The sequence below is a fragment of the Streptomyces sp. NPDC104371 genome (assembly GCF_055583785.1).
In genome coordinates, this window is record NZ_JBVJNF010000005.1 from 1 (window position 1) to 230,686 (window position 230,686).

Here is a 230,686-nt window from a genome sequence, read left to right on the forward strand (position 1 = left end):
CACGGTAACGTGTGGAGGTGACCGGTACTAATAGGCCGAGGGCTTGTCCTCAGTTGCTCGCGTCCACTGTGTTGGTTCTGAAACCACGAACAACCTTATTGCTGGTTGTCTGTTTCATAGTGTTTCGGTGGTTATAGCGTAAGGGAAACGCCCAGTTACATTCCGAACCCGGAAGCTAAGCCTTACAGCGCCGATGGTACTGCAGGGGGGACCCTGTGGGAGAGTAGGACGCCGCCGAACAATACTTCAGAGCTGGTCCCCGAACTTCGGTTCGGGGACCAGCTCTTTTGCGTTTCCCGTCACTTCGCGTTCACCACGGCCCGTCAGCATCCCAGTCATGGGTACTGCTCGAATGCTCAGGGCCGCAGGTGTCGGTGCCGGTGACGAGGTCATCGTTCCGGCCTTCGGGAACAGCGAGTTGGCCGAGGCCGTGATCCTGACGGGTGCGACACCCGTCTTCGCCGACATCGACCCGGTGACGTACTGCCTCGACCCCGTCGCCGTCGAGGCCGTGGTGACCGCGCAGAGCGCAGCCGTCCTCGTCGTGCACCGCTTCGGGCGGCCGGCCGATGTCGCGCGGCTGCACGAGGTGGGGCAGCGGCACGGGCTTCTGGTGCTGGAACAAGGGGAGTCGGCGGCACCGTACGCCGAGGTGGCACAGCGCCGGGAGCGAGCCGGCTACCTCGACCGGCGGCTGCGGGGCGTGCGCACACCCGAGAGCAGCGGCGGCCACACCTACCAGCAGTACGTCGTACGGGTGGCGGGCAATGGGCGGCCCGACCGGGACGCGTTCGCAAGAGCCTTGCGGGCCAAGGGAGTTGACTGCCAGGTTCCGGTGCGGACCCCCGTGCACCGACTGCCGGGATTCCGCCGCGAGGTGTCGTTGCCCGAGACCGAGCGAGCCGCCGACGAGACGCTCGCGCTGCCGGTGGAGGCGACGCTGACGCGGCGTGAGATGAACAGGATCGTCTCCGCGTGCAACGCGCTGGGCGGACTGCTGCGGCCCGCGCTCTGAACCGCTGTTCACAGTTGGGAGCACACGCCAGTTCGGGGTATGCTCTATTCCGTTGCCGCGAGGGAGACCTCGAAAGCGCAACAGGCCCCTATAGCTCAGTCGGTAGAGCGTCTCCATGGTAAGGAGAAGGTCAACGGTTCGATTCCGTTTGGGGGCTCAAGCAAAAGGCCTCGCCCATCAGGGCGGGGCCTTTTCCGTTTCCCCCGTCCGTCGCGTTTCCTCAGTCCGGCAAAAGGCCCGGTACGCGCATCGCGAGAATCGCCATGTCGTCCGACGGGGCATCCGAGGCGAAGCGTTCGACCGCGCGGCTGATGCGGGCCGCCACCGCGCCCGCCGTCAGACCCGTACAGGTCGTCAGCACCTCCGCGAGACCGTCGTCGCCCAGCATGCGCGTGCCCTCGCGGCGCTCGGTGACGCCGTCCGTGACGCACAGCAGGACGTCCCCCGGATCGAGCGTCAGCGCCTGCTCGTACAACTCCAGGTCCTCCATGACACCGAGGAGCGGCTGCGGTTCGGCGGCTGCCTCCACCGAGCCGTCCGGGCGCAGGCGCAGCGGCAGCGGATGGCCCGCGCAGACCACCTTCAGGTTCGCGCTGCCGTCCTCCTGCGGCCACAACTCGCCGTAGAGAAGCGTCAGGAAGCGGCTGCGGGGGCCCTCGTCGAGGATCGCGGAGTTCAGGCGCTCCAGGACCGCGGGGCCGCTGTAGCCCTCTCTGGCCAGCAGCCGCAGGGCGTGCCGGGCCAGGCCCGTGACCGCCGCCGCCTCCGGGCCCGTACCGCAGACGTCGCCGATGGCGAAGCCGTACGCGCCGTCGTGGATCGGGAACAGGTCGTAGAAGTCGCCGCCGACCTCGTTGCCCTCACCGGCCGCGCGGTAGATGACCTCGACCTCGACGCCGTCGACATGCGGGTGTTCCGGTGGGAGCAGGCTGCGCTGAAGGGACTGGCTGATGGCGGTGCGCTCCGAGTACAGCCGGGCGTTGTCCAGGGCCAGCGCGGCCCGGCGGCTCAAGTCCTCGGCCAGTTCCAGGATTTCCTGGCGGAAGTGTTCGTCGGCGGGCTTGCCCAGGGTCAGCATGCCGATGACGCGGTTGCGGGCGACCAGGGGGAGGACGACCGTCTCGCCGCCCACCGCCGAGGCCGTCGCCTGCGTCGTACCGAGGGCGGAACCGTCGCCCGGGGAGTGCTCGCCCAGGCCGAGGCCCCGCCACGAGGTGCGCAGGGCCGCCTGGCGGGCCGCCTCCGCCGGGGCCGCCCAGACGCGGGCGCCCGGGGTGGGGATCGGTTCCGGTGGCGGGATCTTGGACAGCAGTTCCTTGAGGCCGTCGATGCGGTCCTCGTCCTCGTGCAGCACGTACGAGAGGTAGGGCTCCGATGCCTGGTCGGCGATCGTGTACACCGCGCACCAGGTGGCCAGGGTCGGGATGGTCATCTGGGCCATCAGCGCCAGCGTCTGGTCGCGGTCCAGGGTGCCCGCCAGCAGGTCCGAGGCCTCGACGAGGAAGCTCAGCGAGCCGCGGCGCAGCCGTTCCAGCTCGCCGAGGCGGGCCGACTCGACGGCGAGCGCGATGCGGTCGGCCGCGAACTGCAGGCGCAGCGCCTCCTCGTTGGAGTAGCGGGAGGGTGCCTCCGCCGCGACGCCGAGGGAGCCGGTCAGGCGGCCTTCCACCTTGAGCGGGACCGTCACCACCGAGCGCATGCCCGTGCCGCCCAGTAGCGGGACCGCGCCCGAGGCGGCCGTCAGGTCGTCGTGGACGGCCGGCATCCGGGCCGAGCCGTAGCGGCCGGGGCCCGCGTCCACGGGCACGCGGGCGAAGCGCTGGCGGGCGGAGGGCAGGCCGGTGGAGGCGCGGACCTCCAGTTCCGTCTCGTCGTCCGTGGCCAGGAGGAGGAAGGCCGCGTCGCCGTCGAGGATGTCGCGGGCGCGTTCCACCGTGCGCTGGAGCAGGCCGTCGAGGTCGTCGGGGGCCGGGGATCCGATGAAGAGTTCGAAGGGGTCCGCGGTCTGGCCGTCCGTGGTGCTCGCCGAGTCGGGGGCCGGTGCGCGGGGCGGGGTCTGGAGCACGGCGCGTTCGTCGTCGCGGACGAGCAGGCAGACCGTGGACGGTTCCCCGGCCGTGTCGCGGACGCGCAGATGCGAGGCGTAGACGGGGATCACCCGGCCGTCGGCGCCGCGGATGCCGTAGCTGCCCTCCCAGCGGGAGAGCCGGAGCGCCTCGGCGATGCCCGTGCCGGTGCCGGGGGTGTGCGGCCAGGCCGCGAGGTCGGTCAGGGGTTTGCCGGTGACCTGGTCGGCGGCGTATCCGAAGAGTTCCTCCGCGTCCTCGTTCCACGCGGACAGGCTGCCGGTCCGGTCGATCTGGAGGACCGCGACGCGGACCCGGCCGTCGGTGAGCGGGAGCAGTTCGGTGGGCAGGGAGGGGCCTGCCGCGCGGGTGCCGACCGGGCGTTCGGGAAGGTCGAGCCGGAACCAGACGCGCTTGTGCGTGGGGGTGTACTCCACGCCCCAGTGGCCGGCCAGGGCGGCGCAGAGCTGGAGGCCGCGTCCGCCCTCGCGGTCGGGGCTGCCCATGCTGACGGCGGTCGTCTGGAGCGGGATCTCGCGCTCGGGATAGCGGTCGGCGACCTCGATGCGTACGCCGTCGTCGCTGCGCAGGCACAGCACTTCCGCGGAGGTGCCCGCGTGGACCACGGCGTTCGTGACGAGTTCGCTGGTGAGGACGACGGCGTCGTCGGCGACGTCGGCGAAGCCCCAGCCCTGGAGCGTGTCGCGGACGAAGGAGCGGGCGGAGGCGACCGCCCGGCCGACGGGTTCGAAGCGGGCGGACGCGCGCGCGGTGACCTCGCAACGGCTTCTCGGTTCCTCGGCGTGCGTGGTCCCGGGTCCTGTCCACTCCTGCCGAGGCAGTGGTTGACGGCCCGTGTCCCGGGGATCCTGACGTGGTCCCTCGGGATGCAGTTCGGTGGTCATGGTGCGGCGCCCCTCCGATGCCTGCCCGCTCGTGCGTGTGCCACCGCCCAGGCCGGTCGGACCGGTGCGGCTGGACAGCCGCATGCAAGGTTACTTACCTTCGCCGTCCGGGCCGATGCCGGACGCCGGTGTTTACACCCGGAGTGTGTGCGGACCGTGTGCGAAGCTGCCGAACTGTTATGGCCGGGTTCAGGCAGGGTGAAACACTGGGCAAGCTTCCAGAGAAGGTGCGGGCAGCCCACGTGCCTTCCGCCACACCGGGCGGGAGTATGCGCACGTGCCTGGTCAACCGGGCAGATGTACGCAGAGTTGAGCGGTGCGCCCGGCCGTACCGCTGAGCACGGCAGTGATGGTCGACCCCTGCGGGAGGGACACAGTGGAGTCTGGCGCAGCGACGCGGGGCACGAAGACGCGCGCGAAAGGCGGACGGTCCCTGAGTAACCAGCGCACGGCACGCAAGGGAACCACCGAGGTGGACACGGCGGCCCTGAACCGGCTGCTGGCCGCTCTCTCGGCGATGCGGGACGGCAACTTCCGCAGGCGGCTGACGGTCTCGGGCGACGGGGTGATGTCGGAGATCGCCGCCGCCTTCAACGAGGTGGCGGACCGGAATCTGCATCTCACCAGCGAGTTGGCGCGGGTGCGGCGCATGGTGGGGCGCGAGGGCAAGCTCGCCGAGCGGCTGGAGACGGGGGCCAGTGAGGGCTCCTGGGCCAGCGCGATCGAGGCGTCCAACGCGCTCGTCGACGATCTCGTACGTCCGGTGTCCGAGGTCAGCCGGGTGCTGTTCGCGGTGGCCGAGGGTGATCTGTCGCCCCGGATGGAGCTGCGGACCCAGGGGTCGGAGGGGGCGGGGCAGCCGCTGCGCGGGGAGTTCCTGAAGGTCGGGCGCACCGTCAACAACCTGGTCGATCAGTTGTCGACGTTCACCGACGAGGTCACGCGGGTGGCCCGTGAGGTGGGTACGGAGGGCAAGCTGGGCGGGCAGGCCCGGGTGCGTGGGATGTCCGGTTCGTGGAAGGACCTCACGGACTCGGTCAATACGATGGCGTACCGGCTGACGGCGCAGGTGCGGGACATCGCGCTGGTGACGACGGCGGTCGCGAAGGGCGATCTGTCCCGCAAGGTCACGGTTCAAGTCGCCGGTGAGATGCTGGAGTTGAAGAACACCGTCAACACGATGGTGGACCAGCTCTCGTCGTTCTCCTCCGAGGTGACGCGGGTGGCCCGCGAGGTGGGCACCGAGGGTGAGCTGGGCGGGCAGGCGCAGGTCCCCGGGGTGGCCGGGGTGTGGAAGGACCTCACCGACTCGGTGAACCTGATGGCGGGCAATCTGACCGCCCAGGTGCGCGGGATCGCGCAGGTGACGACGGCGGTCGCCAGTGGTGATCTGTCGCAGAAGGTGACGGTGTCGGCGCGTGGCGAGGTCGCGCAGCTCGCCGAGACGATCAACCAGATGACCGAGACGCTGCGGACGTTCGCGGACGAGGTCACGCGGGTGGCCAACGAGGTCGGCGGCGAGGGCAGGCTCGGCGGGCAGGCGAACGTGCCGGGCGCGGCGGGTACCTGGAAGGACCTCACGGACTCGGTCAACACGGTCTTCCGGAACCTGACCACGCAGGTGCGGGACATCGCGGCGGTCACCACGGCTGTGGCGAACGGTGATCTGTCGCAGAAGGTCACCGTCGATGTGGCCGGTGAGATGCTCGAGTTGAAGAACACCGTCAACGGGATGGTGGACCAGCTCTCCGCGTTCGGTTCCGAAGTCACGCGTGTGGCGCGGGAGATCGGGGTCGAGGGCGAGCTGGGCGGTCAGGCGCAGGTGACCGGCGCGGCGGGTACGTGGAAGGACCTCACGGACTCCGTGAACACCGCGTTCCGCAATCTCACGGGTCAGGTGCGCAACATCGCCCAGGTGACGACGGCCGTGGCGAACGGCGATCTGTCGCAGAAGGTCACCGTGGACGTGTCCGGTGAGATGCTCAAGCTGAAGAACACCGTGAACACGATGGTGGACCAGCTCTCCTCCTTCGCCGACCAGGTCACGCGTATGGCGCGGGACGTGGGCACGGAGGGCCGACTGGGCGGTCAGGCCGTGGTGCCGGGTGTCAGCGGCACCTGGAAGGAGCTGACCGACTCCGTCAACTTCATGGCGGGCAACCTCACTTCGCAGGTGCGGCAGATCGCCCAGGTGACGACGGCGGTGGCGCGCGGTGATCTGTCGCAGAAGATCGATGTGGACGCGCGGGGCGAGATCCTGGAGCTGAAGAACACCATCAACAACCTGGTGGATCAGCTCTCCGCGTTCGCCGAGCAGGTGACGCGGGTGGCCCGTGAGGTGGGTACGGAGGGCCGCCTCGGCGGTCAGGCGCAGGTGCCCGGCGTGGCCGGGGTGTGGCGTGATCTGACCGACTCGGTGAACGGCATGGCCGGCAACCTCACCACGCAGGTGCGCAACATCGCGCAGGTCGCGACGGCGGTGGCGCGCGGTGATCTGTCGCAGAAGATCGATGTGGACGCGCGGGGCGAGATCCTGGAGCTGAAGAACACCATCAACACGATGGTCGACCAGCTCTCCAGCTTCGCCGAGCAGGTGACGCGCGTGGCGCGCGAGGTGGGCACCGAGGGCATCCTCGGCGGGCAGGCCGAGGTGCAGGGGGTCTCGGGAACCTGGAAGGACCTCACGCAGTCGGTGAACTTCATGGCGAACAACCTGACCAGTCAGGTGCGCAACATCGCCGAGGTGACGACCGCGGTCGCCAAGGGAGATCTGTCCAAGAAGATCACCGTCGACGCCAAGGGCGAGATCCTCGAACTGGTCACCACCGTCAACACGATGGTCGACCAGCTCTCGTCCTTCGCGGAGCAGGTGACGCGCGTGGCGCGTGAGGTGGGCACCGAGGGCATCCTCGGCGGCCAGGCACACGTTCCGGGTGTCACCGGCATCTGGAAGGACCTCAGCGACAACGTCAACCTGATGGCCAACAACCTGACCATGCAGGTGCGCAACATCTCCCAGGTCGCGGCGGCCGTCGCCAACGGCGACCTGACGCGGACGGTGACGATCGAGGCGCGCGGCGAGGTCGCGCAGCTCGCGGACACGTTCAACACCATGGTGAAGACGCTGAGTTCGTTCGCCGACCAGGTCACCAAGGTGGCCCGTGAGGTGGGCACGGACGGCATCCTGGGCGGGCAGGCGCATGTCCCGGGCGTGGCCGGTACGTGGAAGGACCTCACCGAGTCGGTGAACCAGATGGCGTCCAACCTCACCGGCCAGGTGCGCAACATCGCCATGGTGACCACCGCCATCGCCAAGGGCGATCTGACCAAGAAGATCGACATCGACGCGCGCGGCGAGATCCTGGAGTTGAAGAACACCATCAACACCATGGTCGACCAGCTCTCCTCCTTCGCCGAGGAGGTCACGCGGGTGGCGCGCGAGGTGGGCACGGAGGGTCAGCTCGGCGGCCAGGCGCGGGTCCGGGACGTCGACGGCACCTGGCGTGACCTGACCGAGTCGGTGAACGAGATGGCCGGGAACCTGACCCGGCAGGTCCGCGCGATCGCGCGCGTGGCGACCGCGGTGACCCGGGGCGACCTCAACCTGAAGATCGACGTGGACGCCTCCGGCGAGATCCAGGAGCTTCAGGACTACATCAACAAGATGATCGCCAACCTGCGCGACACCACGATCGCCAACAAGGAGCAGGACTGGCTCAAGGGCAACCTCGCGCGTATCTCCGCGCTGATGCAGGGGCGCCGGGACCTCGCGGACGTGGCCTCGCTGATCATGAGCGAGCTGACGCCGGTGGTCACCGCGCAGCACGGCGCGTTCTTCCTCGCCATGCCGCTGGTCGACGGCAAGGACCTGGGGTCCGCCGCGGAGGACGCGTACGAGCTGCGGATGCTCGGGTCGTACGGGTACTCGATGGGCTCCATGCCGACGTCGTTCCGGCCGGGGGAGGGGCTCATCGGGACGGCCGCCAGGGAGCGGCGCACGATCCTGGTGGACCGGGCGCCCAGCGGCTATCTGAGGATCTCCTCCGGGCTCGGAGAGGCGCCGCCCGCGCAGGTCATCGTCCTTCCGGTGCTCTTCGAGGGGAAGGTGCTCGGCGTCATCGAGCTGGCGTCCTTCACGGAGTTCACGCACATCCAGAAGGACTTCCTCAACCAGATCGCCGAGATGATCGCGACGAGCGTCAACACCATCTCCGTCAACACCAAGACCGAGGTGCTGCTGCGCCAGTCGCAGGAGCTGACCGAGCAACTGAGGCTGCGCTCGGAGGAGTTGGAGCAGCGGCAGAAGGCCCTTCAGGCGTCCAATGCCGAACTGGAGGAGAAGGCGGCGCTGTTGGCCCGGCAGAACCGCGACATCGAGGTCAAGAACACGGAGATCGAGGAGGCGCGGCAGGTCCTGGAGGAGCGCGCCGAGCAACTCGCCGTCTCCATGCGGTACAAGAGCGAGTTCCTGGCCAACATGTCGCACGAGCTGCGGACGCCGCTCAACTCCCTGCTGATCCTCGCGAAGCTGCTCGCGGACAACGCGGAGGGCAATCTCTCGCCCAAGCAGGTCGAGTTCGCCGAGACCATCCACGGCGCGGGCTCCGATCTGCTCCAGCTCATCAACGACATCCTCGATCTGGCGAAGGTCGAGGCGGGCAAGATGGACGTGTCCCCGACGCGTATCGCGCTCGTCCAGCTCGTCGACTATGTGGAGGCGACGTTCCGGCCGCTGACCGCGGAGAAGGGTCTGGACTTCTCCGTACGGGTCTCGCCGGAGCTGCCCGCCACGCTGCACACCGACGAGCAGCGGCTCCTCCAGGTGCTGCGCAACCTGCTGTCCAACGCGGTGAAGTTCACCGACACGGGCGCCGTCGAGCTGGTCATCCAGCCCGCGGGCGGCGATGTCCCGGTCGCCATCCGGGAGCAGTTGCTGGAGGCGGGCTCGTTGCGGGAGCCGGACGGCGAGATGATCGCGTTCTCCGTGGCCGACACGGGCATCGGCATCGCGGCCGGCAAGATGCGGGTGATCTTCGAGGCGTTCAAGCAGGCGGACGGCACCACGAGCCGCAAGTACGGCGGTACGGGCCTCGGGCTGTCCATCTCGCGGGAGATCGCGCGGCTGCTGGGCGGCGAGATCCACGCGCAGAGCGAGCCGGGACGCGGGTCGACGTTCACCCTGTATCTGCCGCTGCACCCGAGCGAACTGCCGCCGCAGGGCTACGCGCAGCTCACGTCCGACGGGGAGGCCTACGAACTGACGGCGGTCGACACGGAGTTGTCCGTGCTGGACATCGAGACGCCGTCCGAGGTGAAGTCGTACCAGGCGACCCAGAACGGGCCCGCGGCGCTCTTCAGGCGCCGCCGCAGGGCGGTCACCGCGGGCACACGGCGCGGCGGCGAGCAGGGCGGCGAGCGACAGGAGCAGTGGGCCGAGGACCGGGAGGTTACGGCGCAGCCGCGGCAGAGCGTCCGGTTCGACTGCGAGAAGGTGCTCATCGTCGACGACGACATCCGCAACGTCTTCGCGCTCACCAGCGTGCTGGAGCAGCACGGTCTGACGGTGCTGTACGCGGAGAACGGCCGGGAGGGCATCGAGGTCCTGGAGCAGCACGACGACGTGGCGGTCGTCCTGATGGACATCATGATGCCCGAGATGGACGGGTACGCCACGACCACGGCGATCCGGCGGATGCCGCAGTTCGCCGGGCTGCCGATCATCGCGCTGACGGCCAAGGCGATGAAGGGCGACCGGGAGAAGGCGATCGACTCGGGCGCCTCCGACTATGTGACCAAGCCGGTCGATCCCGATCATCTGCTGTCCGTGATGGAGCAGTGGATGCGTCAGGAACGGCGGGAGGTCTGACCGTTGTCGCGACATCGCTGACGCACTGTGTCCGCGACGGGGAGGAATCGCGGTGCGCGGGGAACCTTCTGGTCTTCCGCCACGTTCCTGCTACGTGCACAGTGACATCGCGGTGACAGGGTGTGGTGACAGGCGGGGTGCGGCTACGATGACCGGCACAAGGGCGGGCGGCGCAAGGGAGTCGCCCCCCGGGGCGGCAGACGGTGGCGCCGCCTCGAATCCTGCGGACAGGGGCGGCCCCAAGCCGGGGCGAGGAGGGCGGGCCATGGTGCAGAAGGCCAAGATCCTCCTGGTCGATGACCGGCCGGAGAATCTGCTGGCGCTGGAGGCCATCCTCTCCGCGCTCGATCAGACGCTGGTCAGGGCATCGTCCGGGGAGGAAGCGCTCAAGGCGCTGTTGACGGACGACTTCGCGGTCATTCTGCTGGACGTCCAGATGCCGGGTATGGACGGTTTCGAAACCGCCGCGCACATCAAGCGACGGGAGCGGACCCGTGACATTCCGATCATCTTCCTGACCGCCATCAACCACGGTCCGCATCACACCTTCCGCGGCTATGCGGCCGGTGCGGTGGACTACATCTCCAAGCCGTTCGACCCGTGGGTGCTGCGCGCGAAGGTCTCGGTGTTCGTCGAGCTGTACATGAAGAACTGCCAACTCCGCGAGCAGGCCGCCCTGTTGCGGCTCCAACTGGAGAGCGGCGGCAGGTCCGCAGTGGGTGAGGGCAAGGAGTCGGTGGGTCTCCTCGCCGAACTCTCCGCGCGGCTCGCGGCGGTCGAGGAGCAGGCCGAGGCGCTGTCCAAGCAGCTCGACGACGACGCGGCGGGCGCGGCGGCGGTGGCGACCGCGGCCCATCTCGAACGCAAGCTCGCGGGCCTGCGCAGAGCGCTGGACGCGTTGGAACCGGGCACGGGCAGCGGCACCCCGCAGGTACCGTCGCAGAACTGACGGGCCGTCGAGCAGGGGGAGTTGTTCTCGCGCGCTGCCCTGTCCGCCGTACGGCGCACCGGCCGTGAGTGCACGTCAGTTTCATGCCGCTCACCGGGCGACACGAACGGGTGAAGCAGGAGGCACACGTGTCCCCTGCCCCCTCCACCGGTAACCTCACACTCATGGCCCCACGTCCCGCTGCCAAGAAGTCGCCCGCGAAGAAGGCGACCGCTCCGAAACCGGCTCCGGCGCGCAAGGCCCCCGCGAAGAAGGCCGCCGCGAAGAAGACGGCGCCCGCCAGGAAGGCGGCGGCCAGGAAGCCCGCCCCCGCGCCGGCGCCCAACCCGACCGCGGGCGTGTACAAGCTCGTACGCGCCCTGTGGCTCGGCGTCGCGCATGCCGTCGGAGCGATGTTCCGCGGCCTGGGGCGGGGTGCGAAGGGGCTCGATCCGGCGCATCGCAAGGACGGCATCGCGCTCCTGCTGCTCGCTCTGTCCCTGATCGTCGCCGCGGGCACCTGGGCCCATCTGCGCGGCCCGGTCGGCGACCTCGTCGAGATCCTGGTGACCGGGGCCTTCGGCCGCCTCGATCTGCTCGTGCCGCTCCTGCTCGGTGCCATCGCCGTGCGCCTGATCCTGCACCCGGACCGACTGGACGCCAACGGCCGTATCGTCATCGGCCTGTCCGCGCTCGTCATCGGCGTGCTCGGCCAGGTGCACATCGCCTGCGGGGGACCCGCCCGCAGCGACGGCATGCAGGCGATAAGGGACGCCGGGGGGCTCATCGGCTGGGGCGCGGCGACCCCGCTGACGTACACCATGGGCGACGTCCTCGCCGTACCGCTGCTCGTCCTGCTCACGTTCTTCGGCCTGCTCGTGGTCACCGCCACCCCCGTCACCGCCATCCCGCAGCGGCTGCGGCAGCTCGGTCTCAGGCTCGGGATCGTGCACGACACCCGCACCGCGGACGACGAGCGCTACGACGAGCAGTGGCGCGAGGCGCTGCCCCGCTCTCAGCGGCGCGGGCCCACCGAGGACGCCTACGACCCCTACGATCCGGACGCCGCCGAGCAGGAGGCGCTCGCGGGGCGTCGCAGCCGTCCCCGGCGCGCCGTGCGGCAGCCCGACCCGGGCCGGCGGATGGACGCGGTGGACGTCGCCGCTGCCGCCGCCGCGGCGCTCGACGGAGCCGTGCTGCACGGCATGCCGCCCTCCCCGCTCGTCGCCGACCTCACCCACGGGGTGAGCGTCGGGGAGAACGAGCCGACCACGCCGACGCCGGTACCGGCCGCGCGCCCGCAGCAGGACAAGCCCGCGGCCAAGGCGGCGGTGCCCGATCCGACCAAGGCCGCGGTGCCCGACTTGACGAAGGCGGCTCCGGAACAGCCCCGCGATCTGCCGCCCCGCGCCGAGCAGCTCCAGTTGTCCGGCGACATCACCTACGCCCTGCCCTCGCTCGACCTGCTCACGCGCGGCGGACCCGGCAAAGCGCGCAGCGCCGCCAACGACGCCGTCGTCGCCTCCCTGACCAACGTCTTCAGCGAGTTCAAGGTCGACGCGGCCGTCACCGGCTTCACCCGCGGTCCGACGGTCACGCGGTACGAGGTGGAGCTGGGCCCCGCCGTGAAGGTCGAGCGGATCACCGCGCTCACCAAGAACATCGCGTACGCCGTCGCCAGCCCCGACGTACGGATCATCAGCCCGATCCCCGGCAAGTCCGCGGTCGGCATCGAGATCCCGAACACCGACCGCGAGATGGTCAACGTCGGTGACGTACTGCGGCTCGCCGACTCCGCCGAGGACGACGATCCGATGCTGGTCGCCTTCGGCAAGGACGTCGAGGGCGGCTATGTGATGCACAGCCTGGCCAAGATGCCGCACATGCTGGTCGCGGGAGCGACCGGCTCCGGCAAGTCGTCCTGCATCAACTGCCTGATCACCTCGGTCATGATGCGCGCGACCCCGGAGGACGTGCGCATGGTCCTGGTCGACCCCAAGCGCGTCGAGCTGACCGCGTACGAGGGCATCCCGCACCTGATCACCCCGATCATCACCAACCCCAAACGGGCCGCCGAGGCGCTCCAGTGGGTCGTACGGGAGATGGACCTGCGCTACGACGACCTCGCGGCGTACGGCTTCCGGCACATCGACGACTTCAACAAGGCGGTCAGGAGCGGCAAGGCCAAACCGCCCGAGGGCAGCGAGCGCGAGCTCCAGCCCTACCCGTATCTGCTGGTGATCGTCGACGAGCTGGCCGACCTGATGATGGTCGCGCCCCGGGACGTCGAGGACGCGATCGTGCGCATCACGCAGCTCGCGCGTGCGGCCGGTATCCATCTGGTGCTCGCCACACAGCGGCCGTCCGTGGACGTCGTCACGGGTCTGATCAAGGCGAACGTGCCCTCCCGGCTGGCCTTCGCCACGTCCTCGCTGGCCGACTCGCGCGTCATCCTCGACCAGCCCGGCGCCGAGAAGCTGATCGGCAAGGGCGACGGGCTCTTCCTGCCGATGGGCGCGAACAAGCCGACGCGTATGCAGGGCGCGTTCGTGACCGAGGACGAGATCGCGGCCGTCGTCCAGCACTGCAAGGACCAGATGACACCCGTCTTCCGGGACGACGTCGTCGTGGGCGGCCAGAAGAAGAAGGAGATCGACGAGGACATCGGCGACGACCTCGACCTGCTGTGCCAGGCGGCCGAGCTGGTCGTCTCCACCCAGTTCGGGTCCACCTCGATGCTCCAGCGCAAGCTGCGCGTCGGGTTCGCCAAGGCCGGACGGCTGATGGACCTCATGGAGTCGCGCGGCATCGTCGGCCCCAGCGAGGGGTCCAAGGCGCGTGACGTGCTGGTGAAGCCCGACGAGCTGGACGGGGTGCTCGCCGTGATCCGCGGGGAGTGAGCCTCAGTCGTGGCGGCGGCCGTCGCGGGGAGCCGCAGTCGTGGCGGCGGCCGTGAACGGCTCGTCGTGACCGACTCGTAAGGGGGCGTCGAGCAACCCTTTCGCGCCGTGCGACGTCAACGTGAGCAAGGGAGCAGGTATATGTCCCGCCATCCGGATGACCGGCCGTTCTGATGGAGTACAAAATCCTATCGGCCGGTTGCCTCACCCTTTCGTCACCCCCCTAGACTGAACCTCCAGCACAGGTGGCTACACGCTCGAAAGGCGCCCCCCGTGTCCATCGGCAACTCTCCTGACGGCAACTTCCCCGAGGACGAGCGTCCGTTCGAAGACGATCGTGAACAGGCCTCCGCGTCGCATCGCCGCCCGATCGGTCTCGCCCTGCAACAGGCGCGCATCGCGGCCGGGCTGAGCGTCGACGACGTCAGCGAGGCCACCCGGGTCCGCGCCGCCATCGTGCACGCGATCGAACGGGACGACTTCGCGCCCTGCGGCGGCGATGTCTACGCCCGCGGTCACCTCCGCGCGCTGGCGCAGGCGGTCCATCTCCCTCCCGAACCCCTGCTCGAGCAGTACGCGGCCGAGTACGGCAAACGGCCCGAGCCGACCCCCGCCGCCCCGCTCTTCGAGGCCGAACGCATCCGCCCCGAGCGGCGCAGGCCCAACTGGACCGCGGCCATGGTCGCGGCGATCGTCGTCGTGATCGGCTTCGTGGGCTTCACCATGGTCAAGGGGACCGGCGGGCAGAGCGTGAAACCGCAGGGCGCCAAGGGCTCCGCGCCGGCCATCGGGAAGTCCGCCTCGCCCTCGCCCAAGAGCGGCGAGCCCGCACAGCGCAGCCCCGAGCCGTCCGACAGCGCCATCGCCGCCGCGCCCCACGACAAGGTCACCGTCCAGGTGAGCGCCACCGACGGCCGTAGCTGGATCTCGGCCAAGGACCACAACGGCCGCACCCTCTTCGACGGCCTGCTCAAGCAGGGCGACTCGCAGTCCTTCCAGGACAAGGAGAAGATCGACCTGGTCCTCGGGGACGCGGGCGCCATCGAGCTGTACGTCAACGGCAAGAAGATCGAGGACGACTTCCGGCCCGGTCAGGTCGAGCGGCTGTCGTACACCAAGGGCGACCCGGTCACCGGATGACCTGTGCCCCCGCGAGGAGGCGAAGTTCCGCCGCACGGTCCGCGACGCACGGGGTTGACCACAGTCGGTCAACCCCGTCGACATGGGCTGTCGGCGGGACGAAGTAGTCTTGAGCCCATGCCTGAACGCCGTACCGTCGCACTCGTCACCCTTGGCTGCGCCCGTAACGAGGTGGACTCGGAGGAGCTCGCAGGCCGTTTGGAGGCGGACGGCTGGCAGCTCGTCGAGGACGCCGCCGACGCGGACGTCGCGGTCGTGAACACCTGCGGCTTCGTCGAAGCCGCGAAGAAGGACTCCGTCGACGCCCTGCTGGAGGCCAACGACCTCAAGGACCACGGCAGAACACAGGCCGTCGTGGCGGTGGGCTGCATGGCCGAGCGGTACGGCAAGGAACTCGCCGAGGCCCTTCCGGAGGCCGACGGCGTCCTCGGTTTCGACGACTACACCGACATCTCGGACCGGCTCCAGACCATCCTGAACGGCGGCATCCACGCCTCCCACACCCCGCGTGACCGGCGCAAGCTGCTGCCGATCAGCCCCGTGGAGCGGCAGTCCGCCTCGGACGTCGCCCTCCCCGGACACGGCGCCCCGACCGACCTCCCCGAGGGCCTGGCCCCGCAGTCGGGCCCCCGCGCGCCCCTGCGCCGCCGACTGGACGGAACCCCGGTCGCCTCGGTCAAGCTCGCCTCCGGCTGCGACCGGCGCTGCTCCTTCTGCGCCATCCCGTCCTTCCGCGGCTCCTTCATCTCGCGCCGCCCGAGCGACGTACTGAACGAGGCGCGCTGGCTGGCTGAGCAGGGCGTCAAGGAGATCATGCTGGTCTCCGAGAACAACACCTCCTACGGCAAGGACCTCGGCGACATCCGTCTCCTGGAGTCCCTGCTGCCCGAACTCGCCGAGGTCGACGGCATCGAGCGCGTCCGCGTCAGCTACCTCCAGCCCGCCGAGATGCGCCCCGGACTCATCGACGTCCTCACCTCCACGCCGAAGGTCGTGCCCTACTTCGACCTGTCCTTCCAGCACTCCGCGCCCGGCGTCCTGCGCGCCATGCGCCGCTTCGGCGACACCGACCGCTTCCTCGAACTGCTCGACACCATCAGAAGCAAGGCACCGCAGGCCGGTGTGCGCTCCAACTTCATCGTGGGCTTCCCCGGAGAGACCGAGGCCGACCTCGCCGAACTGGAGCGCTTCCTGAACGGCGCGCGGCTGGACGCGATCGGCGTCTTCGGCTACTCCGACGAGGAGGGCACGGAAGCGGCGACGTACGAGAACAAGCTCGACGAGGACGTCGTCGCCGAGCGGCTGGCCCGGGTCTCCCGGCTCGCCGAGGAACTGGTGTCGCAGCGCGCCGAGGAGCGCGTCGGCGAGACCGTACAGGTCCTGGTGGAGTCGGTCGACGACGAGGACGGCGCCTACGGCCGTGCCGCGCACCAGGCGCCCGAGACGGACGGCCAAGTGCTCTTCACGGAGCGCGAAGGACTCGTCGTCGGCCGTATGGTCGAGGCGAAGGTGATCGGTACGGCGGGAGTCGATCTGGTGGCCGAGCCTCTCGCGGGCTCGCTCGAGTGTCCTGAGGAGGCGGGCAGATGACCGGAATCCCGGCATCCGCGGCGGGCGGCTCCTCGAGCGCGCGCGGTACGGGCGCCCAGGGCGCCTCCGGCGTTCCGGCCGCCGAGTCGGTGCAGGGTCCGGGCGCCGGGGACGGCGCACGCCCGGCGCGGGGCGCCAAACTGGCCGCCGCCGCGGTCAACCAGGCCAGCGTCTGGAACGTCGCCAACCTCCTGACGATGCTCCGCCTGGTCCTCGTACCGGGCTTCGTCGCGCTGATGATGGCCGACGGCGGATACGACCCGGCATGGCGCTCGCTCGCCTGGGCCGCCTTCGCCATCGCCATGATCACCGACCTGTTCGACGGTCATCTGGCGCGCACCTACAACCTCGTCACCGACTTCGGGAAGATCGCCGACCCCATCGCCGACAAGGCGATCATGGGCGCGGCGCTGATCTGCCTGTCCTGGCTCGGCGATCTGCCGTGGTGGGTGACTGTGGTGATCCTCGGCCGTGAGCTGGGGGTCACCCTGCTGCGCTTCCTGGTGATCCGCCATGGGGTGATCCCGGCCAGCCGCGGCGGCAAGCTGAAGACGCTGACGCAGGGTGTGGCCGTCGGGATGTACGTCCTGGCGCTCACCGGATGGCTCGCGAGCCTCAGGTTCTGGGTGATGGCCGTGGCGCTCGTCCTGACCATCGTCACCGGGCTCGACTATGTGCGGCAGGCCGTGGTGCTGCGCCGGCGTTCGATCGCCGCGCGCCGGGCCGCGGCCGAGGAGACCGAGCGGTGACGGCCCTGGCCGTCGACGTGCTGCGGCTCCTTGCGGCCAGAGGCGAGACGCTCGCCGTCGCCGAGTCGCTGACCGGGGGCCTGGTGGCCGCGGAGATCACGGCGGTGGCCGGGGCCTCCCAGTCCTTCCGCGGTTCCGTCACCGCCTACGCCACCGATCTCAAGCGGGACGTCCTCGGCGTCGACGCCACCCTGCTGGCCGCGCGCGGTGCGGTGGATCCGCAGGTCGCGGCCCAGATGGCGGCCGGTGTCCGCAAGGCGCTCGGCGCGGACTGGGGGGTGGCCACGACCGGAGTGGCCGGGCCCGAGCCACAGGACGGCCAGCCGGTCGGCACGGTCTTCGTGGCGGTGGACGGACCGCACGGTGCACCGGGCGAACCGGGTGGCGGGAAAGTGGCGTCCTTGCGGTTGCGAGGTGGCCGTGCGGACATCCGTGGGGAGAGTGTACGGAGCGTACTCGCACTGCTGCTGCAAGAGCTGGCGGGCGAACAGGCCGCGAACGAGCGGGCACAGGATACGGAAGAGAACGGGGGGACTTGATGGTTACAGCCCTTAGTGAACACAACAGCGCTCCCCGCACGGCCGCGGCGCAAGGCGGTACGGTGGGGCGTGAAGGATGCGGTTTCGCGGTCCGAGGAGGGAGCCACCGATGATTCTGCTCCGTCGCCTGCTGGGTGACGTGCTGCGTCGGCAGCGCCAGCGCCAGGGCCGTACTCTGCGCGAAGTCTCCTCGTCCGCCCGAGTCTCGCTCGGCTATCTCTCCGAGGTGGAGCGGGGGCAGAAGGAGGCGTCCTCCGAGCTGCTCTCCGCGATCTGCGACGCGCTGGACGTACGGATGTCCGAGCTCATGCGGGAAGTGAGCGACGAACTCGCACTCGCCGAGCTGGCGCAGTCCGCGGCGGCCACCGAGCCGGTGCCCGCTCCGGTGCGTCGTCCGATGCTCAATTCCGTGTCCGTCACCGGTGTCCCGCCGGAACGGGTCACGATCAAGGCGCCCGCCGAAGCGGTGGGCGTGGCCGCCGCCTGATCCTCACCGACCGCCCGGTCCTCACACCTGTGGGCGGGTGAGCCGACGGCAGATGTCAGAGCCCCGGCCGGGGCCCTTCCGGACAGATCCGGAGGGGTACGGCTGGGGCTCTTGTGTGTTCGGGCGGTCGGGTCGGCGGTGGCGGTGGCGGTCTTCCCGTTGCCGGGCCCGCGTGTGGCGGTCATGGTGGAGAAGGCGGGGGCTCGGGGCCGTACGAATCCTCGCGGAGGAAGTCGATGTACGTCGTGAAGAGCCCGCTGTCCGCCGCGGACCTCAAGATCGTCTCCGAGGCGCTGCAAGGCGCCCTGGTCGACCTGGTGGACCTCTCCCTGGTGGCGAAACAGGTCCACTGGAACGTGATCGGGCCGCGCTTCCGCTCCATCCATCTCCAGCTCGACGAGGTCGTCGACAGCGCGCGGCTGCACTCGGACACCGTGGCGGAGCGGGCCTCGGCGCTGGGCGTCCCGCCGGACGGCCGGGCCGCGACGGTCGCCAAGGGCAGCGGCATCGGCGCGGTGCCCCAGGGCTGGGTCAAGGACACCGACGCGGTGGGCACCCTGGTCTCGGCGCTGGGCGCGGTGATCGCGCGGATGCGGGAGCGGGTGGAGGCGACCGCCGAACCGGATCCGGTGAGCCAGGACATCTTCATCTCCATCACCGCGGACCTCGAGAAGCATCACTGGATGTTCCAGGCGGCGCACGGGTGAGGGCGGAGGGCTCGGATCCGGGCGCGGTCCGATGCGCCCGGCGGTGTGCGCCGGTCGCTGTGAGTACGCGCCGGGCGCGGTGCGCCCGTGTGCCGGTGGTGCGCCCTCCCCGGCCGTGACAGGTCGTTCTAGGGTCTGGTTTCTCGGGTGGGAGGTGACGGCCATGGCGGGGCGTACGGCGCGCTGGGGGGTGGCGCTGGCGCTGGGTGCGCTGTGGTGGTGGGGGGCACTCCGACTCGTGCTGGCACCCGATGCAGGGGTGCTGGAAGGTGCGGTCGTGACCGGGGGGTGGGGGCTGAGCCTCCTGCCGGTGCACTGTGTGCCCAAGGCCCGTGCCGTGGGGGCGGCGGGGCCGGACGGATGGGTGCGGTCGCGGCTGCGGTGGCGGGCTGCGCGAGAGCGAGGCCAGGGCGTGTGACCGGGGTGAGGGGTGTTCACCTCGGGCCGCCTTGGCGCTCGGCCGCGCAGACCCGCCCACCGGCGATATCGGCGTATCGGCGTACCGGTCAGGGAAGCGAACGGTTCCTGATGAGCCGTCAAGTACGTGTATGCGGGCGGATGTTGGGTCCGTTCATGTCGGTCGGGGTCGGGCCCGGCTGGCAGGACGGGCACCAGTAGGTGGGGCGCTCACGGGAGCCGTCGCCCTGGTCGGCCACCCGGACCGGGGTGCCGCAGCGCAGACAGGGCCGAGGGGCGCGGCCGTAGACGAAGAGCCTCTGATCGCGTCGCCCGGTGGTGCTGCGCGCGGGGCGGTCGCGGTTCGCCACCAGGAGCTTCCTCGCGAGGGCGGGCAGCCGGGCGGCGTGCTCGGCGGGCAGGCCGCCGATCGGGAGCCAGGGGGTCACGCCCAGCAGGAAGCACAGCTCGCTCTTGTAGACATTGCCGATGCCGGCCAGGTTGCGCTGGTCGAGGAGGGCCTCGCCGACGGGGCGGGCGGGGTCCCGCAGCAGGTTCTCCAGCGCTAGGTCGGGGTCCCAGTCGGGGCCCAGGAGGTCGGGTCCCAGATGGCCTACCGCGCGGTGCTCGTCGGTGGTGCGCAGCAGTTCCAGGACGGGCAGGCGGTACCCGACGGCCGTACGGTCCGCGGTGGCGAGGACGGCCCGGATCTGGTGCGCGGGGCCGCCGCTCCAGCGCTGCCCCGGCGCGTAGACCTTCCACGCGCCGTCCATCTTCAGGTGAGAGTGCAGCGTGAGGCCGCCCTCGACGCGGGCGAGGAGGTGCTTGCCGCGGGGGACGACGTCCAGGACGGTACGCCCGGTGAGATCGGCCGTGGCGTATCTGGGCACCCTGAGGTCGCTGCGGGTCAGCACCCGGCCCGCGAGCGCGTCGCGCAGCCGCGTCGCGGCTTGGTGGACGGTGTCGCCTTCGGGCATGGGTCCAGGGTGGCATGCGCCGGGGGTACTGGGCGGGGGTGCGCCCGTGGCCGGTGTCTCGCGCGGGGCGCCGCGGGCTACGCGCGTATGCGCAGCCCTCGGGGGGTCGCGATGAAGCCCGCTCCTTCCAGCAGGATGCCGAACGGGGACGAGAGGGCGGAGGCGCCGTTGACCCGCTCCACCGTGACCGTGCCGAGGGAGCCCGCGTGCGCCGCCGCCGCGAGGGCCTCGGCGGCCGTGCGCAGGCGCGCGTCCTCCGTCGGGCCGGTCTGCGGGGTCATGGGCCAGGCCAGCAGGGTCTTGCCGCCGCGCTCCATGTAGAGGACCAGATCGCCGTCGACCAGGACCACCAGCGAGCCCGCCTTGCGCCCCGGCTTGTGCCCCGCGCCCGTGGGCGGCTCGGGCCAGGGCAGTGCCGAGCCGTACGCGTTCGCGGGGTCGGCGGCGGCCAGGACGACGGCGCGCGGGGTGTCGGGGGAGCGGGTGCGGTGCGGCGGCAGGCCGCGGGCGGAGGGGAAGCGGGAGGCGGTGTCCGCGGCGCGGAAGCCGGAGCCCGAGCGCGGGCCTCCGTATCCCGGGGCCGACAGCGGGTCCGGCGTCGTCCCGTCCGCGTCGAGCGGCGCCCCGTCCGGGTCGAAGGGGGTGGCGAACGGGTCCGCCGCGCCCGCGTCGGGCAGCGTCTCGCCCCGCTCGCGCGCGTTCGCCACCGCGCGCAGCCGGTCGACCGCGCCGTCCATCGCGAACTGCGCCGCGCCGAGCCCCTCGACGACGTAGCCGCGCCGGGCCTGACCGCTGTCCTCGAAGGCGGACAGGATGCGGTACGTCGCCGAGAAGCCGCCCTCCACGCCCTCCGCGGCGACCGCGCCCCGGGTCACCACACCGTGCCGGTCCAGCAGCGTGCGGGCCAGGGTGTGGGCGCGGACGGTGGGGTCGGCCTCGCGGGCGGGCAGCAGCGACCAGCGTCCCGCGACGGTCGGCGGGCCCGTACGGGACGACGGGCGGGCGGCGGCGGTCAACGAGCCGTAACGCCCGCGCGGGACCGCGCGTTTGGCGCGGTGGGCGGTGGAGCCCGCCGTACGGCCCGAGCCGAGCAGCGATCGCATCGGCGCGAGCGTGTCGTTCGTCAGCCGCCCCGACCAGGTCAAGTCCCAGATGGTCTCGGCCAGTTGAGGGTCCGTGGCGTCCGGGTGCGTCGTGGCGCGGACGCGGTCGGCGATCTGGCGGAAGAACAGGCCGTAGCCCCCCGCGAGGGCGTCGAGGACCGACTGGTGGAGGGCCGTCAGCTCCAACGGGTGCGGCGCGGGCAGCAGGAGAGGGGCGGTGTCCGCCAGATACAGCGAGACCCAGCCGTCCTTGCCGGGCAGCGCGCCCGCGCCCGCCCAGACCACCTCGCCGGCGGCCGTGAGTTCGTCCAGCATGCCGGGCGCGTAGGAAGAGACACGGGAGGGCAGGACGAGCTTCTCCAGGGCGGACGCGGGCACGGACGCGCCCTGCAACTGCTCGATCGCGCGCACCAGTCCGTCGACGCCCCGCAGGCCGTGCCCGCTGCCGATGTGCTGCCACTGCGGCAGGAACTGCGCCAGGGCCGCCGGAGCCACCGGCTCCAGCTCCTGTCGCAGCGCCGCCAGCGAACGGCGCCGCAGCCTGCGCAGCACCGTCGCGTCGCACCACTCCTGGCCGATGCCTGCCGGATGGAACTCCCCTTGCACGATCCGGCCGGACGCGGCGAGCCGGTGCAGCGCGCCCTCCGTGACGGCCACGCCGAGCCCGAACCGCGCGGCGGCGGTGGCCGAGGTGAAGGGGCCGTGCGTGCGCGCGTACCGCGCGAGGAGGTCGCCGAGCGGGTCCTTGACCGGCTCCGTGAACGCCTCCGGGACGCCCACCGGCAGGGCCGTGCCGAGCGCGTCGCGCAGTCGGCCCGCGTCCTCGACCGCCGCCCAGTGGTCGGCGCCCGCGACACGGACCCTGATGGCGCGGCGGGCGGCGCCCAGCTCCTCGGCCCACCGCGGCTCGGCGCCGCGCTCCGTCAACTCCGCGTCCGTGAGCGGTCCCAGCAGGCGCAGGACGTCCGCGATGCCTTCGACGTCCTTGACGCGCCGGTCCTCGGTGAGCCACTGCAGCTCGCGCTCCAGCTCGGTCAGGACCTCGGCGTCGAGCAGTTCGCGCAGCTCCGCCTGGCCCAGCAGCTCGGCCAGCAGCCGGGAGTCCAGTGACAGCGCGGCGGCGCGCCGCTCGGCCAGCGGCGAGTCTCCCTCGTAGAGGAACTGCGCGACGTACCCGAACAGGAGCGAGCGGGCGAAGGGGGACGGCTCGGGCGTGGTGACCTCGACCAGCCGCACCTTGCGGGACTCGATGTCGCCCATCAGCTCCACGAGTCCGGGAACGTCGAAGACGTCCTGAAGACACTCGCGGACGGCCTCCAGGACGATCGGGAACGAGCCGAACTCGCTGGCGACCTGGAGCAGTTGGGCGGCGCGCTGGCGCTGTTGCCACAGCGGGGTGCGCTTGCCGGGGCTGCGGCGCGGCAGCAGCAGCGCGCGAGCGGCGCACTCGCGGAACCGGGACGCGAACAGCGCCGATCCGCCGACCTGGTCGGTGACGGTCCGGTCGACCTCGCCCTTGTCGAAGACGACGTCCGCCGCGCCGACGGGCGCCTGGTCGGCGTCGGCCGCCGTGTCCCAGGAGGTGCCCGTCGTCGACGGGTCCTGGTCCAGCAGCTCCAGGCTCATCAGATCGGCGTCGGGCAGCCGCAGCACGATGCCGTCGTCGGCGTGCATGACCTGGGCGTCCATGCCGTACCGCTCGGCGAGCCTGGCGCCGAGCGCGAGCGCCCACGGGGCGTGGACCTGGGCGCCGAAGGGGGAGTGCACGACGATCCGCCAGTCGCCCAGCTCGTCACGGAACCGCTCGACGACGATCGTGCGGTCGTCCGGGACATGGCCGCAGGCCTCGCGCTGTTCGGCCAGGTACGACAGCACGTTGTCCGCGGCCCAGGTGTCCAGCCCCGCGGCCAGCAGCCTCGATCGCGCGTCCTGTGTGGGCAACGAGCCCACCTCGCGCAGGAACGCGCCCACCGCGCGGCCCAGCTCGAGCGGGCGGCCGAGCTGGTCGCCCTTCCAGAAGGGCAGTCGGCCGGGGACGCCGGGCGCGGGGGAGACCAGGACGCGGTCGCGCGTGATGTCCTCGATCCGCCAGGAGCTGGTGCCCAGGGTGAACACGTCCCCGACGCGGGACTCGTACACCATCTCCTCGTCCAGCTCGCCGACCCGGCCGCCGCCCTTCTTCGGGTCGGACCCGGCCAGGAACACCCCGAACAGGCCGCGGTCCGGGATCGTGCCCCCGGAGGTGACGGCCAGCCGCTGGGCGCCCGGACGGCCGGTGATCGTGCCCGCGATCCGGTCCCACACCACGCGGGGGCGCAACTCCGCGAAGGCGTCGGAGGGATAGCGGCCGGCGAGCATGTCCAGCACCGCCGTGAACGCCGACTCCGGGAGCGAGGCGAAGGGGGCCGCCCGGCGGACCGTCGCGAGGAGGTCGTCGAACTGCCATGTGTCGAGCGCGGTCATGGCGACGAGCTGCTGGGCGAGCACGTCCAGCGGGTTCGCCGGGACCTTCAGCGACTCGATCGCCCCGGTGCGCATCCGCTCGGTGACCACGGCGGACTGCACGAGGTCGCCGCGGTACTTGGGGAAGACCACGCCCGTGGAGACCGCGCCGACCTGGTGCCCGGCGCGGCCCACGCGCTGGAGCCCGGACGCCACGGACGGCGGTGACTCGACCTGGACGACGAGGTCCACCGCGCCCATGTCGATGCCCAGCTCCAGGCTGGAGGTGGCGACCACGGCGGGCAGCCGGCCCGCCTTGAGGTCCTCCTCCACGAGGGCGCGCTGCTCCTTGGAGACCGAGCCGTGATGCGCGCGGGCGAGCACCGGGGGCGCGCCCTGGGCCGCGCCCGAACCGCCCATCAGCTCGGCGGGCGCGTGATGCTCCGCCAGAGTCTCGCCGGTGGTCCGCTCGTAGGCGATCTCGTTGAGCCGGTTGCACAGCCGCTCCGCGAGGCGGCGGGAGTTGGCGAACACGATCGTGGAGCGGTGGGCCTGGACCAGGTCGGCGATCCGCTCCTCCACATGCGGCCAGATCGACGGGCGCTCCGCGCCCTCGGCCGCGTCGGCGACCGGGGAGCCGCCCAGCTCGCCGAGGTCCTCGACAGGGACGACGACGGAGAGGTCGAACTCCTTGCCGGACTCGGGCTGGACAATCTCGACCTTGCGGCGGGGCGAGAGGAAGCGGGCCACCTCGTCCACCGGGCGGACGGTGGCCGACAGGCCGATACGGCGCGCGGGCCGCGGCAGCAGTTCGTCGAGCCGCTCCAGGGAGAGCGCCAGATGCGCGCCCCGCTTCGTACCCGCCACCGCGTGGACCTCGTCCAGGATCACCGTCTCCACGCCCGTGAGTGCGTCGCGCGCGGCCGAGGTCAGCATCAGGAACAGCGATTCCGGGGTGGTGATCAGGATGTCCGGTGGCCGCGTGGCCAGGGAGCGGCGCTCGGCGGCCGGGGTGTCGCCGGAGCGGATGCCCACCTTCACCTCCGGCTCGGGCAGGCCGAGCCGGACCGACTCATGGCGGATGCCCGTGAGCGGACTGCGCAGATTGCGCTCCACGTCCACCGCGAGGGCCTTCAGCGGGGACACGTACAGCACCCGGCAGCGCTTCTTGGGGTCGGCGGGCGGCGGGGTGGAGGTCAGTTGGTCGAGCGCGGCGAGGAACGCGGCCAGGGTCTTGCCGGAGCCGGTCGGGGCGACCACGAGCACGTCCGACCCCTCGCCGAGGGCGCGCCAGGCCCCGGCCTGGGCCGCGGTGGGCGCGGAGAACGCCCCCGTGAACCAGCCGCGGGTCGCGGGCGAGAAGCCGTCGAGGGCTCGGTGTGCGGAACGGACCATGGATCCATCCTGCACCCGCCCACTGACAACGCCGCTGACCTGCGCAAACGCCGGGCAGCGAGGGGCCGAAGGGGGCATTCCGGGTTCTGGGCCGGGGCGCGAGGCCTGTCCCCCGTGAGAGCTACGTGCAGGTGTCCACTGTGAGGTGACGACTCCTGATCGCCGTCTCCCTAGTGTTCGGGTCATCCGGCGGCTCCTGTGCCGCGGACCGGGCAAGGACCCGGAATCGGTCCCGAGGGGGAGAGTCGTCATGAGGCTGGTGTGGCAGATCTTGGCCGTGGTCGCGGTCAGTGCGGTCGGTGGTCAGAGCGTCACCGCGGTGCAGGGCCACCCGTGGCCGGCGCTCCTCGTCGGCGGCCTGACGGCCGTGCTCTCGGTCTTCGTCTACCGGTGGGTCGTCGGACGCACCGAGCGGCGCCAGGTCACGGAGCTGGCCGGGCAGGGTGCGTCGGGGGCGGTCCTGCGGGGACTGTTGATCGGCGTGGCGATGTTCGTGTGTGTCATCGCGAACATCGCCTTCCTCGGCGATTACAAGGTTCATGGCTTCGGTTCACTGACCGGACCGGTCGAGCTGGTCGGCTTCATGGCCGGCGCCGCCGTCACGGAGGAACTGATGTTCCGCGGCCTGCTCTTCCGGTCGGTGGAGCGGGGTCTGGGCACGTACATCGCGCTGGTGCTGTCCGGCGTGGTGTTCGGCGCGGCCCATCTGCTCAACAAGGACGCCACCCTGTTGGGCGCCATCGCCATCGCGATCGAGGCCGGTGGCATGCTCGCCGCCGCCTACGCGGCCACCCGTTCGCTGTGGCTTCCGATCGGCCTGCACTTCGGCTGGAACTTCGCGGAGTCGGGCATCTTCGGTACCGAGGTCTCCGGCAACGGTGACACGCGCGGACTGCTGGATGCCTCGACGTCCGGCCCGCAACTGATCACGGGCGGCGAGTTCGGGCCGGAGGCCAGCGTGTACTCGATACTGGTCGGCGCGGTGCTGACCCTCGTCTTCCTGTGGCTGGCCCACCGGCGCGGCACCGTCGTTCCCCGGCGGCGGGCCGAGCGCGCGGGCGCCCTCGCTACACTCGCGCGGTGATGACCCTGCGAGGGGCCGGGCAGGTCTGGCACCGGCTCGACGTCACCGTGCGTGACCTTCTGCTCGGAGTCCTGTTCCTGGTGGCGTCGTTCCTGCCGGGACTGCGCGGCCACGGGACGCAGCTCGGAGATCTGCCGACCCGCCCCCTCGACGCGCTCGCCCTTGTGCCCCTCGCCCTGGAATGCCTTCCGCTCGCGGTACGCCGACGGTGGCCGGCCGTCTGCCTCGCCCTGGTGACGTGCGGCTTCGCCCTCGACCAGGTACGTGGCTACCACTCGGCCGCCAGTACGGCGCTGCCCGTCGCGCTGATCAGCGCGGGATCCCACCTGGAACACCACAGGCGTACCACCGTGGTCCTCCTCTCCTTGGCGTACCTGCCGCTGGCGGTCGCTCTCTCCCTGCTCGGTTCGGGCGGCGAGACGCCGGACGGCTTCGTGACGTTCTACCTGGTGCTCGCCCTGCCCTGGGCGGCCGGGGCGTGGCTGCGGTCCACCCGGCTCGCGGAGGCCGAACGCCGCGAGCACGTCGCGACGGAGACCCGGACCGCCGAACGCGCCCGCATCGCACGCGAGTTGCACGACGTGGTGACTCACCACGTGACGGCGATGGTCGTACAGGCCGAAGCGGCCCGCTACTTGACCGCCGCCCCCGAGCGGCTCGAACAGTCACTGACCTCCGTCAGCGACACCGGACGCCGCGCCATCACCGACCTGCGCCACCTGCTCGATCTGCTCAACCCCGACCACGGCACCGGCACCGGGGCGGGGAGCGGGGGCGGCCTCGGGACGGTGGAGGCAACGGACGCCCAGGGCGCCTGGGGTGCCGAGGACGTCAGGACACCGGCCGTCGGACGGCTCCTCACTCTCGTCGAGCAGACCCGCCGGGCCGGACAGCCGGTCGACTTCACCGAACACGGCACACCGGCGCTGTCGACCGGCAGCGCCGACCTCGTCGCCTACCGGGTGGTGCAGGAAGCCCTGACCAACGCCCTCAAGTACGCCCACGGCAGCCGGACCTCGGTTCAAGTGCGGCACGGTGAAAGGGAGATCACCGTGCGGGTCAGTACGGATGGAAGCGGCACACGGACCACCGCCGCCGTCGGCAGTGGAAGGGGCCTGGCCGGTCTGCGTGAACGCGTGGACGTCCTGGGCGGTGACTTCAGCGCCGACGGCAGCACGGACGGCGGCTTCACCGTACGGGCACGCATACCCGCCGGGGGCAGATCATGAGCGCACCGATCCGGGTCATGGTCTGCGACGACCAGATGCTGGTCCGCACGGGCCTGGTCACCATCATCGACGCCCAGCCCGACATGGAGGTGGTCGGCGAGTGCGCGGACGGGCGGACCGGGGTCGAACTCGCCCGCGAGGTCGGGCCCGACGTCGTCGTGATGGACATCCGCATGCCGGTCCTCGACGGCCTCGAAGCCACCCGTCTGCTGGCCGGCGCCGGGGTGCCCCACCCTGTCAAAGTGCTCGTGGTGACCACGTTCAACCTGGACGAGTACGTCTACGAGGCACTGCGCGCGGGCGCGAGCGGCTTCCTCCTCAAGGACGCGCCCCCGGACCGGCTGCTCCACGGCATCCGTACGGTGGCCACCGGCGCGGCCCTCCTCGACCCCGAGGTGACCCGTCAACTCGTCGGCCGCTACGCCGCGCGCATACGTCCCGCCGACGACACCCCTTGCGATACCCCGCTCACCCCCCGCGAACTGCAGGTCCTGCGCCTCATCGCGGACGGTCGCTCCAACAGCGAGATCGCCGCCGCCCTCGTCATCAGTCAGGAGACCGTCAAGACCTTCGTCTCGCGCATCCTCACCAAACTGCAGCTCCGCGACCGCGTGCAGGCCGTCGTCTACGCCTACCGCCACGGCCTGGCGACCTGACGCCGTTCGCGGTCGGTCGGATCCGGCGCCTCCGCGCGCTCTACTCGGCGAATCCCGGTGTCACGGTGTCTTCGACGCGGTCGCGCTTGATGTACATGTTCCACAGGCGGTCGGCCAGACCGTCGCCCGACACCACCGTCATCGGCCGATCGCCGTTCGCCCACTGTGCGGCGTCGCGGTGCGCCGCGCTGTTCTCGATCAGCGCGCCGATCAGCAGCGTCCCGGCATAGACGCCGCTGTCCTCCAGCGCGGCGTTGAGCGAGTGCACGTAGCTGCGCACGGCCGAGAGCGCGATGCCGGCGCCGGTCAGCCTCGGGACCGCGGACCTGGCCGAGGCGCCCATGGCGAACAGCAGCCCGCCGTGACCGCGTTCCCGCATGCCCGGCAGCACCCGCCTCACCAGGGCGATCGGGGTGTGCAGGTACAGGTCGAGCAGCGGGGAGAGGCCGGCGTCGTCGAGCTCGAAGGGGTCCATGAACGCCTGGGCCGGGGTGGGGCTGTGTTCGAGCACGTCGATCGCGCCGAACCGGGCCTCGATCTCATCGGTCGCCCGCAGCGCTGCCGCCGGGTCGGCGACGTCGGCCTGAAACCCGGCTGCCTCGATCCCGTTCCCGGCCAGTTCCCGGACCATGCCGTCGAGTCGTTCCTGGTTCCGCGCCACCAGCGCCACCCGGAAGTCCTCCCGGCCAAAACGCCGAGCCACCGCCATTCCCAGGGCCGGCCCGGCACCGTAGATCGCGATCGTCCGCATGTGTACCTCCATCAACTTGAGGGGTCCATCAACTTGACCGTAGCACAACTTGAGGGTCCCCTCATGTTGTTGTCCGTAGAATCGGGCCATGACCACAGAGCGCGTGTTGCGCCAGGATGCGGCGCGGAACAGGGAGCGCCTGGTGCTCGCGGCGCGCGAGGTGTTCGGCCGCGACGGCCTGGACGCGCCGCTGGAGAGGATCGCCCGGGAGGCGGGAGTGGCGATCGGGACGCTCTACAACCGGTTCCCGACCCGCGGCGCACTGGTCGACGCGGCCCTGGGCCCGCTGGCGGAGCGGGCGGCGGAGATCACCGAGCGGGCCGCGCACGCGGACGACCCGTGGGACGGCTTCGCCTCCTTCATGGAGCAGACCTGCGAACTGCTCGCCGAAGACCGCGGCTATACCGACGTACATCGCTCCAGAACCGCCGGTACGCCGGTCATCGACGCCGCCCAACAGCGGATCGCGGCGCACAAGTCGGCGATCGTGACGCGCGCGAAGGCGGCAGGTGTGCTGCGCGCCGACATCGAGCCCTCCGACCTCGTGCTGCTCGTCTGGGGCATCGCCGCAGTCGTGGACGCCACCCGCGTCGCCGCCCCGAACGCCTGGCGGCGGCACTTGGCGCTCCTGCTGGACGGCCTGCGGCCGGAGGCGGCGCGCCCCCTCCGTGTCCCGCCCCTGACGGCCGAGCAGATGCGCGACGCCGAACCCCGATAGCCGCCGGGCCCGGCGCCCGCGATCGTTTCTCTCGCCCGTCGGCCGGGGCACGCGGACCCTGGCTCTACTCTGCGTACATACACGCACTTCATGCCCGACGCCGGCGCGCGAGGTCGTGCGGGGGCGTGAAGGGCAGGAAACGTGCAGGTCATGGTGGGTACGGAGCGGAACTCATGCGGTTGACGGTCTTCTGGCAGCGGATGGCGGATCACTTCGGCGAGGGGTACGCCGACACCTTCGCGCGCGACCATGTGATGTCCGAGCTGGGCGGGCGCACGGTGCATCAGGCGCTCGACGCCGGCTGGGACGCCAAGGACGTGTGGCGCGTGGTGTGCACCGCCATGGATCTGCCGCACGAGAAGCGCTGACGGGTTCCGAAGGGCTGACGGGCGCACGATGGAGCGCTTGACACGAAAATCGAACATCCATTCTTATGGATGCCTCCGGTGAGGTTCTCGGTGGGGATCTCCTCCTGTTGTCTGGAGAAGTGCCCGAGTTATCCACAGGCCGGACGGGCGTCGAGGCGCATTGTCAGTGGCAGGCGTTAGCGTCTTTGACGTGAAGCGATCGACTCAAGCAAACCGGGTGGAACCCATGGCAGGAACCGACCGCGAGAAGGCCCTGGACGCCGCGCTCGCACAGATTGAACGACAATTCGGCAAGGGCGCGGTCATGCGCATGGGCGAGCGGTCGAGGGAGCCCATCGAGATCATCCCGACCGGGTCGACCGCGCTCGACGTGGCCCTCGGCGTCGGTGGCCTGCCGCGCGGCCGAGTGGTCGAGATCTACGGACCGGAGTCCTCCGGCAAGACGACCCTGACCCTGCACGCGGTGGCGAACGCGCAGAAGGCCGGCGGCCAGGTCGCCTTCGTGGACGCCGAGCACGCCCTCGACCCCGAGTACGCGCGCAAGCTGGGCGTCGACATCGACAACCTGATCCTCTCCCAGCCGGACAACGGCGAGCAGGCGCTGGAGATCGTGGACATGCTGGTCCGCTCCGGCGCGCTCGACCTCATCGTCATCGACTCCGTCGCCGCGCTCGTCCCGCGCGCGGAGATCGAGGGTGAGATGGGCGACAGCCACGTGGGTCTCCAGGCCCGTCTGATGAGCCAGGCCCTGAGGAAGATCACCAGCGCGCTCAACCAGTCCAAGACCACCGCGATCTTCATCAACCAGCTCCGCGAGAAGATCGGCGTGATGTTCGGCTCCCCGGAGACCACGACGGGTGGCCGGGCGCTGAAGTTCTACGCCTCGGTGCGCATCGACATCCGCCGCATCGAGACCCTGAAGGACGGCACGGAGGCCGTCGGCAACCGCACGCGGTGCAAGGTCGTCAAGAACAAGGTCGCCCCGCCCTTCAAGCAGGCCGAGTTCGACATCCTCTACGGGCAGGGCATCAGCCGTGAGGGCGGTCTGATCGACATGGGCGTCGAGCACGGCTTCGTCCGCAAGGCCGGCGCCTGGTACACGTACGAGGGCGACCAGCTCGGTCAGGGCAAGGAGAACGCGCGCAACTTCCTGAAGGACAACCCCGACCTGGCCAACGAGATCGAGAAGAAGATCAAGGAGAAGCTGGGCGTCGGGGTGCATCCGGAGCAGCCCACCGCCGAGCCGGGTGCGGACGCGGCGGGTGCCACGCCCGCGGCCGGGGACACCGCGAAGGCGGCGCCCGCGGCCAAGTCCGGCAAGTCCAAGGCCTCGGCGGCCAAGAGCTAGCCCATGACACGACGAACCGACTGGGCCGAGTACGCCGACCTCGCCGCCGCGCAGGGGAGGCGCGACCGGGGCGACGGGGGAGCTGCCGGGACCGGCGACGAGGCGTACGGCACGCCGCCCGGCGACGCGGACGTGTACGAGGGCACTCGGCTCGGTGACGGTGGCGCGCGCGGGGGGCGCCGAAGAGGCAGGCGGCGCGCCGCCGGAGAAGCGTCCGGTGGCGGACCGGACCAAGGCTCTTCCTTCTCGTCGAGGGCCGAGGAGGAAGAGCCCGCCGGGTCCGGGGACCCGGCCGAACGGGCGCGGGCGATCTGTCTGCGCCTGCTCACCGGAAGCCCGCGCACACGCAAGCAACTCGCGGACGCCCTGCGCAAGAAGGAGATCCCCGAGGACGTGGCGGACGAGGTGCTGTCGCGGTTCGAGGAGGTCAGGCTGATCGACGACAGCGCCTTCGCGGACGCCTGGGTGGAGTCCCGGCACCACGGCCGGGGCCTGGCCCGTCGCGCGCTCGCGCGGGAGTTGCGGACGAAGGGCGTGGACTCCGCGCTGATCGAGGAAGCGGTGGGGCAGCTCGACGCGGAGCAGGAGGAGGAGACCGCGCGCGAACTCGTCGCCCGCAAGCTGCGCGCGACGCGCGGCCTCGACCGCGACAAGCGCCTGCGCCGCCTCGCGGGCATGCTCGCCCGCAAGGGCTACCCCGAGGGCATGGCCCTGCGGGTGGTCCGCCAGGCCCTGGCGGAGGAGGGGGAGGACACGGACGGACTCGACGAGAGGTACTGACCGGCGCCGCCGCCCCGACGGCACGACATCGCACCAGGGCTCGGTGGAGGCCGCGGCGGCACCGCACCCGGTTCGGTTACGGCGTCACCGGCAGTCCCGCCGCCTTCCAGGCCTGGAAGCCGCCCACCAGGTCCGTGGCGCGGTGCAGTCCCAGTTGGCGCAGGGACGCGGCGGCCAGGCTCGACGCGTAGCCCTCGTTGCAGATGACCACCACGCGCAGGTCGTGGCTCGTGGCCTCGACGGCTCGGTGGCTTCCCCGCGGATCGAGGCGCCACTCCAGTTCGTTGCGCTCGACGACGAGGGCGCCGGGAATCAGCCCGTCGCGGTCGCGCAGGGCCGCGTACCGAATGTCGACGAGCAGGACCTCACCGGCCTGCGCGGCCCCGTACGCCGCCGCCGCCTCCATCCGGTCGAGGCCCTCGCGGACCCGCTCCAGCAGCGCGTCGACGCCCACGGGGCCGTCGGGCACGGCGGTCACTGCCAGTCCGCCGGGCGCTCGATCTGCTCCAGGCGCAGCACCTGCCCCACGCGGCTGTAGCGGCGGATCCGCGGCAGCGGCGGGTAGTAGACATGTACAGAGATCGCGTGCTCCTCGGTGGACTCGTTGAGCACGTCGTGCACATGGTGCCGGCCGAAGGAGCGGCCCCGGCCGGTCGGGAGCCGCCGCTCCCGGTCCACCCCCTCGGTGAGTTCCAGGGTCTTCCAACCGTCGGTCGGCAGTTCGGCCGCGAGCGAGTCCTCCTTGAGTTCGCCCGACGCGACGACGAAGGCGCCGACCGAGCCGGCGTGGTCGTGCCAGCCGGTGCCGCTGCCGGGTGGCCAGCCGATCAGCCAGGCCTCGCTGTCGGCGGGACCGTCGAGTCGTACCCAGGTACGTCCTTCGGGATCCAGCGGGAGCGAGGCGATCAGCTCCGCGTCGGCGGCCGTACTGCGCGCGAAGTCGAGCAGCTCGGCCTGGGTCGGGGCCTGATCCGGGAGAGAAGGGGGAGAGGAGACAGCGGGGATGACTGACACGGGTACCGTCCTCGGGCGTGCGCGTGAGAGCGCGCCGCGGTAGGGCCATGGCGCGCAGGTGAAGGGGGGAGGGGTTCAGCAGGACGGATGACACACGCAGCCCGCATAACGGACGAGGTCCAGATGGACCTTCCGCCACAGGCGTACGCAGGTGTCAGTCATGATCCGGAGTACACCACGGTGGTGTGAACCGGTCAACTGGCCGTCACCATACGGACGGACGACATGGAGACCGCGTCCCTGTGCCGTGCATCCCATGCCCGACTGAGCCGCCCCGCTCCGGTCAGCTCGCCTCCGCCGCTGCCTCCGCCCCGGTCAACTCGCCGCCCGTCAGCTCGCCTTGGCCGTAGCCTCCGCCTCCGGCGGTGCCTCTGTCTTCGTCGGGGCGCCCAGTGTCGCCTCCGCCGCTCCGTACAGCTCCGAGGGGCGGACGCCGTTCAGGGCTGTGACCAGGTGGCCGTCCGGGCGGATCAGGAGGACCGTGTGGGCCGCCGCGCCCGGGTAGTCCTCGGTGACGAGCAGTTCCGCCGGATGCGGCAGGGCCGTCACCGCCGCCGCCAGGCGAGGCATGAGCCCGGCCGACACCCAGTGCTTGCGGTCCCACACGCCCGTGCCCGGAGCGACCAGCACCACCAGCAGCGCGCCGCGCCCCAGTCGGTCGCGGAGCCGTACGAAGGAGCCGTCCTCCGCCGTCACCCGTACGTCCACGACCTGTGCCCCGGGCTCGGTTTCCAGCCGAACCGCAGAATCGGTGTGCGCCGGTGTGAGCGGCGACGCCGTGTACGCCCCCGGTGCGCCCAGTGCGCCGCGTCCCAGATGGCCGTCCGCGAGCAGCGCGTCCCGGCCGCGGGCGGACCCGGACACGTACGCACGCAGGTTCTTCCCGCCGCGCAACGACGGAAGTGCCTGGTCGGCGGTGCGCAGCCGGGCCGCGACCACCGCGCGGCGCTCCGTCTGGTAGCTGTCGAGCAGCTCCTCGTGCGGGCCGTGGTGCCAGGCGACGGCCAGCTTCCAGGCGAGGTTGTCGACGTCCCGGAGGCCCTCGTCCAAGCCCTGCGTGCCGAGCGCGCCGAGCAGATGCGCGGCGTCCCCGGCGAGGAAGACCCGGTCGGCGCGCCACCGGCGGGCGAGCCGGTGGTGGACCAGGTGAACCCCCGTGTCCAGCAGGTCGTACACGGGCTCCGCGTCGCCGCTCCAGCCCGCGAGGGTCTCCCGGACCAGGGTCAGCAGCACATCGGGCGTGACCAGGTCCTTGCCGGGCGGCAACAGCCAGTCCAGGCGCCAGAGGTCGTCGGGCAGCGGGCGTGCCGTGACCTCGCCGACCGAGGGCCCCGAGGTCCGCCACGGCGGCGTGCGGTGCAGCAACGCCTCGCCAGGACGGGGAAGTTGCGTGCGCAGCGCCGCAACGGCGTGCCGCTCCACGGCCGTTCGGCCCGGGAAGCGGATGTCGAGCAGCTTGCGCACCGTCGACCGCGCTCCGTCGCAGCCGACCAGGTAACTGCCGCGCCACCAGGTGCCGTTGGGGCCGCGGGTGTGGGCCATGACGCCGGACGGCTCCTGTTCGAGGCCGTCCAGGCGGCTCTCCACAACGACCCTGATCAGCCGCTCACCGGCGATGGCCCGGCGCAGGGCGGCGGTGAGGGCGTGCTGGGCGATGTGCAGCGGGGCCACGCCCCCCTCCAGGGCACCGCCGCCGGCCTTGCGGCCCTCGCCGCCTCCGTCGCCCTTCCGGCCCTCGGCGCGCCCGGAGCCCTCCGACTCCGGCGCGCTACCGGTGATTTGGAACGTGACCTCCCGCGTCACCTGCTTGCGCCGCATCGACCGCCAGCCGCTCCAGCGCAGCCCCGCCGTGTCGAGCGGCGTCGACGTCAGCCGTTCCATCAGGGCGGCGGTGTCCTCGTGCAGTACGACCGTGCGCGCGGCGCGCTGTTCGTCCGCGCCCGAGCCCTCGTCGAGGACCACGGACGGTACGTCCTGGCGGGCCAGCGCCAGCGCGAGCGACAGCCCGACAGGCCCCGCTCCGACGATGATCACCGGGTCCACGGCGCGGCGCCCCCCGCCCTGAGCGACATCATGAGGAACACAACGGAACTACCAGTTGGAGCGGGGTGCACGATCACAGAACGTATGCAACCCACTGCCGCTGTCCGCGTCAAGCGACGGGGGCGGTGGCAGGTACGCCACCGCCCCCGTAGAGCAACAGGATTGAGCCGTCGTCAGGCAGACGCCCCGGTCGACTCGGCCCCCGCGACCGCCGCCGCGGGCAGCACCGCTCCGGTCGACTTCTTGCCCCGGCGCAGCCGCTTCTCCAGCCAGCTCGCGAAGCTCGTGAGCGAGAAGTTGATGGCGATGAAGATGAGCGCCACGATCGTGAAGCTGGCGATGGTGTTGGCGCCGTAGTACGAGCTCATCGGCGAGACGGCGGCCAGCAGGTCGGGGAAGGTGAGGACCGCGCCACCGAGCGCCGTGTCCTTCACGATCACCACGAGCTGGCTGATGATCGCGGGCAGCATCGCCGTGACCGCCTGCGGCAGCAGGATGAACCGCATCACCTGGTTCTTGCGCAGACCGATCGCCAGCGCGGCCTCGCCCTGACCCTTCGGCAGGGACTGGATGCCCGCGCGGACGATCTCCGCGAGGACCGAGGCGTTGTAGAGGACCAGGCCCGTGACCACGGCGTACAGCGGACGGTCGTCCGAGCCGACGGTGGTGTACTCGGCGAACAGCGCGAGGCCGAAGATCATGAGGACGAGCACCGGGATGGCCCGGAAGAACTCGACCACGATCGCGACCGGAACGCGCACCCAGGCGTGCTCCGAGAGCCGGGCGATGCCGAGGACCGCGCCGAGCGGCAGCGCGATGATCATCGACAGGGCCGCCGCCTCAAGGGTGTTCTTCAGGCCCGGCCAGATGTACGTGGACCATGCCTCGGTGCCGCCGAGGAACGGCTTCCACTTCTCCCAGGTGAGCTGTTCCTTGTCGTTGAGACCGCTGATCACCCACCACAGCACGGCGGCCATGACGAGCAGGAAGCCCACCGTGTAGAGGATGTTGCGCCGCTTGGCCCGAGGGCCCTGGGCGTCGTACAGGACGGAACTCATCGCTTCACCGCCACCTTCTTGCCCACCCAGCCGAGGATCAGGCCGGTCGGCAGCGTCAGACACACGAACCCGAAGGCGATCACGGCGGAGATCAGCAGCAGTTGGGCCTCGTTCTCGATCATCTGCTTCATGAGCAGGGCCGCCTCGCCGACACCGATCGCCGCCGCCACCGTGGTGTTCTTGGTGAGCGCGATCAGGACGTTGGTCAGCGGGCCCACGACCGCGCGGAACGCCTGCGGCAGCACCACCAGGGTGAGGACCTGGATGAAGTTCAGCCCCAGCGCACGGGCCGCCTCCGCCTGTCCGACGGGCACGGTGTTGATGCCTGCCCGCAGCGCCTCGCACACGAACGCCGAGGTGTAGGCGGTCAGGCCGAGCACGGCGAGCCGGAAGCCGATGACCTTGAAGTCGGTCGCGCCGAGGCTGATGCCGAGGGTGTCGTTGAGGCCCAGTGAGCTGAACAGGATGATCACGGTCAGCGGGGTGTTGCGCACGATGTTCACGTACGCGGTCCCGAAACCGCGCATCACCGGCACCGGGCCGACCCGCATGGCGGCCAGCACCGTGCCCCAGATCAGGGAGCCGATCGCGGAGAGGACGGTGAGTTGCACCGTCTTCCAGAACGCTCCCAGCAGGTTGTAGTGATCAAGAAAGTCGAACATGAGGTCCCGCGCTTCCGCGTGTCGGACAGGCCCGGTGTGCCGCCCCCAGGGGCGGCACACCACGTCAGGCCCGGATTACTTGACGATGTTGCCGATCTTCGGCGCGGGCTCGTTCTTGTAGTTCGCGGGACCGAAGTTGTCGTCCACGGCCTTCTTCCACGAACCGTCCGAGACCATCTTCTCCAGGGCGGTGTTGATCTTCGCCTTGAGGTCGCTGCCCTTCTTGACGCCGATGCCGTAGTTTTCGTTCGTCATCTTGAAGCCGCCGAGCTTGAACTTGCCCTTGAAGGCGGCCTGCGAGGCGTAACCGGCGAGGATCGAGTCGTCGGTGGTCAGCGCGTCGATGGCCTTGTTCTGCAGACCCGTCAGACAGGCCGAGTACGTCGGGTACTCCTTGAGGTTGGCCTTCGGGGCAAGCTTGTCGTGGACGTTCTGCGCCGAGGTCGAGCCCGTCACCGAGCACAGCTTCTTCGAGTTCAGGTCGGAGGGCGCCTTGATGCTGTTGTCGTCGGCACGCAGCAGCACGTCCTGGTGGGCGAGCAGGTACGGACCGGCGAAGTCGACCTTCGCCTCGCGCTCCGGGGTGATCGAGTACGTGGCCGCGATGAAGTCGACGTCGCCGCGCTGGAGCATGGTCTCGCGGTCGGCGCTCTTCGACTCCTTCCACTCGATGTGGTCCTTGTCGTAACCGAGCTGCTTGGCGACGTACGTGGCGACGTCCACGTCGAAGCCGGTGTAGCCCGACGGCGTCTTCTGACCGAGACCGGGCTGGTCGAACTTGATGCCGATCTTGATCGTCTTGCCGCCGGAGGAACCGCCGTCGCTCTTGTCGTCCGAACCACACGCGGTGGCCGTGGCGGCGAGGGCGAGAACGACGGCCGTGGCCGCGGTGACCTTGCGGAGCTTCATGGTGAACATCCTTTGCGTGGTGAAGAGATGCGGACCGAGGTCCGTGAAGCGGGCCGCCGGCGGTCCGGGGAGGCGGACCGTCGGCGGCCGGTGACGTGGATCGCCGGTGGCGGCGTTGACGTACGTCGGTCGTCAGGCGTCAGGCGTCAGTGGTGCAGGATCTTCGACAGGAAGTCCTTCGCCCGGTCGCTGCGCGGGTTGCTGAAGAACTGTTCCGGCGCCGCCTCCTCGACGATGCGGCCGTCGGCCATGAACACCACTCGGTTGGCGGCCGACCGGGCGAAGCCCATCTCATGGGTGACGACGACCATGGTCATGCCGTCCCTGGCGAGCTGCTGCATGACCTCCAGCACCTCGTTGATCATCTCCGGGTCCAGCGCCGACGTCGGCTCGTCGAACAGGATGACCTTGGGGTCCATCGCCAGCGCACGGGCGATCGCCACGCGCTGCTGCTGGCCACCGGACAACTGCGCGGGGTACTTGTCGGCCTGGGTGCCGACGCCGACCCGGTCCAGCAGGGTCCGCGCCTTCTCCTCGGCCGCCTGCTTGTCGGCCTTGCGGACCTTGATCTGCCCCAGCATCACGTTCTCGAGCACCGTCTTGTGCGCGAAGAGGTTGAAGGACTGGAAGACCATGCCGACGTCGGCACGCAGCCGGGCCAGCTCCTTGCCCTCCTGGGGCAGCGGCTTGCCGTCGATCAGGATCTCGCCGGAATCTATCGTCTCCAGGCGGTTGATGGTGCGGCACAGGGTGGACTTGCCCGACCCTGAGGGTCCGATGACCACGACGACCTCGCCGCGGGCGATGGTCAAGTCGATGTCCTGGAGCACGTGCAACGCGCCGAAGTGCTTGTTGACACTCTTCAGGGCGACCAGTTCGTCGGTCGCGGACACCGACTCCTTGACCATTGATGCTTCGGTCATTGCTGGCTGGCTCCGTCCTCACTCGGTTTCGGAGGACAGTAGTGAGCCGCGCGACCTGCGTCATTACATCTGAGGGAGATCTGAGCATCACAATCCGGTAGCGGCCGGACACTTGGGGTATCCGGTGCGCGAGGAGGCGTACCGGCTGGATAACGGAAAGACGTTTGCAACCGGAAAACCCTTGACGGGGCCCGTGTTCATCGGCGTCACTGCCATGGTGCACGCGCGCGTGTGCTCGCGTTCGCTCGCAGGACGCCTCGCGATGACAGTGCAGGACGCGTGGCGATGACAGTGCGGGGCGCCTCGCAGCGGCGACACGCAGAACGCCGCGCGGGGGCGGCGCGGAACGCAAGTGACAGGGCAGAACGAACAGGAGGCCGGCATGAGACTGCTTCTCGTCGAGGACGACAACCACGTCGCCGCCGCCCTGTCCGCGATCCTGTCCCGGCACGGCTTCGACGTCACCCATGCCCGCAGCGGTGAGGAGGCCCTCCAGGCGCTGGTCCCCGAGGGCACCTGCTTCGGCGTCGTCCTGCTCGACCTGGGCCTGCCCGACCAGGACGGGTACGAGGTGTGCGGCAAGATCCGCAAGCGCACCAGCACCCCGGTGATCATGGTGACCGCGCGCGCCGACGTCCGCTCCCGTATCCACGGCCTCAACCTCGGCGCCGACGACTACGTGGTCAAGCCGTACGACACCGGCGAACTCCTCGCGCGGATCCACGCCGTCAGCCGCCGCACCCCGCACCAGGACGACACGGGCGCCACCCGCACCGTGCTGCACCTCGGCCCCGTACGCATCGAACTGCCCACCCGCCAGGTCAGCGTGGAGGGCGCGCCGGTCCAGTTGACCCGCAAGGAGTTCGATCTGCTCGCCCTGCTGGCCCAGCGCCCCGGAGTGGTCTTCCGCCGCGAGCAGATCATCAGCGAGGTGTGGCGCACCAGTTGGGAGGGGACCGGGCGCACCCTGGAGGTGCATGTCGCCTCCCTGCGCTCCAAGCTGCGGATGCCCGCGCTGATCGAGACCGTGCGGGGCGTCGGGTACCGGCTCGTCGCCCCGGCCGCCTAGCGGGCCCGCGTGCGCGCACGACTCCTGCCGCTGCTCATCGTCCTCATGGCGGCCGTGCTGCTGGCGCTCGGCGTGCCGCTCGCCGCGAGCCTCGCGGCGGCCGAGCAGCAGCGCGTCGTGGTCGACCGGATCGACGACACCGCGCGCTTCGCGGCCCTCGCGCAGTTCGTCACCGACCGGCCCACCGGCTCCCGCGTGGGCGTCACGGACGAGCGCGGCGAGACCCTGCGCAAGGAACTCGCCATGTACTACAGCGTGTACGGCATCCGGGCCGGGGTGTTCTACCGCGACGACCTGCCGATGGCCAACGCGCCCGAGACCTGGTACCTGCCCAAGGTGGGCGAGGGCCGCGACGCCTTCAACGAAGCCCTGCTGGGCCGCCGCAGCCACGACCCCGAGCAGGTCTGGCCGTGGCAGCGCGGCGGACTCGTGGTCGCCTCCCCGGTCATCCGCGACGGTGACGTGGTCGCCGTCGTCGTCACCGACTCGCCCACCGGGCGGCTGCGCTCGCAGATCCTGCACGGCTGGCTGCTCATCGGGGCCGGTGAGTTCGCGGCGATGCTGCTCGCCGTGGGGGCGGCGCTGCGGCTGACCGGCTGGGTGCTCAAGCCCGTACGGATCCTGGACGCCACGACCCATGACATCGCGACCGGCAGCCTGAAGTCCCGGGTCGCCGCGGCCGGTGGACCGCCCGAACTCCGGCGCCTGGCCCGGTCGTTCAACGAGATGGCGGACAACGTCGAGAGCGTGTTGGAGCAGCAGCGCGCCTTCGTGGCCGACGCCTCCCACCAGTTGCGCAACCCGCTGTCCGCGCTGCTGCTGCGTATCGAGCTGCTCGCTCTCGAACTGCCCGAGGGCAACGAGGAGATCGCGTCGGTGCGTACGGAGGGCAAGCGCCTCGCGGAGGTCCTGGACGACCTGCTCGACCTGGCGCTCGCCGAACACGCCGAGGCGGACCTCCAGATCACCGACATCGGCGCGCTGGCCGCCGAGCGGGTCGCGGCCTGGGAGCCGAGCGCGCGGGCCAAGGGCGTACGGCTGACCGGGAGTTGCCCGGCCACCACGGCCTGGGCCGACCCGGTCACGCTGTCCAGCGCGCTGGACGCGGTGATCGACAACGCGGTGAAGTTCACGCCCGAGGGGGAGCGCGTCGAGGTACGGGTGGAGGCGACGGGCGAGAGCGCCACGGTGGTGGTCACCGACGGCGGTCCGGGCCTCGGCGAGGAGGAACTGGCCCGCGTCGGCGACCGGTTCTGGCGCAGCCCGGCGCATCAGAACATCAAGGGGTCGGGGCTCGGGCTGTCGATCTCGCGGGCGCTGCTGGCGGCGGGCGGCGGGTCGATCGCGTACGCGCACCACGAGCCGCACGGCCTGACGGTGACGGTGACGGTGCCGCGGGTCGGCCGGTCCGACGGCTGAGAGATCCGGCGGCCGAGAGCGGGGAGGGCCCACTCACGACATCACGGCTTCACCGACCGGTAGTACCGCCGCGCCCCCTCGTGCAGTTCCAGCGGGTCCGTGTAGATCGCCGAGCGCAGGTCCACCAGTTGGGCCGCGTGGACCTGGGCGCCGATGCGGTCGCGGCTGTCGATCACCGCGCGGGTGAGCTTCTCGGTGAGGTCCGCGTCCATGTCCGCGCGGGTCACGAGGACGTTCGCGACGGCCAGGGTCTGCACCGAGGAGCCGTTCTCGGCCGGGGGATAGGCGTCGGCGGGCATCACCGCGGCCCGGTAGTACCGCGAGCCGCCGCCCTGCGCGTGCAGCTTGGTCACCAGATCGCTGCCGATCGGCACCAGCCGGACCGCGGACTGCTGCGAGAGCTGCGTGATCGCGCCGGTGGGCAGCCCGCCCGACCAGAAGAACGCGTCGATCCGGCCCTCCTTCAGCAGCGCGGGCATGGTGCCGATCCCGGCGGGGTGGGGCGTGATGTCCGTCTTCGGGTCGAGTCCCGCCGCCGCGAGCACATGGTCGGCGATCAGCCGGACCCCCGACCCGCCGGGACCCACGGCGACCGTACGGCCCTTGAGGTCGGCCACGGACTGCACGGGCGAGGAGCGCGGCACCACCAGGTGCACATAGTCGTCGTACAGCCGTGCGCAGCCGCGCAGCCGGTCGGCGCCCGGCCCGTCCTCCAGGATGTACGCCTCCACCGCGTCGGCCGCCGCGATCGTGAAGTCCGCCTTGCCCGTGGCCACGCGCCGTACGTTCTCCTGCGATCCGTCGCTGTTCAGCAGCCGTACGTCCAGCCCCGGCAGGTCCTTGTCGATCGCGGTCCGCAGCAGGACGCCGTACTTCTGGTAGACGCCGGTCGGGGTGCCCGTGCTGAAGGTGACCGTGCCCTTCGGGGAGTTCGGGCCGATCGGCAGCAGCCACCACAGCAGCAGTCCGAGGACCGCGCACACGGCGACGGAGCCGAGCAGCGCGCGGCGCCTGCCGATACGGGGGAGTGCCTGGAGCATGAGCGCGATCCTGCCAGCCCGCACGCTCCGCTGACCAGGGCAAGGGTCACACAAGGGAAGTTCCTACCGCGGCCGCCCGGATTCGGGCGGGCGTCCCAGGTCGAGTTCGCGTTCCAGGTCGTCCAGCGCGCGGCGGGCCGTGGCGATGCGGTCGCGCAGGGCCGACGACGGCTCGGCGGGCGCGCGTTGGTGCGTCCGCTCCATGTCGCGGGCCTCGTCGAGGGAGGTGATGACGACGCCGATCAGGACGTTGACGAGGACGAAGGAGGCGAGCAGGACGTACGAGGCGTAGTAGACGATGCTCCAGCGCGAGACCTCCAGTCCGGCGTGGACCGCGTCGCCGATGCCGTCCAGGGTCATCAGCAGGAAGAGGGTGAGGACCGCGCGGCCGATGGAGCCGTAGTGCTCGGGGTCGGCGCGGGCGAAGAAGACCCAGCCGATCATGGCGTACACATACAGCAGCAGGGCCCCGACCAGCAGGAAGCTCAGGGTGCCGGGGAGGCTGCGGACGACGGCCATCATGATGATGCGCAGTTGGGGCAGGAAGCGGGCGGTGCGCAGCACGCGGGCCAGCCGCAGGAGCCGTAGGACAGTGGTGTTCTCGCGGACCAGCGGCAGGAACGCGCTCACCACGACGAGGAGGTCGAACAGGTTCCACGGGTCGCGGAAGAAGTCCGCGGGGCGGTCCGCGTGGGCCGCGAGCCGCAGCAGGATCTCCACGGTGAACGCGGCGACACAGAGGTGTTCGGCCAGCCGTAACCAGTGGTGCCACTCCGCGGCCACCCCGCTGTACGTCTCCAGCCCGAGGAGCCCGGCGTTCACCAGGATCAGAGTGAAGACGGTGACGGCGAACCAGCGTCTCTCGGTGAGGTCACGGCAGTGCCGCGCCAGTGTCTCGCGGGCGGAGAGCCGCCCCGCGGTCACGTCCGTCATCGTTCTCGTCTGTCCCTCCGTACCGCGGGGCGCCGCCGACAGGGGTGACGGGCGGGCCTCTTGGTGATCATGTTTCTGGAGAGACTTCTACAACACCGCAGTTCATGGGGTCACAGGTGGTGGGCAGCCGAAGGGCCGACCACGACCCGCGTCCGCGGCTCTCGGTCGGCCCTCCTGTCGCCTCGGTTCAACTGTTGCGAGCGGCCTCCGAGTTGCTGTGAGCCGCGTCACTCGCCTCGTCGTCGGGCGCGAGGTCCGGCTCGCCCTCCGCCGCCACCGGCTGTGGCGCGGGGCGTCCGCGGCCGAGGGCGCCGGTCAGCCGCGATGCCAGGGGCTCGGCGAACCGGGCCGTCAGCGGGCCGAGGATGACGAGGATCAGGACGTACGCCGTCGCCAGCGGGCCGAGCGAGGGCTCGATGCCCGCCGTCACCGCGAGCCCCGCGATGACGATCGAGAACTCGCCGCGCGCCACGAGCGCGCCGCCCGCCCGCCAGCGGCCCTTGACGGAGATCCCGGCGCGGCGGGCCGCCCAGTACCCCGTCGCGATCTTGGTCAGCGTGGTGACCGCGGCCAGCGCGAGCGCGGGCAGCAGGACCGGCGGGATGCTGTTCGGGTCGGTGTGCAGCCCGAAGAAGACGAAGAACATCGCCGCGAACAGGTCCCGCAGCGGGCTGAGCAGCGTGTGCGCGCCCTCCGCGACCTCACCCGACAGCGCGATGCCGACGAGGAACGCGCCGACCGCCGCCGACACCTGGAGCTGCTGGGCTATGCCCGCGACCAGGATCGTCAGACCGAGCACGACCAGCAGCAGCTTCTCCGGGTCGTCGCTGGAGACGAACCGGGATATGACCCGGCCGTAGCGGACGGCCACGAACAGGACAAGCCCGGCCACGCCCAGCGCGACCGCCAGTGTCAGGCTTCCGGCCGCCAGACCCGCCCCGGCCACCAGCGCGGTGATGATCGGGAGGTACACGGCCATCGCCAGGTCCTCGAGGACGAGGATGCTGAGGATCACCGGTGTCTCACGGTTGCCGACCCGGCCCAGGTCGTTGAGCACCTTCGCGATGACACCCGAGGACGAGATCCAGGTCACGCCCGCGAGGACCACGGCGGCCACCGGGCCCCAGCCGAGCAGCAGCGCGGCGAGCGCGCCGGGCAGCGCGTTGAGCGCGCAGTCGACCAGGCCCGAGGGGTAGTGCGTCTTGAGGTTGGAGACGAGATCGCTGGCCGTGTACTCCAGGCCGAGCATCAACAGCAGCAGGATGACGCCGATTTCGGCGCCCGTCGCGACGAACTCCTCGCTCGCGCCGAGCGGGAGGAGCCCGCCCTCACCGAAGGCGAGACCCGCGAGGAGGTAGAGCGGGATCGGGGAGAACCGCAGCCTGGCGGCGAACCGGCCGAGCAGGCCGAGGGCGAGGATGATGGAACCGAACTCGATCAGCAGGACAGCGGAGTGCACCCGTCACTCCTGCCCGAGGATCGCCACGGCGGCGTCCACGCCCTCGCGGGTACCGATCACGATGAGCCGGTCGCCGCCCGCGAGCCGGAAGTCCGGCGTCGGCGAGGGGATCGCCTCGGCGCGGCGCAGCACCGCCACGATCGACGTCCCGGTCTCGGTCCGCATCCGGGTGTCGCCCAGCAGCCGCCCGTTCCAGCGGGAGGTGGCCGACACCTCGATGCGCTCGGCGACCAGTCCGAGGTCGGTGGTGTAGAGCAGGCTGGCGCTGTGGTGGGACGGCTTGAGGGCGTCGATCAGCGCGCCCGCCTCGGAGCCGGACAGGCGCAGCGACTGGGCACAGGAGTCGGGGTCGTCGGCCCGGTACACGCTCACGGTGCGGGCGCCGTCCCGGTGAGCCACCACCGACAGATGGCGGTTCTCTCGGGTCACGAGGTCGTACTGGACCCCGATGCCGGGCAGCGGCGTTGTCCGGAGGCGTGGAGAAGGCACGTTTCTTCCCTTGCTGATGGTTGTACGGGTGTGCGTACCAGGCTGCCATGCTGTCATTCCTCGTACGGTGTTCCTATGGGTGTCATGACGGATGGACGCGGAGAGCGCACGGCGGGCAGGGTCACGGGGGTACACGCGTGGCGGCCGGCCGGTGACGGCCCGTCTGACTGCCCAGGGAACAAGGCCAGTTGGCGACCCGGTGACGCGACGGGTGTGGGTGCGGCGACCGGAGGCGGTCGCCGATGAGGGCGCCGACCCGGGTCCTGCTCGCCGACGACCACGCGCTCGTACGCCGTGGTGTACGTCTCATCCTGGACGCCGAACCGGACCTCACGGTCGTCGCCGAGGCCGGTGACGGTGCCGAGGCCGTGGCGCTGAGCCGCACCACGGAGATCGACCTCGCGGTCCTGGACATCGCCATGCCGAGGATGACCGGGCTGCAGGCGGCCCGCGAACTCTCCCGCAGACGGCCCGGCCTGCGCATCCTGCTCCTGACCATGCACGACAACGAGCAGTACTTCTTCGAGGCGCTCAAGGCCGGTGCCTGCGGCTACGTCCTGAAGTCCGTCGCCGACCGCGACCTGGTCGAGGCGTGCCGGGCGGCGATGCGCGACGAGTCGTTCATCTGCCCCGGCGTCGAGCGGGCCCTCGTCCGTACCTACCTCGACCGCCTGCGCCGGGGCGACGGCCTGCCCGAGCGGACGATCACCGATCGCGAGGAGGAGATCCTCAAGCTGGTCGCCGAGGGCCACACCTCGAAGGAGATCGGCGAACTCCTCTTCATCAGCGCGAAGACGGTCGAGCGGCACCGCGCGAACCTGCTGCACAAGCTGGGCATGCGCGACCGCCTGGACCTCACGCGCTATGCGATCCGCGCGGGCCTGATCGAGCCCTGACCCGCTCGTCGGAGGCAGCGGCGGCCCGGCCCGGTGCGGCGGACCGCCCGCCCCCGGCGGCCACGCGGGAGGGGGCGCTCCCGACACCGCCTACCCTGGAGGCATGACCAGCAGCGACCGGAGCCAGGCAGTGGGCGTCAAGACATACGAAGTGCGCACCTATGGGTGCCAGATGAACGTCCACGACTCCGAGCGATTGTCCGGGCTGCTCGAGGACGCCGGGTACGTGCGCGCCCCCGAGGACTCCGACGGCGACGCCGACGTCGTCGTCTTCAACACCTGCGCCGTACGGGAGAACGCCGACAACCGGCTCTACGGCAACCTCGGCCGCCTCGCGCCGAGGAAGGCCTCGCGGCCGGGCATGCAGATCGCCGTCGGCGGCTGCCTCGCGCAGAAGGACCGCGACACCATCGTGAAGAAGGCGCCCTGGGTGGACGTCGTCTTCGGGACGCACAACATCGGCAAGCTGCCCGTCCTGCTCGAACGCGCCCGCGTCCAGGAAGAGGCGCAGGTCGAGATCGCCGAGTCGCTGGAGGCCTTCCCCTCGACGCTGCCGACCCGCCGCGAGAGCGCCTACGCGGCCTGGGTGTCGATCTCCGTCGGCTGCAACAACACCTGCACCTTCTGCATCGTCCCGGCGCTGCGCGGCAAGGAGAAGGACCGCCGCCCCGGCGACATCCTGGCCGAGGTCGAGGCGCTGGTCGCCGAGGGCGTCTCCGAGATCACCCTCCTCGGGCAGAACGTCAACGCGTACGGGTCCGACATCGGCGACCGCGAGGCCTTCAGCAAGCTGCTGCGCGCCTGCGGCGCGATCGAGGGCCTGGAGCGCGTCCGGTTCACCTCGCCGCACCCGCGCGACTTCACCGACGACGTCATCGCCGCCATGGCCGAGACGCCGAGCGTGATGCCGCAGCTCCACATGCCGCTCCAGTCCGGCTCCGACACGGTCCTGAAGGCGATGCGCCGCTCGTACCGCCAGGAGCGCTACCTGGGGATCATCGAGAAGGTGCGCGCCGCCATCCCGCACGCCGCGATCACCACCGACATCATCGTGGGCTTCCCGGGCGAGACCGAGGAGGACTTCGAGCAGACGCTGCACGTGATCCGCGAGGCCCGCTTCGCCCAGGCCTTCACCTTCCAGTACTCCAAGCGCCCCGGCACCCCGGCCGCCACCATGGAGGACCAGATCCCCAAGGAGGTCGTCCAGGAGCGCTACGAGCGCCTGGTCGCCCTTCAGGAGGAGATCTCCTGGGAGGAGAACAAGAAGCAGGTCGGCCGCACGCTGGAGCTGATGGTCGCCGAGGGCGAGGGCCGCAAGGACGGCGCCACGCACCGGCTGTCCGGCCGCGCCCCCGACAACCGCCTGGTCCACTTCACCAAGCCGGACGAGGAGGTGCGCCCCGGCGATGTGGTGACCGTCGAGATCACCTACGCCGCACCGCACCACCTCCTCGCCGAGGGCCCCACGCTGAGCGTGCGCCGCACGCGCGCGGGAGACGCCTGGGAGAAGCGCAACGCCGCCGAGGCCGCGAAGCCGGCCGGTGTGCTGCTGGGCCTGCCGAAGATCGGTGTGCCCGAGCCGCTGCCGACGGCGCCCGCCGGGGCGTGCGGCTGCGGCGACTGACGTCCTCTCCGGCGGGGTTACGCTGCGCAGCATGCTTGTCGCCGCCGCCGTCTGCCCTTGTCCGCCGCTGCTCGTGCCCGAGGTCGCCGCGGGCGCCGCATCCGAACTGGACGGCGCCCGTGCCGCGTGCGCGGACGCCCTTCGGGTGCTCGCCGCCGCGCACCCCGGGCGGCTGGTGGTCGTGGGCCCCGCCGAGGAGAGCGAGCAGGGCCCGTACCCGGCGGGGACCCGCGGCTCGTTCCGCGGCTTCGGCGTCGACACCGACGTACGGCTGGGTACGGACGGCGGGACGGACCCGGTGGGGCGTGCGCTCCCGGTGGGGCGTGAGCTTCCGGCCTCGCTCGCCGTCGCCGCCTGGCTGCTGGACTGGGCGAGGTGGTCCGAGGCGCCCGTCGAGGGGTTCGCTGTGGCGGAGTCCCTGACCTCTGAGCGATGCGTCCGGACGGGGGCGGACCTCGCCGGGCCGCCGGACGAGCGGGTCGCGCTGCTGGTCATGGGCGACGCGAGCGCCTGCAGGTCGCTGAAGGCGCCGGGCTATCTGGACCAGCGCGCGGCGAGCTTCGACGCGCAGGTCGCGCGGGCGTTGGGAGCGGCGGACGTCGCGGCCCTCAAGGCGCTGGACGCGGGTCTGGCCCAGGAGCTGAAGGCCCTGGGCCGGGCCCCCTGGCAGATCCTCGCGGGCGCGGCGGAACCGGCGCGTCTGACCGGCGACCTGCTGTACGACGACGCTCCGTACGGCGTGGGCTACCTGGTGGCGGCCTGGGCGTGACGAACGCGTGCGCGAACGCGTGCGCGAACGCGGGCACGAACGTGGGCGTGGACGCGAACGGACGCGGGACGCGGCGGACGGCCGGGGCTGTGCGCCGTGCGGTCGTCCGCCGCGATGCGTCTCGTTGTCCCGTGGTCCGTTGTCAGGGCACGGGTGCGGTCACATGCCGGGGGGCGGCGACGTGTCCGAGGGCGGGCCGCCGGGCGTCGTACCGGTGTCCGGGTGCGCGATGCGCCCCATCGCCTGTTTCGCCTTGTCCGAGCCCGTGTGGATCTTGTCGCTGTACTTGCCCTTGGTCTTCTCGTCGACCATCTTCGCGGCCTTTTCGATGCCCTGCCCGACCTTGTCCTCGTGCTGCTGCGCGAAGTCGGTGACCTTGTCCTTGGCAGGGCCGAGCTTGGCTTTCAGGTTGTCCAGGAGACCCATGATCCACCTTCCCTGACAGGGGAGTTACGTGCGGGCGCTCTCGTCGGCCGTCGGCTTCGTGGCCTCCGCTGACACCGACCGCGTCCCTTCCGTCGTTCTCGACCTCCGGAGAATTCTGGCGAAAACGCCCATATCAACTCCATACGTTACCTGTTCGGGTGAAATCTCGCGTGGCTCGGCTGGTTCGACCTCGAACAAGTGATCGGTATTCGTCGGATCCGGCCCGAGACGGCGCTGTTCACCCGGCTGGTTCGAGGAGCGGTCCCGGGGTTTGGGAGACTGGTGCGGTGAGTAGTGCAGCCCCCGCGCCCCGGGTCATCGCCGTCGTCGGACCGACCGCGGCCGGAAAGTCAGATCTGGGTGTGTTCCTTGCCCAGCGCCTCGGTGGCGAGGTCGTCAACGCCGACTCCATGCAGCTCTACCGGGGGATGGACATCGGCACCGCCAAGCTGACGCTCGAGGAGCGCGGCGGTGTGCCGCACCACCTGCTGGACATCTGGGACGTCACGGTCGCGGCGTCCGTCGCCGAGTACCAGCGGCTCGCCCGCGCGCGGATCGACGCACTGCTCGCCGAGGGCCGCTGGCCCGTCCTGGTCGGCGGCTCCGGGCTGTACGTCCGTGGCGCGGTCGACAACCTGGAGTTCCCGGGGACCGACCCCGAGGTGCGCGCGCGCCTCGAGGAGGAACTTGCGCTGCGTGGCCCGGGGGCGCTGCACGCGCGCCTGGCCGCCGCCGACCCCGAGGCCGCGAAGGCGATCCTGCCCGGCAACGGCCGCCGTATCGTGCGCGCGCTCGAGGTCATCGAGATCACCGGGCGGCCCTTCACGGCGAACCTCCCGGGCCATGACTCCGTCTACGACACGGTGCAGATCGGCGTCGACGTGGCCCGCCCCGAACTCGACGAGCGCATCGCCCGCCGCGTCGACCGGATGTGGGAGGCGGGGCTCGTGGACGAGGTGCGCGAGCTGGCCGCGAAGGGTCTGCGCGAGGGGCGTACGGCGTCGCGCGCGCTCGGGTATCAGCAGGTGCTCTCGGCGCTCGCGGGGGAGTGCACGCTGGAGGAGGCGCGCGCCGAGACCGTGCGCGCCACCAAGCGCTTCGCGCGCCGTCAGGACTCGTGGTTCCGGCGCGATCCGCGGGTGCACTGGCTCAGCGGTGCGGCCGCGGACCTCGGGGAACTCCCGCACCAGGCACTGACGTTGGTCGAACGAGCGGTTACAGCCTGATCACGTGATGGCATCGGGACGCTCCGGCCGTCATGAGGGCCTGTGGTGGCGTGCCATCATCGAGCGTCGATCGATCGAGTCCGAGAGTTGGGAGGGCGCGTGGCGATGGAGGCCGCCCCTCGTGACACCGCACACGGCACGGAGCACGGCATCGCGGAAGACGAGGACCAGCGGGGTCCCGACGGGTACGGACCGGCCTCCGACGGGGACCGGCTGAGCCCCGACGGCCCCGACGAGCAGCCTCCGGACGCGGTGAGCGACGACGGCCCCGACGAGGACGAGCTGTCCTCCGGGCTCGAGGTCGAGGTCGAGCTGCGTCCGCAGCGCCGACTGCGGATCTGGCAGCTCGCCCCCATCGTGGGACTGGCGGCGCTCGGCTCCCTGATGTTCGCCTTCCCGCTGGCCTTCGAGTTCGGCGACAGCGGTGCCGTGGTCGCCATGCTCGGCCTGCTGATCTGCTCCTGCGCGGCCGGCTGGGGCATGATGGCCGCCCGCCGCGTCGGCTACACCTGGCCGGGCCTGCCCCAGCGAGGCTCCGGCCGCCGCCCGGACTGGCGCGTCGTCCTGGCGTACGCCGTGGTGGTGGCGGCGGTCACGATCCTGGCGGTATGGCGAGTGGCCCGCCTGCGCTGACCCCCACCAGGGCACGGTCCTGGCGGAGGGGGCAGGGGGCGCGGCCCCTAGCCGCACGCGGTCCCTACCGACCCCGTACGATCGTGGAATGAGCACGCGGATCGCCTTCCTCAAGGGGCACGGGACCGAGAACGACTTCGTGATCGTCCCGGACCCCGAGAACTCCGTCGACCTGTCCCCGGCCGCCGTCGCCGCCCTGTGCGACCGGCGCGCGGGTATCGGCGGTGACGGTGTGCTGCATGTCGTGCGCTCCGCCGCCCACCCCGAGGCCCGGGAGATGGCCGACGAGGCGGAGTGGTTCATGGACTACCGCAACGCGGACGGCTCGGTCGCCGAGATGTGCGGCAACGGCTCGCGGGTGTTCGCGCGCTACCTCCAGCGCGCCGGGTACGTGAGCGAGGGCGACGTCGCGATCGCCACCCGCGGCGGCGTGAAGACCATGCACATCGCCAAGGCCGGGCCCGCCGGCGCGGGTGACATCACCGTCGGCATGGGCAAGGCGCTGCTGCCCGCCGGAGAGGTCACGGTGCGCGTCGGCGAGCGCGACTGGCCCGCGCGCAACGTGAACATGGGCAACCCGCACGCGGTGGCCTTCGTCGACGACCTCGCGCACGCGGGCAACCTCTTCACCCCGCCGTCCTTCACCCCGGCAGCGGCCTACCCGAGCGGGGTCAACATCGAGTTCGTGGTCGACCGCGCCCCCCGGCACGTGGCGATGCGCGTCCACGAGCGCGGCTCCGGCGAGACCCGCTCGTGCGGCACGGGCGCCTGCGCGGTGGCCGTCGCCACGGCCCGCCGCGACGGCGCGGACCCGGCGGTGACGGGCACCCCGGTGACGTACACCGTGGACGTCCCCGGCGGCACGCTGGTGATCACCGAACATCCGGACGGCGGGATCGAGATGACGGGCCCGGCGGTGATCGTCGCCGAGGGCGAGATCGACGCCGACTGGCTGGCGTCCGCCACCCGCTGACCGGAGCCGCTACGTGAACTCGCGCCGCCCCAGGGCGTCTTGGGGGGCGAACAGGCGGCGCGCCGAAGCACGGTGTGGCACGCGGAGGGTGATCGTCCGCGGTCGGGGCTGGCCGGAAACCGAGGTCGGCCACCTCGGTCCGGCGCTCCGTATCGCAGCTTCCGGCCGCCTCCGACGCCGTGATCCGCAGCCCGGGGCGCGGGGAGGGATACGAATCGACGGTCCGCGTCCGTTCCCATGGCGCGATTCCGTAAACCTTCGGACGTTCGCTCGAATGGGTGATCCGGTTCCTCCTCGGCGAGAGCCGGTCGGGCGGGCGTGATGGGCTCGATAGCATCAAGCACCGGCCCGGACGGGGGACCGTCGCCATCCCCGCGCCGTGTCTGCCATGGGGCACTCCGTCCACCGGTCCACGCAGCCGGAGGTGCCCAATGAGTGCGGAGGCCACGAACCCTGCCACCCCTGTCACCGTGACGCCCGGGGTGTACCGCAGGAAGAGCCGTCCCCGGATCGACCTGCGCCGTCTCGGCCGGGCCGCCCTGCTCGGCTCCGCCACCCGCGACCGGCTGCCCGACGCCATCGGCCACGTCGCCGAGGCGCACCGCGCCCACCACCCCGACGCCGACCTCGAACCACTGCGCCGCGCCTATCTGTTGGCCGAGTCCTCGCACCGCGGCCAGATGCGCAAGAGCGGTGAGCCGTACATCACCCACCCCCTCGCGGTGACCCTGATCCTCGCCGAACTCGGTGCCGAGACCACCACGTTGACCGCCTCCCTGCTGCACGACACCGTCGAGGACACCGAGGTGACCCTCGACCAGGTGCGCGCGGAGTTCGGCGAGGAGGTGCGCTATCTCGTCGACGGCGTCACCAAACTGGAGAAGGTCGACTACGGCGCGGCGGCCGAACCCGAGACCTTCCGCAAGATGCTGGTCGCCACGGGCAACGACGTCCGGGTGATGTCGATCAAACTGGCCGACCGGCTGCACAACATGCGCACGCTCGGCGTGATGCGCCCCGAGAAGCAGGAACGCATCGCCAAGGTCACCCGCGACGTACTCATCCCGCTCGCCGAACGCCTCGGCGTCCAGGCGCTCAAGACCGAACTCGAGGACCTCGTCTTCGCGATCCTGCGCCCCGAGGACTGTCAGCGCACCAGAGAACTGATCGCGAAGAACACGGCGCACGGCGACGACCCGCTCACCGAGACGGCCGAGGAGGTGCGTGCGGTCCTGCGCGAGTCCGGGATCCCCTCCGAAGTCCTCATCCGGCCACGGCACTTCGTCTCCGTCCACCGCATCTCCCGCAAACGCGGCCCGCTGCGCGGCGCGGACTTCGGACGTCTGCTGGTGCTCGTGAACGACGACGCCGACTGTTACGGCGTGCTCGGCGAACTGCACACGTGCATGACCCCGGTGGTCTCGGAGTTCAAGGACTTCATCGCCGTCCCCAAGTTCAACCTCTACCAGTCCCTGCACACCGCCGTCGCGCGCAAGGACGGCGAGGTCGCCGAAGTCCTCATCCGCACCCACCAGATGCACAAGGTCGCCGAGGCCGGGGTGATCGCGCTCGGCAACCCCTACGCCCCCGGGGCCGAGGACCCGTCCGACGGCGAGCGCGCCGACCCCACCCGCCCCGGCTGGCTCTCCCGGCTCCTCGAATGGCAGGAAGCGGCCCCGGACACCGACACGTTCTGGTCGACGCTGCGCCAGGACCTGGCCCAGGACCGGGAGATCACGGTGTTCCGCCCCGACGGGGGAACGCTCGGGCTCCCGGCGGGCGCGAGTTGCGTGGACGCGGCGTACGCCCAGTACGGCGAGGACGCGCACGCGTGCATCGGCGCCCGCGTCAACGGCCGCCTCGCGACGCTGAGTACGGTCCTGAAGGACGGCGACACCGTACAGCTCCTCATGGGCCAGGACCCGGCCTCCGAGCCCTCCCGCGAGTGGCTGGACCACGCGCACACGCCCGCCGCGCGCATCGCCATCCAGCGCTGGCTGGCGGCGCACCCGCTGCCCGGAGACCCGGCCGAGGGCGCGTCGGAACCGGGCGTGGCACGACCCCGCGCCGGAGCCGCCGGGTACACGGGCGCGCCCGGTCCCGCCGCGCGCCGGCCCGCGCTTCCCGCGCGCCCCACCCCGGACGCCCTGGACGCACCCGGCCCGCGCGACGCCAACGCCGTCGTCGATCTCCCCGGCGCCTCCGTACGCCTGGCGGGCTGTTGTACGCCCGTACCGCCCGACGAGGTCACCGGATTCGCCGTACGCGGCGGCGTGGTGACGGTCCATCGCGTCGAATGCGCCGGAGTGGCGCGCATGAAGAGCACAGGGCGCGCGGAGATCGGCGTGCGCTGGGGCGACACCACCGAGTGCCGGGTGACGCTCGTCGCCGAGTCCTTCGGGCGCCCGCATCTCCTCGCCGACCTCACCGAGGCCATCGCCCTGGAGAACGTCGCGATCGTCTCCGCCACCGTCGAACCCCCCAGCCAGCAACGGGTCCGGCACACCTACACCCTCCAACTCCCCGACGCCGCCCACCTGCCGACCCTGATGCGCGCGATGCGCGACGTCCCCGGCGTGTTCGACGTGAGCAGGGCCCAACACCCGGCGGCGGCAGCCCACTAGAGACCCACTCGGGCGGCAGCCCAGCAGAGACCCACTCGTTCGGGTGGCACGGCGCGCGTCGTCACCATGGGGCCGACGCGCGCTGGTAGCCGTGGTCCATGCCGCAGACCACCCGTTCCGTGATCCCCCGTGCCCGGCGTGCCAGGGCGGCCCTGCTCGCCTCCGCCGTCTCCGTCTGCCTGATCGCCGCGAGTCCCGCCACCTCCGCCGTCCCCCAGGGCATCGGTGACCGGCTCTTCCCGACGCTCGGCAACCCCGGCTACGACGTGGGCGCGTACGACCTGTCCTTCACCTATCCCGGCCGCAACGACAAGCCGCTCACCGCCGTCACCACCGTGCTCGCCCGCGCCACCGAGCCCCTGGAGCACGTCAACCTCGACTTCGCCCGCGGCACCGTGCGGTCCGTGGACGTCAACGGCGCGCCCGCGGACTTCACCAGGACCGGGGAGGACCTGGTGATCACCCCGGCCGTGCCGGTCCCCGAGGGCGGCGCTCTGCGGATCACCGTGCGCCACACCAGCGACCCCGTGCCCCCCAAGGGCAAGGACGGCGGCTGGGTACGGACCGACGACGGACTGGCGATGGCCAACCAGGCCGACGCCGCCCACCTGGTCTTCCCGTGCAACGACCACCCCTCCGACAAGGCGATGTTCACCATCCGCGTCACCGCGCCGAACGGCTACACGGCCGTGGCGAACGGCCTCCCGGCCGGGGTCCGGCGCGCCGCGCGGTCCACCACCTGGACGTACCGCACCGCCCACCCCATGGCGACCGAACTCGCCCAGGTCTCCATCGGCCGCAGCGCCGTGACGCGGCACGAGGGACCGCACGGACTGCCCCTGCGCGACGTCGTCCCCGCCAAGGACCGCGAGGCCCTCGCCCCGTGGCTGAAGAAGACCTCCGGCCAGATCGCCTGGCTGGAGAACAAGGTCGGCCCGTACCCCTTCGAGCGCTACGGGCTGCTGATCGTCCGGGCGAAGACCGGGTTCGAACTCGAGACCCAGACGCTCTCCCTCTTCGAGAAGCGCCTGTTCACCGAGCCTGCCTACCCGAAGTGGTACGTCGAGTCGCTCATGGTGCACGAGCTGTCCCACCAGTGGTTCGGCGACAGCGTCTCCCCGCACACCTGGTCCGACCTGTGGCTCAACGAGGGCCACGCCACCTGGTACGAGGCCCTGTACGTCCAGGAGAGCACGCACCGCCCGACCATGGAGAAGCGGATGAAGGCGGCGTACGGCCTCTCCGACTACTGGCGCGCCACGGGCGGCCCGCCCGCCGCGCCCAAGGGGCCCAAGCCCGGCCAGAAGATCAGCATCTTCCGCCCGAACGTGTACGACGGCGGCGCGCTCGTCCTGTACGCGCTGCGCCAGGAGATCGGCGCCCCCGCCTTCGAGCGGCTGGAGCGGGCCTGGGTCGCGCTGCACCGCGACAGCTCGGCGACCACCGCCGACTTCGAGCACCTGGCGTCCCGGACGGCGGGGCGCGACCTGAGCGCGTTCTTCCAGGGCTGGCTCCACGGCACGAAGACCCCGCCGATGCCGGGGCACCGGGACTGGAAGAGCAGCGCCACCCCGCCGCCCCCTGTGCGGCGGTAACCCGGATGACGAGACGGGCCGTGCCGTGCGACCATCGTCAGGTCGGCGACGCGGCCCGCGGGGCGGGGGTGACCGGGAATCTCCCGGGGTACCCGAGCGTTGTCACAGGAGACGAGTCCCGCAGGCCCGCAGCGGCTCGCGGCTCGTTACCGCCAACGGAATCCCCTTCGACGTAAGGACCCAATGACCTCCTCTTCTTCCCCTTCCCAGGACACCAAGCGCTTCGCGCGCACCACCACCGAGGGTCTTCGGGCCGATGCCCTGATGGAAGAGGACGTCGCCTGGAGCCACGAGATCGACGGAGAGCGGGACGGCGACCAGTTCGACCGCTCCGAGCGGGCGGCGCTGCGCCGCGTCGCGGGCCTCTCCACCGAACTCGAGGACGTCACCGAGGTCGAGTACCGCCAGCTCCGCCTGGAGCGCGTGGTGCTCGTCGGGGTGTGGACCTCGGGGACCGTGCAGGACGCGGACAACTCCCTCGCCGAGCTGGCGGCCCTCGCGGAGACCGCGGGCGCGGTCGTGCTCGACGGCGTGATCCAGCGCCGTGACAAGCCGGACGCGGCGACCTACATCGGGTCCGGCAAGGCCGCGGAGCTGCGGGACATTGTCATCGAGACCGGAGCCGACACGGTCGTCTGCGACGGTGAGCTGAGCCCCGGCCAGCTCATCCACCTCGAAGACGTCGTCAAGGTCAAGGTCATCGACCGTACGGCCCTGATCCTCGACATCTTCGCCCAGCACGCCAAGTCCCGTGAGGGCAAGGCCCAGGTCGCGCTCGCGCAGATGCAGTACATGCTGCCGAGGCTGCGCGGCTGGGGTCAGTCGCTGTCCCGGCAGATGGGCGGCGGCAGCGGCGGCGGTCTGGCGACCCGTGGTCCCGGTGAGACCAAGATCGAGACGGACCGGCGGCGGATCCGCGAGAAGATGGCGAAGATGCGCCGGGAGATCGCGGAGATGAAGACCGGCCGCGAGATCAAGCGCCAGGAGCGCCGCCGTCACAAGGTGCCCTCGGTCGCCATCGCGGGCTACACCAACGCGGGCAAGTCCTCCCTGCTCAACCGCCTCACCGGCGCGGGCGTCCTGGTCGAGAACGCGCTGTTCGCGACCCTGGACCCCACCGTGCGCCGGGCCGAGACCCCGAGCGGGCGGCTGTACACGCTCGCGGACACCGTCGGCTTCGTCCGGCATCTGCCGCACCACCTGGTCGAGGCGTTCCGCTCCACGATGGAGGAGGTCGGCGACTCCGACCTGATCCTGCACGTGGTGGACGGCTCGCATCCGGTGCCGGAGGAGCAGCTCGCCGCCGTGCGCGAGGTGATCAGGGATGTCGGCGCCACCGACGTCCCCGAGATCGTCGTGATCAACAAGGCGGACGCGGCCGACCCGCTGGTCCTCCAGCGGCTCCAGCGCAACGAGAAGCGCTCCATCGTCGTCTCGGCCCGCAGCGGCCAGGGCATCGACGAGCTGCTCGCGCTCATCGACGCCGAGCTGCCGCGGCCCTCGGTCGAGATCGAGGCCGTCGTGCCCTACACGCACGGCCGACTGGTGGCCCGCGCCCACTCCGAGGGCGAGGTGATCTCCGAGGAGCACACCCCGGAGGGCACGCTGCTCAAGGCGCGGGTGCACGAGGAACTGGCCGCGGAACTGGCGCCGTACACGCCCGCAGCCGCGCTCTGACCCACCACGAAGCCCTGACGCACCCACGAAGAAGGCCCGCCCCCAATGGGACGGGCCTTCTTCACGCATCGAGTACGTCAAGCGTCACGCGTCAAGCGCTCCGCGGCAGCGTCACCGCCCCGCGAACTTCTTGCTGACCGAGTCGTAGACGCCCTTGGCCACCGGGCCGAGCCGCGGACCCGCCAGCCAGCCCGCCTGCACCGGGCCGATCGAGGTGTTGGAGACCAGCGCGGGCTTGCCGTCCGCGCCCGCCTCCACCCAGCCGCCGCCGGACGAGCCGCCCGTCATGGTGCAGCCGACGCGGTACATCGTCGGGTCCGTCCGCACGATCGAGAGCCGGCCCGGCTTGTCCTGGCACTGGTAGAGCGTCTGGCCGTCGTACGGCGCCGCGGCCGGGTAGCCGGTCGCCGTGATGTCGGCGGCCTTCGGCACGGCGGGCGCGTTGAAGTTCACCGGAAGCGCCGAACCGACGGTCTCCTCCAGGGACTTGCCGTCGCCGCCCTTCTCCGGCGTCACATGGATGACGGCGTAGTCGTACGCCGCGCCGTCGCCGCCGGTCTCGCCGCCCTGCTCGATCCACTGGTCCGAGGTCTGGGCCCAGTCACCCCACCAGACACCGTACGGGGCGATCTCCTCCCGCGGCGCGTTCTTCAACGCGGCGGTCGGCTTACCGGAGTTGTTGTACGACGGCACGAACGCGATGTTGCGGTACCAGCCGCCCTTCTTACCGGCGTGCACACAGTGACCGGCCGTCCACACGAGGTTGGACTTGCCCGGGTGCGCCGGGTCCTGGACGACGGTCGCGGAGCACACCATCGTGCCCTTGGGGGAGTCGAAGAACACCTTGCCGGCCGTCGGCGCGTTCTGGTGGTACGAGGCCGCGACGGCCCGTGCCTTCACCGGGGCCGGGGTCGGGTCCGTGACGCCCTGGTCGCCCGAGAGGTCGTTGTCGTCGACGCCCCGGTCCGGGTCCTCGGCCCGGCGCATCCGGTCCGGGTCCCACAGACCCTTGATGATCGGGTTGATGTATTCGTCCGCCTCGCGCAGCCAGTCGTCCTTGTTCCAGTTCTTCCAGGCGCCGTTCTTCCACTTGTCGATGTCGATCCCGTGCTCCTTGAGCTTCTTCCTCAGCTCGTCCGGGATCTTGATCTTGTCGTTGCCCGCCGCGGACGCCACCGGGGTCGGCTTGCCCTCCGCGTCGGCGTCGCCGTCCGGGCCGCACGCGGTCGTGGTGAGCGCCAGCGCCGCGGCGAGGCCGACTGCCGCCAGCACGGGGGAGGTTCGACGGCGCACGCTCCCTTCTCGGCGGGCGGCGAAGAGTGGGCGTATGGGTCGCATGGTGTGAACTCCCCCTGGGATGAACCTGTGTGGGCACCACACACGGTGATGCTGTGTGGGCACCACACACTATTCGGTCGGTGTGGGGGACTTCAGGCCGTACGGCAACGGTTCCGCTACAGGTGATCAGCTCGGGTCACGGAGGCGGCGGCGCCGCGCGAGACGGGCGGCGGGGTCGTGGCACGCCTCCGGTAGACCAGATAGGGGCGGACCAGATAGCCGACCGGGGCGCTCCACACATGGACGAGGCGGGTGAACGGCCAGGCCGCGAAGAGCAGACAGGCGGTCAGCGCGTGGAGTTGGAAGAGCAGCGGGGCGTCGCTGATCGCCTCGGGCCGGGGCTGGAGGCCGAAGATCCCGCGGAACCAGACGGAGACGGTGGCGCGGTAGTCGTAGCCGGGGCCGACGAGGTTGTGTGCGGCGGTGGCCGCGATGCCGAGCAGGACGGTGGCCGACAGCAGCGGGAAGAGCAGCTTGTCGCTGCGGTCGGTGCCCAGCCGGATTCGCCGGGTCAGCAGACGGCGGGCGCACAGCATGCCGAGCCCGGCGACCATGGCGGTGCCCGCGACCGAGCCCGCCCACACCGCCGTGGTGTGGTAGGCGTGTTCGCCGATCCCGGCGGCCTCGGTCCAGGAGGCGGGCACGGCCAGGCCCACCACATGCCCGGCGATCACCATGAACGCGCCGAGGTGGAACAGCGGGCTGCCCCAGCGCAGCCAGCGGTGCTCCAGCAGCTGGCTGGTGTGGGAGGTCCAGCCGAACTGGTCGTGCCGGTAGCGCCAGACGTGCCCGACGGCGAACACGGCCAGACAGATGTAGGGGACGGCGACCCACAGCAGCAGATCGCCTCCGCTCGCGGCGGCCAAAGGGGATCCCGTGGTGCTCATCGGAGGCCTTCCGGGGGTGAGAAGGACGGCATGCCTTCCGGAGGTGAGAGGGGCGGCATGAGGGTGGGCGGGGCCGGGTGCGGCGGGACGAAGGTGCCCGGCGGCGCGAACTCACCCGCCCCGTACGGGTCGAGGCCGACGTCCTCCTGCGGCGGGCCCTGCGCGGCCAGTTCGGCCACGGCCGCGAGGTCCGCCTCGGTGGGCGGGGGCAGCAGGGCGAGCAGCGCGGCGAGGACGTGCCGGTAGGGCGAACCGGCGTCGGTCAGCGCGTGCTGGATCAGCTCCAGGCCCCGTCGGTGCTGCCGCAGCGGCGCCTCGCCCGCGCGGTGCCCGGTGAGGGCGGCGAACTCCAGGACCACCGGGAGGTGATCGGGCAGTTCACCGCCGTCGCTCTCCCAACCGGCGGCCCGGTAGCGCTGGGCCAGGGCGAGCAGGGCCATGCCGCGACGCCGGGTGTCGCCGTGCAGGTAGTACGTGAGATAGAGGCTGCTCCGGCGGCGCAGGTCGAACGTCTCGACGTAGTGCCGCTCCAGCGCCTGGGGTTCCTGATCGGTGAACCAGGCGGTGAAGGCGGCCAGTTGCCCGGCCGACGGGGACGGCGGCAGCGCCTGGACGGTGGTGGTGAACACCGGCCGGGCGCCGGCCAGTTCGGCATCGGGGTACTGGAGCAGCAGCGAGCACAGCCGGAGCAGCAGGGCGCGCTCCTCGGCCTCCTCGGGCGTGAGCCGGGCCGGGCGGCGCGCGGCTGCCCGCAGTCGGGTGCGGTCGGGGGCGGGCCGCGGACTCATGAGTGCTCTCCGGTGGGGGCGTCGGGCGGGCGGTGGCGCTGGGTGGGGATGCCGAGCATGACGCGGCGGCCCCCGGCGGACCCGGGATCGCCGGAGGACTCCACCGGGCAGCGGTTCTCCAGCGCGGTCAGCGCGGCGGCGTCCTCCTGGTGAGCGGCCGGAACGACGTACCGCTCCCGGTACTTGGCCACCGCGAGCAGCCGGTGCAGGTCCTCGGCCTCCCGCGCGGTGAGGCCGACCGCCTTGAGGACGGCCTCGTCGCCCGCCTCGCCCAGCGAGCGTGCGCGCATGTACGAGCGCAGCGCGGTGAGCTTCATCAGCACCCCGGCGACGACGTCCGTGTCCCCGGCGGTGAACAGGTTCGCCAAGTAGTCGAGGGGGATGCGCAGTCGGGTGACGGCGGCGAAGACATGGTCGGGGTCGTCCTGGTCACCGCCCGCCCCGCTCACGGCGTCGAGGACCGGGGAGAGCGGCGGGACGTACCAGACCATCGGCAGGGTGCGGTACTCCGGATGCAGCGGCAGCGCCACCTTGTACCGCGACACGAGGTCGTACACGGGGGAGCGGCGGGCGGCCTCCAGCCAGTCCTCGGGGATGCCCGACTCCCGTGCGGCGGCCCGGACTTCGGGGTCGTGCGGGTCCAGGAAGACGTTCCGCTGAGCCTCCAGCAGGTCCCGTTCACCGGGAGTGGCCGCCGCCTCGCCGACCCGGTCGGCGTCGTAGAGCAGCAGCCCGAGGTAGCGCAGCCGGCCCACGCAGGTCTCGGAGCACACGGTGGGCAGGCCCGCCTCGACGCGCGGGAAGCAGAAGGTGCACTTCTCGGCCTTGCCGGTGGCGTGGTTGACGTAGACCTTCTTGTACGGGCACGCGGTCACGCACATCCGCCAGCCGCGGCAGCGGTTCTGGTCGACCAGGACGATGCCGTCCTCGACCCGCTTGTACATCGCGCCCGACGGACACGCCGAGACACAGGCCGGGTTGAGGCAGTGCTCGCACAGCCGCGGCAGATGGAACAGGAAGGTCTGCTCGAACTCGAACCGCACCTTCTCCGCCCAACCGCCCGTGAGATTGGGGTCGTTGCCCGCGTTCTCGGGGGCTCCGCCGAGACCGTCCTCCCAGTTGGCGCCCCAGGTGATCGCCGTCGGCTCACCGGTGAGGGCCGAGCGGGGGCGGGCGACCGGGGCGTCCGGCCCGGCGGGCGCGCTCACCAGGTTGTCGTAGTCGTACGTCACCGGCTCGTAGTAGTCCTCGATGCCCGGCAGATCGGGGTTGGCGAACAGCGACAGCAGCCGTTCGGCCCGGCCGCCCGAGCGCAGCACCAGCCTCCCCTTCGCGTCGAGGGTCCAGCCGCCCTTCCAGCGCTCCTGGTCCTCGTAGCGGCGCGGATAGCCGACACCCGGTTTGGTCTCGACGTTGTTGAACCAGGCGTACTCGACACCGGGCCGGTTGGTCCACGTCTGCTTGCAGGTGACCGAACACGTATGACAGCCGATGCACTTGTCGAGGTTCATCACCATCGCGATCTGTGCCATGACGCGCATGTCAGTACTCCACGTCCTGCGAGCGACGCCGGATCACGGTGACCTCGTCGCGTTGGTTGCCGGTCGGGCCGTAGTAGTTGAAGGCGTAGGTGAACTGCGCGTAGCCGCCCGCGAGATGGGTGGGCTTGAGCAGCAGCCGGGTCAGGGAGTTGTGGACGCCGCCGCGCCGTCCGGTGACCTCGGCCTTCGGGACGTTCACCGTGCGGTCCTTGGCGTGGTACATGTACACCGTGCCCTCGGGCATACGGTGGGTGACCACGGCGCGGGCGACGACGACGCCGTTGCGGTTGTACGCCTCGATCCATTCGTTGTCCCGTACGCCGATCTTCTCGGCGTCGGCGGTGGACATCCAGATCACGGGCCCGCCGCGGGAGAGCGCGAGCATATAGGCGTTGTCCTGGTACTCGGAGTGGATCGACCACTTGGAGTGCGGCGTCAGATAGCGGACGGTCACCTCGGCGCGGCCCGCGTCGTGCAGGTGCTCGTCGCCGTAGTGCCGCGGCGCGTTCAACGGCGGCCGGTAGACGGGTAGTTGCTCACCGAGTTCGGCGATCCAGTCATGGGCGACGAAGAAGTGCTGGCGGCCGGTGAGGGTGTGCCAGGGCTTCTTGTGCTCGACGTTGATGACGAACGGCGAGTAGCGGCGCCCGCCGGTCTCCGAGCCCGACCACTCGTACGACGTCATGACGGCGCGCGGCTGCGTGCGGGTGTCGGCGAAGGTGATCCGCTCGGCCTCGCGTTCGGCCGCGAGTGCGGCCAGCCCCGCGCTGCCGGTGCGCCGCTCCAGCTCCCGGAACCCCTCGGTCGCCAGGCGCCCGTTGGTGGTGCCGGACAGGGCCAGGATCGCCTCGCACATGTCGGTGGCGGTGGCCAGCGAGGGACGGCCCTCGGCGATCCCCTCGCGGACCGTGCCGCAGCGGTGCCGCAACTCCTCGATCTCCCGGCCGGGTCTGACGGTGACACCCTTGGTGGTCGTCCCGAGCGTGTCGAGCAGGGGGCCGACGGCGCGCATCTTCTGGGCGACGGCCGCGTAGTCCCGCTCGACGGTGACCAGCTTGGGCATGGTGCGGCCCGGGACCGGCGCGCACTCCCCGGCCTTCCAGTCGCGCACGACCCCGCCGGGCTGGGCGAGTTCGTCGGGGGTGTCGTGCGCCAGGGGCACGGCCAGGACGTCGGTACGGGTGCCGAGGTGCTCGGCGGCCAGCTCGCTGAACCGGTCGGCGATCGTGAGGAACGTGTCATAGTCCGTACGGGCCTGCCAGGGCGGGGCGATGGCCGGAGTGAAGGCGTGCACGAAGGGGTGCATGTCGGTGGACGACAGATCGTCCTTCTCGTACCAGGTCGCGGCCGGCAGGACGACATCGGCGAGCAGACCGGTGGAGGTCATCCGGAAGTCCATCGCCACCAGCAGATCGAGCTTGCCCTCGGGTGCCTCCTCGCGCCACACCACGTCCTTCGGGCGCGCCTCGGGCGGCGTCTCCGGGCCGCGTACGGCGCTGTCGGTGCCGAGCAGGTGACGCAGGAAGTACTCGTTGCCCTTGCCCGAGGAGCCGAGCAGATTGGCCCGCCACACGGTCAGCACCCGTGGGAAGTTGGCGGGGTTGTCGGGGTCCTCGACCGCGAACTTCAGCCGCCCCGACGTGAGTTCGTCCACGATGTGCCCCGCGACCGGCCGCCCCCGGTCGGCGGCCTCGTCGGCGAGGTCGAGCGGGTTGCGGTCGAAGCCGGGGTGGCCGGGTGTCCAGCCCAGCCGGACGGCCTGCGCGAGACAGTCCGCGAACGCCTTGCCCCGGAAGCGTCCCGCACCCAGCGGTGACGCCAACTCATCGGGCCCGAAGGCCTCGTAGCGCCACTGGTCGGTGGCGAGATACCAGTACGAGGTGCCGGCCATGTGCCGGGTGGGCCGCTGCCAGTCGAAGGCGAAGGCCAGATGCTGGAGCCCGGTGATCGGGCGGACCTTCTCCTGGCCGACGTAGTGCGCCCAGCCGCCGCCGTTGACGCCCTGGCAGCCCGTCATCGTGGTCAGCGCGAGGAACGCCCGGTAGATGGTGTCGGAGTGGAACCAGTGGTTCGTGCCCGCGCCCATCGCGATCATCGAACGGCCTTGTGTGCGCTCGGCGTTGCGGGCGAACTCACGGGCGATCCGCGCGGCCTGTGCGGCCGGGACGGAGGTGATGGTCTCCTGCCAGGCCGGGGTGTACGGCTGCTCGGCGTCGTCGTACGAGGACGGCCAGGCACCCGGCAGACCGGGGCGGCCCACACCGTACTGGGCCAGCATCAGATCGAAGACCGTGGTGACCAGACGGCCGCCGACCCGGCGCACCGGAACGCCGCGGACCAGCGCCGAACCGCCTTCCGTGGCACCCTCGTCGAACCGGGGCAGCGCCACGGCCACCCGGTCCTCGGCCCGCTCCAGCAGGCTCAACTCCGGTACGACATCCCCGAGATCGAGATTCCAGCGACCCTCGCCCTCCGGACCCCAGCGGAAGCCGAGCGAACCGTTCGGGACGACCGGCTCACCCGTGGCACCGTCCAGCAGGACCGTCTTCGACTCGGCGTGCTCGCCGCCGTCCCCGAGATCCGCGGCGCTCAGGAAGCCGTCCGGCACCAGGTGCTCACCGTGCTGACGAAGCGTCACGAGGAAGGGCGCGTCCGTGTACGTACGCAAGTAGTCCCGGAAGTACGGCACTTCACGGTCCACGAGGAACTCGCGCAGGATCACGTGCCCCATGGCCATCGCCAACGCGCCATCGGTGCCGGGATGCGGGGCGAGCCACTCGTCGGCGAACTTCACGTTGTCGGCGTAGTCGGGACTGACCGCGACGACCTTGGTGCCGTTGTAGCGGGTCTCGGTGAGGAAGTGCGCGTCCGGCGTGCGGGTCACCGGGACGTTGGAGCCCCACATCACCAGATAGCCCGCGTTCCACCAGTCGGCCGCCTCGGGTACGTCCGTCTGGTCGCCGAAGACCTGCGGGGAGGCCACGGGAAGGTCGGCGTACCAGTCGTAGAACGACAGCAGCGTGCCGCCGATCAGCGACATGAAGCGGGCGCCCGCGGCGAAGGACGCCATCGACATCGCCGGGATCGGCGAGAACCCCGCCACCCGGTCCGGGCCGTACGCCTTGATCGTGTGCACCTGCGCGGCGGCCACCAGTTCGGCGACCTCGTCCCAATCAGCGCGCACCAGCCCGCCTTTGCCGCGCGCCCGCTTGTAGGCGCGGGCCTTCGCCGGGTCACCGGTGATCTCGGCCCAGGCCGCCACCGGATCGCCGAGCCGCCCCCGCGCCTCGCGCCACAGCTTCAGCAACGCGCCCCGGATGTACGGGTATCGGACTCTGCTGGGCGAGTACGTGTACCAGGAGAACGACGCACCGCGCGGGCAGCCGCGAGGCTCGTACTCGGGGCAGTCCGTGCCGATCGACGGGTAGTCGGTGGCCTGGTGCTCCCAGGTGATGATGCCGTCCTTGACGTACACCATCCAGGAGCAGGACCCCGTGCAGTTGACGCCATGGGTGGAGCGAACCACCTTGTCGTGCGCCCAACGCCCGCGGTAGAAGCCCTCCCACGCCGGATCGCCCGCACCGAAGACAGCGCGCCCGTCGGCCGAGACCTCACGACGGGTCAACAGACGCCGGGCGGTGAGCGGCCAGCCCTCGGTGGTGCGCCGTTCCGGGTCGGGCGCGGTTGTGTCGTTCTCCATGGACCGCACGCTAGGTCCCGCCCCGGTGGCGAGCCTGGGGCCGAACGGCCCCGCCCGACAGCCCGTCGGCCCCTCGGCGGGGGCTCAAGTCGTCTGTGGAGAACGGTCTTTGCTGCTCACCCGGGCAGGCCGAACGAAGTGTGCCGTCCGGTCGGCCCTGCCCCGCCCGCGACACCAGGGACCTTCGGCCCATCGGCGTAGGGAAGTTCGGCCGCCGCGCCCGACGCCGTCGATGCCGGAAGCTTGCAGACGACTGATCCGGAGGTGACCCGTGTACGAACGCACCGAGCGCCCGCGCGGCTGTCTTCCTCGTCGTCCCCCGCAGCGGGCGCCCCGCACGGTCCGGACCAGTCATCGTCCGGCCGCCTGCCACGTCTGCCCTGACTCTCGGGCGGCCGGACGTACGACACACACCCATGCGGGACGGAGGATCCAGTGAGACGGAGGACCCGGTGAGCGGTGCGCGAGCCATCCGCCGACAGCACCAGAACGTCGCGGACAAGCCGTTCATCGTCATCTGGGAGTCCACCCGGGCCTGCCCGCTGGCCTGCGTGCACTGCCGCGCCGAGGCCGTGCCCCGCCGCGACCCGCGCGAGCTGGACACCGCCGCCGCGAAGGACCTGCTGCGCCAGGTCGCCGCGTTCGGGCAGCCCGCCCCGATCTTCGTGATCACCGGCGGCGACCCGTTCCAGCGCCCCGATCTGAACGAGCTGATCGCGTACGGCGAGGAGGCGGGGGTCCGCGTCGCCGTGTCCCCCTCCGGCACGCCCACCCTCACCCCGGACCGGCTGCGCGCCGTGCACGAGGCGGGCGCGGTGGGGCTCTCGCTCAGCCTGGACGGTTCCACCGCCGAGCTGCACGACGGATTCCGCGGCGTGGACGGGGTCTACCGCTGGACCCTGGACGCCTGGGACACCGCCCGCGCGCTCGGGATGAAGGTGCAGATCAACACCACGGTCGCCCGGCACAACCTCCATGACCTCCCCGCCATCGCCCGCCTGGTCCTCGACCACGGCGCGATGCTGTGGAGCGCCTTCTTCCTGGTGCCGACCGGGCGTGGCCGCCGGCTCGGCATGCTCACCGCGGCCGAGGTCGAGGACGTCCTGAACTTCGTGTACGACGTCGGCATGACCGTGCCCGCCAAGACGACCGAGGCCCACCACTTCCGCCGTGTCGCACTCCAGCGCAAGGTGCTGGCCGACGCGGGCGAGGACCATGTCGCGGTACTGGGGCTCGGCCCGCTGTACCGGCAACTGTCCGACCGCAGCGCTGAGTTGGGGCTTGCCTCGGGAGGGCGCCGGGCGCGTCGGCCACCGCTGGACGTCAACGCGGGCCGCGGCTTCGTCTTCGTCTCGCACACCGGCACCGTGCACCCCAGCGGCTTCCTGCCGCTCGGCGCGGGCAGCGTACGCGAGACGCCGCTGACCGAGATCTACCGCACCTCGGAGCTGTTCACCGGACTCCGGGACGCCGACCGGCTGGGCGGCCGGTGCGGGGCCTGCGAGTTCCGCCGGGTGTGCGGCGGCTCCCGCTCGCGCGCCTACGGCGTCACCGGCGACCCGTACGCCGAGGAACCGTGGTGCGGCTACCGGCCCGGCAGCTTCCCCCACCAGAGCGAGCTGGCCCCGCTGCTGGCGGACGGCCTCGCCTCGGTGCGGTCCGGACGGCCGCCGGAAGCCGGGTGACCAGCGGCTCGGCAGGCCCCGCGGCCGGTGGTGGCGCTCGTCCCGGTACGCTCGAACAGTTCGGTTGGAGGGCCCGCGCGGCCCGGTGGAGGTAAGCAGCGGTGGGTACCGTCGGTCTCTGGTCCCTGGTGCGGTTCCTCCATGTCGCCGGGGCCGTGCTGTGGGTCGGCGGTCAGCTCGCCCTGAGTCTCGTGGTGCTGCCGCTGGCCCGGCGGATGCTCTCGGCGCAGGACAGGGACAGCTTCGCGTCCGCGGCCGGGCGCCGGTTCGGACTGCTGACCGGGGCGGTGTTCCTGCCGGTGCAGTTGGCCACCGGGTGGGCCATGGCCTGGCACCGGGGCGTCACCTGGGCCTCGCTCGCCGACCCCGGCTACGGGCGCACGCTGGCCGCCAAGCTCGGCCTGTTCCTGCTGGTCATGCTGGCCGCGGCCGCGCACGGCGTCGCGTACGCCAAGGGCCGCCCGAAGACGGCCCGGGTCCTGGCCATGGCGTCGCTGGTCGGCTCGCTCGGCGTCGTCCTGCTCGCCGCCGCACTGCCGGTCACCTGACCGGCGAGCACCCCAACTCCCTTGATACGGCTGTGTGTTGGTGACTCCACCGGCGGGTCCGTTCGGACGGAAACCGGGGACTGCCGGGTCGGGTGATCGGGCCGGATGGCCCACCCCGTGCGGGTGTCCCGCTGTCGATAGTGGCTTCGGGCCACCGGCATGTGGCCGGCGGGCCTGCGGCCCCGGGCCCATGATCGGGGCCGCCCCACCGTGCGTACGACAGGGGAGGGCGGCATGCTTCAGCCGTCTGCGGAGCGGGACTCGGACCCAGGCCAGGACCCGGACCCGGGCCAGGATTCGGACCCGGGCCAGCACTCGGACCAGGCGTCGGTCGACTCCGTGCCGGGGCGGGCCTGGCTGATGCTGGCGCTGGCGACCGTGGGCTTCGCGGTCAACTTCTGGGCCTGGGCGCTGCTCAGCCCGCTCGGCCCGCGGTTCAAGGACAGCCTGGACCTGACCTCGTTCCAGCAGTCGCTGCTGGTGGCGGTGCCGGTCGTGGTCGGCTCCCTCGGCCGGGTCCCGGTCGGCGCGCTGACCGACCGCTTCGGCGGGCGGGTGATGTTCCCCTGGGTCACCGCGGCCACCATCGTGCCCGTCCTCTATCTCGGCCTCGCCGGGCACTCCTCGCTCGCCGCGCTGCTGGTCGGGGGCTTCTTCCTCGGCATCGGCGGCACCGCCTTCTCGGTGGGCGTACCCGTCGTGAACGCCTGGTTCCCGCCGCGGCGGCGGGGCATGGCCATCGGCGTCTTCGGCATGGGCATGGGCGGCACCGCCATCAGCGCGCTGACCACCGTCAAGCTGGTCGACGCGCACGGGATGCGGACCCCGTTCCTGCTCACCGCCGGGGTCCTCGCGGCGTACGCGGTCCTCGCGGCCCTGCTGCTGCGCGACGCGCCCGGCAGGACCGTACCCACCGAACCGCTGGGCCGCCGACTGGCCGCCGCCGCGAAGCTCCGGATCACCTGGCAGGCGTCGGCCCTGTACGCGGTGGCCTTCGGTGGCTATGTCGCCTTCTCCGTCTACCTGCCCACGTATCTGAAGACCGGGTACGGGCTGACCCAGGCGGACGCGGCGAACCGCATGGCCGGCTTCGTACTGCTGGCGGTCGCGATGCGCCCGGTCGGCGGCTGGCTGTCGGACCGCGTGGGGCCGGTGCGGGTGCTGGCCGGGGCGTTGGCCGCGGTGCTCGCCGGAGCCTTCGTCCAGTCGTTCACCCCGGCACTGGCGCCGCTCGGCACGATCGCGTTCCTCGTGATGGCCGCCGCGCTCGGCGCGGGCAGCGGCGCGGTGTTCGCCCTGGTGGCGCTGCTGGCCCCGGCGAACACGGTCGGCTCGGTCACCGGGGTCGTCGGCGCGGCGGGCGGCCTCGGCGGGTTCGTCCCCCCGCTGGTGATGGGCTCGCTGTACGGCGCGTACGGCTCGTACGCGGTCGGCCTGGTCCTGCTCGCGCTGGTGGCCGCGGCGGCGCTGGCCTTCACGGGGACGGGGGTACGGCACACGGTGACGCGACGGGTGCCCGCGCACTGATCAGGCGGGGCGGGTGCTTGCGCACTGATCAGGCGGGGCGGTGCTCGGTGATCCAGCGGGCCGCGAGGAGGCCGGACCCGGCGGTGAGGACGGCGGCGGCGACCACGGTGGCGTTCAGGCCCAGGGTGTCGGCGAGGACACCGGCCACCAGGGCGCCCGCGGCGTAGCCGATGTCACGCCAGAAGCGGTAGGTGCCCAGCGCGTTGGCCCGCCAGGCGGGGTGGGCGTGGTCGGAGATCGAGGCGATCAGCGCCGGGTAGACCAGGGCGGTGCCGACACCGAGCGCCACCGCCGACAGGACGCCCGCGAGCAGCGGGGTGTCCAGCAGGACGAGGGCGAGGACGAAGCCACCGGCCTGGACGAACATGCCGGTGACGATGAGCGGCTTGCGGCCGACACGGTCCGCGAGGTGGCCGGTGGCGATCTGCCCGACGCCCCACAGCAACGGGTACAGGCCCTTGATCAGACCGACCGCGGCCAGTCCCAGGCCGTGGTCGGTGAACAGCAGCGGGAAGACGCCCCACGTCAGGCCGTCGTTGAGGTTGTTGACCAGACCGGCCTGGCTGGCACCGCGCAGCGAGCGGCCGTGCCACGAGGTCCGCGCGAACGTCCGGGCGAGGCCCATGGGTTGCTCGGCGGTGGCGGTGTTGGTGTCGGTGGTGGCGGTCGGCTTCGGGTGCTGGGCCAGTTCCAGTGCGACATGGGCGGCGGTGTCGCGTACGACCAGGGACAGGCCGAGGCCCGCGGCCACGAACACGACACCGATGAGTTCGGGCGCGGGGCGCAGGCCGTAGGCGGTGGCGAGGTAGCCCGTGAACAGGGCGGTGGCGCCGACGGCGACGTAACCGGCGGCCTCGTTCAGCCCGGTGGCGAGCCCGCGCCGGGCGGGGCCGACCAGGTCGATCTTCATGTTGACGGTCATCGACCAGGTCAGGCCCTGGTTGACACCGAGCAGCACGTTGGCCGCGACGATCCACCCCCACGACGGCGCCCAGGCGAGCGCGAACGGCACGGGGATGCCGACGAGCCAGCCCGCCACCAGGAGCTGCTTGCGGCGGAAGCGGGTGGTCAGCGCCCCGGCGGCGAGGTTCGTCAGGGCCTTGGTGACACCGAAGGCGACGATGAAGGAGAAGACGGCCAGGCCGCTGGTCAGTCCGAAGACCTCGGCGCCGATCAACGGGACGGTGGTGCGCTCCAGGCCGACCAGGCCGCCCACACAGACGTTGACGACGACGAGCAGGGTGAACTGCGGCCAGTTCTCGCGCAGTCCGAGCCGCACGGGTGGTCTGTCCGGGGTGGCTGCGGCAGGGTCTGTCGTCGGTGTCGGGTGGTCGGCGGTGATGCCCACGGTGGTCCTCCGGTACGCGGTACAGGAACGGTGAAGAGGGATGTGGGCCCCCGCGCCCTGCTCTACAATATTCCATGGAATTGTGGAGGAGTGGAGGCGGGCTCGTATGACAGAGAACGGCGACCGGGGTGCGAAGGCGCGGCTGTACGAGGCCTTCGCGACCAGTGGCAAGGCGCTGGCCAGCGGAAAGCGCCTGGAACTGCTGGATCTGCTGGCCCAGGGCGAGCGCACCGTCGACGCCCTGGCCAAGGCGGCCGGACTGAACCTGACGACCGCCTCCGCGCATCTTCAGACGCTCAAGCAGGCCGGGTTCGTCGCGACCCGCCGTGCGGGCACGCGCGTGCACTACCGCCTCGCCGGGGACGACGTAGCCCACCTGCTCGCGCTGCTGCGCAAGGTCGCCGAGACCCATCAGGCCGCCGTACCCGTCGCCCGGGACGCCTACCTCGGCGAGGACGACGGGCGGGAGGTCAGCCGGGAGGACCTGCACGCGCGCGTACGGGCCGGGGACGTGGTGGTGCTGGACGTACGCCCGGCGGACGAGTACCGGTCGGGGCACATCCCCGGCGCCCGCTCCATCCCGGTGGGCGAACTGGCCGAGCGGATCGACGAGTTGCCCGAGGAAATCGAGATCGTCGTGTACTGCCGCGGCGAGTACTGTGTCCTCGCCTACGACGCGGTGCGCCTGCTGACCGACCTGGGCCGCCGCGCGATCCGGCTGGACGACGGCATGCTCGAATGGCGCCTGGCCGCCCTGCCCGTGGCCGCCGGGGAGCCGGTGTGAGCACGGAGCCGGTGCGAGCGGCGGGTGCCGAACGCGACGATGCGTACGCGTCGAACGCAGCGCTGCGTACGCGTCGATCGCGTGAAGTCACGTCTGCTGTGTGAGTACGTGTGGCTGTGTGAGCACGTCGGCCGTGTGAACTGCCGCGCCCCGACCCCTGTACCGCCCCGACCCCGGCCGGTCCGTCCCCGCGTGGACCGGCCGAGCCCGACGCGGCCCCGGCCGCCGTGCGAAGGAGCACCGTGACGAGCACCGCCCCCGCGACCGCCGGTATATCGGCCCACCCAGAGGCCCAACGCCGCACCCTGACCGTCCTCGTCGCCTCCCAGATCTTCAGCGGCGCCGGACTGGCGGCGGGCATCACCGTCGGTGCCCTGCTCGCCCAGGACATGCTCCACTCCACCGACCTGGCCGGGCTGCCCAGCGCCCTGTTCACCGCCGGGTCCGCGCTCACCGCCCTCGTGGTGGGGCGCGTCTCCCAGGCGCACGGCCGCCGCCCGGGGCTCGCCGCCGGATACTTCACCGGCGCCCTCGGCAGCGTCGGCGTCATCGCCGCCGCCACGCTCGGCAGCCCCGTCCTGCTGTTCGTCGCCCTGTTCGTCTACGGCGCCGGTACCGCCACCAACCTCCAGGCCCGCTACGCCGGGGCCGACCTCGCCGCGCCCGCCCATCGCGCCCGCGCCCTCTCCACCGTCCTGGTCGCCACCACCCTCGGCGGCGTCATCGGCCCCAACCTCGCCGCCCCCACCGGCGACCTCGCCGCGACCCTCGGCATCCCCCGCCTGGCCGGGCCCTTCCTCCTGGCGGGCGCCGCGTACTTCCTGGCCGCCGTCGTCCTCTTCCTCTGGCTGCGCCCCGACCCGCTCCTGCTCGCCCGCGACCGGCAGGCGGCGGCGCCCGCCCCCTCCTCGGCGACCGAACCCGTCGCGGCGGCCGAACAGCGGCGCCCCGGCGTGGTGCTGGGCGCGCTGGTGATGATCGTCACCCAGCTCGTCATGGCCGCGATCATGACGATGACCCCCGTCCATATGCACGACCACGGCCATGGCACCGCCGCCTCCGGCCTCGTCATCGCCGTCCACGTCGGCTCGATGTACCTTCCCTCGCCGCTGACCGGCTGGCTCGTCGACCGCTACGGCCGTCTCGTTGTCGCCGCCGCCTCCGGTCTCACCCTGCTGGCGGCCGGGATCGTCGCCGCCGCCGCACCGGCCGACTCCGTCGCGCTCCTGGCGCTCGCGCTCGCCCTGTTGGGTCTCGGCTGGAACTTCGGTCTGCTGTCCGGCACCGCGATCATCACCGACGCCGTACCCCTGGCCACCCCGGCCAGGACCCAGGGCCTGGTAGACGTCTCCATCGCGATCGCGGGCGCCACCGGGGGCCTGGCCTCCGGCATGGTCGTGTCCGCCGCGAGCTATCCGGTGCTCGCCCTGACCGGCGGTGTCCTCTCCCTGGCGGTCCTGCCCGCGATCGCGGTCACCGCGCACCGCCGCTGACGGGCCGGGCCTCCAGCCGGATCTTCCGTTCACGTTCACCCGCTTCCCCCGGGCGCTCACGTCGTTGGTAGGTACGGGGTGCCTGCCTGCCGTCCAGGCTCTGCCCCGCGCCCCATCGCCCCTGGAGAGCGGGAGGACCTACGTCGTGACCGTGACGCAGACCGCGGCGGTGCCGCACGAGGGCGAACCGGAAGGGCGCGCGGAAGCGGCGGGGGAGCGCGGGGCGCGCGTGACGGCGGAGAGAACCGAGGCCCCGTACGCCGCGCAGGACGGCATCCTGCGGCGGCAGTCGACACGGGAGTCCGCGGCGCGCACTTATGCGCGCGCCCTGCCCATCGTGCCCGTGCGGGCGCGCGGGCTCACCATCGAGGGCGCCGACGGACGCCGTTACCTCGACTGTCTCTCCGGCGCGGGGACGCTCGCCCTCGGCCACAACCACCCCGTGGTCCTGGAGGCGATCCGCGACGTCCTCGACTCCGGTGCCCCGCTGCACGTCCTGGACCTGGCCACCCCGGTCAAGGACGCCTTCACCACCGAGCTGTTCCAAACGCTGCCCCCCGGCCTCGCCGACCACGCGCGCGTGCAGTTCTGCGGACCGGCGGGGACCGACGCCGTCGAGGCCGCGCTCAAGCTGGTGCGCACGGCGACCGGCCGCAGCGGGATCCTCGCCTTCGCCGGGGCGTACCACGGGATGACCGCGGGAGCCCTCGAAGCGTCCGGGGGCGCGACCGACGTCCGCGTGACCCGGCTGCCCTACCCGCAGGACTACCGCTGCCCGTTCGGGATCGGCGGTGAGTACGGCGCCGAACTCGCCGCCCGCTGGACCCGGTCGGTGCTCGACGACGCCAAGTCGGGCGTACCGCGCCCCGCCGGGATGATCCTCGAACCGGTCCAGGGCGAGGGCGGCGTGCATCCCGCCCCCGACGCATGGCTGCGCTGTATGCGGCAGATCACCGAGGCCCGGTCGATCCCGCTGATCGCGGACGAGGTGCAGACCGGCGTGGGCCGCACGGGCCGCTTCTGGGCGGTCGAGCACAGCGGCGTGGTGCCCGATGTGATGGTGCTCTCCAAGGCGATCGGCGGCAGTCTGCCCCTCGCCGTCGTGGTCTACCACGAGGACCTCGACGTCTGGCGACCCGGCGCCCACGCGGGCACGTTCCGCGGCAACCAACTCGCCATGGCCGCGGGCGCGGCGACCCTCGCCTATGTACGGGAGAACCGCCTCGCCGAGCGCGCCGCCGCGCTGGGTGCCCGCATGATGACCCAACTCCGCGTACTCGCCGCCGAGTTCCCGTGCATCGGGGACGTGCGCGGCCGGGGCCTGATGATCGGCGTCGAACTGGTCGACCCCGAGGCGGCACCCGAACCGGCCCTCCCGGACGCGGGGTTGACGGGCCCCGAAGCCGCCGGTCCGCGTCCCGCCGCGCCCGCCCTGGCCGCCGCCGTGCAGCGGGAATGCCTGCGGCGCGGCCTGATCGTGGAGTTGGGCGGTCGGCACGCGAGCGTGGTGCGGTTGCTGCCGCCGCTGACGATCAGTGACGAGCAGGCGGCCGCGGTCCTGGACCGGCTCGCGGACGCTGTGGCAGCGGTGGCCCACAGGCCCGTACGTCCCTGAGCCCACGCGCACGCCACCGCCCTCCGCCCAAGCTTTCGCACCCGTACCGCCCCGCCCCGGTCCGTCGCGCGACGAGCCGGAACGACCTCGACCTCCCAAGGAACGCCCTTGAACGCCACCCCCACCCCCGACGGCGGCCCGCACATCCCCACCCGAGAACCCGACCCCGCACCGACCGCCACCGCCCTCGTACGGGAACGCGACACCGTCCCCCGGCAGCAGGCGGCGTCCCCCGAGGTCGCGCCGCTGCGCGGCGCCACCGTCGACCCGCTGGAAGACGCGAACCCCTGGACGGCGGCCCAGGCCGCGACCCTGGAGAACCTCCTGCGCTGCTGGGCACGCGAGAACGACCTCGCGGCCCCCGCCGACGGCACCCTCCGCATCCCTCTCCCCGCCAGCGGCACGGCCCTGCACGTACCGGTCCACTACTGGTCCCCGACCGGCTGGCACCGCTTCGGCTCACCCCACCTGGCCACACCGGAGCCGACCCCGCCCGTGGACGCGACAACGCTGGCGGCACTCCTGGCCCGGGAGACGGCGACGGAGACCGAAACGGTCACGAAGACCGAGACGGTCACGGGGGTGGAGACGGTCACGGGGGTGGAGACCGAGCCGAAGGCACCGAACCACCACGCCGCCTCGGCCACCGCACCTGCCCACCACACCGAACTGGTGAGCCGCGTCGCCGACTCCCTCCGCCTCACCGCGGTCTTCATCACCGACCGCCGCGCACACCCCACGGACGGAACCGACCTCTTCCTCACCGCGGAGCAGGCGCTGCTGCTCGGCCACCCGACGCACCCCACGGCCAAGAGCCGCGAGGGCCTCTCCGACACCGAGGTCCGGCGCTACTCACCCGAACTGCGCGGCCACTTCCCGCTGCACTGGACGGCCGTCGCCCCCTCGGTGGTCGCGGCCGACTCGGCCTGGACGGAAGGCGGCCGTCAGGTGCCCGCGGGCCGACTGACCGAGCGGCTCGCAGGCCCCGCCCTCGCACTGCCGGACGGCTTCACGGCGCTGCCGCTGCACCCCTGGCAGGCACGCGAGATCCGGCAACGCCCCGAGGCCGTCGCCCTTCTGGACGCCGGGCTGCTCCGAGACCTCGGCTCACACGGCGACTCCTGGCACCCCACCTCCTCCGTCCGCACCGTCCACCAGCCGGGCGCCCCGGCGATGTTGAAACTGTCACTGGGCCTGCGCATCACCAACTCCCGCCGTGAGCACCTCCGTAAGGAACTCCACCGGGGCGTCGAGGTACACCGCCTGCTGCGCCGGGGCCTCGGCAGGCAGTGGCGGGCCGCGCACCCCGGCTTCGACATCGTCCGCGATCCGGCCTGGGTCGCCGTCGACGGCCTGGACGGAACCCCGGTGCCCGGCCTGGACGTGATGATCCGCCACAACCCGTTCGCCCCGACGGACGACGCCTCCTGCATCGCGGCACTGGTCGCGCCCCGAGCCGGTGCCCGCCCCGCCGGACCGCACCACTCCGCCCCGTACTCCCGCCTCGCCGAGATCGTCACCCGTCTCGCGGGACGCACCGGCCGACCCCGTGGCGCCGTCGCCACCGAGTGGTTCCTGCGCTATCTCGAACAGGTCGTCCGCCCCGTGCTCTGGCTGGACGGGGAGGCGGGCATCGCCCTGGAGGCACACCAGCAGAACACGCTGCTCCTGCTGGACCCCGAAGGCTGGCCCGCGGGCGGTCGCTTCCGGGACAACCAGGGCTACTACTTCCGTGAGTCCCACCGCGCGGAACTCGACGCCCGGCTGCCCGGCATCGGCGCGCACAGCGACACCTTCGTCTCCGACGAGGTCACCGACGAACGCTTCGCCTACTACCTCGCCATCAACAACGTGTTCGGCCTCATCGGCGCCTTCGGCTCCCAGCACCTCGCCGACGAACGGCTGTTGCTCGCCGCGTTCCGCCGCTTCCTCGCTGATGCCGCCTCCGGCCCCGGCCGTCTGCGCACACCCCTGCCCGCCCGCCTGCTCGACTCACCCGTCCTGCGCTGCAAGGCCAATCTGCTGACCCGGCTGCACGGCCTCGACGAACTCGTCGGCCCGGTGGACACCCAGTCCGTCTACGTCACCCTCACCAACCCCCTTCATTCCTGAGGAACATGTCCCATCCCGTCTCCTGAGAGGAGCGTCGCCGTGCCTCCCACCGACGCGAGCCCCGACGCCGGCACCGCCTCCGCCCCCGCCACGGAGCGCGACACCGGCACAGGCTCCGGACCGTGTGCCGGGCCGGGTGCCCGGCCGATTCCCGGATCCGGATCGAGCCGCGGCGCGCGGTCCGGCTCGGACTGCGAGGACACCCTCGACCTGAAGCTGCCGGAAGAGTTCATGGCCCTGTGCGCCGGGGGAGAGGCGGACCGGCGCGGCGCCGCCCCGGCCACCACGGTCACGCGTCCACCCCGAGCGACCGCCACCTCTCCCGCCGCCCCCTGGGACGACGACCTCCTCGACTGCCTCGCCGACTGGGGCGCGATCGCCACCCCGGCAGGCGACTTCCGCCTCGCTCCCGTGGATCCCCGCCGCGACCTCCCGCTCGTCGCCCGCTGGATGAACGACCCCGCCGTCGCGGTCTTCTGGGACCTGGCGGGAGACGAGTCGGTGACCGAGCGGCACCTGCGCGCGCAACACTCCGGTGACGGACGCAGCATCCCCTGCCTCGGCGTCCTGGACGGCACGCCGATGAGCTACTGGGAGATCTACCGGGCGGACCTCGACCCCTTGGCCCGCCACTATCCGGCGCGTCCCCATGACACCGGGATCCACCTGCTCATCGGCGGTGTCGCCGACCGCGGGCGCGGCCTCGGCTCCACCCTGCTGCGTGGCGTCGCCGACCTCGTCCTGGATCGGCGTCCTTCCTGTGCGCGCGTCATCGCGGAACCCGACCTTCGCAACACCCCCTCCATCGCCGCGTTCCTGAGCGCCGGCTTCCGGTTCTCCGCCGAGGCCGACCTGCCCGACAAGCGAGCCGCCCTGATGGTCCGAGACCGGTCCCTGCGCCATCTGCTCTAGCGCTATCACTCTCCGTAACGAGCCGCGTACGGTGCCGGTTCCCGAGATCTGAGAAATTCGCGAACCGATTCCGATCGCCCCGCTCCGCCGTACCGCATCACCCTGCTCACCGCGTCCCGCCGTACGGCATCACCGTGCTCCGCCGTACCGCGCCCGTCCCGCTCACCGTGTCCCGCCGCCTCTACCCCTGTCATCAACACCCCGCCCCCGGTAGCGCCCCGCGCCCCACAAGACCGTCCCGCCCTCCGCGCTCCCCATGAGCGCACCACGAGCCCCGGCGTTGATGCCCCGGTTGTCGGCGCCGGGCCGTAGGGTGGTCGCGCTATGACGAAGCCCTCACTCCCCGAACTCCTGCACGCAGCCGTCTCAGCCGTCGGCGGCACGGAGCGCCCCGGCCAGGTGACCATGGCCCAAGCCGTCGCGGAGGCCATCGACGACGGCTCCCATCTGCTGGTCCAGGCCGGCACCGGCACCGGCAAGTCGCTCGGCTATCTGGTGCCCGCGCTCGCGCACGGGGAGCCCGTCGTCGTGGCGACCGCCACCCTGGCGCTGCAACGCCAGCTCGTCGAGCGCGACCTGCCGCGCACGGTCGAGGCACTGCACCCGCTGCTGCGCCGCCGCCCGGAGTTCGCGATGCTCAAGGGCCGCTCGAACTACCTCTGCCTGCACCGTCTGCACGAGGGCGTCCCGCAGGACGAGGAGGAGGGCCTCTTCGACCAGTTCGAGGCAGCCGCGCCCACCAGCAAGCTCGGGCAGGACCTGCTGCGGCTGCGGGAGTGGTCGCAGGACACGGAGAGCGGTGACCGCGACGACCTCACGCCGGGCGTCTCGGACCGCGCCTGGGCCCAGGTGTCGGTGTCCTCGCGCGAGTGCCTGGGCGCCTCGAAGTGCGCGTACGGCGCCGAGTGCTTCGCCGAGACGGCCCGCGAGCGCGCCAAGCTCGCCGAGGTGATCGTCACGAACCACGCCCTGCTCGCGATCGACGCCATCGAGGGCGCGCCGATCCTCCCGCAGCATGAGGTACTGATCGTCGACGAGGCCCATGAGCTGGTCTCCCGGGTGACCGGTGTCGCCACCGGCGAACTCACCCCCGGCCAGGTCAACCGCGCGGTGCGCCGGGCCGCCAAGCTCGTCGACGAGAAGTCCGCCGACCAGCTCCAGACGGCCGCCGAGGGCTTCGAGCGGCTGATGGAGCTGGCCCTGCCGGGCCGTCTCGAGGAGATCCCCGAGGACCTCGGCTATGCCCTGATGGCGTTGCGCGACGCCGCCCGCACGGTGATCACCGCGCTCGGCAACACCCGCGACAAGTCCGTCCAGGACGAGGACGCCGTCCGCAAGCAGGCGCTGGCCTCGGTGGAGAGCGTGCACGAGGTGGCGGAGCGGATCACCAACGGCTCGGAATGGGACGTCGTCTGGTACGAGCGCCACGACCGCTTCGGCGCCTCCCTGCGGGTCGCCCCGATGTCGGTGTCGGGGCTCCTCAGGGAGAAGCTCTTCGCCGACCGCTCGGTGGTCCTCACGTCCGCCACGCTGAAGCTGGGCGGCGACTTCAACGGCGTCGGGGCGTCCCTCGGCCTCGGCCCCGAGGGTGCGGAGGGCGAGGACCTCCCGCAGTGGAAGGGCGTCGACGTCGGTTCCCCGTTCGACTATCCGAGGCAGGGCATCCTGTATGTCGCCCGGCATCTCTCGCGGCCCGCACGGGACGGCGACCGCGCGGACATGCTGGACGAGCTGACGGAGCTGATCCAGGCGGCCGGTGGTCGCACACTGGGCCTGTTCTCCTCGATGCGGGCCGCCCAGCTCGCCGCCGAGGAACTGCGCACACGTATCCCCGAGTTCCCGATCCTTCTCCAGGGCGAGGAGACGCTCGGCGAGTTGATCAAGAACTTCGCGGCGGACCCGAAGACCTGTCTCTTCGGCACGCTGTCGCTCTGGCAGGGCGTCGATGTCCCGGGCCCCAGTTGCCAGTTGGTGGTCATGGACAAGATCCCCTTCCCGCGCCCCGACGACCCGCTGATGAGCGCGCGCCAGAAGGCGGTCGAGGACGCCGGGGGCAATGGCTTCATGGCGGTCGCGGCGACCCATGCCGCACTGCTGATGGCGCAGGGCGCCGGCCGCCTCGTACGGGCGACGGGGGACCGGGGCGTCGTAGCGGTGCTGGACCAGCGGCTGGCCACGGCCCGCTACGGCAGCTATCTGAAGGCGTCCCTGCCGGACTTCTGGTACACGACGGACCGCAACCAGGTACGCAAGTCGCTGTCGGCGATCGATGCCGCGGCGAAGGCGAACGAGGCGTAACGCCGCGGCGAAGGCGAACGAGGCGGAACAGGGAAGGTGCGACGACCGGGGCCCCGGACAGCATGGGGCCCCGGAACCGGCGCAGGGGTCCCGGGGCCCGGATCAGGGGCGGGCGTGGAGAGGCCCGCCCGCCGCGGTCGGGTCACACCCGCCGAAGCACCGCCACCACCTTGCCGAGGATCGTCGCCTCGTCGCCAGGGATCGGCTGGTACGCGGAGTTGTGCGGCAGCAGCCACACATGGCCGTCCTCGCGCTTGAAGCGCTTGACCGTGGCCTCGCCGTCGAGCATCGCGGCGACGATGTCGCCGTTCTCGGCGACGGGCTGACGGCGGACGGTGACCCAGTCGCCGTCACAGATCGCGGCCTCGATCATGGAGTCACCGATGACCTTGAGGACGAACAGCTCCCCGTCGCCGACGAGCTGCCGGGGCAGCGGGAAGACGTCCTCGACCGACTCCTCGGCGAGGATGGGGCCACCGGCGGCGATCCGGCCGACGAGCGGTACGTAGGATGCGGCAGGCTTGCCCGCGGTGTCGGTCGGCTGCATCGCGGTCGACTGGTCCGAACCGCGCACCTCGTACGCGCGCGGGCGGTGCGGGTCGCGACGCAGGAAGCCCTTGCGCTCCAGCGCCATCAACTGGTGGGCCACGGAGGACGTGCTGGAGAGGCCGACGGCCTGGCCGATCTCCCGCATCGACGGGGGATACCCCCGCCGTTGCACGGAATCCCGGATGACCTCGATCACCCGGCGCTGCCGGTCGGTGAGCCCGGAACTGTCCGCCCGGATGCCTGGCGGACGGCCGGGCATGGACCTCTTGGGGCCCTCAGGGTTCGTGGCTTCGTTCATGGCATGCACCGGCTCGAGTCGGCCCTGGGGGCGGTCCTGGGCAGTGATGGTCACACTGTCTGCGGTCGTGGTCACGTCGGCCCCTCTCGATGGTCTCCCGTGCAGCACAACGGTAATTGCTTTCGAAAGGTTGCACCAAACACACGTTCGAGTGAAAAACCGCGAAATGCCTGACGTGATCAGGAACCCGGGTGTATGGCCTGTGCTGTGCCCCTGCGGACAAATGCGCTCATTGCTGTACTGTTCACCGCCGGGGTGACGGCCTGCCGGGTCGCCGCGGTCGGCGCTCAGTCTGCCATCCGCAGCCCCGCGAGCCGGGAACCGGCCCCTCGTCCCGCGGCGTCCCTGGCGACGCGCGACGTGCCCGCGCAGGGCCCGCTTCGGGGCGCTCTGGCGGCACGCCTCCGTCGGTCCATGTCGACGCGCGTCAACGACGTATGTATGAGCCGATCGCTACATGTAGTGGTTGGATTGCGACAGTGGCCCAGAAGTTGTGGTCCCTTGGTCTTGGCGACTCTCACGATCGCCTATGCTTGGGGCTGCTTCGAGGGGCCCGTGAGGCCTCGCGAGGTCTATGAGCCGTGCTGAAAAGGAGGGTTGGAGCCATGCACTGTCCCTTCTGCAGGCACCCCGACAGCCGCGTCGTCGACAGTCGTACGACCGACGACGGCACGTCGATCCGCAGGCGCCGTCAGTGCCCCGGCTGCTCCCGTCGCTTCACGACGGTGGAGACGTGCTCGCTGATGGTCGTCAAGCGATCCGGAGTCACCGAGCCCTTCAGTCGCACCAAGATCATCAACGGTGTGCGCAAGGCATGCCAGGGGCGGCCGGTCACGGAGGACGCGCTCGCCCAGCTCGGTCAGCGGGTCGAGGAGGCGGTGCGGGCCACCGGGAGCGCCGAGCTGACCACCCATGACGTGGGCCTGGCCATACTCGGTCCCTTGCAGGAGCTCGACCTCGTCGCCTACCTGCGGTTCGCGTCCGTGTACCGGGCGTTCGACTCGCTGGAGGACTTCGAGGCCGCCATCGCGGAACTCAGGAAGCAGCAGCAGGAGCACCTCGTCGCGGACGACGACCCGGACGGGGCGTGCGAGGGAGCCGATCGCGGGTCCAGTGGGGCGGCCGACGCCCCCGTGCCCGCCACCGCCACCGACTGACGCGAGGGCCGGCAGGGGCCGGCCTCGTCGGCGGCACACACAGACCCGTCACGCGCGCCCGCGCACGGACACGCGTGACAAGCAGACAGACGACACGGTGCCCCGGGAAGAAATGGGTACCTTTGGGCGTTTTGCCCGAAACAGGGAGGCGGCATGACAGAGACGGCGAGCGGTCCGGCACGAGGTTCCCGAGCGAAGGGGGCCAAGGCCACCAAGGGACTGCGGGTCGAGCGCATCCACACGACCCCCGGCGTGCACCCGTACGACGAGGTCGAGTGGGCGCGCCGTGACGTCGTCATGACCAACTGGCGCGACGGCTCGGTCAACTTCGAGCAGCGTGGCGTCGAGTTCCCCGAGTTCTGGTCGGTGAACGCGGTCAACATCGTCACCAGCAAGTACTTCCGTGGTGCCGTCGGCACCCCCCAGCGCGAGACCAGCCTCAAGCAGCTGATCGACCGCATCGTGAAGACGTACCGGAAGGCCGGTGAGGACTACAAGTACTTCGCCTCGCCCGCCGACGCGGAGATCTTCGAGCACGAACTGGCCTACGCCCTCCTGCACCAGATCTTCAGCTTCAACAGCCCCGTCTGGTTCAACGTCGGCACCCCCCAGCCCCAGCAGGTCTCCGCCTGCTTCATCCTGTCCGTCGACGACTCCATGGAGTCGATCCTCGACTGGTACAAGGAAGAGGGCATGATCTTCAAGGGCGGCTCCGGCGCCGGCCTGAACCTCTCCCGGATCCGCTCCTCCAAGGAGCTGCTCTCCTCCGGCGGCAACGCCTCCGGCCCGGTCTCCTTCATGCGGGGCGCCGACGCCTCCGCCGGAACGATCAAGTCGGGTGGCGCCACCCGCCGCGCCGCCAAGATGGTCATCCTGGACGTCGACCACCCCGACGTCGAGAACTTCATCGAGACCAAGGTCCAGGAGGAGGAGAAGATCCGCGCCCTGCGTGACGCGGGCTTCGACATGGACCTCGGCGGTGACGACATCACCTCCGTCCAGTACCAGAACGCCAACAACTCGGTCCGCGTCAACGACACCTTCATGAAGGCCGTCGAGAACGGCGGGCAGTTCGGCCTGCGCGCCCGTATGACGGGTGAGGTCATCGAGGAGGTCGACGCCAAGTCGCTCTTCCGCAAGATGGCCGAGGCCGCCTGGGCCTGCGCCGACCCCGGCATCCAGTACGACGACACGATCAACCACTGGCACACGTGCCCGGAGTCCGGCCGGATCAACGGCTCGAACCCGTGCAGCGAGTACATGCACCTGGACAACACGTCCTGCAACCTCGCCTCGCTGAACCTGATGAAGTTCCTGAAGGACGACGGCAAGGGCCACCAGTCCTTCGACGTCGAGCGCTTCGCCAAGGTCGTCGAGCTGGTCATCACCGCGATGGACATCTCGATCTGCTTCGCGGACTTCCCGACCCAGAAGATCGGCGAGAACACCCGCGCGTACCGCCAGCTCGGCATCGGCTACGCCAACCTCGGCGCCCTCCTCATGGCGACCGGGCACGCGTACGACTCCAACGGCGGTCGCGCCCTGGCCGGCGCCATCACCTCCCTGATGACCGGCACGGCGTACCGGCGTTCGGCCGAGCTGGCCGCGGTCGTCGGCCCGTACGACGGCTACGCCCGCAACGAGAAGCCGCATCTGCGCGTCATGCAGCAGCACGCCGACGCCAACGCCACGGCCGTCCGCATGGACGACCTGGACACGCCGGTGTGGGCCGCCGCCACGGAGGCCTGGCAGGACGTGCTCCGCCTCGGCGAGAAGAACGGCTTCCGCAACTCCCAGGCGTCCGTCCTCGCGCCGACCGGCACCATCGGTCTCGCGATGTCCTGCGACACCACGGGTGTGGAGCCGGACCTGGCCCTGGTCAAGTTCAAGAAGCTGGTCGGCGGCGGCTCGATGCAGATCGTCAACGGCACCGTGCCGCAGGCGCTGCGCCGCCTCGGCTACCAGGAGGAGCAGATCGAGGCGATCGTCGCCCACATCGCCGAGAACGGCAATGTGATCGACGCGCCGGGCCTCAAGCAGGAGCACTACGAGGTCTTCGACTGCGCCATGGGCGAGCGCGCCATCTCCCCGATGGGCCACGTCCGGATGATGGCCGCGATCCAGCCGTGGATCTCCGGCGCCATCTCCAAGACGGTCAACATGCCGGAGTCGGCGACCGTCGAGGAGGTCGAGGAGATCTACTTCGAGGCCTGGAAGCTGGGCATCAAGGCGCTCGCGATCTACCGCGACAACTGCAAGGTCGGTCAGCCGCTCTCCGCCAAGAAGAAGGAGACCACCGAGAAGCAGGCGCCGGTGTCCGCGGCGAAGCCCGCGGTCGAGAAGGTCGTCGAGTACCGCCCGGTCCGCAAGCGCCTTCCGAAGGGTCGTCCCGGCATCACCACCTCGTTCACCGTCGGCGGCGCCGAGGGGTACATGACGGCCAACTCCTACCCGGACGACGGGCTGGGCGAGGTCTTCCTGAAGATGTCCAAGCAGGGCTCGACCCTCGCGGGCATGATGGACGCCTTCTCCATCGCCGTCTCGGTGGGCCTGCAGTACGGCGTGCCGCTGGAGACCTACGTCTCGAAGTTCACCAACATGCGCTTCGAGCCGGCCGGTATGACGGACGACCCGGACGTGCGGATGGCGCAGTCGATCGTCGACTACATCTTCCGCCGCCTGGCGCTGGACTTCCTGCCCTTCGAGACGCGCTCCGCGCTCGGCATCCACTCCGCCGAGGAGCGCCAGCGGCACCTGGAGACCGGCTCGTACGAGCCGATCGACGAGGAGATCGACGTCGAGGGCCTGGCCCAGTCGGCGCCGCTCGCCCAGGAGCTGAGGACGGTCGTCACCCCGAAGGCCGAGACCGCGGCGACGCAGTCGGCCCCGAAGCAGGCGCACACCAACGCCGAACTGGTGGAGATGCAGCTCGGCATCCAGGCGGACGCCCCGCTGTGCTTCTCCTGCGGCACCAAGATGCAGCGGGCGGGCTCCTGCTACATCTGCGAGGGCTGCGGCTCGACGAGCGGATGCAGCTGATCTGATCCCCTGAGGGCGCCCCTCATCCCCTGAGGGCGAACCTCGGAAGGGCGGCACGGCCGATGGCCGTGCCGCCCTTCGGCGTACGAGGGCGCGGGCCGCTCAGGAGCTGCGCGGTGCGCCCATGATGCGCGTGAAGCCCGCGGGGTCCGTGTCGTGGCCGTGCAGCCCCGGCGCGAACGTCCACATACCGGAGGCGTCGCGGACGAACTCGCCCACCGTCGTCGCGGTGGAGCCCAGCACGCCGCCGAAGTCGTCCTCGGCGAGCACCGTGTAGCCCTCGCGCAGCCGCACCCCCGGGTTCAGGACGTCGACGAAGGTCTTGCGCCCCATGTGCTGCTGGATGACGACGCCGCACACCACGCGCGCGTACCGGCCGGCGAGCCGGTACAGCTCCAGCGTCATGATCTCGTCCCAGCCGAAGCCCTTGCCGTCGGTGCTGTCGCGGTTCAGATTGATCGTGCCGTCCGGGGAACGGCTGTCGAAGTGCACGACGTAGTCGGGGTCCCCGTACGGATCCGTCGCCAGGTAGGTCGCCGCCACGATGTCGAGATCGGTGGGCGGCTGACCCGCCGGGCTCGGGTCCCACTTCAGTGCCAACTCCACCTTCTGGATGCCCTTGTTGAGAGCGCTCATCACACGTTCCTCCCCGATCCCATGCACTGCTCCGCACGAACTCCAGTGCATCAGTGGCCAGTTGTCCATTGTGCCTCGGGTACCGGGCCCCTCGCCCGGGTGGAGTCAGCCGGACCGTGACCAACGCCACGTACAGGGCCGTACGATGGCGCGGTGCTGGTCAAGTGGATTCGCTGCACCGTGGTCGATCGCCGCGGTTTCGAGCGGGGGCAGCGGAAATGGGCGGGGCTTCTGGGGGAGCCGGGATTTCGGGGACAGGGCGGAGGCTGGAGCCGGGGCAGGCCTGGTGTGGCGCATGTCTTCGCGTTCTGGGAGAGCCGCGCCTTCTACGACTCGTTCATGGCGCGTTCCCATGACCGGCTCGCCGCGTCGCAGTCCGGTACGTTCACGGACGCGCAGGTCAGGCTGTTCGACCACCGCTTCGATGTGAAGACCGGCTTCGAGCCCCGCTTCACGGACACCGATCTGGTGCGGGTCGCGCACTGCCGGGTTCACGAGGAACGGGCCGAGCACTTCGCGCTGATGCAGGAGAAGGTGTGGAACCCCGCCATGGCCGGATCGCCGGGCATGGTCCGCGGCCTGTTCGGCGAGGCGCCGGGCCATGAGTTCCTGGTCCTGTCGATGTGGCAGTCGGACGCCGAGCACGGCAAGTACCGGGTCGAACGCGTGGAGCGCCTGGCGCTGCGGGCACAGACGGAAGCGGACGTCGCGGCGCTCACGGGCGATGTCGTGGACCTGGAGCCGACGTGGACGGTATGAAGCCCGCGGACGCGATGATCACGACGGTGTGAGCCCGCGGACGTGGTGACCGCGGCGGGGGCCGCTCACTACAAGGGGCCGCTCACTACAAGGGGAACGCCGCCCGCTGCGGCACTAGGATTTTGCCATGGTACGACCACGGCGCATCGTCCTTGTCCGGCACGGCGAGTCGGCGGGCAATGCCGATGACTCCGTGTACGAACGCTCGCCGGACCACGCGCTGCCGCTCACCGAGAGGGGATGGCGGCAGGCGGAGGAGACGGGCAGGCGACTGCGGGAGATCTTCGGCCGGGAGCGCGTCAGCGTGTACGTCTCCCCCTACCGCCGTACCCACGAGACGCTCCAGGCCTTCCGTCTGGACCCCGAGCTGATCCGCGTCCGGGAGGAGCCCCGGCTGCGGGAGCAGGACTGGGGCAACTGGCAGGACCGCGACGACGTACAGCTCCAGAAGGAGTACCGGGACGCCTACGGCCACTTCTTCTACCGCTTCGCCCAGGGCGAGTCCGGCGCCGATGTGTACGACCGCGTGGGCGGCTTCCTGGAGAGCCTGTTCCGGAGCTTCGAGGCCCCCGACCCCCCGCAGAACGTCCTGCTGGTGACCCATGGGCTGGCCATGCGGCTGTTCTGTATGCGCTGGTTCCACTGGACGGTCGCCGAGTTCGAATGCCTGTCGAACCCGGGCAACGGCGAGACCCGCATGCTCGTCCTCGGCGAGAACGGCAAGTACGCGCTCGACCAGCCGTTCGAGCGCTGGCGTGATCCGGAGCCGTACTGGGTCACCGGATAGAGTGGCAGGGCGATGACCGCTGACTTCTCGACCGCAGACTTCCCTCCCCGGCGCCTGGAGCGCGCCCTGGCCAGCCTGCGCGGACTGGCGGTGGGGGACGCGCTGGGCTCACAGTTCTTCGTTCCCGCCAACTATCCGCTGCTCAAGCGCCGCGAGCTGCCGTCGGGCCGCTGGCAGTGGACGGACGACACGGAGATGGCCTGCTCCGTCGTGTCCGTGCTGGTCCTGCACCGCCGTGTCGACCAGGACGCGCTCGCCCACTCCTTCGCCGAGCACCATGACTTCGACCGCGGCTACGGCCCCGCCGTGAACCGTCTGCTGCGGCTGGTCCGTGAGGGCGGCGACTGGCGTGAGCTGGCCGCCGCGCTGTTCGAGGGGCAGGGGTCGTGGGGCAACGGCGCGGCGATGCGGATCGCGCCCCTGGGCGCCTGGTACGCGGGCGACCCCGAGCAGGCCACCCACCAGGCGGAGATCTCCGCGTACCCCACCCACCAGCACCGTGAGGCCGTGGCCGGTGCCATGGCCGTCGCCGCGGCTGCCGCCCTCGTCGCCGCTCCGGCAGGTCCGCCGAGCGCCGAGGCCCTGCTCGACGGCGTCATCTCCCTCGTCCCGAAGAGCGCCGTCGGCGCCGGGCTGCGGCGGGCGCGCGACATGCTCGACTACGGCGACGCGGGGACGGTCGCGGCCGTCCTGGGCTGCGGACGGCGGACGACCGCGCACGACACGGTGCCGTTCGCGCTCTGGTCGGCGGCGCGCGCCCTCGGCGACTACGAACAGGCCTTCTGGACGACGGCCCAGGTGGGCGGCGACGTGGACACCACCTGCGCCATCGTCGGCGGAGTGGTGGCCGCCGAGAAGGCCGGCACACCGCCCGCCCACTGGCTGGAACGGGCGGAACCACTGCCTGACTGGGCACCTTCGTCGAGGTAGCGCGGCAGCGCCGGGCACCGGGGCCGGTGGTCGCGGGTGGGCACCCCCGGCCGTGCGAACCGGGGAAGGACCGCAGGCCAGGACCCGTCAGGACCGGGCAGAGCCGCGCTCAGCCCGCGGCCGGTCCCGCCGTGCCGGACAGGGCCGCCAGGTCGCTCTTGCGTACACGGATGACCAACGCGGCCGTGGCCAGGGCCAGTACGGCCATGACGGTGGCCGGGACGAACGCCGTCGAGATGCCGTGCGCGAGGACCTCGTGCCCCCAGGGAGCCGGTAGTTGACGCGTCCTCGCGAACTCCGCCTTCTGCTCGGCCGTCCCGTTCGCGAGGAACTTCGGTATCTGCCGGTCCGCCTCGCTGCGGCTGGCCGTGCCGAACACCGTGGTCAGGATGGACAGGCCGAGCGAACCACCCACCTGCTGTGTGGTGCTGAGCAGACCCGAGGCCGCACCCGCCTCGTGCGGGGCCACACCCGAGACCGCGGTCAGCGTCAGTGTCACGAAGTTCAGACCCATGCCGAGGCCGAACGTCATCATCGGGCCGAGCACCCCGGTGACGTACGAGCTGTCCGGGCTGATGAACGTGAGCCAGACCAGTCCGATGGCCACCAGTGTCGCGCCTGTCAGCATGAACGGCTTGGGGCCCAGCACCGGCAGGAACCGCTGCGACAGACCCGCGCCGACCACGATGGCCACCGTCACCGGAAGGAAGGCCACCCCCGCCGATATCGGCGTGTACCCCAGCACGTTCTGCACGAAGAGCACGATGTAGAAGAACAGGCCGAACATCGCCGCTGCCAGACTCAGCATGATCACGTATGTGCCCGAGCGATTGCGGTCGGCGAACATCCTGAGCGGGGTGATCGGTTCCAGGGCCCGCCTCTCGACGAAGACGAACGCGGTCAGCAGCACGACGGCCGCGGCGAAGGACCCGAGGGCGAGGCTGTCCCGCCAGTTCTCCTCGGAGACGCGGATGAAGCCGTACACCAGGGACGCCATGCCGAGCGTCGAGGTGAGCGCACCCGCGATGTCGAAGCGTCCCGGGTGGCGTGGGGACTCGCTGATGAACTTCGGTGTGAGCACGACGATCAGGGCGCCGATGGGTACGTTGACGAAGAGGACCCAGCGCCAGTCGAGCCACTCCGTGAGCATGCCGCCGGCCAGCAGGCCGATCGCGCCGCCACCGGCCGAGACCGCGGCGAAGATGCCGAACGCGCGGTTCCGCGCGGGGCCTTCGGGGAACGTGGTGGTGACGAGCGCCAGCGCGGTGGGCGACGCTATGGCCCCGCCCACACCCTGGAGGGCACGCGCGGTCAGCAACTGCCAGGGTTCCTGCGCCAGTCCACCGAGCAGCGAGGCCAAGGTGAACAGCAGAATGCCGATCATGAAGATCCGACGCCGACCGAGGATGTCACCGGCCCGGCCGCCGAGCAGCAGCAGACCGCCGAAGGTGAGCGTGTAGGCGCTGATCACCCACGTGAGATCGGTGGTGCTGAAACGGAGCGCGCCTTGAATGTGCGGCAGCGCGATGTTCACAATCGTCGAGTCGAGTACCACCATGAGTTGGCTGGCCACGATGACGGCGAGTGCGATGCCCGGACGCCCTTCCCGGCGCGTGGCTTCCGGCTTCTGATCCTGACGTAACGGAGAGGTTGTCACGGAGAGTCCCCCACAGGTGAGTTAGTGAACGGTCGCGTTCACTGTCACGTCCAACGGTAAGCAATCCTCTTTAGGGAACGCAAGCGTTCACTGAATTCGATTCCGCACGACATCGCCCGCCCGCTCGTCGCTTCCCCTGTGGTCCCCGCGGTCCCCGTAGTCCCCGCGGTCCCACAGCCCTCGCGATCCCCGCCCCCACGCTCAACGGAGATGTACAGATGGCTACTTCGTCCACGACGGCCGCGTCCGCGCAGCCGATCTCTCTGCGCCGGCGTGGTGCCGTGCTCGAACGCGCGATCCTCGACGCCGCGCTGGAGCAGCTCAGTACCGTCGGCTGGAACGGCCTCACCATGGAGGCTGTCGCGGCCGGCGCCCAGACCGGCAAGGCCGCGGTCTACCGTCGCTGGTCGTCCAAGGAAGAACTCGTCGCGGCGGCGCTCCAGGCGGCGTTGCCGCGCCTCGATCGGGCGCCCGACCTCGGGAGCGTGCGCGAGGATCTGCTCGCGCTGTGTCGGCAGGCGCGGGAGGCGATGTACTCATGCCCCGGCGTGGCGCTTCGCTCGGTGATTCACGAATGCGACACGCTCCAGGCTCAACGCTTCCACGCCGTGATCTTCGAGGGTCTCGTCGAGCCGGCCTCGAAGCTGCTGCGCGAGGTCACCATCCGTGGGATAGAGCGTGGTGAGGTGCGCGGTGGTGCCGCGAACGAGTACGTCTTCGATGTCATCCCGGCGATGATGATGTACCGCGCGAAGGTGTGCGGCAGTGAATGGTGTGAGCGGGATCTCGAGGAGATGATCGACCAGTTGATGGTTCCGCTGCTGCGGCCGGAAGGCGACTGAACCGGGCCTTCGGGGCGGGGGCGGAGCGGGGTGCTCGGTCGTCAGGGGAAACCGGGGTGTCGCGCAGGGATCCCGGCGGCGTACGCTAAGGGCGCCATGCCGTACGAACCCCCTACTCACACCGTCGAGCGCTCCCTTCGCGCCACGACCGGAGCGAAGGTCATCGCCGGTGTCGACGAGGTGGGGCGCGGTGCGTGGGCCGGCCCGGTCACCGTCTGCGCCGCGGTCACCGGCCTGCGCCGACCGCCTGAGGGCCTCACCGACTCCAAGCTGCTCACCGTCAAGCGCCGCACCGAGCTCGCCGGGCTGCTGGAGACGTGGGTGACGGCGTACGCCCTCGGCCATGCCTCCCCGGAGGAGATCGACGACCTCGGGATGACAGCCGCCCTCCGGCTCGCCGCGGTGCGCGCCCTGGACACGCTACCGGTCCGCCCCGACGCGGTCATCCTCGACGGCAAGCACGACTATCTGGGGGCGCCCTGGCGAGTGCGCACCGTGATCAAGGGTGACCAGTCGTGTGTGGCGGTCGCGGCGGCTTCGGTGATCGCGAAGGTTCACCGCGACAAAATGATGGCCGAACTGGGCCTCGACCATGCAGACTTCGGTTTTGCTGCCAACGCCGGGTATCCGTCGCCCGTGCACAAGGCCGCGCTGGAGGAGCGGGGCCCCACCCCGTACCACCGCTTGTCGTGGGCGTATCTTGATGCGCTGCCCCAGTGGCGGCATCTCAAGAAGGTCCGCAACCCGGCGGCTGGAACCGCGCCGGAGATCGAGGGCCAGCTCGGCTTCGACTTCTGACCGGTTCCGATCGCACTCATGTGCAACCCGCCGACGCGTCTCGTATCGGCGTTTGATAAAAATCAGCTCATGCCTCTCATTCCCGAGGAGTCTCAGATTCACGAGAGCGCCCAGGGTCCCCGCGTCACTCCGGCCAGCGGCCGCACCGCGCCGACCCCTCGTCCTGTACCCGGTCCCCGCCCCGTGGCCCCTGCGCGTCCCGGTCGTCCGGGTCCCGTTCGGCCCGTGCCGGCTCAGCGCGGCTCGCACGAGCCCGCGAAGCCAGGGCCGTCCGCTCCTGCTTCCACCCCGCAGATCCAACTGGTCCCGGCCTCCGCCGAGGGCGCGCTGGACGCTGCCGAGGAAGCCGTCGACCTGCTGCTGGACTCCGGCCGCGCCCCTGGTGAGGTGCTGGTGATCACCACCGGCGATCCGCATCCGTGGGCCGCGCACGAACTGTCCTTCGGCGAAGCCGCCTACTGGGCCCAGCACGAGGCCGGTGACGACGTCTTCTACGCGGACGCCTCCGTCGCGTCGCGTGCCGCCCGCCGCCCGGTGGTCGTGGTCGCTGTCAACGGCGGAGACGACGCCGCTGTCGCCACGTCGCTTCCCCTGGCGCTCGGCCGGGCCGATGCCCTGCTGATCGTCTGCGGCAACCCGCAGCAGATCAACTCGGTGCTGGGCGCGGGCGTCTGAGTGGTCCGGCAGTGCCGGACCACCCGCGTTCCGTCCCCGCGCCGCAGGCCCGGAACCCGGTCACCGGGTTAGGTCCGGGTCTCGGCCGGGGGCGGTGAGGGTGTCGCGTCGACGCCCCCGGCGCGGAGGCCGCTTCGGCCTGTGCCCGCACCGGCCCCGGCCGATGTGGCATCGCCGCGGGCCGGGACAGCCTCTGCGAGGTCGCCGCGTTCAGCGGGCGGTGGCCCGGCGGAGTACCTCCGAGGCGGCGCCCCCGGTCAGCGGGAGCGGTGGCGGTGCCCCCGGCGGAGCGGATGTCCCCGGCGCTGACCGCGCGTTGGGGTGGCGTCCGCCCCGGCCCTCACCGAGGACCTGCCAGCCGTCACGCGTCAGCGTGATGTACGCACCGCACCGCAGCCCGTGCAGTGTGCACGCGTCCCGCAGGCCCCACATCCACGCCCCGTCCTCCTCCGTCCAACGTGCCTCGCCCTCACGGCAGTAGAGCAGCACGGCGGTCCGTACGGGGGTCCGCCGCCGTAGATCGTGCGGGATGACCTGACGCAGCCGGGCGAGCAGCGCGTTACGGAGCACCCATCCGTCCGCCGGAGCGGGAAGCCGGGTGAACGACGCGCTCGCCCGCAGTCGTCCGTCCGGATCCAGAACGGCCACGACGGCCATGGAGTGCCGCGGCTGATGCAGGGCGTGCAGCGCGCCGACGATCTCTCGAGGGTTACGGAGCAGCGGAATCCCGGCGGCTGCCCACTCCGCGGGTTCGAGTATCCGGGCCAAGGGAGCGGAGGCGGCGGACGGTTCGGCGGCGACCGACAGGGATGCTGGTGAGGACGAAGTGAATCCGAAGGTCACGGTCCTCCCTTCGGCTACCCGCCCACGGGGCGGGCGGGATCGGACTGGGGGAGCGCCCACCGCGGCGGAGTTCTGCCGGATCACGGACGAGCCGCGCGGAGAGCGGACCTCAATTCTTCCCGTCGAACGGACATGCGGCAACGAGCGCGATGAACCGCCGCCCGGCTTCTAGTGATATGTGACCTACATCCCCTGTCAGCCTGTGCCGACATGTTCTGGGGGAGAGGCGGGCCGCGCGTACGCGGCACGGATCGGCGTCAATGTGCCCTCCCGTCTTGTCGGTTGGGGATCTCTCGCGGCCACGCCCATGGAGGCGAGGGCGCGGGCGCACCGATGGCGAGGTGACTGTCACGCTGAGTGAGTTGGCCGGTGGCCCTCGGAATCGGGTTGCATGGGGGGTATGGACAACCTGGAGCTGCGCGCCGAAGCCGATGCCGTCCTCGCCGAGCTGGTCGGCGCCCCCGACGGCGCGGCGCGGCTGCGGGAGGACCAGTGGCAGGCGGTGGCCGCCCTGGTCGAGGAGCGTCGGCGTGCTCTGGTGGTGCAGCGCACCGGCTGGGGGAAGTCGGCGGTGTACTTCGTCGCCACCGCGCTGCTGCGCCGACGCGGCTCCGGTCCCACGGTGATCGTCTCGCCGCTGCTGGCGTTGATGCGTAACCAGGTCGAGGCCGCGGAGCGGGCCGGTATCCGCGCGCGCACGATCAACTCGGCCAATCCGGAGGAGTGGGACACGATCTACGCGGAGGTCGAGCGCGGTGAGACCGACGTACTCCTCGTGAGCCCCGAACGCCTCAATTCCGTGGACTTCCGTGACCAGGTGCTTCCCAAGCTCGCGGCCACGACCGGTCTGCTGGTGGTCGACGAGGCGCACTGTATCTCCGACTGGGGCCATGACTTCCGGCCCGACTACCGCCGGTTGCGGGCGATGCTCGGCGACCTCGCCCCCGGTGTGCCGGTGCTGGCCACCACGGCGACCGCCAACGCGCGCGTCACCGCGGACGTGGCCGAGCAGTTGGGTACCGGCGCGGGGGAGGCTCTGGTGCTGCGCGGCTCGCTGGAGCGGGAGAGCCTGCGGCTCGGAGTCGTCCGGCTGCCGGACGCGGCGCACCGCCTGGGCTGGCTCGCCGAGCACCTCGACGAGCTGCCGGGCTCCGGGATCATCTATGTCCTCACCGTCGCCGCGGCCGAGGAGGCCACCGCCTTCCTGCGGCAGCGCGGCTTCAAGGTGGCTTCCTACACCGGCCGTACGGAGAACGCCGACCGGCTCCAGGCCGAGGACGACCTCAAGGAGAACCGGGTCAAGGCACTCGTGGCGACCTCCGCGCTCGGTATGGGCTTCGACAAGCCGGACCTGGGCTTCGTCGTACATCTTGGTTCACCGTCCTCTCCGATCGCCTACTACCAACAGGTCGGCCGCGCGGGCCGCGGGGTGGAGCACGCCGATGTGCTCATGCTGCCGGGCAAGGAGGACGAGGCGATCTGGCGCTACTTCGCCGACACCGCGTTCCCGCCCGAGGAGCAGGTACGCCAGACACTCTCGGTCCTTGCCACCGCCGGACGGCCGCTGTCCGTACCGGCCCTGGAGGCCCTGGTCGACCTTCGCCGCACGCGTCTGGAGACCATGCTCAAGGTGCTCGACGTGGACGGGGCGGTCCAACGCGTCAAGGGCGGCTGGATCTCCACCGGCCGGTCGTGGGTCTACGACGCCGAGCGCTACGCGTGGGTGGCGCGGCAGCGGGCGGCCGAGCGGCAGGCCATGCGGGACTACGTGAGCACGACTCGGTGCCGTATGGAGTTCCTGCGCGACCAGTTGGACGACGAGGGCGCCGCCCCGTGCGGCCGTTGCGACAACTGCGCGGGAGCGTGGGCGGAATCGTCCGTCTCGGCGGAGGCGTTGACCGGAGCGGTGAAGGAACTGGACCGCCCCGGCGTGGAGATCGAGCCGCGCCGGATGTGGCCCACGGGCATGCCCGCACTCGGTATCGACCTCAAGGGCCGTATCCCGGCCGGGGAACAGTGCGCCACCGGGCGCGCCCTGGGGCGGCTCTCGGACATCGGCTGGGGCAACCGGCTGCGCCCTCTGCTGGCCGAGAACGCGCCGGACGGGCCGGTCCCCGACGACGTGCTGCGGGCCGCGGTGGCTGTCCTCGCCGACTGGGCACGCTCTGCGGGGGGTTGGGCGCCGGACGTGCCGGACGCCGCTGCCCGGCCGGTAGGGGTGGTCGCCGTACCGTCCGTGGCCCGCCCGCAGTTGGTCGGTTCCCTCGCGCAGGGAATCGCGGCCATCGGTCACCTTCCTTTCCTGGGGACTCTGACCCACACCGAGCCGGGCGGCGTCCGCACGGCACATCGCAGCAACTCCGCCCAGCGCCTCAGGGCACTGTCCGGGGCCTTCACGGTCTCCGAGGAGCTGGCCGATGCCCTGAAGCGTGCTTCGGGCCCGGTCCTGCTCGTGGACGACTGCACCGACTCCGGCTGGACCCTCGCCGTCGCCGCCCGCCTTCTCCGGCGGGCGGGCAGCGGCCAAGTCCTTCCGCTGGTCCTCGCCGCTGCGGGCTGAGTCCGGCCCTGGCGCGGGTGCCGCCGGCGGCCGGGGGTGCGGCTTCGTTCGTCCTGAGATGCGGCTGTTCGTCGGTCATGGGCCCATGTAACCCGAGCGGTCGGACATCGTGCGCGGAAGCCGGTCCACCTGTGGACAACCCCTGGCGTGCTCATGGCCATGGTTATCCACAGGCTCAAGCGGAATTTCGGAATCCGCGAGATGGTCACGGCATGACGAACCACGACGAAGCGGCCGGCTCCTCCGGCATCGGCGACATGCACGGATCCGCGCCCCACGACGGCGAGCCCACCGTGTACACCGGACATGGCTCCTCGGCGAGCGTCGACGGCGGGCCCCAGGTCACGCTGCGCACCCCTGCCGAGCTGGCGGACGCCCTGCCGTATCTGCTGGGGTACCGCCCCGAGGACAGCATCGTGCTGGTCGCCCTGCACGACCAGGACCGGCGGGGAAGGTTCGGCGGGCGGGCACGGCTCGGTATTCCGCCCCGCTCCGACGACTGGCCTTCCGCCGCACGGCAGTTGGTGCAGGGACTGGTGACCGGCAGCGAGCGCAGAGGCGCCCGCCCGCAGAGCATGGTCGCCTACGTCGTCCAGGATCCGGCGTGCGGGGAGACGGGCCGCGACGTCATGGAACGCCTCAGGCCGCTCGCCCAGGTACTGCGCACCACCTGCGGCGGTCTCGACATCCCTGTGGTGGAGGCGCTGTGCATCTCCGACGGCCGCTACTGGTCGTACTGCTGCCCGAGTTCGGACTGCTGCCCGACCGAGGGTCGGACGATGGGCCTGCCCGGTACCTCCGTCCTGGCCGCCGCCGCGACCTACGCGGGCCTTCAAGTACGGGGCAGCATCAAGGAGTTCAGGGCCAGGCTCAGCCCCTGGGAGACATCGGCCGCGCTCGACCAGGAGGCGGCACTGGACGCCGCGAGCCTGGCACTCGTACCGAGGATCCTGGACGACGGCACCCGTGAGGATGTCGCCGCAGAGACACTTGGGCTGGCCGAGCGGGTCATGGCACGTCTCGCCGAGCTGTCCCCCGTGTCCGGCACGCTGCCGTCGGACCTCCGCGACGACGAACTGCTCGCTCACGACGAGGCGGCGGCCCTGATCCTCGGCTTGCAGGACCGCACGACGCGTGACCGCGCTGCGGCGTGGATGGAGGGCGCGGAGGCTCCGGTGGCCCTGCGGCTGTGGCGTGCCCTGGCCCGTCGCTGCGTCGGATCGTACGGAGAGCATGCCGCCGCGCCGCTGACGCTCGCCGGATGGGTCGCCTGGTCCACCGGCGACGAAGTCGAGGCCCGCGAAGCCTTCGCCATGGCCCTGGGCGCGGATCCCGGCTACCTCTTCGCCCGCCTTCTGCACCAGGCCTGCAACGAGGGCCTGGACCCGGAGTCCGTCCGCCGATGCCTGCGGGCGGAGAGAGCGGATCGTGCGAACGGGGCGGCCGAGCCAGGGCGCGCCGAGCACGCCGCATCGCTCTGCGACGAGAGCCCCGCGCTGGCTCCCCGCCAGGGGAGGACCGGCACCACGGGGCGGTCATGGCACGCCCGCACCCTTCCCCGACGGCCCCGCATGCCACGCCCGTCGGCCGGTCGCCGACCGGGCAGCCGAGCGATCGGCACTCGCCACCGGCGCCCGTCCGGTGCCCGGCCCTTCGGCGAGGCCTCGCGGCGGACAGCGGACGACACGCGCAGCCACGCCCGGACCCGCCCGGAGCCTGGTGGGACCACGGGGGAGCAGGACGCAGGGGAGCAGGGCACATGAGCGTGAGCTGCCCTCCGGCCCCTCAGGCGCACCGCCGTTCGGTCGGCTTCCCCGGCCTGGAGCGTGACCTGGGACAGGTCCTTTCCGTTCACCTGTGTGGCCGAACCCGCGCCCGGGTCGCGCCACCGCACCGCTCACGACCTCCGGAGCCCCTCACCCGGCGCCGGGCGCGCCCCAGGCGTACCGAGCGCAGAGGAAGCCGTCTCATGCCCCTGTCCGCACTTCCCTTCGCCCCCGACGGCGACCGATCTCCCCGCCGCGAGCTGTCCCGGCCCGCGCCGCCGACAGGTAGCCCACCGGCAGGAGCTGGGGACCCGGGCCGATCACCGGTGTCCACACTGCCCGCCGACCGTCCGCAGCCGTCCGGCCCGCCGCGACGCCCTCTCCTCCCGCAGCGCCGCCTCGTCGACCTGCCGCCAGTCCACACCGCGCTGATCTGCGTCGCCCTGCCCGCACTCGCGATCTCCACGGACCAGGGGCAGTTGACCGGGAGCGGCCTGGAAGGGTTCTACCGCGCGGGTCGGCGTCTGCTCTCCCGCTGCCAGGTGCGGGTGGCGGGTCGGGAGCCCCTCGCCGTGCAGGCCCGGATGATGGAGGCGGACCGCGCCCATTTCGTGGGGACGGTGCATGCGTCCCCCGACACGGGCCCGGACCCGGATGTCGTCGTGGAGCGCGTCCGGCACGCGGACGGCACGGAGTTGATCATCCTGCGCAGCGCGGTCCCGCGCCCGCTGCGTCTGCCGGTGGAGGTGGCCCTCGGTACGGACCTCGCGGAGCTGAGCGCCATCGCCTCGGGTGGTGCCGGGCCCGAACTCGCCGCCAGCGTCCACGCGTTCGGGCTGCGCTGGTCCAGCGGTACGGGTGACGCCGTGGTCACGGCTCATCCGCCGCCCTCCGATGCCCTCGCCTCCGCCGGACTCCTGCGCTGGGAGCTGGAGTTGCCTCCCGGCGGACGGCAGAGCCTGGAACTGCGGGTACGGCCGGTGAGATCCGGTCGCGTCGCAGCCGTGGGACGCGACGCCAGAAGTCCGCTCGCACCGGCCGTGGCCACGGGCGACGATCCCCGGGTCCAACCGCTGCTGCGTACCTGTGTCGAGGATCTCCACGCCCTGCTGCTGCGCGACCCCTTGCACCCGGCCGACCTCCACCTCGCGGCGGGGGCGCCGTGGCGCTGTGGCCCGGCACCCGCCGAGGCGCTGGCCGCAGCCCGGATGACGCTGCCGCTCGGCACCCGGCTCGCCGCGGGCACGCTGCGCATCCTGGCCCGTACCCAACTCCGCGGCAGAGGAGCCGAATCGGGCATGATTCCGGGCCCTCGGCGGGACGCGGGCGCACATCTCCCACCGGGCTGCACGGGCACCGAGTCGACCCTGCTCTTCCCCGTGCTGCTCGCGGAGGCCCGGCGATGGGGCATGCCCGAACGGGAGACGGAGGATTTGCTGCCTGCAGCCGAGCGCTGCCTGCGGTGGCTGCGCAGCACGGTCGGCGACGGCACCTACCTCCCCGACCCGCAACCGGACGGGCCGTACCGCTGCGAGAGCCAGGCGCACGCCCATCGGGCCGCGCTCCTCGGTGCCGACCTGCTCGACGCCTATGGGCGCCCGGGGGCACCGGAACTGCGCCAGTGGGCACAAGCGCTCCGCGAGGCGTTCCACGAGGACTTCTGGACCGAGGACCTCTCGGGCGGCAGACCGGTGGCCGCCCGCATGCCCGACGGACGACTCGTACCGCACCTCGGCGCAGGCGCCGCCCACCTCCTCGACACCGGCCTGCTCGGCTCCGGCACCCTGGCGCCCGGCCTGCTCGACCGGGTACGGATCGAGCAGCTCGCCCGGCTGCTGACGGAAACAGGGGTGAACTCGGGCTGGGGGCTGCGCGGCCTGAGCGCGGGCGAGGCGGCGTACAACCCGTTCGGACACCGCAGCGGGGCCGTGCGGATACAGGAGACGGCCATCGCCGTCGCGGGACTGGCCGCCGCGGGCCATGACAGGGAGGCGAGCGGGCTGCTGCGGGGCATGCTGGCGGCGGCGGAGGCGTTCGGACACCGGCTGCCCGAGATGTTCGCGGGCGAGCCGCGCGCGGCAGGCGGCGCCCCGGTGGCGCATCCGGCGGCCTGCCGCCCCGCCGCCACGGCGGCAGCCGCCGGGGTGCTGCTCCTGACCGCACTCGCCGGACTCCGCCCGGACGCCCCGGCGAAGACGGTGACCCTGCGGCCGATGCACGGCGCGCCGCTCGGCGAGATCGTCCTGACCGGCCTGAGGCTTGCCGGAGCCCCCTTCTCCGTACGGATCGGCCGGACCGGCCTCGCCATGGTGGAGGAGGCGGCCGACGGACTACAGCTCGGGGTGTGACCCCGGTGACCTGGTGGACGAGCGGGGAAGGCAGCCGGTGATGAGACCTGTATCGGACAGAAGCGGACCAGCCGTCGCGGCAGTCGGCGAACGGAGTGTTTATCGTCAGGCAGACGACTATGATCGCGGCATGCCCTACGACCCGTCAGCCTTCCCGCCCTTCGCTGTCACCGTGGATCTGGTCGTGCTGACCGTGCGCCGTCACGCACTGTGCGCGCTGACGGTCCGCAGGGGCGAGCCGCCCTTCCAGGGGAGCTGGGCGCTCCCGGGCGGCTTCGTCAGGGACGACGAGGATCTGGCGCAGGCCGCGGCGCGCGAGCTGGCCGAGGAGACGGGACTGCGGGCCCACGACCCGTCCGCCCCGGCCCAGGACAACGGTGCCCATCTGGAGCAACTGGCCACCTACGGAGACCCGAAGCGTGACCCTCGGATGCGAGTCGTCAGCGTCGCGCATCTGGCGCTCGCCCCCGACCTGCCCGCGCCCCGGCCGGGCAGCGATGCCAGCGGCGCCCGCTGGGCGCCCGTCGAGGAACTGCTCCAGCAGGGCGGCCACGGCAGGGACGGGGAGCAGGCGGCGCCGCTCGCCTTCGATCACGCGCAGATCCTGGCGGACGGTGTCGAACGCGCCCGTTCCAAGATCGAGTACTCGTCGCTGGCCACCGCGTTCTGCCCACCCGAATTCACCGTCGGTGAGCTTCGCCGGGTCTACGAGGCCGTGTGGGGTGTCGCGCTCGACCCGCGCAACTTCCACCGCAAGGTCACCGGCACCCCCGGCTTCCTCGTCCCCACGGGCGGTACGACCACCCGCCAGGGAGGCCGTCCGGCGCAGCTCTTCCGTGCGGGCGGCGCCACGCTCCTCAACCCGCCGATGCTGCGCCCCGAGGTCTGACGACCGGCCGACGTGGGACGGTCGGCGCTCTGATCGCCGACCGCTGCGGGACGATCGACGGTCTGGCGCACCGGCCGACGCGGCACGGTTCGGCCCCGGACAGACGTCCGAACGGGGAGCAGTGAGGGCCGGTCGTCATCAAGATGACCGGAAAATGGGCATATCACGCTATCTTGCTTCGGGTGATCCAGGCGATCGGACTGACCAGCATCCCCCGCAAGGACCTTCCGCCCGCCGTCGACGACGTGTCCTTCGAGGCGCGCGCAGGCCGTGTCACCGCGCTCCTCGGGGCCTCCGGCGCGGGCAAGACGACGGTGCTCGGGCTCATGCTCGAACGTCGACCGGGCCGAGGCGTCACATGCTTCCGGGGCCTGCCGCTGCACCGCGTCGCCCACCCCTGGCAGGAAGTCGGCGTTCTGCTCGGCGATGTTCCCGGGCATCCGGCGCGCACGGTCCGCGGACTGCTGTGCATGATGGCCGCCGCCGTGGGGGTGCCCGTCCGCCGCGCCGACGAAGTCCTCGAAGCGGTCGGACTCGGCGCGCTGCGCGACGCGCGCCTCAGTACCCTCACGCGCGGCGCGGACCGCCGCCTCGGCCTGGCCCGCGCCTTGCTCGCCGACCCGCACACCCTCCTCCTCGACGACCCGACCCGCGGTCTCTCCGCCCGCGAAGGCCACCAGGTGCACGCTCTGCTGCGCGCGCACGCCGCCCGGGGCGGCACCGTGCTGTTCACCACGCGCGACTCCGAAGAGGCCGCGCGCACCGCCGATCACGTCGTCACGCTCGACAACGGGCGGCTCGTCGCCGACCAGGAGGCCGCCGACTTCGCCCGCACCCGGCTACGGCCCCGCGTCGGCGTGCACAGCCCGCACGCCACCCGCCTCGGCACCCTTCTCGCCAAGGAGGCCCGAGCGGCGCGGCGTTCCCTGGAAGTCGTCCACGAGGACGGCAATCGGCTCTCGGTGTACGGCAGTACGTGTGCCGACATCGGCGAGACCGCGTTCCGCAACGGCATCCTCGTCCATCAACTGGCCGCCGAGACCGGCGACATGGGGCCGCGCGCGGGCACCGGGGCGGCCGCCCCGTCCCGCACGGACGAGGCCTCGGAGGCCTTCTCTCCGCTGCCGCCGCCCCTCCGTGCCAGGCCCGCTCACGCCCCGTCGCGACCGCTGCGCTACGAGGTGCGCCGCGCCACCGGAACCCGTACGGGATACGGCATCGCGGCGGCCGTACTGGTTCTCTCCGCCCTCGTCCGCCTGCTTCTCGCCCGCAGCGGGCACACAGCGCAGCAGCACCTCTTGCCGACGGCCTGGCCCCGCGAACTCCCCTTGCCGCTCGCGGCACTCGGCGCGGGACTGCTCGGCGCCCACGCCTTCGGTGACGAGTTCCGGCACCCCGTTCTGACGGGATCGCGGGACACCGTCCCCCGCTCTGTGGGACTGCTCGCCGCGAAGCTTCTCGTCGCCGGGGCCGCCGCGCTGACCCTGGCCCTGCTCGCCGTCGGCTGCGACCTCGGGGTCCTCGCCCTCTTCCACGGATCCGACCTGGCCGACATTCCCGCCGACTGGCCGTATCTCGGCGCGAGTTGGCTCGGGCTGGTCGTGGGATGCGCCTGGGTCGGTGTGCTGGCGGCCGGGGTCTTCCGGTCCACGTCCGCCGGTCTCGCCACGGTGCTCGCGGTGCCCGTCCTGATCGTCCCCCTCGCACAGAAGGCCCTGGGGGAACGGGTCTTCCGCGGTGCGACGGATCTCAGCGCGACGGTGCCGCGATGGTCCTTCGGCGGGGAGAGCCGGTTGGCCGCCATGGCGCGTGTGACGGCCCAACCTGTGGGCGGCGCACTGGCCTTGTCCGTCACCGCGCTGTTGTGCGCGTATCTGCTCACGACCCTGCGGAGCCGGGCCCGATGACCACCATCCGCGCGCATCCGGTCCCCTGTGTGCACAACTCCCTCGAAGCGCGCCCACTTCTTTCCGATAAGGCGTCAATTGCGACGCAGTGAGCGATCACCCTTTCGTGTGCTTTTCACCAAAGACCTCAAGGGAGTTGGAGACGGCGCCGACAAAGGATCCGTGAGTACCCTTGCGCACACCATGATGACCGCCGCCCGTTCCTCAGACTCCGGCCTGGCCGGATCGGGCGAACTCGACCGATACCCCTACGCCGAGGCGCCCCCCGCCGACCGCGTCGGCGCACCTTCCTGGGAGGGGGCGGATCCGGAACTGGGCCGCGTCGGCCGACGCACCTCCGGAAGCCGCGGACGCGGACTGCACGGCCAACTCGTCCAGCAGCTCGGCCAGATGATCGTCTCGGGGGACCTGGGCGCGGACCGTCCGCTGGTGCCCGAGGAGATCGGCCAGCGCTTCGAGGTCTCCCGCACCGTCGTCCGTGAGTCATTGCGCGTCCTGGAGGCCAAGGGCCTGGTCAGCGCCCGCCCGAACGTCGGTACGCGCGTGCGCCCGGTGAGCGACTGGAACCTCCTCGACCCGGACATCATCGAGTGGCGGGCCTTCGGGCCGCAGCGCGACGACCAGCGTCGTGAGCTCAGCGAGCTGCGCTGGACCATCGAGCCGCTCGCCGCCCGCCTGGCCGCCGGGCACGGACGCGAGGAGGTGCAGCAGCGGCTCGGCGACATGGTCGAGATCATGAGCCATGCCATGGGGCAGGGCGACTCCCTGACCTTCTCGCGCGCCGACGCGGAGTTCCACTCGCTGCTCATCCAGGTCGCCGGGAACCGCATGCTGGAGCATCTCTCGGGCATCGTCTCGGCCGCTCTCCAGGTCTCCGGCGGCCCGGCCACCGGGTGCGAGCGCCCGAACGAGGCCACGCTCACCCAGCACGCCCGGATCGTCGACGCGCTCGCTTCGGGCGACGGAGCGGCGGCCGAGAGCGCCATGCGCCAACTGCTCACCGTCCATCCCGAGGTGGAGCGCGTGGTGCCCGCACCGCGCGAACACTGACCGCACACGGCGGGCGGTGCGGGTCGGCGAGCTGGCGCCTTCGTGCGCCGGCGTGCGGTCCGCGCGGGCACACACGCCGTTCACTCGCCGTCGGGCCCCGTCGGATTCTCCCGGGGCCCGGCGGCGTCCGACGGCAAGTGACCGTCTATGCCCGCATCCGCATACTTTTGAGTAACTACGGGGTGTGACTCGGGCCACGCAGATTCGGCGTAACGCTCTTCGAAGCTGTGCGATGACCTAAGAGGTGGCAGCCGAGGAGGGAATACAGACGCCGTTCAGGGCGCTGTGTATCTTCCCGGCCCGCGCCCGCGCCGTCGGCCCATCCCCAAGCCGGCGGTCGGCCTCTGTCCGTGTCGGACGGGGCCGGAAGCCGTTTTCCAACGTTCCGAGAGGTTGTTCGTGTCGGCCAGCACATCCCGTACGCTCCCGCCGGAGATCGCCGAGTCCGTCTCCGTCATGGCCCTCATTGAGCGGGGAAAGGCTGATGGGCAGATCGCCGGCGACGATGTGCGTCGGGCCTTCGAAGCTGACCAGATTCCGGCCACTCAGTGGAAGAACGTACTGCGCAGCCTCAACCAGATCCTCGAGGAAGAGGGTGTGACGCTGATGGTCAGTGCCGCAGAACCCAAGCGCACCCGAAAGAGCGTCGCAGCGAAGAGTTCGGCCAAGCGCACGGCCACCAGGACCGTCGCGGCCAAGACGGTGACCACCAAGAAGGCCACTGCCGCCGCTGCGGCGCCGGTCGCCGACGACTCGGCTGAGGACGCCCCCAAGAAGGCTGCCGCGAAGAAGACGACCGCGAAGAAGGCGGTCGCGAAGAAGACGGCCGCCAAGAAGACCGCGGCCAAGAAGACGGCCGCCAAGAAGGACGACGCCGAGCTGCTCGAGGAAGACGTTCTCGAGGAGACCCCCGGCAAGGGCGGCGACGAGCCCGAGGGCGCCGAGAGCGCCGGTTTCGTGCTCTCCGACGAGGACGAGGACGACGCGCCCGCGCAGCAGGTCGCGGCGGCCGGTGCCACGGCCGACCCGGTCAAGGACTACCTCAAGCAGATCGGCAAGGTCCCCCTGCTCAACGCCGAGCAGGAGGTCGAGCTGGCCAAGCGCATCGAGGCCGGGCTCTTCGCCGAGGACAAGCTGGCCAACGCCGACAAGCTCGCCCCCAAGCTCAAGCGCGAGCTGGAGATCATCGCCGAGGACGGGCGCCGCGCCAAGAACCACCTCCTGGAGGCGAACCTCCGACTGGTGGTCTCCCTGGCCAAGCGCTACACCGGCCGCGGCATGCTCTTCCTGGACCTCATCCAGGAGGGCAACCTCGGTCTGATCCGCGCGGTCGAGAAGTTCGACTACACCAAGGGCTACAAGTTCTCCACGTACGCCACCTGGTGGATCCGGCAGGCGATCACCCGCGCGATGGCCGACCAGGCCCGCACCATCCGTATCCCGGTGCACATGGTCGAGGTCATCAACAAGCTCGCGCGTGTGCAGCGCCAGATGCTCCAGGACCTGGGCCGCGAGCCCACCCCGGAGGAGCTGGCCAAGGAACTCGACATGACCCCCGAGAAGGTCATCGAGGTCCAGAAGTACGGCCGCGAGCCGATCTCCCTGCACACCCCGCTGGGCGAGGACGGTGACAGCGAGTTCGGTGACCTCATCGAGGACTCCGAGGCCGTCGTCCCGGCCGACGCGGTCAGCTTCACGCTCCTCCAGGAGCAGCTCCACTCCGTCCTCGACACCCTGTCCGAGCGTGAGGCGGGCGTCGTCTCCATGCGGTTCGGTCTCACCGACGGTCAGCCGAAGACCCTTGACGAGATCGGCAAGGTGTACGGCGTCACCCGCGAGCGCATCCGCCAGATCGAGTCGAAGACGATGTCGAAGCTGCGTCACCCGTCGCGTTCCCAGGTGCTGCGCGACTACCTCGACTAGCCTCCACCGCAGTGGCGAGGGCCCGACTTCCCGAGGGAAGCCGGGCCCTTTGCGTGTGCGCGACGCCTTACATTGGATCACTGTGGGTGTTCCACGATCACCTCACAGTGAGGAACAGGTATGCGTCGTCCCTTCGCTCCAGCGCTGGCCCTCGCGGCTGCGGCGGCCCTGGTGCCGCTGTCGGCGCCCGCACAGGCGGCCCAGGGCAGCGTCGTCATCGGAGGCTCCCCGGTCGATATCTCGCAGAGTCCGTGGGCGGTCGCCCTCTCCAGCCGTGACCGGTTCGGAGGTACGCGGGCCGGACAGTTCTGCGGAGGAGTGGCGGTGGACCGGTCCATGATCCTGACCGCGGCCCACTGTATGAGCAAGACCGTCCTCGGGGCGCCACCAGGGAAGGTGCGCGATCTGAAGGTCATCGCGAACCGCACCGATCTGCTGTCCCACCAGGGCAAGGAGATCCGGGTGTCCGCCGCCTGGGTCAATCCCTCGTACAACAGTTCCACGAACGCCGGGGACTTCGCCGTGCTCACCCTCGCCGATCCGCTGCCCGCCAGCTCGGTCATCGCCATGGCCGAGGCCGGTGACGCCGCGTACAAGCCCGGCACGGCCGCGACGGTGTACGGCTGGGGCGACATCACCGGGGGCGGGGACTATGAGCACAGCCTGCGGGCCTCGCACGTCCGGGTCCTGCCGAACGCGGCCTGTGAGCGGGCATACCCCGGCGAGGCGGAGGGGAAGTACACGCCCGCCTCCATGCTGTGCGCCGGAGACTCCAAGGGGGGCCATGACGCCTGCCAGGGGGACAGCGGGGGGCCGCTGGTCGCCAAGGGGCGGCTGATCGGCCTGGTGTCATGGGGGAGCGGATGCGGCCGGGCCGGCAGCCCGGGGGTCTACACGCGGGTCTCGGAGGTCGTCCGCGCGCTGGCCGGTGGCTGAGGGGCGACGGCGCTGAGCGTGGCGTCGCAAAGCAGCGCCTTCGGGTTCCTACCCGAAGGCGCTTGGTCGTAGGGCTCACGCCGACATGGAGCCTCCAGGACGACGTACGTCGTGAAGGTCGGCGCACTGCGCCCTACGAGTACGGGCGGCCACTGCCTGTGATCGAAGTGGCCGCCCGTTCACCGGCGCCGGGCCGGTGCGGGCTCGTCGTGAAGGCGAAGCGTCAGTGCTCCTCTTCGGGCGTGTGCGCCGGAACGGAGGTGAGCCGCTGCGTCTCGTCCTGTATCTCGGCCGCGATCTTCTTGAGTTCCGGCTCGAACTTGCGACCGTGGTGGGCGCAGAAGAGCAGCTCTCCGCCGCTCAGGAGGACGACGCGCAGGTACGCCTGGGCGCCGCAGCGGTCGCAGCGGTCAGCGGCCGTCAGCGGGCTCGCGGGGGTCAGAACAGTAGTCACGTCGCCTCTTCTCTAGCTCGACGAGCTGTCTTACCAGGGTCAACATCCAACCAGGCCGAAAACGTTCCCGCTCGCGGCTTTTCCTCGAAGATTTCTCTCCGTGGTGGCTGTCCGTTGCCGGTTGGCGGCGAATGAGCCGTATTGCGTGCCTTGCGTCGTACGGATTCGCGCTGTCTGTCGGGTGTCAGTCCTCCCGGCCGGGTTGCCGGTTATTGATGAGGACGTGCCCGGAGCCTAAAGGGTTCATGCCTCGAAGGGAACGTGATGTGCGCTTCACTCGGGCTTGAGTTCGAACGCCCGTACGACTCTGGACTAGTCTGAGTTCAGACGAGGGTGGCGTGACAACGGCTCTATCAGGCCTCTGTACCCTCGGACCGGCGGCCGACGCCGCCCCCCTTGTCGCCAAGGGCACCATCTGAAATTCAGCGAGGAGCGAACCGCGTGACCGCCGAGACGTCCGTGCCGTCCACAGCGCTGCTGACCGGAGCAGACCGGGACGGTTCCAACTACACCGCGCGGCACCTGCTCGTCCTCGAAGGCCTCGAGGCCGTGCGCAAGCGCCCGGGTATGTACATCGGCTCCACGGACAGCCGTGGTCTGATGCACTGCGTCTGGGAGATCATCGACAACTCCGTGGACGAGGCCCTCGGCGGGTACTGCGACCGCATCGAGGTGGTCCTGCACGACGACGCCTCGGTGGAGGTGCGGGACAACGGCCGTGGCATCCCCGTCGACGTGGAGCCCAAGACCGGGCTGTCCGGTGTCGAGGTCGTGATGACCAAGCTGCACGCCGGCGGCAAGTTCGGCGGCGGCTCCTACGCGGCCTCCGGCGGTCTGCACGGCGTCGGCGCGTCCGTGGTGAACGCCCTCTCCGCGCGCCTGGACGTCGAGGTCGACCGCGGGGGCCACACCCACGCGATCAGCTTCCGGCGCGGCGTGCCCGGCTCCTTCGCCAAGGACGGCCCGGACGCCAAGTTCGAGGCCAAGGGCGGTCTGCGCAAGACGAAGAAGATCCCCAAGACCCGTACCGGCACGCGCGTGCGCTACTGGGCCGACCGCCAGATCTTCCTCAAGGACGCCAAGCTCTCCCTGGAGACGCTGCACCAGCGCGCCCGCCAGACCGCGTTCCTGGTGCCCGGCCTCACCATCGTCGTACGCGACGAGTACGGGCTCGGTGACGGCGGCAGCAAGGGCGAGGAGTCCTTCCGCTTCGACGGCGGCATCAGTGAGTTCTGCGAGTACCTGGCGAGCGACAAGCCGGTGTGCGACGTCCTGCGCTTCTCCGGGCAGGGCACCTTCAAGGAGACGGTGCCCGTCCTGGACGAGCACGGCCAGATGACGCCCACCGAGGTCACCCGGGACCTGGGAGTCGACGTCGCGCTGCGCTGGGGGACGGGGTACGAGACGACACTCAGGTCCTTCGTCAACATCATCGCCACCCCCAAGGGCGGCACCCATGTCGCGGGCTTCGAGCAGGCCGTCGCCAAGACCGTGAACGAGGTGCTGCGCACCAAGAAGCTGCTGCGCGTCGCCGAGGACGACATCGTCAAGGACGACGCCCTGGAGGGGCTCACCGCGGTCGTCACCGTGCGCCTGGCCGAACCGCAGTTCGAGGGCCAGACCAAGGAGGTCCTCGGCACCTCCGCGGCCCGCCGGATCGTCACGAACGTGGTCTCCAAGGAACTCAAGGCGTTCCTCACCTCCACGAAGCGGGACGCCGCGCAGCAGGCCCGGGTCGTCCTCGAGAAGGCCGTCGCCGCCGCCCGTACGCGGATCGCCGCACGTCAGCACAAGGACGCACAGCGTCGCAAGACGGCTCTGGAGTCCTCGTCGCTGCCCGCCAAGCTCGCCGACTGCCGCAGCGACGACGTCGAGCGCAGCGAGCTGTTCATCGTCGAGGGCGACTCCGCGCTCGGCACGGCGAAGCTCGCGCGGAACTCGGAGTTCCAGGCGCTGCTGCCGATCCGCGGCAAGATCCTCAACGTCCAGAAGTCGTCCGTCACGGACATGCTAAAGAACGCCGAGTGCGGAGCGATCATCCAGGTCATAGGGGCCGGATCGGGCCGGACCTTCGACATCGACGCGGCCCGCTACGGCAAGATCATCATGATGACCGACGCCGATGTGGACGGCTCCCACATCCGTACGCTGCTCCTGACGCTCTTCCACCGCTACATGCGGCCCATGGTCGAGGCGGGCCGGGTGTTCGCCGCGGTGCCGCCGCTGCACCGCATCGAGATCGTCCAGCCGAAGAAGGGCCAGGACAAGTACGTCTACACGTACTCGGACCGCGAACTGCGCGACACGCTCCTGCAGTTCCAGAGCAAGGGCGTCCGCTACAAGGACTCCATCCAGCGCTACAAGGGCCTCGGTGAGATGGACGCCGATCAGCTCGCCGAGACGACGATGGACCCCCGGCACCGCACCCTGCGCCGGATCAACCTCTCCGACCTGGAGGCCGCCGAGCAGGTGTTCGACCTGCTGATGGGGACCGATGTGGCGCCGCGCAAGGAGTTCATCTCCAGCTCGGCGGCGACGCTGGACCGCTCGCGCATCGACGCGTAGCGCGGCGCCCGGTGCGGCCCCGTCCTTCGGGGCCGCCCGCGTCACCTGTGTCACCCGTGCCGTGTGTCACCTGATGGGGTGAACGGGGCGGGGAAGCGGAGCCGGCGGTCGTCACGATCTGCCCATCCTTGGGCATGCAGTCAAGCGATGGCCGCCCCCGCGGGCACGGGGACGGCCCTGAGAGTCCGGTGGCGAAGTACGAGGGCCCTGACCCGGCCTCCGCGGACGTGGAGGCATCGGGACGGCCGAGGTACGACGATCCTTGGTACGACGCGCTCGCCTCGGGCTGGGGCGAGATGGACGGGACGGGCTCCCCGGCGCCCGTCGTGCCGCCCGCGCGCCAGGAACGTACGGGCGACGCGGCCGAGGTCTATCTGGAGGTGCGGCGCAGCGCGGCGTTCCAGGAAGTACGCAGCCGGTACCGCAGGTTCGTGATCCCGGGCCTGGTGCTGTCGCTCACCTGGTACGTGGGCTACGTGGTGACCGCGCAGACGGCACCCGGGCTGATGGCGCGCCCGGTCGCGGGCGCGGTGAACGTGGCGATGGTGGCCGGGATCGGACAGTTCCTGACGACGTTCCTGTTCACATGGGCGTACGCGCGACACGCGCGCTTGCGCCGGGACCGGGCCGCGCTCGATCTGCGCTGGAACACCCAGGAGTTGACGCGCGGACTCAGGGGAGGGGCGCGATGACCGGACATCATCAGGCCCTGGCGCTCCTGCTGTTCAGCGTCTTCGTCGTGATCACGCTCGCGATCACGACCTGGGTGAGTCGCAACAGGCAGGGATCGGCAGAGGAGTTCTACGCGGGCGGACGGCTGTTCTCACCGATGGAGAATGGTTTTGCCATCGCCGGTGACTACACCTCGGCCGCCTCGCTGCTGGGCGTCACCGGGCTCATCGCGCTCTTCGGGTACGACGGGCTGCTGTATGTGGTGGGCTTCCTCGTCGCCTGGCTCGTGGTGCTCTTCTGCGTCGCCGAACTGGTGCGCAACTGCGGGCGGTTCACGCTCGCGGACGTCGTCGTGGCGCGGATGCGCGAGCGTCCGGTGCGCATCGCGGCCGGGACGTCCTCGGTGACCGTGTCCGTGCTCTACCTGGTGGCACAGATGGTCGGCGCGGGCAGCCTGGTGGCGCTGCTGCTCGGGGACACGAGCGAGGCGGCGCGTGCCTGGACCGTGATCGGCGTCGGCGCGCTCATGGTGATCTATGTGTCCTTCGGCGGGATGCGGGCCACCACCTGGATCCAGATCGTCAAGGCGGTCCTGCTGCTCGGCGGCACGATCGCCCTGACCGTGCTCGTCCTGCTGCGCTTCCACGGGAACATCGACGCGCTGCTGCGGACGGCCGCCGAACGCAGCGGACACGGACAGGCGTTCCTCGCGCCCGGCCTCAAGTACGGCAGCGGCTGGGCCTCCCGGGTCGACTTCATCAGCCTGGGCCTGGCGCTGGTGCTCGGCACGGCCGGGCTGCCGCACATCCTGTCCCGCTTCTACACCGTGCCGACCGCGCGGGCCGCGCGTCGCTCGGTCGTCTGGTCGGTCGGACTCATCGGCGGCTTCTATCTGATGGCGATCGTGCTGGGGTTCGGTGCCGCCGCCGTCCTCGGACCGGACGCCGTACGGGAGTCGAACGCAGCGGGGAACACGGCGGTGCCGCTGCTCGCGCGGAACCTCGGTGGTGGTGCGGACTCCACCGGAGGAACGGTTCTGTTCGCCGTGGTCGCCGCGATCGCCTTCGCCACGATCCTCGCGGTCGTCGCCGGGATCACCCTCTCCGCCTCGGCCTCGGTGGCCCACGATCTGTATCCGTCGTTGCGGCGCCGTCGCGTCGCACCGCGCAGCGAGGTGGCCGTGGCGCGGATCGCCGCCGTCGCCGTCGGCGTGGTCGCGATCACGATCGGGCTGCTGGCCCGGGACCTCAACGCGGCCTTCCTGGTGGGGCTCGCCTTCGCGGTCTCCGCGTCCGCGAACCTCCCCGTGCTGATGTACTCGCTGTTCTGGCGCGGCTTCACCACGCGCGGCGCCGTATGGGCGGTCTACGGCGGCCTCGTACCCGCGCTCGGGCTCGTGCTGCTGTCCCCGGTCGTCTCGGGGAGCCCCGACTCGCTGTTCCCGGGCGTCGACTTCCAGTACTTCCCGCTGGAGAACCCGGGCATCGTGTCCGTCCCGCTGGGCTTCCTCGCGGGCTGGCTGGGTACGGTCACCTCGGCCGAGCCACCGGACGAGGCGAAGCACGCCGAGACCGAGGTGCGGTCGCTGACGGGGGCCGGGGCGGTCTGACACACGCACGGACGCGGGACACCTGTAAGAACCCGTACGAGGCCGCAGACGCCCGCAGACGCCCGCAGACGCCCGCAGACGCCCGCAGACGCCCGCAGACGCCCGCAGGCGCCTGTGGGCGCCTGTGGGCGCCTCGAGACACCCGTGGGCACCGGGTGGTGCCTCCTGGCGCCGTACAGGGCCTATCAGAGCCCTCTACGGCGCCACCCAGGCGTACCGGTGCTCGGGCCGTCCCGTGACGCCGTACTTCAGCGACAGACTCAGTCGGCCCGCCTGCTCCAGATGACGCAGATAGCGCTGGGCGGTGGAGCGGCTGAGGCCGGTCCGGGCGGCCACCTCATGGGCGGACAGCGGGTGTTCGGCCCCGTGCAGCACCTCGCAGATGAGGTCCGTCGTCGGCTCCGAGTGACCGCTGGGCAGCCTGGACGCGGAGGGGGCGGGCGCGGTGCGCAGGGCGCCGAAGATGCGGTCGACCTGTTCCTGCCCCGCCACTCCTCGGCCGCTGACGCGGTCGACGGTGCGCCGCAGCGCCGCGTACGAGTCGAGGCGGGTGCGCAGACCCGCGAACGTGAACGGCTTGACCAGATAGTGCAGCGCGCCCAGGCGCATCGCCGCCTGCACGGTCGCCACGTCTCCCGCCGCCGTGATCATGATGACGTCGGTGCCATGGCCGTACTCACGCATGTGGTGGACCAGTTCGAGGCCGGTCCGGTCCGGCAGATAGTGGTCGAGCAGGACCAGGTCGATCGGGGCGCGCTCCACCGCGGCGAGCGCCTGGGCGGCGTTGTGCGCGCGGGCGGCGACCCGGAAGCCGGGAACCTTCTCCACGTACTTGGCGTTGATCTCGGCGACACGGAAGTCGTCGTCCACGACCAGGACGTCAATCATCGGGCCTCTCCCTCTGGACCGGGCGAGCGGTGAGCCCGTGTTTCAGTCCGTGTTGTAGCGCGCGCAAAACGAGCACAACAGACTCCTGTGAGCAGAAGTCGAGGTTGTGACCACAAGACTGCTGCGACGGCCCGTCCGCGCTCTACGGTCCCAGGCCATGAGCGCAGAGATCAGCCCCGCGATCGAGTTGCGGGGCGCGAGCAAGGTCTTCAGGACCCCGGCAGGGGGTCTGCACACCGCGGTCAGGGAGCTTGATCTGACCGTCGGGCGAGGTGAGTTCGTCGCTGTCGTCGGACCCACCGGGTGCGGCAAGTCGACGACGCTGACCCTGGTCAGCGGTCTGGAGGAGCCCACCGAGGGCGAGGTCCTGGTGGCCGGTGAGCCCGTCGACGGGGTCGGGGACAAGGTCGGCTTCGTCTTCCAGCAGGACGCCACGTTCCCCTGGCGCACGGTCCTGTCCAACGTCATGGCGGGCCCGCGCTTTCGCGGTGTGCCGAAGGCGGAGGCCCGGCAGAAGGCGCGCGAGTGGCTCGACCGGGTCGGCCTCGCGGCCTTCGAGGACCGCTACCCCCACCAGCTCTCCGGCGGCCAGCGCAAGCGCGTCGCCCTCGCGGCCACCTTCGTCAACGACCCCGAGATCCTGCTCATGGACGAGCCGTTCTCGGCTCTCGACGTGCAGACCCGGGCCCTGATGTCCGACGAGCTGCTGGAACTGTGGGAGGGCACGGGCGCCTCGGTCGTCTTCGTCACCCACGACCTGGAGGAGTCCATCGCGCTGGCCGACAAGGTGGTCGTGATGACCGCCGGGCCCGCGACCGTGAAGCAGGTCTTCGACATCGACCTGCCGCGCCCGCGCAAGGTCGAATCGGTGCGCCTGGAGCCGCGGTTCATCGAGATCTACCGCGAGATCTGGGAGTCCCTCGGCGAAGAGGTTCGCATCACGCGTGAGAGAGGTACCGCCCATGTCGCCTGAGGTCCTCTCCGCTCCGTCGTCCGTCGACGTCGTCAAGTCCGACCGCGCGCACTCACGCGCGCGTGCCGCCCGGAGACGCAAGGCCGTTGTCGCCCTCGCGCGTGTGCTGCTGCTGGTCGCCGTGCTCGGGCTGTGGGAAGTGCTGTCGCGGACCGGGACCATCGATCCGTTCAACTTCTCGATGCCGTCGAAGATCTGGGACCAGATCCACACCTGGATCATGCACGGCACCGCGCTCGGCTCGCTCGGCGCGCAGATCTGGGTCACGCTTCAGGAAGCGCTGGTCGGCTGGATCCTCGGGGTCGTGTCCGGGGTGGTCTTCGGTATCGCGCTGGGACGGGTCGCCTTCCTCGCCGATGTCCTGGGGCCGTACATCAAGGTGCTCAACTCCATTCCCCGGATCGTCCTTGCCCCGATCTTCGTGATCTGGTTCGGGCTCGGATCGGCCTCCAAGATCGCCTCGGCCGTCGTCCTGGTCTTCTTCCCCGTCTTCTTCAACGCCTTCCAGGGCGCCCGCGAGGTGGACCGCAATCTCGTGGCCAACGCCCGCATCCTGGGCGCCAGTGACCGCCGGGTGACGCTTCAGGTCGTCATCCCGTCCGCCACCTCGTGGATCTTCACCAGCCTCCACGTCAGCTTCGGCTTCGCGCTCATCGGCGCCATCGTCGGGGAGTACATCGGTGCCACCCAGGGCATCGGTCTGCTCGTCGCCCAGTCCCAGGGCACCTTCAACGCGGCCGGTGTGTATGCCGCGATGGTCATCCTCGCCGTCGTCGCGCTGGCGGCCGAAGGCCTGCTCACCTTCGCCGAGCGCCGCATCTTCCGCTGGAAGCCGTCGGACTCCGGGCAGTGACCACCGCTCGACACCCGTCACGGCACCCGTACTTCCTCCCGCACCGCCCTCTCCCAAGGACGTGAACCACCATGCGCAAGTCCGCCAGATGGGCCGCTCTCGCCACGGCCGGCCTGCTCGCCCTCACCTCGCTCACCGCCTGCGCCGATGACGCCTCCTCCGGCTCGGGCGGCAGGGGCGACGGCAAGGGCGAGAAGGTCAAGATCATGGTGGGTGGTCTGGACAAGGTCATCTACCTGCCCGCCATGCTCACCCAGCGGCTCGGCTACTTCGACGCCGAGGGCCTCGAAGTGGAGCTGCTGACCGAGCCGGCCGGAGTGCAGGCCGAGACCGCGCTCGTCTCGGGGCAGGTCCAGGGCACGGTCGGCTTCTACGACCACACCCTCGACCTGCAGACCAAGGGCAAGCACGTCGAGTCGGTGGTGCAGTTCTCGCACGCGCCCGGTGAGGTCGAGATCGTGTCCACCCGGCGTGCGAAGGACATCACGTCGCCCAAGGACTTCAAGGGCACGAAGCTCGGCATCACCGGCCTCGGCTCCTCGACCGACTTCCTCACCAAGTACCTCGCGGTCAAGAACGGGGTGAACGTCAGTGAGTTCAGCCCGGTCGCCGTCGGTGCCGGTGCGACGTTCATCGCCGCCCTGGAGAAGGGCTCCATCGACGGAGGGATGACCACCGACCCGACCGTCGCGACGGTCCTGCAGAAGAAGCTCGGCACGGTGCTCGTCGACATGCGGACACCGGAAGGGTCGCAGGAGGCGCTCGGTGGTCCGTATCCGTCGTCAAGCCTGTACATGCAGACGGACTGGGTCAACAGTCACAAGGACACCGTCCAGAAGCTGGTCAACGCCTTCGTGAAGACCCTGAAGTGGATGTCCACGCACTCCGCGGACGAGATCGCCGCCAAGATGCCGGCCGACTACTCCCAGGGCGACAAGACGCTCTACGTGAGCGCCGTCAAGAGCACGCTGCCCATGTTCACCAAGGACGGCGTGATGCCGGAAGGCGGTCCCGAGACCGTCCAGAAGGTCCTCAAGGCGTTCAACCCCAACATCAAGAACGCCACCATCGACCTGGACAAGACCTACACGACGGAGTTCGTCAAGAAGGCCGCGGGCTGAGCCCTTCGGCCGTGCCCTCGGACGCGGGCCGCCCGGACGCAGCGATGCCCGGCGCGGCCCGCGTCGCCGTGTCCGGCCGGTCCGGGCCGGACTCCTCCAGCGCCTCCGGCAGGACGACGACGAACTCCGCGCCCCCGCCGTGCGCGTCGCCCACCCGCGCGCTGCCTCCTTGGCGTTCGGCGAGGCGGCGCACCAGGGAGAGCCCGATGCCGCGCTTGCCGTGCGCCGGTGGTTCCTTGGTGGACCATCCGTCCGTGAAGACCAACTCCCGTCGCTCGGCGGGGATTCCGGGCCCGGTGTCGCGCACCCTGAGCACGGCCGTACGCCCCTCGGCGCGCAGGTCGACCTCCACGCGCGCGTGCGGTGTGCCCGCGACGGCATCCAGTGCGTTGTCGACCAGGTTGCCGACGATCGTGACCAACCCCTGGGGGTCGATCAACCGGTCCGGCAGCAGCGTGTGATCCGCGATCCACAGCGCCACCCCGCGCTCACCGGCCACCGTGGCCTTGCCCACCAACAGGGCCGCGACAAGCGGGTCGTGGATCTTCTCGGTGACCTGTTCCGCGGTGGCCCGGTGGTCGCCCACCACCTCGCCGACGAACTCCGCGGCGTCGTCGTACATCTCCAGTTCGAGCAGCCCCAGAAGGATGTGCATCCGGTTGGCGTGCTCGTGGTCCTGCGCCCGCATCGCATCGATCAGGCCGCGCGTGGAGTCGAGTTCACGGCCGAGCTGCTCGAGTTCGGTGCGGTCGCGCAGCGTGGCGACGGCGCCTCCGTCGTCGGTGGGCATGCGATTGGCGACCAGGACGCGGTGACCGCACACGGTGAGCAGATCGGTGCCGGTGACCCGTCCGGCGAGCACGTCGGTCGTACGGCCCTCGCCCAGCGCCTCGTCGAGGGACCGGCCGACGGCCTCGTCCCCGATGCCCAGCAGGCGCCGCGCCTCGTCGTTGAGGAGACGCACCCGGCCCGCGCGGTCCAGGGCGACGACCCCCTCCCTGATGCCGTGCAGCATCGCCTCGCGCTCGGCGAGCAGGGCCGCGATGTCGGAGAAGGCGAGGTCGCGCGTCTGCCGCTGGACTCTTCGGGAGATCGGATACGCGACCAGCGCGCCGATGGCCAGGGCCGCGCCCGCGTAGGCGAGCAGCCCCGGGATCGCGTGGATCAGCCGGGTCCGCACGGTGGTGTACTCGATGCCCACGGAGACGGCGCCGATGATCCGGCCGTGCGCGTCGCGCAGCGGCACCTTGCCGCGGGCCGAGCGGCCCAGGGTGCCGCTGTCGATCTCCATCACCTCCCGCCCGGCCAGGGCCTTGCTCGGGTCGGTCGAGACGACCTTGCCGACCAGCGTGGGATCCCGGTGCGACCAGCGCACATGCCGCAGGTTCAGCACCACGACGTACTCGGCGCCGCTGGCCTTGCGGATGCGCTCCGCCGCCACCTGCACGGGCCCGTCCGGCGTCGGCCGTGTGGACCGCAGGTCCTCGGCGATCTGCGGCTGGGCGGCCGTGCTCTGCGCGATGGCGAGGGCCCGGCGCATCGCCTGATCGTCCAGCAGATGACTGAGCGGGGCCAGGAACAGCCCGGTGGCGAGCACGGCCACTCCCGCGGCGATCGCCATCTGCATCAGCAGGACCTGCGAGAACATCCGGCGGGGCAGCCCCAGACGCAGGCGTCGGACAGGGGGAGGTGTCGTGTGCATGCGCCGACGGTACGGGGAGGGGCGCGCCCCTGCCCCAGCCGTGCGCGCCCTGCCCTGCCTCAGCCGTGCGCGGTGCCCGCGCGGTCGTCGAGGCGCAGCTCCCGTACCGACACCACGTCCATCCGCGCCGGCGAACCGAGCGCCGAGCCGCAGCTCTCCGGGCGCGGCGGCAGCGAGGCGCCCCGCGCCACGACGACGCGCCACCGACGGCCGTCGGCGTGGGCGACCTCGACCTCCCAGCGCGGTGCGGCGCCCTCGACGCGGACGACGGTCAGCGTGTTCGCGGCGTCTTCACGGGCCGCGGTGCGCACCGCGAGTTCGGCGGCCTGGGCGGGCCGCTCCCAGGCCGAGCCGCCGCGGCAGCCCTCAACCACGACCCGGCCCTCCCGCACCCCCTGGAGGATCTCCTTGACGTGGGGGGCCTGCGCCCGCCCGTAGGCGTACCCGAACGGCAGGACGAGCAGCGTGGGCGCGAAGCGGTGGCCGCCCAGGTGGGTCACCTCCCAGACACCGTCCACTCCGGAGGCGGACAGCTCGGCCGCGAGGGGGCGGCCCAGCAGGGCGCAGCAGCGGTCCCGCTTGCCGTTGGTGCAGACGAGCGCGAGCGGATCGCCGGTGTGGGGCCGTCCTTGGAGCACCACGTCGACGGTGTGCGGGTCGCCGTCGCCGAGCGCGGCGAAGTCCAGGTCGAGCAGCCGTTCCGGCGTGGCCGTCGTGGCGCTGTACAGCCAGGTGCGTCCCGGGACGGTGTGCGCCGCGTACACCTGCCGTACGGCAGGTGTACCGCAGTCGGCGTGGCGGCCGGGGCGGCGGATGAGCGCGACCCGTACGCCGGTGTCCTCCGCGGCGGCTTCGAGGGCGCGGCCGAGCGCCGGATCCAGATGGCTGGAGGTGAGCGCCTTGGCGCCCCACGGGCCGGGCTGTTCCAGCAGCAGCCAGGTCCGCGCGGTCGCCGCGGTCCCGGCCAGTGGCTCGTCGAGGTGCCGGGAGGCGGCGGTGCACGTACTCACACAGGTGAGCCTAACCTGACTTCGTCCGCGGTGATTTCCGGCCGCGCGAGCGGGGCGAGGTGCTCACGCCGGGTGCTCGCGCGAGGTGTTCACGCGGGGAGCGGCTGCGGCGGACGCGGCCCTACGTAGTGCCCGCTCGGGCGCATGCGCAGCGGGCGTTCCTCGTACTCCTCCAGGGTGTGAGCGATCCAGCCGGCCGTGCGCGCGATCGCGAAGACGGTCTCGCCCGCCGTGGGGGCCATCCCGAAGGAGACGGTGAGGACGGCCAGCGCCAGGTCGACGTTGGCGTGCAGGGGCGTGTGACGGGCCGTCGTGGCCACGATGTCCCGGGCCGCCGCGAGGGCCGGTGCCGCGTCCGGTACCTCCTCCAGGAGCGCGAAGAGGGCACGCGCGCGTGGGTCCTCGCCGGGGTACAGCCGGTGTCCGAGCCCGGGGACCCGGCGTCCGGCGCGCAGTTCGTCGGCGATCACGGGTACCGCGGTGCCCAGGTCCAGGACGTCGAACAGCATCCGGTGCGCGAGGCCGCTGGCCGCTCCGTGCAGGGGGCCCTCCAGGACGCCCAGTCCGGCCGAGACGGCGGCGTACGCGTGGGCGCGGGCGGAGGCGGCGACGCGGACCGCGAGAGTCGAGGCGGCCAGGTCGTGGTCGATGAGCAGGCCGAGTGCCGTGTCCAGCACGCGAAGTGACGCCTCGTCAGGATCGCGCCCGCTCAGTCGCGCCCACAGGCGCTGGGCCAGAGGCCCCGTGTCGCGGTGGTCGTGCCGCAGTGGCGGGAGCGCGGCGACGAGGGTGGGGATGAGGGCGCGGGCCGTGCCGATGACCGCGTCCGGCGACAGGTCGAAGCGGAGCGGGTCCGCGGTGGCCGCCGCGATCGTCGCGACCCGCAACTGGTCGGTGGGGCCGCTGTGTTCGGGCAGCGCGTTCACGGCGCGCCGGGCGACGGCGACGGAGGTGTCGGGTGCGGTGAAGGTGGTACCGGACCGCATGCGTCCGGTCCACAGCCACTCGGCGATCTTCTCGTAGGAGTGGCGCGCGGCCAGGTCGGTCGCGTCGACGCCGCGGTAGTAGTACCGGTCCGTGTCGATCAGAGTGACGCCGGTACGGACCGAGAGCTCGCCGCCGGTGGTCGAACTTCCGCCCGACTCACGCCGGTTGCGCCGGGCGAGCGCGGTCACCTCCTTGGCGTCGAAGGTGCTGCCGCGCCCGCCGGGCTCGCGTCGGCTGCTGAGCTGGCCGCGGCTGACGTACGCGTAGACCGTCTCGGGCTTCACGCCCAGCAGTTCGGCCGTCTCCTTGGTGGTGAGCCGGGTCTCGTGGTGACCGGGAGCCGCTTCTTGATCCCTCATGGCCGACACGGTACCCATGGATGATGTATTGATTGAATCAATATTGACAGAGATATCGTCAACCATGGACAGTCGGATCAAGTCCAAGGAGGGAAGATGCCGATCAACAGGGCCGCGTCCACCGCTGTCGACGTTCCGCGAGGCCTCGCGGGTGTCGTCGTCACCGACACCGCATTGGGTGACGTCAGAGGACGCGAAGGCTTCTATCACTACCGTCAGTATTCGGCCGTCGAACTCGCGCAGACCCGCGGCTTCGAGGACGTGTGGCACCTGATGGTCCACGGCGAACTGCCGGACGCGGCACAGCGGTCCGCGTTCGCCGCGCGGACGGCGAAGCTGCGCCGCCTGCCCGACGACGTACGGGCCGCGCTGCCCGCCGTGGCCGCCGCGAGCAGCGGTTCCGGCCCGCTGGCGGGCCTGCGTACGACGCTCTCCCTGCTCGGCGCCGCCCAGGGGTTCCGGCCGGTGTACGACATCGACGCGGAGCAGCGCCGGGAGGACGCCGTCGCGGCCGCTGCGGCCGTCCCGACGCTGTTGACCGCGCTGTACCGGCTGGGCCGCGGTCTTGATCCCGTCGAACCGAGGGAGGATCTGCCCCACGCCGCGAACTACCTGTACATGTTGACGGGTTCGGAACCCGACGCCGCGCGGGCACGGGCGGTCGAGCAATACTTGATCTCAACCATTGATCATGGATTCAATGCATCAACCTTCACCGCGCGAGTGATCGCCTCGACCGGGGCCGACGTCGCGGCGGCCCTGACCGGGGCCGTCGGCGCCCTCTCCGGCCCCCTCCACGGGGGCGCGCCGAGCCGCGCGCTCGACACTCTCGACGCGATCGGCACCCCCGACCGCATCGACCCCTGGATCCGCGAACGCGTCCTCGCGGGCGAGCGCATCATGGGCTTCGGCCACCCCGTCTACCGCACCGAGGACCCCCGCTCCCGCATGCTCCGCGGTATCGCCGAGCGGTTCGGCGGCCCCCTCGTCGACTTCGCCGTCGAGGTCGAGCGCCAGGTGGAAGCCATCCTGGCCGAACTGAAGCCCGGCCGGGAGCTGCACACGAACGTGGAGTTCTACGCGGGCGTGGTGATGGAACTCTGTGGCCTGCCGCGCGAGATGTTCACGCCCACCTTCGCGACGGCCCGCGTGGTCGGCTGGAGCGCCAACATCCTGGAACAGGCGGAGGATTCGAAGATCATCCGCCCGGCCGCCCGGTACGTGGGCCCGGTGCCACCGGTCGCGGTCCCGGCGGTGGCCTGAGCGCCCCGGCCCGTTCGCCGCGAGCGCTCCCCGGCCACTCGTATCCTGGGTCGGCATGCGAACGCGTACGGTGTGAGAAGGGACGGGCGTTGAGTCAGAAGTCGGGCCTGCGGCAGATTCCGGTCGTTGTCCTCGCCGGATTCCTCGGGTCGGGCAAGACCACGTTGCTCAACCACCTTCTGCATCACAGTGGGGGCAGCCGCATCGGGGCCGTCGTCAACGACTTCGGGGACATCGAGATCGACGCGATGGCCGTGGCCGGGGCGCTCGGGGACTCCACCGTCTCCCTCGGCAACGGATGTCTGTGCTGCGCCGTCGACGCGAGCGAACTCGACCTGTACCTCGACCGTCTCGCCCAGCCCGCGGCCGGTATCGATGTCATCGTCATCGAGGCCAGCGGGCTGGCCGAACCCCAGGAACTGGTGCGCATGGTGCTCGCCAGCGAGCAGCCGCGTGTCGTCTACGGCGGACTGGTCGAGGTCGTCGACGCGGTGGAGTTCGACGCCACCCGCGCGCTCCATCCCGAACTCGACCGCCATCTCGCGCTCGCCGACCTCGTCGTGGTCAACAAGACCGACCGCGCCGAGGACAGCGAGCGCGTTCTCGGACTCGTCCGGTCGCTCGCCGACCGGGCCGCCGTCGTCCCGGCCGTCCACGGGCGCGTCGACCCCGAGTTCCTCTTCGACTGCCGACCGGCCGAGGAGCGGATCGGCCAGCTCTCCTTCGACGACCTCCACCGGCACGAGCACGGGCCGGACGACCCCGCGCACACCCATCTGCACACGGGATACGAGAGCGTCTCCTTCCGCTCCGGCACACCGCTGGACCCCCGGCGGCTGCTGGACTTCCTCGACAGCAGGCCGGAAGGCCTCTACCGGATCAAGGGATACGTCGACTTCGGCGCGGCCGATCCACGCAACCGGTACGCCGTGCATGCCGTGGGGCGGTTCCTGCGGTTCTACCCGGAGCCGTGGAAGGCGGGCGCCGAGCGGCTCACCCAGCTCGTGCTCATCGGCTCCGGCATCGACACCGACGCCCTGCTCAAGGAGTTGGAGGCCTGCGCGGACGGTGCCCCGCACGCCGACGAGCGCGGCATGTGGGGCGTCCTCCGCTACGTGCAGGACAAGGAGCCGGACGAGGAGCGGGACGAGGTGGCCGAAGCTCACGGGAGCCCCGGCCGCCTCGACGGCTGAGCTACAGCTCCGTCGCCACCGCCGCGATCGTCTTCGGCAGCGACAGGCCCGAACCGTCGCGCCGCGGGTCCGGATCCGGCAGGTCGGCCGGAGTGCCGTTCTTCTGCGTGGCCCGGGCCGGCGCCGCACCCGCCCAGGCGAACGAGAGACAGTCCTCGCCCTTCAGGAACCGCTGGCAGCGCACACCGCCCGTGGCACGGCCCTTGCGCGGATACTGGTCGAAGGGCGTCATCTTGCCCGTCGTCTGGACCGAGTCGTCCAGCGTGCCGCGCGAACCGGCGACCGTCACGACCACCGCGTCCGCCGCCGGATCCACCGCCGTGAAGGAGATCACCTTCACACCGGCCGGGAGCTTGATCCCGGCCATGCCACCCGCGGGACGGCCCTGCGGGCGCACCTGGGAGGCCTGGTAGCGCAGCAGTTGAGCGTCGTCCGTGATGAAGACCAGGTCCTCCTCGCCGGTCCGCAGTTCGACCGCGCCGACGATCCGGTCATCGTCCTTCAGCGTGATGACCTCCAACTCCTCCTTGTTGGACGGGTAGTCGGGCACCACACGCTTGACGACGCCCTGTTCCGTACCGAGCGCGAGGCCCGGCGAGGACTCGTCCAGCGTCGTGAGACAGACCACCGTCTCGTCCGCGTCCAGGGAGACGAACTCCGAGACCGGGGCGCCTCCGGACAGGCTCGGCCGGGCCGCCGTCTCCGGCAGTTGCGGGAGGTCGATCACGTTCAGGCGCAGCAGCCGTCCCGCGGACGTCACCACGCCCACCTCGCCGCGGGCCGTCGCCGGGGCCATGGAGACGATCACGTCGTGCTTCGCGCGCCTGCCGTCCGTGTCCTCCGTGAACGGGTCGCCGTTCGCCGTACGGGCCAGCAGACCCGTCGACGACAGCAGCACCCGGCACGGGGCGTCCTCGACCTGGAGCGAGGCCGTCGGGGCCGGGGCACCGGAGGACTCCAGCAGCACCGTGCGCCGCTCCGAGCCGAACTTCTTGGCCACCGCGGCCAGTTCCGTGGAGACCAGCTTGCGCAGCTCCGCGTCCGACTCCAGGATCCGGGTCAGCTCCTCGATCTCGGCGACGAGCCGGTCCTTCTCCGCCTCCAGCTCGATGCGGTCGTACTTGGTCAGACGGCGCAGCGGGGTGTCGAGGATGTACTGCGTCTGGATCTCGCTCAGCGAGAAGCGCCGCATCAGACGCTCCTTCGCCTGGGCGGAGTTCTCGCTGGAGCGGATCAGCCGGATGACCTCGTCGATGTCCACCAGCGCCGTGAGCAGGCCCTCGACCAGGTGGAGACGGTCGCGCCGCTTGCCGCGGCGGAACTCAGAGCGGCGCCGCACGACCGTGAAGCGGTGGTCGAGATAGACCTCCAGCAGCTCCTTGAGCCCCAGCGTGAGCGGCTGCCCGTCGACCAGGGCGACGTTGTTGATGCCGAAGGAGTCCTCCATCGGCGTCAGCTTGTAGAGCTGCTCGAGGACCGCCTCCGGCACGAAGCCGTTCTTGATCTCGATGACCAGCCGCAGACCGTGCTCACGGTCGGTGAGGTCCTTGACGTCGGCGATGCCCTGGAGCTTCTTCGCGCCGACCAGGTCCTTGATCTTGGCGATCACCTTCTCCGGGCCGACCGTGAAGGGCAACTCCGTGACGACGAGGCCCTTGCGGCGCGCCGTCACGTTCTCCACGGACACCGTGGCCCGGATCTTGAACGTGCCGCGCCCGCTCTCGTAGGCGTCGCGGATCCCGGAGAGGCCGACGATCCTGCCGCCGGTGGGCAGATCGGGGCCCGGGACGTGCTTCATCAGGGCGTCCAGATCCGCGTTCGGATACCGGATCAGATGGCGGGCGGCGGCGATCACTTCGCGCAGGTTGTGCGGCGGCATGTTCGTGGCCATGCCGACCGCGATGCCCGACGAGCCGTTCACCAGGAGGTTCGGGAAGGCGGCGGGCAGGGCCACCGGCTCCTTCTCCTGGCCGTCGTAGTTGGGCGCGAAGTCGACCGTGTCCTCGTCGATCGACTCGGTCATCAGGCTCGTCGCCTCGGCCATCCGGCACTCGGTGTACCGCATGGCGGCCGGCGGGTCGTCGTTGCCCAGCGAACCGAAGTTGCCGTGGCCGTCGACCAGGGGGACACGCATCGAGAACGGCTGGGCCAGGCGCACCAGGGCGTCGTAGATCGACGCGTCGCCGTGCGGATGCAGCTTGCCCATGACCTCGCCGACGACGCGGGCGCACTTCACATAGCCGCGCTCGGGGCGCAGCCCCATCTCGTTCATCTGGTAGACGATCCGCCGGTGCACCGGCTTGAGGCCGTCACGCGCGTCCGGCAGGGCCCTGGAGTAGATGACCGAGTACGCGTATTCCAGGAAGGAGCCCTGCATCTCGTCGACGACGTCGATGTCGAGGATCTTCTCCTCGTACGCGTCGTCGGGCGGCGGGGTCTTCGTGCTGCGGCGGGCCATCGCTGCCGGCTCCTTCACAGTCTGCGCTGGGCAATGAACGAACGTCTGTCGCGGACCATTGTGGACCGCCGCACTGACAACGCGGACCATGCCCCTTCCCTCCGGCCCGCTTCCGAGCACGACGACGGCCCTCTCCCGAGCACGACGACGGGGCGCGACGAGGAGGTCGGCGAGGGGGTGCGAGGCCCGGCACGTCAACCGGCTGCGCGTACCCCACCCCCCGTAATCCTGGTCTCGCTCAGGGTGTATGCCGCCCGGGAACTTCGCCAGCGGTCCACACGCTTGCATACAGTGACAGGAACGGCAGGAAACCGCGGTTTCCGCGACAGCTTCCGCGATCGAAGGGACGTACATGCCCATGGGTCACACGGCCACAGCCGAGGCAGGCTCCGGCGGCCTGACAGCGACCGAGCACCGCCTGGCCAACGGTCTGCGCGTGGTGCTCTCCGAGGACCACCTGACCCCGGTCGCGGCGGTGTGCCTCTGGTACGACGTCGGCTCGCGCCACGAGGTCAAGGGGCGCACGGGTCTCGCCCACCTCTTCGAGCACCTGATGTTCCAGGGCTCGGGACAGGTCGAGGGCAACGGCCACTTCGAACTGGTGCAGGGCGCGGGCGGCTCGCTCAACGGCACCACCAGCTTCGAGCGCACCAACTACTTCGAGACCATGCCGACCCATCAGCTGGAGCTCGCCCTCTGGCTGGAGGCCGACCGCATGGGCTCCCTGCTCGCCGCGCTCGACGACGAGTCCATGGAGAACCAGCGGGACGTCGTGAAGAACGAGCGCCGCCAGCGCTACGACAACGTCCCGTACGGCACCGCCTTCGAGAAGCTCACCGCCCTCTCGTCCCCGCATGGCCACCCGTACCATCACACGCCGATCGGCTCGATGGCGGACCTGGACGCGGCCACGCTGGAGGACGCGCGCGCCTTCTTCCGCACGTACTACGCGCCCAACAACGCGGTCCTGTCCGTCGTCGGCGACATCGACCCCGAGCAGACCCTCGCCTGGATCGAGAAGTACTTCGGGTCCATCCCGTCCCACGACGGCAAGCCCGAGCCCCGCGACGGCTCGCTGCCCGACGTCATCGGCGAGCAGGTGCGCGAGGTCATCGAGGAGGAGGTCCCGGCGCGCGCCCTGATGGCCGCCTACCGGCTGCCGCAGGACGGCACGCGCGCGTGCGACGCGGCCGACGTGGCGCTCACGATCCTCGGCGGCGGCGAGTCCTCCCGCCTCTACAACCGGCTCGTACGGCGCGACCGTACGGCCGTGGCCGCCGGGTTCGGCCTGCTGCGGCTCGCCGGTGCGCCCTCCCTGGGCTGGCTGGACGTGAAGACCTCCGGCGACTATGAGGTGCCGGTCATCGAGACCGCCATCGACGAGGAGCTGGCCCGGTTCGCCGAAGAGGGCCCCACGGACGAGGAAATGGAGCGCGCCCAGGCCCAGTTGGAGCGCGAGTGGCTGGACCGCCTCGGTACGGTCGCCGGGCGCGCCGACGAACTGTGCCGGTACGCCGTGCTGTTCGGCGACCCGCAGCTCGCCCTGACCGCCGTGCAGCGCGTCCTCGCGGTCACCGCCGAGGAGGTGCGGGAGGTCGCCCAGGCCCGCCTGCGCCCGGACAACCGCGCGGTGCTCGTGTACGAGCCGGTCGCGGCCGAGACCCCGGAAGCCGGAACGACCGCCGCCGAAGGCGCCAGCAACGACGAGGAGTCGGCGAAGTGACCGAGCTCGCGACCATGGACTTCCACCCGCAGCCCCAGCCCGGCCAGGCCCGGCCCTGGGCCTTCCCCGCGCCCGAGCGCGGCACGCTCGACAACGGCCTGACCCTGCTGCGCTGTCACCGTCCCGGACAGCAGGTCGTCGCCGTCGAGGTGCTCCTCGACGCGCCCCTGGACGCCGAGCCGGCCGGTCTCGACGGTGTCGCCACGATCATGGCGCGCGCCTTCTCCGAGGGCACCGACCGGCACTCCGCCGAGGAGTTCGCCGCCGAACTGGAGCGCTGCGGCGCCACGCTCGACGCGCACGCGGACCACCCCGGCGTCCGTATCTCCCTCGAAGTGCCCGCCTCGCGCCTGGCGAAGGGGCTCGGACTGCTCGCCGACGCCCTGCGCACCCCGGCGTTCGCGGACAGCGAGATCGAACGCCTGGTGCGCAACCGTCTCGACGAGATCCCGCACGAGACCGCGAACCCGGCCCGCCGCGCCGCCAAGGAACTGTCCAGGAACCTGTTCCCGGCGTCCTCGCGGATGTCGCGCCCCCGCCAGGGCACCGAGGAGACGGTCTCGACCATCGACTCCGCGGCGGTCCGCTCCTTCTACGAGCGGCACGTACGCCCGGCGACGTCCACCGTCGTCGTGGTCGGCGACCTCGCCGGGATCGACCTCGACGCGCTGCTCGGGGACACGCTCGGCGCCTGGACGGGGGAGCCGGGCAAGCCGCGCGCCGTGCCGCCGGTGACCGCCGACGACCGGGGCCGCGTGATCATCGTGGACCGCCCCGGCGCCGTCCAGACGCAACTGCTCCTCGGCCGCATCGGCGCCGACCGCCACGACCGCGTGTGGCCCGCGCAGGTGCTCGGCACGTACTGCCTCGGCGGCACGCTCACCTCCCGCCTGGACCGCGTCCTGCGCGAGGAGAAGGGCTACACCTACGGCGTGCGAGCGTTCGGCCAGGTGCTGCGCTCCGCGCCCGACGGCACGGGCGCCGCGATGCTCGCCATCAGCGGCTCCGTCGACACGCCGAACACCGGCCCGGCGCTGGACGACCTGTGGAAGGTGCTGCGCACCCTGGCCGCCGAAGGGCTGACGGACGCCGAGCGCGATGTCGCCGTGCAGAACCTGGTGGGTGTGGCGCCGCTGAAGTTCGAGACGGCGGCGGCCGTCGCGAGCACGCTCGCCGACCAGGTCGAGCAGCATCTGCCGGACGACTACCAGGGGACGCTGTATCAGCGGCTCGCCGCCACGGGCACGGTGGAGGCCACGGCGGCCGTCGTGAACGCCTTCCCGGTCGACCGTCTGGTGACCATCCTGGTGGGTGACGCGGCGCAGATCGAGGAGCCGGTCAAGGCGCTCGGCATCGGCGAAGTGAGCGTCGTACCGGCCGAGTAGCACCTCGCTCCGCGCACGCGTGGGCGACGATTCCGACCCGGGCCCTGGTGACTCTTCCGTCACCAGGGCCCCGTCTGTTGGGGGTTTGTCCGGATTGCCACAGAGGTTGCCTCTCTGCCCTGTGGGATGCGCTACACATTCCGGGATCCGTTTGTTGACCATGTGAAGGCCCGCTTAGCGTCTGTCGGGCTGTCCGTCGGGCACCACGCCGCATTCGCGGCACCGGACAGCCATCGCCCCCACCGCTGACCCGGTAGGCGAGAGGGAAGGAAAGGACCAGCCACGTCTATGGCGTTCACCTGCGCCACCGGGAAGCACCGTCGGCAAGGGCGCGTGACGCGCACGACCACGAACGCCATGGGTCTCGCGGCACTCACCACCACGGGCGTGATCGGCACGCTGACCTCCCCGGCGTTCGCGGCCGACGGCTCCGCCGAGACCGAGCAGACCGGTCTGACCCAGGCCCTCAGCGTCGGTGACGCGGTCGCCGAGCACATCAAGGCCCAGGCCACCGCCCAGGAGCGGGCGATGGAGCGCAAGCAGGCCGCCGAGGCCGCGCGCAGGCAGGCCGCGGCCGAGGCGAAGAAGGAGCGCGCGGCCGAGGAGCACGCCGCCCGCGAGGCCGAGCGCAAGCTCCTGAACACCTGCGTGGCGCCGATCTCCGGTTCGTACGTCTCCACCGCCTACCGCAGCGGCGGCACCCTGTGGTCCTCCGGCACCCACACCGGCATCGACTTCCACGCCGCGTCGGGGACGCCGGTGCACGCGGTCGGCGCGGGGACGGTCGTCGAGGCGGGCTGGGGCGGCGCGTACGGCTACCAGGTCGTCCTCAGGATGCACGACGGCACCTACACGCAGTACGGCCATCTGTCGTCCATCGGGGTCAACGTGGGCCAGAGCGTCACCCCGGGCGAGCAGATCGCCCTGTCCGGCGCCACCGGCAATGTGACCGGGCCCCACCTGCACTTCGAGGTCCGTACGAGCGCGGACTACGGGTCGGACATCGATCCCGTCGCCTATCTGCGGACCCACGGCGTGCACCTCTGACGGTCGACGTCCGCAGCCGCGTTCACCGCCGAACGGCCGACGCGGCTGCGCGGTGCGCTGTCGGGCAAGGCCGGGGCCGAGGCTCAGACCGTCTCGGGCAGCTCGTCCAGCCCCTCCGCGACGAGCTTCGCGAGACGGTCCAGCGCGACCTCCGCCCCCTCGGCGGCGGAGGCGAGGACGATCTCCTCGCCGCCCTCGGCGCCCAGGCTGAGCACGGCCAGCATGGACGCGGCATTGACGGGGTTGCTGTCGCCCTTGGCGATGGTTATGGGGACGCCGGAGGCCGTGGCGGCCCGGACGAAGATGGAGGCGGGGCGGGCGTGGAGCCCCTCGGCCCAACCGACATTGACGCGACGCTCAACCATTGACGCTGCCCTTTCGATCAAGGTTGTTCAGGGTGGACTGGACCAGGATGTCCCGTTGTGGCATGCCCGGACCGGGGCCCCCGGAGGACCCCGGTTCCGTCCCCTCAGCCTGCCTCGCGCCGCTGCCCGGCGCGAGCCTTACGCTGGGCCCCATGCAGACCGCGTCGGACCGGCACGAGTACCCCGCCCACTGGGAGGCCGACGTGGTCCTCCGCGACGGCGGCACCGCGCGCATCAGGCCCATCACCATCGACGACGCCGAGCGGCTCGTCAGCTTCTACGAGCAGGTCTCGGACGAGTCGAAGTACTACCGCTTCTTCGCGCCCTACCCCCGCCTGTCCGCCAAGGACGTCCACCGCTTCACCCACCACGACTTCGTGGACCGGGTGGGGCTCGCGGCCACGGTCGGCGGCGAGTTCATCGCGACCGTGCGCTACGACCGGGTCCGCGGCGGGCTCCCGGCCACCGCCTCCCCGGCCGCGGAGGGCCAGATCGACACGGCCGAGGTCGCCTTCCTGGTCCAGGACGCGCACCAGGGCCGGGGCGTCGCCTCCGCGCTCCTCGAACACATCGCCGCGGTGGCCCGGGAGCGCGGCATCGGCCGGTTCACCGCCGAGGTGCTGCCCGCCAACACCAAGATGATCAAGGTGTTCACGGACGCCGGATACCGCCAGAAGCGCAGCTTCGAGGACGGCGTCGTCCACCTGGAGTTCGACCTCGAACCCACCGACCGCTCCCTGGCCGTGCAGCGCGCGCGTGAGCAGCGCGCCGAGGCGCGGTCCGTGCAGCGCCTGCTCTCGCCCGGCTCGGTCGCCGTGATCGGTGTGGGCCGCACACCCGGGGGAGTGGGCCGCAGCGTCCTCGGCAACATCAGGGACGGCGGTTTCACCGGCCGGCTGTACGCGGTGAACGGCGCGTTCCCCGCGGAGCAGCGGGAACTCGACGGCGTCCCCGCCCACCGCTCCGTCCGCGACATCGCCGAGCCGATCGACCTCGCCGTGGTCGCCGTCCCCGCGGAGCACGTCCCCGAGGTCGTCGCCGAGTGCGGGGAGCACGGGGTCCAGGGGCTCGTGGTCGTCGCCGCGGGATACGCCGAGAGCGGCCCCGACGGCCGCGAGCGGCAGCGGGAACTGGTGCGGCAGGTCCGCTCGTACGGGATGCGGCTCATCGGGCCGAACGCCTTCGGGATCATCAACACCTCGCCCGGGATCCGGCTCAACGCCTCCCTCGCGCCCGAGATGCCGCGCCCCGGGCGCATGGGGCTGTTCGCCCAGTCCGGCGCCATCGGGATCGCGCTGCTGGCCCGGCTGCACCGGCGCGGCGGAGGCGTCACCGGGGTCACGGGCGTGTCGACCTTCGTCTCCTCCGGGAACCGCGCGGACGTGTCCGGCAACGACGTCCTCCAGTACTGGTACGACGACCCGGACACCGACGTCGCCCTCATGTACCTGGAGACCATAGGCAACCCGCGCAAGTTCACCCGGCTCGCGCGGCGGACGGCCGCGGCCAAGCCCCTGGTCGTGGTGCAGGGCGCGCGGCACGGCGGCGCTCCCCAGGGACATGCCGTACGGGCCACGCGGCTGCCGCACGCCACGGTCTCCGCGCTGCTGCGGCAGGCCGGGGTGATCCGGGTGGACACCATCACCGAACTGGTCGACGCGGGGCTGCTGCTGGCCCGGCAGCCGCTGCCCGCCGGGCCGCGGGTGGCGATCCTCGGGAACTCCGAGTCGCTCGGGCTGCTGACCTACGACGCCTGCCTGGCCGAGGGGCTGCGGCCGGCGCCGCCGCTCGACCTGACGACGGCGGCGTCCCCCGAGGACTTCCACCGGGCGCTGACCGCCGCGCTGGCCGACGACGCGTGCGATGCCGTCGTCGTGACGGCGATGCCGGCGGTCGGCGAGACCCCGGCCCGGGACGAGGCCCTCGCGGAGGCCCTCCGGTCGGCCGCCGCGGCGGCACCGGCCAAGCCGGTGCTGGTGGTGCACGTGGAGCTGGGCTGGCTCGCCGAGGCGCTGTCCGTCGCGGCCGGAACGTCCCCGAAGGCGCAGCGGGGCGCTCCCGGCCGCACCGAGGAGCGGCCCCCCGCCGCGGTGGAGCCCGCCCCGGCGCCGCGGGAGACCCGTCCCATCCCCGCCTACCCCGCCGCCGAGCGCGCCGTCCGGGCGCTCGGTGAGGCCGTCAAGTACGCGCAGTGGCGGCGCGAGGCCGCCGAGCCCGGCAAGGTGCCCGAGTACGAGGACATCGACGAGAAGGGTGCCGCCGAACTGATCGCCGGGCTGCTCACGCGCGGGCAGGGGCTGACGCTCGGCCCGGACGAGACCTGCGACCTGCTCGCGCGCTACGGCGTCCCCGTCCGCCGGGCGCTGCCCGCGCCCACGCCTGAGACCGCCGCCGAGGCCGCCCGCGCGATCGGCTACCCGGTGGCGCTCAAGGCCACCGCCCCGCATCTGCGGCACCGCGCCGACCTGGGCGGCGTACGGCTGGATCTGGCCGACGAGGAGCAACTGCGGCGCGCCTACGCCGAGTTGACGGAGCTGTTCGGCGATCCGGACCGCGTGCGGCCGGTCGTCCAGGCCATGGCGCCGCGCGGTGTCGACACGATCGTCCGCGCGGTCATCGACCCGGCCGCCGGGGCCGTCCTGTCGTTCGGGCTCGCCGGGGCCGCCTCGCAGTTGCTCGACGACACCGCGCACCGGCTGATCCCGGTCACCGACCGCGACGCCACCTCCCTGGTCCGGTCGATCCGGACGGCCCCGCTCCTGTTCGGCTGGCGCGGCTCCGACCCCGTCGACACCGCCGCCCTGGAGGAGCTGATGCTGCGCGTGTCACGGCTGGTCGATGATCATCCGGAAGTGGTCGCGGTCACCCTGGAGCCCGTCGTCGTCGCCCCGCGCGGGCTGAGCGTCCTCGGCGCCACCGTACGGCTCGCGCCCCCGCCCGCCCGCGACGACCTCGGCCCGCGGACGCTCCCGGTGTACTGAACCGCTCCCGGTGTACTGAACAGCGACGAGCGGTGTCTCGCAGTCAGTGGGTCCCCGTAGGATGGACGTCATGGCCAAGACCAGTACGACGACCCAGGGGCTGCGGGCGGCGATCGAGCGCAGCGGCTACTACCCGGCTCTCGTGGCCGAGGCGGTGGAAGCCGCGGTGGGTGGCGAGCCCATCCGGTCGTACCTGGTCCACCAGGAGACCACCTTCGACGCGAACGAGGTGCGTCGGCATGTGACCGTGCTGGTGCTCACCGGCAACCGCTTCATCGTCAGCCACACCGACGAGCAGGCCGCGGACGACACCTCCCCGACGCCGTACGCGACGACGTCGACGGAGTCGGTGAAGCTCGGCCGGATCTCGTCCGTCGTCGTCAGCCGGGTCGTCGCCAACCCCGAGTCCTACACGCCGGGCACGCTGCCCCGCGAGGTCGTCCTGACCATCGGCTGGGGCGCCGTCTCCCGTATCGACCTGGAGCCCGCCGCCTGCGGCGACCCCAACTGCGAAGCGGACCACGGCTACACGGGCAACGCGACGGCGGACGACCTCAGCCTCCGCGTCAGCGAGGCCGGAGACGGACCGGAGACGGTGCGCCAGGCGCTCGCCTTCGCGCAGTCCCTCTCCGAGGCGACCGCGGACATCACCCGCTGATGGCCCTGTCGACCTGGGACGACCCGGAGCCGCTCGCCCTCGACTCCGCGCCCCTGCCCGAGTACGGCAGCGGCTCGCTGGCCGACCTCCTGCCCACGCTGGCCGCGGGCATGGGGGTACCGGGTCAGACCGCCGCCATCACGGAACTGACCCCGGCCGACCGCAACTGCGTCTTCCTGGTCGACGGCCTCGGCTGGGAGCAGATCAAGGCGCACCCCGGCGAGGCGCCCTTCCTGGCCTCGCTCCTGTCCTCCTCCCGCGGCGGTACCGGCCGCCCGATCACCGCCGGCTATCCGGCGACCACCGCGGCCTCGCTCGCCTCGGTCGGCACCGGTCTGCCGCCCGGCGCGCACGGCCTGCCGGGATACACGGTGCGCAACCCCGCGACCGGCGAGCTGATGAACCAGCTCCGCTGGAACCCCTGGACCGAGCCGCGCGCCTGGCAGCCGTACCCGACGGTCTTCCAGCTCGCGGACGCGGCGGGCGTCCACACCGCTCAGGTGTCCTCCCCGACCTTCGAGAACACCCCGCTGACCAAGGTCGCGCTCAGCGGCGGACGGTTCCACGGCCGGCTGACCGGCGAGGACCGCATGGACCTCGCGGCCGAGCAACTGGCCGCGGGCGACCGCTCGTTGGTGTACACGTACTACGCCGAACTCGACGGCGCGGGCCACCGCTTCGGCGTCGACTCGGACACCTGGCGCGGCCAGCTCATGTACGTCGACCGGCTCGCCCAGCGCCTGGCCGAGCAACTGCCGCCGCGCACGGCCCTGTACGTCACCGCCGACCACGGCATGATCGACATCCCCTTCACCGAGGAACACCGCATCGACTTCGACGCGGACTGGGAGCTGCGCGCCGGGGTGGCCCTGCTCGGCGGCGAAGGCCGTGCCCGCCATGTCTACGCCGTGCCGGGCGCCGGGAACGACGTACTGACCTGCTGGCGCGAGGTGCTCGGCGAGCAGTTCTGGGTGGCCTCGCGGGACGAGGCGATCGCGGCGGGCTGGTTCGGACCGCACATCGACGAGCGGGTGTACGCGCGCATCGGCGACGTGGTCGCCGCCGCCCGCGACGACGTGCTCATCATCGCCTCCGAGCAGGAGCCGAGGGAGTCGGCGATGGTCGGGAACCACGGATCGATGACGGCCGTGGAACAACTGGTGCCCCTGCTCGAAGTCCGCACCTGAGTACGGGGCGCCCCCCGGCGCCCGGTACGCTCCCCGATGTCCCCACGCCCTCCGTGCCTCCCGTCGAAAGGTCCTCAACTCCCCATGCCCGAGCTGGTCTTCTTCTCCGGAACGATGGACTGCGGGAAGTCGACGCTGGCCCTCCAGATCGAGCACAACCGCTCCGCCCGGGGGCTGCAGGGCATGATCCTGACCCGCAACGACCGGGCGGGCGAGGGCAAGCTCTCCTCACGGCTCGGCCTGGTCACGGACGCCGTGGAGGTGGCGGCCGGGCAGGACCTGTACGCACACCTCGTCGACCACCTCTCCCAGGGCGGGCGCGCGGACTACGTGATCGCGGACGAGGCCCAGTTCCTCGCGCCGGAGCAGATAGACCAGTTGGCCCGCGTGGTCGACGACCTCGGGCTCGATGTCTACGCCTTCGGTATCACGACCGACTTCCGCAGCAAGCTCTTCCCCGGCTCGCAGCGCCTGGTGGAGCTGGCCGACCGCGTCGAGGTCCTCCAGGTGGAGGCCCTGTGCTGGTGCGGAGCCCGCGCCACGCACAACGCCCGTACGGTCGGCGGCGAGATGGTGGTCGAGGGCGCCCAGGTCGTCGTGGGCGACGTCCACCACTCCGCGGGCGAGGTCGGCTACGAGGTCCTGTGCCGCCGCCACCACCGCCGTCGCATGACAGCCGCCACGTCCCGCGCGGCGGCCCTCTCCCCGGACGTCCTGCCGGTCACCTCGGTCTGATCTCCGCCGGATGTGATGTGGCTGTCGCCGCGGCGTCCCTAGGGCGTTGATCTCACCCTGTCAACCATTACGGTCTGTTCTCTTGGCCACACCCAGCGTGCTCGTTTCCTGATAACTTCCAGCGTCAGAACGGCCGCCCGATGAACCGATACGGGCGCACGCGAATCGCGCGATCGCGGACATTGCCAGCTCGGAGAATGGGTGGCGGAGCCGACAAGGGATGACCCACAGGATGGAAAATCGTACAGCCGGGGCATCGACGTCGCCCTTGTTGGAACTGGTCGACGTCTCGCGTTCCTACGGAGACCGGACCGTGCTCGATCATGTGAGCCTTGTCGTGAATCCGGGTGAATGCGTCTCGTTGGTCGGAGAGAACGGATCCGGTAAGAGCACGCTCTTACGCCTCGCCGCCGGTCGTGAAAGCCCGACCGAGGGCTCGGTCCTCTTCGACGGTCAGGTCATCGACGAGGATTCGGCGGAGATCCGCGCGCGCGTGGCGTCCGTCATGGACGCCGGTGCCTTCTATCCGGATCTCACGGTGCGCGAACACCTGCGGTTGGTGGCTCTGTCCCACGGCATGGGCACGTCCGCCGATGCCGAGGTGGAGCGGGTACTGCGGGCGCACCGCCTCGAAGAGCAAGCCGGGCAGGTGCCGTCGGCGCTCTCCTCCGGGCAGACCCAGGCGCTCCTGCTGGCGGCGGCCTTCGTCAGGCCGCACGATCTGCTCATTCTGGACGAGCCGGAACAGCGGCTCGATTCCGGTGCCCGACGAGAGCTGGCGCGCCTGATCGCGGCCCGACGCGCGAGCGGAACGGCCGTGTTGATGGCCACCCACCATCAAGCGCTGAACGAGGTCGCCGACCGCGTGGTCGAACTCGGCACGGGAGCAGCGGTGTTCGCGTCGGCCGACGCGGCGGCGGAGTCTGGGCGATGAGTCGTTCACGTGGCGCGGTCATGTCGCGAAGGGGAAGCGAGCCGCGGGCATCCGAGACAGCGGAAGGCGCGGCCGAGGAAGCGCTGCGGTTCCTGCGTGGAGCCCGCGGCTCCGCACGCGAGGAACGACGCAGAAGCATCTGGTTCGTCCTCTACATGGTCGTTCTGGGGGGCGCCTTCTGGGGCATTCCCGCCCTGATCGCCTGGTCGCACTCGACACAGTCCCTGACCCCTGCCGACCGGATGTCCGCGCAGACCTCCGACGTGTTGCCGGCCCTGGTACCGACGGCGCTGCTCCTCATCCTGCTCCTCGCGGCCCGCGGGGCGATGTGGCGGGGACCGGTGGTGCTGGACAGCGCGACGACGCATCTGCTTCTGCCGTCGCGGGTAAGCCGTCGCGCACTGCTCCTGCCCAGGCTGCGAGCGTCGGCCGCCCTGGCGACCGTGGTGGGCGCCGCCCTCGGCGCCGTCGCGGGGTTCCTGCTGAAGGATCTCTCGACCCGGCCGTGGGCCGTTCCGGTGGTGGCGGGAGCGGTGACCGGCGTCTCCGTCGCGCTCGTGTCGTGCGCGCTGGGCGTGTCGGTCGAGCGGCACGCGGGTGCCCTGGCACGGCGCGCCGGCACGCTCTTCGCCGCGGGCTGGCTCCTGACCGCACTGGCAGCCGTCGGAACAGCCATGGCCTGGCGCGGGTACGAGACGTACGGGCTCGCCCAGGCGCTGCTCTGGTCCGGCCCCTGGGGCTGGGCGGCTCAGCCCCTGCTGTGGGCGCTGGGCGTGGTGGGGCCGCAGGCCGCTGCCGGGACGGCGCTCGCCGTCTGCGCTCCGGCGCTCGGTCTTCTCCTGGGCGTGCGGGAACTGCCGGACATCCCGCAGTCCGCCCTGCGGTTGCGGGCGACGGTTGCCGCCCAGGTGGGAGCCTCCGTGCTCATGCTGGACTTCCGGCAGGCCAGGTCGGGCGTGCCCGCGTTGAGGGAACGGAGCTCCTCGCGGGTGCTCCGCCTGCCGATGCCGCGGCGCAGAGCCCTGCTCGTGCCGTGGCGCGACCTCAGTTGCCTGCTGCGCCATCCCCGTCGGCTCGGCTGGGCGCTTGTGTGGACCGTGCTCGCGGTGGTGGCCATGCGGGTCGCTCCCTCCCTCGCGGCATCCCCGCAGGAGATCACCGTCGCCGTGTCCCTCCTCACGCTCTACCTCGGGGCCGCGCAGCTCACCGAACCGGCGCGTCTGGAGAGTGACGACGCGCGCCGCTCGACCAACCTGTCCTGGACCTTCCGGACGTTGGCGCTGCTGCACGCACTGGTTCCGCTGACCCTCCTGCTGGCCGGAACATCGGTGGGTGTGGCGGTAGGTGCCCTGGGCGGGGCGCCGGCCGGAGGCGGCGCGCCGCTTCTCGCGTGCGTACCGGCGCTTGTCGCGGCAGCGCTCGTGAGCTCCTACCGCGGTGTCATGCCGATCCACCTGACCATCGGGGTGGACACGCCCATGGGGAACACCGGCCCGTGGCAGGCCGCGGTCTGGTACGCACGTGGTCCGCTCGTGGTGATCTCGCTGCTCTTCCCGGTCTGTCTCATGGCGGCACGCGGGCACCCCTGGAGCATCCCCCAGATGTCATGGCAACTGGCCGTGGCCGCGGCCGGCACATGGTGGGTGCGCTACACGGCACACCGGCTCCATACCAAGTGAGAAGGCTCGCTGAGGGACTCCCATCACGCCTGACGCACAGCCCCGCCGTACCCCCTGTGCCCGACCCCGTACGCACGGTGTTCGGGGCGGTCCGGCCCCGCTGTCCGGCGCGGCAGAGTAGCCGGATTCGGGCTACGCGGCCACCCTCATACGCGAAGATGAGGGTCATGAACGCGATCATCTCCGCATCCGAACTCGCGAGCGACTTGGCGGGATCCCGACCGCCCACGGTCCTGGACGTCCGCTGGCAAATGAGCACCGCGAAGGCGGCGGGTGCCGCTCCCTTCGACGGGCGCGCCGCCCATACGGCCGGGCACATCCCGGGCGCCGTCTTCGTGGATCTCGACGCCGATCTCGTGGCCCCGCCGGGGCCCGCCGGCCGGCATCCGTTGCCCGACCTGGAGCACTTCGGGGCCGCCATGCGGGCTGCGGGTGTCTCCGCGGACCGGCCGGTCGTCGTGTACGACGGCGGACAGAGCTGGGCCGCGGCGCGCACGTGGTGGATGCTGCGCTGGACCGGTCACCCGGACGTGAGGGTTCTCGACGGCGGGTTGACGGCTTGGGACGGCCCGCTGGCCACCGGCGCCGAGGAGCCCGCACCCGGCGACTTCCGGCCCGTGCCGGGCGGGGTGCCGCTCCTGGACGCCGACGGCGCCGCGGCGCTCGCCCGTACGGGGCTGCTGCTGGACGCGCGGGCCGGTGCGCGCTACCGCGGTGAGGTGGAGCCGATCGACCCGGTGGCCGGTCATATCCCGGGCGCGGTGTCGGCACCGACCACGGAGAACGCGACCGAGACCGGCCGCTTCCGGCCCGCCGCCGAACTCGCCGAACGCTTCAAGGCGCTTGGCGCGACGGAGGGCACCGAGGTGGGGGTGTACTGCGGATCCGGTATCTCCGCCGCGCACCAGGTGCTGGCGCTCGCGGTCGCGGGGATCCCGGCCGCGCTGTACGTGGGGTCGTGGTCGGAGTGGTCGGCGGACGTCGCCCGCCCGGTCGCGGTGGGTCCCGACCCGGAGTGACACGACGGGGTCCACGCCCGCGCGGCGTGGACCCCGTCTTGGTACGTGGCGCGGCAACTCCTGCCTGTCGCCTGGCTGTTCGGGCTACTCCTGCTTCTTGCGCCGGGTCCCGAACACGATCTCGTCCCAGCTCGGGACCGCCGCCCTGCGGCCGGGCCGGACGCCGTCCGCCTCGGCCTGGCGGTCCGTCGCGCCGACCAGGCGGTCCCGGTGGCTGCCGACCGTGCGCGGCATGAGGATGTCCGCGTACGCCGAACCGGCCGAGGCCGCGGGGGCGGGAGGCTCCTCCGCCTCGGGTTCCTCGGCGGCCTCCTCCTGCGGTTCCGCGGGCCGCTCGGGCACCACCATGTCGCCGCGGAAGCTCGGCACCGCCTCCAGGAGGCTGGTGAGCGAGTCGCGGTCGCCCGCGCTCTCCTCGGCGGGCTCGGGCGAGGGCGGGGCGGGCCGGTCGATCTGGCGGTCCAGGGCGCGGTCCATGCGGCCCTCGCGCGGCAGGCGTGCGATGCGCGGCACGAAGGGGTGGCTCGGCTCGGGCGCCGCGAGGTCGTCGGACTCGCCGATCAGGGAGCGCGCCTCGTCGTCGACGGCCTGGACGAGTCGTCGGGGCGGGTCGTACGTCCAGCTCGCCGAGTGCGGCTCACCGGCCACGCGGTAGACGAGCAGCACTTCCCAGGTGCCGTCGTCGCGCCGCCAGGAGTCCCACTGGACGGTGTCCTTCTCGGCGCCGCGCAGCAACAGCCGTTCCTGGACGGTCTCGCCGAGCTGGGGCCCGGCGTTCTCACCGGGGCGACGTACGGGCGTCTTGCGCGCGCGCTCGGCCATGAAGGCGCGCTCGGCGAGGACGGGGCCCTCGAAGCGGCGTACGCGGTCGACGGAGATACCGGCGAGTTGGGCGACCTCTTCGGCGGAGGCGCCGGCACGTATCCGTGCCTGGATGTCCCGGGGGCGGAGATGGCTCTCCACCTCGATCTCGATCTGGCCGAGGCGGGGACGGTCGCCGCGCACGGCGGCGCGGAGCCGTTCGTCGATCGGAAGCGTGTACTCCGTACTGTCCGCAGCCTTCAGCACCAGCCGTGTGCCGTCATTGGAGACGGCCACGACACGCAGTTCGGGCATGGGGACCTCCCGGGTGGTGCCTGCCGACGTCACGTGCGTCGCTGCTTCCGCTAGTCGAGTGTGGCCTGCCCGGGTGCAGCCTGCCACAACCTTGCCGAGTTGCCCGGCGTGTCGGGCACGGGCCCTGGAACGCCGTTATGGCACGGTTACCTATTCGCAACGCTAAGTGACCAACGTCGTCACCCTGTGCAACAAGCCCCCTCCCGGCGGTCCAGCAGGGTCCCGGACATCCTGGCGGGATACCGGACCCAGGGGTCGCAACAGTACTCCATTCGGGCCACCTCCGTGGATCAACGCGCCGCCCCGACTTGCGGCAAGGGGTGCGAGTCGGCCGAGATGCGCCGCTTTCGAGTTCCTGAAACGTGGCGGACTTCACCTATCCGTCAGAAACGGAACTATTCGTTTCGGGCGTACGTCCCCTTTCTCGGACACATGAACGACCTCATCCGACAACGGGCGTTCATGTGTGAATGATCGTGAACGGGAAAGGCGGGAAAGTTCCGGTGATGCGTGAGGAACCGGACGGCGGTGCGGGTGCGGGGGCCGGAGCGTCCGGCAAGAAGAAGCGGCTGGATCTGAGCGTTCCCCAGGTGGCCGGGAGCGCCCTGGCCGCGGTGGTCGCCGCCAAACTCGCCTCGTCCTTCGGCGTCTACGGGACGATCCTGGGCGCGGGCGTGGTGAGCCTCGTCGCCACCTGCGGTGGCTCGGTCCTCCAGCATGTCTTCCGGCGCACCGGCGAGCAGATACGCGACGTGACCGTGCGGGGCAGGAGCCGCGAGGAGCAAGGGCCGTCGGTCCCGGGGGAGTTCACCGAGGGGACCGTCTACCGGGCCCGGACCAGGCGCTGGCGGCGGCCGGTGCTCGCCGCCGCCGTCGTCTTCGGCGTCACCATGGCCGGGATCACCACGTACGAACTGGTGTCGGGCAGCAGCTTCAGCGGCGGTTCGAGCACCACCACGGTCCGCGATGTCCTGACCGGTCACGGCAAGTCGTCCTCGAAGCAGGACACGCCGCCCTCGCCCTCGTGGACGCCGTCGCGCGGCACCGACGCGCCGTCGGGCGGTGCCACGCGGGGCGGTACGCCGTCCGCGGGCGAGGGAACCGGAGCGGCCACCGGACGCGAGAGCGCCGACCCGGAGAAGAGCCCGGCGCCCACGGCCACGACCGGCCCGGACACCGGCTCCGGCAGCCCGGCGCCGACCACGACGCCCACGCCCGGCACCTCGGTCACGCCCCCAGCACCCGACGCAGATAGCGGTTCCCGAAGCGGCGATCCGGGTCCAGACGGTCCCGCAGGGCAGTGAACTCGCCGAAGCGCGGATAGACCTCCGCCAGGTACTCCGCGTCACGCGTGTGCACCTTGCCCCAGTGCGGCCGTCCCTCGTGCGCGGTGAAGATCCGCTCGGCGGCGGTGAAGTATGCCTGATAGGGCGTACCGCGGAACATGTGTACGGCGATGTAGGCGCTGTCCCGGCCGGACGCGGTGGAGAGCGTGATGTCGTCGGCCGGGGCGGTGCGGACCTCCACGGGGAAGCTGATGCGCAGGTTCGACCGGTCGATCATGGCCTTCAGTTCGCGCAGCGTCTCGGGCAGGGCCTCGCGCGGGACGGCGTACTCCATCTCCAGGAACCGCACCCGGCGCGGTGAGGTGAAGACCTTGTAGGGGATGTCCGTGTACGTGCGGGCCGACAGCAGACGGCTGGAGAGACCGGCGATCGCCGGGATCGTGGCGGGCGCGGCGCGGCCGACCCAATTGGCCACCTGGAAGACGTTGTTGGAGAGGAACTCGTCCTCGAACCAGCCGCTCACCCGCCCCACCGGCCGCTCCGGTCCGGCGCTGCGGTTGTTGCGCTTGGTGGTGGTGCTGTCGGTGTGCGGGAACCAGTAGAACTCGAAGTGCTCGTTCTCGGCCCGGAGTTCGTCGAACTCGGCGAGGACCTTGTCCAACGGCATCGGCTCCTCGCGCGCGGTGAGCAGGAAGACCGGCTCCACCGCGAAGGTGAGGGCGGTGACGATCCCCAGGGCGCCGAGGCCGATCCGGGCGGCGGCGAAGACGTCGGGGTTCTCCTCCGCGGAGCAGGAGAGCACCGAGCCGTCCGCCGTCATCAGCTCAAGTCCCTTGAGCTGGGCGGCGATCGACGCCGAGTCGCGGCCGGTGCCGTGGGTGCCGGTGCTGGTGGCGCCGGAGACCGTCTGCTCCATGATGTCGCCCATGTTCGTGAGCGAGAGCCCCTCGCGCGCGAGCGCCACATTGAGTCTCTTGAGCGGCGTCCCCGCCTCGACCGTGACCGTACCGGCCGCACGATCGATCTCGCGGATGCCGGTCAACAGTTGAGGGCGTATCAACACACCGTCGGTCGCGGCGGCGGCCGTGAAGGAGTGCCCGGTGCCGACGGCCTTCACCGTGAGGCCGTCCTCCGCCGCCTTGCGCACGGCGGCGGAGAGTTCCTCCACCGAGGCGGGGGTGACCTCCCGTACGGGCCGGGCGGTGACGTTCCCCGCCCAGTTACGCCACGTGCCGCTCTTCCCGCTCGCTGTGGTGCTCAAGGGCCCCTCCCCGCTGCCGAACCGGCTTGCGCAGCCGGCGATACCCGAGGAAACCGACCGCGGCCGCGACGGCTCCGGACACCACCGGAACCCCGTACCCGGCCCGCGCACCGGCGGCGTCGATCACCCAGCCGCCCACGGAGGAGCCGATCGCGACCCCGACGGCGAGCCCGGTGGACACCCAGGTCATGCCCTCGGTCAGGTGCGCGCGTGGTACGTGCCGTTCGATGAGGCCCATCGTCGTGATCATCGTGGGTGCGATGGACAGACCCGCCACGAACAGCGCCACGGACAGAAACAGCAGGTTTCCGACCAGTAGGAGGGGGATCATACTCACGGTCATCGCACACACGCCCAGCAGCCACCTGCGTTCCGGCGCTCCGGTGAAGCGCAGCAGCCCGAAGACGACACCGGCCACGCAGGAACCCGCCGCGTACAGCGCCAGCACGACGCTGGCAGCCGCCTTGTGGTGCTGGTCCTCGGCGAAGGCGACGGTCACCACGTCGATCGCGCCGAAGATCGTGCCGACCGCCACGAACGTGGCCACCAGGACCTGGAGTCCGGGGGAGCGCAGCGCCGAGGCGCCGTCGTGCCGCTCGCGCGGGTGCGGCTCCGGTTCGGTGGCGCGCTGCGCGGTGAGCCAGAAGACGCCGGTCGCGAGGAATCCCGCGGCGAGCAGCGGCCCGGCCTCCGGGAACCAACCGGTGGACAAGCCGATGGAGATGATCGGCCCGAAGATGAAGCAGATCTCGTCCACCACCGACTCGAAGGAGTAGGCGGTGTGCAGTTGCGCGGTGCCCCCGTACAGGGCCGCCCAGCGCGCCCGGACCATCGCGCCGAGGCTCGGCACGGAACCGATGCCCGCCGCGCACACGAACAGCGTCCAGTCCGGCCAGGACAGACGCACGGCCAGCAGCAGCCCGGTGGCCGCGGCCAGCGCGACGAGCGTCGCCGGGCGCAGCACCCGCCGCTGCCCGTGCCGGTCCACCAGGCGGGATATCTGGGGGCCGATCGCGGCGGCGGACAGCGCGATGGTGGCGGAGAGCGCGCCCGCGAGCCCGTAGCGCCCCGTGAGCTGGGAGATCATCGTGACCACGCCGATGCCCATCATCGACAGCGGCATCCGTCCGAGGAAGCCGGCTGCGGAGAAGCCCTTGGAGCCGGGGGCGGCGAACAGGGCGCGGTACGGGCTGGGCACGGGGACTCCGATACATCCGGTAAGGCGTGAAATGCAGCGTGTGCCTTACGAGTCAGGCAAACGTAATGTATGCGGAGCCTTCTCGCGGCACCAGAGTACGAGGCTGCCTCGATGATCCGGCAGCGCGGGCGGGGCGGTCGGCGCGAGCGGTGCGGGTGACGGGTGGCAGGATCGTAGACATGCCCGAAGCACGTGATGCCAGCCCGTACGACGCTCTGCTGCTCCTCTCGTTCGGAGGCCCGGAGGGCCCGGACGACGTGGTCCCGTTCCTGGAGAACGTGACGAGGGGGCGGGGCATCCCCAAGGAGCGCCTGAAGGAGGTGGGCCAGCACTACTTCCGCTTCGGCGGGGTCAGCCCGATCAACGAGCACAACCGCGCCCTCCTCGCCGCCCTCCGCAAGGACTTCGCGGAGCACGGCCTCGACCTGCCCGTCTACTGGGGCAACCGCAACTGGGCGCCGTATCTGACCGACACCCTGCGCGAGATGGTCGACGCGGGCCACCGCCGCATCCTGACCCTCGCCACGAGCGCGTACGCCTCCTACTCGGGCTGCCGCCAGTACCGCGAGAACCTCGCGGACGCGCTGGCCACCCTGGAGGCCGAGGGCCTCGAACCGCCGCGGATCGACAAGCTGCGGCACTACTTCAACCACCCCGGCTTCGTGGAGCCCATGGCCGAGGGCCTGGTGAAGTCCCTGGCCGACCTCCCCGAGGAGGTACGGGCGGGCGCCCACATCGCCTTCACCACCCACTCCATCCCGCACACCACGGCGGACACCTCCGGCCCGGTCGAGGGCCACGGGGACGGCGGGGCCTACCTCCGCCAGCATCTGGACGTCGCGCGAGTGATCGCCGAGACCGTGCGCGAGAAGACCGGCGTCGACCACCCCTGGCGGCTCGTCTACCAGTCCCGCTCCGGCGCCCCGCACATCCCGTGGCTGGAGCCGGACATCTGCGACCACCTGGAGGAGTCGCACGACGCCGGGGTCCCCGCGGTCGTGATGGCCCCCATCGGGTTCGTCTCGGACCACATGGAGGTCCTCTACGACCTCGACACGGAGGCCACGGCGAAGGCCGGGGAACTGGGCCTGCCGGTGCGCCGCTCGGCCACCGTGGGCGACGACCCGCGCTTCGCCGCCGCGGTCCGCGACCTGGTCCTCGAACGTGCCGCCGTCGAGCGGGGACAGCGGGTCACCCCGTGCGCCCTCGGCACCCTCGGCCCGAGCCACCACGTCTGCCCGGTGGGCTGCTGCCCCGGCCGTACCCCCAAGCCCGCAGCCGCGGGCGCCGACAGCCCGTACGCGTGAGGAGCACCGTGAGCGAACAGTCCGAACCGTCCGGCCGACTGTCGGCAGAACTCCTGGAGATCGCCCTGGACGCCGCCCGGCGCGCGGGCACCTTCCTGCGCGACGGGCGCCCCGAGGACCTCGGCGTGGCGGCCACCAAGTCCAGCGCCATCGATGTCGTCACCGAGATGGACATCGAGGCCGAGAAGCTGATCACCGGCCTGCTCACCGACCGCAGGCCGGACGACGGCCTGCTCGGCGAGGAGGGCGCGAGCGTCGAGGGCAGCAGCGGCGTCGAGTGGGTGATCGACCCGATCGACGGCACCGTCAACTACCTCTACGGACTGCCCAGTTGGGCGATCTCGATAGCGGCCCGCAAGGACGGGGAGACGCTCGTCGGAGTCGTCCACGCGCCGATGCGCGGGGAGCTGTTCCGGGCCGTCAAGGGCCAGGGGGCGTTCGTCAACGACCGCCCCGTGCGCGTGCGCCCCGCGGCCGAGCTGAGCCTCGCCCTCGTGAGCACCGGCTTCGGCTACCTCGCCGAGCGCAAGGCCCACCAGGCCGAGGTCGTCCGGCAGCTCATCCCCGAGGTGCGGGACATCCGCCGGGGCGGCTCCGCCGCGATCGACCTGTGCGACGTGGCGGCGGGCCGCCTGGACGCGTACTACGAGCGCGGACTGAACCCCTGGGACTACGCGGCGGGCGACCTGATCGCCCGCGAGGCGGGCGCCCTGACCGGTGGCCGCCCCGGAGAGCCGCTCTCCCCGGCCCTGACCGTCGCGGCCCCACCCGGCCTGTTCGAGGTCCTCCAGGCCCGCCTGGACGGCCTGGGCGCCTGGCACGACTGACCGCACCACGACGCGTCACCGCACCGCACGCGGCGGGGCCCCGGCCTGGATCTGCCGGGGCCCCGCCGCGTGCTGCTACGTGCCGCTCAGGCGCGCGTCGCGCCGACTTCCACACCGTGCTCGGCGGCAAGGCGGTGCAGATCGTCGAGTTCCGACTGCTCGACCTCCGCGAGGAAGTCGTCGCCGGTTTCGCGGGCCCGCGTCAGGTCGGACTCGGTAGCCCGTATGCGCTGGAGAAGCCCTGCGGTGAATGCGTCCATGCTGCGCCCCCTCGTCCTGGGTCGTGGGATCGGTGGCACGGGGTGTGTGCCTTCGGGAAGGGAAACGATCACGACGGAAAGCGGTGGGCGGCCGACCACAGGGTGGTGTGCCACGCGCAGAGCGTGATCGTGGGGTGTAAACCCGTCCTCCCCTCGCCTTCTTCCGTGGAAACCTCACGGGGGCGAGAAAATTTCGCATTCCCGGGCAGCCGGGCCGCTCCGTCCGGCTCCGCCACCCCTCTTACAGCCGGTTTATGGTCGAAAAGGGCAGGATGGAGCCCATCATCCAGACAGCCCAGCCCTGCGGGGTGCGCGCAATCAGGTCGCGCGGGTGGACAGAGGAAGGACAAGCGACGTGCGCGTACTCGTCGTCGAGGACGAGCAACTGCTCGCCGATGCGGTGGCCACCGGACTGCGCCGGGAGGCCATGGCCGTCGACGTCGTGTACGACGGTGCGGCGGCCCTGGAGCGCATCGGCGTCAACGACTACGACGTGGTCGTCCTCGACCGCGATCTCCCGCTGGTGCACGGCGACGACGTCTGCCGCAAGATCGTCGAGCTGGGTATGCCCACGCGCGTGCTGATGCTCACGGCGTCGGGCGACGTCAGCGACCGGGTCGAAGGCCTGGAGATCGGCGCCGACGACTACCTCCCCAAGCCGTTCGCGTTCAGCGAGCTGATCGCGCGCGTGCGCGCCCTCGGGCGGCGTACGAGCATGCCGCTGCCGCCCGTCCTGGAGCGCGCCGGGATCAAGCTCGACCCCAACCGCCGCGAGGTCTTCCGCGACGGCAGGGAGGTCCAGCTCGCCCCCAAGGAGTTCGCCGTCCTCGAAGTCCTCATGCGCAGTGAGGGCGCCGTCGTCTCGGCCGAGCAGCTCCTGGAGAAGGCCTGGGACGAGAACACGGACCCCTTCACCAACGTCGTGCGCGTGACGGTCATGACCCTGCGCCGCAAGCTGGGCGAGCCCCCGGTCATCGTCACCGTGCCCGGCTCCGGATACCGGATCTGATCACCGTGGCCCCGACCCCCGCGCCGCCCTCGGCGCCGCCCAAGCCCACCTGGAACCCCCGCAGGCCCGATCCCCCGTTCCCCTGGCTGCGCCCGACCATCCGGATACGGCTCACGCTGCTGTACGGCGGCATGTTCCTGATCGCGGGCATCCTGCTGCTGTCGATCATCTATCTGTTCGCGGCGCACGCGCTCAACGTGGGCAGCGAGCTGCCGTTCGAGATCGTCTCGGGGCGAGTGGTCAGCAAAGCCTGCGACCTGCCGCCCAGCCTGCCCGCCAACGAGCTCAACGACGCCCTGAGCTCCTGTGTGAACGAACAGCGCCAGCACGCCCTGGACAACCTCCTCAGCCGCTCGCTGCTGGCCCTGCTCGGCCTCGCCGTGATCGCCTTCGCCTTCGGGTACGCGATGGCCGGACGCGTGCTGTCGCCGCTCGGCCGCATCACGCGCACGGCCCGCGCGGTGGCCGGATCGGACCTGTCCCGCCGTATCGAGCTGGACGGCCCGGACGACGAGCTGAAGGAGCTGGCGGACACCTTCGACGACATGCTGGAGCGGCTGCAACGCGCCTTCACGGCCCAGCAGCGGTTCGTCGGCAACGCCTCGCACGAGCTGCGCACCCCCCTCGCGATCAACCGCACGCTCCTGGAGGTGCACCTCTCCGACCCCGCCGCCCCGGTCGAGCTCCAGCAGCTCGGGAAGACGCTGCTGGCCACCAACGAGCGCAGCGAGCAGCTCGTGGAAGGGCTGCTGCTGCTCGCCCGCAGCGACAACCAGATCGTCGAGCGCAAGCCCGTCGACCTCGCCGAAGTGGCCTCCCGGGCCGTCGACCAGGTACACGCGGAGGCGGAGTCCAAGGGGGTCGAGATCCGCGGCGAACGCTCCGCGGCGGTCGTCCAGGGCAATGGCGTCCTGCTGGAGCGGATCGCCCTGAACCTCGTCCAGAACGCGGTGCGCTACAACGTCCCGGAGGGCGGCTGGGTCGAGGTGACGACCGAGGTCCAGCACGGCCAGGCGGTCCTGCTGGTCTCCAACACCGGACCCGTGGTCCCCGCGTACGAGATCGACAACCTCTTCGAGCCCTTCACACGCCTGCGTAACGAGCGCACGGGCAGCGACAAGGGCGTCGGCCTGGGCCTTTCCATCGCGAGGTCCGTGGCGCGCGCCCACGGTGGTCACATCACCGCGCAGCCCCGTGAGGGCGGTGGCCTGGTGATGCGAGTTACCCTGCCCGTCTGAGGCCTTACGCGGTCCGGCCCGTGTTCGCCACGTGCGGAATTCCCGGGTTCTGGACGCGATCGCGCCCTGTGTGATCGATCACAAGGGCGCGATTCCGGCCACCCACTCTCCGTGATCGCACAAGGTCCCAAACATCGGGAAAATCCGGGTTTTCTGGGCCCTTGATCACGGGAAGTACACGATGAGATGCCTTTGAAATGCGGCACAGAGACCGTGTACGGTCCGGTTCGCCATCCAACCCGATCACTCTTGAGGAGTCCGGTTGGGTGTCGATTGAGTAACAGACCTTGATGTGAGGCAAAATCTCCGCCTCGAGGCGGGCACAAGTCCGGCCTCTCACGCGTTACGTGCGCTGGAGACACCCGCAGACACCCAGAGGGGGAGAGCGAAATGGCAACCGATTACGACACTCCACGCAAGACCGATGACGATGTCGACTCCGACAGCCTTGAAGAGCTGAAGGCCCGGCGGAACGACAAGTCCGCCTCCGCCGTCGACGTCGACGAGTTCGAGGCCGCCGAAGGCCTGGAGCTCCCGGGCGCCGATCTCTCCAACGAGGAATTGGCCGTCCGGGTGCTGCCGAAGCAGCAGGACGAGTTCACGTGCATGAGCTGCTTCCTGGTGCACCACCGCAGCCAGCTGGCCCGGGAGAAGAACGGTCAGCCGATCTGCCGCGACTGCGACTGAGCAGGGGTCGGCCGTGACTGGCTCGACCCCTCCTCGGAAGCGCCGCTTCTCGCGCAGGGAAGCGGACCACGAGCCGTATGACGGCTCTCACCGCGTGCGTGACGACGAGCGAGGCTCTTCCGCCACCGGAGCAGCCTCGCTCGAGCCGACACCCACGCCCACGGCCCCCCAGGGGCCGACGGTGCCGGCCGTAGCGCCCGCACCGGTCGCACGGCGCCGTGCGGCTGCCGTCAGGCGCGGAATCCAGGAGGGCGTCCGCAAGGGCGGCAGCCAGGCCAAGGCGGGGCTGGCGTACCTCACGGACCGGATCATCGAACTGCCCCCGCGCATCCCCGTACGGGACCTTACGACCCTCCGCAGACAGTTCCCCGGCCTCGGGCCCGAGGAGCTCGCGGACAAGCTCGTCGCAGGCGCGGCAGGGGCATCGGCCATGGTCGGAGCCGGGGTGGGCGCCGTGGCGATGCTGCCGGTACCGCCCGCCATGCCGACCGAGCTGGCCACGGAGATCACCGGCGTCGCGGCGGTCGAGATGAAGCTGATCGCCGAGCTGTACGAGGTCTACGGCGTCCGCCCGTCCGGCGGTCTCACCCAGCGCAGCACCACGTATCTGAGGTCCTGGACCGGCGAGCGCGGGATCCGGGTCGCCAAGCCGTCGACGATCGACGCGGCCTTCGGCGGACAGATGAAGCGCGAACTGCGCCAGCAGATCATGAAGCGAATGGTCCGGGACCTGCCGAACCTCATGCCGTTCATGGTGGGCGCCACGGTGGGCGCGGTCATGAACCGGCGGGACACCAGGCGGCTCGCGGAGCGGATCCGCACGGACCTGCGGCGGATGCAGGTGCCCTGGGAGGAACTGCCCGAGCTGCCGCCCCTGGAGAAGCCCGCCGACCCCCTGGAACTGGGCCCCTGAGCCCTCTCGGCTAGCCCTTGGCCGCTGCCGCCTCGAGCGCTGCCGCCAGCCGCTGCGGCTCCCGCGTCGACAGATACAGATACGGGGTCGGGTCCGCCGGATCCGTGACCTCGATCCTCACAGCGGTCGGGATGTAGGCGCGAAGAAGCATGAAGGCGTGCGGGTTCGCCTTGTAGGTGCGCCAGGCGCGCGCCTCCTCCTGGTCCAGGATCTCCGTGCCACCGAGGGCCGACAGCGGGATCTTCGCCTCGCCCGCGATCAGCGATTCACCCACCACACGGATGCGGACGGAACCGTACGAGCTGGCCACGACCGCCGAGACCGCGGTGCCGCCGACCAGCCCGCCCAGCAGCGGCAGCGTGCCGAAGGGGACGAGGATCAGAGCCATCGAGCAGCCGATCAGGAGGCACATCAGCCACCAGCTACGGGGCGCGGTGAGACGTTCTTCGTACGGTGACGCGGAGAGCTGCATGGGGCCAAGCTTGGCACGATGTCCGGACCGTCCTCACGCGCGGGTAAGGTCTGCGGCTGTGAGTGGTACTTCCGCAGCTCTGACGCCCCCCGCCGACGCCCTGGCGCCCGTACGGCACCCCGACGCGCCCGCCCCGGGCGAACTGCTCGGCACCCACTACGAACAGTGTTTCGGGTGCGGCGGCGAGCAGCCGCACGGACTGCACCTCCAGGCGCGAGCCGGTGAGGGCGTCGCCCTGACCGCCGAGTTCACCGTGCACGCCGCCCACCAGGGCGCGCCGGGCCTCGCCCACGGCGGGCTCCTCGCCACCGCCCTCGACGAGACCCTCGGCTCGCTGAACTGGCTGCTGCGCACCGTCGCGGTGACCGGCCGCCTGGAGACCGACTTCGTGCGGCCCGTCCCCGTCGACACCGTGCTCCATCTGGAAGCCGAGGTCACGGCGGTCGCGGGGCGCAAGATCTACTCGAGGGCGACCGGACGGATAGGCGGCCCGGACGGGCCCGTCGCCGTCCGCGCCCAGGCCCTCTTCATCGAGGTGAAGGTCGACCACTTCATCGACAACGGCCGCCCGGAGGAGATCCAGGCGGCGATGAGCGACCCGGACCAGGTCCGGCGTGCCCGTGCCTTCGAGGTGAACCCGTGACCCCTGCCCCCCTGAACGTGCTGATCCGGCGTATCGACCCGGACGTACCGCTTCCCGCGTACGCGCACCCCGGCGACGCGGGAGCCGATCTGCGCACCACCGAGAGCTGCGAGCTGGCGCCCGGCGAGCGGGCCGTCCTGCCGACGGGTGTGTCTGTAGCGCTCCCCGAGGGGTACGCGGCGTTTGTGCATCCGCGCTCCGGGCTTGCCGCGCGCTGCGGTGTCGCCCTCGTGAATGCCCCAGGGACGGTTGATGCCGGGTACCGTGGGGAGATCAAGGTGATCGTGGTGAACCTCGATCCGCGCGAACCGGTGCGGTTCGAGCGCTTCGACCGGATTGCCCAACTGGTCGTCCAGCAGGTCGAGAGGGTCCGCTTCCAGGAGGTCGCGGAGCTTCCCGAGTCGGCGCGGGCCGAGGGGGGCTTCGGGTCCACCGGCGGTCATGCCGCCGTGGGCGGCACAACGGGTGGGAATCGATACGCTTCGGTCGTATCCGACCGGGAAGGACAGTGACGTGTTCGGACGTCGGAACAAGAAGGATGCCGCCGACAGCGCGGCCGGCGAGGCCGAGCAGGTCGTCGACGGTGTCGACACTGACGCGGACGAGGCCGAGCGCGAGCGCGTGAGGCTCGAACCGGCGCCGCGACCCGAGGGTCCCTGGGACAGCTCCGAGGTCCGTGAGCCCGCCGAGGGCCGCGTGGACCTGGGCGGTCTGTTCGTGCCCGGAGTCGAGGGCATGGAGCTGCGGGTCGAGGTCGCGGGTGACGCGATCGTCGCGGCGACCGTCGTCCTGCGCGACAGCGCCATCCAGTTGCAGGCCTTCGCCGCTCCCAAGCGCGAGGGCATCTGGGGCGAGGTCCGCGAGGAGATCGGCAGCGGCATCACCCAGCAGGGCGGCATCATCGACGAGGTCGAGGGGTCGCTGGGCTGGGAGCTGCGCGCGCAGGTACCGGTCCAGCTTCCGGACGGCACGGGCGGATTCCAGGTCGTGCGGTTCGTCGGCGTGGACGGCCCCCGCTGGTTCCTGCGGGGTGTGATCTCCGGACAGGGCGCCGTGCAGCCGCAGGCCGCGGGCCTGCTGGAGCAGATCTTCCGGGACACGGTCGTCGTCCGGGGCGAAGGCCCCATGGCGCCGCGCGACCCGATCGTGCTGAAGCTGCCGAACGACGCGCAGATGGTGCCCGAGGGCGGCGTGCAGCAGGAGGAGGGCGGCTCGCGCTTCTCCGGCGGCATGGGCCAGCTCCAGCGCGGTCCCGAGATCACCGAGGTCCGCTGACCGGCCGACCGGCCCGAGGGCTCGTACCTCGTACGAAGAGCAGGCCGCACCACTCGAGGAGGGGTGCGGCCTTTGCCTTGCGCGTGCCCGTGCGCCGGGATGTGTGTGCCCCCGCGTCGGGACCCCGGGGCCCGCATCAGAGTTCCGTCAAAGACACCCCCGGGCGTGTCCCCCGCCCCTTTTGCCGTGATTATTGGCCGTAAGGTCTACGCAGCGTGCTGAGCTGCGACGAGGAAGACAATGAGGCCATGGGACGCGGCAAGCTTCGGATCTACCTCGGTGCGGCACCGGGCGTCGGCAAGACCTACGCGATGCTCTCCGAGGCCCATCGCCGGGTCGAGCGGGGCACCGACTGCGTGGTCGGCTTCGTGGAGCACCACGACCGGCCCCGTACCGAGGTGATGCTGCACGGCCTGGAGCAGGTCCCGCGCAGGGCGCTGGAGTACCGCGGCAGCACCTTCACCGAGATGGACGTGGACGCCGTACTGCGCCGCGCTCCCGCCGTCGCGCTCGTGGACGAACTCGCCCACACCAACGTGCCCGGCTCCCGCAACGCCAAGCGCTGGCAGGACGTCGAGGAGCTGCTGGCCGCCGGGATCCACGTGGTCTCGACCGTCAACATCCAGCATCTGGAGTCGCTCGGTGACGTCGTGGAGTCGATCACCGGCGTACGGCAGCGCGAGACCGTACCCGACGAGGTGGTGCGCCGCGCCGACCAGATCGAACTGGTGGACATGTCACCGCAGGCGCTGCGCCGACGCATGGCCCACGGCAACATCTACCAGCCCGACAAGGTCGACGCGGCCCTGTCGAACTACTTCCGGCCCGGCAACCTCACCGCGCTGCGGGAGCTGGCCCTGCTCTGGGTCGCCGACCGGGTCGACGAGTACCTGAACGAGTACCGCAGCCAGCACAAGGTGTCGGCGATCTGGGGCTCGCGGGAGCGGATCGTCGTCGGGCTGACCGGCGGCCCCGAGGGGCGCACCCTGATCCGCCGGGCCGTACGGCTGGCGGAGAAGGGCGCGGGCGGCGAGGTCATGGCCGTCTACATCGCCCGCAGCGACGGACTGACCTCGGCCTCGCCCAAGGAACTCGCCGTCCAGCGCACCCTCGTCGAGGACCTCGGCGGCACCTTCCACCATGTGGTCGGCGACGACATCCCGGCGGCCCTGCTCGACTTCGCGCGCGGCGTCAACGCCACCCAGATCGTGCTCGGCTCCTCGCGCCGCAAGGCCTGGCAGTACGTCTTCGGACCCGGCGTCGGCGCCACGGTCGCCCGGGAGTCGGGCCCCGACCTCGACGTGCACATCGTCACGCACGAGGAGGCCGCCAAGGGGCGCGGCCTGCCCGTCGCCCGCGGCGCGCGCCTCGGGCGCTCGCGCATCATCGCGGGCTGGCTGGTCGGCGTGGCCGGTCCGGTCGCCCTCACGCTGCTGCTGAACACCGTGCGTCTCGGTCTCGCCAACGACATGCTGCTGTTCCTGGCGCTGACCGTGGCGGCGGCGCTGCTCGGCGGGCTGCTGCCGGCGCTCGCCTCGGCGGCCGGCGGCTCCCTGCTGCTGAACTACTTCTACACACCGCCGCTGCACCGGCTGACCGTCTACGACCCGAAGAACATGGTCGCGATCGCCATCTTCGTCGGCGTGGGGGTGTCGGTCGCGTCCGTGGTGGACCTGGCGGCCCGGCGTACCCACCAGGCGGCCCGGCTGCGCGCCGAGTCGGAGATCCTCTCCTTCCTCGCGGGCAGCGTGCTGCGCGGCGAGACCAGCCTGGAGGCCCTGCTGGAACGGGTGCGCGAGACCTTCGGCATGGAGTCGGTGGCGCTGCTGGAGCGCGTGAGCGAGGTCGACCCGTGGACCTGCGCGGGCAGCGCGGGTCTGGGCGCGCCCGTCGAGCGGCCGGAGGACGCGGACGTGGACGTGCCGGTCGGCGACCATATGGCGCTCGCGCTGTCCGGGAGGGTCCTGCCCGCCTCGGACCGCCGGGTGCTGGCCGCCTTCGGCGCGCAGGCCGCCGTGGTCCTGGACCGCCGACGGCTCCAGGAGGAGGCCGAGCAGGCCCGCGCGCTGGCCGAGGGCAACCGCATCCGCACCGCGCTGCTCGCGGCCGTCAGCCATGATCTGCGGACGCCGCTGTCGGCGATCAAGGCGGCGGTCTCCAGCCTGCGCTCCGACGACGTGGCGTGGTCCGAGGAGGACCAGGCCGAGCTGCTCGCGGCGATCGAGGAGGGCGCCGACCGCCTCGACCACCTCGTCGACAACCTGCTGGACATGTCACGGCTGCAGACCGGTACGGTGACCCCGCTGATCCGCGGGATCGACCTGGACGAGGTGGTCCCCATGGCGCTCGGCGGGGTGCCGGAGGACAGCGTGGAGCTGGACATCCCGGAGACCTTGCCGATGGTCGCCGTGGACGCCGGGCTCCTGGAGCGCGCGGTCGCCAACCTCGTCGAGAACGCGGTCAAGTACAGCCCCCTCGGCACCCCGGTGGTGGTGTCCGCGAGCGCCCTCGCCGAGCGCGTGGAGATCCGTGTCGTCGACCGGGGTCCCGGCGTGCCCGACGACGCGAAGGAGCGCATCTTCGAGCCCTTCCAGCGCTACGGAGACGCCCCGCGCGGGGCCGGCGTCGGCCTCGGCCTCGCGGTCGCCCGCGGCTTCGCCGAGGCCATGGGCGGCACGCTGAACGCCGAGGACACCCCCGGCGGAGGGCTGACGATGGTCCTCACCCTCCGGGCCGCGGGGGGCCCGCACGACTTGGCACGACAGGCCGAAGCAGAAAGGCAAACCACATGACTCGGGTGCTCGTGGTCGACGACGAGCCGCAGATCGTACGCGCCCTCGTGATCAACCTGAAGGCGCGCAAGTACGAGGTCGACTCGGCGTCCGACGGCGCGACCGCGCTCCAGCTCGCCGCCGCCCGCCACCCCGACGTCGTGGTGCTCGACCTCGGGCTGCCCGACATGGACGGCGTCGACGTGATCAAGGGGCTGCGCGGCTGGACCCGGGTCCCGATCCTGGTGCTGTCCGCCCGCCACTCCTCGGACGAGAAGGTCGAGGCGCTGGACGCGGGCGCCGACGACTACGTCACCAAGCCCTTCGGCATGGACGAGCTGCTGGCCCGCCTGCGCGCCGCCGTGCGCCGGGCCGAGCCGACCGGGGGCGGCGCGGACGACGTGCTGGTCAAGGCGGAGGGGTTCACTGTCGACCTGGTCGCGAAGAAGGCCAACCGGTCCGGGAAGGACATACGCCTGACGCCCACGGAGTGGCATCTGCTGGAGGTCCTCGTCCGCAACGCGGGCCGCCTGGTCAGCCAGAAGCAGCTCCTCCAGGAGGTGTGGGGGCCGTCGTACGGCACGGAGACGAACTACCTGCGGGTCTACATGGCCCAGCTCCGGCGCAAGCTGGAGGCGGACCCGTCGCATCCGCGGCACTTCATCACGGAGCCGGGGATGGGCTACCGCTTCGAGAAGTGAGCCGAGTCGTTCCGGGGGGCCGCTGTGACCGCGACCACGGGTTACGTCCGTGCCGGTGCCCCCCGGTAGGCTTTCGGTATGAGTGAGGTTCCTCGATCGGAAAGGCCGACGGGCCGCTTCCGGCGCATGTTCGACCGGCTGTCCTCCTCGCAGGAGGACCTCGAGTCCGAGGAGCTGCGGGAGGACGCCGAGACCGCGGGCTGTACGCGTATCGGCGACTGCCAGGACCGGCAGATCGTCACGGTTACTGGTACCTTGCGCACGGTCACGCTGCGCCCGCGGGCCGGGGTCCCGGCCCTGGAGGCCGAACTGTTCGACGGCTCGGCGGCGCTGGACGTGGTGTGGCTCGGCAGACGCTCCATCGTCGGCATAGAACCGGGCCGCAAGCTGATCGCCTCGGGCCGGATCGCGATGAGCCGGGGCCGCAGAGTGCTGTTCAACCCGAAGTACGAACTCAGACCCCTCGGACGGGAGTAGCCGGTGACGTCACTCGAGAAGCCGACCGAAGACGCCCAGCAGGATTCGCGGGCGGTGACGGAGGCCGCGCTCTTCGAGGCGTTCGGTGGGGTCCGGGGCATGGTCGAGACCATGGTGCCCGGCCTTCTGTTCGTCACCATCTACACGATCAACAAGAACCTGTACTGGTCGGCGACCGCGGCGGTCGCGGTGTCGCTGCTGCTGGTCGCGGTCCGCCTCGTGATGCGGGACACCCTCAAGCACGCCTTCAGCGGTGTGTTCGGGGTCGCGTTCGGTGTGGTCTTCGCGATGATGACCGGCAAGGCCAAGGACTTCTATCTGCCGGGCATGCTCTACACGCTGGGCCTGGCCGTGGCGTACATCGCCACCACGCTCGCCGGGGTCCCGCTGATCGGCCTGATCCTCGGCCCGGTCTTCAAGGAGAACCTCTCCTGGCGTACGCGCAATCCGGGCCGCAAGAAGGCGTACGCGAAGGCCAGTTGGGCCTGGGGGCTGATCCTGCTCGCCAAGTGCGTGGTCCTCTTCCCGCTGTACTGGTGGGCGGACACCACGCAACTGGGCTGGGTCCTGGTCGCGTTGAAGATCCCGCCGTTCCTGCTGGCCGTGTGGCTCACCTGGGTGTTCCTGGCGAAGGCGCCCGCGCCGATCGACGTGTTCGCGGAGATGGAGGCCGAGGAGGCCGCGGCCAAGGAGCGGGAGGCCGCGGGGGGCCGCGAGTCCTAGCCGTACGTATGTGAGACGAGAGGGGCACCCGGAGTCTTCCGGGTGCCCCTCTCACGTACGACGTACGCCGTCAGTCGGCCGTCTCCGCCCTGCGCACCGACAGCAGGTCCTCCAACTGCCCCTCCCGCGCCTGGGCCGCCACGAACAGCAGTTCGTCGCCCGCCTCCAGGGAGTCCTCCTGGGAGGGCGTGAGCACGCGCGTGCCGCGGATGATCGTCACCAGGGACGTGTCCTCGGGCCACTCCACGTCACCGACCTGCGTACCGGCCAGCGCCGACTCGGGCGGCAGGGTCAGCTCGACCAGGTTCGCGTCACCGTGGCTGAAGCGGAGCAGGCGGACCAGGTCGCCCACGCTCACCGCCTCCTCCACCAGGGCCGACATCAGGCGCGGGGTGGAGACGGCCACGTCCACGCCCCACGCCTCGTTGAACAGCCACTCGTTCTTGGGGTTGTTGACCCGGGCGACGACCCGCGGGACCCCGTACTCCGTCTTCGCCAGCAGCGACACGACCAGGTTCACCTTGTCGTCGCCCGTCGCGGCGATCACGACGTTGCAGCGCTGCAACGCCGCCTCGTCCAGGGACGTGATCTCGCAGGCGTCGGCCAGCAGCCACTCCGCCTGGGGAACGCGCTCGACCGAGATCGCGGTCGGCGCCTTGTCGATCAGCAGGACCTCGTGCCCGTTCTCCAGCAGCTCGCCCGCGATGGAGCGGCCCACGGCACCGGCACCGGCGATGGCGACCCTCATCAGTGACCGCCCTCCCGCTCAGGACCCTCGGCGAACGCCGCCTCGACCTTCTCGATGTCGTCCGTCCGCATCATCACGTGCACCAGGTCGCCTTCCTGCAACACCGTCTGCGAGCTGGGCAGTATGGCCTCGCCGAGCCGGGTGAGGAACGCCACGCGGACGCCCGTCTGCTCCTGCAGCTTGCTGACCTTGTGGCCGACCCACTCCGGCGCGGTGTGCACCTCGGCGAGCTGGACGCCACCGGTGGGGTCGCGCCACAGCGGCTCGGCGCCGGAGGGCAGCAGCCGCCGCAGCATCTGGTCCGCCGTCCAGCGGACCGTCGCGACGGTCGGGATACCGAGCCGCTGGTAGACCTCGGCACGCCGGGGGTCGTAGATACGCGCCGCGACGTTCTCGACGCCGAACATCTCGCGGGCCACCCGGGCGGCGATGATGTTGGAGTTGTCACCGCTGGAGACGGCGGCGAACGCGCCGGCCTCCTCGATGCCCGCCTCGCGCAGGGTGTCCTGGTCGAAGCCGACTCCGGTGACGCGACGGCCGCCGAACCCGGAGCCCAGCCGCCGGAAGGCGGTGGGGTCCTGGTCGATCACGGCGACCGTGTGCCCCTGTTGCTCCAGGGTCTGGGCAAGAGCGGAACCCACTCTTCCGCAGCCCATGATGACGATGTGCACGACCGTCCTTCCGGTGTCAGTGGTCACGGCTGGGTCCGGACGCCGATGTGGCTTTCGGACGCGGCCCAAGCTACCCAAGCTACACACGCCCGGTCCGGGTAGGGCACCCCCCTGGGTGCGCGCCGCCCGGACCTGTGCGATCAGCGGCGTCTTGCCGATCGCGACGGGCCTGCGCGATCGGTGACGGCGCCTGCCCACCCAGCGACGGACGCCTGCCCGCTCAGCGACGGCTGATGCCGCGCAGACCGAGAAGAAGAGTCAGGATTCCGAGGCCGATGAGCGCGACGGCGGCGCCGACGAGTTCCGCGGTCATGTGCATGGAACCTCCGCGAAGCGCGAGATATGGGGGTTCGGGAAGCAAGTCATGGGGGTTTCGTCATATAGACATGCCGAACTCTTTACCTGCGGAATCCGCAGCCGATTGCTCTGCAAATTCACTCGTGAGGCAGATCTCTGTCAGGGGGGAGGCGGCCCCCTGTTCGAAGCCTTACGATCCTCTCTTGTGTCCAAACTGACCGACGTGCCCAAGCGCATCCTGATCGGGCGCGCCCTGCGCAGCGACCGGCTGGGCGAAACGCTCCTGCCGAAGCGCATCGCACTTCCCGTCTTCGCTTCCGACTCGCTGTCCTCCGTGGCGTACGCGCCCGGCGAGGTCCTGCTGGTCCTGTCCATCGCGGGTGTGTCGGCGTACCACTTCAGCCCCTGGATAGCGGTCGCCGTCGCCGTGCTGATGCTGACCGTGGTCGCCTCCTACCGGCAGAACGTGCACGCCTACCCGAGCGGCGGCGGCGACTACGAGGTGGCGACCACCAACCTCGGCCCCAGGGCGGGCCTGACCGTCGCCAGCGCGCTGCTCGTCGACTACGTCCTCACGGTCGCCGTGTCGATCTCCTCGGGCATCGAGAACCTCGGCTCCGCGGTCCCCTTCGTCGTCCAGCACAAGGTGCTCTGCGCGGTCGCCGTCATCGTGCTGCTGACGCTGATGAACCTGCGCGGCGTGAAGGAATCGGGCACGCTCTTCGCGATCCCCACGTATGTGTTCGTCACCGGCGTCTTCATCATGATCGCCTGGGGCGCGTTCCGCGGACTTGTCCTCGGTGACACCATGCGGGCACCGACGGCCGATTTCCACATCAAGGCCGAACACCAGGGACTCGCCGGTTTCGCTCTCGTCTTCCTGCTGCTGCGCGCCTTCTCCTCCGGCTGCGCCGCGCTCACCGGTGTCGAGGCGATCTCCAACGGCGTCCCCGCCTTCCGCAAGCCCAAGTCGAAGAACGCGGCGAGCACGCTGGCGATGATCGGTCTGCTGGCCGTGACGATGTTCTGCGGAATCATCACGCTGGCCATGACGACCAAGGTCCGGATGTCCGACAACCCGGCCACCAACCTGCTGCACAACGGCCTCCCGGTCGGTTCGGACTATGTGCAGAACCCGGTGATCTCGCAGGTCGCCGAGGCCGTCTTCGGCAAGGGCAGCCTCCTGTTCATCATCCTGGCCGCGGCGACGGCGCTGGTCCTCTTCCTCGCCGCCAACACCGCCTACAACGGCTTCCCGGTGCTCGGCTCGATCCTGGCCCAGGACCGCTATCTGCCCCGCCAGCTCCACACGCGCGGCGACCGCCTCGCCTTCTCCAACGGCATCGTGCTGCTCGCGGGCGCGGCCGTCCTGCTGACCGTGGTCTACGGCGCCGACTCGACCCGGCTGATCCAGCTCTACATCGTCGGTGTGTTCGTGTCCTTCACCCTCAGCCAGGTCGGCATGGTCAAGCACTGGAACCGCCACCTGGCCGTGGAGAAGGACCCGCTGAAGCGCCGCCACATGACGCGCTCGCGCGCCATCAACACCTTCGGCGCCTTCCTCACCGGCACCGTCCTGGTCGTCGTCCTCATCACGAAGTTCACGCACGGCGCCTGGGTGGCTCTGCTCGGCATGTGCATCTTCTACGCGACGATGACCGCGATCCGCCGGCACTACGACCGCGTGGCCGACGAACTCGCCGCCCCCGAGGTGCCGAGCGACGACAGCGTGCGCCCCTCGCGCGTCCACTCCGTCCTGCTCATCTCCAAGATCCACCGCCCCACTCTGCGCGCCCTGGCCTACGCCAAGCTGCTGCGGTCCGACACCCTGGAGGCCCTCAGCGTCAACGTCGACCCGGCGGAGACCAAGGCCCTCAAGGACGAGTGGGAGCGGCGCGGCATCGACGTCCCGCTGAAGGTCCTCGACTCCCCGTACCGCGAGGTCACCCGGCCCGTGATCGAGTACGTCAAGAGCCTGCGCCGGGAGTCGCCGCGCGACGCCGTGTCCGTGATCATCCCCGAGTACGTGGTGGGGCACTGGTACGAGCATCTGCTGCACAACCAGAGCGCGCTGCGCCTCAAGGGACGGCTTCTGTTCACCCCCGGTGTCATGGTGACGTCGGTGCCCTACCAGCTCCAGTCCTCCGAGGCGGCGAGGGACCGGGCCCGCAGGCGGCAGGACTGGAACGCGCCGGGTGCGGTGCGCCGCGGACCGGCCGAGCCGCGGGCGAAGGAGCCCAGCGCCGGGAACTGACGCGTGCGGGAGCACGTAGACTGGTGGGCTGTTGTCCAGCCGTTCCCTCTCGATGTTGTGGAGTTACCCCGCCATGCAGGCAGAACCGAAGAATTCGCTGGTGGGGGAGGAGTACGAGGTCGAGATCGGCCCCGTCGCCCACGGTGGTCACTGCATCGCCCGGACCGACGAGGGCCAGGTCCTCTTCGTCCGTCACGCGCTGCCCGGCGAGCGCGTCGTGGCCCGGGTGACGGAGGGCGAGGAGGGAGCCCGCTTCCTGCGCGCGGACGCGGTACGGGTGCTGGACGCCTCGAAGGACCGTATCGACGCCCCCTGCCCGTACGCCGGTCCCGGCCGCTGCGGCGGCTGCGACTGGCAGCATGCCAAGCCGGGCGCCCAGCGGCGGCTGAAGGGCGAGGTCATCGCCGAGCAGCTGCGGCGGCTCGCGGGCCTCACGCCCGAGGAGGCGGGCTGGGACGGCACGGTGGTCCCGGCCGAGGGCGACAAGCTTCCGGCGGGCGAGGTGCCGAAGTGGCGTACGCGCGTGCAGTACGCGGTGGACGCCTCCGGTCACGCGGGGCTGCGGCGGCACCGCTCGCACGAGGTGGAGCCGGTCGACCACTGCATGATCGCCGCGGAGGGCGTCAGCGAGCTGGGCATCGAGAAGCGTGACTGGGCGGGCATGGACTGCGTCGAGGCGATCGCCGCGACGGGTTCGCAGGACCGCCAGGTCATCCTGACGCCCGAGCCGGGCGCGCGGCTGCCCCTGGTGGAGCTGGACCGCCCGGTGTCGGTGCTGCGGGTCGACGAGAAGTCCGGCGGCGTCCACCGCGTCCACGGCCGCCCCTTCGTCCGCGAACGCGCCGACGGCCGTACGTACCGCGTCGGGGGCGGCGGCTTCTGGCAGGTCCACCCGAAGGCTGCGGACACGCTGGTGACGGCGGTGATGCAGGGACTGCTGCCGCGCAAGGGCGACATGGCACTGGACCTGTACTGCGGCGTCGGCCTCTTCGCGGGCGCGCTGGCCGACCGGGTCGGCGACCAGGGCGCGGTGCTCGGCATCGAGTCGGGCAAGCGCGCGGTGGAGGACGCCCGGCACAACCTGGCCGACTTCGACCGCGTACGCATCGAACAGGGCAAGGTCGAATCGGTCCTCCCGCGCACGGGCATCACCGAGGTCGACCTGATCGTCCTGGACCCGCCCCGAGCAGGCGCGGGCCGCACCACGGTGACCCACCTGACGTCCCTGTCCGCCCGCCGCATCGCCTACGTGGCCTGCGACCCGGCAGCCCTGGCCCGCGACCTCGGGTACTTCCGGGAGGGCGGGTACCGGGTGCGGATGCTGCGGGCGTTCGATCTGTTCCCGATGACGCATCATGTGGAGTGCGTGGCGATTCTGGAGCCAGCTGGGAAGGGTCGCTGACCTGCTGTTCTGCCGAATGTGCGGCCAGCAGGGAAGGCAAGCCGGAGGCCAACGGTTATGGCGGCGTGACCCGGACATGATGAGGCTGCTCGTAGAGTCGCCTCGTGACGAACGAGATCACCCTCTTCCTCAACCCCGCCGCAGGCCGGGGTCGAGGCGCCAAGGCGGCCCAGCTTGCGGTCTCCACCCTGAAGGCGGCCGGATTCGCCGTCCGCACAGTCGTCGGGGAGAACGCCGAGGACGCGCTCAAACGTGTGCGCATCGCCGTGGAAGGGGGTACCGGCGCGCTGATCGCTGTCGGTGGTGACGGCACCGCCAACCTCGCCCTTCAAGCCGTTGCGGGGACCCCCACCCCACTCGGCCTGGTCGCCGTCGGAACCGGCAACGACTTCGCCGGTGCCCTCGGCCAGCCCGTGGGGGACGCGGGTGCCGCGGGCCGTCTCATCGCCGAGGCTCTCAAGGCCGGCCGGGTGCGCGACATCGACCTCGGACAAGTCGGCGACCGCTGGTTCGGCACGGTCCTCGCCTCCGGCTTCGACTCCCGTGTCAACGACCGTGGCAACCGCATGCGTTGGCCCACCGGCCGCTTCAAGTACGACCTCGCGATGGTGGCCGAACTCGCCACCTTCCGGCCCTTCCCCTACCGCATCACTTTCGACGACGGCGTCGTCCGGGAGTTCGAAGCGACCCTCGTGGCCATCGGGAACGGCTCGTCGTACGGCGGTGGCATGCGCATCTGCCCCGGTGCCGACCTCGCCGACGGGCTGTTCGATGTCACCGTGGTCGGTGATCTCAGCCGTACCGAGCTGTTGCGGGTGTTCCCGCGCGTGTATCGCGGAACCCATGTCGAGCATCCCAAGGTCACCGTCCACCGCTCGGCAACGGTGGAGATCGCCGCGGAGGGCATCCGGGCGTACGCCGACGGGGAACCACTGCTGCCGCTTCCGCTGACGGCCCGCTGTGTGCCGGGGGCCCTCCGCGTCATCGGTGCGTGAACTGAGCGACTACTGCCCGAGCGGCGTGAATTGAGGGTTGGGGTCCTGTGCGGCCTGGGCCTGGAGGTGGTCGGACTGTTCCGCGGTCACCCTCTGCTGGTCGCCGCAGAAGGTGCACTGCGTCAGGTACTTGACCGAAACGGGGAAGAGCGGCACGAAGAACAGGGTGAACTTCACGACCCGCTTCCGGAGTGCGTGCGCGCTCGGGTTGCCGCAATTCCCGCACAGGAGCGTGACGATCGCGAGCTGGTACAGATACCCCTTGGTGCCAAAGATGATCACTTTGCGTTCCCTCCCCGGACGACAGTGCCCGGTGAGCCTATCGCTCGCCGTCCCGCACCCCCCCCGCGCCCGGTACGGAACCGGACGCGAGGGGTGCGGGCGTGGGCAGGGCGTACGTCAGTGATCGGCGGCGTACGAGATGAAGGCGGCCCATTGCTGGGGCCCGAAGGTGAGCTGGGGGCCCTGCTGGTGCTTCGAGTCGCGTATGTGGATGGTGCCTGAGCTGGATGCGACCTCGACGCAAGCAGCTCCATCGGGCGTGCTGTGGCTGCTCTTGAACCACTCCAGCGCGGTGCCGTCTCCGGTCAATAGCTTCAGGGTCATGTCTCTCCAAGGAGTTTCTCGATGAAGGCCAGCGACTCTCGCGGAGGAAGGGATTGAGCCCGGATGACCCCGTAGCGCACTTCCAGGACCTGGACTGCCTTGCGGTCCGAGATCAGTCGGCTGGTGAGCTGCATGTCGACGTGTCCCAAATTGGTGCCGTCCTCCAGCCGTAGCAGATGGAAGTGGCCGTCGAGACCGGCGTTGTCCGCGCAGTCTATGGGCAGCACCTGGATTTCCACGTTCCGCATCTGCCCGACCTCCAACAGTCGTTCGAGCTGGCGGCGCAGCACCATTGTGCCTCCGACCGGCCGCCGGAGGGCGGCCTCATCATGCACGAAGCTGAAGGCCGGAACCATTCCCTTTCCATCGATGATGGACTGCCGCGCCAGCCGTGCAGCGACCAGCCGCTCTACTTCCTCCTCGGAGAACACCGGTCGGCGTAGGCCGAACACAGCGCGCAGATACTCCTCCGTCTGCAAGAGCCCATTGACGACGGAGTTGTCGTAGGCGCAGATCTCAACCGCCTCGCCCTCCAACTTCGCCAGATCCCGGACCTTCTTCGGATACCGCGCCTGCTCCACGTCCTTCTTCAGCGCGATGAGCAGCCCACCGGCCTCCAACACCCGGTCCGCCGCCTCAAGGAACGCCGCGCTCGGCGCCCGCCGACCCCGCTCCACCGAGGACACCTGTTCCTCGCTGTACCCGATGGCCGTCCCGAACTCGGCCTGGGTCAGCCCTTTTCGCTCACGGTAGGTCTTGATGATCCTGCCGACCGTCCGCAGGACCGCCGCCGACTCCTCGTCGTCGCCGTCCTGTTGTAGCCCCTGCCCCATCACGCTCACGCCCGGACACCTCCCCGTGCCGCTGTCTCCCGTACTCAACTCGCCCACCACGCACCAGGTAACGCCACACCGCCCGGACACAGCCGGACAGCGACCGGACAGTGACTTCACGTACCGTCGTCGTTACTGGTCAGGGTAGAGACGGTCGACCACGCTGAGTGACATGAACGCCGATATCACCCTCTTCGTCACTCGCCACTTCAGCATTCGTCTCTCGGCCACGCCCAGGGGTGCCCGTCTCGCCCGTCGCCTCGCGGCCGAGCAACTCAACGGCTGGGGTTGGCCGTACGACAGTGAGGCCAACCGCACGGCGACGCTTCTCGTGGCCGAACTCGCCACGAACGCGGTCGTGCACGGCCGGGTGCGGGGGCGTGACTTCCGGCTGTGTCTCACTCTCCACCCGGCGGACACCACCCTCCGTATCGAGGTCACGGACGCCCGCACCGACCGTCGCCCACCCACCCCCGGCACCCTCGCTCCACCGTCCTCCGATGCGGACGGCGGCCGAGGACTCCTCCTCGTGGAGGCACTGTCCACCCACTGGGGAGCCACCGAGGGAGACCCGTACACCAAGACCGTGTGGTGCGAAGTCGCCCTGCGGTGAAGGTCGTTCGCCCGGCATGCGGGAGGGGAGGTATTCGATAGCCTACGAGGCGTGAGTAACGCGTGATCGCGCGAGGCCAGGCCAACGGCCGCGTAGCGCAAGCGCGTTCACCAACACACCACGGGGGTGGGGCCAGTGAAGTTCGACATGGTGAGTCAACAGCGTCGACACCCGGCAAGGGAATTCACGGACCGCGAAGTGATCATTGTGCCCCGTCATGCTTTCCCTGCTGCTGAGGCCGAGAGTCGAGCGTCGCTGCTCGCCGAAGACACCCGGTACGAGGTCGACTCCCTCGTGGAGTTTCCGGATAACTTCAACCTGGCGTTCAAAACCTCCCTGCTTACAGCGAAGACCCACTGTGGGAGTGATGCGCGTGCGGCCTTGTTGCCTACGTGGGAGGCCTGGGTCACGGCCATGCAGGTGGGTTCTGCGCTCTTCGCGTCAGCCACTGCGGATGGGAACCTCGTTGAATGCTGGATCCTGGAGCAGGTCAGAACACTTCCTGCAGTTGGCGTTCAGCCCTACACCGACGCGGAGAGCTGGCTGGACGCGTTTTGGCTCGCGATCATCTGTAGGGAGCGTGGCCGCCTGACCCAGCTTGCCAACGTCCCGGTCTCGTTGCTCCGCGATTCTGGTGCGGTCTTTGACGAGTACGTCTACCCGTGGGTGGAGACATTGCAGAAGTGGTGGCTCGAAGGCGGTGAATTGGGTGAACTCCTCGTCGCTGCCATGCGGGGGACGGACCCCGACGTGCTGCAGGTAGCGGAAGAGGACCTGGTCCTGAAGATCGACTATCCGTCCATCAACCTGTTCGCTCGCTACGTCACGGAGGACTCTGTCGGGTTCAACGAGGCGTTGGCCGATGCGCTGAACTGGCACAAGTCGTACTGGACTCAAGACGAGGAACGTCTGATCAGCAGCTCCGGCCTGGTCGCCCTGAGGCCGCTAGCCATGGCTTGCCTCGCCTACGATGCCGACTTCCCCATCGAGGTGGAGTCGGAGTACCTGCCCATCCACCTCGTCGAGGGCAGCTGGGTCGGCGAGTACCAAACATGAGTTGACATCAGCAAGCCGAATCGGATGAGCGGTGCCATGCCCACACACATTCCACGCCACAAGATTCCGACTGCATCCTCTCCGCGAGCGATGGAGATCATGCGCGCAAGTCTCGGAGAATCCATCGAGCGTTTGGAAGCTTCGCCGAGCATGTTCAACACGGTGCTCAATTCGTCCCTCACCTATGCGCGCTCCTTGTGCGCTACTGACACCACGGCGAGCAACCTTGAGACCTGGGAAGCGTTCGTCTCGGCCATGCAGGTGGGATCGGCGATCTTCAGTGCTGCCGAGATCACTGAAGGAACCGTCCAGTGTCGCATTGCTGACAAGGAACGGTCGATTCCTGCCACCGGACCGCGATATTACGCGGGCGCTGGTAGCTGGATCACTGCGTTCTGGCTCGCAACTGTCTGCCGTGAGTCTGAACGAATGGACCAGTTGTGCAGGATTCCCGTCTCCCTTCTTCGCGCGTCGGGAGCCGAGTACGACGAGTACATCTACCACTGGATCGAATCCCTTCAGGCATACTGGCTTGAAGAGCCAGGGCTCGTTGACAGGTTGATCGCCGCGATCGAGACCTCCTACCCTGAAGTCGCCACGAACACCGATCGCGAGCTCCTCCAGAAGATCCTGTATCAGCCGATCAACTTGTTCCATCGTTTCCTTCGTCAGGATCACACAGGCTTCAACGAAGCGCTGGTCGAGGCACTTGAGCTGCACCGCGACTATTGGACCGCAAGCAAGCAACGGGCAGACAGTGCCGCGGGTTTCCTGTCTCTGGGCCCGCTGGCGATCACTTGCCTTGCCTATGACGCGGGCATTCCCATCGAAGTGGAGTCGGAATATCTGCCCAGAGCCTTGTTGCGACGTTCCTGGGTAGGCGAGTTCGATACGTGAACGGTGCCCGGTGGCTCGGGCTTCCGCGCCTCCGCCACCGGCAGGTGGGAAACCTGTCGGTCGCTGCCGACGCGCGCTGACCGGCGTACGTCGACCAGCCAGTCCGTGAGCTTTCTGTGAATCGGGGTGTGGTGGTAGGGGCTTGGGGACGCGTGAGAGGGGTGGGCCGGGGATGTGAGCGTTGCTGTCTGCGGTGTTGGCGTTTTGGTTGTGCGGGGGTGGTCGGGGGCTCTCAGGAAGTTCCCAGGAATTCTCTGGATGTGGTCAGGGAGGGCTGGCAGCGTCGGGGCTGTGTCGTCGGGAGTTGATTCACAGGAGCCTGCCCCCATGTCCTTTGCCCCGCAGTCCCCGCAGTCCCCGCAGTCCTCGTACTCCTCGCAGCCCCCTCAGTCGTCGCAACTCCGGCAGTTCTCGCAGTACTTGGCCTCTGCCGGATCTCTCTGGCGTCACGTCCTCGCCGGAGCGCTCTCCGTGGTGGCTGCCGTGCTGGCGATGGCCACAACCGCCTGGGTGGCGCTGGCCGTTCTCGGTGCCGGTACGGTCGCGCCGGTCTCTCGGCTGGTACCGGCCCTGGTGAGCATGGCCGTTCGCGGCGGTGTCAGTGTGGAGTCGGCGGCTTCTACCAGTGGTGGCGGGCTGCTCGGAGGTCTTCGCGGGGGCGGCCTGAGTGTCGGGCTGGCCGGTGATGTGGCGGTGACTCCGCTGACCCTGACCTTCGTGGGCACGGTCGTCCTGGGGGTCGCCTTCTTCCGTCCTCTGCACCGGAGTTCGGGGACTGCTCCCTTGACGTTGTGGGCCCGGTGCGGCGGCGCGTCGGTGGCTGCCGCGGTGGTGTTCCCGATCCTCGCGGCCTTCGCTCACGGCACCGCCCGGCTGCCCGAGAACGTGACGCAACGGTTTCGGGAGGGGGCTTCTGACGGTGCGTTCAGTCGGTTCAGCGGTGGGGGCGGGGGGTCTGCCGCGCAACTGTCCTCCGTTAGCTTCGCGACCGATGGTGTGGCGACCGGCTTCCTCGGTCTGTTGTGGGTGAGCGTTGTCCTCGCGGTCGGGTGCGTCGTGGCCCGGCGTACGACACTGCCGTATCCCCACACCCTCGGCCGCCTGCGGCTGAAGTGGAACGCCGTCACGTCGACCCTGACCGGCATCGCCGTCGTGCTGTGCTGCGCGGCCGTGGCCGTCGCGCTGCTTGAAGGGGCCGCCGCCCTGACCGGCCGGGAGCAGGCGGCCAAGGCGGCAGGCCTGTTGCTGCTCGTCGGCCCCAATCTCATCGCCGTGCTGCTCACCTCCGGCCTCGGTACGTCCTGGGAAGCGGGTGTGCACCGACTGCGGCCCAGCGGTGGGGTGTTCGGCATGTTCGGCAGCGGAGGCCAGGGCGGCACCACGGGCGCGGACAGGTCCGTGAACCTCGGTGACTGGTCGGGCGCCGGGATACCGCTGTGGGTGATCGGACTGCTCCTCGTGCTGCTTCTGCTGGTGAGCGCCGGGTTCGTCGTCGCCGCCCGCACCCCGGTGCGTAGCCCGAAGGAGGACTCCGCGTCCCTCCTCGACCGGCACGCGGAGATCGGCGTGCGCTTGGGTATCGCCGTCGGCGTCTTGGTTCTCGTACTTCCTCTGCTGGCACGCGGCTCGCTGCGGATCGGCATCAGTCTCATGGGCGTCGAGGTGGGCGGCCTGACGGCCGGTCTTGACGGAAGTCCGGGGCTGCCCGCGCTCGCCGGTTCCGTACTCGCCACCCTGGCCGGCTACGGCGGCAGCCGCCTGTGGAGTCGATGGGTCCGGCGTCGCGGTCGCGCGGCGCGGCTGCCTGGCAGCGAGGCCCGGCCACCGGCCCGGTCCTCCTCGTGCCAAGTCCCGTCCGACTCGGCCCTGTGAGTGCCGTGTGATCTCCTGGGGAGGCCCTGTCACCTTGTCAGCCCTGTCAGTGAAGGCGGCTCCCCACACCATGGCGGCATCGACATCTCCCTCTCCTACGGGCCGCGCCGACCACCTGCTCGTCGTCGACGACGAGCCCACCGTCCGGGAGTTGCTGCGCACCGCACTGCGCTACGTAGGCTTTGACGTCGACGCCGCCGCCACCGGGCAGGAAGCCCTCGACCTGGCCGCGCGGCGCACCCCCGATCTCGTCCTGCTCGACGTGATGCTCCCGGACATGGACGGCTTCGAGGTGATCCGCCGCCTGCGCGCCCAACCGCGCTCACCCCTGCCCGGTCACGGCGGCGACGTACCGGTCCTCTTCGTCACCGCGCGCGACGACCGGCAGGACCGGCTGCACGGCCTGCGGCTCGGCGGCGACGACTACGTCACCAAGCCCTTCGACCTCGAAGAGCTGATCGCCCGAATCCACGCGGTGCTGCGCCGCACCAGGGGCGAGCAGCCGACCCGCGTCACCGTCGGCGACCTGGTGCTCGAACCCGACAGTCACCATGTCGCGCGGTCGGGGAAGACGGTACGGCTGTCCCCGACCGAGTTCCGCCTTCTGCACTTCCTGGTGGTCAACGCCGAGCGCACCATGACGAAGAGTCAGATCCTGCAGAGCGTATGGGAGTACGACTTCGGCGGCGATCCCAGCATCCTCGACACCTACATCAGCTACCTGCGTCGCAAGGTCGACAGCCAGGGGCCCAAACTCATCCACACCGTCCGTGGGGTGGGTTACGTGATCCGGGAACCGCGACCATGAAGCTCCCCGGCTCGCCGAGACCCTCCAGCTCACCGGAGCCCTCCAACTCGACGAAGCGCCCCAGCCCGATATCGCTGTCGCTCAGGGCGTGGCCGAGCCGGATGTCTCTCCGTAGCCGCCTGCTGTGTCTGTCCATCGCCCTGGTCGCCGTCGGCCTCCTCGGCGCGGGTCTGATCGTCACCACGGCCCTGCACGGCTACCTCCAGGACCGGGTGGACGACCGGCTCGTCCTGACCGGCCAGATCGCCGCCCGCCTGGCACCGCCCTCCGGCACCCCGCCGAACGCGCAGGCCCTCGGCGTCCTCGGGGACACCACCGTGACCTACCTGGACGGCGGCGGTGCCACGCGCAGGACCTTCGACGCGAGTGCCGCGCCGCCCGGCGGCGGGCCCCGACTCCCCGCCCTCGACCGCGCGGCCGTCCTCGACCGGGGAGGCCGGCCCTTCACCGTGCCCGCGAGGGACGGGGACCACCGATGGCGTGTCATCGCCCTGGCCCAGCCGTCCCAGGTCTTCCCGCCCGAGCCGTCCGACGCCCGGGGCAGCGTTCTCGTGGCCTCCTCCCTCGACGAGGTCGACCGCACGGTCACCGAGACCCGTACCCTCGCACTGACCGTGGGTGCCGCCCTGCTCGCGGTCCTCGCCGTCGCCGGGTGGTTCGCCGTCCGTTCCGGTCTGCGTCCCCTGACCCGGATCGAGGAGACCGCGACGGCGATCACCGCGGGCGACTACTCCCAGCGCGTTCCCGAACTGGCCGCCCCCCACACCGAGGTGGGCCGCCTGACCGCCTGCCTCAACCAGATGCTCGCCCAGATCGACACCGCCTTCCGGGCCCGCGCGGAAGCCGAGGCGAGAACCCGGCGCTTCTTCGCCGACGCCAGCCATGAACTGCGTACGCCCCTTGTCGGCATCAAGGGCTACACCGACCTCTACCGCATGGGCGCGCTGCCCACCCGTGAGGACGTCGACCAGACCATGACCCGGATCGCCACGGAGTCCGAACGCCTCACCCGGCTCGTCGAGGAGATGCTCCTCCTCGCCCGCCTCGACGAGCATGCCGGGGACGTGGGCTCCGACCGGGAACCGGCCTTCGCGCTCGACCTCGCCCCCATGGACCTGCGCACCCTCGCCGCCGACGCCCTCCACGACGTACGCGCTCTGGACGCCACCCGCCCGGTCGCGCTGACCGGCCCCACGGGCGGAAGGCCCGCCACCGCGCCCGCCGTCGCGGACGAGGCGCGGCTTCGCCAGGTCGTCACCAACCTCATCGGCAACGCGGTCGCCCACACCCCTCCCGGCACACCCATCCGTATCGGCGTCGGCACCGTCGACGACCGGGCCGTCCTCGAAGTCGCCGACCAGGGCCCCGGCCTCACCCCCACCGAACGCGCGCACGTCTTCGACCGCTTCTACCGCACCGACGACTCCCGCGCCCGCACCACCGGAGGCTCCGGCCTGGGCCTCGCCATCGCCCATGCCCTCGTCACCGCGCACGGCGGTGACATCACCCTCGACACCGCCCCCGGCGAGGGGTGCACCTGCCGTATCAGGCTTCCGCTGCCTGGGCCGTCGTACGGACCCTGAGGGCGCCGCCGGTCGGTGCCGTGAGAAACGGAACCGGAACGGGAAGGGGCGGAACCAAATGGCGTGCGCCGTGCGTTGGGAGGGGAAAGGGGGTTCGATGGACGCTGGACTGACGGTGGGCGAGCAGATCGTGCTGCTCGGGCTGGACGAGCGGGACGGTACGCCGCGGGAGCAGTTGAGGGTGGGGTGCGCCGTCGCGGCGGCACCGCTGCTGCGGCTCGTGCTGTCCGGCAAGGTGGTGGAGCGGGACGGTCGGCTGGTCGCCGTGCAACCTCCCGCGGAGGACGAACCGTTGGCGTCGGTGGTGACCGAGCAGATACGGCAGCATCCGGAAGCGAAGCCCCAGGCATGGCTGTTGGCCATACGGGACCAGGCCGTGACGGCCGCCTACGCAGGCCTGCTGGAGAAGGGCCTGGTACGTAGGGAGGGCCGCAAGATACTGGGTTCCTTCGGCTCCTACCGCTACCCGGTCACGGACCCGTCGGTCCCGGCCGAGCTGCGCCGCGAACTGGCCGCGGTGGTACGGGCGGAAGCGTCCCCGGCACCGGAGACGGCGGAACTGATCGCCCTGCTCCACCACGCGCGCCTGCACAGCCTGGCCCTCCCGGACGAGGACCCGGCGAAGACGGCCCCGCGCATGGCGGAAGTGGCGGAGGGCCTCGGACCGGTGGAGACGGTGGGCAAGGCGATATCGGCGGCGTTGGCCGCGGTGACGGTGCTCCTGGCTGCTGTGCCCGGGATGGTGGGGTGAGGGGTCACTGAGGCGCGAGGTGCTTGTCGGCCCCCGGAGCGGGACATCAGCCCGTGTCCAGGGGCCCGTCCTCGTCAGGGACGCACAGCATCCGGTGGTCCGGGAGTACCAGGTCGCTGAGCAGGGGCTCGATGGCTCGTACGCGGACGGCCACCGAGCCGGTGGGTGTCGGGGTCAGGCGCCAGCGGTAGCGCGCCGGGACGTCCTTGGCGGGTTGCTCGCGGGTCGCCAGGCTCACCCAGCGGTCGTAGTTGGTCGGGTACACACGGACCTCGGCGCCGCAGTCGGGGCACATCGGTGGCTCGATCCATGACACATCGTCGGGGTCCGGGTCGGGTAACGGCGCGGTCGTGGCGCCTTCCTCCTCGGCGATGTCGTTGGCCAGTCCGTGCCAGCAGGCGTCGCAGAGTTCGGCCAAGAGACCGATCCGGCCACGTCCTCGTACGGTGGGATCGCACGTACCGCAGAGCTGGCATGAAGCCCATCCGTTGCCCCGAGTCGCCCCCATACGTCGAGTGTGGGTAGATACGCGCAACCTCGACAGGGCGCGAATCGGCCTCATTCGGTGGCTTGATGACATCCGGGATGCCCGGCGCGTGGCGTGTGGTCGCCGTCGGCCAACGCAAAGTGACGAAAGGGCCACCGGAGCACCACGCGTGGGCATAGGCTGAGGGAGTTACCGCACACGGGGCTGGGGCGGTCCGTAGTGCGGCGGAGGTGTCATGGGTGGGGTCCCGTACGCGTCAGCGGTGGTCGGCGAATCCGGGGTGCCGAAGGCGTCGTCGGTGTGCTGCGAGGGGACCGTGGTGCCCGACCCCTACGGCGACCAGGCCCTCCTGACCCCTGACATGACCAAGGGATATGAAGCCGTACCCGACCGGGAACGGGAGCGGCTGGCGCGCTATCTCGAAGCGGTGGTCGCGGCCCGCCCGGCGCCCGTGCACACCGCCGTCGCCTTCAACGCCGTCTACTTCGGCTACGCCCTCGGCGGCGACGGCTACGGCGGCAGCCCGCTGCGCCCGGACGACTTCCCCGTGATCACCTTCGGGGAGTCCGCTCCCGTGCTCCCGGTCGGCGCCATGGTGTGCGTCGCGACCGGCTCGGACCCGCTCTATGCCGAGATCGTCTACCGGGAAGGCGCACATCCGGAGGTGAGCGCCCTGGGTGATGTACCGGCCTGGGTGTCGGGGGCACCCGTGGGCGCTGAAGGGCCGGACCAGCCGGGGACCGGCGCCGCTCCCCGGCGAAGGGAACTCCTGGTCCCGGATCTCCATGCCTTCGGCCCGGCCCTGAGCCTGTCACCGGCCCAGCTCCACCGCTTGCGCACGCGGCGGCGCTGGATCAACGAGGACGGCCATGTCGTCGTCGATGTCGCTTACCCGTCCCAGGAAGCGGCCCGACGTGATGACCTGACGGCCTATGCGGACTACCTCCTGACGACGGCGCGGGAGCAGTTGCTCAGCCCCTTCGTCCCCGTGTCCCTCGCGGAGTTGGTGGGCGGCACACACGAGGACGGGCTGCGGGCGGGTCTGCTCGGTCTGCTCCACACGGTGCGAGGTGTCCTCAACTCCAGCGAGACACTGCGCACTTGGGGCCAATACGCCATGACCCGGTCCTCCCTCGCGGACTGCTGGCGCGACACCGGACCGTTGGGCGGCGATGACCTCAGGTCCCTCGCGGCAGCGGTGGAACACGCGGCCACCCCGACCAGGCGGCGCTACGGCCTCACCTCTCCGACGACCGTCTACACAGCTATCGGGCCGCGGCTTCGCGGGTTACCCGGGGCCACGGAGCCGCTGAGGGGCGTCGGGTACGCCGCGGCGGTGTGCCGGGCGAATCTGGCGCTCGCCGACGTCGTTCAACGGGACAGCGATCAAGGCCTGTTCGATAACGGCTCCCGGGTCACGCTTGATGACGCCTTCGAGGGCGGAGGCATATGGCGGTCCCACCATCCCGGCGACGCGGAAGCCGCCGGAGATCCCCTGATCCCCGCCGGACACGGGTGGGCCTCCACGACACATGCGCCGTCGGAGCCGGACGAAGGCGTAGAGGCGGAGCCGGACGAAGGCGCAGAGGCGGAGCCGGACGAAGGCGCAGAGGCGGAGCCGGACGAGGACACGGAGGCGGAGCCGGTCGACCTTCCCCTCCCCGACGAGGACGACCTCGGCCCCAGTGAACTCCTGCGGGCCGACGCGTACGAGATCGTCTGGCGGTCGCCCCTGCGGCTGGCCCATCTCATCGGTGGCTGGTTCCCCCTGCACCCGCAGGTCGCGCGCGAACTTCACCGGTCTCACGGCCGACGCCTCACCGCACGCCTCGAACTCGACCACTTCGGCAACTTCGGAGACCTCAGCGGCATCGGTGACCGCGGCGACTTCGGCAAGGAACCATCCGGGAACGCGGCCGTTCAGGACGTCACCGCCGAACTCGACGACGACATCGGCCGGTTGACCGGAGTCTCCTGGCCCCCTGACTTCTTCCCCGGTCTGACGCTCGAACTGCGCTGGCCCCGCGGCGGCGTGGTGATCCGCGCGGCCACGGCACGGCTCAAGGAACCGGTGCGGGTCGGCGACCGCGTGGTCGGGCACTGCTTCGACCCCCGTGTTCTCACCAGGGAGGACGCTCCGGGCAGTGACCGTCATCGCGACACGGCGGCAGGGCTCGGCCCCCGGCAACTCGTGATGCGCACCGTGCGCCGCTGCGGGCTGCTCACCCTGGACGGCCATGCCCTGCTGGACCGTTCGGCCCTGCCCGGCGCGGTCTACGGACGCCGACCGGCACGGTCGCAGACCGCCGCCCTGGAAGCGGCTGTCGCGGAACTGCTCGCGGAACGGCACCTGGAGCCGGCTCTCGGCAGCCGCGACGCCTGGGGCCAACCGCACTTCCCCGCGCGAGACGCGGAGCCGACCATCCCCCTCATCGGCTACCGCCCGGCCGGATGCCGGGTGATACGTCCATGGGGCGGCACCGAACCGCCGAGCGGCGCGGGGCTGCGCGGCGTCCAGTTCGTCCCCGGCCATCTGCGCCGTCTGCAACCAGGCCGCATGCCCAGTGAAGTGCAGCGAGCGGCCTTCCGGGAGCACTGCCGCAGGCTCGGCAAGGCGGATGGCTGGGAACTGCCCTACGGATACACGTTCGTCACCGAGCACCTGCGTGGCCGCTGATCCGCCAGCGGTCGCAGAAACGGAGTAGGCGTACATGCAAGACCGCTACCGCGTCGTCACGGGGCCGCCGTGGTCCCCGCCGAGCGTCTCGGCCGAGAGCCTCGAAGGCCTGGCCACCGCGCTCAACGACCTGGACCGTCCGGCCGCCGCCGCCCTGAGCGACCTCACGGTCGACATGGTGGAACTCGCCTTCAACTCCCTGCCGCCCAGGAACCGGCAGGCGTTGCTGGGGAGGCTGGGAATCCGCATGGCGGCCCCGCGACGAGCGAGCAGGGCCCTGTGTCGCGACATGCTCGCCAGGCTGTGGCGCGAGTCGCGGCAGCACGCCTGCACCTGCGGCGTCAAAGAGCTCACGCTCATCGTGATGAACCAGGTCGGGCGGTTCGTCTTCGCGCGGAACGACGAGGCGATGCCCAACCCCGTTTCCCGGTGGGGTGCCACGCTGGTCCGGGCCACGGTGTTCGCGTGGTGCAACGCCTCCGTCGCCGACGCCCACGTCATGGCCTGGGCCGCGGACCAGGACTGGTTCGCGGCGACGGCCGACGAGAAGGAGGCGACACGACTCGCCGCCGTCGGCGACATGGCGCGGTCCGTCGTCGCGGCGAGTCCGGGCTTCACGCCCGACAGACCGGAGGGCCAGGAACCGTCGCCGGTGAGTGAGGGGAAGCGCGAGCACGCTGCCGCCGACGGCCGCACGGGTACGGACACCCCCGCATCGGACATCGTCACCTCGGACGATGTGTCCGCGACGGCGCCCGAAGGCACCCGGACCGAGACGGTGACGGACCTGGAAGCGGTCTGCCGAGAGCTGGAGTCGGCTCTCGCGCAAGCCCGGCAAGCCGTGGCGAAGGTGGCCGGTGCGGTCACGGACGGCCGCCCGCCGCAGGACGAGGACATGGCTCCGCTGGCCGTGCTGGGCGCCGCCTTCGACAGCGCCGACGCGAAGTTCCGCGCGGCGGGGATCGAGCGGGTCCCCCGCCGCCTCCAGGACATGGCGGACGCCGCGCACGCGCACCGGGCGGCGCACGAACGCGACCTCCGGGCGCGGCAGACGGTACGGGAACTGCTGGGCGTCACATGCGGCCCGGACAGCTCCATGGACCTTGCCGCCGAGGCCGTGCGCGGCGTGGCCCGCGGCCTGCTCGACGCACCGGTGTGGGAGCAGACGCAACGGCAGGAGGCCGACGCGCTCGCCACCTTGGCGCGGCTCATCCGGCTGGGGAAGCAGGCAGACGCCGCACCCGAGATCCTGGCGCTGGCGCAGCAGGTCACGCGGGTGCTGCCCACGTGTGCTGTGGCGGCGGTCATGGCCCATGAACTGATCCTGGGCGAGTCGGAGGACGCCCGCCGCGAATCCGCCGCCGCTGAGGCGGACAGCACCGACGGCACCGACGGCGACGCGACGGATACCGCCGAGCCCGTGAGCGGTACGACGACCGGGGAGCACGAGGCCGTATCGCCCGCCGGGCCCAGGGAGCAGGTCGAGCCGAGGGAACCGGTCGAGCCGAGGGACGGGACCCCGACGAGCGGGACCGTCGGCCAGACCGCCGAGAAGGCCGCTCCTCACCTCGCCCCGAGACCGGAAGCCGCCGCCCCCCGCCAGGACGACGGCGTACGGGCGATGACACCCGCCGCCGACCACCCGGCACCGTCCATGGACCCGGACCCGGACCCGGACACGGACGCCGCCGCCCCGTCCGAGGCGTCCCCGGCGCCCGCCCCCGCCCTCACCCCCGTCGCGGCACGTGGCCAGAACGAGGACGCGCCTGCCCCGGCCACCTCCGCGCACGAGGACTCCTCCGAGGGCGAGGCCGAGCGGGTGCTGGCACGGCTGATCGTGGAACGGCGCTTCGGACTCGCCCATCATGTGGCGAGCGCCGCCGGTCACCCTGAGCCGCAGACGGCGGCGCTCCGGCTGGCCGGTGCCGCCGCGCTGCTCACCACGGGCGACAGCCGGAGTGCCCGGTTGACCGCGGACCTGCTCCAGCAGTACGGCGGATACGGCGGCCGTGACATGGAGGGCAGCGAACTGCTCCTGCTCCCCGCCTTGTTGCGTACGGCGCTGATCAACGGCGACCCGCTCGCGGGCGCTCAGCTCAAGGCACTCGTGACCCGGCTGCCGGACCGGCTCGGGGAGGCGGCGACCGCGGTCGCCGACCGCGCCCTCAGTGGCGCTCTGACGGTCGCCTCCCCGTTGGCCGTCATCGCGGGCGTCTCCGAGACGGAGGCCCGGCTGCACGAGTTGCGCGAGCAGTGCACGGCGCAACTCGCCCCGCAGCGGCTGCGGTTCGCGCGGGCGACGGAGATCGCCAAGCGCTGGCTGGCCCCCGACGACGGGATGCTCGGCTCCCTGCTCATCACCGTGGTCCGCGACCAGCGCGACGCGGTGACGCGGGTACGGGAGCAGGCCGAACGCCTGTCGAAGCTGGCCGAGGTCAACAACGAGATCGACCGCATGGACCGCAAGTACCGTACGTCCGGCGGCAAACCACTGCAGGGCTCGGGGCGGCAGGACCTGGTCCATGTGGTGGAGCGAGCCGTCGGGCTGGTCAAGGAGTGGTGCCTGGCGGTCGACGGCACCCGCCGCAAGGACCGGTCCGACAGCAACCGGGCGGCCAAGGAGATCTCCTCCCTGCGCCAGTCCCTGCTGGACGGCAGGCAGGTGGTGCTGGGCGAACTGGAGCAACTGGCACGGCGTTCGGGCGCCGTCGCCGCCGCGACGGCATGGGCGGCACGCGCGTCGATGGAGGAGCTGTTCGCGCTGCTGGCCGGTGACACCGTGACCACGCGCCGCGGTGGCTCGATCGCCCCCGAACTCGTGCTGGACGCCGAGCTGTTGAAGGTGTGCGACACCTTTGACGAGCGGCCGTCGCTCGACCGGCTGCTGACCGCGGTCGACCGGAGTTGGCCGGACGCCCTCGCCGAGCGGGTCGCCCACGACGCCTTCACCGCGGCGCGCACCATCATCGACCTGGCCGGACGCGGGGTGCTGCCCGCCGCGCGGGAAGGGGAGTTCACCTCGCGTGCGGTCACCGAGATCGCGGAGCGGGAGGACGCCCGGCGCGCGGAGCTGCGCCGGGACCACGACGAACTCGTCGCCGAACTGCACCGCGCGCAGGCCGACAGCGCCGTGACCGACGACCAGGACCTGCGCCTCCAGGAACTGCTGGCCGACGCCCGCGACCGGCTCGACCGTACCGACGCGCATGACCTGATGGACGTACGACGGGCCCTCGACACCGTACGGCGCGAGCTGCCTGCCTTCCGGCAGCAGGCCGCCGACCGGATCCGGGCCCGGCTCGACGCCCTGGACTCCACCCCGGACGAACGCGCCCAGGTGCTGCGGCACTTGGACACGGGAGGCCTCGCCACCGCGGCCGACCTCGTCTACTTCCTGGAGATCGGCGAACCGGTACCGGAGATCGAGACCGGTGAGTCCCATCTGACGGAGTTCTTCCCGGCCGTGCCCGACGGACTGCTCAAGGGCATCGACCGCGACCTCGTCGACCTCGTCCGGTCCAGCGGCAAGCATCCGACGCTTCCCGTCCTGGACTACGGCACCCTCTCCACCGACGAGGCGGCCCTGGCGGCCGACGCCCTCGACAAGTGGCGGGAGTTGGGCGCGACCGAGCGGAAGGACCGGTTCGACGTGTCCGCGCGGCGGCAGTTGCTCCCGGCGCTCAAACTCCTCGGCTACGACGCCAAGAGCGCCAGGCCGCTGGACGAGCGGTCGCCGCACCGGCGCGAGTACCGCCTGTTCGAGGTGACCGAGGTGGAGATCAACGGCAGGGCGAAGGCGCCCGCGTTCGGCTCGCAGATCGGCGAACAGGGCGGCAGCCTCCGCGTGTTGATGGTCTGGGGCCGTCCGCCCGCCAAGGTCGTCATGAGCCTGGCGTCCCGCGACACCAGTGGTGAGAGCCTCCTGGTCGCCTACTTCGGCACGCTGGGCCGCGAGGCCCGCGTCGAACTCGCCGTCGGCTCCGATCAGTTGCAGCCCCTGCTGGTCGTGGACGACGCCGCCCTCGCCTATCTCGCGGCCCGCGGCAACCGCCAGGTCAGCACGGCCACGAAGACACTGCTGCCGTTCTCCGGTGTCAACCCGTACATCAGGGAGAAGCGCGGCCGGATCGGCGGCGAGATGTTCTACGGCCGTGACGCCGAACGCAAGAGCATCCTCGACCCGCGCGGCACCCAGGTCATCTTCGGTGGGCGAGGCCTCGGCAAGTCGGCGCTGCTCAGCGACGCCGGGGACCGGTTCGCGGAACAACGCGCCGGATACCACCAGGCGGTGTACGTGAACCTCGACCAGGAGAACATCGGCAAGGGCAGTACGTTCGGGCCCGACGCGCTGTGGAGCGTCCTGGGCAGGAAGCTGGTCGAGACGCAGGTGCTCGACCGGCCGCAGAGCCGCAAGTCGCGGCAGGACATCTCCGAATGGGTGAGCGCCGGTGTCCGGGCGTGGCTCGACAAGGACTCACGCCGCCGACTGCTGATCCTGCTCGACGAGTGCGACCAGTTCTTCGAGGCGGACGCCCCTCGCTTCGACCAGACCAAGAAGCTCAAGGGCCTCGGCTCCGACACCAAGGACCGCGCCAAGGTGGTCTTCGCCGGGCTGCACTCCGTGCAGCGGTTCTCCAAGCTGGCGAGCAACGGGCCGTTCAGCCACCTCGCGCAGACCCCGAAGGTGATCGGCCCGCTCGCCCCCCAGTTCGCCGCCGAGCTGCTGGTCGAGCCGATGCGGGCCCTCGGCTTCGAGTTCCAGGACATGGACCTCGTCAACCGGGTGCTCGGCTACTGCTCCTACCAGCCGTTCCTGCTCCAGATGTTCGGCCATCGGCTGGTCGAGCTGATGCACCGCAAGCGGGCGCGGCGCGGTGCCGAAGGGCCCCCGTACCCGGTGGAGGTCGCCGACATCGAGGTCGTGGAGTCGGACACCGGGCTCAGGGACGGTATCTCGGCGGCCTTCAAGGACACGCTGAGCCTGGACCACCGCTATGACGTGATCGCCAACGTGCTGGCGTACCACGCCCGCCACCACGGCCTGGAGGTGCGGCTGAGCGACGCCGAACTGCGTGAGGAGTGCGAGACGTTCTGGCCCAAGGGCTTCGAACAGCTCGACACCGAGGGGTTCCGGGCCTATCTCTCCGAGATGGTGGGCCTCGGTGTCCTCGCGCCCAACCACGACGGCCAGGGCTGGCATCTGCGCGGCCCCAACGCCCTGCGGATGATCGGTACGTCCCACGAGGTGGACGCCCGCCTGCTCAGGGCCGAACAGGACTGTGAACTCCAGGAGAGCATCGTGCAGGAGGGCCGCCCCGAGCTGCCCGACGGCCGACCGGCTCCGCTCACCATCACACAACTGGACGACCTCCTCGGCGAGCGGTCCAACCAGACGAGGGTCGTTCTCGGCACGACCGCCACCGGTGTCACCGATGTCGGCGACACGCTGCGGACGGTCGCCGGGCGCATCGCCGACTGGAAGCTGCCGCCCGTCGGCAAGCCCAGCGTCTACAAGCAGGAGCTGAGGGGCGGACTGCCGCGTGAACGGCGCGTCGTCATCAGCGACTTCGCCACCTACCCGGCGCGGCCCGAGACCTGCCGGGAGGCCGTCGACCTGGCCGAGACGCTGCTGCCCGCCACCCCGGGAGTGACCCGCTCCGTCGTCCTCGTCACCGATCCCGCCCAACTCGCTCTGTGGCGCGCCTTGTTGACGGGAAGCGAACCCACCTCGGCCGCCCCTGTGGTGCTGCGCCGTCACGATCGCCGCAGCCTCCGCGGCTGGGCCCAGCGCGTGGAGAAGTTCCACACGGAGGACCGCCTCGACCGTCTCTACCAACTGACCAGCGGTTGGCCGCTCCTGGTCGACCGGGCACATCGCCTGCACGGCGAACTGGGCGACCCCGACGAGGTGTTGCGCCGACTGGCCGACCTGCGTACGGACCGGGGCGAGGCCCGTGCCTTCGCCGAGGCGACCGGCGTGTACGCGGACCCGCTGCTGGCGACGGGCTACCGGGCCCTCGGCGACGAGTTCGGGGAGGACCCGTTCGACCTGGAGAGCGCGGTGACGGCCGTGGCGGTCCAGATCGAGGACGAGGACCAGGCTCGGTGGATCATCAACTGCCTGGACGCACTCCAGGTATTCGACCGCGAGGACACCGAACTGCGCCTGGAACCGCTGCTCCGCCATTGTGTGGCGCTCCATGCGTGACAGCGTCGGCGGTCACGCCTGCGTCGTGTCGTCCGCCTGCTCGCCCAGGTTCTCCGCCAGTCGGAACAACGCGGGCAGTGCCTGCGCGATGGCGGTTCGGGAGGGGGCGTCGAGTGCGGCGAGGGCTGTGTCGATGCGGCGTTCGTGGGCCGTTGTCCAGGCGGTGAGCTGTTCGCGGCCGGCGTCTGTGAGGGTGACGACGGAGGCGCGGCGGTCGGTGGGGTCCACCTCGCGTGCGACCAGTCCGGCGCTGATCATCTGGGCGATCAGGCCGCTGACCGTGCTCGGGGCCAGGCGGCGGCGGGTGGCCAGGTCGGTGATCCGTACGGGGGAGTGCTCGCCGAGTACCTGGAGCAGCTCCACCTGGGCCATAGGGAGGGTCTCCCACGGGTAGTCGGTGCGGATCGAGGAGCGCAGGGCGCGGCGCAGCCGGGTGACGGCCTCGGTGAGCAGACGCGCCTCGGGCTCCTGGGGGCGTGGCTGCGCTGACATGCGGCAAGGGTAGCCGGGTCGTACGCGAGTACGGTCGGGCTGCCCGCCGTTCGCCGCCCGTCGGTCAGGAGCCCGTGTCCGACACGCGCGGGCTCAGCCACACCGACGCCACGGCGAGGGCCGCCGCGGCCAGCAGGGCGGTGGCGGCCCAGCGGGCCCCGGCCTCGGTCCCGGTGCCGCCCGACAGATGCAGGGCGAACGTCACCAGGGCCACGCCGAGCGCGGTGCCCAGCCCGCGCGCCATGTTGACGAGGCCGCCGCCCGTGCCGGAGGTGCGGGCCGGGATCGCCCCCATGATCATGGCGTTGTTGGCCGGGGTGAACGTCCCGAGGCCCAGCCCGGTCAGCGCCAGCACCGGCACCAGTGGGCCGGTCGTCAGCGGGACGACCAGCAGCCCGGCCACCGCCAGGGTGAAGACGCAGGCCCCGGCCAGACAGCGGCGCCGGTCCGGGAGGCCGCGGGGCAGCAGTCGGTCACCGACGGTCGCGGCCAGCGCGAACCCTGCGGGCAGGGCGGTGAGCGTCAGCCCGGCGGTCAGGTCGGAGGAGCCACGCGCGGTGAGGACGACCGGTACCAGGACCAGCGGTCCGAACAGCACCAGATAGCCGCTGAGCGCCCCCACCAGACCGAACGCCACCGTGCGCACCCGCAGCAGGGCCAGGTCCAGCAAGGGCGCGCTCGTCCGCCGCTGCCGACGGACGAATCCCCAGCCGCCCAGAGCCGCCGCCGCGCACAGGACGGCCACGCCCCAGCCGGGCACCGGCAGTCCGGACGCGGCGGAGAGAGCCATCAGGGCGCTGGTGGTCGCGAACCCCAGCAGCGCGAAGCCCGGCCAGTCGAAGCGCGCGACACGGGTACGGGCCCGGGTGCGGGGGAGGAGGTAGTGCCCGCCGACCAGCGCGACGATGCCGACGGGGACGTTCACCCAGAACACCCACCGCCAGCCCAGCGTCGACACCAGCGCCCCGCCCACCGTCGGCCCCAGCGCCAGCCCCAGCGCCTGCGCCGCCGCCTGTACACCGAGCGCGCTGCGCATCCGGGCGCGCGGGGCACTGGTGGTCACCAGCGCCACGCTGTTGGCCTGCATCAGGGCCGCACCGGCCGCCTGCACCACGCGGAACGCGGTGAGCGCGAGCAGTGTGGGAGCGAAGCCGCAGGCCGCGGAGGCCACGGTGAAGACGGCGAACCCGTACAGATACAGCAGCTTGCGGCCGTGCGCGTCCGCCAGTCGTCCGGCGGGCACCAGCAGCGCGACCAGGGTCAGCAGATAGGCCAGGGAGACCCATTCGACCGCCGCCAGCGAGGTGTGGAACTCGGTGCGCAGGCTGCCGTAGGTCAGCGTGACGATGCTGGCGTCGAGCTGACCCATGAACGCGCCGAAGCACACCGTGCCCACGGCCAGCCACCAGGCGTGCGGCCATGACCGCACCCCCTCGGGCCGGGGCCGCTCCGCCACGAGCAGGGCGGGCCAGCGCCTTCCGGGGGGACGAGGGCTCTTGCCGGTGGCCATGCCTCCCAGGTTATATCGGACACCGAAGTATTCTGCCGCCGTCCCCTCGCACGCCGCCGTCCCCTCGTGCCCAGCAGATGTGCCTTACGTCCCAGACGCCTACGGCTTCGTCCGCGCCGCCACGATGGTGCCGTCCCGCCTGATCTTCGGCAGATCCCGCTGCGGTGTGGGCAGCAGGGCCTTCGTACGGTCGATGGTGCCGTCCTCGGCGACGCCGTACAGCGCGTTGTAGATGGCGCGGACCGCCGGACCGGAGCCACCGGAGCCCGTGCCGCCCTGGGAGATCGTCATGACGATCGCGTAGTCCTTGGTGTACGTGGCGAACCACGAGGTGGTCTGCTTGCCGTAGACCTCGGCGGTACCGGTCTTGGCGTGCAGCGGGATCTCGTCCTGCGGCCAGCCGCCGAACCGCCAGGCCGCCGACCCCTGGGTGACGACGCCCGCGAGGGCCTGGTCGATCTGGTCCCGGGTCTGCTTCGTCATGGGCAGCTTGCCGTGCGTCCGGGGCGCGATCTCGGTGACCTTCTTGCCGTCGGGGCTGACGACCGCCTTGCCGACGGTGGGGACATGGAGGGTGCCGCCGTTGGATATCGCCGCGTAGATCGAGGTCATCTGGACGGGGGTCACGAGCGTGTCGCCCTGGCCGATGGAGTAGTTGACCGAGTCACCGGCGCGCATCAGATTGCCCTGGCGGCAGTTCTCGTAGGCGATCTGCTCCGCGTAACTGCCGTCCCGCTTACCGGACTTGCACCAGGCGTCCTTGTTGGCCTCCCAGTACTCCCGCTTCCAGCGGCGGTCGGGGACGCGCCCGGCGGCCTCGCCCGGCAGGTCGATACCGGTGGCCTTGCCGAGGCCGAACTGGTGGGCCGTCTTGTAGAACCAGTCGTGGGCGCCCTTCTTCGCCGTGAGGCCGCCGTCCTTCTTCCACTCCTCGTGGGCGATGCGGTAGTAGACGGTGTCGCAGGAGACTTCGAGGGCGCGGCCCAGCGAGATCGGCCCGTAGCCCTTGGACTCGAAGTTCGTGAAGACCTGGTTGCCGATCGAGTACGACTCGCTGCACTCGTAGGGACCCCCGAACGGGTAGCCCGCGTTGACCGCCGCGGTCGTCGGGATGACCTTGAAGATCGAGCCGGGGGCGGCCAGACCCTGCGTGGCGCGGTTGAGCAGCGGGTTGTTGGCGTCCTTGCCGGTGAGCTTCTTGTAGTCGGCGGCGGAGATACCGCCGACCCAGGCGTTCGGGTCGTAGGTCGGGTTGGAGGCCATGGCGACGATACGGCCGGTCTTGGCCTCCATGACGACGACGGCACCGGAGTCCGCCTTGTAGCGCTGGTTCGTGTTGTGGTCCCACTGGGTGCGGGCGGCCTTCATCGCCTTGTCCAGCTCGGCCTCGGCGATCCGCTGGACGCGGGAGTCGATGCTGGTGATCAGGGTGGAGCCGGGGCGGGCGGCGTCGCTCACCGCCGTGCCGGTGACCCGGCCGAGGTTGTCCACGGTGTAGCGGGTGATACCGGCCTTGCCCCGCAACTCCTTGTCGTACTGGCGCTCGAGACCGGAGCGGCCGACCTGGTCGGAGCGCAGATACGGGGAGTCCGTGTCCTTGGCCTGCTGGATCTCGTCGTCGGTGACCGGCGAGAGATACCCGAGCACCTGCGCGGAGTTGGCGTCGGCCGGACTCGCGTAGCGGCGCGTGGCCTCCGGTTCGGCGGTGATCCCGGGGAAGTCCTCGGCGCGCTCGCGTATTTGGAGGGCCTGGCGCGGCGTGAGCTGATCGGTGATGGGGATCGGCTGGTACGGAGAACCGTTCCAGCAGGGCTGCGGCGTCTTGGCGTCGCACAGCCTGACCTTCTCCATGACGTCCTTCGGCTTCATGCCGAGCACGCCCGCCAGCTTGGTGAGGATCGCCTTGCCGCCGTCGTCCGTCTTCAACAGCTCGGTACGGGAGGCGGAGACCACGAGCCGGGTCTCGTTGTCGGCGAGAGGTACGCCGCGCGCGTCCAGGATCTCGCCGCGTACGGCGGGCTGGACGACCTGCTGGACGTGGTTGCCGGACGCCTTCTGCGCGTACTCCTCGCCCTCCCTGATCTGGAGGTACCACAACCGGCCGCCGAGCGTGGCGAGAAGGGTGAGGACGAGGAACTGCAGGATGACGAGCCGGATTTGGACGCGCGGGGTCCGACCCGTCTCCGGAATATTGGTCACGCCGCCGTTTCCCTGCTGTGCCGATATCGGACAGCCCTCAACTCGTCGACCGCGCCCGCTTCGTCGTCAATGTCGCGATGTGGGGGAAACCGGATCGGACCGGAAGCGGGCGGGCGTGCGCGGGAGTTCATTCCCGGCAGGAGATGAAGGCATCTGTGGGACGCAGTTTAGGTGACCCGAATTCCGCCCGGCGAACCGCACTGTTCCATCTCGGTCGATTGGGTGGCAGGGTTCGCGGGCAAGCCGCCTGACCTCGCGACGGCGATGCTCTCCGAGCGCCCGCTCCCACCTGATCGGCCCATACGGGCCACGGGAGGTGGAGTGTGCCCTCCTGCGTTCCGAGCGACGGCCGCGTTAACTTGTCCGCGTTGTATGGGTCCCTTTGCGGGGTTCGCCCATCGACGCTACGGCTTGCAGGGTGCGGTTCCCCTATGGTCTGTGGGGGGTGAGGGGTGGTCATGGCCTACAGCTCGAACTTCACACGCGCGAGCGTCCGCCGGTTCGCGGCGCCCTCGGTCGCCGGTGAGTCGTGGCGTGACTCCGGCCCACCGCTCATCGCCTTCGTGGCGGTCGCCTTCACTCTGGCCCAACTCGCCCTCGTACGGCCGGGCATGGGGCTCGGCTGGGACGAGACGGTCTATGTCAGCCAGGTCAGCGGCCACGCCCCGGCCGCGTACTTCAGCGCGCCGCGCGCCCGGGGCGTGTCCCTGCTGGTCGCCCCGATCACCTCCTGGTCCTCGTCCACCGCCCTGCTCCGGGTCTATCTGGCCGTACTGTCGGGAGCCGCGCTGTACTTCGCCCTGCGGGTGTGGCGCGGCCTGTTCCCGGGCCGGGTCCTCGCCCTCGGCGGCGCGTTCTTCGCGAGTCTGTGGGTGACCGTGTTCTACGGCCCGCAGGCCATGCCCAACTACTGGGTCGCCATCGGCGCGTTGGCCGCGACCGGCTGCTTCCTGCGCTCCCAGGCGGACAGCACCGACCGGGCCGCTCTGTGGGGACTCGCCGCGAACGCCGCGCTGATGGCGTGGATGCGGCCCACCGACGCGGTGTGGACGACCCTGCCCCTGTTCGTCCTGCTGGTTCTCGTCCGCAGGTGGCGCCGCCCGCTCCCGTTCCTCGCGCTGGCGGGCGGGCTGGCCGCCGGGGCGCTGGAGTGGGTCGTGGAGGCGTACGTCGCCTACGGGGGCCTCGCGCAGCGCCTGTCCGCCGGTTCGCAGGCCCAGGGCGGCCTGGGCTGGCACCTCGCCCTGCTCGACCAGATGCGCAGCCTCGGCGGGCGCGCCCTGTGCCGCCCCTGCGCCGGCGCCATGCCGTATCCGCTGGTGACCGCGTGGTGGTTCGTCCTGCCCCTGCTCGCCGCCCTCGCCGCGGCTGTGGCGGTCGGCCGGGCCGGACGCACCTCGCGCACCCTGGTGCCCCTGGCCTGCGCGGCGACCGCGGCGATCCCCTACCTCTTCCTCATCGGGTACGCCGCGCCCCGCTTCCTGCTCCCCGCCTACGCCCTGCTCGCGATCCCGGTCGCCGACGCCCTCCTGCACCTGGTCACCGCGCCGGACGGCCGTCGGCGGCGGATCGTCTCGGTCCTGGTGGCGCTCGGGCTCGTCGTGCATCTGGGGGTGCAACTCACCGTCCTGCACGGCCTGGTGGAGCGCACCACCGTCGACCGTCACACCTGGTCCCGTATCGCCGCCGATCTCCACCGGCTCGGCCTGCGGTCACCCTGTCTGCTGACCGGCGAGGAGGCCATCCCGATCGCCTTCTACGCCGGTTGCTCCTCCGCCGCGACCAGTGGCAACAACACCAACAGCACGGCCGCCGCGATCGCGGACACGGCACGGCGCGTGCCCACCGCGCATCTGGGTACGACCACGGGGCGTCGGCCGTCGTACACGCGCGGCTGGACCGCGTACACCGTGGAGGGCGTACGGGTTCTCGTGGCCCCCAAGGCCGGGGAGCGTGGCGTGGCTTCTGTGACCGGATGGGGTGGGCGCGGATGACTTCCGAGACGGGCATCGAGTCGGGCGTCGGGTCGCGTGTCGAGTCGGGTATCGAGACGGGCGTCGGGTCGCGTGTCGGGACCGGCGTCGGGTCGGGTGTCGAGACGGCACCCGTCACCTGCGGGCCGTCCGCCACCCCGGCCCCGCGCCGACGGGTCCCCTGGCAGGTCATCGCTGCCGTCGCCGTGCTCGTGGGCGGCGCGTTCGTCGCCTGGCGGCACTGGCCCGTGATCGTGACCAGCGCCCACCGGCTCACGGACGCCGACCGGGGCTGGCTGCTCCTGGGGGCGACGGCCACGGTGGCGACCTGGATGTGCGCGGCGCTCGCCCAGCAGGGCGCGGTGGCCGAACCGCTGCCCGGCGGACGGCTGCTGGCGGTGCAGTTCGCCGCGTCCGCCGCCAACCACACGCTGCCGCAGGGCATCGGCGCGGGCGCCGTCAACCTGCGCTTCCTGACCCGCAGCGGACTGCCCATGGCCCGCGCGGCGACCGCGCTCGCGGTCAAGGCCGCCGCCGGGGCCGTGACACGCGGCGCGCTGATCGCGGGCCTCGCGCTCACCGGCCCCGGTCTGCTGAGCGTCCCGCATGTCTCCCCGGTGGCCGTGGCGGCGGTCCTGCTGGCGGCCGTGGCGCTCGCGGTCGTGCCCGGACCGCTGCGGCGCGCCTGGCGGACCATGCTGGCGGACGTACGGGCCGTGCACCGACTGCCCGGCCGCGCAGCCGCGTTGTGGGGCGGCTCGCTGGCCTTCGCCTCGCTGCACGCGCTGGTGGTGGTCGCCGTCACCCGGTCCCTGGGCCTGCCGCTGCCGGTCTTCCGGGTCGCCCTCGCCTATCTCGTGGCGAGCAGCGCGGCGGTGCTGCTGCCCACCCCCGGTGGCATCGGCTCCCTGGACGCCGCGCTCGCCCTCGCGTTGACGCTCGCCGGAGCACCCGGCGGCGCGGCGGCCTCCGTGGTGCTCGGCTACCGCCTGCTCACGGTGTGGCTGCCGCTGATCCCGGGCCTCGTCGTGCTCGGCATACTCGTACGTCGCAAGGTGCTGTAGCCGCCGCAACTTCCTTGCCGTGCGGGACAGGTGGAGGTCAGAGGTGTGTGTGGTCCGTCAGGCCGGATACGCGTGCGTCTGCGCCGCCTTGACGGACGCCCAGACCGACGCGCCCGGATGCAGGCCCAGTTCGGCCGCCGCGATCGTCGTCAGGTCGGCGGCCAGGGGCAGTTCGCCGGTCAGGTCCACGCGGATCTGGTCCCCATGGGTCTCGAGGCCCGCGACCTCGCACCGCCACAGGTTGCGCGCGCTGGAGCCGCTCGGCCGGTCCAGGTGCAGGGTCACGGCGCCCGGCGGGAACGCCACGAAGGCGGGCCCGGACAACTCCTCCGTGGTCGCGATCGCCGCGCCCGTGTCGAGCCGTACGGTGTGTTCGTCGGCCTGCCCCCGGTAGAGGTTCAGGCCGACCAACTGCGCGATGTAGTCGGTCCGGGGGCGGCGCGCGATGTCGGCGGGGGAGCCCTCCTGCACCACCTGGCCCCGCTCGATCACGACCAGCCGGTCGGCGAGCACCATGGCGTCCAGCGGGTCGTGCGTGACGAGGACGGCGACCGCCTCGAACTCGGCCAGATGGCGCCGCAGTTGAGACCGTACGTCGAGGCGGGTACGGGCGTCGAGCGCGGCGAGCGGCTCGTCCAGCAGCAGAAGCCGGGGGCGGATGGCCAGGGCGCGGGCGAGGGCGACGCGCTGGGCCTGGCCGCCGGAGAGCCTGGCGGGCCGGGCGCTCGCGTGGTCGGCGAGACCCAGGCGGGAGAGCAACTCGGCGGCCTGCGCGCGCGCCTCGGCCTTGGCCGCGCCCCGGCAGCGCGGCCCGAAGGCCACGTTGTCCAGCGCGGACAGATGCGGGAAGAGCAAGTAGTCCTGGAAGACCACGCCGACCGGCCGGTGTTCGGGCGGCACACCGTCCAACTCGGCGCCGTCCAGCCGCAGATGACCACCGGAGAGCGGGGCGAGACCGGCGAGCGCGCGCAGGGCGGTGGTCTTGCCCGCGCCGTTCGGACCGAGCACGGCGACCACGTCACCCGGCGCGGCGGTCAGCGCCACGTCCAGGTGGAAGGAGCCGCGGTCCACGACGAGCCGGGCGTCGAGACCCCGGCCCCGCGCTTCCTCGATGACGCGTTCGGCCTCGGCGCCATGGCTGCCGCTCGTAGGGGAGGCATGGGAACGGGCGGCGGTCATGACGCCGTGATCCAGCGGTCGCGCAGCCCCGCGAGGACGGCGATCGAGACGGCGAGCAGCACCAGGCTCAGCGCGATCGCCGCGGCCGGGTCGTTCTGCAGGGCCAGATACACGGCCAGCGGCATCGTCTGCGTACGGCCGGGGAAGTTGCCCGCGAAGGTGATCGTCGCCCCGAACTCGCCGAGCGCCCGCGCCCACGCGAGCACGGCACCCGCCGCGATGCCCGGCGCGATCAGCGGCAGGGTGACCCGGCGGAACGCGGTGAAGCGGGACGCGCCGAGCGTCGCGGCGGCCTCCTCGTAGCGCGGATCGGCGGCCCGCAGCGTGCCCTCGACACTGATCACGAGGAACGGCATCGCCACGAACGCCTCGGCCAGCACCACCCCGGCCGTGGTGAACGGCAGCGTGATCCCGAACCACGCGTCCAGCCACCGTCCCACGACCCCGTTGCGCCCGAGCGCCAGCAGCAGGGCCACACCGCCCACCACGGGCGGCAGGACGAGCGGCAGGGTGACCAGGGCCCGTACGAGGCCCCGGCCCGGGAAGTCCGTACGGGCCAGCAGCCAGGCCAGGGGCACGCCCAGCACCATGCTCACCGCGGTGGCGGCGGTCGCGCTCACCAAGGACAGCCGGAGCGCCTGCCACACCTCCGTGCTGGTCAACTGGGTCGGCAGACTGTGCCAGGGGGTGCGGACGAGCAGCGCGATCAGCGGCAGCAGCAGGAAGGCCAGACCGACCAGAGCGGGCAGCAGCAGCGGCAGCGGGGCGCCGGAGCGCCGCCGGACACGCCCGCGCCGCGGCTCGCGCACGAGAGCGTCCTTCGCGGGGGCGTCGATGGTGCTGCTGCTGACCGTCGGGTCGGGTCGGGTCATGGCTTGAGGAACCCGGCCCCGGTCAGGACCTTCTGGCCCTCCTCGGACCGTACGAGCGTGATGAAGGCCTTCGCCGCCGTCGTGTTCCGCGCGTTCTTGAGCAGGGCGATTGGGTAGTCGTTGACGGCCTTGGCCGACTCGGGGAACTCCACGCCGGCCACCTTGCTGCCCGCCGCCCGTACATCGGTCCGGTAGACCACCGCGGCGTCTGCCTCCTTCAACTCCACCTTCGTCAGCGCGCTCTTGACGTCCTGCTCGTACGACACCGGGGTCAGCTTCAGACCCGCGGCGTCCAGCGCCTTCTGCGCGGCGGCACCGCAGGGCACCGTCTTGTCGCACAGGACGACCTTCAGACCGGACGTGGTGAGGTCCTTGAGGGAGGAGACCTTGCCGGGGTTGCCGGGCAGGGTGGCGATCTCCAGTTGGTTGCGGACGAAGGTGACGGGGGCTTCGGCCGTGCCCTGCTTGTCCGTCACGAGCGCCATGGTCTTGGGGCTGGCCGCGGCGAAGACGTCCGCCGGGGCACCGCTGGTGATACCGGCCGCGAGGCTGTCACTGCCACCGAAGTTGAAGGACACCTTCGTGCCCGGGTGTTCCTTCTCGAACTCCTTGCCGAGGGTGGTGAAGCTCTCCTTGAGGGAGGCCGCGGCGAAGACGGTGACCGTGCCGGTCGGCTTCTTCGACGCCGAGGCGTCGGACGCGGAGGAGGAATCCGAGCCGGACGAGTCGGATGAGGAACAGGCGCTCAGGGCCAGCAGCGCGGCGGCCCCCGTGCCGGTCAGCCGCAGGATGCGGCGGGTCCGGTGGGCCCGGCGGGTCTGACGGGCCTCGGGGGTCCGGCACATGGAACGGATCTTCACGGATCCACTCCCTCCTCTTCGGTCTCTCGTCCAGGAGGGATCACCGACCCCTCCGATGCGTGGAGCACGACCGATCATACTGACGCAGATGCCAACCGGAAGTCCTTGGTCACATCGCAGGAGCTGGCCGGTACGGGGGATGGGGTGCGCATATGCGTTCGCCGTCCAGCATCCGCTCTGTGGCTCAAGCCCGGTCGATGTGCACGTTGGTCGACTTCACGCGGGCGGTGGCCTCCACCCCGACCTCCAGGCCGAGTTCCTCCACGGCCTCCCGGGTCAGCAGGGAGACCAGGCGGTGCGGCCCCGCCTGGATCTCTACCTGGGCGGCCACATCGCCGAGCTTCACGGCGGTGACGATGCCGGGGAACGCGTTGCGGACCGAGGTGGACGAGGGGGCGTCCTCCTCGCCCGCGCCGCCGCGGGCCAACTCCACCGAGAACGCGGCCAGATCCCGGCCGTCGATGACCCGGCGCCCGCTCTCGTCGCGCCGCGTCGCCATCCGGCCCGCGTCCGCCCACCGCCGCGCGGTGTCCGGGCTCACGCCCAGCAGGCGGGCGGCCTGGCCGATTGTGTAGGACTGCATGGGCGCCACGATAGGCGCCCGCGCCGCGCCGCCCGAAACACGTCCAGCCGGGTTCCTCCTGCGTCGGATCAGCCCGAAACCGACATACCTGGCCATTCCGCGTGACAGGATCCGGGCCCATGGGACGCCCCATCCACGTCCCGTCCCGTCCCGTTCCCACTCCCGCCCCCACGCACGAGTACGGAGTCAGCCACCCATGTTCCCGATGCGTACCCCTCTGCGCCGCGCCGGCGCCGTGTCCGCCCTCGCCGTCGCCGGTCTTCTCGTTGCGGCGGGTGCGGCCTCAGCCCATGTCACCGTTCAACCCGAGAACTATGCCAAGGGTGCCACCGATGGTGTGCTGACCTTCCGGGTGCCGAACGAGGAGGACTCCGCCGCGACCACCAAGGTGCAGGTCTTCCTGCCCACCGACCATCCGCTCCTCGGGGTGATGGTCAGGCCGCAGGACGGCTGGACCGCGAAGGTGACCACCAGCAAGCTCAAGAAGCCGGTCAGGACGGAGGACGGCACGCTCACCGAGGCGGTCTCCGAGATCACCTGGACCGGTGGACGTATCCGGCAGGGTCAGTATCAGGACTTCGCTGTCGCCTTCGGTCAACTCCCCTCCGACACCGATCAGTTGACCTTCAAGGCACTCCAGACCTATTCAAGTGGCAAGGTGGTCCGCTGGATCGAGGCGGCCCCGAAGAGCGGGGCGGAGCCGGAGAACCCCGCGCCGGTCCTCAAGCTCACGGCCAAGAGCGCGGCGAGCGACGGCAGTTCGGCCACCTCACCCCTCACGTCGGCGCAGAAGTCGAGCGTCTCCCCGGCAAAGGCCGCCGCCACCAGCGACTCCATGGCTCGCGGCCTGGGCATCGCGGGCCTGGCCGTCGGTACGCTGGGCCTGGCCGCCGCGGCCGTCGCGCTCACCCGCGCCCGGCGCGCGCGTGGCTCCGTATCCGAGTGATCCGCCCGGTGGGGTGGTCGCGTGTGCGCTGCGCCACCCCACTCGTACCGCCTCCCGGTCCGCCTGATCCAATGGTCGGTGCGCCTGACGAACGCGCTCAAACGGCGCTCATCACCCCCAGAAGTGTCGCGGTCCGTGTCGCAGTTGGGCCGAACAGGTGACCATGCGTAAGAATTGGGCGGTGCAGACATTGAGTGCGAGCCAGCGCGGGGAGGGCCGGTGAACAGTCACGATGTCACCGACGAACAGTGGGAAGGGCTCGCTCAGGTCGTTCCGTTGCGGGGCCGGGATGCCTGGCCGTCCGCGGTCAACCACCGATCGATCCCCGAGGCGGAGACCGAGGCGCGACGCCGCTTCGTGGTCCTGCGGGTCAACGTGTTCGCGGATGCCCGCGAAGTCGCCGAGACGTTGATGGCCGGGGTACCCGTGCTGCTCGACCTCACGGGCGCGGAGACCGAGGTCGCCAAGCGGGTACTGGACTTCAGTACCGGTGTGGTCTTCGGCCTGGGCAGCGGGATGCACCGGGTCGACCGCAATGTGTTCCTGCTGACGCCTCCGGGGACCGAGGTGCGGGGACTGATGGAGGGCGCGGGGGTACCCGGCGTCTGAGGAGTGGAGGGTGATGGCCGAGCGGACGGCGGTGGCGCCTGCGCTCGGCCCTCGCCTGTAGGCGGCGGGGGCGTGCCGCGTGCCGGTGGTAGACCTGAGCCCGTGACAGAGGAATCGGGACAGCGGCGGAACGACCTGGATGTGGCGCGGTTGCAGCGGCGGCTCGCGGACTTCGCGGCGGCGCGCGACTGGCAGAAGTACCACACCCCCAAGAACCTGGTGGCCGCGCTCAGCGTCGAGGCGTCCGAACTGGTCGAGATCTTCCAGTGGTTGACACCGGAGCAGTCGACGCGCGTGATGGACGATCCTGACACGGCCCATCGGGTGACCGACGAGGTCGCTGACGTGCTCGCGTACCTGCTCCAACTGTGCGAAGTGCTCGGCATCGACGCGCTCGCGGCGCTGGACGCGAAGATCGACCGCAACGAGGAGAGGTTCCCGAAGCCGGGACCGAAGTGATCGGGAAGCGAGCCTCGTCACTCTCCGGAGTTGTGATGTTGATGAACTCGCCCAAGTTATCCACAGATTTCGGACCAGCTCTGGCTTTTCGCCGCGTCTGCCTTCACTCTGGGTAGTGAACAACGGAGTTCAGGAAGACGTGCGGGAGCGCGTCTGGACGGAGCGGGGGCAGCGCATGGACGCGGTGCGGCTCATCACGGCGAGCAGGGATGCCCTGGCGGGGAGCGGCGACGGAGCGAAGATCATGGCAGAGGCCTGGCAGGCATATGCGCTGGCCCAGGCGATAGGCAGCCGCCTGGCGGTGTCGGGCCCGCCTCAACTGCGCGGTGAGGCCTTGGGGTTGACGGAGCTGGCGGGCCGGGGATGCGGGGTCCTGGACACGCCCTGCGTCGACGTGGCGGATCTGCGCGCCGCCCAACTGACGGACCTGGGCGATGCCCACAAGGCTCTGCTCGACCTCGGCACCCTCCTGGTGGAGCTGGGCATGGCCCTGGTGGCCGTCGCGAGCGCGGCGGACGACGAGAGTACGTACTGGCAGTGCATGGAGGCGATAGACGCGGCGGACGAGTCGAGGGACCGGGTCAGGGAGATGCTGCGCAGACTGGCGGCGAAGGAGGGAGAGGCCAGGGAGCGATACAGGACGGCGGGCTGAGGGCGCGGCTGCGGATCGGCGCTCTCCGGATCGGCGCTCTCCGAAGCGGCCCTGTCCGAACCAGCCCTTTCGCATCGGCCGTTTCCGGATCGGCCGACCGGTGGATCTTGCCCCGGCGCGCGAAGGGACCGAGGGGCCCGACGGCAGCGATGCGGCTGACGGGCGGCCGGACGTGCAGGATAGAAGCATGGATTTCCGCATCTTCACCGAGCCCCAGCAGGGGGCGACCTACGACACCCTCCTCACCGTCGCCAAGGCCACCGAAGACCTGTCCTTTGACGCCTTCTTCCGGTCAGACCATTACCTGAAGATGGGTGACGTGGACGGCCTCCCCGGCCCCACCGACGCCTGGATCACCCTCGCCGGTCTCGCCCGTGAGACCAAGCGCATCCGCCTGGGCACCCTGATGACCGCCGCCACCTTCCGGCTGCCCGGCGTCCTCGCCATCCAGGTGGCGCAGGTCGACCAGATGTCCGGTGGCCGCATCGAACTGGGGCTGGGCGCTGGCTGGTTCGAGCAGGAGCACACGGCGTACGGCATCCCGTTCCCGAAGGAGAAGTTCCCGCGCCTGGAGGAGCAGCTCGCGATCGTCACGGGGCTGTGGGCGACGGAGGTCGGCAAGACCTTCAGCTTCCACGGCAAGCACTACGACCTCACCGACTCGCCCGCGCTGCCCAAGCCCGCCCAGTCCAGGGTCCCGGTGCTCATCGGCGGCTTCGGCGCGACCCGCACGCCGCGGCTGGCCGCGCAGTACGCCAGCGAGTTCAACATGCCGTTCGCCTCGATCGAGGACAGCGAGCGCCAGTTCGGCCGGGTCCGTGCCGCCGCGCAGGAGGCCGGGCGCTCCGCGGACGCGCTGACGTACTCGAACGCGCTGGTGGCCTGCGTCGGCCGGGACGATCAGGAGGTGGCGCGCCGCGCCGCCGTGATCGGCCGCGAGGTGGACGAGTTGAAGGCCAACGGCCTGGCGGGCTCCCCGGCCGAGGTGGTCGACAGGATCGGCCGGTATGCGGAAGCCGGTTGTCAGCGTGTCTACTTCCAGATCCTCGACCTCCACGACCTGGACCACCTGGAGTTGATCTCCTCGCAGGTGCAGTCGCAGTTCTGAGGTGAGCGGCCGCGCGCGCCGGTAAACCGAAGGCGGCGGTCGGTCGGCTTGTGCCAAGGTGAGACCGTCGTCCTGCCGAGCCCCCAGGATCACTGTCCCTGGGGGCTTTCGCGCGCAGGCCATCCACCACTGTCCACCACCCCGTCGGAGGGGTAGCCCATGTTCCTGACCATCACCGCCACCGGTACTCCCGAGCGCCCGGCCACCGATCTCGGCTTCCTGCTGCACAAGCACCCGGATCGCGCGCAGGCGTTCACCACCTCCCATGGCACCGCGCACGTCTTCTACCCCGAGGCGGACGACCAGCGCTGCACGGCCGCGCTGCTCCTGGAGGTCGACGCGGTGGCGCTGGTGCGCAAGAACAGGAACAAGGGCAAGGGGCGCGGCGGCACACCACACATGGCGCTCGCGCAGTACGTCAACGACCGTCCGTACGCGGCCTCTTCACTGCTCGCGGTGGCGCTGAGCAGCGTGTTCTCCAGTGCGATCAAGGGGGTCTGCGCGGCGCGGCCCGAACGCGCGGGCCAGGCACTGCCGTTGCGCATCGAGATCCCCTCACTGCCCGCGCGCGGCGGCACCGGGCTCATACGCCGTCTGTTCGAGCCGCTCGGCTGGACGGTCGACGCCGTGCCGGTGATGCTGGACACGCAGTTCCCCGAGTGGGGCGAATCCCGTTACGTGGGCCTCGTCCTGGAGTCCTCGGAGCTGACGCTGGCCGAGGCGTTGCGGCACCTCTATGTCCTGCTGCCGGTGCTCGACGGTGCCAAGCACTACTGGGTCGCGGCGGACGAGGTCGACAAGCTGCTGCGCGCCGGTGAGGGCTGGCTGTCCGACCACCCCGAGCAGCAGTTGATCACCAACCGCTATCTGTCGCGCCGTTGGTCCCTGGCCCGTGAGGCGCGGGAGCGCCTGGAGCTGGTGCGGCTGGCCGAGGCGGACGACAGCGAGGTCGAGGAGATCGACAACGCGGTCGGGGAGGACACCGGGACGGGCGAGGAGGAGAACGGGGAGGCGACCGGCACCGGGCAGCCCACCGAGGCGACCGGTACCGACGAGAGCGTCGGCACCGGCGAAGAGCCGCAGGTGCCCGAGAAGCCCGCGTCCCTCGCCGTGCAGCGGCGGGACGCCATCGTCGCGGCGTTGCGGGCCTCCGATGCCGCGCGCGTGCTCGACCTCGGGTGCGGCGAGGGCCAGTTGGTGCAGACCCTGCTCAAGGACCCGGCGTTCACACAGATCGTCGGCGTCGATGTGTCGATGCGGGCGCTCACCATCGCCTCGCGGCGGCTGAAGCTGGACCGCATGGGGGAGCGGCAGTCCTCGCGCATCACCCTGTTCCAGGGCTCGCTCACCTACACCGACAACCGGCTCAAGGGCTACGACGCCGCTGTCCTGAGCGAGGTCATCGAACACCTCGACCTGCCCCGGCTGCCCGCCCTGGAGTACGCGGTGTTCGGCTCGGCCCGCCCGCGTACGGTGCTCGTGACGACCCCGAACGCCGAGTACAACGTCCGCTGGGAGACCCTCCCGGCCGGGCATGTCCGCCACAGCGACCACCGCTTCGAGTGGACCCGGGAGGAGTTCCGCGCCTGGGCCCGGCAGGTCGCCGAACAGCACGGCTACGGCGTCGAGTTCACCCCGGTGGGCCCCGACGACCCCGAGGTGGGCCCGCCCACCCAGATGGCCGTGTTCCACCTGCGTACGACGACCCCGACCCCGCACACCGTGAAGGAGGCGACGGCAGCATGACCGAGACCCAGGGACGCACCCTGCCCGTCACCGACCTCTCCCTCGTGGTCCTGATCGGCGCGACCGGATCGGGCAAGTCGACCTTCGCGCACCGGCACTTCCAGCCGACCGAGGTCCTCTCCTCGGACTTCTGCCGCGGCCTGGTGGCCGACGACGAGAACGACCAGAGCGCCAGCCGCGACGCCTTCGACGTGCTCCACTACGTCGCGGGCAAGCGCCTCGCGGCGGGCCGGCGCACGGTCGTCGACGCGACCAGCGTGCAGCAGGACAGCCGCCGCCAGCTCATCGAACTGGCCAAGCGGCACGACGTGTTGCCCATCGCGATCGTGCTCGACGTACCCGAGGAGGTGTGCGCCGAGCGCAACGCGGCCCGCACGGACCGGGCCGCCATGCCACGCCGGGTCGTCCGGCGCCACGTACGCGAACTGCGCCGCTCCCTCAGGCACTTGGAGCGGGAGGGCTTCCGCAAGGTGCACGTCCTGCGGGGCGTGGAGGAGATCGAGCACGCGACGGTCGTGACCGAGAAGCGGTTCAACGACCTGACCCACCTCACCGGCCCGTTCGACATCATCGGCGACATCCACGGCTGCTCCTTCGAACTGGAGGCGCTGCTCGGCAAGTTGGGCTACGTCGACGGGGTGCACCCGGAAGGCCGTACGGCCGTCTTCGTCGGCGACCTCGTGGACCGCGGCCCGGACAGTCCGGGCGTGCTGCGCCGCGTCATGGCGATGGTGGCGTCGGGCGACGCGCTGTGCGTGCCCGGCAACCACGAGAACAAGTACGGGCGTCACCTCAAGGGCCGCAAGGTCCAGCACACGCACGGACTCGCCGAGACGATCGAGCAGATGGAGGGCGAGAGCGAGGAGTTCCGGCAGCAGGTAAGGGAGTTCATCGAGGGGCTGGTCAGTCACTACGTCCTCGACGGCGGCCGACTGGTCGTCTGCCACGCCGGGCTGCCCGAGAAGTACCACGGCCGTACTTCTGGCCGGGTCCGCTCGCACGCGCTGTACGGCGACACCACCGGGGAGACGGACGAGTTCGGCCTGCCGGTGCGCTACCCCTGGGCCGAGGACTACCGGGGCAGCGCGGCCGTGGTGTACGGCCACACCCCCGTCCCGCAGGCCACCTGGCTGAACAACACCATCTGCCTGGACACGGGCGCCGTCTTCGGCGGCCGGCTGACCGCGCTGCGCTGGCCGGAGCGGGAGTTGGTCGACGTACCGGCCGAGCAGGTCTGGTACGAGCCGACCCGGCCGCTGGCCACCGAGGCGCCCGGCGGCCTCGACGGCCGCCCGCTCCAGTTGACGGACGTACAGGGCCGCCGGGTGGTCGAGACCCGGTACGCGGGCCGGATCACCGTCCGCGAGGAGAACGCGGCGGCGGCGCTGGAGGTCATGAGCCGTTTCGCGGTGGACCCACGTCTGCTGCCGTATCTGCCGCCGACGATGGCGCCGACCGCGACGTCGGACATCGAGGGCTATCTGGAGCACCCGGCCGAGGCGTTCGCGCAGTACCGGGAGGACGGGATCGCCCGGGTCGTGTGCGAGGAGAAGCACATGGGGTCGCGCGCGGTGGCCGTCGTGTGCAAGGACGCGGAGACCGCGAGCCGTCGCTTCGGCGTGGACGGCCCGACCGGCGCGCTGTACACCCGCACCGGACGGCCGTTCCTCGACGACGGGGCGATGACGGAGGGCATCCTGGACCGGCTGCGGGAGGCCGTCTCGGCGGCGGACCTGTGGCGGGAGCTGGAGACGGACTGGCTGCTGCTGGACGCGGAGCTGATGCCGTGGTCGCTGAAGGCGACCGGCCTGCTGCGCACGCAGTACGCGGCGGTCGGCGCGGCCTCCGGGGCGGTGTTCCCGGGCACGCTCGCCGCGATCGAGGGAGCGGCGGCGCGCGGCGTCGACGTGGCGGACCTGCTGGCCGGACAGCGCGAGCGGGCGTCGGCCGCGACGGCGTTCACCGAGGCCTACCGCCGCTACTGCTGGCCGACCGACGGCCTGGAGGGCGTGCGCCTCGCGCCTTTCCAGATCCTCGCGGTGCAGGGCCGCAGCCTGGCCGGGCTGCCCCACGACGAGCAGTTGGCGCTGATCGACCGGATGGTCGGACACGACGGCAGCGGGCTGCTGCGGACGACCCGTCGGCTGTTCGTGGACACCGAGGACCCGGAGTCCGTGCGCGCCGGTGTCGACTGGTGGCTGGAGATGACGGGCCGCGGCGGCGAGGGCATGGTCGTCAAGCCGGTCGAGGCGATCGTGCGGAGCGGCTCGGGCCACCTGGTGCAGCCGGGCATCAAGTGCCGTGGCCGCGAGTACCTCAGGATCATCTACGGTCCGGAGTACACCCGCCCCGAGAACCTGGCCCGGTTGCGGAACCGGTTCCTCGGACACAAGCGTTCGCTGGCCACGCGTGAGTACGCGCTCGGCCTGGAGGCCCTGGACCGGCTGGCGGCGGGCGAGCCGCTGTGGCGGGTGCACGAGGCCGTGTTCGCGGTACTGGCACTGGAGTCGGAGCCGGTCGACCCCCGTCTGTGACGGGATCGCCACCCAGCGCCGATGACGTGGTGCGCGGCCGGAGTGCCGCGCACCACAATCGCTTCCCGTTCGTGCCGTACGACGGATGAACGCGCGCCCGGCCGGTCAGGATGAAGGCATGGGATTCCATGTCGACTCCGAGGCCGGGCGCCTGCGCCGTGTCATCCTGCACCGGCCGGATCTCGAGCTCAAAAGGCTCACGCCCAGCAACAAGGACGCGCTTCTCTTCGACGACGTGCTGTGGGTGCGCCGGGCGCGCGCGGAGCACGACGGGTTCGCCGATGTGCTCCGTGACAGAGGGGTCGCCGTCCATCTCTTCGGCGATCTGCTCACCGAGACACTGGCGGTCCCGGCGGCCAGATCCCTGGTCCTGGGCCGCGTCTTCGACGAGAAGGAGTACGGCCCGCTCGCCACCGACCATCTGCGCGCCGCCTTCGAGAACCTGCCGGCCGCCGAACTCGCCGAGGTGCTCGTCGGCGGGATGACCAAACGGGAGTTCCTGGACGCCCACCCGGAACCGTCCTCGGTGCGGTTCCATGTGATGGACCTCGACGACTTCCTCCTCGGGCCCCTGCCCAACCACCTGTTCACCCGTGACACCTCCGCCTGGATCTACGACGGCGTCTCCATCAACGCCATGCGTCTGCCCGCGAGGCAGCGTGAGACCGTCCACTTCGAGGCGATCTACCGGCACCACCCGCTGTTCCGGGACGAGGCCTTCCAGGTCTGGTCCGAGGGGCAGGCCGACTACCCGTCCACCATCGAGGGCGGTGACGTCCTGGTCATCGGCAACGGCGCGGTGCTCATCGGCATGAGCGAGCGCACCACACCCCAGGCCGTCGAGATGCTCGCGCACAAGCTCTTCGCCGCCGGGTCGGCCCGGACCATCGTCGCGCTCGACATGCCGAAGCGCCGCGCGTTCATGCATCTCGACACCGTGATGACCATGGTCGACGGCGACACCTTCACCCAGTACGCGGGGCTCGGCATGCTCCGCTCGTACACCATCGAGCCGGGGGGCGACGACAAGGAGCTGAAGGTCACCGACCATCCGCCCGAGCACATGCACCGCGCGATCGCCGCCGCGCTCGGCCTGAGCGAGGTACGGGTGCTGACCGCCTCCCAGGACGTGCACGCGGCGGAGCGGGAACAGTGGGACGACGGCTGCAACGTCCTCGCGGTCGAGCCCGGGGTGGTCATCGCCTACGAGCGCAACGCCACCACCAACACGCATCTGCGCAAGCAGGGGATCGAGGTGATCGAGATCCCCGGGAGCGAGCTGGGCCGGGGGAGGGGCGGGCCCCGGTGCATGAGTTGTCCGGTGCAGAGAGATGCTGTTGGTGCATAGGCACCCACCGTGCCCACGTCGCTCCGTATAGAAATGTGAGGTCTCGTATACACTTACATTCGTTCCCCTGTTCGTCTTGCCTTTCGCACCTCTGGAGCGCCCTATGGCGACCGTCCCGACCGCCCTCGCGGGCCGCCACTTCCTCAAGGAGCTGGACTTCACCGCCGAGGAGTTCCGCGCGCTGATCGAGCTGGCCGCCGAGCTGAAGGCGGCCAAGAAGGCCGGGACCGAGCCGCAGTACCTCCAGGGCAAGAACATCGCGCTCGTCTTCGAGAAGACCTCGACGCGTACCCGCTGCGCGTTCGAGGTCGCGGCGGCCGACCAGGGGGCGCACACGACGTATCTCGACCCCGTCGGCTCGCAGATCGGGCACAAGGAGTCCGTCAAGGACACCGCCCGGGTGCTCGGCCGGATGTTCGACGCGATCGAGTACCGCGGGCACGGTCAGGGCGTCGTCGAGGAGCTGGCCACCCACGCCGGAGTCCCCGTCTACAACGGCCTCACCGACGAGTGGCACCCCACGCAGATGCTCGCCGACGTGCTCACCATGACCGAGCACTGCGACAAGCCGCTGACCGAGACGGCCTTCGCCTACCTCGGCGACGCCCGGTACAACATGGGCAACTCCTACCTCGTCACCGGCGCCCTGCTCGGCATGGACGTCCGCATCGTCGGCCCCCGGCTGCTGTGGCCGGACGACACCATCATCGAGGTGGCCCAGCATCTCGCCCAGACCTCCGGCGCCCGGATCACCCTCACCGAGGACGTCAAGGAAGGCGTACGCGGCACCGACTTCGTCGCCACCGACGTATGGGTGTCGATGGGCGAGCCCAAGCAGGTCTGGGACGAGCGCATAGCGCTGCTCGGCCCGTACGCCGTGACCATGGACGTGCTGCGCGCCACCGGCAACGACGACGTGAAGTTCCTCCACTGCCTCCCGGCCTTCCACGACCTCGGCACCGACGTCGGCCGCGAGATCCTCGAGCGGCACGGGCTGACCGAACTGGAGGTCACCGACGAGGTGTTCGAGTCCGAGCACTCCGTGGTCTTCGACGAGGCGGAGAACCGGATGCACACGATCAAGGCGGTCCTGGTCGCCACCCTCGGCTGACACGGTCTCCCCTCCCCCCAAGCCCCTTCCCGTACCATCCTCGGCGGGCCCGGAACCACCCCCTCCGCGCCCGCCGTGCGACCGCCCCCAGCTCTCGGCGTCCCCCCACGGACCCTTGAGCGACGGCACCCCTCCGGTCGCCCCGCACACCGAAAGAGCACCACCCCCATGCCCGGCTCACCCGCCAACCGCTTCCGTATCAAGTCCCCCACACGGCTCGTCGCCGAGGCAGGCGCCGACCTCGAAGGCCATGGCCTCAAGCGCCATATGGGCCTGTTCCACCTCGTCTGCTTCGGCGTCGGCGCGATCGTCGGCACCGGCATCTTCGTCGGGCTCTCCGAATCGGTCGCCCAGGCCGGTCCCGCGGTCGTCGTCTCCTTCGTGCTCGCCGCGATCACCTGCGTCTTCACCGCGTTCGCCTTCGCCGAGTTGGGTGGCGCGATCCCGGTCTCGGGCTCCTCGTACTCCTTCGCCTACGCGGGCCTCGGCGAGGGCACGGCCTTCCTGGTCGGCTGGTGTCTGCTGCTGGAGTACGGCATCTCGGTGTCCGCGGTCGCGGTCGGCTGGAGCCAGTACGTCAACGAGCTGCTGCACAGCCTCACCGGCTGGACGCTGCCCGCGGCGCTCTCCGCCGGACCGGGCGACGGCGGGATGATCAACCTTCCCGCCGTGATCGTGATCGCCCTCGCCTCCGTCCTGCTCGTGCGCGGCGTACGCGAGAGCGCGGGCGCCACGGCCGCCATGGCCATCCTCAAGCTCGTGATCCTCGTCGCCTTCTGCGTCATCGGGTACACCGCCTTCAAGGACGGCAACCTCACCCCGTTCTCCCCGGCCGGGCTCGGCGGCATCGGCGCCGGCACCACGGCCGCCTTCTTCTCGTACATCGGCTTCGACGCGATCACCACCGCGGGCGAGGAGGCCAAGAACCCCCGCCGCGACATCCCGGTCGCCATCCTCGTCTGCATCGGCGTGGTGACGCTGCTGTACTGCGCGGTCGCGCTCGCCGCGATCGGCGCCATCGGCGGCCCCGAGGTCGGCGGGCGGCCCGCCGCGCTGTCCTACGTCGTCAACCAGGTCACCGGCTCCACGATCGGCGGCGGTGTCATCGCCTTCGGCGCGGTCGTCGCCATCGCCTCGGTCGTCCTCGCCGTGATGTACGGCCAGACCCGCATCCTCATGTCGATGTCCCGGGACGGACTCATCCCGCGGGTGTTCGAACGCATCTCGCCGAAGACCTCGACGCCGGTGGCGGGCACGCTGCTCGTGGCGCTCGTCTTCGCGATCCCGGCGGCCTTCGCCTCGCTGGACTCCGTGGTCAACCTGTGCACCATCGGCACGCTCGCCATCATGGCCGTCGTCAACATCGCGGTCATGGCGCTGCGCCGCCGTGAGCCGGGCCTCGCCCGCACCTTCCGGGTGCCGCTCTACCCCGTGATGCCGCTGCTCGGCGTCGCGTTCTGCCTGTACCTGATCTACCAGACGGGCTGGACGACCTGGGCGCAGTTCGTGGCGTTCCTGGCGGTCGGATCCCTCGTGTACGTCCTCTACGGGCGTCGGCACTCGCGGCTGGCCGCGGGCACGGGCACGGCCGAGGTCACGCCGGACGCCACTGCCGTGGAAACACCGGCAGTCTGAACCACACCGCCTTGCCGGACGCGGTGAGGCGGTGGCCGCAGGACGAACTCAGGCTGCGGATCAGCAGCAGGCCCCGACCGTGCTCCTGCCACGGGTCGGGGTCCTCCACGACCGGCTGGGTCAGATTGCCGGGCGGCGCCGGGTCGGGGTCGTGCACCTCGACCTTGCAGCCCGTCGGCAGCAGCTCGACCACCAGCTCTATCGGACCCTCACCCGCGGCGTGCTCCACGGCGTTCGCGACCAGCTCCGCGGTGAGCAGCTCCGCGGTGTCACCGTCGGTCGTGTGCTCGACATCCGTCAGCGCCGTACGGACCAGGGCACGGGCGACGGGCACGGCCTCGGCGGTCTGGGGCAGGGCGACGCGCCAGAAGGCGGGTTCGGGGGGCTCGTACAAGGCGGATCCGTTCCTGGCGCGCAGGGTGTCCTGCTCTCCATATGAAGGGCATGGTACGGCGCGCCCCATACAGGGCGGTCGGCGGGGTTTCGCCCGGAAACCGCATCGTTTCCGGTGCGTCGATTCCGGTCTCTGCTGTCTCGTGAGGGCACTACCTCCACCGACGCCCCACAGAACCACGCAGTGCCCACCGTTACCGGGCTGTCGACAAGGCGTGACGAGACACCCGACCTTCTCGATCGGCCGAATCGTATCGCGTACTCGTGACGACAGTCACGAACAGGTGATAGCTTCGGGGTGGAGCAGACCAGAGCAGCAGTCCGGACACCGCCCGTCCGAGGAGGCAGCACGCCATGAGTCCCTTCACCGGCTCGGCCGCCCGCACATCCGACTGGCGGCACCTGCGGTGCGTCTGCGCCGACGGGGTCGCCACGGTCACCCTCGCCCGCCCGGAGAAGCTCAACGCCCTCACCTTCGGCGCCTACGCCGACCTGCGCGACCTGCTGGCCCAGCTCTCCCGGGAGCGGTCCGTCCGGGCCCTGGTGCTGGCCGGTGAGGGACGCGGCTTCTGCTCCGGCGGCGATGTCGACGAGATCATCGGCGCCACGCTGTCCATGGACACCGCCTCGCTGCTCGACTTCAACCGCATGACCGGACAGGTCGTACGCGCGGTACGGGAGTGCCCGTTCCCGGTGATCGCGGCCCTGCACGGGGTGGCCGCGGGCGCGGGCGCCGTCCTGGCGCTGGCCGCGGACTTCCGGGTGGCGGACCCCTCCGCCCGCTTCGCCTTCCTCTTCACCCAGGTCGGCCTCTCCGGCGGCGACATGGGCGCCGCCTATCTGCTGCCCCGCGTCGTCGGCCTCGGGCACGCCACCCGGCTGCTCATGCTGGGCGAGCCGGTGCGCGCCGCCGAGGCCGAGCGCATCGGGCTGATCAGCGAACTGACCGAGGAGGGCCGGGCCGACGAGGCCGCCCAGGCGCTGGCCCGCCGACTGGCCGACGGCCCGGCGCTCGCCCACGCCCAGACGAAGGCCCTGCTCACCGCGGAGTTGGACATGCCGCTGGCCGCCTCCGTCGAACTGGACGCCGCCACCCAGGCGTTGCTGATGAACGGCGAGGACTACGCCGAGTTCCACGCGGCGTTCAGCGAGAAGCGGGCCCCGAAGTGGCAGGGGAGGTAGCCATGACAGCGCTGCGCACGGAAGCGGGGCGGCCCCTGCGCGTGGCCGTCATCGGCGGCGGCCCCGGCGGGCTGTACACCGCCGCGCTGCTCAAACGCCTCGACCCCGCCCGTGAGATCACCGTCTGGGAGCGCAACGCCCCCGACGACACCTTCGGCTTCGGCGTCGTCCTCTCCGACGAGACCCTCGGCGGCATCGAACACGCCGACCCGGTCGTCCACGCGGCGCTGAAGGACGAGTTCGTGCGCTGGGACGACATCGACATCGTGCACCGGGGGACATGCCACACCTCGGGCGGCCACGGCTTCGCCGCGCTCGGCAGGCGGCGGCTCCTTCAGATCCTGCACGAGCGCTGCCGCTCCCTCGGCATCGACCTGCGCTTCCGCGCCGAAGTCCCGCATCCCGCCCGGCTCATGGCGGAGTACGACCTGGTGATCGCCGCCGACGGAGTGCACAGCGCCGCGCGCGAGGCGTACGCCGAGGAGTTCCGGCCCTCGATCGAGGAGCACCGCTGCCGCTACATCTGGCTCGCCGCGGACTTCGCCTTCGACGCGTTCCGCTTCGAGATCGCCGAGACCGAGCACGGCGTGATGCAACTGCACGGCTACCCCTACGCCCGCCCGTCCGCCGGGGCCGACACCCCCGCGGGCGCCTCCACGGTGATCATCGAGATGCGCGAGGAGGTCTGGCGGGCGGCCGGGTTCGCGGAGCTGGACACCGCCGAGACGATCGAGCGCTGCGCCAAGCTCTTCGCCGACGCCCTCCAGGGCAGGCCGCTGCGGTCCAACAACTCCGCCTGGACCGCCTTCCGTACGGTCGTCAACGCGCGCTGGTCGTACGACAACCTGGTCCTCCTCGGCGACGCCGCGCACACCGCGCACTTCTCGATCGGCTCCGGCACCAAGCTGGCGGTGGAGGACGCCCTCGCCCTGGTCGCCTGCCTGGAGGAACACCCCTCGCTGCGCGCGGCCCTCACCGCCTACGAGGAGGAGCGGCGCCCGGTCGTCGCCTCCACCCAGCGCGCGGCACGCGCCAGCCTCGAGTGGTTCGAGAACCTCGCCCTCTATCTCGACCAGCCCGCCCGCCAGTTCGCCTTCAACCTCCTCACCCGCAGCCGCCGGGTCACCCACGACAACCTGCGCCTGCGGGACGCCCGCTTCACCGAGGCGGTGGAGCGGGACTTCGGCTGCCCGCCCGGCACACCCCCGATGTTCACCCCCTTCCGGCTGCGCGGTCTGACCCTGCGCAACCGGGTGGTGGTCTCACCGATGGACATGTACTCCGCGCGCGACGGCGTCCCGGGCGACTTCCACCTCGTCCACCTGGGCGCACGGGCGCTCGGCGGAGCCGCGCTGGTCATGACCGAGATGGTGTGCGTGAGCCCCGAGGGCCGGATCACCCCGGGCTGCGCCGGGCTCTACACCGGGCGTCAGGCCGAGGCATGGCGCCGGATCACCGACTTCGCGCACGCGCAGGCGCCGGGCACCGCGATCGGCGTACAGCTCGGGCACAGCGGTCGCAAGGGCTCCACGAAGCTGATGTGGGAGGGCATGGACGAGCCGCTCCCGAGGGGCAACTGGCCGCTCGTGGCCGCCTCCCCGCTCCCGTACAAGCCGGACAGTCAGACACCGCGCGAGCTGACCCGCGCCCAACTGACCGATATCCGCGAGCAGTTCACGGCCGCCACCCATCGGGCCGCCCGCGCGGGCTTCGATCTCCTCGAACTCCACTGCGCCCACGGCTACTTGCTCTCCGGCTTCCTCTCGCCGCTCACCAACCGCCGCACCGACGCCTACGGCGGCACGCTGACCAAGCGGCTCCGCTTCCCCCTGGAGGTCTTCGACGCCGTGCGCGCGATGTGGCCCGAGGAGAAGCCGATGACCGTACGGATCTCCGCGAGCGACTGGGCCGAGGGCGGCACCACGGCCGAGGAGGCCGTCGAGATCGCCCGCGCCTTCGCCGCCCACGGCGCGGACGCGATCGATGTGTCGACGGGGCAGGTGGTGGCCGAGGAGCGGCCCGCGTTCGGGCGCTCGTACCAGACACCGTTCGCCGACCGGATCCGTCACGAGACCGGCATCCCGGTGATCGCCGTGGGCGCCATCTCGTCCTGGGACGACGTCAACTCCCTGATCCTGGCCGGACGTACGGATCTGTGCGCGCTCGCCCGGCCTCATCTGTACGACCCGCACTGGACGTTGCACGCGGCAACCGAGCAGGGCTACAGCGGACCCGGCGTCCAGTGGCCCGCGCCCTACCGGGCAGGCAGCCGACGCCCGCAGACCGGACGCACGGACGCGCCGAAACCCCGGCTCACGCTGGGGAGTTGAGCGGGCGTACCCAACAGGCCTTCGCTGACCGGGACTCAGACCCCGGCGAAGGCCGCCCCCGCGTCCCGCAACCGTTCGTGCAGCGCCCGGAAGACCTCGCTCGAACGGGCGCCCGGCCAGTCCTCCGGGAGCAGTTCGGCAGGCAACCCCGGATCGACGTACGGCAGATGGCGCCAGGAGTCCAGGGCGCGCAGATAGTCGCGGTACGCCTCCTCGGGCGGGGTGTCCTCGCGGCGCTGCCACGTCCGCAGCACCGGGGCGTGGCGGTCGAGGAAGGCCTCGTGCTGTTCGGCGAGCGCGGTCAGGTCCCACCAGCGGGCCACGGCCTGCGCGGTCGGCGCGAAGCCGAGGTGCTCACCGCGGAAGAAGTCCACATACGGGTCGAGATCCAGCCGCATCAGGGTGTGCCGGGTCTCCTCGTAGAGCCGGGCCGGGGCGATCCACACCCCGGGGGCCGCCGTTCCGAAGCCGAGCCCGGCGAGCCGGGAGCGCAGCAGATGCCGCTTCTGCCGCTGCGTCTCCGGTACCGAGAACACCGCGAGCACCCAGCCCTCGTCCCGCGGGGACGTCGTCGCGTACACGCGCCGGTCGCCGTCCTCCAGCAACTGCCGGGCGTCCGGGGACAGCGCGTACCCGGCCGCGCCCGTCGCGGTGCGCTCCGGTACGAGCAGCCCGCGCCGCTTGAGCCGCGACACCGACGAGCGGACGGAGGGCGCGTCGACGCCGACCGCGGCGAGCAGCCGGATCAGCTCGGCCACCGGAACCGGGCCGGGGACGAAACGGCCGTACGCGCCGTAGAAGGTGACGATGAGGGACCGGGGAGCGTGCTGATCGGACACGTTGATCACTCTAGATCGTCCGCGTCAGCCGGCACCGTCCGCGGGTGCCGACTTGACGTCCGTGCTCTCGTCCGTGCTCTCGTCCGTGCTCTCGTCCGCGCGCAGCCGGAACCGCTGGAGCTTGCCCGTCGCGGTACGCGGCAGCGCGTCCACGAAGAGGAACTCGCGCGGGCATTTGTACGGTGCCAACTCCGAGAGCAGGAAGGCCCGTAGCGCCTCCGGGTCACGGGACGCGCCCGCCCGGAGCACGGCGTACGCCACCACGATCTGCCCGCGCGTCGGGTCGGGCCGCCCGACGACCGCCGTCTCGATGACGTCGGGATGGCGCAGGAGGGCGTCCTCGACCTCGGGCCCGGCGATGTTGTAGCCCGCCGAGATGATCATGTCGTCGGCGCGCGCGACATAGCGGAAGTAGCCGTCGTGGCCCCGGACATAGGTGTCCCCGGTGATGTTCCAGCCGCCCCGCACGTACTGCCTTTGCCGCGCGTCGGCGAGATAGCGGCAGCCGATCGGGCCGCGCACCGCGAGCAGTCCGGGTTCGCCGTCGGGCAGGGGTCTGCCGTCGGCGTCCTGTATCCGTGCCTGCCATCCCGGCACCGGAACTCCCGTGGTTCCGGGGCGGATCAGGCCGTCCGCGGCGGAGATGAAGATGTGCAGCAGCTCGGTGGCGCCGATGCCGTTGATGACGCGCAGTCCGGTGCGCTCGTGCCAGGCGCGCCAGGTCGCCGCGGGGAGGTTCTCACCGGCCGACACACAGCGCCGCAGCGAGGTGATGTCGTGCCCGTCCAGGTCGTCGAGCATCGCGCGGTACGCGGTCGGCGCGGTGAAGAGTACGGAGACCCGGTGCGCGGCGATCGCGGGCAACAACTGCCGCGGGCCCGACTGTTCGAGCAGCAGGGCGCTGGCACCGGCCCGCAGCGGGAAGACCACGAGCCCGCCGAGCCCGAAGGTGAAGCCGAGCGGGGGGCTGCCCGCGAACACGTCGTCGGGGCGCGGCGCGAGGACATGGCGGGAGAAGGTGTCCGCGATGGCCAGCAGATCGCGATGGAAGTGCACACAGCCCTTCGGGCGCCCGGTGGTGCCCGAGGTGAAGGCGATCAGCGCCACGTCGTCCGCCGCCGTGTCCACGGGCGCGTACGGCTCCTCGGACGTGGGCAGTCGCGACAGGTCGTCCGGGCCGTCACCGCCGTAGGTGGTGAGACGCAGCCCGGGGACGTCGGCCTTCACCAGGTCGTCGGCCACGCGCGCGTCGCACAGCGCGTGGCTCACGCGGGCGATCTCGCAGATCGTGCGCAACTCGTGCGCGCGCTGCTGGGCCAGCACGGTGACGGCGACCGCGCCCGCCTTCAGCACGGCGAGCCAGCACGCGGCCAGCCGGGGGGTGGTGGGGCCGCGCAGCAGGACCCGGTTGCCCGGGACGACGCCGAGGTGGGAGGTGAGCGCGTGGGCGATCCGGTCGACCCGGGCGCGGAGCTGCCCGTACGTCCACACGTCGCCGTCCGCGGTACGGAAGGCGGGGCGCTCGGGGGCGGTGCGGGCGAGCAGTTCGACGGCGGCGTTCAGCCGTTCGGGGTAGCGCAGCTCGGGCAGGTCGAAGCGCAGCTCGGGCCACTGCTCGGGGGGCGGGAGGTGGTCGCGCGCGAAGGTGTCGACGTGGGCGGTGCGGATGGCCTCGGCCGACGTCGGTGCCGGCGCGGGGTCCGCGGTGTCCGTGGCGCTGGTGGCGTCCCTCGGGTCCATGGCGGTTCGCCCCTTGTCGTGGTGGGCTCCCTGGGCGTGGTGCGCTCGCGCATCGAGCGTATCGTGTTGGTGACGACAGTCAATGCTTCGCGATACGGTCGGAGGAACAGCCCGGCGCCCCCGGTGCGCCGTCAGGGAGAGGGGACCGGCCATGAGCGCATTCTCACTCGACCCGGCGCGCACCGCCTGGCGCGCCGAACTGCGCGCGGCGGCCGAGGAGCGGCTGCGCCCGCTCGCGGAGAAGGGCGAGCCGGGCCGCGTCAACCGCGCGCTCGTCGCCGAACTGGGTCAACTCGGTCTGCTGGAGCGGCTGTTCACCTCCGGCGCGCTCGACCTGTGCCTGATGCGGGAGTCCCTCGCGTACGCCTGCACGGAGGCGGAGACGGCACTCGCCCTCCAGGGCCTGGGCGCGTACCCCGTGCACGCGTACGGCACCGAGGCCCAACGCGACCGCTGGCTCCCCGGAGTCCGCGCCGGTTCCACGGTGGCGGCCTTCGCCCTGACGGAACCGGAGGCGGGCTCGGACGCGGGGGCACTCGCGTTGCGGGCGGAGCCGGACGGGCGTCGGGGCTGGCGGCTCACCGGGGAGAAGTGTTGGATCTCCAACGCCCCCGAGGCCGACTTCTACACGGTCTTCGCGCGGACCACCCCCGGCGCGGGTTCCCGTGGCGTGACCGCCTTCCTGGTGCCCGCCGACCGCACCGGCCTGACCGGCAGCGCGCTGGACATGCTCTCGCCGCACCCCATCGGCGCCCTCGCCTTCGACGCCGTACCCGTCACGACGGACGACCTCCTCGGCGAACCCGACCGCGGCTTCCGTGTCGCCATGGGCACCCTCAACCTCTTCCGCCCCAGCGTCGGCGCCTTCGCCCTGGGCATGGCACAGGCCGCCCTGGACGCGACCCTCGCCCACACCACACACCGGCAGGCGTTCGGCGGCGCGCTCAAGGACCTCCAGACCGTCTCCCACCAGGTCGCCGAGATGGCCCTGCGCACCGAGGCGGCCCGCCTCATGGTCTACGCGGCGGCGACGGCGTACGACGCGGACGCCCCGGACGTCCCACGCCGCGCCGCCATGGCGAAGCTGCTGGCCACCGAGACGGCGCAGTATGTCGTCGACACCGCCGTCCAGTTGCACGGCGCCCGCGCCCTGCGCCGCGGCCACCTTCTCGAACACCTCTACCGCGAGGTGCGCGCACCCCGGATCTACGAGGGCGCGAGCGAGGTCCAACGCGGCATCATCGCCAAGGAGTTGTACGCCACCGTGGAGGCATCGTGACCACCGAACGCACCGACCGGCCCGTCCTCTCGCGCGTCAACCCGCCCACGCTGTCCCGGCCGTCGGGCTTCAGCCACGCCGTGGTCGCCACCGGGTCCCGGGTGGTGTTCCTGGCGGGCCAGACCGCGCTCGACGCGGACGGCAAGGTCGTCGGCGCCACCCTGCCGGAGCAGTTCGAGCGGGCCCTGACCAACCTGCTCGACGCCCTGCGCGCCGCGGGCGGCACCCCCGCGGACCTCGCCCGCGTCACCGTCTACGCCACCGACGTGGCCGACTACCGTACCCACGCGCCCGAACTCGGCGCGGTCTGGCAGCGGTTGGCGGGCCGTGACTACCCCGCGATGGCGGTCGTCGGCATCACCCGCCTCTGGGACGAGGAAGCCATGGTCGAACTCGACGGATTCGCCGTCCTCGCGTAGCCCCCGCGCGGAAGCGGGACCCCAACTCGCCACCGAAGGGGTGACGATCACACCTCCGCGCCCGACCTCCCGGTACCTGTGGGAATCCCCCACACCAGGAGGTACTCCCATGTCCTTGCGCCATGCCCTCGGCGCGGTCGTCGCGGCCACCCTGCTCCTGTCCGCCGCCCCCGCCGCGGGCGCCACCTCCGGCTCGTACGACAGGCTGACGATCGACCCGACCGGACGCCTCACCCGCTACGGCCTGCTCACTCTCTCCGGCAGCTATCGCTGTCACAGAAGCCACGGCCCCGTCTTCGTCTCCTCCTCGATCTCCCAGCGCGACCCCCGGGTACGCCACGGCATCGGCGGCACCATGGCGATCTGCGACGGCACCTGGCACCGCTGGGCCAACTCGGAGCGCAACGAAGGCGTGTACCACCTGGGCCGGGCCTACGTCGAGGCCACCTTGCTGGAACTGAGGGCCACCGGGCTGCCGTTGCCCCACTTCCACGCGGTCGAGCGGAAGACCATCACCCTGACCAGACGCTGACCCGACACCACGAGCGACCCCGGCGCACCTGTGAACTCCCCGCCGCACGTGGCGCGTCGGGAGCGCCGGGCCGCATCGTCCAGCAGACGGTCCGCCGTGACCAGGATGGGCGGCCTGGTCTCACGCCTCGGGTGGCGCCGTCAGTGTCGCCCGGACGGTCTTGCCGCTGGGCGGGTAGGGGACGGTCTCCCAGTGGTCGGCGAGGGCGGCGACCAGCGACAGGCCGCGCCCGCCGAGGCACAGCGCGCCCGGTTCCGCGTCCGCCGCGGGGAACCGCGGGTACCGGTCCCCACGGGCGTCGGTGACCTCGACGCGGAGGTGACCGGCCGACGGGTCGAAGGCGAGCGTGAGCCGGAAGGAACGGCCGGACACACGACCATGGAGGACGGCGTTGGCGGCAAGCTCCGCGACGACGATCTCGGCGCGCTCCGTGAGGGCCTGCGGGGCACCCCAGAGCCGCAGTTCGGTGACGCTGAGAAGCCGGGCGAGCCGGGCACCGCGCCGCGTGGAGGACAGCAGCTGTGTGAACATGCGTACGGGGGTGCTGACGTGGGGAAACGCTTGGTTCATGGGGGCAGCGTGGCGGTCGGGCACGGGGGAGAGCGAGCGGCACGCCTCGTACGGTGAGTCAGCGTACGGGCACGAAGAGTGGACAGTACGCGGACGGCTGCGTCACGCTGAGTTGTGTGTACGGGGCGGCGCAAGGGGCTGTCGCGGTGCGGTACGAGGAGAGGGGCGGCGGATGGGCAACGTCGAAGGGGGCGCGGGTGAGGTCGAATGGGAGCGGGAGCCTCATCCATCGGACAGTCTGCGCACGTTCGGCGCGGTGGTCCAGGCGCTGCGCGAGCACGCGGGACTCAGCCGCGCCGAGCTGGCTGCTCTCATCCAGTTCTCCAAACACACCGTGGAGTCGGTGGAGTTGGGCCGCCGAATGCCGGACGAGGCCTTCGTGGACCGCGCGGAGGGAGCGCTCGGCAACACGGGTGCGCTGCGGAAGGCCGCCCCGTATCTGAGCCGCAGCGAGGTGGGCCTCGCGGCTTGGTTCCGGCAGTGGGCGAGGCTGGAGCGGGAAGCGGTGAGCCTGTGTACGTACGAGTGCAGGCTGGTGCCGGGGCTGTTGCAGTCGGAGGCGTATGCGCGGGCGGTGTTCGAGGGCACGATCCCGCTGCGGATGGACGACGAGTTGGAGGAGCAGCTCACCGCGCGAATGGACCGGCAGGCGATGATGCGGGAACGGCCGACGGTGCCGTTCAGCTTCATCGTCGAAGAGCACGTGTTCCGGCGGCGGTTCGGGGACGCGCGGGCGATGCGCGAGTTGGTGGACCATGTTCTTGAGCGCAGTGCCCCGCGCAATGTGACGCTTCAAGTGGTTCCGCTGGATGTAGGGCTGCATGCGTGCCTGGACGGGCCTGTGCAGGTCTTGGAGACCTCGGCAGGACGACGACTGGGGTACTCCGAGGGGCAGAAGAACGGGCGGCTGATCTCGGATGCCAAAGAGGTGAGTGTGCTCTGCCAACGCTATGAAACACTGCGCTCGCAGGCCCTGAGTCCCAATGAATCCCGGGCCTTGCTGGAGCGACTGAGGGAAGAGCTATGAGCAGCGGTATGAGGGAACTCGCCTGGTTCAAGTCCAGCTACAGCGGCAGCGAGGGCGACAGTTGCGTGGAGGTGGCGATCGCTGAACAGGCCGTTCACGTACGGGACTCGAAGGATGTGGGGCGTCCGGCCTTCGCTGTGGGTCGTGGAGGCTGGGAGTGCTTCGTGCGGTTCGCGGCGGAGTGCTGAAGGATTCCCGGGGCCTGCTGGAGCGACTGCGAGGAGAGCTATGAGCAGCGGGGCATCGGAACTGGCCTGGTTCAAGTCCAGCTACAGCGGTACTCAGGGCGATGACTGCGTGGAGGTGGCGATCGCTGAACAGGCCGTTCACGTAAGGGACTCCAAGGATGTGAGGCGTCCGGCCTTCGCTGTGGGTCGTGGAGGCTGGGAGCGCTTCGTGCGGTTCGCGGCGGAGCGCTGAAGGATTCCCGGGACCTGCTGGAGCGACTGCGAGGAGAGCTATGAGCAGCGGGGCATCGGAACTGGCCTGGTTCAAGTCCAGCTACAGCGGCAGCCAGGGCGACAGCTACGTGGAGGTGGCGATCGCTGAACAGGCCGTCCATGTACGGGACTCCAAGGATGTGGGGCGTCCGGCCTTCACCATGGACCGTGAAGGCTGGGGACGCTTCGTGCGGTTCGCGGCGGAGCGCTGAGGAGTACGCCCCGCAGATTTCACCGATCGCGCCCCGCTCCGGAACTTCCGAAGCGGGGCGCGAGGCGTGTAGCGGCCGGGCTCAGATGTCCCGGAAGATCTCGATCTGCGCCCCGACCGAGTTGAGTCGTTCGGCCAGGTCCTCGTAGCCGCGGTTGATGACGTACACGTTCCGCAGGACCGACGTGCCCGGGGCCGCCATCATCGCCAGCAGGACGACCACCGCCGGGCGCAGGGCGGGCGGGCACATCATCTCGGCGGCGCGCCAGCGGGTCGGGCCTTCGACCAACACCCGGTGCGGGTCGAGGAGTTGGAGCCGTCCGCCGAGCCGGTTCAGGTCGGTCAGATAGATGGCCCGGTTGTCGTAGACCCAGTCGTGGATCAGCGTCTTGCCCTGCGCGGTGGCCGCGATGGCCGCGAAGAACGGGACGTTGTCGATGTTCAGGCCGGGGAACGGCATCGGGTGGATCTTGTCGATCGGCGCCTCCAGCTTGGAGGGGCGCACGGTCAGGTCCACCAGCCGCGTACGGCCGTTGTCGGCCACGTACTCGGAGGAGCGGTCGTGGTCGAGCCCCATCTCCTCCAGCACCGCCAGCTCGATCTCCAGGAACTCGATCGGCACCCGGCGCACCGTCAGCTCCGACTCGGTGACGACCGCGGCGGCCAGCAGGCTCATCGCCTCGACCGGGTCCTCCGAGGGGGAGTAGTCGACGTCGACGTCGATGTTCGGTACGCCGTGCACGGTGAGCGTGGTGGTGCCGATGCCCTCCACCTTGACGCCGAGGGCCTCCAGGAAGAAGCAGAGGTCCTGGACCATGTAGTTGGAGGACGCGTTGCGGATGACCGTGACGCCGTCGTGGCGGGCGGCGGCGAGCAGCGCGTTCTCGGTCACGGTGTCGCCGCGCTCGGTCAGCACGATCGGGCGGCCGGGGGTGACGGACCGGTCCACCACGGCGTGGTACTGCCCCTCGGTGGCGGTCACGTCGAGTCCGAACCGGCGCAGCGCGATCATGTGCGGCTCGATGGTGCGCGTCCCGAGGTCGCAGCCGCCCGCGTACGGGAGCCTGAAGCGGTCCACGCGGTGCAGCAGCGGGCCGAGGAACATGATGATGGACCGCGTACGGCGGGCGGCCTCCGCGTCGATGGCGTCCAGATCGAGGTCGGCGCCCGGCACGATCTCCAGGTCGACGCCGTCGTTGATCCACCGGGTGCGTACGCCGATCGACGCGAGCACCTCCAGCAGGCGGTAGACCTCCTCGATGCGGGCGACCCGGCGCAGGACCGTGCGCCCCTTGTTGAGCAGGGAGGCGCACAGCAGCGCCACGCACGCGTTCTTGCTCGTCTTCACGTCGATGGCGCCGGAGAGCCGACGGCCGCCGACCACGCGCAGATGCATGGGGCCCGCGTAGCCCAGGGAGATGATCTCGCTGTCCAGCGCGCCGCCGATTCGGGCGATCATCTCAAGGCTGATGTTCTGGTTGCCGCGCTCGATGCGATTGACGGCGCTCTGGCTGGTGCCGAGCGCCTCGGCGAGCTGTGCCTGCGTCCAGCCACGGTGCTGGCGGGCGTCACGGATGAGCTTGCCGATACGTACGAGGTAGTCGTCTGACATGAGGTTGAGGCTATCTCAGATATGAGATGGCGCCTCCTGAGGGGGTCCATTCGGGTGACCGACCCTCAAGGAGGCGCACTCCAACGGCTCAATCAGCGGCCTGGCCCAGCGGCGGCCAGTCGAGGAGGTGTTGCAAGACGGTGTCGTCGCCCTCGGTGCGCAGGCTGTCCAGGGGGAGACGGCCGTAGAGCGTGAGGAGTACGTCGCTCGCGGAGCCGTGGAGGGACGCGTCGGCGGACGCGGCGCTGTCGAGCACGCGGGCGCCGGTGGGGCCGAGGTCGAGCAGCCAGGAGGGACCCTCGGTGGTGCGCAGGGCGATACGGACGGGATCGTGCGGCCAGGGGCCGCAGGCGCCGAGGAGCACGGTGAGGAACTCGTCGATGCCGTCCACCGCGATGGCCGGGGGGACCGGCTGCGGGCTGCCCACGGCGAGCTGGCCGTCGAAGGCGTGGACGGCGGCCTCGTGGACCTGGCGGCGGGCCGTCACCCCGACCGTCGTGGGCGCCTCGGAGGCGGCCCACCAGCCCCAGCATCCCGCCTCGGGCCCGGCCTCGCGCAGCGCGCCGACGAACGCCTCGGTCGCCGCGCCCAAGTCCGCGGAGCGCTCGGGCGCCGCGGGCGGCTGCTCACTCGGCCCGGCCAGGACGACGGCGGTCCAGAAGCGCTGCGCCTGCGTGAGATGCACCAGCAGATCCCGCAACGACCAGCCCGGACAACTGGGAACGGCTAAGCCGAGATCGTCGGCGGAGTCACAGACCTTGAGCAGCGCGGCGGAGCGGTCCTCGATCTGGGACAGGAATTCCTCGAAGGAAGGTGTCTGAGTCATCCTCACGTTCTAGCAGCCGCCACTGACATCGACCGGTGTTCCGGCGATCCGCGAAGAGGAGACGGGTGGGCGCGTGCCGCCAGCAAGAGGTTCAAGAGGGTCGAGAGGTTCAAGGGGGTCAAGACGACACGGTCAAGGCCAGCGAGGCGACGGCGGTGGCGAAGTAGAAGCCGGGAAACGCGAGGTTGTAGAAGACGCGGGCGCGCAGATGGAAGGCGAGCGCGCCCAGGTAGAGCAGGACGAGACCGCAGGCCGCAGCGACACCGAGGGGGCGCAGTGAGTCGTAGAAGAGGCCGAGGAGGAGGCCCGCCGCACCGGCCAGCTTGAGGGTGGCCAACCGGCGCAGCCAGGCTCGGGGCACACCCACCTCCGACGAGTTGGCCAGCACGAAGCTCGCCCCGGCGAGGTCGGCGGCGGCGATAGCGATGTTGATGGCGGCGGTGAGCAGGGTGACGACGAGGAGTGCGATATCAAACATGCCTTCAGTCTTCGCGGGCGCTTCCGCACCGTCCAATACCTGCTTCTATAACCTGGTGGCATGGATGTGGACACGCGCCTGCTCCGGTACTTCGCCGCAGTGGCGGAGGAGGGCAGCCTGACCGGGGCGGCGGAGCGGCTGTTCGTCTCGCAGCCCGCGCTGACCAAGCAGATCCGGCGCCTGGAGGACGATCTCGGGGTACGGCTCTTCACGCGTTCGCGGTCGGGGATGGCGCTGACCGAGGCCGGTCGTGAGCTGGCCTCGCGGCTGCCCGCGCTGCTGGACGGCTGGGACGAGGCGGTGCGGGCGACCGGCCGGGCAGCGCGGGTGCTGCGCCTGGGCTTCCTGGACGCGGGCGCGGTGGGCGCCGTCCCCGAGGTCATCGCCGAGTTCCGCCGGGCGCGGCCGGAGTGGCGGGTCGAACTGCGGCAGTTCGACTGGTCGGACCCGAGCGCCGGTCTGGCCCGGGGCGAGGTGGACGCGGCAGTGGTGCGTCTGCCGTTCCCGGGGCAGGAGAACCTGACGGTACGGGAGTTGTTCGTCGAGGAGCGTGGGGTGCTGCTCCCGGCTCGGCATCCGCTGGCGAACAGCGAGACGGTGGAGTTCCGGGAGCTGTGGGACGAGTCGTTCGTCGCGGCCGGAGCCGGGACCGGAGCCTGGAGGGAGCACTGGCTGGCGGCGGAGGAGCGGGAGGGGCGCCCCGTCCGGGTCGGCGCCGTCACCAGCCGTCCCGACGAATGGCTCGGAGCGGTGGCGGGCGGCTGCGTGGCGCTGGCCCCGGTGTCGGCGGCCCGCTTCTACTCCCACCCGGACGTGGTGTTCCGCCCGGTCCGCGGCGTCTCACCGAGCCGGGTGGGGCTGGCCCGGCCTCGGGGACGGACTCACGAGGCGGCGCTGGACGAGCTGCTGGAGGCCATCGCGCGGCGGCTGAGCCGGAGTTGACAACGGGGCCGACGGGCCGCCCGGCCGGATCGGCACCGCTCCCGGCCGCGGCAGCCGACACGCCGCCCGGCCGGATCGGCCACCGCTCCCGGCCGCGGCAGCCGACACGCCGCCCGGCCGGATCGGCCACCACTCCCGGCCGCGGACGCGTCGAACGGCTCGCCCGGTACGAGGACGGCCCAGCGGGTTCCGGCATGACCATCTCGCGCCTATGTACTAGAGTTATCTCGACATCGAGATATCTGCCGAAGGCACCGCCGTCGCCATTCCGGTAAGGGTTACCTAACTTACCCTTACCTTAGCGGGTCGACCGAGACGCGTGGCGGCAGGATTGCGGTGGTACGCGCACATCAATGAAGGAGACTGTCGTGTCGGCGAACAGCTTCGACGCCCGCAGCACGCTGCAGGTGGGCGACGAGTCGTACGAGATCTTCCGGCTGGACAAGGTGGAGGGCTCGGCCCGCCTGCCGTACAGCCTCAAGGTCCTGCTGGAGAACCTGCTCCGCACCGAGGACGGCGCGAACATCACCGCCGACCACATCCGCGCCCTCGGCAACTGGGACTCCCAGGCCCAGCCGTCGCAGGAGATCCAGTTCACGCCGGCCCGCGTGATCATGCAGGACTTCACCGGCGTGCCCTGTGTCGTGGACCTCGCGACCATGCGTGAGGCCGTCGCGGCGCTCGGCGGCGACCCGGCGAAGATCAACCCGCTCTCCCCGGCCGAGATGGTCATCGACCACTCCGTCATCGCGGACAAGTTCGGCACCAGCGACGCCTTCAAGCAGAACGTCGACCTGGAGTACGGCCGCAACCGCGAGCGCTACCAGTTCCTGCGCTGGGGCCAGACCGCGTTCGACGACTTCAAGGTCGTCCCGCCGGGCACCGGCATCGTCCACCAGGTGAACATCGAGCACCTGGCCCGCACCGTCATGGTCCGTAACGGTCAGGCGTACCCCGACACCCTCGTCGGCACCGACTCGCACACCACCATGGTCAACGGCCTCGGCGTCCTCGGCTGGGGCGTCGGCGGCATCGAGGCCGAGGCCGCGATGCTCGGCCAGCCGGTCTCCATGCTCATCCCGCGCGTCGTCGGCTTCAAGCTCACCGGTGAGCTGCAGCCCGGCACCACCGCCACCGACCTGGTGCTGACCATCACCGAGATGCTCCGCAAGCACGGTGTCGTCGGCAAGTTCGTCGAGTTCTACGGCGAGGGCGTCGCCGCCACCTCGCTGGCCAACCGCGCCACCATCGGCAACATGTCGCCGGAGTTCGGCTCCACCGCCGCGATCTTCCCGATCGACGGCGAGACCCTGAACTACCTGCGCCTGACGGGCCGCAGCCAGCAGCAGGTCGCGCTGGTCGAGGCCTACGCCAAGGAGCAGGGCCTCTGGCTGGACCCGAAGGCCGAGCCCGACTTCTCCGAGAAGCTCGAGCTGGACCTGTCCACCGTCGTGCCCTCGATCGCCGGCCCGAAGCGCCCGCAGGACCGTATCGTCCTGGCCAACGCCGCCGAGCAGTTCAAGCTGGACGTCCGCAACTACGTCGACACCGTCGACGAGGCGGGCGTGGAGTCCTTCCCGGCCTCCGACGCCCCGGCCCTCCACCCGAACGGCACGCCGTCCAACCCGGTGCAGGTCACGGCCCCCGACGGCACGACCTACACCCTGGACCACGGCGCGGTGACGGTCGCCGCCATCACCTCCTGCACCAACACCTCGAACCCGTACGTCATGGTCGCCGCCGCCCTGGTGGCCAAGAAGGCGGTCGAGAAGGGCCTGACCCGCAAGCCGTGGGTCAAGACCACCCTCGCCCCGGGCTCGAAGGTCGTGACGGACTACTTCGACAAGGCGGGCCTGACGCCGTACCTGGACAAGGTCGGCTTCAACCTCGTCGGTTACGGCTGCACCACCTGCATCGGCAACTCCGGCCCGCTGCCGGAGGAGGTCTCCAAGGCCGTCAACGAGCACGACCTCGCGGTCACTTCGGTCCTTTCCGGCAACCGGAACTTCGAGGGCCGTATCAACCCCGACGTCAAGATGAACTACCTGGCCTCCCCGCCGCTGGTGGTCGCGTACGCCCTCGCGGGTTCCATGAAGATGGACATCACCAAGGAGGCGCTGGGTACCGACCAGGACGGCAACCCGGTCTACCTGAAGGACATCTGGCCCTCGGAGGCCGAGGTCAACGACGTCGTCGCCAACGCCATCGGCGAGGACATGTTCAACAAGTCCTACCAGGACGTCTTCGCGGGCGACGCCCAGTGGCAGGCGCTGCCGATCCCGACCGGCAACACCTTCGAGTGGGACGCGGAGTCGACCTACGTCCGCAAGCCCCCGTACTTCGAGGGCATGGAGATGGAGCCGGCGCCGGTCCAGGACATCGCGGGCGCCCGTGTCCTCGCCAAGCTGGGCGACTCGGTCACCACCGACCACATCTCCCCGGCCGGTGCGATCAAGGCCGACACCCCGGCCGGCAAGTACCTCACCGAGCACGGCGTCGAGCGTCGCGACTTCAACTCCTACGGTTCCCGCCGCGGTAACCACGAGGTGATGATCCGCGGTACGTTCGCCAACATCCGGCTGCGCAACCAGATCGCGCCGGGCACCGAGGGCGGCTACACCCGCGACTTCACCCAGGACGGCGCGCCGGTCTCCTTCATCTACGACGCCTCGCGCAACTACATCGCGCAGAACACCCCGCTGGTCGTCCTGGCGGGCAAGGAGTACGGCTCCGGCTCGTCCCGTGACTGGGCCGCGAAGGGCACCGCGCTGCTCGGCGTCAAGGCCGTCATCGCCGAGTCGTACGAGCGCATCCACCGCTCGAACCTCATCGGCATGGGCGTGCTCCCGCTCCAGTTCCCGGAGGGCGCCTCGGCCGACTCCCTCGGTCTGACCGGCGAGGAGACCTTCTCCTTCTCCGGCGTCACCGAGCTGAACGAGGGCACCACGCCGCGCACGGTCAAGGTCACCACCGACACGGGCGTCGAGTTCGACGCGGTCGTCCGCATCGACACCCCCGGTGAGGCCGACTACTACCGCAACGGCGGCATCATGCAGTACGTGCTGCGCAGCCTGATCCGCAAGTAAGCGGTCCGGCAGGGCAGTTGAGGGCCGCATCCCGCAGGGGGTGCGGCCCTCGACCTACGTGTAGGGGGGCGGGACTCTCGCGACAGGCCCTAGATCCACCCCGCGGCCTGGGCGATCACGAACGGTGCGGGGACCAGGGCCGTCATGCCGAGCCACAGATGCGGCCGTCTGCCCTCCTGCCACGGTATGAGGACATCCACCACCAGCACCATCCCGACGACGAACGCACCGCCCAGCACCGCGCCGAGCGTCATACCGAGGGTGTTGCCCGCGGGCTCCTTGCAGCCCAACCGGTCGGCGCAGCGGGTCAGTTCATGTCCGGTCAACAGCCATCGGACGCACAGGCCGGGAACGATCGCCACCGCGCCGATCAGAAGGTTCGCCACCGCGGGCGCCCACCAGGAACCGGCGGTGCCCTTCTCGCGGCCACCGTCCGCACCGGAACCGTGCACAGCCCGCCCTCTCCCCGGTCATTGCGTTCGTTAGCTAGATGACCACGAGAGCACCAGGGTTGCCCTCGCGCGGCCCGGCGCCGGGAACACCGCCCCCACGAGTGACCTTGCGTGACCTCCCGTCAGGCCAGCAGTTCCACCTCCGCGAGGGTCGACGCCTTGTCCAGCACGAGGCGGTAGCGCGTGTGCGCGGTGGGGCGCGGGATCGAGAACACCCTCGTCTGCCGGTCCCAGGCGAAGGCCTGGCCCTCGCGCCGGTCCAGCGTCGTCCAGCGCGTACCGTCCTCCGAGGCCGTCAGCGTCCAGCCTGTCGGGGCCCGCGTGTGGTCGGCCGGGGACGTCAGGGTGTACTGCACCGCCTTGGTGCGGGCCGCCACCGGCAGATCCACGCTCGTCACGCTCGCCTCGGTCGCCGACGTGTTGTCGAACAACGGTCCCTCGGCCCGCAGTCGGTCCGTACGCGGGGACGGCACCTTGTCGTCCTGGGTGATCGAGACCGGCCCTGCGTTCTTCCCCGTGCCCCAGGCCGACGGCCGCGGACCCATGGCGAAGTCCAGCACCGCGCCGCGGGCGAGCAGCGCGTGCGGCAGCGAAGTCGACGTCCACGCCGTGCCGTTGACCTTGAGCCCCTGGACGTAGACGTTCTTCGCGCTGTTCTCCGGCGCGTTGACGACGAGGTCCCGGCCGTTGTCGAGATGCACCGTCGCCTTGGTGAACAACGGTGATCCGACGGCGTATTCACCGCTGCCCATCACCAACGGATAGAAGCCCAGCGCCGAGAACAGATACCAGGCCGACTGTTCACCGTTGTCCTCGTCGCCGAGGTAGCCCTGCCCGATCTCGCTGCCGGTGTACAGCCGGGAGAGGACCTCGCGGACCTTCGCCTGCGCCTTCCACGGCTGCCCGACCGCGTCGTACAGGTAGATCACATGGTGCGCGGGCTGGTTGGAGTGCCCGTACATGCCCATCCGGACGTCCCGTGCCTCCGTCATCTCGTGGATGACGCGGCCGTACGACCCCGCGAACCGGGGTGAGGCCGTCTCGGGCGTGGTGAAGTACCGGTCGAGCTTGGCCGCGAGCCGGGCCCGTCCGCCGTACAGGTTCGCGAGGCCCCGGCTGTCCTGCGGGACCGTGAAGGCGAGGCCCCAGCCGTTCGTCTCCGTGTAGTCGCCGCCCCACACCCGCGGGTCGTAGTGCGCCGGGTCCAGCCGCCAGGCACCTCGGGCGTCCCGGCCCTGGAAGAAGCCGACCCTCGGGTCGAAGAGGCGGACATAGTCGCGGGCGCGGTTCAGGAAGTACGCCGACTCCTCCGCGTAGCGCTTCGTGCCGGTCTCCTTGTACAGCGCCCGGCCCATCCGCGCGATGCCGTAGTCGTTGATGTAGCCCTCCATCGCCCACGACAGGCCCTCGCCGGTGGCGGTGGTGGTGTAGCCGAGGAACGGCGAGGTCACCATGCCCTTGCGGCCGACCCCGGACGAGGGCGGCGCGACCGTCGCGTTCTTGACGGCCGCGTCGTAGGCGGCCCGCGCGTCGAATCGCACACCCTTGACGTAGGCGTCGGCGAACGCCACGTCCGAGGACGTGCCGGTCATCAGGTCGGCGTATCCGGGTGAGGACCAACGGGACGTCCAGCCGCCGTCCTTGTACTGCTGCACGAAGCCGTCGGCCAGCTCGCCTGCCTGACGAGGCGTCAGAAGTGAGTACGCGGGCCATGTGGTCCGATAGGTGTCCCAGAAGCCGTTGTTGACGTACACCTTGCCGTCGACGATCTTCGCCCCGGTGCGCATGGGCGTGTCCGCACCGGTCGCGGGGGAGAAGGGGGAAGCGTAGCGATAGGCCGAACCCACCTTCTCGAAGCCCGAGTTGGGGTACAGATACAGGCGGTAGAGCGACGAGTACAGCGTTGTGAGCTGATCCGGCGTCGCTCCCTCGACCTTGACCTTCCCGAGCAGTTGGTCCCAGGCCTGCCGGGCGCGCTCCTTCACCTCCTCGAACGACGTGCCGTCCGGGGCCTCCTGGCGCAGATTGGCCTTCGCCTGGTCCACGCTGATCAGCGAGGTCGCGAGCCGAAGGGTCACCGTGCGGTCGGCGCCCGGCCTGAACCGCAGATACCCCTTCACCCCCGAGGCGGCCCCGTCCGTCACGGGCGCGTCGAACACGCCGTAGACGAACAGCCGGGTCGCCCCTGTCGACAGAGGGGACTTCACGTCCGAGAAGCCGGTGACGGTCCCGTTCGCCTTGTCGAGGGTCAGCCCGCCCTGCGCCGTCACGTTGTCGAAGAGCACGCTCGCGTCGTCGCCGGGATAGGTGAACCGCAGTACTGCCGCGTGGTCGGTCGGCGCCATCTCCGCCCGCAGGCCGTTCTCGAAGGTGACTCCGTAGTAGTACGGACGCGCGGTCTCCCGCTCGTGCCGGAACGCCAGCGCCCGCGCGGTGCGACCGGTGTCCGGGGTGCCGGCCGCGGCCGACGGCATCACCTGGAACGTCTGCCGGTCACCCATCCACGGACTCGGCTCATGACTGGCGCTGAACGCCTGGATCGTCGGCAGGTTGGCGGCGCCATTGCCCCGCGCGTACTCGTACAGCCAGCTCAGCGAGGACGCGTCGGTCACCGGTGTCCAGAAGGTGAAGCCGTGCGGCAGGGCCGTCGCGGGGAGGGTGTTGCCGCGCGAGAAGGTGCCGCTGGAGTTGGTGCCGCGCGTCGTCAGCGCGTAGTCGGACAGATGCGCCTTCGGCTTCTCGGGCGGTACGGACCTCAGGGCGAGGTCGTCCAGCCAGCCCTGGAACCTGGCGGGTCCCTTCGGCGCGTCGTAGGCCACCAGGATCCGGTCCACCGTCTTCCCGGCCGCGACCGACCCGATCCGCGCGACCACGTCGTTCCACTGGTTGACGGACAGGACCTTCGCCGCGCCCTGCCCCCGCGGACTGAGCGGGAAGCCGTGCTGGTCGAGCGCGCCGAGGTCGCTGAGCGAGGTGCCGTCGGTGAAGACGAGGTCGACGGAGACGTAGGTGGCCGCGTAGTCCCGGACCCCGTCCGCCATCGACGGGAAGACGCGGTACGAGAGTCGGGTGTCGCGGTCGACGCGCAGACCGACGTGGAAGATCTTGTTGTACGCGTACGCCCGGCCGCGCGCCGTGTGCGCTCCCGCGTACCGCAGGGCGTACCTGCCCGTGAAGCCCGCGTTCGCCTTGTCGGTGGGGGAGTTGCGCGGGCCGTGGTCCACCGTCGAGCGCATGCCCGTGCCGGGCCCGTCGGTCACACCGGAGGACCGCCGCGCGCCGTCGGCCGCGGTGTCGGGGGTGTCCACCCACGTCGGCGCGGGGTCACCGGGTTCGAACGAGGAGGCGAACTCCTGTGCGGAGGGGGTGTGTTGCGTGGTGGTCGCCACCGCCGCGCCCTGAGCGGTCACGAGCACCGCGTAGGCGACCGCGACCACGAGCGCGGTGGAGGCCCAGCGGCCCCGTGGCCGGTGCCTACGCGAACGGGCTCCCTGCGCGGGTAAAGGGCGAGACAACGTTGTCATCGTGACTGCGCGAGGATCCGACAGGGACCAAGTGGTCTGTGATGTCACGGTGTTGAGTGTGCCATTCGAGCCCTATGTGGCGGATATCCCGTTCGACGGGACGCGCGGGCGTTTCGTGTTTCCGCGAGGTCTCAACTTCGAAAAGCACGGAGCCAACCTTGCGCTCGATCTTGCTCAGCTCACGTGAAGTGGACTATACCTGTCGGCGTCCGGGCAGCCATCACCAGCCGAACGGCGGTCGCGGGCAGGCACGACCGGGGGGAATCGGAAGACGGTCGACCGGCCGAGCACGACCGGCTGTGGCGCCGTCCCACTGAATCCCTCATGCACGACCCGAGCTTCACCATCATCGCGGTGCCGGGGAGGATCCGGTTCACCGCCTGAGTCCTGGAGAAGGCGAGGACTTGAGCATGGGATCCACTTCCGGCGAGCACCATGAGAGCACCACCACCGGGGGCGTCGGCCGACGCGACCTCATCAAGCGGTCCGCCGCACTCGGCCTGGTCTCCGTGCCCACGATGAGCTTCCTGTCCGCCTGCGCCAGCAGCGGAGGCGGCGGCAAGGACGACAAGCCCAAGACCGGCAAGAAGACCGCGAAGAACCCGCTGGGCGCGGACGACACCGGGCAGATGGAGTTCGTCCTCTTCGACGGCGGTTTCGGCAAGGAGTACGCCGAGGACGCGGTCAAGATCTACCAGACGAACTTCCCCAAGGCGAAGACCAAGTTCTCCGCCACCCAGAAGATCATGACCGTCCTTCAGCCCCGCTTCAACCAGGGCAACCCGCCGGACCTCATCGACAACTCCGGCGCCGAGCAGATGGACATGGGTGTCCTCGTCGGCAAGAAGCAACTGGCCGACCTCACCCCGCTCCTCGACGCGCCGTCCTACGACGACCCGAACAAGAAGGTCCGCGACACACTGCGGCCGGGCATCGTCGAGATGGGCCAGTTCGACGGCGCCCCCGTCTGGATCATGTACTACGCCTACACCGTCTACGGCGTCTGGTACTCGCAGAAGGCCCTGGACTCCCTCGACGAGAAGTACCCCGAGACCTGGGACGAGATGCTCAAGGTCTGCGCCAAGGCCAAGAAGAAGGGCATGGCCGGCTGGACGTACGCGGGCAAGTACCCGTACTACATCCCCTTCTCGCTGTACCCGATGATCGGCAAGGTCGGCGGGCGCGAGGTCCTCGACGCCATCGACAACCTGGAGCCGAACGCCTGGAAGCACCCGGCGGTCAAGGCCTGCTTCGAGGCGTACTACGAGCTGTACCAGAAGGGCTACATCCTCAAGGGCACCCCCGGTCTCGACCACATCCAGTCGCAGACCGCCTGGGCCAAGGGCGAGGCGCTGTTCCTTCCGAACGGCTCCTGGGTGGAGAACGAGTCCGCGAACGTCATCCCGGCCGACTTCGACCTCGCCGTCTCCGCGCCCTCGGGCATCGACTCCTCCGACAAGCTGCCCTTCGGCACGATCTGGGCCTCCGGTGGCGAGCCCTTCATCGTCCCGGCCCAGGCGAAGAACCCCGCGGGCGGCATGGAGCAACTGCGCATCATGCTCAGCGAGGAGTCCTCGAAGAACTTCACCGCCAAGGTCAAGTCGCTGTCGGCGTTCAACGGCGGCACCACGGGCATCGACCTCACCCCGGGCCTGAAGTCCGGTGTGGCCGCGCTGGAGAAGGCGGGAGACAACGTCCTGAACCCGCGGCTTCAGGACTGGTACGTGAAGCTCGAGAAGGAGCAGATCGGCACGGCCTGCCTCGGCGAGATGATGGCGGGCCGCCTCACCCCGGCCGAGACGATCAAGAAGATCCAGGCCTTCACGGACGAGGCCGCCAAGGACCCGTCGATCAAGCACTACAAGCACCAGTGACGATCCGTCACCGCCGCCGTCGGCCGTTCACGCGGCCGACGGCGGCGGCGATGCGGCGAAATCGGGGTCGGTAGCAATGCAGCACGGCAAGTACCGGTTCATCGTGGGGTTCCTGACCATCCCCCTCGGGCTGTACGCGATCTTCGTCATATGGCCCTTCATCCAGTCCGTCTACTACTCGTTCACGGACTGGACCGGGCTGAGCCCGGACTTCAAGATGGTGGGCTTCGACAACTACACGAGGATGTTCCACGACGACGTCTTCTGGAAGTCGCTTCAACACAGCCTGCTCTTCGCGCTGTTGGTGCCGCTGGTGACGATCGGTCTGGCGCTGTTCTTCTCCTTCATGATCAACGTGGGCGGCCGACGGCGGAAGGGCGGCCCGGCGATCTCCGGCGTACGCGGCTCGTCCTTCTACAAGATCGTCTACTTCTTCCCCCAGGTCCTCTCCATCGCCATCGTCGCGCTGCTGTTCGCGTTCGCGTACAACCCGGACACCGGGGCGATCAACTCGCTGCTGCGCGGCATCGGGCTCGGCAGCGTGCAGCCGCTGTTCCTCGGTGACCCGAGCCTCGCGCTGTGGTGTGTGATGGCGGTCCTCGTCTGGTCCACGGTCGGCTTCTTCGTGGTCCTCTTCTCCGCCGGTATGGCCTCCATCCCGGCGGATCTCTACGAGGCGGCGCTGCTCGACGGGGCGGGGCGCGCCACGACGTTCTTCAGGATCACCCTGCCGCTGCTGTGGGACACCGTGCAGTCCGGCTGGGTGTACATGGGCATCCTGGCCCTGGGCGCGGAGTCGTTCGCAGTCGTACAGATCATGACGACCGGGCCGGGCGGTCCGGACTACTCGACCACCGTCCTGGTGCTGTACGTCTACCAGAAGGCCTTCCGCGACGGTCAGGCCGCCTACGCAACCACGATCGGTGTCGCCCTGCTCGTCGTGACGCTGCTGTTCGCGGCGCTCGTGATGAAGCTGGGCCGGCGCGAGCGGCTGGAGTACTGACCATGAAGACAACCGAGACCCCCGCTCCGCTCCCGGCCGAGCCCGGCGCCACGGTGACCAAGACCGACCCCGGGCCGCCCGGCCCGGCGCCGCGGCGCAAGAAGGACGGCGCCGTCCTCAACGTCTTCTCGCACGGCATGCTCATCCTGTGGGCGTTCATGGTGGGCATGCCGCTGCTGTGGGCGGTGCTGACGTCCTTCAAGGACGACAACTCGATCTTCAGCTCGCCCTGGTCGCTGCCGGACACGCTGCACTTCGAGAACTGGTCGCGGGCGTGGACCGACGCCAACATGAGCGGCTACTTCCTCAACACCGTGGTGGTGGTGGGCGGTTCGCTCATCGGCACGCTGGTGCTCGGCTCGATGGCCGCGTACGTCCTGGCGCGCTTCGACTTCCCGGGCAACCGGTTCATCTACTACCTGTTCATCGCGGGCATGAGCTTCCCGATCATGCTGGCGCTGGTCCCGCTGTTCTACGTCGTGAACAACATGGGCCTGCTGAACACGATCCACGGTCTGATCCTCGTCTACATCGCCTACTCGCTGCCGTTCACGGTCTTCTTCCTGACCGCGTTCTTCCGCTCGCTGCCGACCTCGGTGGCCGAGGCCGCGTTCGTGGACGGGGCCTCGCACGCCCGGACGTTCTTCCAGATCATGCTGCCGATGGCGAAGCCGGGACTGATCAGCGTGGGGATCTTCAACTTCCTGGGCCAGTGGAACCAGTACATGCTGCCGACGGTCCTGAACACGGACCCGGACAAGCGGGTGCTCACCCAGGGGCTGGTCCAGCTCGCGGCCAGCCAGGGCTACAAGGGTGACTGGTCCGGCCTCTTCGCGGGGCTGGTGATGGCCATGCTGCCGGTGCTGGCGGCGTACATCATCTTCCAGCGCCAGGTGGTCCAGGGGCTCACCGCGGGAGCCCTGAAGTAGCCCGCGAAGGCCCCGCGGGGCAAGCGCCCCAAGGGATCCGCCGCGAGGATCCGCCGTAAGGGAACCGAACAAGTCAAAACACCGATGCCGCCCCTCGACCACGGGGCGGCATCGTCATGTCCTGGCCATCCATGCCCTGCCCGCCACCCGATTTCCGTCAAGGACTTGACTGCGGTAACCCGTTCAGCGGACTTTGGAGTTCACAACTTGTACGTGACCCGGGTCCCGAGGAAGTGGCCTGGGGCACACCGGTGGCCTCCCGGCCGCCGGGCCGAGGGCAGGAGTGGAGAGTCGATGGAGACTCCGGGGTCGCAGTCGTCGCTGCACCGGGCAAATCTCGAGCGCGTCGTCCGTGCGGTGCGCCTTGCCGGGTCGCTCACACAGGCCGAGATCGCCAGGACGACGGGCCTGTCCGCGGCGACCGTCTCCAACATCGTGCGGGAGCTGAAGGACGGCGGAACGGTCGAGGTCACGCCCACGTCGGCGGGCGGTCGCCGGGCCCGCAGCGTCTCCCTCAGCGGTGACGCGGGGATCGTGATCGGCGTCGACTTCGGGCACACCCATCTGCGGGTCGCGGTCGGCAACCTCGCCCATCAGGTGCTCGCCGAGGAGTCCGAGCCGCTCGATGTGGACGCGTCCGCCGAGCAGGGCTTCGACCGCGCGGAAGAGCTGGTCAACCGGCTGATCCAGGCCACCGGGGTGGACCGCGCCAAGGTCGCGGGCGTGGGCCTGGGCGTGCCCGGACCGATCGACGTCGAGTCGGGCACGCTGGGCTCCACCGCGATCCTGCCGGGCTGGTCCGGCACCAGACCCGCCGAGGAGCTGCGCCGACGGCTCGGCGTCCCGGCGTA

At 71.0% G+C, this 230,686-nt stretch carries 184 protein-coding genes, 1 tRNA gene and 1 rRNA gene (1 of these 186 cut by a window edge); 126 read left to right on the top strand and 60 right to left on the bottom strand.

Annotated features, from left to right (window positions below; translation table 11 throughout):
* Nucleotides 1-123: 123 nt before the first annotated feature.
* From rrf to ACZ60T_RS17165, 3 genes are all read left to right on the top strand, one after another.
* Nucleotides 124-240 (top strand): 5S ribosomal RNA (gene rrf / locus ACZ60T_RS17155).
* A 112-nt stretch (nt 241-352) separates the two neighbouring features.
* Entirely contained in the window at nt 353-1,015 is a 663-nt protein-coding gene (locus ACZ60T_RS17160; RefSeq protein WP_365624043.1) for a DegT/DnrJ/EryC1/StrS family aminotransferase, read from the top strand.
* 84 nt (nt 1,016-1,099) lie between these two features.
* Nucleotides 1,100-1,172 (top strand) — tRNA-Thr (locus tag ACZ60T_RS17165).
* Between the two features lie 63 nt (nt 1,173-1,235).
* On the opposite strand, the gene ACZ60T_RS17170 is transcribed toward ACZ60T_RS17165, so the two are convergent.
* Nucleotides 1,236-3,986, bottom strand: coding sequence for a SpoIIE family protein phosphatase (locus tag ACZ60T_RS17170; protein WP_469666597.1), 2,751 nt, complete (start codon nt 3,984-3,986; stop codon nt 1,236-1,238).
* A gap of 376 nt (nt 3,987-4,362) precedes the next feature.
* On the opposite strand from ACZ60T_RS17170, the gene ACZ60T_RS17175 reads away from it, so the two are divergent.
* The 9 genes from ACZ60T_RS17175 (at nt 4,363) to ACZ60T_RS17215 (ending at nt 18,892) form a co-directional block, all read left to right on the top strand.
* Nucleotides 4,363-9,852, top strand: coding sequence for a HAMP domain-containing protein (locus tag ACZ60T_RS17175; protein ID WP_365623981.1), 5,490 nt, complete (start codon nt 4,363-4,365; stop codon nt 9,850-9,852).
* A gap of 265 nt (nt 9,853-10,117) precedes the next feature.
* Entirely contained in the window at nt 10,118-10,801 is a 684-nt protein-coding gene (locus ACZ60T_RS17180) for a response regulator (RefSeq protein WP_365623979.1), read from the top strand.
* A gap of 164 nt (nt 10,802-10,965) precedes the next feature.
* A complete protein-coding gene (locus ACZ60T_RS17185; protein ID WP_469666598.1) occupies nt 10,966-13,680 on the top strand; it encodes a DNA translocase FtsK in 2,715 nt (904 codons plus the stop codon).
* Nucleotides 13,681-13,953: 273 nt separating this feature from the next.
* Entirely contained in the window at nt 13,954-14,820 is an 867-nt protein-coding gene (locus tag ACZ60T_RS17190; RefSeq protein WP_365623975.1) for a helix-turn-helix domain-containing protein, read from the top strand.
* A gap of 117 nt (nt 14,821-14,937) precedes the next feature.
* Complete coding sequence (rimO, locus tag ACZ60T_RS17195) at nt 14,938-16,410, top strand: 30S ribosomal protein S12 methylthiotransferase RimO (protein WP_469666599.1); 1,473 nt, start codon at nt 14,938-14,940, stop codon at nt 16,408-16,410.
* Nucleotides 16,407-17,159, top strand: a complete 753-nt coding sequence (gene pgsA, locus ACZ60T_RS17200) for a CDP-diacylglycerol--glycerol-3-phosphate 3-phosphatidyltransferase (RefSeq protein ID WP_365623971.1) — start codon at nt 16,407-16,409, stop codon at nt 17,157-17,159. The genes rimO and pgsA overlap by 4 nt, the downstream gene beginning before the upstream one ends.
* Nucleotides 17,156-17,698, top strand: coding sequence for a CinA family protein (locus ACZ60T_RS17205; protein WP_469666600.1), 543 nt, complete (start codon nt 17,156-17,158; stop codon nt 17,696-17,698). Before pgsA ends, ACZ60T_RS17205 begins: the two co-directional genes overlap by 4 nt.
* A 109-nt stretch (nt 17,699-17,807) precedes the next feature.
* Nucleotides 17,808-18,185, top strand: a complete 378-nt coding sequence (locus ACZ60T_RS17210) for a helix-turn-helix domain-containing protein (RefSeq protein ID WP_252425870.1) — start codon at nt 17,808-17,810, stop codon at nt 18,183-18,185.
* A gap of 236 nt (nt 18,186-18,421) precedes the next feature.
* Nucleotides 18,422-18,892, top strand: a complete 471-nt coding sequence (locus tag ACZ60T_RS17215; RefSeq protein ID WP_469666602.1) for a Dps family protein — start codon at nt 18,422-18,424, stop codon at nt 18,890-18,892.
* Nucleotides 18,893-19,428: 536 nt separating this feature from the next.
* Here ACZ60T_RS17215 and ACZ60T_RS17220 read toward each other — a convergent pair.
* A complete protein-coding gene (locus ACZ60T_RS17220) occupies nt 19,429-20,265 on the bottom strand; it encodes an Fpg/Nei family DNA glycosylase (protein WP_469666603.1) in 837 nt (278 codons plus the stop codon).
* 77 nt (nt 20,266-20,342) lie between these two features.
* Nucleotides 20,343-25,205 (bottom strand): ATP-dependent helicase, encoded by a 4,863-nt coding sequence (locus ACZ60T_RS17225; protein WP_469666604.1) that lies wholly within the window; start codon nt 25,203-25,205, stop codon nt 20,343-20,345.
* Between the two features lie 250 nt (nt 25,206-25,455).
* Between ACZ60T_RS17225 and ACZ60T_RS17230 the strand changes: the two genes are divergently transcribed.
* Genes ACZ60T_RS17230 through ACZ60T_RS17240 form a run of 3 tightly spaced genes read left to right on the top strand, consistent with a single transcriptional unit; the run spans nt 25,456 to nt 28,174 of the window.
* Nucleotides 25,456-26,289, top strand: a complete 834-nt coding sequence (locus tag ACZ60T_RS17230; protein ID WP_469666606.1) for a lysostaphin resistance A-like protein — start codon at nt 25,456-25,458, stop codon at nt 26,287-26,289.
* On the top strand, nt 26,286-27,518 hold the full coding sequence (locus tag ACZ60T_RS17235; RefSeq protein ID WP_469666607.1) for a sensor histidine kinase: 1,233 nt from the start codon (nt 26,286-26,288) through the stop codon (nt 27,516-27,518). Before ACZ60T_RS17230 ends, ACZ60T_RS17235 begins: the two co-directional genes overlap by 4 nt.
* Complete coding sequence (locus tag ACZ60T_RS17240; protein WP_469666608.1) at nt 27,515-28,174, top strand: response regulator; 660 nt, start codon at nt 27,515-27,517, stop codon at nt 28,172-28,174. Before ACZ60T_RS17235 ends, ACZ60T_RS17240 begins: the two co-directional genes overlap by 4 nt.
* 40 nt (nt 28,175-28,214) lie before the next feature.
* On the opposite strand, the gene ACZ60T_RS17245 is transcribed toward ACZ60T_RS17240, so the two are convergent.
* Nucleotides 28,215-28,925 carry an SDR family NAD(P)-dependent oxidoreductase gene (locus ACZ60T_RS17245; RefSeq protein ID WP_469666609.1) on the bottom strand — a complete coding sequence of 237 codons (711 nt, stop codon included), beginning with the start codon at nt 28,923-28,925 and terminating at the stop codon, nt 28,215-28,217.
* Nucleotides 28,926-29,013: 88 nt separating this feature from the next.
* Here ACZ60T_RS17245 and ACZ60T_RS17250 point away from each other — a divergent pair, with 88 nt between their 5' ends.
* From ACZ60T_RS17250 to recX, 4 genes are all read left to right on the top strand, one after another.
* Nucleotides 29,014-29,643, top strand: a complete 630-nt coding sequence (locus ACZ60T_RS17250; protein WP_469666610.1) for a TetR/AcrR family transcriptional regulator — start codon at nt 29,014-29,016, stop codon at nt 29,641-29,643.
* A 173-nt stretch (nt 29,644-29,816) separates the two neighbouring features.
* Entirely contained in the window at nt 29,817-30,011 is a 195-nt protein-coding gene (locus ACZ60T_RS17255; protein ID WP_365623951.1) for a DUF3046 domain-containing protein, read from the top strand.
* A 226-nt stretch (nt 30,012-30,237) separates the two neighbouring features.
* Entirely contained in the window at nt 30,238-31,359 is a 1,122-nt protein-coding gene (gene recA, locus ACZ60T_RS17260) for a recombinase RecA (RefSeq protein WP_365623949.1), read from the top strand.
* 3 nt (nt 31,360-31,362) lie between these two features.
* A complete protein-coding gene (gene recX, locus ACZ60T_RS17265; RefSeq protein WP_469666611.1) occupies nt 31,363-32,139 on the top strand; it encodes a recombination regulator RecX in 777 nt (258 codons plus the stop codon).
* Between the two features lie 76 nt (nt 32,140-32,215).
* On the opposite strand, the gene ACZ60T_RS17270 is transcribed toward recX, so the two are convergent.
* The 7 genes from ACZ60T_RS17270 to ACZ60T_RS17300 form a co-directional block, all read right to left on the bottom strand.
* Nucleotides 32,216-32,617 (bottom strand): rhodanese-like domain-containing protein, encoded by a 402-nt coding sequence (locus ACZ60T_RS17270; RefSeq protein ID WP_469666612.1) that lies wholly within the window; start codon nt 32,615-32,617, stop codon nt 32,216-32,218.
* On the bottom strand, nt 32,614-33,153 hold the full coding sequence (locus ACZ60T_RS17275) for a cupin domain-containing protein (RefSeq protein WP_469666613.1): 540 nt from the start codon (nt 33,151-33,153) through the stop codon (nt 32,614-32,616). Before ACZ60T_RS17275 ends, ACZ60T_RS17270 begins: the two co-directional genes overlap by 4 nt.
* Nucleotides 33,154-33,483: 330 nt before the next feature.
* Complete coding sequence (locus ACZ60T_RS17280; protein ID WP_469666614.1) at nt 33,484-35,196, bottom strand: FAD-dependent monooxygenase; 1,713 nt, start codon at nt 35,194-35,196, stop codon at nt 33,484-33,486.
* A 173-nt stretch (nt 35,197-35,369) separates the two neighbouring features.
* Complete coding sequence (locus ACZ60T_RS17285) at nt 35,370-36,254, bottom strand: amino acid ABC transporter permease (RefSeq protein WP_469666615.1); 885 nt, start codon at nt 36,252-36,254, stop codon at nt 35,370-35,372.
* Nucleotides 36,251-36,916 (bottom strand): amino acid ABC transporter permease, encoded by a 666-nt coding sequence (locus tag ACZ60T_RS17290; protein WP_365623937.1) that lies wholly within the window; start codon nt 36,914-36,916, stop codon nt 36,251-36,253. The genes ACZ60T_RS17285 and ACZ60T_RS17290 overlap by 4 nt, the downstream gene beginning before the upstream one ends.
* 75 nt (nt 36,917-36,991) lie before the next feature.
* Nucleotides 36,992-37,825 carry a glutamate ABC transporter substrate-binding protein gene (locus ACZ60T_RS17295; protein WP_365623935.1) on the bottom strand — a complete coding sequence of 278 codons (834 nt, stop codon included), beginning with the start codon at nt 37,823-37,825 and terminating at the stop codon, nt 36,992-36,994.
* A 146-nt stretch (nt 37,826-37,971) separates the two neighbouring features.
* Nucleotides 37,972-38,748 carry an amino acid ABC transporter ATP-binding protein gene (locus ACZ60T_RS17300; RefSeq protein WP_469666616.1) on the bottom strand — a complete coding sequence of 259 codons (777 nt, stop codon included), beginning with the start codon at nt 38,746-38,748 and terminating at the stop codon, nt 37,972-37,974.
* Nucleotides 38,749-39,130: 382 nt separating this feature from the next.
* On the opposite strand from ACZ60T_RS17300, the gene ACZ60T_RS17305 reads away from it, so the two are divergent.
* Together ACZ60T_RS17305 and ACZ60T_RS17310 are read left to right on the top strand one after the other, a co-directional pair.
* Nucleotides 39,131-39,817, top strand: a complete 687-nt coding sequence (locus ACZ60T_RS17305; protein WP_365623933.1) for a response regulator transcription factor — start codon at nt 39,131-39,133, stop codon at nt 39,815-39,817.
* Between the two features lie 9 nt (nt 39,818-39,826).
* Nucleotides 39,827-41,236 carry a sensor histidine kinase gene (locus ACZ60T_RS17310; RefSeq protein WP_469666617.1) on the top strand — a complete coding sequence of 470 codons (1,410 nt, stop codon included), beginning with the start codon at nt 39,827-39,829 and terminating at the stop codon, nt 41,234-41,236.
* Nucleotides 41,237-41,277: 41 nt separating this feature from the next.
* Here ACZ60T_RS17310 and ACZ60T_RS17315 read toward each other — a convergent pair whose 3' ends face one another.
* The 4 genes from ACZ60T_RS17315 to ACZ60T_RS17330 all read right to left on the bottom strand — a co-directional run bounded on the left by ACZ60T_RS17315 (nt 41,278) and on the right by ACZ60T_RS17330 (nt 45,157).
* Nucleotides 41,278-42,276, bottom strand: coding sequence for a TAXI family TRAP transporter solute-binding subunit (locus ACZ60T_RS17315; RefSeq protein WP_469666618.1), 999 nt, complete (start codon nt 42,274-42,276; stop codon nt 41,278-41,280).
* Nucleotides 42,277-42,339: 63 nt separating this feature from the next.
* Nucleotides 42,340-43,209: an ion transporter gene (locus ACZ60T_RS17320; protein WP_365623927.1), complete on the bottom strand. Its 870-nt coding sequence runs from the start codon at nt 43,207-43,209 to the stop codon at nt 42,340-42,342.
* A 187-nt stretch (nt 43,210-43,396) separates the two neighbouring features.
* The gene (locus ACZ60T_RS17325; protein WP_365623925.1) at nt 43,397-44,668 is read right to left on the bottom strand and encodes a cation:proton antiporter; all 1,272 of its coding nucleotides are present in this window, start codon (nt 44,666-44,668) and stop codon (nt 43,397-43,399) included.
* Between the two features lie 3 nt (nt 44,669-44,671).
* The gene (locus tag ACZ60T_RS17330; RefSeq protein ID WP_469666619.1) at nt 44,672-45,157 is read right to left on the bottom strand and encodes a cation:proton antiporter regulatory subunit; all 486 of its coding nucleotides are present in this window, start codon (nt 45,155-45,157) and stop codon (nt 44,672-44,674) included.
* Nucleotides 45,158-45,399: 242 nt separating this feature from the next.
* Between ACZ60T_RS17330 and ACZ60T_RS17335 the strand changes: the two genes are divergently transcribed.
* The 3 genes from ACZ60T_RS17335 (at nt 45,400) to ACZ60T_RS17345 (ending at nt 48,446) form a co-directional block, all read left to right on the top strand.
* A complete protein-coding gene (locus tag ACZ60T_RS17335; RefSeq protein WP_365623921.1) occupies nt 45,400-46,053 on the top strand; it encodes a response regulator transcription factor in 654 nt (217 codons plus the stop codon).
* Nucleotides 46,054-46,156: 103 nt separating this feature from the next.
* Nucleotides 46,157-47,677, top strand: coding sequence for a tRNA (N6-isopentenyl adenosine(37)-C2)-methylthiotransferase MiaB (gene miaB / locus ACZ60T_RS17340; protein ID WP_365623919.1), 1,521 nt, complete (start codon nt 46,157-46,159; stop codon nt 47,675-47,677).
* A gap of 31 nt (nt 47,678-47,708) precedes the next feature.
* The gene (locus ACZ60T_RS17345) at nt 47,709-48,446 is read left to right on the top strand and encodes a class III extradiol dioxygenase subunit B-like domain-containing protein (RefSeq protein ID WP_469666620.1); all 738 of its coding nucleotides are present in this window, start codon (nt 47,709-47,711) and stop codon (nt 48,444-48,446) included.
* 159 nt (nt 48,447-48,605) lie between these two features.
* Here the strand turns inward: ACZ60T_RS17345 and ACZ60T_RS17350 are convergent, their stop codons facing one another.
* Nucleotides 48,606-48,872 carry an antitoxin gene (locus ACZ60T_RS17350; RefSeq protein WP_252425840.1) on the bottom strand — a complete coding sequence of 89 codons (267 nt, stop codon included), beginning with the start codon at nt 48,870-48,872 and terminating at the stop codon, nt 48,606-48,608.
* Nucleotides 48,873-49,159: 287 nt separating this feature from the next.
* Between ACZ60T_RS17350 and miaA the strand changes: the two genes are divergently transcribed.
* The 6 genes from miaA to hflX all read left to right on the top strand — a co-directional run bounded on the left by miaA (nt 49,160) and on the right by hflX (nt 57,600).
* Nucleotides 49,160-50,098 (top strand): tRNA (adenosine(37)-N6)-dimethylallyltransferase MiaA, encoded by a 939-nt coding sequence (gene miaA, locus ACZ60T_RS17355; RefSeq protein WP_469666622.1) that lies wholly within the window; start codon nt 49,160-49,162, stop codon nt 50,096-50,098.
* 105 nt (nt 50,099-50,203) lie between these two features.
* A complete protein-coding gene (locus ACZ60T_RS17360) occupies nt 50,204-50,731 on the top strand; it encodes a hypothetical protein (RefSeq protein WP_469666624.1) in 528 nt (175 codons plus the stop codon).
* Nucleotides 50,732-50,819: 88 nt separating this feature from the next.
* Nucleotides 50,820-51,704, top strand: coding sequence for a diaminopimelate epimerase (dapF, locus tag ACZ60T_RS17365; protein ID WP_469666625.1), 885 nt, complete (start codon nt 50,820-50,822; stop codon nt 51,702-51,704).
* Nucleotides 51,705-52,135: 431 nt separating this feature from the next.
* On the top strand, nt 52,136-54,328 hold the full coding sequence (locus tag ACZ60T_RS17370; RefSeq protein ID WP_469666627.1) for a RelA/SpoT family protein: 2,193 nt from the start codon (nt 52,136-52,138) through the stop codon (nt 54,326-54,328).
* 98 nt (nt 54,329-54,426) lie between these two features.
* Entirely contained in the window at nt 54,427-55,923 is a 1,497-nt protein-coding gene (locus tag ACZ60T_RS17375; RefSeq protein ID WP_469666628.1) for a M1 family metallopeptidase, read from the top strand.
* Between the two features lie 183 nt (nt 55,924-56,106).
* A complete protein-coding gene (gene hflX / locus ACZ60T_RS17380) occupies nt 56,107-57,600 on the top strand; it encodes a GTPase HflX (protein ID WP_365623905.1) in 1,494 nt (497 codons plus the stop codon).
* 111 nt (nt 57,601-57,711) lie between these two features.
* On the opposite strand, the gene ACZ60T_RS17385 is transcribed toward hflX, so the two are convergent.
* From ACZ60T_RS17385 to ACZ60T_RS17405, 5 genes are all read right to left on the bottom strand, one after another.
* Nucleotides 57,712-58,938: a trypsin-like serine peptidase gene (locus ACZ60T_RS17385; RefSeq protein WP_469666629.1), complete on the bottom strand. Its 1,227-nt coding sequence runs from the start codon at nt 58,936-58,938 to the stop codon at nt 57,712-57,714.
* 116 nt (nt 58,939-59,054) lie between these two features.
* Nucleotides 59,055-59,825 carry a respiratory nitrate reductase subunit gamma gene (gene narI, locus ACZ60T_RS17390; protein WP_469666630.1) on the bottom strand — a complete coding sequence of 257 codons (771 nt, stop codon included), beginning with the start codon at nt 59,823-59,825 and terminating at the stop codon, nt 59,055-59,057.
* Nucleotides 59,822-60,613, bottom strand: a complete 792-nt coding sequence (narJ, locus tag ACZ60T_RS17395) for a nitrate reductase molybdenum cofactor assembly chaperone (protein ID WP_469666632.1) — start codon at nt 60,611-60,613, stop codon at nt 59,822-59,824. The genes narI and narJ overlap by 4 nt, the downstream gene beginning before the upstream one ends.
* Nucleotides 60,610-62,154, bottom strand: a complete 1,545-nt coding sequence (gene narH / locus ACZ60T_RS17400) for a nitrate reductase subunit beta (protein WP_469666634.1) — start codon at nt 62,152-62,154, stop codon at nt 60,610-60,612. Before narH ends, narJ begins: the two co-directional genes overlap by 4 nt.
* Nucleotide 62,155: 1 nt before the next feature.
* Nucleotides 62,156-65,854: a nitrate reductase subunit alpha gene (locus tag ACZ60T_RS17405; RefSeq protein ID WP_469666636.1), complete on the bottom strand. Its 3,699-nt coding sequence runs from the start codon at nt 65,852-65,854 to the stop codon at nt 62,156-62,158.
* A 452-nt stretch (nt 65,855-66,306) separates the two neighbouring features.
* Between ACZ60T_RS17405 and ACZ60T_RS17410 the strand changes: the two genes are divergently transcribed.
* From ACZ60T_RS17410 to ACZ60T_RS17420, 3 genes are all read left to right on the top strand, one after another.
* The gene (locus ACZ60T_RS17410) at nt 66,307-67,539 is read left to right on the top strand and encodes a TIGR04053 family radical SAM/SPASM domain-containing protein (RefSeq protein WP_469666638.1); all 1,233 of its coding nucleotides are present in this window, start codon (nt 66,307-66,309) and stop codon (nt 67,537-67,539) included.
* A 101-nt stretch (nt 67,540-67,640) separates the two neighbouring features.
* Entirely contained in the window at nt 67,641-68,087 is a 447-nt protein-coding gene (locus tag ACZ60T_RS17415) for a hypothetical protein (protein ID WP_365623891.1), read from the top strand.
* 360 nt (nt 68,088-68,447) lie between these two features.
* Nucleotides 68,448-69,614: an MFS transporter gene (locus ACZ60T_RS17420; RefSeq protein WP_365624039.1), complete on the top strand. Its 1,167-nt coding sequence runs from the start codon at nt 68,448-68,450 to the stop codon at nt 69,612-69,614.
* A 28-nt stretch (nt 69,615-69,642) separates the two neighbouring features.
* On the opposite strand, the gene ACZ60T_RS17425 is transcribed toward ACZ60T_RS17420, so the two are convergent.
* A complete protein-coding gene (locus tag ACZ60T_RS17425) occupies nt 69,643-70,962 on the bottom strand; it encodes an MFS transporter (protein ID WP_469666639.1) in 1,320 nt (439 codons plus the stop codon).
* Nucleotides 70,963-71,068: 106 nt separating this feature from the next.
* On the opposite strand from ACZ60T_RS17425, the gene ACZ60T_RS17430 reads away from it, so the two are divergent.
* The 6 genes from ACZ60T_RS17430 to ACZ60T_RS17455 all read left to right on the top strand — a co-directional run bounded on the left by ACZ60T_RS17430 (nt 71,069) and on the right by ACZ60T_RS17455 (nt 80,176).
* Entirely contained in the window at nt 71,069-71,746 is a 678-nt protein-coding gene (locus tag ACZ60T_RS17430) for an ArsR/SmtB family transcription factor (protein ID WP_365623887.1), read from the top strand.
* Nucleotides 71,747-71,988: 242 nt separating this feature from the next.
* Entirely contained in the window at nt 71,989-73,239 is a 1,251-nt protein-coding gene (locus ACZ60T_RS17435; protein WP_469666641.1) for an MFS transporter, read from the top strand.
* Between the two features lie 229 nt (nt 73,240-73,468).
* On the top strand, nt 73,469-74,854 hold the full coding sequence (locus ACZ60T_RS17440; protein ID WP_469666966.1) for a diaminobutyrate--2-oxoglutarate transaminase family protein: 1,386 nt from the start codon (nt 73,469-73,471) through the stop codon (nt 74,852-74,854).
* A gap of 108 nt (nt 74,855-74,962) precedes the next feature.
* Nucleotides 74,963-76,966 (top strand): IucA/IucC family protein, encoded by a 2,004-nt coding sequence (locus ACZ60T_RS17445; RefSeq protein WP_469666642.1) that lies wholly within the window; start codon nt 74,963-74,965, stop codon nt 76,964-76,966.
* 39 nt (nt 76,967-77,005) lie between these two features.
* Nucleotides 77,006-77,878 (top strand): GNAT family N-acetyltransferase, encoded by an 873-nt coding sequence (locus ACZ60T_RS17450; RefSeq protein ID WP_469666643.1) that lies wholly within the window; start codon nt 77,006-77,008, stop codon nt 77,876-77,878.
* Nucleotides 77,879-78,202: 324 nt separating this feature from the next.
* Nucleotides 78,203-80,176 (top strand): ATP-dependent DNA helicase, encoded by a 1,974-nt coding sequence (locus ACZ60T_RS17455; protein WP_469666644.1) that lies wholly within the window; start codon nt 78,203-78,205, stop codon nt 80,174-80,176.
* A gap of 142 nt (nt 80,177-80,318) precedes the next feature.
* Here the strand turns inward: ACZ60T_RS17455 and lexA are convergent, their stop codons facing one another.
* Nucleotides 80,319-81,098: a transcriptional repressor LexA gene (gene lexA / locus ACZ60T_RS17460; RefSeq protein ID WP_469666645.1), complete on the bottom strand. Its 780-nt coding sequence runs from the start codon at nt 81,096-81,098 to the stop codon at nt 80,319-80,321.
* Nucleotides 81,099-81,628: 530 nt separating this feature from the next.
* Between lexA and nrdR the strand changes: the two genes are divergently transcribed.
* Both nrdR and ACZ60T_RS17470 read left to right on the top strand, forming a co-directional pair.
* The gene (nrdR, locus tag ACZ60T_RS17465) at nt 81,629-82,180 is read left to right on the top strand and encodes a transcriptional regulator NrdR (RefSeq protein WP_365623877.1); all 552 of its coding nucleotides are present in this window, start codon (nt 81,629-81,631) and stop codon (nt 82,178-82,180) included.
* Between the two features lie 153 nt (nt 82,181-82,333).
* Nucleotides 82,334-85,219, top strand: coding sequence for a vitamin B12-dependent ribonucleotide reductase (locus ACZ60T_RS17470; protein WP_365623875.1), 2,886 nt, complete (start codon nt 82,334-82,336; stop codon nt 85,217-85,219).
* 102 nt (nt 85,220-85,321) lie between these two features.
* Here the strand turns inward: ACZ60T_RS17470 and ACZ60T_RS17475 are convergent, their stop codons facing one another.
* A complete protein-coding gene (locus ACZ60T_RS17475) occupies nt 85,322-85,855 on the bottom strand; it encodes a TerD family protein (RefSeq protein ID WP_365623873.1) in 534 nt (177 codons plus the stop codon).
* A 153-nt stretch (nt 85,856-86,008) separates the two neighbouring features.
* Here ACZ60T_RS17475 and ACZ60T_RS17480 point away from each other — a divergent pair, with 153 nt between their 5' ends.
* From ACZ60T_RS17480 to ACZ60T_RS17490, 3 genes are all read left to right on the top strand, one after another.
* Nucleotides 86,009-86,614 (top strand): YdbC family protein, encoded by a 606-nt coding sequence (locus ACZ60T_RS17480; RefSeq protein WP_252425818.1) that lies wholly within the window; start codon nt 86,009-86,011, stop codon nt 86,612-86,614.
* Between the two features lie 127 nt (nt 86,615-86,741).
* Complete coding sequence (locus tag ACZ60T_RS17485) at nt 86,742-87,401, top strand: histidine phosphatase family protein (RefSeq protein WP_365623871.1); 660 nt, start codon at nt 86,742-86,744, stop codon at nt 87,399-87,401.
* Between the two features lie 12 nt (nt 87,402-87,413).
* Nucleotides 87,414-88,331 carry an ADP-ribosylglycohydrolase family protein gene (locus ACZ60T_RS17490; RefSeq protein ID WP_365623869.1) on the top strand — a complete coding sequence of 306 codons (918 nt, stop codon included), beginning with the start codon at nt 87,414-87,416 and terminating at the stop codon, nt 88,329-88,331.
* Nucleotides 88,332-88,440: 109 nt separating this feature from the next.
* Here ACZ60T_RS17490 and ACZ60T_RS17495 read toward each other — a convergent pair whose 3' ends face one another.
* The gene (locus tag ACZ60T_RS17495) at nt 88,441-89,988 is read right to left on the bottom strand and encodes an MFS transporter (protein ID WP_469666647.1); all 1,548 of its coding nucleotides are present in this window, start codon (nt 89,986-89,988) and stop codon (nt 88,441-88,443) included.
* Between the two features lie 218 nt (nt 89,989-90,206).
* Between ACZ60T_RS17495 and ACZ60T_RS17500 the strand changes: the two genes are divergently transcribed.
* The 3 genes from ACZ60T_RS17500 (at nt 90,207) to ACZ60T_RS17510 (ending at nt 92,303) form a co-directional block, all read left to right on the top strand.
* Nucleotides 90,207-90,830, top strand: coding sequence for a TetR/AcrR family transcriptional regulator (locus ACZ60T_RS17500; protein WP_365623865.1), 624 nt, complete (start codon nt 90,207-90,209; stop codon nt 90,828-90,830).
* A gap of 96 nt (nt 90,831-90,926) precedes the next feature.
* Nucleotides 90,927-91,628, top strand: coding sequence for a ribonuclease HII (locus tag ACZ60T_RS17505; protein WP_469666648.1), 702 nt, complete (start codon nt 90,927-90,929; stop codon nt 91,626-91,628).
* A gap of 69 nt (nt 91,629-91,697) precedes the next feature.
* Nucleotides 91,698-92,303 (top strand): hypothetical protein, encoded by a 606-nt coding sequence (locus tag ACZ60T_RS17510; RefSeq protein ID WP_469666649.1) that lies wholly within the window; start codon nt 91,698-91,700, stop codon nt 92,301-92,303.
* Between the two features lie 210 nt (nt 92,304-92,513).
* Here ACZ60T_RS17510 and ACZ60T_RS17515 read toward each other — a convergent pair whose 3' ends face one another.
* On the bottom strand, nt 92,514-93,146 hold the full coding sequence (locus tag ACZ60T_RS17515; RefSeq protein ID WP_469666650.1) for a hypothetical protein: 633 nt from the start codon (nt 93,144-93,146) through the stop codon (nt 92,514-92,516).
* Between the two features lie 400 nt (nt 93,147-93,546).
* Here ACZ60T_RS17515 and ACZ60T_RS17520 point away from each other — a divergent pair, with 400 nt between their 5' ends.
* From ACZ60T_RS17520 to ACZ60T_RS17555, 8 genes are all read left to right on the top strand, one after another.
* Nucleotides 93,547-95,706, top strand: coding sequence for a RecQ family ATP-dependent DNA helicase (locus tag ACZ60T_RS17520; RefSeq protein WP_469666651.1), 2,160 nt, complete (start codon nt 93,547-93,549; stop codon nt 95,704-95,706).
* A 212-nt stretch (nt 95,707-95,918) separates the two neighbouring features.
* Nucleotides 95,919-97,469: a DUF4192 domain-containing protein gene (locus ACZ60T_RS17525; RefSeq protein WP_469666652.1), complete on the top strand. Its 1,551-nt coding sequence runs from the start codon at nt 95,919-95,921 to the stop codon at nt 97,467-97,469.
* A 329-nt stretch (nt 97,470-97,798) separates the two neighbouring features.
* Entirely contained in the window at nt 97,799-99,820 is a 2,022-nt protein-coding gene (locus tag ACZ60T_RS17530) for a glycogen debranching N-terminal domain-containing protein (protein ID WP_469666653.1), read from the top strand.
* A 130-nt stretch (nt 99,821-99,950) separates the two neighbouring features.
* Nucleotides 99,951-100,709, top strand: a complete 759-nt coding sequence (locus ACZ60T_RS17535; protein WP_365623853.1) for an NUDIX hydrolase — start codon at nt 99,951-99,953, stop codon at nt 100,707-100,709.
* Nucleotides 100,710-100,891: 182 nt separating this feature from the next.
* Complete coding sequence (locus tag ACZ60T_RS17540) at nt 100,892-102,616, top strand: ABC transporter ATP-binding protein (protein ID WP_469666654.1); 1,725 nt, start codon at nt 100,892-100,894, stop codon at nt 102,614-102,616.
* Nucleotides 102,617-102,778: 162 nt separating this feature from the next.
* A complete protein-coding gene (locus tag ACZ60T_RS17545; protein WP_365623849.1) occupies nt 102,779-103,666 on the top strand; it encodes a FadR/GntR family transcriptional regulator in 888 nt (295 codons plus the stop codon).
* Nucleotides 103,667-104,065: 399 nt separating this feature from the next.
* Nucleotides 104,066-105,589 (top strand): RNA polymerase sigma factor, encoded by a 1,524-nt coding sequence (locus ACZ60T_RS17550; RefSeq protein WP_252425804.1) that lies wholly within the window; start codon nt 104,066-104,068, stop codon nt 105,587-105,589.
* Between the two features lie 120 nt (nt 105,590-105,709).
* Nucleotides 105,710-106,525 (top strand): S1 family serine peptidase, encoded by an 816-nt coding sequence (locus tag ACZ60T_RS17555; RefSeq protein WP_365623848.1) that lies wholly within the window; start codon nt 105,710-105,712, stop codon nt 106,523-106,525.
* 223 nt (nt 106,526-106,748) lie between these two features.
* Here ACZ60T_RS17555 and ACZ60T_RS17560 read toward each other — a convergent pair whose 3' ends face one another.
* Nucleotides 106,749-106,979, bottom strand: coding sequence for a DUF7455 domain-containing protein (locus ACZ60T_RS17560; protein WP_365623846.1), 231 nt, complete (start codon nt 106,977-106,979; stop codon nt 106,749-106,751).
* A gap of 441 nt (nt 106,980-107,420) precedes the next feature.
* Here ACZ60T_RS17560 and ACZ60T_RS17565 point away from each other — a divergent pair, with 441 nt between their 5' ends.
* The 3 genes from ACZ60T_RS17565 (at nt 107,421) to ACZ60T_RS17575 (ending at nt 111,825) form a co-directional block, all read left to right on the top strand.
* On the top strand, nt 107,421-109,544 hold the full coding sequence (locus tag ACZ60T_RS17565) for a DNA gyrase/topoisomerase IV subunit B (RefSeq protein ID WP_469666656.1): 2,124 nt from the start codon (nt 107,421-107,423) through the stop codon (nt 109,542-109,544).
* Nucleotides 109,545-109,678: 134 nt separating this feature from the next.
* On the top strand, nt 109,679-110,236 hold the full coding sequence (locus ACZ60T_RS17570) for a DUF485 domain-containing protein (RefSeq protein WP_469666657.1): 558 nt from the start codon (nt 109,679-109,681) through the stop codon (nt 110,234-110,236).
* Entirely contained in the window at nt 110,233-111,825 is a 1,593-nt protein-coding gene (locus ACZ60T_RS17575) for a solute symporter family protein (protein ID WP_469666658.1), read from the top strand. The genes ACZ60T_RS17570 and ACZ60T_RS17575 overlap by 4 nt, the downstream gene beginning before the upstream one ends.
* A 195-nt stretch (nt 111,826-112,020) precedes the next feature.
* Here ACZ60T_RS17575 and ACZ60T_RS17580 read toward each other — a convergent pair whose 3' ends face one another.
* Nucleotides 112,021-112,713 (bottom strand): response regulator, encoded by a 693-nt coding sequence (locus ACZ60T_RS17580; RefSeq protein WP_469666659.1) that lies wholly within the window; start codon nt 112,711-112,713, stop codon nt 112,021-112,023.
* 157 nt (nt 112,714-112,870) lie between these two features.
* Between ACZ60T_RS17580 and ACZ60T_RS17585 the strand changes: the two genes are divergently transcribed.
* The 3 genes from ACZ60T_RS17585 (at nt 112,871) to ACZ60T_RS17595 (ending at nt 115,660) form a co-directional block, all read left to right on the top strand.
* Complete coding sequence (locus tag ACZ60T_RS17585; protein ID WP_365623836.1) at nt 112,871-113,686, top strand: ABC transporter ATP-binding protein; 816 nt, start codon at nt 112,871-112,873, stop codon at nt 113,684-113,686.
* Nucleotides 113,676-114,539, top strand: a complete 864-nt coding sequence (locus ACZ60T_RS17590; protein WP_469666660.1) for an ABC transporter permease — start codon at nt 113,676-113,678, stop codon at nt 114,537-114,539. Before ACZ60T_RS17585 ends, ACZ60T_RS17590 begins: the two co-directional genes overlap by 11 nt.
* Before the next feature lie 71 nt (nt 114,540-114,610).
* Nucleotides 114,611-115,660: an ABC transporter substrate-binding protein gene (locus ACZ60T_RS17595; RefSeq protein ID WP_469666661.1), complete on the top strand. Its 1,050-nt coding sequence runs from the start codon at nt 114,611-114,613 to the stop codon at nt 115,658-115,660.
* Here the strand turns inward: ACZ60T_RS17595 and ACZ60T_RS17600 are convergent.
* From ACZ60T_RS17600 to ACZ60T_RS17610, 3 genes are all read right to left on the bottom strand, one after another.
* Nucleotides 115,641-117,362, bottom strand: coding sequence for a sensor histidine kinase (locus ACZ60T_RS17600; RefSeq protein WP_469666663.1), 1,722 nt, complete (start codon nt 117,360-117,362; stop codon nt 115,641-115,643). The two genes, ACZ60T_RS17595 and ACZ60T_RS17600, sit on opposite strands and share 20 nt — an antisense overlap.
* Nucleotides 117,363-117,421: 59 nt before the next feature.
* The gene (locus ACZ60T_RS17605; protein ID WP_469666664.1) at nt 117,422-118,372 is read right to left on the bottom strand and encodes a sucrase ferredoxin; all 951 of its coding nucleotides are present in this window, start codon (nt 118,370-118,372) and stop codon (nt 117,422-117,424) included.
* 89 nt (nt 118,373-118,461) lie between these two features.
* A complete protein-coding gene (locus ACZ60T_RS17610) occupies nt 118,462-119,718 on the bottom strand; it encodes a citrate synthase (protein WP_469666665.1) in 1,257 nt (418 codons plus the stop codon).
* A 96-nt stretch (nt 119,719-119,814) separates the two neighbouring features.
* Between ACZ60T_RS17610 and ACZ60T_RS17615 the strand changes: the two genes are divergently transcribed.
* The gene (locus tag ACZ60T_RS17615) at nt 119,815-120,981 is read left to right on the top strand and encodes a citrate synthase/methylcitrate synthase (RefSeq protein WP_469666667.1); all 1,167 of its coding nucleotides are present in this window, start codon (nt 119,815-119,817) and stop codon (nt 120,979-120,981) included.
* 89 nt (nt 120,982-121,070) lie between these two features.
* The gene (locus ACZ60T_RS17620; protein WP_469666668.1) at nt 121,071-122,174 is read left to right on the top strand and encodes a CobW family GTP-binding protein; all 1,104 of its coding nucleotides are present in this window, start codon (nt 121,071-121,073) and stop codon (nt 122,172-122,174) included.
* Between the two features lies 1 nt (nt 122,175).
* Here ACZ60T_RS17620 and ACZ60T_RS17625 read toward each other — a convergent pair whose 3' ends face one another.
* A complete protein-coding gene (locus tag ACZ60T_RS17625; RefSeq protein ID WP_469666669.1) occupies nt 122,176-124,632 on the bottom strand; it encodes a DNA gyrase/topoisomerase IV subunit A in 2,457 nt (818 codons plus the stop codon).
* A 352-nt stretch (nt 124,633-124,984) separates the two neighbouring features.
* Between ACZ60T_RS17625 and ACZ60T_RS17630 the strand changes: the two genes are divergently transcribed.
* The 3 genes from ACZ60T_RS17630 (at nt 124,985) to ACZ60T_RS17640 (ending at nt 128,787) form a co-directional block, all read left to right on the top strand.
* A complete protein-coding gene (locus ACZ60T_RS17630) occupies nt 124,985-126,355 on the top strand; it encodes a M16 family metallopeptidase (protein WP_469666670.1) in 1,371 nt (456 codons plus the stop codon).
* Nucleotides 126,352-127,740: a M16 family metallopeptidase gene (locus ACZ60T_RS17635; RefSeq protein WP_469666671.1), complete on the top strand. Its 1,389-nt coding sequence runs from the start codon at nt 126,352-126,354 to the stop codon at nt 127,738-127,740. The genes ACZ60T_RS17630 and ACZ60T_RS17635 overlap by 4 nt, the downstream gene beginning before the upstream one ends.
* Before the next feature lie 288 nt (nt 127,741-128,028).
* Nucleotides 128,029-128,787: a M23 family metallopeptidase gene (locus ACZ60T_RS17640; protein ID WP_469666672.1), complete on the top strand. Its 759-nt coding sequence runs from the start codon at nt 128,029-128,031 to the stop codon at nt 128,785-128,787.
* A gap of 83 nt (nt 128,788-128,870) precedes the next feature.
* Here ACZ60T_RS17640 and ACZ60T_RS17645 read toward each other — a convergent pair whose 3' ends face one another.
* Nucleotides 128,871-129,152 carry an HPr family phosphocarrier protein gene (locus ACZ60T_RS17645; protein WP_365623812.1) on the bottom strand — a complete coding sequence of 94 codons (282 nt, stop codon included), beginning with the start codon at nt 129,150-129,152 and terminating at the stop codon, nt 128,871-128,873.
* A 152-nt stretch (nt 129,153-129,304) separates the two neighbouring features.
* Here ACZ60T_RS17645 and ACZ60T_RS17650 point away from each other — a divergent pair, with 152 nt between their 5' ends.
* The 7 genes from ACZ60T_RS17650 to ACZ60T_RS17680 all read left to right on the top strand — a co-directional run bounded on the left by ACZ60T_RS17650 (nt 129,305) and on the right by ACZ60T_RS17680 (nt 138,345).
* Complete coding sequence (locus ACZ60T_RS17650) at nt 129,305-132,133, top strand: bifunctional acetate--CoA ligase family protein/GNAT family N-acetyltransferase (protein ID WP_469666673.1); 2,829 nt, start codon at nt 129,305-129,307, stop codon at nt 132,131-132,133.
* Nucleotides 132,134-132,194: 61 nt separating this feature from the next.
* Nucleotides 132,195-132,791 (top strand): DUF5998 family protein, encoded by a 597-nt coding sequence (locus ACZ60T_RS17655; RefSeq protein WP_365623808.1) that lies wholly within the window; start codon nt 132,195-132,197, stop codon nt 132,789-132,791.
* Complete coding sequence (locus tag ACZ60T_RS17660) at nt 132,791-133,978, top strand: alkaline phosphatase family protein (protein WP_469666675.1); 1,188 nt, start codon at nt 132,791-132,793, stop codon at nt 133,976-133,978. Before ACZ60T_RS17655 ends, ACZ60T_RS17660 begins: the two co-directional genes overlap by 1 nt.
* A gap of 84 nt (nt 133,979-134,062) precedes the next feature.
* Nucleotides 134,063-134,713, top strand: a complete 651-nt coding sequence (locus ACZ60T_RS17665) for a thymidine kinase (RefSeq protein WP_469666676.1) — start codon at nt 134,063-134,065, stop codon at nt 134,711-134,713.
* Between the two features lie 220 nt (nt 134,714-134,933).
* A complete protein-coding gene (locus ACZ60T_RS17670) occupies nt 134,934-135,647 on the top strand; it encodes an ABC transporter ATP-binding protein (protein ID WP_469666677.1) in 714 nt (237 codons plus the stop codon).
* Nucleotides 135,648-135,667: 20 nt separating this feature from the next.
* Entirely contained in the window at nt 135,668-137,326 is a 1,659-nt protein-coding gene (locus ACZ60T_RS17675) for a hypothetical protein (RefSeq protein ID WP_469666678.1), read from the top strand.
* A 167-nt stretch (nt 137,327-137,493) separates the two neighbouring features.
* Entirely contained in the window at nt 137,494-138,345 is an 852-nt protein-coding gene (locus ACZ60T_RS17680; RefSeq protein ID WP_469666679.1) for a sulfurtransferase, read from the top strand.
* A gap of 84 nt (nt 138,346-138,429) precedes the next feature.
* Here the strand turns inward: ACZ60T_RS17680 and sepH are convergent, their stop codons facing one another.
* On the bottom strand, nt 138,430-139,461 hold the full coding sequence (gene sepH / locus ACZ60T_RS17685; RefSeq protein ID WP_365623784.1) for a septation protein SepH: 1,032 nt from the start codon (nt 139,459-139,461) through the stop codon (nt 138,430-138,432).
* A gap of 506 nt (nt 139,462-139,967) precedes the next feature.
* Between sepH and ACZ60T_RS17690 the strand changes: the two genes are divergently transcribed.
* Nucleotides 139,968-140,765 carry a hypothetical protein gene (locus ACZ60T_RS17690; RefSeq protein ID WP_469666680.1) on the top strand — a complete coding sequence of 266 codons (798 nt, stop codon included), beginning with the start codon at nt 139,968-139,970 and terminating at the stop codon, nt 140,763-140,765.
* Here the strand turns inward: ACZ60T_RS17690 and ACZ60T_RS17695 are convergent.
* Nucleotides 140,689-142,008, bottom strand: a complete 1,320-nt coding sequence (locus ACZ60T_RS17695; RefSeq protein WP_469666681.1) for a D-arabinono-1,4-lactone oxidase — start codon at nt 142,006-142,008, stop codon at nt 140,689-140,691. The genes ACZ60T_RS17690 and ACZ60T_RS17695 overlap by 77 nt on opposite strands.
* The gene (locus ACZ60T_RS17700) at nt 141,968-143,206 is read right to left on the bottom strand and encodes an MFS transporter (RefSeq protein WP_469666683.1); all 1,239 of its coding nucleotides are present in this window, start codon (nt 143,204-143,206) and stop codon (nt 141,968-141,970) included. Before ACZ60T_RS17700 ends, ACZ60T_RS17695 begins: the two co-directional genes overlap by 41 nt.
* Nucleotides 143,207-143,385: 179 nt before the next feature.
* Between ACZ60T_RS17700 and ACZ60T_RS17705 the strand changes: the two genes are divergently transcribed.
* Both ACZ60T_RS17705 and ACZ60T_RS17710 read left to right on the top strand, forming a co-directional pair.
* The gene (locus ACZ60T_RS17705) at nt 143,386-144,513 is read left to right on the top strand and encodes a ferrochelatase (RefSeq protein WP_469666685.1); all 1,128 of its coding nucleotides are present in this window, start codon (nt 143,386-143,388) and stop codon (nt 144,511-144,513) included.
* 8 nt (nt 144,514-144,521) lie between these two features.
* The gene (locus ACZ60T_RS17710; RefSeq protein ID WP_469666687.1) at nt 144,522-145,340 is read left to right on the top strand and encodes an inositol monophosphatase family protein; all 819 of its coding nucleotides are present in this window, start codon (nt 144,522-144,524) and stop codon (nt 145,338-145,340) included.
* An 86-nt stretch (nt 145,341-145,426) separates the two neighbouring features.
* Here ACZ60T_RS17710 and ACZ60T_RS17715 read toward each other — a convergent pair whose 3' ends face one another.
* On the bottom strand, nt 145,427-145,600 hold the full coding sequence (locus ACZ60T_RS17715) for a hypothetical protein (protein ID WP_252425774.1): 174 nt from the start codon (nt 145,598-145,600) through the stop codon (nt 145,427-145,429).
* Between the two features lie 355 nt (nt 145,601-145,955).
* Here ACZ60T_RS17715 and ACZ60T_RS17720 point away from each other — a divergent pair, with 355 nt between their 5' ends.
* From ACZ60T_RS17720 to ACZ60T_RS17735, 4 genes are all read left to right on the top strand, one after another.
* Nucleotides 145,956-146,609 carry a response regulator transcription factor gene (locus ACZ60T_RS17720; RefSeq protein WP_252425773.1) on the top strand — a complete coding sequence of 218 codons (654 nt, stop codon included), beginning with the start codon at nt 145,956-145,958 and terminating at the stop codon, nt 146,607-146,609.
* 5 nt (nt 146,610-146,614) lie between these two features.
* On the top strand, nt 146,615-147,847 hold the full coding sequence (locus ACZ60T_RS17725) for a sensor histidine kinase (RefSeq protein ID WP_365623771.1): 1,233 nt from the start codon (nt 146,615-146,617) through the stop codon (nt 147,845-147,847).
* A 390-nt stretch (nt 147,848-148,237) separates the two neighbouring features.
* Nucleotides 148,238-148,534, top strand: a complete 297-nt coding sequence (locus ACZ60T_RS17730; RefSeq protein ID WP_003993510.1) for a DUF4193 domain-containing protein — start codon at nt 148,238-148,240, stop codon at nt 148,532-148,534.
* 13 nt (nt 148,535-148,547) lie between these two features.
* The gene (locus tag ACZ60T_RS17735) at nt 148,548-149,447 is read left to right on the top strand and encodes a hypothetical protein (protein ID WP_469666690.1); all 900 of its coding nucleotides are present in this window, start codon (nt 148,548-148,550) and stop codon (nt 149,445-149,447) included.
* Nucleotides 149,448-149,457: 10 nt separating this feature from the next.
* On the opposite strand, the gene ACZ60T_RS17740 is transcribed toward ACZ60T_RS17735, so the two are convergent.
* The gene (locus ACZ60T_RS17740; RefSeq protein WP_469666692.1) at nt 149,458-149,919 is read right to left on the bottom strand and encodes a DUF3093 domain-containing protein; all 462 of its coding nucleotides are present in this window, start codon (nt 149,917-149,919) and stop codon (nt 149,458-149,460) included.
* A 58-nt stretch (nt 149,920-149,977) separates the two neighbouring features.
* Here ACZ60T_RS17740 and ACZ60T_RS17745 point away from each other — a divergent pair, with 58 nt between their 5' ends.
* The 7 genes from ACZ60T_RS17745 (at nt 149,978) to ACZ60T_RS17775 (ending at nt 156,509) form a co-directional block, all read left to right on the top strand.
* A complete protein-coding gene (locus ACZ60T_RS17745; RefSeq protein WP_365623765.1) occupies nt 149,978-150,562 on the top strand; it encodes a PaaI family thioesterase in 585 nt (194 codons plus the stop codon).
* On the top strand, nt 150,559-151,074 hold the full coding sequence (gene dut, locus ACZ60T_RS17750; RefSeq protein WP_365623763.1) for a dUTP diphosphatase: 516 nt from the start codon (nt 150,559-150,561) through the stop codon (nt 151,072-151,074). The genes ACZ60T_RS17745 and dut overlap by 4 nt, the downstream gene beginning before the upstream one ends.
* Nucleotide 151,075: 1 nt before the next feature.
* Complete coding sequence (locus ACZ60T_RS17755) at nt 151,076-151,837, top strand: DUF3710 domain-containing protein (RefSeq protein ID WP_365623761.1); 762 nt, start codon at nt 151,076-151,078, stop codon at nt 151,835-151,837.
* A 248-nt stretch (nt 151,838-152,085) separates the two neighbouring features.
* Nucleotides 152,086-154,629 carry an ATP-binding protein gene (locus ACZ60T_RS17760; RefSeq protein WP_469666695.1) on the top strand — a complete coding sequence of 848 codons (2,544 nt, stop codon included), beginning with the start codon at nt 152,086-152,088 and terminating at the stop codon, nt 154,627-154,629.
* Complete coding sequence (locus tag ACZ60T_RS17765; protein WP_365623757.1) at nt 154,626-155,309, top strand: response regulator; 684 nt, start codon at nt 154,626-154,628, stop codon at nt 155,307-155,309. The genes ACZ60T_RS17760 and ACZ60T_RS17765 overlap by 4 nt, the downstream gene beginning before the upstream one ends.
* A gap of 78 nt (nt 155,310-155,387) precedes the next feature.
* Complete coding sequence (locus tag ACZ60T_RS17770; RefSeq protein WP_365623755.1) at nt 155,388-155,786, top strand: OB-fold nucleic acid binding domain-containing protein; 399 nt, start codon at nt 155,388-155,390, stop codon at nt 155,784-155,786.
* A 3-nt stretch (nt 155,787-155,789) separates the two neighbouring features.
* Nucleotides 155,790-156,509: a DUF3159 domain-containing protein gene (locus tag ACZ60T_RS17775; protein ID WP_469666697.1), complete on the top strand. Its 720-nt coding sequence runs from the start codon at nt 155,790-155,792 to the stop codon at nt 156,507-156,509.
* Nucleotides 156,510-156,579: 70 nt separating this feature from the next.
* Here the strand turns inward: ACZ60T_RS17775 and ACZ60T_RS17780 are convergent, their stop codons facing one another.
* Both ACZ60T_RS17780 and ACZ60T_RS17785 read right to left on the bottom strand, forming a co-directional pair.
* Nucleotides 156,580-157,257, bottom strand: coding sequence for a potassium channel family protein (locus ACZ60T_RS17780; RefSeq protein WP_365623751.1), 678 nt, complete (start codon nt 157,255-157,257; stop codon nt 156,580-156,582).
* Nucleotides 157,257-157,928, bottom strand: a complete 672-nt coding sequence (locus tag ACZ60T_RS17785) for a potassium channel family protein (RefSeq protein WP_365624031.1) — start codon at nt 157,926-157,928, stop codon at nt 157,257-157,259. Before ACZ60T_RS17785 ends, ACZ60T_RS17780 begins: the two co-directional genes overlap by 1 nt.
* A 502-nt stretch (nt 157,929-158,430) precedes the next feature.
* Between ACZ60T_RS17785 and ACZ60T_RS17790 the strand changes: the two genes are divergently transcribed.
* The 3 genes from ACZ60T_RS17790 to ACZ60T_RS17800 all read left to right on the top strand — a co-directional run bounded on the left by ACZ60T_RS17790 (nt 158,431) and on the right by ACZ60T_RS17800 (nt 162,876).
* The gene (locus ACZ60T_RS17790; protein WP_365623749.1) at nt 158,431-160,479 is read left to right on the top strand and encodes an APC family permease; all 2,049 of its coding nucleotides are present in this window, start codon (nt 158,431-158,433) and stop codon (nt 160,477-160,479) included.
* Nucleotides 160,480-160,552: 73 nt separating this feature from the next.
* Nucleotides 160,553-161,881: a class I SAM-dependent RNA methyltransferase gene (locus ACZ60T_RS17795; protein WP_469666700.1), complete on the top strand. Its 1,329-nt coding sequence runs from the start codon at nt 160,553-160,555 to the stop codon at nt 161,879-161,881.
* Between the two features lie 104 nt (nt 161,882-161,985).
* On the top strand, nt 161,986-162,876 hold the full coding sequence (locus ACZ60T_RS17800) for a diacylglycerol kinase (RefSeq protein WP_469666702.1): 891 nt from the start codon (nt 161,986-161,988) through the stop codon (nt 162,874-162,876).
* 9 nt (nt 162,877-162,885) lie between these two features.
* Here the strand turns inward: ACZ60T_RS17800 and ACZ60T_RS17805 are convergent, their stop codons facing one another.
* From ACZ60T_RS17805 to ACZ60T_RS17815, 3 genes are all read right to left on the bottom strand, one after another.
* Nucleotides 162,886-163,158: a zinc ribbon domain-containing protein gene (locus tag ACZ60T_RS17805; protein WP_469666704.1), complete on the bottom strand. Its 273-nt coding sequence runs from the start codon at nt 163,156-163,158 to the stop codon at nt 162,886-162,888.
* Between the two features lie 117 nt (nt 163,159-163,275).
* Nucleotides 163,276-163,482 (bottom strand): DUF397 domain-containing protein, encoded by a 207-nt coding sequence (locus ACZ60T_RS17810; RefSeq protein ID WP_469666706.1) that lies wholly within the window; start codon nt 163,480-163,482, stop codon nt 163,276-163,278.
* Nucleotides 163,479-164,315, bottom strand: coding sequence for a helix-turn-helix domain-containing protein (locus tag ACZ60T_RS17815; RefSeq protein ID WP_469666967.1), 837 nt, complete (start codon nt 164,313-164,315; stop codon nt 163,479-163,481). Before ACZ60T_RS17815 ends, ACZ60T_RS17810 begins: the two co-directional genes overlap by 4 nt.
* Nucleotides 164,316-164,487: 172 nt before the next feature.
* Here ACZ60T_RS17815 and ACZ60T_RS17820 point away from each other — a divergent pair, with 172 nt between their 5' ends.
* The 7 genes from ACZ60T_RS17820 to ACZ60T_RS17850 all read left to right on the top strand — a co-directional run bounded on the left by ACZ60T_RS17820 (nt 164,488) and on the right by ACZ60T_RS17850 (nt 171,895).
* The gene (locus ACZ60T_RS17820; RefSeq protein ID WP_469666707.1) at nt 164,488-164,928 is read left to right on the top strand and encodes an ATP-binding protein; all 441 of its coding nucleotides are present in this window, start codon (nt 164,488-164,490) and stop codon (nt 164,926-164,928) included.
* A 135-nt stretch (nt 164,929-165,063) separates the two neighbouring features.
* Entirely contained in the window at nt 165,064-165,984 is a 921-nt protein-coding gene (locus tag ACZ60T_RS17825) for an immunity 49 family protein (RefSeq protein WP_469666709.1), read from the top strand.
* A gap of 90 nt (nt 165,985-166,074) precedes the next feature.
* On the top strand, nt 166,075-166,881 hold the full coding sequence (locus ACZ60T_RS17830; protein WP_469666711.1) for an immunity 49 family protein: 807 nt from the start codon (nt 166,075-166,077) through the stop codon (nt 166,879-166,881).
* Nucleotides 166,882-167,208: 327 nt separating this feature from the next.
* On the top strand, nt 167,209-168,753 hold the full coding sequence (locus ACZ60T_RS17835) for a streptophobe family protein (protein ID WP_469666713.1): 1,545 nt from the start codon (nt 167,209-167,211) through the stop codon (nt 168,751-168,753).
* A gap of 70 nt (nt 168,754-168,823) precedes the next feature.
* Entirely contained in the window at nt 168,824-169,561 is a 738-nt protein-coding gene (locus ACZ60T_RS17840; protein WP_365623693.1) for a response regulator transcription factor, read from the top strand.
* Nucleotides 169,562-169,662: 101 nt separating this feature from the next.
* Nucleotides 169,663-171,144: an ATP-binding protein gene (locus tag ACZ60T_RS17845; RefSeq protein WP_469666715.1), complete on the top strand. Its 1,482-nt coding sequence runs from the start codon at nt 169,663-169,665 to the stop codon at nt 171,142-171,144.
* Between the two features lie 97 nt (nt 171,145-171,241).
* A complete protein-coding gene (locus ACZ60T_RS17850) occupies nt 171,242-171,895 on the top strand; it encodes a GOLPH3/VPS74 family protein (RefSeq protein ID WP_469666717.1) in 654 nt (217 codons plus the stop codon).
* Between the two features lie 46 nt (nt 171,896-171,941).
* Here the strand turns inward: ACZ60T_RS17850 and ACZ60T_RS17855 are convergent, their stop codons facing one another.
* Nucleotides 171,942-172,313: a DUF6083 domain-containing protein gene (locus tag ACZ60T_RS17855; RefSeq protein WP_469666718.1), complete on the bottom strand. Its 372-nt coding sequence runs from the start codon at nt 172,311-172,313 to the stop codon at nt 171,942-171,944.
* A 304-nt stretch (nt 172,314-172,617) separates the two neighbouring features.
* Between ACZ60T_RS17855 and ACZ60T_RS17860 the strand changes: the two genes are divergently transcribed.
* Nucleotides 172,618-175,059: a hypothetical protein gene (locus ACZ60T_RS17860; protein WP_469666719.1), complete on the top strand. Its 2,442-nt coding sequence runs from the start codon at nt 172,618-172,620 to the stop codon at nt 175,057-175,059.
* 34 nt (nt 175,060-175,093) lie between these two features.
* Nucleotides 175,094-181,267, top strand: a complete 6,174-nt coding sequence (locus ACZ60T_RS17865) for a hypothetical protein (RefSeq protein ID WP_469666720.1) — start codon at nt 175,094-175,096, stop codon at nt 181,265-181,267.
* Between the two features lie 12 nt (nt 181,268-181,279).
* On the opposite strand, the gene ACZ60T_RS17870 is transcribed toward ACZ60T_RS17865, so the two are convergent.
* The 3 genes from ACZ60T_RS17870 to mrdA all read right to left on the bottom strand — a co-directional run bounded on the left by ACZ60T_RS17870 (nt 181,280) and on the right by mrdA (nt 185,468).
* The gene (locus tag ACZ60T_RS17870) at nt 181,280-181,759 is read right to left on the bottom strand and encodes a MarR family winged helix-turn-helix transcriptional regulator (protein ID WP_469666722.1); all 480 of its coding nucleotides are present in this window, start codon (nt 181,757-181,759) and stop codon (nt 181,280-181,282) included.
* A 64-nt stretch (nt 181,760-181,823) separates the two neighbouring features.
* Complete coding sequence (locus ACZ60T_RS17875) at nt 181,824-183,269, bottom strand: MFS transporter (RefSeq protein ID WP_469666723.1); 1,446 nt, start codon at nt 183,267-183,269, stop codon at nt 181,824-181,826.
* 99 nt (nt 183,270-183,368) lie between these two features.
* Nucleotides 183,369-185,468, bottom strand: a complete 2,100-nt coding sequence (gene mrdA / locus ACZ60T_RS17880; RefSeq protein ID WP_469666724.1) for a penicillin-binding protein 2 — start codon at nt 185,466-185,468, stop codon at nt 183,369-183,371.
* Nucleotides 185,469-185,926: 458 nt separating this feature from the next.
* On the opposite strand from mrdA, the gene ACZ60T_RS17885 reads away from it, so the two are divergent.
* Nucleotides 185,927-187,462 (top strand): hypothetical protein, encoded by a 1,536-nt coding sequence (locus ACZ60T_RS17885; RefSeq protein WP_469666725.1) that lies wholly within the window; start codon nt 185,927-185,929, stop codon nt 187,460-187,462.
* Nucleotides 187,459-188,505, top strand: a complete 1,047-nt coding sequence (locus ACZ60T_RS17890; RefSeq protein WP_469666726.1) for a lysylphosphatidylglycerol synthase transmembrane domain-containing protein — start codon at nt 187,459-187,461, stop codon at nt 188,503-188,505. Before ACZ60T_RS17885 ends, ACZ60T_RS17890 begins: the two co-directional genes overlap by 4 nt.
* A gap of 57 nt (nt 188,506-188,562) precedes the next feature.
* Here ACZ60T_RS17890 and ACZ60T_RS17895 read toward each other — a convergent pair whose 3' ends face one another.
* From ACZ60T_RS17895 to ACZ60T_RS17910, 4 genes are all read right to left on the bottom strand, one after another.
* A complete protein-coding gene (locus ACZ60T_RS17895) occupies nt 188,563-189,684 on the bottom strand; it encodes an ABC transporter ATP-binding protein (RefSeq protein WP_469666727.1) in 1,122 nt (373 codons plus the stop codon).
* Nucleotides 189,681-190,556 (bottom strand): molybdate ABC transporter permease subunit, encoded by an 876-nt coding sequence (gene modB / locus ACZ60T_RS17900; RefSeq protein ID WP_469666728.1) that lies wholly within the window; start codon nt 190,554-190,556, stop codon nt 189,681-189,683. The genes ACZ60T_RS17895 and modB overlap by 4 nt, the downstream gene beginning before the upstream one ends.
* Nucleotides 190,553-191,401 carry a molybdate ABC transporter substrate-binding protein gene (gene modA, locus ACZ60T_RS17905; RefSeq protein WP_469666968.1) on the bottom strand — a complete coding sequence of 283 codons (849 nt, stop codon included), beginning with the start codon at nt 191,399-191,401 and terminating at the stop codon, nt 190,553-190,555. The genes modB and modA overlap by 4 nt, the downstream gene beginning before the upstream one ends.
* 199 nt (nt 191,402-191,600) lie before the next feature.
* A complete protein-coding gene (locus ACZ60T_RS17910; protein ID WP_252426287.1) occupies nt 191,601-191,999 on the bottom strand; it encodes a TOBE domain-containing protein in 399 nt (132 codons plus the stop codon).
* Between the two features lie 196 nt (nt 192,000-192,195).
* On the opposite strand from ACZ60T_RS17910, the gene ACZ60T_RS17915 reads away from it, so the two are divergent.
* The 10 genes from ACZ60T_RS17915 to ACZ60T_RS17960 all read left to right on the top strand — a co-directional run bounded on the left by ACZ60T_RS17915 (nt 192,196) and on the right by ACZ60T_RS17960 (nt 204,147).
* A complete protein-coding gene (locus tag ACZ60T_RS17915) occupies nt 192,196-192,945 on the top strand; it encodes a YcnI family copper-binding membrane protein (RefSeq protein WP_469666729.1) in 750 nt (249 codons plus the stop codon).
* A 219-nt stretch (nt 192,946-193,164) separates the two neighbouring features.
* Entirely contained in the window at nt 193,165-193,554 is a 390-nt protein-coding gene (locus ACZ60T_RS17920; RefSeq protein WP_252426285.1) for a cell division protein SepF, read from the top strand.
* A gap of 102 nt (nt 193,555-193,656) precedes the next feature.
* Entirely contained in the window at nt 193,657-194,013 is a 357-nt protein-coding gene (locus tag ACZ60T_RS17925) for a nucleotide pyrophosphohydrolase (RefSeq protein ID WP_252426284.1), read from the top strand.
* Between the two features lie 175 nt (nt 194,014-194,188).
* The gene (locus ACZ60T_RS17930) at nt 194,189-194,665 is read left to right on the top strand and encodes a DUF6099 family protein (RefSeq protein WP_365624023.1); all 477 of its coding nucleotides are present in this window, start codon (nt 194,189-194,191) and stop codon (nt 194,663-194,665) included.
* Nucleotides 194,666-194,852: 187 nt separating this feature from the next.
* On the top strand, nt 194,853-195,773 hold the full coding sequence (locus tag ACZ60T_RS17935; protein WP_469666730.1) for an LLM class F420-dependent oxidoreductase: 921 nt from the start codon (nt 194,853-194,855) through the stop codon (nt 195,771-195,773).
* Nucleotides 195,774-195,932: 159 nt separating this feature from the next.
* The gene (locus tag ACZ60T_RS17940; RefSeq protein ID WP_469666731.1) at nt 195,933-197,519 is read left to right on the top strand and encodes a 3' terminal RNA ribose 2'-O-methyltransferase Hen1; all 1,587 of its coding nucleotides are present in this window, start codon (nt 195,933-195,935) and stop codon (nt 197,517-197,519) included.
* Nucleotides 197,516-200,053: a polynucleotide kinase-phosphatase gene (locus ACZ60T_RS17945; protein ID WP_469666732.1), complete on the top strand. Its 2,538-nt coding sequence runs from the start codon at nt 197,516-197,518 to the stop codon at nt 200,051-200,053. The genes ACZ60T_RS17940 and ACZ60T_RS17945 overlap by 4 nt, the downstream gene beginning before the upstream one ends.
* Before the next feature lie 118 nt (nt 200,054-200,171).
* Nucleotides 200,172-201,401 (top strand): arginine deiminase, encoded by a 1,230-nt coding sequence (locus tag ACZ60T_RS17950; RefSeq protein WP_365623658.1) that lies wholly within the window; start codon nt 200,172-200,174, stop codon nt 201,399-201,401.
* Nucleotides 201,402-201,504: 103 nt separating this feature from the next.
* Nucleotides 201,505-202,512 carry an ornithine carbamoyltransferase gene (gene argF / locus ACZ60T_RS17955; RefSeq protein ID WP_365623656.1) on the top strand — a complete coding sequence of 336 codons (1,008 nt, stop codon included), beginning with the start codon at nt 201,505-201,507 and terminating at the stop codon, nt 202,510-202,512.
* A 168-nt stretch (nt 202,513-202,680) separates the two neighbouring features.
* Nucleotides 202,681-204,147, top strand: coding sequence for an amino acid permease (locus ACZ60T_RS17960; RefSeq protein WP_469666733.1), 1,467 nt, complete (start codon nt 202,681-202,683; stop codon nt 204,145-204,147).
* Here ACZ60T_RS17960 and ACZ60T_RS17965 read toward each other — a convergent pair.
* The gene (locus tag ACZ60T_RS17965) at nt 204,107-204,610 is read right to left on the bottom strand and encodes an ATP-binding protein (RefSeq protein ID WP_469666734.1); all 504 of its coding nucleotides are present in this window, start codon (nt 204,608-204,610) and stop codon (nt 204,107-204,109) included. The two genes, ACZ60T_RS17960 and ACZ60T_RS17965, sit on opposite strands and share 41 nt — an antisense overlap.
* Before the next feature lie 284 nt (nt 204,611-204,894).
* On the opposite strand from ACZ60T_RS17965, the gene ACZ60T_RS17970 reads away from it, so the two are divergent.
* A complete protein-coding gene (locus tag ACZ60T_RS17970) occupies nt 204,895-205,722 on the top strand; it encodes an enoyl-CoA hydratase family protein (protein WP_365623650.1) in 828 nt (275 codons plus the stop codon).
* Between the two features lie 2 nt (nt 205,723-205,724).
* The gene (locus ACZ60T_RS17975) at nt 205,725-208,052 is read left to right on the top strand and encodes a bifunctional salicylyl-CoA 5-hydroxylase/oxidoreductase (RefSeq protein WP_469666735.1); all 2,328 of its coding nucleotides are present in this window, start codon (nt 205,725-205,727) and stop codon (nt 208,050-208,052) included.
* 35 nt (nt 208,053-208,087) lie between these two features.
* On the opposite strand, the gene ACZ60T_RS17980 is transcribed toward ACZ60T_RS17975, so the two are convergent.
* Both ACZ60T_RS17980 and ACZ60T_RS17985 read right to left on the bottom strand, forming a co-directional pair.
* Nucleotides 208,088-208,900 carry a PaaX family transcriptional regulator gene (locus ACZ60T_RS17980; protein WP_469666736.1) on the bottom strand — a complete coding sequence of 271 codons (813 nt, stop codon included), beginning with the start codon at nt 208,898-208,900 and terminating at the stop codon, nt 208,088-208,090.
* Nucleotides 208,901-208,915: 15 nt separating this feature from the next.
* Complete coding sequence (locus ACZ60T_RS17985) at nt 208,916-210,631, bottom strand: AMP-binding protein (protein WP_469666737.1); 1,716 nt, start codon at nt 210,629-210,631, stop codon at nt 208,916-208,918.
* Between the two features lie 151 nt (nt 210,632-210,782).
* Here ACZ60T_RS17985 and ACZ60T_RS17990 point away from each other — a divergent pair, with 151 nt between their 5' ends.
* The 3 genes from ACZ60T_RS17990 to ACZ60T_RS18000 all read left to right on the top strand — a co-directional run bounded on the left by ACZ60T_RS17990 (nt 210,783) and on the right by ACZ60T_RS18000 (nt 212,861).
* A complete protein-coding gene (locus ACZ60T_RS17990) occupies nt 210,783-211,910 on the top strand; it encodes an acyl-CoA dehydrogenase family protein (RefSeq protein ID WP_365623642.1) in 1,128 nt (375 codons plus the stop codon).
* Nucleotides 211,907-212,329, top strand: coding sequence for a RidA family protein (locus ACZ60T_RS17995; RefSeq protein WP_469666738.1), 423 nt, complete (start codon nt 211,907-211,909; stop codon nt 212,327-212,329). Before ACZ60T_RS17990 ends, ACZ60T_RS17995 begins: the two co-directional genes overlap by 4 nt.
* A gap of 109 nt (nt 212,330-212,438) precedes the next feature.
* On the top strand, nt 212,439-212,861 hold the full coding sequence (locus ACZ60T_RS18000; protein ID WP_469666739.1) for a DUF6299 family protein: 423 nt from the start codon (nt 212,439-212,441) through the stop codon (nt 212,859-212,861).
* Nucleotides 212,862-212,981: 120 nt separating this feature from the next.
* Here the strand turns inward: ACZ60T_RS18000 and ACZ60T_RS18005 are convergent, their stop codons facing one another.
* Complete coding sequence (locus ACZ60T_RS18005) at nt 212,982-213,431, bottom strand: ATP-binding protein (RefSeq protein ID WP_469666740.1); 450 nt, start codon at nt 213,429-213,431, stop codon at nt 212,982-212,984.
* Nucleotides 213,432-213,603: 172 nt separating this feature from the next.
* On the opposite strand from ACZ60T_RS18005, the gene ACZ60T_RS18010 reads away from it, so the two are divergent.
* Genes ACZ60T_RS18010 through ACZ60T_RS18025 form a run of 4 tightly spaced genes read left to right on the top strand, consistent with a single transcriptional unit; the run spans nt 213,604 to nt 215,110 of the window.
* On the top strand, nt 213,604-214,458 hold the full coding sequence (locus ACZ60T_RS18010) for a helix-turn-helix domain-containing protein (RefSeq protein ID WP_469666741.1): 855 nt from the start codon (nt 213,604-213,606) through the stop codon (nt 214,456-214,458).
* Nucleotides 214,455-214,646, top strand: a complete 192-nt coding sequence (locus ACZ60T_RS18015; protein ID WP_469666742.1) for a DUF397 domain-containing protein — start codon at nt 214,455-214,457, stop codon at nt 214,644-214,646. The genes ACZ60T_RS18010 and ACZ60T_RS18015 overlap by 4 nt, the downstream gene beginning before the upstream one ends.
* A 40-nt stretch (nt 214,647-214,686) precedes the next feature.
* A complete protein-coding gene (locus ACZ60T_RS18020; RefSeq protein WP_469666743.1) occupies nt 214,687-214,878 on the top strand; it encodes a DUF397 domain-containing protein in 192 nt (63 codons plus the stop codon).
* Nucleotides 214,879-214,918: 40 nt separating this feature from the next.
* Nucleotides 214,919-215,110 (top strand): DUF397 domain-containing protein, encoded by a 192-nt coding sequence (locus tag ACZ60T_RS18025; RefSeq protein ID WP_469666744.1) that lies wholly within the window; start codon nt 214,919-214,921, stop codon nt 215,108-215,110.
* A gap of 81 nt (nt 215,111-215,191) precedes the next feature.
* On the opposite strand, the gene ACZ60T_RS18030 is transcribed toward ACZ60T_RS18025, so the two are convergent.
* The 3 genes from ACZ60T_RS18030 to ACZ60T_RS18040 form a co-directional block, all read right to left on the bottom strand.
* Complete coding sequence (locus ACZ60T_RS18030; protein WP_365623628.1) at nt 215,192-216,721, bottom strand: UDP-N-acetylglucosamine 1-carboxyvinyltransferase; 1,530 nt, start codon at nt 216,719-216,721, stop codon at nt 215,192-215,194.
* An 88-nt stretch (nt 216,722-216,809) separates the two neighbouring features.
* A complete protein-coding gene (locus tag ACZ60T_RS18035) occupies nt 216,810-217,547 on the bottom strand; it encodes a maleylpyruvate isomerase family mycothiol-dependent enzyme (RefSeq protein WP_469666745.1) in 738 nt (245 codons plus the stop codon).
* Between the two features lie 118 nt (nt 217,548-217,665).
* On the bottom strand, nt 217,666-218,025 hold the full coding sequence (locus ACZ60T_RS18040; RefSeq protein ID WP_469666746.1) for a DoxX family protein: 360 nt from the start codon (nt 218,023-218,025) through the stop codon (nt 217,666-217,668).
* Nucleotides 218,026-218,085: 60 nt separating this feature from the next.
* Here ACZ60T_RS18040 and ACZ60T_RS18045 point away from each other — a divergent pair, with 60 nt between their 5' ends.
* The gene (locus tag ACZ60T_RS18045) at nt 218,086-218,967 is read left to right on the top strand and encodes a LysR family transcriptional regulator (RefSeq protein WP_469666747.1); all 882 of its coding nucleotides are present in this window, start codon (nt 218,086-218,088) and stop codon (nt 218,965-218,967) included.
* Between the two features lie 368 nt (nt 218,968-219,335).
* Nucleotides 219,336-222,053, top strand: a complete 2,718-nt coding sequence (gene acnA / locus ACZ60T_RS18050) for an aconitate hydratase AcnA (protein WP_365623620.1) — start codon at nt 219,336-219,338, stop codon at nt 222,051-222,053.
* Between the two features lie 89 nt (nt 222,054-222,142).
* On the opposite strand, the gene ACZ60T_RS18055 is transcribed toward acnA, so the two are convergent.
* Together ACZ60T_RS18055 and ACZ60T_RS18060 are read right to left on the bottom strand one after the other, a co-directional pair.
* Nucleotides 222,143-222,505, bottom strand: a complete 363-nt coding sequence (locus tag ACZ60T_RS18055; protein ID WP_365623618.1) for a hypothetical protein — start codon at nt 222,503-222,505, stop codon at nt 222,143-222,145.
* A 122-nt stretch (nt 222,506-222,627) separates the two neighbouring features.
* Complete coding sequence (locus tag ACZ60T_RS18060; RefSeq protein WP_469666749.1) at nt 222,628-226,020, bottom strand: GH92 family glycosyl hydrolase; 3,393 nt, start codon at nt 226,018-226,020, stop codon at nt 222,628-222,630.
* Nucleotides 226,021-226,439: 419 nt separating this feature from the next.
* Between ACZ60T_RS18060 and ngcE the strand changes: the two genes are divergently transcribed.
* The 4 genes from ngcE to ACZ60T_RS18080 all read left to right on the top strand — a co-directional run.
* Entirely contained in the window at nt 226,440-227,903 is a 1,464-nt protein-coding gene (gene ngcE, locus ACZ60T_RS18065) for an N-acetylglucosamine/diacetylchitobiose ABC transporter substrate-binding protein (protein ID WP_469666750.1), read from the top strand.
* A gap of 76 nt (nt 227,904-227,979) precedes the next feature.
* Nucleotides 227,980-228,906 (top strand): carbohydrate ABC transporter permease, encoded by a 927-nt coding sequence (locus tag ACZ60T_RS18070; protein WP_469666751.1) that lies wholly within the window; start codon nt 227,980-227,982, stop codon nt 228,904-228,906.
* A gap of 2 nt (nt 228,907-228,908) precedes the next feature.
* Complete coding sequence (locus tag ACZ60T_RS18075; protein ID WP_469666752.1) at nt 228,909-229,835, top strand: carbohydrate ABC transporter permease; 927 nt, start codon at nt 228,909-228,911, stop codon at nt 229,833-229,835.
* Between the two features lie 294 nt (nt 229,836-230,129).
* Nucleotides 230,130-230,686 carry the 5' end (the start) of an ROK family transcriptional regulator gene (locus ACZ60T_RS18080; protein ID WP_365623608.1) on the top strand. The gene runs 643 nt beyond the window's last position, so 557 of the gene's 1,200 nt are visible here — the first part of the coding sequence; it begins with the start codon at nt 230,130-230,132; its stop codon lies off the right edge, out of view.

Bases quoted from the DNA above. Each gene is read 5' to 3' on its own strand.
- ACZ60T_RS17160 (WP_365624043.1), top strand. From the start codon at position 353: ATGCTCAGGGCCGCAGGTGTCGGTGCCGGTGACGAGGTCATCGTTCCG.
- ACZ60T_RS17170 (WP_469666597.1), bottom strand. From the start codon at position 3,986: ATGACCACCGAACTGCATCCCGAGGGACCACGTCAGGATCCCCGGGAC.
- ACZ60T_RS17180 (WP_365623979.1), top strand. From the start codon at position 10,118: ATGGTGCAGAAGGCCAAGATCCTCCTGGTCGATGACCGGCCGGAGAAT.
- ACZ60T_RS17185 (WP_469666598.1), top strand. From the start codon at position 10,966: ATGGCCCCACGTCCCGCTGCCAAGAAGTCGCCCGCGAAGAAGGCGACC.
- rimO (WP_469666599.1), top strand. From the start codon at position 14,938: ATGCCTGAACGCCGTACCGTCGCACTCGTCACCCTTGGCTGCGCCCGT.
- pgsA (WP_365623971.1), top strand. From the start codon at position 16,407: ATGACCGGAATCCCGGCATCCGCGGCGGGCGGCTCCTCGAGCGCGCGC.
- ACZ60T_RS17210 (WP_252425870.1), top strand. From the start codon at position 17,808: ATGATTCTGCTCCGTCGCCTGCTGGGTGACGTGCTGCGTCGGCAGCGC.
- ACZ60T_RS17215 (WP_469666602.1), top strand. From the start codon at position 18,422: ATGTACGTCGTGAAGAGCCCGCTGTCCGCCGCGGACCTCAAGATCGTC.
- ACZ60T_RS17220 (WP_469666603.1), bottom strand. From the start codon at position 20,265: ATGCCCGAAGGCGACACCGTCCACCAAGCCGCGACGCGGCTGCGCGAC.
- ACZ60T_RS17225 (WP_469666604.1), bottom strand. From the start codon at position 25,205: ATGGTCCGTTCCGCACACCGAGCCCTCGACGGCTTCTCGCCCGCGACC.
- ACZ60T_RS17230 (WP_469666606.1), top strand. From the start codon at position 25,456: ATGAGGCTGGTGTGGCAGATCTTGGCCGTGGTCGCGGTCAGTGCGGTC.
- ACZ60T_RS17240 (WP_469666608.1), top strand. From the start codon at position 27,515: ATGAGCGCACCGATCCGGGTCATGGTCTGCGACGACCAGATGCTGGTC.
- ACZ60T_RS17245 (WP_469666609.1), bottom strand. From the start codon at position 28,925: ATGCGGACGATCGCGATCTACGGTGCCGGGCCGGCCCTGGGAATGGCG.
- ACZ60T_RS17250 (WP_469666610.1), top strand. From the start codon at position 29,014: ATGACCACAGAGCGCGTGTTGCGCCAGGATGCGGCGCGGAACAGGGAG.
- ACZ60T_RS17255 (WP_365623951.1), top strand. From the start codon at position 29,817: ATGCGGTTGACGGTCTTCTGGCAGCGGATGGCGGATCACTTCGGCGAG.
- recA (WP_365623949.1), top strand. From the start codon at position 30,238: ATGGCAGGAACCGACCGCGAGAAGGCCCTGGACGCCGCGCTCGCACAG.
- recX (WP_469666611.1), top strand. From the start codon at position 31,363: ATGACACGACGAACCGACTGGGCCGAGTACGCCGACCTCGCCGCCGCG.
- ACZ60T_RS17285 (WP_469666615.1), bottom strand. From the start codon at position 36,254: ATGAGTTCCGTCCTGTACGACGCCCAGGGCCCTCGGGCCAAGCGGCGC.
- ACZ60T_RS17290 (WP_365623937.1), bottom strand. From the start codon at position 36,916: ATGTTCGACTTTCTTGATCACTACAACCTGCTGGGAGCGTTCTGGAAG.
- ACZ60T_RS17295 (WP_365623935.1), bottom strand. From the start codon at position 37,825: ATGAAGCTCCGCAAGGTCACCGCGGCCACGGCCGTCGTTCTCGCCCTC.
- ACZ60T_RS17300 (WP_469666616.1), bottom strand. From the start codon at position 38,748: ATGACCGAAGCATCAATGGTCAAGGAGTCGGTGTCCGCGACCGACGAA.
- ACZ60T_RS17305 (WP_365623933.1), top strand. From the start codon at position 39,131: ATGAGACTGCTTCTCGTCGAGGACGACAACCACGTCGCCGCCGCCCTG.
- ACZ60T_RS17315 (WP_469666618.1), bottom strand. From the start codon at position 42,276: ATGCTCCAGGCACTCCCCCGTATCGGCAGGCGCCGCGCGCTGCTCGGC.
- ACZ60T_RS17320 (WP_365623927.1), bottom strand. From the start codon at position 43,209: ATGACGGACGTGACCGCGGGGCGGCTCTCCGCCCGCGAGACACTGGCG.
- ACZ60T_RS17335 (WP_365623921.1), top strand. From the start codon at position 45,400: ATGAGGGCGCCGACCCGGGTCCTGCTCGCCGACGACCACGCGCTCGTA.
- miaB (WP_365623919.1), top strand. From the start codon at position 46,157: ATGACCAGCAGCGACCGGAGCCAGGCAGTGGGCGTCAAGACATACGAA.
- ACZ60T_RS17345 (WP_469666620.1), top strand. From the start codon at position 47,709: ATGCTTGTCGCCGCCGCCGTCTGCCCTTGTCCGCCGCTGCTCGTGCCC.
- ACZ60T_RS17350 (WP_252425840.1), bottom strand. From the start codon at position 48,872: ATGGGTCTCCTGGACAACCTGAAAGCCAAGCTCGGCCCTGCCAAGGAC.
- ACZ60T_RS17360 (WP_469666624.1), top strand. From the start codon at position 50,204: ATGGAGGCCGCCCCTCGTGACACCGCACACGGCACGGAGCACGGCATC.
- dapF (WP_469666625.1), top strand. From the start codon at position 50,820: ATGAGCACGCGGATCGCCTTCCTCAAGGGGCACGGGACCGAGAACGAC.
- ACZ60T_RS17370 (WP_469666627.1), top strand. From the start codon at position 52,136: ATGAGTGCGGAGGCCACGAACCCTGCCACCCCTGTCACCGTGACGCCC.
- ACZ60T_RS17375 (WP_469666628.1), top strand. From the start codon at position 54,427: ATGCCGCAGACCACCCGTTCCGTGATCCCCCGTGCCCGGCGTGCCAGG.
- hflX (WP_365623905.1), top strand. From the start codon at position 56,107: ATGACCTCCTCTTCTTCCCCTTCCCAGGACACCAAGCGCTTCGCGCGC.
- ACZ60T_RS17385 (WP_469666629.1), bottom strand. From the start codon at position 58,938: ATGCGACCCATACGCCCACTCTTCGCCGCCCGCCGAGAAGGGAGCGTG.
- narI (WP_469666630.1), bottom strand. From the start codon at position 59,825: ATGAGCACCACGGGATCCCCTTTGGCCGCCGCGAGCGGAGGCGATCTG.
- narJ (WP_469666632.1), bottom strand. From the start codon at position 60,613: ATGAGTCCGCGGCCCGCCCCCGACCGCACCCGACTGCGGGCAGCCGCG.
- narH (WP_469666634.1), bottom strand. From the start codon at position 62,154: ATGCGCGTCATGGCACAGATCGCGATGGTGATGAACCTCGACAAGTGC.
- ACZ60T_RS17405 (WP_469666636.1), bottom strand. From the start codon at position 65,854: ATGGAGAACGACACAACCGCGCCCGACCCGGAACGGCGCACCACCGAG.
- ACZ60T_RS17420 (WP_365624039.1), top strand. From the start codon at position 68,448: ATGCTGGCGCTGGCGACCGTGGGCTTCGCGGTCAACTTCTGGGCCTGG.
- ACZ60T_RS17430 (WP_365623887.1), top strand. From the start codon at position 71,069: ATGACAGAGAACGGCGACCGGGGTGCGAAGGCGCGGCTGTACGAGGCC.
- ACZ60T_RS17455 (WP_469666644.1), top strand. From the start codon at position 78,203: ATGACGAAGCCCTCACTCCCCGAACTCCTGCACGCAGCCGTCTCAGCC.
- nrdR (WP_365623877.1), top strand. From the start codon at position 81,629: ATGCACTGTCCCTTCTGCAGGCACCCCGACAGCCGCGTCGTCGACAGT.
- ACZ60T_RS17470 (WP_365623875.1), top strand. From the start codon at position 82,334: ATGACAGAGACGGCGAGCGGTCCGGCACGAGGTTCCCGAGCGAAGGGG.
- ACZ60T_RS17475 (WP_365623873.1), bottom strand. From the start codon at position 85,855: ATGAGCGCTCTCAACAAGGGCATCCAGAAGGTGGAGTTGGCACTGAAG.
- ACZ60T_RS17485 (WP_365623871.1), top strand. From the start codon at position 86,742: ATGGTACGACCACGGCGCATCGTCCTTGTCCGGCACGGCGAGTCGGCG.
- ACZ60T_RS17490 (WP_365623869.1), top strand. From the start codon at position 87,414: ATGACCGCTGACTTCTCGACCGCAGACTTCCCTCCCCGGCGCCTGGAG.
- ACZ60T_RS17500 (WP_365623865.1), top strand. From the start codon at position 90,207: ATGGCTACTTCGTCCACGACGGCCGCGTCCGCGCAGCCGATCTCTCTG.
- ACZ60T_RS17505 (WP_469666648.1), top strand. From the start codon at position 90,927: ATGCCGTACGAACCCCCTACTCACACCGTCGAGCGCTCCCTTCGCGCC.
- ACZ60T_RS17510 (WP_469666649.1), top strand. From the start codon at position 91,698: ATGCCTCTCATTCCCGAGGAGTCTCAGATTCACGAGAGCGCCCAGGGT.
- ACZ60T_RS17520 (WP_469666651.1), top strand. From the start codon at position 93,547: ATGGACAACCTGGAGCTGCGCGCCGAAGCCGATGCCGTCCTCGCCGAG.
- ACZ60T_RS17525 (WP_469666652.1), top strand. From the start codon at position 95,919: ATGACGAACCACGACGAAGCGGCCGGCTCCTCCGGCATCGGCGACATG.
- ACZ60T_RS17535 (WP_365623853.1), top strand. From the start codon at position 99,951: ATGCCCTACGACCCGTCAGCCTTCCCGCCCTTCGCTGTCACCGTGGAT.
- ACZ60T_RS17555 (WP_365623848.1), top strand. From the start codon at position 105,710: ATGCGTCGTCCCTTCGCTCCAGCGCTGGCCCTCGCGGCTGCGGCGGCC.
- ACZ60T_RS17570 (WP_469666657.1), top strand. From the start codon at position 109,679: ATGCAGTCAAGCGATGGCCGCCCCCGCGGGCACGGGGACGGCCCTGAG.
- ACZ60T_RS17575 (WP_469666658.1), top strand. From the start codon at position 110,233: ATGACCGGACATCATCAGGCCCTGGCGCTCCTGCTGTTCAGCGTCTTC.
- ACZ60T_RS17580 (WP_469666659.1), bottom strand. From the start codon at position 112,713: ATGATTGACGTCCTGGTCGTGGACGACGACTTCCGTGTCGCCGAGATC.
- ACZ60T_RS17585 (WP_365623836.1), top strand. From the start codon at position 112,871: ATGAGCGCAGAGATCAGCCCCGCGATCGAGTTGCGGGGCGCGAGCAAG.
- ACZ60T_RS17590 (WP_469666660.1), top strand. From the start codon at position 113,676: ATGTCGCCTGAGGTCCTCTCCGCTCCGTCGTCCGTCGACGTCGTCAAG.
- ACZ60T_RS17595 (WP_469666661.1), top strand. From the start codon at position 114,611: ATGCGCAAGTCCGCCAGATGGGCCGCTCTCGCCACGGCCGGCCTGCTC.
- ACZ60T_RS17600 (WP_469666663.1), bottom strand. From the start codon at position 117,362: ATGCACACGACACCTCCCCCTGTCCGACGCCTGCGTCTGGGGCTGCCC.
- ACZ60T_RS17610 (WP_469666665.1), bottom strand. From the start codon at position 119,718: ATGAGGGATCAAGAAGCGGCTCCCGGTCACCACGAGACCCGGCTCACC.
- ACZ60T_RS17615 (WP_469666667.1), top strand. From the start codon at position 119,815: ATGCCGATCAACAGGGCCGCGTCCACCGCTGTCGACGTTCCGCGAGGC.
- ACZ60T_RS17625 (WP_469666669.1), bottom strand. From the start codon at position 124,632: ATGGCCCGCCGCAGCACGAAGACCCCGCCGCCCGACGACGCGTACGAG.
- ACZ60T_RS17630 (WP_469666670.1), top strand. From the start codon at position 124,985: ATGCCCATGGGTCACACGGCCACAGCCGAGGCAGGCTCCGGCGGCCTG.
- ACZ60T_RS17640 (WP_469666672.1), top strand. From the start codon at position 128,029: ATGGCGTTCACCTGCGCCACCGGGAAGCACCGTCGGCAAGGGCGCGTG.
- ACZ60T_RS17645 (WP_365623812.1), bottom strand. From the start codon at position 129,152: ATGGTTGAGCGTCGCGTCAATGTCGGTTGGGCCGAGGGGCTCCACGCC.
- ACZ60T_RS17650 (WP_469666673.1), top strand. From the start codon at position 129,305: ATGCAGACCGCGTCGGACCGGCACGAGTACCCCGCCCACTGGGAGGCC.
- ACZ60T_RS17655 (WP_365623808.1), top strand. From the start codon at position 132,195: ATGGACGTCATGGCCAAGACCAGTACGACGACCCAGGGGCTGCGGGCG.
- ACZ60T_RS17660 (WP_469666675.1), top strand. From the start codon at position 132,791: ATGGCCCTGTCGACCTGGGACGACCCGGAGCCGCTCGCCCTCGACTCC.
- ACZ60T_RS17665 (WP_469666676.1), top strand. From the start codon at position 134,063: ATGCCCGAGCTGGTCTTCTTCTCCGGAACGATGGACTGCGGGAAGTCG.
- ACZ60T_RS17670 (WP_469666677.1), top strand. From the start codon at position 134,934: ATGACCCACAGGATGGAAAATCGTACAGCCGGGGCATCGACGTCGCCC.
- ACZ60T_RS17675 (WP_469666678.1), top strand. From the start codon at position 135,668: ATGTCGCGAAGGGGAAGCGAGCCGCGGGCATCCGAGACAGCGGAAGGC.
- ACZ60T_RS17680 (WP_469666679.1), top strand. From the start codon at position 137,494: ATGAACGCGATCATCTCCGCATCCGAACTCGCGAGCGACTTGGCGGGA.
- sepH (WP_365623784.1), bottom strand. From the start codon at position 139,461: ATGCCCGAACTGCGTGTCGTGGCCGTCTCCAATGACGGCACACGGCTG.
- ACZ60T_RS17690 (WP_469666680.1), top strand. From the start codon at position 139,968: ATGCGTGAGGAACCGGACGGCGGTGCGGGTGCGGGGGCCGGAGCGTCC.
- ACZ60T_RS17705 (WP_469666685.1), top strand. From the start codon at position 143,386: ATGCCCGAAGCACGTGATGCCAGCCCGTACGACGCTCTGCTGCTCCTC.
- ACZ60T_RS17715 (WP_252425774.1), bottom strand. From the start codon at position 145,600: ATGGACGCATTCACCGCAGGGCTTCTCCAGCGCATACGGGCTACCGAG.
- ACZ60T_RS17730 (WP_003993510.1), top strand. From the start codon at position 148,238: ATGGCAACCGATTACGACACTCCACGCAAGACCGATGACGATGTCGAC.
- ACZ60T_RS17740 (WP_469666692.1), bottom strand. From the start codon at position 149,919: ATGCAGCTCTCCGCGTCACCGTACGAAGAACGTCTCACCGCGCCCCGT.
- ACZ60T_RS17760 (WP_469666695.1), top strand. From the start codon at position 152,086: ATGGGACGCGGCAAGCTTCGGATCTACCTCGGTGCGGCACCGGGCGTC.
- ACZ60T_RS17765 (WP_365623757.1), top strand. From the start codon at position 154,626: ATGACTCGGGTGCTCGTGGTCGACGACGAGCCGCAGATCGTACGCGCC.
- ACZ60T_RS17770 (WP_365623755.1), top strand. From the start codon at position 155,388: ATGAGTGAGGTTCCTCGATCGGAAAGGCCGACGGGCCGCTTCCGGCGC.
- ACZ60T_RS17780 (WP_365623751.1), bottom strand. From the start codon at position 157,257: ATGAGGGTCGCCATCGCCGGTGCCGGTGCCGTGGGCCGCTCCATCGCG.
- ACZ60T_RS17795 (WP_469666700.1), top strand. From the start codon at position 160,553: ATGCAGGCAGAACCGAAGAATTCGCTGGTGGGGGAGGAGTACGAGGTC.
- ACZ60T_RS17810 (WP_469666706.1), bottom strand. From the start codon at position 163,482: ATGACCCTGAAGCTATTGACCGGAGACGGCACCGCGCTGGAGTGGTTC.
- ACZ60T_RS17815 (WP_469666967.1), bottom strand. From the start codon at position 164,315: ATGGGGCAGGGGCTACAACAGGACGGCGACGACGAGGAGTCGGCGGCG.
- ACZ60T_RS17820 (WP_469666707.1), top strand. From the start codon at position 164,488: ATGAACGCCGATATCACCCTCTTCGTCACTCGCCACTTCAGCATTCGT.
- ACZ60T_RS17830 (WP_469666711.1), top strand. From the start codon at position 166,075: ATGGAGATCATGCGCGCAAGTCTCGGAGAATCCATCGAGCGTTTGGAA.
- ACZ60T_RS17835 (WP_469666713.1), top strand. From the start codon at position 167,209: ATGTCCTTTGCCCCGCAGTCCCCGCAGTCCCCGCAGTCCTCGTACTCC.
- ACZ60T_RS17840 (WP_365623693.1), top strand. From the start codon at position 168,824: ATGGCGGCATCGACATCTCCCTCTCCTACGGGCCGCGCCGACCACCTG.
- ACZ60T_RS17845 (WP_469666715.1), top strand. From the start codon at position 169,663: ATGTCTCTCCGTAGCCGCCTGCTGTGTCTGTCCATCGCCCTGGTCGCC.
- ACZ60T_RS17850 (WP_469666717.1), top strand. From the start codon at position 171,242: ATGGACGCTGGACTGACGGTGGGCGAGCAGATCGTGCTGCTCGGGCTG.
- ACZ60T_RS17860 (WP_469666719.1), top strand. From the start codon at position 172,618: ATGGGTGGGGTCCCGTACGCGTCAGCGGTGGTCGGCGAATCCGGGGTG.
- ACZ60T_RS17865 (WP_469666720.1), top strand. From the start codon at position 175,094: ATGCAAGACCGCTACCGCGTCGTCACGGGGCCGCCGTGGTCCCCGCCG.
- ACZ60T_RS17870 (WP_469666722.1), bottom strand. From the start codon at position 181,759: ATGTCAGCGCAGCCACGCCCCCAGGAGCCCGAGGCGCGTCTGCTCACC.
- ACZ60T_RS17875 (WP_469666723.1), bottom strand. From the start codon at position 183,269: ATGGCCACCGGCAAGAGCCCTCGTCCCCCCGGAAGGCGCTGGCCCGCC.
- ACZ60T_RS17885 (WP_469666725.1), top strand. From the start codon at position 185,927: ATGGCCTACAGCTCGAACTTCACACGCGCGAGCGTCCGCCGGTTCGCG.
- ACZ60T_RS17890 (WP_469666726.1), top strand. From the start codon at position 187,459: ATGACTTCCGAGACGGGCATCGAGTCGGGCGTCGGGTCGCGTGTCGAG.
- ACZ60T_RS17895 (WP_469666727.1), bottom strand. From the start codon at position 189,684: ATGACCGCCGCCCGTTCCCATGCCTCCCCTACGAGCGGCAGCCATGGC.
- modB (WP_469666728.1), bottom strand. From the start codon at position 190,556: ATGACCCGACCCGACCCGACGGTCAGCAGCAGCACCATCGACGCCCCC.
- modA (WP_469666968.1), bottom strand. From the start codon at position 191,401: ATGTGCCGGACCCCCGAGGCCCGTCAGACCCGCCGGGCCCACCGGACC.
- ACZ60T_RS17910 (WP_252426287.1), bottom strand. From the start codon at position 191,999: ATGCAGTCCTACACAATCGGCCAGGCCGCCCGCCTGCTGGGCGTGAGC.
- ACZ60T_RS17915 (WP_469666729.1), top strand. From the start codon at position 192,196: ATGTTCCCGATGCGTACCCCTCTGCGCCGCGCCGGCGCCGTGTCCGCC.
- ACZ60T_RS17930 (WP_365624023.1), top strand. From the start codon at position 194,189: ATGGACGCGGTGCGGCTCATCACGGCGAGCAGGGATGCCCTGGCGGGG.
- ACZ60T_RS17935 (WP_469666730.1), top strand. From the start codon at position 194,853: ATGGATTTCCGCATCTTCACCGAGCCCCAGCAGGGGGCGACCTACGAC.
- ACZ60T_RS17940 (WP_469666731.1), top strand. From the start codon at position 195,933: ATGTTCCTGACCATCACCGCCACCGGTACTCCCGAGCGCCCGGCCACC.
- ACZ60T_RS17945 (WP_469666732.1), top strand. From the start codon at position 197,516: ATGACCGAGACCCAGGGACGCACCCTGCCCGTCACCGACCTCTCCCTC.
- ACZ60T_RS17950 (WP_365623658.1), top strand. From the start codon at position 200,172: ATGGGATTCCATGTCGACTCCGAGGCCGGGCGCCTGCGCCGTGTCATC.
- argF (WP_365623656.1), top strand. From the start codon at position 201,505: ATGGCGACCGTCCCGACCGCCCTCGCGGGCCGCCACTTCCTCAAGGAG.
- ACZ60T_RS17960 (WP_469666733.1), top strand. From the start codon at position 202,681: ATGCCCGGCTCACCCGCCAACCGCTTCCGTATCAAGTCCCCCACACGG.
- ACZ60T_RS17965 (WP_469666734.1), bottom strand. From the start codon at position 204,610: ATGGGGCGCGCCGTACCATGCCCTTCATATGGAGAGCAGGACACCCTG.
- ACZ60T_RS17970 (WP_365623650.1), top strand. From the start codon at position 204,895: ATGAGTCCCTTCACCGGCTCGGCCGCCCGCACATCCGACTGGCGGCAC.
- ACZ60T_RS17975 (WP_469666735.1), top strand. From the start codon at position 205,725: ATGACAGCGCTGCGCACGGAAGCGGGGCGGCCCCTGCGCGTGGCCGTC.
- ACZ60T_RS17985 (WP_469666737.1), bottom strand. From the start codon at position 210,631: ATGGACCCGAGGGACGCCACCAGCGCCACGGACACCGCGGACCCCGCG.
- ACZ60T_RS17990 (WP_365623642.1), top strand. From the start codon at position 210,783: ATGAGCGCATTCTCACTCGACCCGGCGCGCACCGCCTGGCGCGCCGAA.
- ACZ60T_RS18000 (WP_469666739.1), top strand. From the start codon at position 212,439: ATGTCCTTGCGCCATGCCCTCGGCGCGGTCGTCGCGGCCACCCTGCTC.
- ACZ60T_RS18005 (WP_469666740.1), bottom strand. From the start codon at position 213,431: ATGAACCAAGCGTTTCCCCACGTCAGCACCCCCGTACGCATGTTCACA.
- ACZ60T_RS18010 (WP_469666741.1), top strand. From the start codon at position 213,604: ATGGGCAACGTCGAAGGGGGCGCGGGTGAGGTCGAATGGGAGCGGGAG.
- ACZ60T_RS18015 (WP_469666742.1), top strand. From the start codon at position 214,455: ATGAGCAGCGGTATGAGGGAACTCGCCTGGTTCAAGTCCAGCTACAGC.
- ACZ60T_RS18020 (WP_469666743.1), top strand. From the start codon at position 214,687: ATGAGCAGCGGGGCATCGGAACTGGCCTGGTTCAAGTCCAGCTACAGC.
- ACZ60T_RS18025 (WP_469666744.1), top strand. From the start codon at position 214,919: ATGAGCAGCGGGGCATCGGAACTGGCCTGGTTCAAGTCCAGCTACAGC.
- ACZ60T_RS18030 (WP_365623628.1), bottom strand. From the start codon at position 216,721: ATGTCAGACGACTACCTCGTACGTATCGGCAAGCTCATCCGTGACGCC.
- ACZ60T_RS18035 (WP_469666745.1), bottom strand. From the start codon at position 217,547: ATGACTCAGACACCTTCCTTCGAGGAATTCCTGTCCCAGATCGAGGAC.
- ACZ60T_RS18040 (WP_469666746.1), bottom strand. From the start codon at position 218,025: ATGTTTGATATCGCACTCCTCGTCGTCACCCTGCTCACCGCCGCCATC.
- ACZ60T_RS18045 (WP_469666747.1), top strand. From the start codon at position 218,086: ATGGATGTGGACACGCGCCTGCTCCGGTACTTCGCCGCAGTGGCGGAG.
- ngcE (WP_469666750.1), top strand. From the start codon at position 226,440: ATGGGATCCACTTCCGGCGAGCACCATGAGAGCACCACCACCGGGGGC.
- ACZ60T_RS18070 (WP_469666751.1), top strand. From the start codon at position 227,980: ATGCAGCACGGCAAGTACCGGTTCATCGTGGGGTTCCTGACCATCCCC.
- ACZ60T_RS18075 (WP_469666752.1), top strand. From the start codon at position 228,909: ATGAAGACAACCGAGACCCCCGCTCCGCTCCCGGCCGAGCCCGGCGCC.